Origin of the sequence: Escherichia sp. SCLE84 (genome assembly GCF_012584495.1) — a bacterium.
Taxonomy (GTDB): domain Bacteria; phylum Pseudomonadota; class Gammaproteobacteria; order Enterobacterales; family Enterobacteriaceae; genus ECMA0423.
In genome coordinates this window covers 859811-1090496 of sequence record NZ_CP051430.1, presented here as the reverse complement: position 1 = coordinate 1090496, position 230686 = coordinate 859811, and the positions used below count along the sequence as shown (strand labels likewise).

The 230686-nt window shown below is 49.9% G+C and carries 227 protein-coding genes, 2 tRNA genes, 2 other RNA genes, 5 pseudogenes and 1 other annotated feature (2 of these 237 cut by a window edge); of the genes and pseudogenes, 114 read left to right on the top strand and 122 right to left on the bottom strand.

The genetic code is table 11. The features are described from left to right. Positions 1-596 carry the 5' portion of a TetR family copper-responsive transcriptional repressor ComR gene (gene comR / locus HGD79_RS05540; protein ID WP_000179805.1) on the bottom strand. The gene continues 37 nt to the left of window position 1, outside the view, so 596 of the gene's 633 nt are visible here — the first part of the coding sequence; the start codon lies at positions 594-596; its stop codon lies off the left edge, out of view. Between the two features lie 240 nt (positions 597-836). Between comR and bhsA the strand changes: the two genes are divergently transcribed. Next, complete coding sequence (gene bhsA, locus HGD79_RS05535) at positions 837-1094, top strand: multiple stress resistance protein BhsA (protein ID WP_000800153.1); 258 nt, start codon at positions 837-839, stop codon at positions 1092-1094. Between the two features lie 82 nt (positions 1095-1176). On the opposite strand, the gene ldtC is transcribed toward bhsA, so the two are convergent. The 3 genes from ldtC to HGD79_RS05520 all read right to left on the bottom strand — a co-directional run bounded on the left by ldtC (position 1177) and on the right by HGD79_RS05520 (position 6930). Further along, on the bottom strand, positions 1177-2139 hold the full coding sequence (ldtC, locus tag HGD79_RS05530) for a L,D-transpeptidase LdtC (protein WP_001300895.1): 963 nt from the start codon (positions 2137-2139) through the stop codon (positions 1177-1179). A 143-nt stretch (positions 2140-2282) separates the two neighbouring features. Further along, positions 2283-5729 (bottom strand): transcription-repair coupling factor, encoded by a 3447-nt coding sequence (gene mfd / locus HGD79_RS05525; RefSeq protein ID WP_168848325.1) that lies wholly within the window; start codon positions 5727-5729, stop codon positions 2283-2285. A gap of 127 nt (positions 5730-5856) precedes the next feature. Then, entirely contained in the window at positions 5857-6930 is a 1074-nt protein-coding gene (locus HGD79_RS05520) for an acyltransferase family protein (RefSeq protein ID WP_000810253.1), read from the bottom strand. A gap of 261 nt (positions 6931-7191) precedes the next feature. Between HGD79_RS05520 and lolC the strand changes: the two genes are divergently transcribed. The 5 genes and pseudogenes from lolC (at position 7192) to cobB (ending at position 12107) form a co-directional block, all read left to right on the top strand. Further along, positions 7192-8391 (top strand): lipoprotein-releasing ABC transporter permease subunit LolC, encoded by a 1200-nt coding sequence (gene lolC / locus HGD79_RS05515; RefSeq protein ID WP_168848324.1) that lies wholly within the window; start codon positions 7192-7194, stop codon positions 8389-8391. Next, complete coding sequence (gene lolD / locus HGD79_RS05510; RefSeq protein ID WP_001033695.1) at positions 8384-9085, top strand: lipoprotein-releasing ABC transporter ATP-binding protein LolD; 702 nt, start codon at positions 8384-8386, stop codon at positions 9083-9085. The genes lolC and lolD overlap by 8 nt, the downstream gene beginning before the upstream one ends. Further along, positions 9085-10329 (top strand): lipoprotein-releasing ABC transporter permease subunit LolE, encoded by a 1245-nt coding sequence (gene lolE, locus HGD79_RS05505; protein ID WP_001251348.1) that lies wholly within the window; start codon positions 9085-9087, stop codon positions 10327-10329. The genes lolD and lolE overlap by 1 nt, the downstream gene beginning before the upstream one ends. 28 nt (positions 10330-10357) lie before the next feature. After that, entirely contained in the window at positions 10358-11269 is a 912-nt protein-coding gene (gene nagK / locus HGD79_RS05500) for an N-acetylglucosamine kinase (RefSeq protein ID WP_123178260.1), read from the top strand. A gap of 15 nt (positions 11270-11284) precedes the next feature. Continuing rightward, positions 11285-12107 (top strand): annotated as a pseudogene (gene cobB / locus HGD79_RS05495) (Sir2 family NAD+-dependent deacetylase). 138 nt (positions 12108-12245) lie between these two features. Here the strand turns inward: cobB and HGD79_RS05490 are convergent. Genes HGD79_RS05490 through potA form a run of 6 tightly spaced genes read right to left on the bottom strand, consistent with a single transcriptional unit; the run spans position 12246 to position 17361 of the window. After that, the gene (locus HGD79_RS05490; protein ID WP_168848323.1) at positions 12246-13034 is read right to left on the bottom strand and encodes a TPM domain-containing protein; all 789 of its coding nucleotides are present in this window, start codon (positions 13032-13034) and stop codon (positions 12246-12248) included. Continuing rightward, complete coding sequence (locus HGD79_RS05485) at positions 13031-13492, bottom strand: DUF3592 domain-containing protein (RefSeq protein WP_000076381.1); 462 nt, start codon at positions 13490-13492, stop codon at positions 13031-13033. The genes HGD79_RS05490 and HGD79_RS05485 overlap by 4 nt, the downstream gene beginning before the upstream one ends. Before the next feature lie 57 nt (positions 13493-13549). Beyond that, positions 13550-14596, bottom strand: a complete 1047-nt coding sequence (gene potD, locus HGD79_RS05480; RefSeq protein ID WP_000759309.1) for a spermidine/putrescine ABC transporter substrate-binding protein PotD — start codon at positions 14594-14596, stop codon at positions 13550-13552. Continuing rightward, the gene (gene potC, locus HGD79_RS05475) at positions 14593-15387 is read right to left on the bottom strand and encodes a spermidine/putrescine ABC transporter permease PotC (RefSeq protein ID WP_000580316.1); all 795 of its coding nucleotides are present in this window, start codon (positions 15385-15387) and stop codon (positions 14593-14595) included. Before potC ends, potD begins: the two co-directional genes overlap by 4 nt. Next, positions 15384-16241: a spermidine/putrescine ABC transporter permease PotB gene (gene potB, locus HGD79_RS05470; RefSeq protein ID WP_000799401.1), complete on the bottom strand. Its 858-nt coding sequence runs from the start codon at positions 16239-16241 to the stop codon at positions 15384-15386. The genes potC and potB overlap by 4 nt, the downstream gene beginning before the upstream one ends. Next, entirely contained in the window at positions 16225-17361 is a 1137-nt protein-coding gene (gene potA / locus HGD79_RS05465) for a spermidine/putrescine ABC transporter ATP-binding protein PotA (RefSeq protein WP_000531594.1), read from the bottom strand. Before potA ends, potB begins: the two co-directional genes overlap by 17 nt. A gap of 249 nt (positions 17362-17610) precedes the next feature. Between potA and pepT the strand changes: the two genes are divergently transcribed. Next, on the top strand, positions 17611-18840 hold the full coding sequence (gene pepT / locus HGD79_RS05460; RefSeq protein WP_000359438.1) for a peptidase T: 1230 nt from the start codon (positions 17611-17613) through the stop codon (positions 18838-18840). 145 nt (positions 18841-18985) lie between these two features. On the opposite strand, the gene roxA is transcribed toward pepT, so the two are convergent. From roxA to rluE, 8 genes are all read right to left on the bottom strand, one after another. Then, positions 18986-20107: a [50S ribosomal protein L16]-arginine 3-hydroxylase gene (roxA, locus tag HGD79_RS05455; RefSeq protein ID WP_139496399.1), complete on the bottom strand. Its 1122-nt coding sequence runs from the start codon at positions 20105-20107 to the stop codon at positions 18986-18988. Positions 20108-20182: 75 nt separating this feature from the next. Beyond that, entirely contained in the window at positions 20183-21643 is a 1461-nt protein-coding gene (gene phoQ / locus HGD79_RS05450; protein WP_168848322.1) for a two-component system sensor histidine kinase PhoQ, read from the bottom strand. Continuing rightward, on the bottom strand, positions 21643-22314 hold the full coding sequence (phoP, locus tag HGD79_RS05445) for a two-component system response regulator PhoP (protein WP_001265481.1): 672 nt from the start codon (positions 22312-22314) through the stop codon (positions 21643-21645). The genes phoQ and phoP overlap by 1 nt, the downstream gene beginning before the upstream one ends. A 167-nt stretch (positions 22315-22481) precedes the next feature. After that, on the bottom strand, positions 22482-23852 hold the full coding sequence (gene purB, locus HGD79_RS05440; RefSeq protein WP_000423729.1) for an adenylosuccinate lyase: 1371 nt from the start codon (positions 23850-23852) through the stop codon (positions 22482-22484). Positions 23853-23855: 3 nt separating this feature from the next. Then, positions 23856-24497, bottom strand: a complete 642-nt coding sequence (gene hflD, locus HGD79_RS05435) for a high frequency lysogenization protein HflD (RefSeq protein ID WP_168848321.1) — start codon at positions 24495-24497, stop codon at positions 23856-23858. 35 nt (positions 24498-24532) lie between these two features. Then, positions 24533-25639 carry a tRNA 2-thiouridine(34) synthase MnmA gene (gene mnmA, locus HGD79_RS05430; protein WP_001297484.1) on the bottom strand — a complete coding sequence of 369 codons (1107 nt, stop codon included), beginning with the start codon at positions 25637-25639 and terminating at the stop codon, positions 24533-24535. A 53-nt stretch (positions 25640-25692) separates the two neighbouring features. Then, entirely contained in the window at positions 25693-26154 is a 462-nt protein-coding gene (nudJ, locus tag HGD79_RS05425; RefSeq protein ID WP_000476089.1) for a phosphatase NudJ, read from the bottom strand. 9 nt (positions 26155-26163) lie between these two features. Further along, positions 26164-26817 carry a 23S rRNA pseudouridine(2457) synthase RluE gene (gene rluE / locus HGD79_RS05420; protein ID WP_001248691.1) on the bottom strand — a complete coding sequence of 218 codons (654 nt, stop codon included), beginning with the start codon at positions 26815-26817 and terminating at the stop codon, positions 26164-26166. Between the two features lie 171 nt (positions 26818-26988). On the opposite strand from rluE, the gene icd reads away from it, so the two are divergent. After that, positions 26989-28239, top strand: a complete 1251-nt coding sequence (gene icd, locus HGD79_RS05415; protein WP_000444487.1) for an NADP-dependent isocitrate dehydrogenase — start codon at positions 26989-26991, stop codon at positions 28237-28239. Between the two features lie 102 nt (positions 28240-28341). Here icd and HGD79_RS05410 read toward each other — a convergent pair whose 3' ends face one another. The 6 genes from HGD79_RS05410 to bluF form a co-directional block, all read right to left on the bottom strand. Then, positions 28342-28665: an anti-adapter protein IraM gene (locus HGD79_RS05410; protein WP_001325741.1), complete on the bottom strand. Its 324-nt coding sequence runs from the start codon at positions 28663-28665 to the stop codon at positions 28342-28344. A gap of 252 nt (positions 28666-28917) precedes the next feature. Continuing rightward, the gene (locus HGD79_RS26350; RefSeq protein ID WP_120795380.1) at positions 28918-28962 is read right to left on the bottom strand and encodes a protein YmgK; all 45 of its coding nucleotides are present in this window, start codon (positions 28960-28962) and stop codon (positions 28918-28920) included. 235 nt (positions 28963-29197) lie between these two features. Further along, positions 29198-29308 carry a hypothetical protein gene (locus HGD79_RS05405; protein ID WP_032141808.1) on the bottom strand — a complete coding sequence of 37 codons (111 nt, stop codon included), beginning with the start codon at positions 29306-29308 and terminating at the stop codon, positions 29198-29200. A gap of 52 nt (positions 29309-29360) precedes the next feature. Continuing rightward, positions 29361-29765 carry a DUF1398 domain-containing protein gene (locus tag HGD79_RS05400; RefSeq protein WP_000373101.1) on the bottom strand — a complete coding sequence of 135 codons (405 nt, stop codon included), beginning with the start codon at positions 29763-29765 and terminating at the stop codon, positions 29361-29363. Between the two features lie 220 nt (positions 29766-29985). Next, positions 29986-30717 carry a DNA-binding transcriptional repressor BluR gene (gene bluR, locus HGD79_RS05395; protein ID WP_000332303.1) on the bottom strand — a complete coding sequence of 244 codons (732 nt, stop codon included), beginning with the start codon at positions 30715-30717 and terminating at the stop codon, positions 29986-29988. Positions 30718-30921: 204 nt separating this feature from the next. Beyond that, positions 30922-32133: a blue light-responsive regulator BluF gene (bluF, locus tag HGD79_RS05390; protein WP_001299269.1), complete on the bottom strand. Its 1212-nt coding sequence runs from the start codon at positions 32131-32133 to the stop codon at positions 30922-30924. 313 nt (positions 32134-32446) lie between these two features. On the opposite strand from bluF, the gene ycgZ reads away from it, so the two are divergent. The 8 genes from ycgZ (at position 32447) to HGD79_RS05350 (ending at position 38906) form a co-directional block, all read left to right on the top strand. Continuing rightward, the gene (gene ycgZ, locus HGD79_RS05385) at positions 32447-32683 is read left to right on the top strand and encodes a regulatory protein YcgZ (protein ID WP_000554144.1); all 237 of its coding nucleotides are present in this window, start codon (positions 32447-32449) and stop codon (positions 32681-32683) included. Between the two features lie 42 nt (positions 32684-32725). Then, positions 32726-32998 (top strand): two-component-system connector protein YmgA, encoded by a 273-nt coding sequence (locus HGD79_RS05380; RefSeq protein ID WP_000857995.1) that lies wholly within the window; start codon positions 32726-32728, stop codon positions 32996-32998. Between the two features lie 28 nt (positions 32999-33026). Then, on the top strand, positions 33027-33293 hold the full coding sequence (gene ariR, locus HGD79_RS05375) for a biofilm/acid-resistance regulator AriR (protein ID WP_000888772.1): 267 nt from the start codon (positions 33027-33029) through the stop codon (positions 33291-33293). Between the two features lie 112 nt (positions 33294-33405). Then, complete coding sequence (gene ymgC, locus HGD79_RS05370) at positions 33406-33654, top strand: protein YmgC (protein ID WP_001065752.1); 249 nt, start codon at positions 33406-33408, stop codon at positions 33652-33654. Between the two features lie 331 nt (positions 33655-33985). Continuing rightward, positions 33986-35509, top strand: a complete 1524-nt coding sequence (locus HGD79_RS05365; protein ID WP_001246498.1) for a cyclic diguanylate phosphodiesterase — start codon at positions 33986-33988, stop codon at positions 35507-35509. Positions 35510-35640: 131 nt separating this feature from the next. After that, positions 35641-35859, top strand: a complete 219-nt coding sequence (ymgF, locus tag HGD79_RS05360) for a cell division-associated protein YmgF (RefSeq protein WP_001065861.1) — start codon at positions 35641-35643, stop codon at positions 35857-35859. Between the two features lie 399 nt (positions 35860-36258). Beyond that, a complete protein-coding gene (locus tag HGD79_RS26950; protein WP_001297677.1) occupies positions 36259-36468 on the top strand; it encodes a hypothetical protein in 210 nt (69 codons plus the stop codon). Positions 36469-36584: 116 nt separating this feature from the next. Then, positions 36585-38906, top strand: coding sequence for an autotransporter outer membrane beta-barrel domain-containing protein (locus HGD79_RS05350; RefSeq protein ID WP_168848320.1), 2322 nt, complete (start codon positions 36585-36587; stop codon positions 38904-38906). A gap of 56 nt (positions 38907-38962) precedes the next feature. Here the strand turns inward: HGD79_RS05350 and HGD79_RS05345 are convergent, their stop codons facing one another. From HGD79_RS05345 to ymgI, 3 genes are read right to left on the bottom strand one after another with little or no spacing between them, the layout of a single operon-like run. Beyond that, positions 38963-39298 carry a YmgD family protein gene (locus tag HGD79_RS05345; protein ID WP_000979977.1) on the bottom strand — a complete coding sequence of 112 codons (336 nt, stop codon included), beginning with the start codon at positions 39296-39298 and terminating at the stop codon, positions 38963-38965. Between the two features lie 3 nt (positions 39299-39301). Next, a complete protein-coding gene (locus HGD79_RS05340; RefSeq protein WP_000726974.1) occupies positions 39302-39646 on the bottom strand; it encodes a YMGG-like glycine zipper-containing protein in 345 nt (114 codons plus the stop codon). Between the two features lies 1 nt (position 39647). Then, positions 39648-39821: a protein YmgI gene (ymgI, locus tag HGD79_RS05335; RefSeq protein WP_000122462.1), complete on the bottom strand. Its 174-nt coding sequence runs from the start codon at positions 39819-39821 to the stop codon at positions 39648-39650. A gap of 100 nt (positions 39822-39921) precedes the next feature. On the opposite strand from ymgI, the gene ymgJ reads away from it, so the two are divergent. From ymgJ to HGD79_RS05320, 3 genes and pseudogenes are all read left to right on the top strand, one after another. After that, complete coding sequence (gene ymgJ, locus HGD79_RS05330) at positions 39922-40107, top strand: protein YmgJ (RefSeq protein ID WP_168848319.1); 186 nt, start codon at positions 39922-39924, stop codon at positions 40105-40107. Further along, entirely contained in the window at positions 40068-40187 is a 120-nt protein-coding gene (locus tag HGD79_RS05325) for an ATPase (RefSeq protein WP_122988163.1), read from the top strand. Before ymgJ ends, HGD79_RS05325 begins: the two co-directional genes overlap by 40 nt. 34 nt (positions 40188-40221) lie before the next feature. Beyond that, a pseudogene (locus HGD79_RS05320) lies at positions 40222-40566 on the top strand (autotransporter outer membrane beta-barrel domain-containing protein); the annotation flags it as partial. 371 nt (positions 40567-40937) lie between these two features. Here HGD79_RS05320 and minE read toward each other — a convergent pair. Genes minE through minC form a run of 3 tightly spaced genes read right to left on the bottom strand, consistent with a single transcriptional unit; the run spans position 40938 to position 42739 of the window. Then, a complete protein-coding gene (gene minE / locus HGD79_RS05315) occupies positions 40938-41204 on the bottom strand; it encodes a cell division topological specificity factor MinE (RefSeq protein WP_001185665.1) in 267 nt (88 codons plus the stop codon). Between the two features lie 3 nt (positions 41205-41207). Then, a complete protein-coding gene (gene minD / locus HGD79_RS05310) occupies positions 41208-42020 on the bottom strand; it encodes a septum site-determining protein MinD (protein ID WP_000101055.1) in 813 nt (270 codons plus the stop codon). Between the two features lie 23 nt (positions 42021-42043). After that, positions 42044-42739 (bottom strand): septum site-determining protein MinC, encoded by a 696-nt coding sequence (gene minC, locus HGD79_RS05305; protein ID WP_000072536.1) that lies wholly within the window; start codon positions 42737-42739, stop codon positions 42044-42046. A gap of 519 nt (positions 42740-43258) precedes the next feature. Between minC and HGD79_RS05300 the strand changes: the two genes are divergently transcribed. Next, positions 43259-43627, top strand: a complete 369-nt coding sequence (locus tag HGD79_RS05300) for a YcgJ family protein (RefSeq protein WP_001056831.1) — start codon at positions 43259-43261, stop codon at positions 43625-43627. 119 nt (positions 43628-43746) lie between these two features. Here HGD79_RS05300 and pliG read toward each other — a convergent pair whose 3' ends face one another. Continuing rightward, on the bottom strand, positions 43747-44148 hold the full coding sequence (gene pliG, locus HGD79_RS05295; RefSeq protein ID WP_000695218.1) for a g-type lysoyme inhibitor PliG: 402 nt from the start codon (positions 44146-44148) through the stop codon (positions 43747-43749). 70 nt (positions 44149-44218) lie between these two features. Between pliG and HGD79_RS05290 the strand changes: the two genes are divergently transcribed. The 4 genes from HGD79_RS05290 (at position 44219) to HGD79_RS05275 (ending at position 45951) form a co-directional block, all read left to right on the top strand. After that, positions 44219-44377: a hypothetical protein gene (locus HGD79_RS05290; RefSeq protein WP_000874954.1), complete on the top strand. Its 159-nt coding sequence runs from the start codon at positions 44219-44221 to the stop codon at positions 44375-44377. An 11-nt stretch (positions 44378-44388) separates the two neighbouring features. Continuing rightward, the gene (locus tag HGD79_RS05285; protein WP_001297679.1) at positions 44389-44682 is read left to right on the top strand and encodes a YcgL domain-containing protein; all 294 of its coding nucleotides are present in this window, start codon (positions 44389-44391) and stop codon (positions 44680-44682) included. A gap of 71 nt (positions 44683-44753) precedes the next feature. Further along, entirely contained in the window at positions 44754-45413 is a 660-nt protein-coding gene (locus HGD79_RS05280; protein ID WP_000284276.1) for a fumarylacetoacetate hydrolase family protein, read from the top strand. 91 nt (positions 45414-45504) lie between these two features. After that, positions 45505-45951: a YcgN family cysteine cluster protein gene (locus HGD79_RS05275; RefSeq protein WP_001306825.1), complete on the top strand. Its 447-nt coding sequence runs from the start codon at positions 45505-45507 to the stop codon at positions 45949-45951. Positions 45952-46157: 206 nt separating this feature from the next. Here HGD79_RS05275 and hlyE read toward each other — a convergent pair. Next, positions 46158-47068 (bottom strand): annotated as a pseudogene (gene hlyE, locus HGD79_RS05270) (hemolysin HlyE). Between the two features lie 372 nt (positions 47069-47440). On the opposite strand from hlyE, the gene HGD79_RS05265 reads away from it, so the two are divergent. After that, positions 47441-47860, top strand: coding sequence for a translesion error-prone DNA polymerase V autoproteolytic subunit (locus tag HGD79_RS05265; protein ID WP_000897378.1), 420 nt, complete (start codon positions 47441-47443; stop codon positions 47858-47860). Further along, positions 47860-49128, top strand: coding sequence for a DNA polymerase V catalytic protein (gene umuC, locus HGD79_RS05260; RefSeq protein WP_096147345.1), 1269 nt, complete (start codon positions 47860-47862; stop codon positions 49126-49128). Before HGD79_RS05265 ends, umuC begins: the two co-directional genes overlap by 1 nt. A gap of 45 nt (positions 49129-49173) precedes the next feature. On the opposite strand, the gene dsbB is transcribed toward umuC, so the two are convergent. Beyond that, positions 49174-49704, bottom strand: a complete 531-nt coding sequence (gene dsbB / locus HGD79_RS05255) for a disulfide bond formation protein DsbB (RefSeq protein ID WP_000943459.1) — start codon at positions 49702-49704, stop codon at positions 49174-49176. A gap of 145 nt (positions 49705-49849) precedes the next feature. After that, a complete protein-coding gene (gene nhaB, locus HGD79_RS05250) occupies positions 49850-51391 on the bottom strand; it encodes a Na(+)/H(+) antiporter NhaB (RefSeq protein ID WP_152028942.1) in 1542 nt (513 codons plus the stop codon). 221 nt (positions 51392-51612) lie between these two features. Between nhaB and fadR the strand changes: the two genes are divergently transcribed. Further along, on the top strand, positions 51613-52332 hold the full coding sequence (gene fadR / locus HGD79_RS05245) for a fatty acid metabolism transcriptional regulator FadR (protein ID WP_074478084.1): 720 nt from the start codon (positions 51613-51615) through the stop codon (positions 52330-52332). A 51-nt stretch (positions 52333-52383) separates the two neighbouring features. Here the strand turns inward: fadR and HGD79_RS05240 are convergent, their stop codons facing one another. After that, on the bottom strand, positions 52384-53916 hold the full coding sequence (locus HGD79_RS05240; protein ID WP_000190855.1) for a SpoVR family protein: 1533 nt from the start codon (positions 53914-53916) through the stop codon (positions 52384-52386). A 329-nt stretch (positions 53917-54245) separates the two neighbouring features. Between HGD79_RS05240 and dadA the strand changes: the two genes are divergently transcribed. Together dadA and dadX are read left to right on the top strand one after the other, a co-directional pair. Then, positions 54246-55544, top strand: coding sequence for a D-amino acid dehydrogenase (gene dadA, locus HGD79_RS05235; RefSeq protein ID WP_097489126.1), 1299 nt, complete (start codon positions 54246-54248; stop codon positions 55542-55544). A 9-nt stretch (positions 55545-55553) separates the two neighbouring features. Beyond that, a complete protein-coding gene (dadX, locus tag HGD79_RS05230; protein WP_000197840.1) occupies positions 55554-56624 on the top strand; it encodes a catabolic alanine racemase DadX in 1071 nt (356 codons plus the stop codon). 385 nt (positions 56625-57009) lie between these two features. Here dadX and HGD79_RS05225 read toward each other — a convergent pair whose 3' ends face one another. Both HGD79_RS05225 and ldcA read right to left on the bottom strand, forming a co-directional pair. After that, entirely contained in the window at positions 57010-58746 is a 1737-nt protein-coding gene (locus tag HGD79_RS05225; RefSeq protein ID WP_000340206.1) for a potassium/proton antiporter, read from the bottom strand. Between the two features lie 94 nt (positions 58747-58840). Continuing rightward, positions 58841-59755: a muramoyltetrapeptide carboxypeptidase gene (ldcA, locus tag HGD79_RS05220; protein ID WP_000051548.1), complete on the bottom strand. Its 915-nt coding sequence runs from the start codon at positions 59753-59755 to the stop codon at positions 58841-58843. A 99-nt stretch (positions 59756-59854) separates the two neighbouring features. On the opposite strand from ldcA, the gene emtA reads away from it, so the two are divergent. Further along, positions 59855-60466 (top strand): membrane-bound lytic murein transglycosylase EmtA, encoded by a 612-nt coding sequence (emtA, locus tag HGD79_RS05215; RefSeq protein ID WP_001295616.1) that lies wholly within the window; start codon positions 59855-59857, stop codon positions 60464-60466. Between the two features lies 1 nt (position 60467). Here emtA and HGD79_RS05210 read toward each other — a convergent pair whose 3' ends face one another. Beyond that, positions 60468-61202, bottom strand: a complete 735-nt coding sequence (locus HGD79_RS05210) for a flagellar brake protein (protein ID WP_000020161.1) — start codon at positions 61200-61202, stop codon at positions 60468-60470. 200 nt (positions 61203-61402) lie between these two features. Here HGD79_RS05210 and HGD79_RS05205 point away from each other — a divergent pair, with 200 nt between their 5' ends. Then, complete coding sequence (locus HGD79_RS05205) at positions 61403-61657, top strand: GlsB/YeaQ/YmgE family stress response membrane protein (RefSeq protein ID WP_001386738.1); 255 nt, start codon at positions 61403-61405, stop codon at positions 61655-61657. A 177-nt stretch (positions 61658-61834) separates the two neighbouring features. Further along, a complete protein-coding gene (gene ycgY, locus HGD79_RS05200; protein WP_000615067.1) occupies positions 61835-62275 on the top strand; it encodes a protein YcgY in 441 nt (146 codons plus the stop codon). Positions 62276-62353: 78 nt separating this feature from the next. Here the strand turns inward: ycgY and treA are convergent, their stop codons facing one another. The 4 genes from treA to dhaK form a co-directional block, all read right to left on the bottom strand. Beyond that, positions 62354-64051: an alpha,alpha-trehalase gene (gene treA / locus HGD79_RS05195; RefSeq protein ID WP_000841714.1), complete on the bottom strand. Its 1698-nt coding sequence runs from the start codon at positions 64049-64051 to the stop codon at positions 62354-62356. A gap of 319 nt (positions 64052-64370) precedes the next feature. Beyond that, on the bottom strand, positions 64371-65789 hold the full coding sequence (gene dhaM, locus HGD79_RS05190) for a dihydroxyacetone kinase phosphoryl donor subunit DhaM (protein ID WP_021534114.1): 1419 nt from the start codon (positions 65787-65789) through the stop codon (positions 64371-64373). Between the two features lie 10 nt (positions 65790-65799). Continuing rightward, positions 65800-66432, bottom strand: a complete 633-nt coding sequence (dhaL, locus tag HGD79_RS05185; protein WP_000059411.1) for a dihydroxyacetone kinase subunit DhaL — start codon at positions 66430-66432, stop codon at positions 65800-65802. A 10-nt stretch (positions 66433-66442) separates the two neighbouring features. Continuing rightward, positions 66443-67513: a dihydroxyacetone kinase subunit DhaK gene (gene dhaK, locus HGD79_RS05180; RefSeq protein ID WP_000733724.1), complete on the bottom strand. Its 1071-nt coding sequence runs from the start codon at positions 67511-67513 to the stop codon at positions 66443-66445. A gap of 227 nt (positions 67514-67740) precedes the next feature. On the opposite strand from dhaK, the gene dhaR reads away from it, so the two are divergent. Beyond that, positions 67741-69660, top strand: coding sequence for a dihydroxyacetone kinase operon transcriptional regulator DhaR (dhaR, locus tag HGD79_RS05175; RefSeq protein ID WP_021534113.1), 1920 nt, complete (start codon positions 67741-67743; stop codon positions 69658-69660). A gap of 99 nt (positions 69661-69759) precedes the next feature. Here the strand turns inward: dhaR and HGD79_RS05170 are convergent, their stop codons facing one another. Next, positions 69760-72627, bottom strand: coding sequence for an autotransporter outer membrane beta-barrel domain-containing protein (locus tag HGD79_RS05170; protein WP_168848318.1), 2868 nt, complete (start codon positions 72625-72627; stop codon positions 69760-69762). A 114-nt stretch (positions 72628-72741) separates the two neighbouring features. On the opposite strand from HGD79_RS05170, the gene HGD79_RS05165 reads away from it, so the two are divergent. After that, a protein-coding gene (locus HGD79_RS05165; protein WP_094096600.1) for an IS1-like element IS1A family transposase occupies positions 72742-73439 on the top strand; the annotation gives its coding sequence in 2 pieces (ribosomal slippage) (positions 72742-72991 and positions 72991-73439; 699 coding nt in all). Positions 73440-74247: 808 nt separating this feature from the next. Here the strand turns inward: HGD79_RS05165 and ychF are convergent. Together ychF and pth are read right to left on the bottom strand one after the other, a co-directional pair. Next, the gene (gene ychF, locus HGD79_RS05160; protein ID WP_000505866.1) at positions 74248-75339 is read right to left on the bottom strand and encodes a redox-regulated ATPase YchF; all 1092 of its coding nucleotides are present in this window, start codon (positions 75337-75339) and stop codon (positions 74248-74250) included. 116 nt (positions 75340-75455) lie between these two features. Next, positions 75456-76040: an aminoacyl-tRNA hydrolase gene (pth, locus tag HGD79_RS05155; RefSeq protein WP_000152933.1), complete on the bottom strand. Its 585-nt coding sequence runs from the start codon at positions 76038-76040 to the stop codon at positions 75456-75458. 277 nt (positions 76041-76317) lie between these two features. On the opposite strand from pth, the gene ychH reads away from it, so the two are divergent. Further along, positions 76318-76596, top strand: a complete 279-nt coding sequence (ychH, locus tag HGD79_RS05150; protein ID WP_000823885.1) for a stress-induced protein YchH — start codon at positions 76318-76320, stop codon at positions 76594-76596. 54 nt (positions 76597-76650) lie between these two features. Here the strand turns inward: ychH and dauA are convergent, their stop codons facing one another. The 4 genes from dauA to lolB all read right to left on the bottom strand — a co-directional run bounded on the left by dauA (position 76651) and on the right by lolB (position 81027). Further along, entirely contained in the window at positions 76651-78330 is a 1680-nt protein-coding gene (gene dauA / locus HGD79_RS05145; protein WP_001033346.1) for a C4-dicarboxylic acid transporter DauA, read from the bottom strand. Between the two features lie 124 nt (positions 78331-78454). Beyond that, positions 78455-79402 carry a ribose-phosphate diphosphokinase gene (gene prs, locus HGD79_RS05140; RefSeq protein WP_001298109.1) on the bottom strand — a complete coding sequence of 316 codons (948 nt, stop codon included), beginning with the start codon at positions 79400-79402 and terminating at the stop codon, positions 78455-78457. A 150-nt stretch (positions 79403-79552) separates the two neighbouring features. Further along, positions 79553-80404, bottom strand: coding sequence for a 4-(cytidine 5'-diphospho)-2-C-methyl-D-erythritol kinase (ispE, locus tag HGD79_RS05135; RefSeq protein ID WP_001260333.1), 852 nt, complete (start codon positions 80402-80404; stop codon positions 79553-79555). Beyond that, a complete protein-coding gene (gene lolB / locus HGD79_RS05130; RefSeq protein WP_001130692.1) occupies positions 80404-81027 on the bottom strand; it encodes a lipoprotein insertase outer membrane protein LolB in 624 nt (207 codons plus the stop codon). The genes ispE and lolB overlap by 1 nt, the downstream gene beginning before the upstream one ends. Before the next feature lie 213 nt (positions 81028-81240). On the opposite strand from lolB, the gene hemA reads away from it, so the two are divergent. The 6 genes from hemA to kdsA are packed head-to-tail and all read left to right on the top strand — an operon-like array spanning position 81241 to position 86546. Further along, on the top strand, positions 81241-82497 hold the full coding sequence (hemA, locus tag HGD79_RS05125) for a glutamyl-tRNA reductase (protein WP_000173200.1): 1257 nt from the start codon (positions 81241-81243) through the stop codon (positions 82495-82497). Positions 82498-82538: 41 nt separating this feature from the next. Beyond that, positions 82539-83621, top strand: coding sequence for a peptide chain release factor 1 (prfA, locus tag HGD79_RS05120; RefSeq protein WP_000804726.1), 1083 nt, complete (start codon positions 82539-82541; stop codon positions 83619-83621). Next, the gene (prmC, locus tag HGD79_RS05115; RefSeq protein ID WP_000456571.1) at positions 83621-84454 is read left to right on the top strand and encodes a peptide chain release factor N(5)-glutamine methyltransferase; all 834 of its coding nucleotides are present in this window, start codon (positions 83621-83623) and stop codon (positions 84452-84454) included. The genes prfA and prmC overlap by 1 nt, the downstream gene beginning before the upstream one ends. Beyond that, complete coding sequence (gene sirB2 / locus HGD79_RS05110; RefSeq protein ID WP_000200378.1) at positions 84451-84843, top strand: invasion regulator SirB2; 393 nt, start codon at positions 84451-84453, stop codon at positions 84841-84843. Before prmC ends, sirB2 begins: the two co-directional genes overlap by 4 nt. Before the next feature lie 3 nt (positions 84844-84846). Then, entirely contained in the window at positions 84847-85656 is an 810-nt protein-coding gene (sirB1, locus tag HGD79_RS05105) for an invasion regulator SirB1 (RefSeq protein ID WP_001257044.1), read from the top strand. Positions 85657-85691: 35 nt separating this feature from the next. Then, a complete protein-coding gene (gene kdsA, locus HGD79_RS05100) occupies positions 85692-86546 on the top strand; it encodes a 3-deoxy-8-phosphooctulonate synthase (RefSeq protein ID WP_032302915.1) in 855 nt (284 codons plus the stop codon). 148 nt (positions 86547-86694) lie between these two features. Here the strand turns inward: kdsA and HGD79_RS05095 are convergent, their stop codons facing one another. The 4 genes from HGD79_RS05095 to chaA all read right to left on the bottom strand — a co-directional run bounded on the left by HGD79_RS05095 (position 86695) and on the right by chaA (position 89378). Then, on the bottom strand, positions 86695-86802 hold the full coding sequence (locus tag HGD79_RS05095) for a type I toxin-antitoxin system toxin Ldr family protein (RefSeq protein ID WP_000170954.1): 108 nt from the start codon (positions 86800-86802) through the stop codon (positions 86695-86697). A gap of 427 nt (positions 86803-87229) precedes the next feature. Further along, positions 87230-87337 (bottom strand): type I toxin-antitoxin system toxin Ldr family protein, encoded by a 108-nt coding sequence (locus HGD79_RS05090; protein ID WP_000170926.1) that lies wholly within the window; start codon positions 87335-87337, stop codon positions 87230-87232. A 428-nt stretch (positions 87338-87765) separates the two neighbouring features. Continuing rightward, positions 87766-87873 (bottom strand): type I toxin-antitoxin system toxin Ldr family protein, encoded by a 108-nt coding sequence (locus HGD79_RS05085; RefSeq protein ID WP_000170965.1) that lies wholly within the window; start codon positions 87871-87873, stop codon positions 87766-87768. Positions 87874-88277: 404 nt separating this feature from the next. Beyond that, the gene (gene chaA, locus HGD79_RS05080; protein ID WP_001295620.1) at positions 88278-89378 is read right to left on the bottom strand and encodes a sodium-potassium/proton antiporter ChaA; all 1101 of its coding nucleotides are present in this window, start codon (positions 89376-89378) and stop codon (positions 88278-88280) included. A gap of 269 nt (positions 89379-89647) precedes the next feature. Between chaA and chaB the strand changes: the two genes are divergently transcribed. Both chaB and chaC read left to right on the top strand, forming a co-directional pair. After that, the gene (gene chaB / locus HGD79_RS05075) at positions 89648-89878 is read left to right on the top strand and encodes a putative cation transport regulator ChaB (RefSeq protein ID WP_001146442.1); all 231 of its coding nucleotides are present in this window, start codon (positions 89648-89650) and stop codon (positions 89876-89878) included. 157 nt (positions 89879-90035) lie between these two features. Continuing rightward, positions 90036-90731, top strand: a complete 696-nt coding sequence (chaC, locus tag HGD79_RS05070; RefSeq protein ID WP_001355927.1) for a glutathione-specific gamma-glutamylcyclotransferase — start codon at positions 90036-90038, stop codon at positions 90729-90731. A gap of 43 nt (positions 90732-90774) precedes the next feature. Here chaC and ychN read toward each other — a convergent pair whose 3' ends face one another. Continuing rightward, positions 90775-91128, bottom strand: a complete 354-nt coding sequence (gene ychN, locus HGD79_RS05065; RefSeq protein WP_001169669.1) for a DsrE/F sulfur relay family protein YchN — start codon at positions 91126-91128, stop codon at positions 90775-90777. A gap of 184 nt (positions 91129-91312) precedes the next feature. On the opposite strand from ychN, the gene ychO reads away from it, so the two are divergent. Continuing rightward, positions 91313-92707, top strand: coding sequence for an inverse autotransporter invasin YchO (gene ychO / locus HGD79_RS05060; RefSeq protein ID WP_139496503.1), 1395 nt, complete (start codon positions 91313-91315; stop codon positions 92705-92707). Here ychO and narL read toward each other — a convergent pair whose 3' ends face one another. Continuing rightward, positions 92708-93358, bottom strand: a complete 651-nt coding sequence (gene narL / locus HGD79_RS05055) for a two-component system response regulator NarL (RefSeq protein ID WP_000070491.1) — start codon at positions 93356-93358, stop codon at positions 92708-92710. Further along, positions 93351-95147, bottom strand: coding sequence for a nitrate/nitrite two-component system sensor histidine kinase NarX (gene narX / locus HGD79_RS05050; RefSeq protein ID WP_000918060.1), 1797 nt, complete (start codon positions 95145-95147; stop codon positions 93351-93353). The genes narL and narX overlap by 8 nt, the downstream gene beginning before the upstream one ends. Positions 95148-95485: 338 nt before the next feature. On the opposite strand from narX, the gene narK reads away from it, so the two are divergent. From narK to narI, 5 genes are all read left to right on the top strand, one after another. Then, positions 95486-96877, top strand: coding sequence for a nitrate transporter NarK (gene narK / locus HGD79_RS05045; RefSeq protein WP_000019827.1), 1392 nt, complete (start codon positions 95486-95488; stop codon positions 96875-96877). Between the two features lie 514 nt (positions 96878-97391). After that, positions 97392-101135: a nitrate reductase subunit alpha gene (locus HGD79_RS05040; protein WP_000032935.1), complete on the top strand. Its 3744-nt coding sequence runs from the start codon at positions 97392-97394 to the stop codon at positions 101133-101135. Next, complete coding sequence (narH, locus tag HGD79_RS05035) at positions 101132-102670, top strand: nitrate reductase subunit beta (RefSeq protein ID WP_168848317.1); 1539 nt, start codon at positions 101132-101134, stop codon at positions 102668-102670. The genes HGD79_RS05040 and narH overlap by 4 nt, the downstream gene beginning before the upstream one ends. Then, positions 102667-103377 carry a nitrate reductase molybdenum cofactor assembly chaperone gene (gene narJ, locus HGD79_RS05030; protein ID WP_000571699.1) on the top strand — a complete coding sequence of 237 codons (711 nt, stop codon included), beginning with the start codon at positions 102667-102669 and terminating at the stop codon, positions 103375-103377. The genes narH and narJ overlap by 4 nt, the downstream gene beginning before the upstream one ends. Continuing rightward, on the top strand, positions 103377-104054 hold the full coding sequence (gene narI / locus HGD79_RS05025) for a respiratory nitrate reductase subunit gamma (protein WP_001160110.1): 678 nt from the start codon (positions 103377-103379) through the stop codon (positions 104052-104054). Before narJ ends, narI begins: the two co-directional genes overlap by 1 nt. A 183-nt stretch (positions 104055-104237) precedes the next feature. On the opposite strand, the gene HGD79_RS05020 is transcribed toward narI, so the two are convergent. From HGD79_RS05020 to HGD79_RS04995, 6 genes are all read right to left on the bottom strand, one after another. Next, positions 104238-104369: non-coding RNA, RtT sRNA (locus HGD79_RS05020), on the bottom strand. A 46-nt stretch (positions 104370-104415) separates the two neighbouring features. After that, positions 104416-104547, bottom strand: a non-coding RNA gene (locus tag HGD79_RS05015) — RtT sRNA. Positions 104548-104594: 47 nt separating this feature from the next. Further along, positions 104595-104679 (bottom strand) — tRNA-Tyr (locus tag HGD79_RS05010). 34 nt (positions 104680-104713) lie between these two features. After that, positions 104714-104798: transfer RNA gene (locus HGD79_RS05005), tRNA-Tyr, on the bottom strand. A 159-nt stretch (positions 104799-104957) separates the two neighbouring features. Further along, complete coding sequence (gene purU, locus HGD79_RS05000) at positions 104958-105800, bottom strand: formyltetrahydrofolate deformylase (RefSeq protein ID WP_000555849.1); 843 nt, start codon at positions 105798-105800, stop codon at positions 104958-104960. Between the two features lie 49 nt (positions 105801-105849). Continuing rightward, positions 105850-106308 (bottom strand): YchJ family protein, encoded by a 459-nt coding sequence (locus HGD79_RS04995; RefSeq protein ID WP_001307143.1) that lies wholly within the window; start codon positions 106306-106308, stop codon positions 105850-105852. A 112-nt stretch (positions 106309-106420) separates the two neighbouring features. On the opposite strand from HGD79_RS04995, the gene rssA reads away from it, so the two are divergent. From rssA to galU, 3 genes are all read left to right on the top strand, one after another. Then, positions 106421-107326 (top strand): patatin-like phospholipase RssA, encoded by a 906-nt coding sequence (rssA, locus tag HGD79_RS04990; protein WP_001295622.1) that lies wholly within the window; start codon positions 106421-106423, stop codon positions 107324-107326. Between the two features lie 91 nt (positions 107327-107417). Next, a complete protein-coding gene (rssB, locus tag HGD79_RS04985) occupies positions 107418-108431 on the top strand; it encodes a two-component system response regulator RssB (protein ID WP_000193447.1) in 1014 nt (337 codons plus the stop codon). A 201-nt stretch (positions 108432-108632) separates the two neighbouring features. Further along, entirely contained in the window at positions 108633-109541 is a 909-nt protein-coding gene (gene galU / locus HGD79_RS04980; RefSeq protein WP_000718995.1) for a UTP--glucose-1-phosphate uridylyltransferase GalU, read from the top strand. A gap of 143 nt (positions 109542-109684) precedes the next feature. Here the strand turns inward: galU and hns are convergent, their stop codons facing one another. Continuing rightward, entirely contained in the window at positions 109685-110098 is a 414-nt protein-coding gene (hns, locus tag HGD79_RS04975; protein ID WP_001287378.1) for a histone-like nucleoid-structuring protein H-NS, read from the bottom strand. A 604-nt stretch (positions 110099-110702) separates the two neighbouring features. On the opposite strand from hns, the gene tdk reads away from it, so the two are divergent. Continuing rightward, on the top strand, positions 110703-111320 hold the full coding sequence (gene tdk / locus HGD79_RS04970; RefSeq protein WP_000068079.1) for a thymidine kinase: 618 nt from the start codon (positions 110703-110705) through the stop codon (positions 111318-111320). A 301-nt stretch (positions 111321-111621) separates the two neighbouring features. Here the strand turns inward: tdk and adhE are convergent, their stop codons facing one another. After that, a complete protein-coding gene (gene adhE / locus HGD79_RS04965; RefSeq protein ID WP_000301651.1) occupies positions 111622-114297 on the bottom strand; it encodes a bifunctional acetaldehyde-CoA/alcohol dehydrogenase in 2676 nt (891 codons plus the stop codon). Between the two features lie 392 nt (positions 114298-114689). Here adhE and ychE (HGD79_RS26540) point away from each other — a divergent pair, with 392 nt between their 5' ends. Together ychE (HGD79_RS26540) and ychE (HGD79_RS04960) are read left to right on the top strand one after the other, a co-directional pair. After that, a complete protein-coding gene (ychE, locus tag HGD79_RS26540; RefSeq protein ID WP_211180492.1) occupies positions 114690-114743 on the top strand; it encodes a protein YchT in 54 nt (17 codons plus the stop codon). A 30-nt stretch (positions 114744-114773) separates the two neighbouring features. Next, positions 114774-115421 (top strand): NAAT family transporter YchE, encoded by a 648-nt coding sequence (gene ychE / locus HGD79_RS04960; protein ID WP_000616554.1) that lies wholly within the window; start codon positions 114774-114776, stop codon positions 115419-115421. A gap of 157 nt (positions 115422-115578) precedes the next feature. Here ychE (HGD79_RS04960) and HGD79_RS04955 read toward each other — a convergent pair whose 3' ends face one another. Further along, complete coding sequence (locus HGD79_RS04955; protein WP_001211521.1) at positions 115579-115875, bottom strand: hypothetical protein; 297 nt, start codon at positions 115873-115875, stop codon at positions 115579-115581. Between the two features lie 283 nt (positions 115876-116158). On the opposite strand from HGD79_RS04955, the gene oppA reads away from it, so the two are divergent. The 5 genes from oppA to oppF all read left to right on the top strand — a co-directional run bounded on the left by oppA (position 116159) and on the right by oppF (position 121745). Continuing rightward, positions 116159-117790, top strand: a complete 1632-nt coding sequence (gene oppA, locus HGD79_RS04950) for an oligopeptide ABC transporter substrate-binding protein OppA (RefSeq protein WP_000182041.1) — start codon at positions 116159-116161, stop codon at positions 117788-117790. Between the two features lie 85 nt (positions 117791-117875). Beyond that, positions 117876-118796, top strand: coding sequence for an oligopeptide ABC transporter permease OppB (gene oppB, locus HGD79_RS04945; protein ID WP_000911112.1), 921 nt, complete (start codon positions 117876-117878; stop codon positions 118794-118796). A gap of 14 nt (positions 118797-118810) precedes the next feature. Continuing rightward, positions 118811-119719, top strand: coding sequence for an oligopeptide ABC transporter permease OppC (gene oppC, locus HGD79_RS04940; RefSeq protein WP_000979661.1), 909 nt, complete (start codon positions 118811-118813; stop codon positions 119717-119719). 11 nt (positions 119720-119730) lie between these two features. Further along, on the top strand, positions 119731-120744 hold the full coding sequence (gene oppD, locus HGD79_RS04935; RefSeq protein ID WP_000110945.1) for a murein tripeptide/oligopeptide ABC transporter ATP-binding protein OppD: 1014 nt from the start codon (positions 119731-119733) through the stop codon (positions 120742-120744). After that, entirely contained in the window at positions 120741-121745 is a 1005-nt protein-coding gene (oppF, locus tag HGD79_RS04930) for a murein tripeptide/oligopeptide ABC transporter ATP-binding protein OppF (protein WP_000994905.1), read from the top strand. Before oppD ends, oppF begins: the two co-directional genes overlap by 4 nt. A gap of 52 nt (positions 121746-121797) precedes the next feature. Here oppF and HGD79_RS04925 read toward each other — a convergent pair whose 3' ends face one another. Beyond that, on the bottom strand, positions 121798-122127 hold the full coding sequence (locus HGD79_RS04925; RefSeq protein ID WP_000366959.1) for an HI1450 family dsDNA-mimic protein: 330 nt from the start codon (positions 122125-122127) through the stop codon (positions 121798-121800). Between the two features lie 34 nt (positions 122128-122161). Next, positions 122162-123622 carry a cardiolipin synthase gene (gene cls, locus HGD79_RS04920; RefSeq protein WP_000214516.1) on the bottom strand — a complete coding sequence of 487 codons (1461 nt, stop codon included), beginning with the start codon at positions 123620-123622 and terminating at the stop codon, positions 122162-122164. Between the two features lie 142 nt (positions 123623-123764). Here cls and HGD79_RS04915 point away from each other — a divergent pair, with 142 nt between their 5' ends. Next, positions 123765-123938, top strand: a complete 174-nt coding sequence (locus HGD79_RS04915) for a YciY family protein (RefSeq protein ID WP_001309467.1) — start codon at positions 123765-123767, stop codon at positions 123936-123938. Positions 123939-123992: 54 nt separating this feature from the next. Here the strand turns inward: HGD79_RS04915 and kch are convergent, their stop codons facing one another. Both kch and HGD79_RS04905 read right to left on the bottom strand, forming a co-directional pair. Beyond that, entirely contained in the window at positions 123993-125246 is a 1254-nt protein-coding gene (gene kch, locus HGD79_RS04910; RefSeq protein ID WP_001299682.1) for a voltage-gated potassium channel protein, read from the bottom strand. Between the two features lie 299 nt (positions 125247-125545). Next, the gene (locus HGD79_RS04905; RefSeq protein WP_000967595.1) at positions 125546-125842 is read right to left on the bottom strand and encodes a YciI family protein; all 297 of its coding nucleotides are present in this window, start codon (positions 125840-125842) and stop codon (positions 125546-125548) included. Positions 125843-126065: 223 nt separating this feature from the next. On the opposite strand from HGD79_RS04905, the gene tonB reads away from it, so the two are divergent. Then, on the top strand, positions 126066-126785 hold the full coding sequence (tonB, locus tag HGD79_RS04900) for a TonB system transport protein TonB (RefSeq protein ID WP_168848531.1): 720 nt from the start codon (positions 126066-126068) through the stop codon (positions 126783-126785). 39 nt (positions 126786-126824) lie between these two features. Here tonB and yciA read toward each other — a convergent pair whose 3' ends face one another. The 4 genes and pseudogenes from yciA to HGD79_RS04880 all read right to left on the bottom strand — a co-directional run. Then, positions 126825-127223 (bottom strand): acyl-CoA thioester hydrolase YciA, encoded by a 399-nt coding sequence (gene yciA / locus HGD79_RS04895; protein WP_000108160.1) that lies wholly within the window; start codon positions 127221-127223, stop codon positions 126825-126827. 104 nt (positions 127224-127327) lie between these two features. Continuing rightward, the gene (locus HGD79_RS04890; protein ID WP_000808667.1) at positions 127328-127867 is read right to left on the bottom strand and encodes a septation protein A; all 540 of its coding nucleotides are present in this window, start codon (positions 127865-127867) and stop codon (positions 127328-127330) included. A 29-nt stretch (positions 127868-127896) separates the two neighbouring features. Beyond that, positions 127897-128640, bottom strand: coding sequence for a YciC family protein (locus HGD79_RS04885; RefSeq protein WP_000028540.1), 744 nt, complete (start codon positions 128638-128640; stop codon positions 127897-127899). 27 nt (positions 128641-128667) lie between these two features. Continuing rightward, positions 128668-128757 (bottom strand): annotated as a pseudogene (locus tag HGD79_RS04880) (YkgJ family cysteine cluster protein); the annotation flags it as partial. Positions 128758-128996: 239 nt separating this feature from the next. Between HGD79_RS04880 and ompW the strand changes: the two are divergent. Beyond that, the gene (gene ompW, locus HGD79_RS04875; protein WP_000737226.1) at positions 128997-129635 is read left to right on the top strand and encodes an outer membrane protein OmpW; all 639 of its coding nucleotides are present in this window, start codon (positions 128997-128999) and stop codon (positions 129633-129635) included. Positions 129636-129694: 59 nt separating this feature from the next. Here ompW and HGD79_RS04870 read toward each other — a convergent pair whose 3' ends face one another. The 9 genes from HGD79_RS04870 to trpL all read right to left on the bottom strand — a co-directional run bounded on the left by HGD79_RS04870 (position 129695) and on the right by trpL (position 138059). Beyond that, the gene (locus HGD79_RS04870) at positions 129695-130201 is read right to left on the bottom strand and encodes a ferritin-like domain-containing protein (protein ID WP_001079504.1); all 507 of its coding nucleotides are present in this window, start codon (positions 130199-130201) and stop codon (positions 129695-129697) included. A gap of 45 nt (positions 130202-130246) precedes the next feature. Beyond that, complete coding sequence (locus tag HGD79_RS04865) at positions 130247-130747, bottom strand: ferritin-like domain-containing protein (protein ID WP_001056491.1); 501 nt, start codon at positions 130745-130747, stop codon at positions 130247-130249. Positions 130748-130832: 85 nt separating this feature from the next. Next, positions 130833-131012 (bottom strand): general stress protein, encoded by a 180-nt coding sequence (locus tag HGD79_RS04860; RefSeq protein ID WP_000807651.1) that lies wholly within the window; start codon positions 131010-131012, stop codon positions 130833-130835. A gap of 380 nt (positions 131013-131392) precedes the next feature. Continuing rightward, positions 131393-132199, bottom strand: coding sequence for a tryptophan synthase subunit alpha (gene trpA / locus HGD79_RS04855; RefSeq protein WP_000443056.1), 807 nt, complete (start codon positions 132197-132199; stop codon positions 131393-131395). Next, complete coding sequence (gene trpB / locus HGD79_RS04850) at positions 132199-133392, bottom strand: tryptophan synthase subunit beta (RefSeq protein WP_000209520.1); 1194 nt, start codon at positions 133390-133392, stop codon at positions 132199-132201. Before trpB ends, trpA begins: the two co-directional genes overlap by 1 nt. 11 nt (positions 133393-133403) lie before the next feature. Further along, on the bottom strand, positions 133404-134765 hold the full coding sequence (gene trpCF / locus HGD79_RS04845; RefSeq protein WP_000983912.1) for a bifunctional indole-3-glycerol-phosphate synthase TrpC/phosphoribosylanthranilate isomerase TrpF: 1362 nt from the start codon (positions 134763-134765) through the stop codon (positions 133404-133406). Then, positions 134766-136361 (bottom strand): bifunctional anthranilate synthase glutamate amidotransferase component TrpG/anthranilate phosphoribosyltransferase TrpD, encoded by a 1596-nt coding sequence (gene trpD, locus HGD79_RS04840; RefSeq protein ID WP_168848316.1) that lies wholly within the window; start codon positions 136359-136361, stop codon positions 134766-134768. It abuts the gene before it with no gap. Next, entirely contained in the window at positions 136361-137923 is a 1563-nt protein-coding gene (gene trpE / locus HGD79_RS04835; RefSeq protein ID WP_001194590.1) for an anthranilate synthase component I, read from the bottom strand. The genes trpD and trpE overlap by 1 nt, the downstream gene beginning before the upstream one ends. A 21-nt stretch (positions 137924-137944) precedes the next feature. Next, positions 137945-138038, bottom strand: a sequence feature (Trp leader region). Then, on the bottom strand, positions 138015-138059 hold the full coding sequence (gene trpL / locus HGD79_RS04830) for a trp operon leader peptide (RefSeq protein WP_001700591.1): 45 nt from the start codon (positions 138057-138059) through the stop codon (positions 138015-138017). Its footprint overlaps the feature before it by 24 nt. 137 nt (positions 138060-138196) lie before the next feature. On the opposite strand from trpL, the gene rnm reads away from it, so the two are divergent. From rnm to rluB, 3 genes are all read left to right on the top strand, one after another. Next, positions 138197-139078: an RNase AM gene (gene rnm, locus HGD79_RS04825; RefSeq protein ID WP_168848315.1), complete on the top strand. Its 882-nt coding sequence runs from the start codon at positions 138197-138199 to the stop codon at positions 139076-139078. Further along, the gene (locus tag HGD79_RS04820; protein ID WP_001295575.1) at positions 139075-139695 is read left to right on the top strand and encodes an L-threonylcarbamoyladenylate synthase; all 621 of its coding nucleotides are present in this window, start codon (positions 139075-139077) and stop codon (positions 139693-139695) included. Before rnm ends, HGD79_RS04820 begins: the two co-directional genes overlap by 4 nt. Positions 139696-139795: 100 nt before the next feature. Next, entirely contained in the window at positions 139796-140668 is an 873-nt protein-coding gene (rluB, locus tag HGD79_RS04815) for a 23S rRNA pseudouridine(2605) synthase RluB (protein WP_001291216.1), read from the top strand. Between the two features lie 39 nt (positions 140669-140707). Here the strand turns inward: rluB and cobO are convergent, their stop codons facing one another. Beyond that, positions 140708-141298 (bottom strand): cob(I)yrinic acid a,c-diamide adenosyltransferase, encoded by a 591-nt coding sequence (gene cobO / locus HGD79_RS04810; RefSeq protein ID WP_001278906.1) that lies wholly within the window; start codon positions 141296-141298, stop codon positions 140708-140710. Then, positions 141295-142053, bottom strand: coding sequence for a YciK family oxidoreductase (locus HGD79_RS04805; RefSeq protein WP_000559289.1), 759 nt, complete (start codon positions 142051-142053; stop codon positions 141295-141297). Before HGD79_RS04805 ends, cobO begins: the two co-directional genes overlap by 4 nt. 219 nt (positions 142054-142272) lie before the next feature. Between HGD79_RS04805 and sohB the strand changes: the two genes are divergently transcribed. After that, positions 142273-143322, top strand: coding sequence for a protease SohB (gene sohB / locus HGD79_RS04800; protein WP_000422045.1), 1050 nt, complete (start codon positions 142273-142275; stop codon positions 143320-143322). A gap of 35 nt (positions 143323-143357) precedes the next feature. Here sohB and HGD79_RS04795 read toward each other — a convergent pair whose 3' ends face one another. Further along, positions 143358-143609 carry a YciN family protein gene (locus HGD79_RS04795; RefSeq protein ID WP_001031530.1) on the bottom strand — a complete coding sequence of 84 codons (252 nt, stop codon included), beginning with the start codon at positions 143607-143609 and terminating at the stop codon, positions 143358-143360. Positions 143610-143988: 379 nt separating this feature from the next. Between HGD79_RS04795 and topA the strand changes: the two genes are divergently transcribed. From topA to acnA, 6 genes are all read left to right on the top strand, one after another. Beyond that, positions 143989-146586 (top strand): type I DNA topoisomerase, encoded by a 2598-nt coding sequence (gene topA / locus HGD79_RS04790; RefSeq protein ID WP_001326307.1) that lies wholly within the window; start codon positions 143989-143991, stop codon positions 146584-146586. Between the two features lie 209 nt (positions 146587-146795). Further along, a complete protein-coding gene (cysB, locus tag HGD79_RS04785; RefSeq protein WP_000776253.1) occupies positions 146796-147770 on the top strand; it encodes an HTH-type transcriptional regulator CysB in 975 nt (324 codons plus the stop codon). Between the two features lie 318 nt (positions 147771-148088). Then, the gene (locus HGD79_RS04780) at positions 148089-148229 is read left to right on the top strand and encodes a YmiA family putative membrane protein (RefSeq protein ID WP_001300896.1); all 141 of its coding nucleotides are present in this window, start codon (positions 148089-148091) and stop codon (positions 148227-148229) included. A 2-nt stretch (positions 148230-148231) separates the two neighbouring features. Then, positions 148232-148399 (top strand): protein YciX, encoded by a 168-nt coding sequence (gene yciX, locus HGD79_RS04775; protein ID WP_001297116.1) that lies wholly within the window; start codon positions 148232-148234, stop codon positions 148397-148399. A gap of 113 nt (positions 148400-148512) precedes the next feature. Continuing rightward, positions 148513-148608, top strand: coding sequence for a small membrane protein YmiC (gene ymiC, locus HGD79_RS04770; protein WP_001310756.1), 96 nt, complete (start codon positions 148513-148515; stop codon positions 148606-148608). A gap of 163 nt (positions 148609-148771) precedes the next feature. Then, complete coding sequence (acnA, locus tag HGD79_RS04765) at positions 148772-151447, top strand: aconitate hydratase AcnA (protein WP_021534107.1); 2676 nt, start codon at positions 148772-148774, stop codon at positions 151445-151447. A 63-nt stretch (positions 151448-151510) separates the two neighbouring features. Here the strand turns inward: acnA and ribA are convergent, their stop codons facing one another. Further along, a complete protein-coding gene (gene ribA / locus HGD79_RS04760; protein ID WP_001176295.1) occupies positions 151511-152101 on the bottom strand; it encodes a GTP cyclohydrolase II in 591 nt (196 codons plus the stop codon). A gap of 169 nt (positions 152102-152270) precedes the next feature. Between ribA and pgpB the strand changes: the two genes are divergently transcribed. From pgpB to yciH, 5 genes are all read left to right on the top strand, one after another. Next, positions 152271-153035 (top strand): phosphatidylglycerophosphatase B, encoded by a 765-nt coding sequence (gene pgpB, locus HGD79_RS04755; RefSeq protein WP_001256538.1) that lies wholly within the window; start codon positions 152271-152273, stop codon positions 153033-153035. Positions 153036-153183: 148 nt separating this feature from the next. Beyond that, a complete protein-coding gene (gene lapA, locus HGD79_RS04750; RefSeq protein WP_000876286.1) occupies positions 153184-153492 on the top strand; it encodes a lipopolysaccharide assembly protein LapA in 309 nt (102 codons plus the stop codon). A 6-nt stretch (positions 153493-153498) separates the two neighbouring features. Then, entirely contained in the window at positions 153499-154668 is a 1170-nt protein-coding gene (gene lapB / locus HGD79_RS04745) for a lipopolysaccharide assembly protein LapB (RefSeq protein WP_000891350.1), read from the top strand. A gap of 192 nt (positions 154669-154860) precedes the next feature. Continuing rightward, positions 154861-155598, top strand: a complete 738-nt coding sequence (gene pyrF / locus HGD79_RS04740) for an orotidine-5'-phosphate decarboxylase (RefSeq protein WP_000176278.1) — start codon at positions 154861-154863, stop codon at positions 155596-155598. Then, the gene (gene yciH / locus HGD79_RS04735) at positions 155598-155924 is read left to right on the top strand and encodes a stress response translation initiation inhibitor YciH (protein WP_001295580.1); all 327 of its coding nucleotides are present in this window, start codon (positions 155598-155600) and stop codon (positions 155922-155924) included. Before pyrF ends, yciH begins: the two co-directional genes overlap by 1 nt. A 125-nt stretch (positions 155925-156049) precedes the next feature. Here the strand turns inward: yciH and osmB are convergent, their stop codons facing one another. The 3 genes from osmB to yciZ all read right to left on the bottom strand — a co-directional run bounded on the left by osmB (position 156050) and on the right by yciZ (position 157549). Next, positions 156050-156268, bottom strand: coding sequence for an osmotically-inducible lipoprotein OsmB (gene osmB, locus HGD79_RS04730; protein ID WP_000498253.1), 219 nt, complete (start codon positions 156266-156268; stop codon positions 156050-156052). Positions 156269-156536: 268 nt separating this feature from the next. Continuing rightward, complete coding sequence (locus HGD79_RS04725) at positions 156537-157286, bottom strand: DNA-binding transcriptional regulator YciT (protein ID WP_001088621.1); 750 nt, start codon at positions 157284-157286, stop codon at positions 156537-156539. A gap of 89 nt (positions 157287-157375) precedes the next feature. Then, on the bottom strand, positions 157376-157549 hold the full coding sequence (yciZ, locus tag HGD79_RS04720) for a protein YciZ (protein ID WP_001288368.1): 174 nt from the start codon (positions 157547-157549) through the stop codon (positions 157376-157378). 36 nt (positions 157550-157585) lie between these two features. Between yciZ and ymiD the strand changes: the two genes are divergently transcribed. Next, complete coding sequence (gene ymiD, locus HGD79_RS26535) at positions 157586-157714, top strand: protein YmiD (RefSeq protein ID WP_211180493.1); 129 nt, start codon at positions 157586-157588, stop codon at positions 157712-157714. Here ymiD and pdeR read toward each other — a convergent pair. Beyond that, positions 157696-159681: a cyclic di-GMP phosphodiesterase gene (pdeR, locus tag HGD79_RS04715; RefSeq protein WP_000859945.1), complete on the bottom strand. Its 1986-nt coding sequence runs from the start codon at positions 159679-159681 to the stop codon at positions 157696-157698. The genes ymiD and pdeR overlap by 19 nt on opposite strands. A 53-nt stretch (positions 159682-159734) precedes the next feature. On the opposite strand from pdeR, the gene HGD79_RS04710 reads away from it, so the two are divergent. Next, a complete protein-coding gene (locus HGD79_RS04710; RefSeq protein ID WP_000221855.1) occupies positions 159735-159839 on the top strand; it encodes a hypothetical protein in 105 nt (34 codons plus the stop codon). 77 nt (positions 159840-159916) lie between these two features. On the opposite strand, the gene rnb is transcribed toward HGD79_RS04710, so the two are convergent. The 13 genes from rnb to puuA form a co-directional block, all read right to left on the bottom strand. Further along, positions 159917-161851, bottom strand: coding sequence for an exoribonuclease II (rnb, locus tag HGD79_RS04705; protein ID WP_000484984.1), 1935 nt, complete (start codon positions 161849-161851; stop codon positions 159917-159919). A 67-nt stretch (positions 161852-161918) separates the two neighbouring features. Further along, positions 161919-163046 carry a CMD domain-containing protein gene (locus tag HGD79_RS04700; protein WP_000437858.1) on the bottom strand — a complete coding sequence of 376 codons (1128 nt, stop codon included), beginning with the start codon at positions 163044-163046 and terminating at the stop codon, positions 161919-161921. Between the two features lie 144 nt (positions 163047-163190). Continuing rightward, positions 163191-163979: an enoyl-ACP reductase FabI gene (gene fabI, locus HGD79_RS04695; protein ID WP_000506490.1), complete on the bottom strand. Its 789-nt coding sequence runs from the start codon at positions 163977-163979 to the stop codon at positions 163191-163193. Positions 163980-164346: 367 nt separating this feature from the next. After that, positions 164347-164700, bottom strand: coding sequence for a DUF559 domain-containing protein (locus HGD79_RS04690; RefSeq protein ID WP_000968850.1), 354 nt, complete (start codon positions 164698-164700; stop codon positions 164347-164349). A 67-nt stretch (positions 164701-164767) separates the two neighbouring features. Further along, positions 164768-165574 carry a peptide ABC transporter ATP-binding protein SapF gene (gene sapF, locus HGD79_RS04685; RefSeq protein WP_000573407.1) on the bottom strand — a complete coding sequence of 269 codons (807 nt, stop codon included), beginning with the start codon at positions 165572-165574 and terminating at the stop codon, positions 164768-164770. Between the two features lies 1 nt (position 165575). Then, positions 165576-166568: a peptide ABC transporter ATP-binding protein SapD gene (sapD, locus tag HGD79_RS04680; RefSeq protein WP_001128858.1), complete on the bottom strand. Its 993-nt coding sequence runs from the start codon at positions 166566-166568 to the stop codon at positions 165576-165578. Next, positions 166568-167458, bottom strand: coding sequence for a peptide ABC transporter permease SapC (sapC, locus tag HGD79_RS04675; protein ID WP_001146163.1), 891 nt, complete (start codon positions 167456-167458; stop codon positions 166568-166570). Before sapC ends, sapD begins: the two co-directional genes overlap by 1 nt. Next, the gene (gene sapB, locus HGD79_RS04670; protein ID WP_000583277.1) at positions 167445-168410 is read right to left on the bottom strand and encodes a putrescine export ABC transporter permease SapB; all 966 of its coding nucleotides are present in this window, start codon (positions 168408-168410) and stop codon (positions 167445-167447) included. The genes sapC and sapB overlap by 14 nt, the downstream gene beginning before the upstream one ends. Then, entirely contained in the window at positions 168407-170050 is a 1644-nt protein-coding gene (gene sapA, locus HGD79_RS04665; protein WP_001250213.1) for an ABC transporter substrate-binding protein SapA, read from the bottom strand. The genes sapB and sapA overlap by 4 nt, the downstream gene beginning before the upstream one ends. Positions 170051-170362: 312 nt before the next feature. Continuing rightward, positions 170363-170608, bottom strand: coding sequence for a YmjA family protein (locus HGD79_RS04660; protein ID WP_001015110.1), 246 nt, complete (start codon positions 170606-170608; stop codon positions 170363-170365). Positions 170609-170741: 133 nt separating this feature from the next. Beyond that, positions 170742-172127: a putrescine/proton symporter PuuP gene (gene puuP, locus HGD79_RS04655; protein WP_000996858.1), complete on the bottom strand. Its 1386-nt coding sequence runs from the start codon at positions 172125-172127 to the stop codon at positions 170742-170744. Continuing rightward, entirely contained in the window at positions 172117-172281 is a 165-nt protein-coding gene (locus tag HGD79_RS04650; RefSeq protein ID WP_120795382.1) for a protein YmjE, read from the bottom strand. Before HGD79_RS04650 ends, puuP begins: the two co-directional genes overlap by 11 nt. Positions 172282-172429: 148 nt before the next feature. Next, entirely contained in the window at positions 172430-173848 is a 1419-nt protein-coding gene (gene puuA / locus HGD79_RS04645) for a glutamate-putrescine ligase (protein WP_001298814.1), read from the bottom strand. 211 nt (positions 173849-174059) lie between these two features. Between puuA and puuD the strand changes: the two genes are divergently transcribed. The 5 genes from puuD (at position 174060) to puuE (ending at position 179755) form a co-directional block, all read left to right on the top strand. Continuing rightward, the gene (gene puuD, locus HGD79_RS04640; RefSeq protein ID WP_001307158.1) at positions 174060-174824 is read left to right on the top strand and encodes a gamma-glutamyl-gamma-aminobutyrate hydrolase; all 765 of its coding nucleotides are present in this window, start codon (positions 174060-174062) and stop codon (positions 174822-174824) included. Positions 174825-174850: 26 nt separating this feature from the next. Continuing rightward, on the top strand, positions 174851-175408 hold the full coding sequence (gene puuR / locus HGD79_RS04635; RefSeq protein WP_001278727.1) for an HTH-type transcriptional regulator PuuR: 558 nt from the start codon (positions 174851-174853) through the stop codon (positions 175406-175408). Positions 175409-175682: 274 nt separating this feature from the next. After that, positions 175683-177170, top strand: coding sequence for an aldehyde dehydrogenase PuuC (puuC, locus tag HGD79_RS04630; protein WP_001695949.1), 1488 nt, complete (start codon positions 175683-175685; stop codon positions 177168-177170). Between the two features lies 1 nt (position 177171). After that, on the top strand, positions 177172-178452 hold the full coding sequence (gene puuB, locus HGD79_RS04625) for a gamma-glutamylputrescine oxidase (RefSeq protein WP_139496361.1): 1281 nt from the start codon (positions 177172-177174) through the stop codon (positions 178450-178452). A 37-nt stretch (positions 178453-178489) separates the two neighbouring features. Continuing rightward, positions 178490-179755 carry a 4-aminobutyrate transaminase gene (gene puuE, locus HGD79_RS04620; protein ID WP_000069228.1) on the top strand — a complete coding sequence of 422 codons (1266 nt, stop codon included), beginning with the start codon at positions 178490-178492 and terminating at the stop codon, positions 179753-179755. 119 nt (positions 179756-179874) lie between these two features. Here puuE and pspF read toward each other — a convergent pair whose 3' ends face one another. Continuing rightward, a complete protein-coding gene (gene pspF / locus HGD79_RS04615; protein WP_000852835.1) occupies positions 179875-180852 on the bottom strand; it encodes a phage shock protein operon transcriptional activator in 978 nt (325 codons plus the stop codon). A 166-nt stretch (positions 180853-181018) separates the two neighbouring features. Here pspF and pspA point away from each other — a divergent pair, with 166 nt between their 5' ends. The 16 genes from pspA (at position 181019) to ompG (ending at position 195790) form a co-directional block, all read left to right on the top strand. Then, positions 181019-181687, top strand: coding sequence for a phage shock protein PspA (pspA, locus tag HGD79_RS04610; protein WP_000511025.1), 669 nt, complete (start codon positions 181019-181021; stop codon positions 181685-181687). Between the two features lie 53 nt (positions 181688-181740). Next, on the top strand, positions 181741-181965 hold the full coding sequence (gene pspB / locus HGD79_RS04605) for an envelope stress response membrane protein PspB (protein WP_001274963.1): 225 nt from the start codon (positions 181741-181743) through the stop codon (positions 181963-181965). Next, positions 181965-182324, top strand: coding sequence for an envelope stress response membrane protein PspC (gene pspC / locus HGD79_RS04600; RefSeq protein ID WP_000907387.1), 360 nt, complete (start codon positions 181965-181967; stop codon positions 182322-182324). Before pspB ends, pspC begins: the two co-directional genes overlap by 1 nt. 8 nt (positions 182325-182332) lie before the next feature. Then, positions 182333-182554 carry a phage shock protein PspD gene (pspD, locus tag HGD79_RS04595; RefSeq protein WP_001295585.1) on the top strand — a complete coding sequence of 74 codons (222 nt, stop codon included), beginning with the start codon at positions 182333-182335 and terminating at the stop codon, positions 182552-182554. Between the two features lie 74 nt (positions 182555-182628). Further along, positions 182629-182943, top strand: a complete 315-nt coding sequence (gene pspE / locus HGD79_RS04590) for a thiosulfate sulfurtransferase PspE (protein ID WP_000473109.1) — start codon at positions 182629-182631, stop codon at positions 182941-182943. A 210-nt stretch (positions 182944-183153) separates the two neighbouring features. Next, positions 183154-184833, top strand: coding sequence for a glucosylglycerate phosphorylase (gene ycjM, locus HGD79_RS04585; protein WP_000810500.1), 1680 nt, complete (start codon positions 183154-183156; stop codon positions 184831-184833). Positions 184834-184846: 13 nt separating this feature from the next. Continuing rightward, a complete protein-coding gene (locus tag HGD79_RS04580; RefSeq protein ID WP_000597458.1) occupies positions 184847-186139 on the top strand; it encodes an ABC transporter substrate-binding protein in 1293 nt (430 codons plus the stop codon). Positions 186140-186159: 20 nt separating this feature from the next. After that, positions 186160-187041, top strand: a complete 882-nt coding sequence (locus HGD79_RS04575; RefSeq protein ID WP_001080781.1) for a sugar ABC transporter permease — start codon at positions 186160-186162, stop codon at positions 187039-187041. Next, on the top strand, positions 187028-187870 hold the full coding sequence (locus HGD79_RS04570; RefSeq protein WP_000224659.1) for a carbohydrate ABC transporter permease: 843 nt from the start codon (positions 187028-187030) through the stop codon (positions 187868-187870). The genes HGD79_RS04575 and HGD79_RS04570 overlap by 14 nt, the downstream gene beginning before the upstream one ends. A gap of 30 nt (positions 187871-187900) precedes the next feature. Further along, the gene (locus HGD79_RS04565; RefSeq protein ID WP_000737339.1) at positions 187901-188953 is read left to right on the top strand and encodes a zinc-binding alcohol dehydrogenase; all 1053 of its coding nucleotides are present in this window, start codon (positions 187901-187903) and stop codon (positions 188951-188953) included. 17 nt (positions 188954-188970) lie between these two features. After that, a complete protein-coding gene (locus HGD79_RS04560) occupies positions 188971-189759 on the top strand; it encodes a sugar phosphate isomerase/epimerase (protein WP_000690238.1) in 789 nt (262 codons plus the stop codon). A 9-nt stretch (positions 189760-189768) separates the two neighbouring features. Beyond that, on the top strand, positions 189769-190824 hold the full coding sequence (locus HGD79_RS04555) for a Gfo/Idh/MocA family oxidoreductase (protein ID WP_001299974.1): 1056 nt from the start codon (positions 189769-189771) through the stop codon (positions 190822-190824). Then, entirely contained in the window at positions 190821-193088 is a 2268-nt protein-coding gene (gene ycjT, locus HGD79_RS04550) for a kojibiose phosphorylase (RefSeq protein ID WP_000198012.1), read from the top strand. Before HGD79_RS04555 ends, ycjT begins: the two co-directional genes overlap by 4 nt. Continuing rightward, a complete protein-coding gene (pgmB, locus tag HGD79_RS04545; protein WP_000775799.1) occupies positions 193085-193744 on the top strand; it encodes a beta-phosphoglucomutase in 660 nt (219 codons plus the stop codon). The genes ycjT and pgmB overlap by 4 nt, the downstream gene beginning before the upstream one ends. A 13-nt stretch (positions 193745-193757) precedes the next feature. Continuing rightward, the gene (locus HGD79_RS04540; protein ID WP_000057977.1) at positions 193758-194840 is read left to right on the top strand and encodes an ABC transporter ATP-binding protein; all 1083 of its coding nucleotides are present in this window, start codon (positions 193758-193760) and stop codon (positions 194838-194840) included. A 44-nt stretch (positions 194841-194884) separates the two neighbouring features. After that, positions 194885-195790: a monomeric porin OmpG gene (ompG, locus tag HGD79_RS04535; RefSeq protein ID WP_000735257.1), complete on the top strand. Its 906-nt coding sequence runs from the start codon at positions 194885-194887 to the stop codon at positions 195788-195790. Between the two features lie 110 nt (positions 195791-195900). Here the strand turns inward: ompG and HGD79_RS04530 are convergent, their stop codons facing one another. After that, a complete protein-coding gene (locus HGD79_RS04530) occupies positions 195901-196899 on the bottom strand; it encodes a LacI family DNA-binding transcriptional regulator (RefSeq protein ID WP_000075377.1) in 999 nt (332 codons plus the stop codon). A gap of 154 nt (positions 196900-197053) precedes the next feature. Here HGD79_RS04530 and HGD79_RS04525 point away from each other — a divergent pair, with 154 nt between their 5' ends. The 3 genes from HGD79_RS04525 (at position 197054) to tyrR (ending at position 201198) form a co-directional block, all read left to right on the top strand. Then, on the top strand, positions 197054-198451 hold the full coding sequence (locus HGD79_RS04525) for a YcjX family protein (RefSeq protein ID WP_168848314.1): 1398 nt from the start codon (positions 197054-197056) through the stop codon (positions 198449-198451). Then, positions 198448-199509, top strand: a complete 1062-nt coding sequence (locus HGD79_RS04520) for a YcjF family protein (RefSeq protein ID WP_000138717.1) — start codon at positions 198448-198450, stop codon at positions 199507-199509. Before HGD79_RS04525 ends, HGD79_RS04520 begins: the two co-directional genes overlap by 4 nt. Positions 199510-199656: 147 nt before the next feature. Further along, entirely contained in the window at positions 199657-201198 is a 1542-nt protein-coding gene (tyrR, locus tag HGD79_RS04515) for a transcriptional regulator TyrR (protein ID WP_001296763.1), read from the top strand. Positions 201199-201241: 43 nt separating this feature from the next. On the opposite strand, the gene tpx is transcribed toward tyrR, so the two are convergent. Next, entirely contained in the window at positions 201242-201748 is a 507-nt protein-coding gene (gene tpx, locus HGD79_RS04510; RefSeq protein ID WP_000084387.1) for a thiol peroxidase, read from the bottom strand. Positions 201749-201866: 118 nt separating this feature from the next. Between tpx and ycjG the strand changes: the two genes are divergently transcribed. Beyond that, positions 201867-202832, top strand: a complete 966-nt coding sequence (ycjG, locus tag HGD79_RS04505; RefSeq protein ID WP_001295588.1) for an L-Ala-D/L-Glu epimerase — start codon at positions 201867-201869, stop codon at positions 202830-202832. Here ycjG and mpaA read toward each other — a convergent pair. From mpaA to HGD79_RS04485, 4 genes are all read right to left on the bottom strand, one after another. Continuing rightward, positions 202807-203535 carry a murein tripeptide amidase MpaA gene (gene mpaA / locus HGD79_RS04500; RefSeq protein ID WP_001298805.1) on the bottom strand — a complete coding sequence of 243 codons (729 nt, stop codon included), beginning with the start codon at positions 203533-203535 and terminating at the stop codon, positions 202807-202809. The genes ycjG and mpaA overlap by 26 nt on opposite strands. Positions 203536-203843: 308 nt before the next feature. Then, positions 203844-204482, bottom strand: a complete 639-nt coding sequence (locus HGD79_RS04495) for an SDR family oxidoreductase (protein ID WP_000800176.1) — start codon at positions 204480-204482, stop codon at positions 203844-203846. 17 nt (positions 204483-204499) lie between these two features. Continuing rightward, the gene (locus HGD79_RS04490) at positions 204500-205432 is read right to left on the bottom strand and encodes an alpha/beta hydrolase (protein ID WP_000680602.1); all 933 of its coding nucleotides are present in this window, start codon (positions 205430-205432) and stop codon (positions 204500-204502) included. Then, positions 205432-206352 carry an alpha/beta hydrolase gene (locus HGD79_RS04485; RefSeq protein WP_001298817.1) on the bottom strand — a complete coding sequence of 307 codons (921 nt, stop codon included), beginning with the start codon at positions 206350-206352 and terminating at the stop codon, positions 205432-205434. The genes HGD79_RS04490 and HGD79_RS04485 overlap by 1 nt, the downstream gene beginning before the upstream one ends. Positions 206353-206489: 137 nt before the next feature. Here HGD79_RS04485 and pgrR point away from each other — a divergent pair, with 137 nt between their 5' ends. Continuing rightward, positions 206490-207389 (top strand): DNA-binding transcriptional regulator PgrR, encoded by a 900-nt coding sequence (pgrR, locus tag HGD79_RS04480; protein ID WP_000817708.1) that lies wholly within the window; start codon positions 206490-206492, stop codon positions 207387-207389. 336 nt (positions 207390-207725) lie between these two features. Further along, positions 207726-209339, top strand: coding sequence for a murein tripeptide ABC transporter substrate-binding protein MppA (mppA, locus tag HGD79_RS04475; protein ID WP_000683020.1), 1614 nt, complete (start codon positions 207726-207728; stop codon positions 209337-209339). Between the two features lie 50 nt (positions 209340-209389). Here mppA and ynaI read toward each other — a convergent pair whose 3' ends face one another. After that, a complete protein-coding gene (gene ynaI / locus HGD79_RS04470) occupies positions 209390-210421 on the bottom strand; it encodes a low conductance mechanosensitive channel YnaI (RefSeq protein ID WP_000559901.1) in 1032 nt (343 codons plus the stop codon). Positions 210422-210664: 243 nt separating this feature from the next. Between ynaI and HGD79_RS04465 the strand changes: the two genes are divergently transcribed. After that, on the top strand, positions 210665-210922 hold the full coding sequence (locus HGD79_RS04465) for a DUF2534 family protein (RefSeq protein WP_000605090.1): 258 nt from the start codon (positions 210665-210667) through the stop codon (positions 210920-210922). Between the two features lie 49 nt (positions 210923-210971). Here HGD79_RS04465 and uspE read toward each other — a convergent pair whose 3' ends face one another. The 6 genes and pseudogenes from uspE to abgA all read right to left on the bottom strand — a co-directional run bounded on the left by uspE (position 210972) and on the right by abgA (position 217862). Continuing rightward, entirely contained in the window at positions 210972-211922 is a 951-nt protein-coding gene (uspE, locus tag HGD79_RS04460) for a universal stress protein UspE (protein ID WP_001262123.1), read from the bottom strand. A 151-nt stretch (positions 211923-212073) separates the two neighbouring features. Continuing rightward, a complete protein-coding gene (fnr, locus tag HGD79_RS04455) occupies positions 212074-212826 on the bottom strand; it encodes a fumarate/nitrate reduction transcriptional regulator Fnr (RefSeq protein ID WP_000611911.1) in 753 nt (250 codons plus the stop codon). Positions 212827-213020: 194 nt separating this feature from the next. Further along, positions 213021-213536 (bottom strand): methylated-DNA--[protein]-cysteine S-methyltransferase, encoded by a 516-nt coding sequence (gene ogt / locus HGD79_RS04450; protein ID WP_000945005.1) that lies wholly within the window; start codon positions 213534-213536, stop codon positions 213021-213023. A gap of 10 nt (positions 213537-213546) precedes the next feature. Further along, positions 213547-215073, bottom strand: a pseudogene (abgT, locus tag HGD79_RS04445) (p-aminobenzoyl-glutamate transporter). A gap of 33 nt (positions 215074-215106) precedes the next feature. After that, on the bottom strand, positions 215107-216552 hold the full coding sequence (gene abgB / locus HGD79_RS04440; RefSeq protein WP_001156475.1) for a p-aminobenzoyl-glutamate hydrolase subunit AbgB: 1446 nt from the start codon (positions 216550-216552) through the stop codon (positions 215107-215109). After that, a complete protein-coding gene (gene abgA / locus HGD79_RS04435; protein ID WP_000444949.1) occupies positions 216552-217862 on the bottom strand; it encodes a p-aminobenzoyl-glutamate hydrolase subunit AbgA in 1311 nt (436 codons plus the stop codon). Before abgA ends, abgB begins: the two co-directional genes overlap by 1 nt. Before the next feature lie 175 nt (positions 217863-218037). Here abgA and HGD79_RS04430 point away from each other — a divergent pair, with 175 nt between their 5' ends. Both HGD79_RS04430 and smrA read left to right on the top strand, forming a co-directional pair. After that, positions 218038-218946, top strand: a complete 909-nt coding sequence (locus HGD79_RS04430; RefSeq protein WP_000885467.1) for a LysR family transcriptional regulator — start codon at positions 218038-218040, stop codon at positions 218944-218946. 329 nt (positions 218947-219275) lie between these two features. After that, positions 219276-219839, top strand: a complete 564-nt coding sequence (gene smrA / locus HGD79_RS04425) for a DNA endonuclease SmrA (protein WP_001046821.1) — start codon at positions 219276-219278, stop codon at positions 219837-219839. A 20-nt stretch (positions 219840-219859) separates the two neighbouring features. On the opposite strand, the gene dgcM is transcribed toward smrA, so the two are convergent. Next, a complete protein-coding gene (gene dgcM, locus HGD79_RS04420) occupies positions 219860-221092 on the bottom strand; it encodes a diguanylate cyclase DgcM (protein WP_168848313.1) in 1233 nt (410 codons plus the stop codon). Positions 221093-221285: 193 nt separating this feature from the next. Here dgcM and ydaN point away from each other — a divergent pair, with 193 nt between their 5' ends. The 4 genes from ydaN to dbpA all read left to right on the top strand — a co-directional run bounded on the left by ydaN (position 221286) and on the right by dbpA (position 224181). Beyond that, complete coding sequence (ydaN, locus tag HGD79_RS26530; protein WP_211180494.1) at positions 221286-221333, top strand: protein YnaN; 48 nt, start codon at positions 221286-221288, stop codon at positions 221331-221333. A gap of 13 nt (positions 221334-221346) precedes the next feature. Further along, complete coding sequence (zntB, locus tag HGD79_RS04415) at positions 221347-222330, top strand: zinc transporter ZntB (RefSeq protein WP_000387388.1); 984 nt, start codon at positions 221347-221349, stop codon at positions 222328-222330. 274 nt (positions 222331-222604) lie between these two features. Further along, positions 222605-222778 carry a protein YnaL gene (gene ynaL / locus HGD79_RS26835; RefSeq protein WP_001296046.1) on the top strand — a complete coding sequence of 58 codons (174 nt, stop codon included), beginning with the start codon at positions 222605-222607 and terminating at the stop codon, positions 222776-222778. Between the two features lie 29 nt (positions 222779-222807). After that, positions 222808-224181, top strand: a complete 1374-nt coding sequence (dbpA, locus tag HGD79_RS04410) for an ATP-dependent RNA helicase DbpA (protein WP_021534102.1) — start codon at positions 222808-222810, stop codon at positions 224179-224181. Positions 224182-224309: 128 nt separating this feature from the next. Here dbpA and ttcA read toward each other — a convergent pair whose 3' ends face one another. The 4 genes from ttcA to nifJ form a co-directional block, all read right to left on the bottom strand. After that, on the bottom strand, positions 224310-225245 hold the full coding sequence (gene ttcA, locus HGD79_RS04405) for a tRNA 2-thiocytidine(32) synthetase TtcA (protein WP_021534101.1): 936 nt from the start codon (positions 225243-225245) through the stop codon (positions 224310-224312). Between the two features lie 175 nt (positions 225246-225420). Next, positions 225421-225855 (bottom strand): universal stress protein UspF, encoded by a 435-nt coding sequence (gene uspF, locus HGD79_RS04400; protein WP_001082294.1) that lies wholly within the window; start codon positions 225853-225855, stop codon positions 225421-225423. A gap of 140 nt (positions 225856-225995) precedes the next feature. Next, positions 225996-227129: a porin OmpN gene (gene ompN, locus HGD79_RS04395; protein WP_168848312.1), complete on the bottom strand. Its 1134-nt coding sequence runs from the start codon at positions 227127-227129 to the stop codon at positions 225996-225998. 366 nt (positions 227130-227495) lie between these two features. Further along, positions 227496-230686: the 3' portion of a pyruvate:ferredoxin (flavodoxin) oxidoreductase gene (nifJ, locus tag HGD79_RS04390; RefSeq protein ID WP_000628159.1), read on the bottom strand. It continues 334 nt past the right edge of the window; only the last 3191 of its 3525 coding nucleotides appear in the window; its start codon lies off the right edge, out of view; its stop codon occupies positions 227496-227498.

Below are 230686 nucleotides of genomic sequence, written 5' to 3'. Positions count from 1 at the left end.
CCGGCAATCTGCATTAGTTTTTCCAGCGATGCACCTTCGCGTGCGCTGATCGACATCCCCTGAATAATACAATTAAGGAATTCTGCCAGATGTGTCACGTCACAGTGGGTCGGGATTTCCCCGCGCGCTTGTCGTTGACATAAAAACTGCTGCAAAGTGCGCTCTTGCATCGCATGGCGTGATTTCAACGTATTGGCGATATCTCCTGAATCTGGGGAGAGGGTGGTGCAGTTGTTGATCATGAAGCAGCCTGCCGGGGTGTCTTTGCTGGTAAAGCAGTTGGCGATGGCAGCAAAATAGTCAGCCAGCGCAGACTCCACGCTTTTCTCTTCACAAAACAGCTGTGCTTCATGCTTAGCGGCAAAACGATCGATATAGCGGTCGAGAACGGCACGAAATAACCCCTCTTTGTTGGTAAATTCCGCGTATAGCGTGGGCGCTTTGGCTCCGGTCGCTTCGACGAGGTCCGCAAGAGAAGTCGCTTCATAACCGTGTTGCCAGAACAATTTCATGGCCTTATCAAGCGCGGCATCCCTGTCGAACACTTTTGGGCGGCCACGGCTTTTTTTTACACATTGTGTTGAGTCAGTTGCCATGATGCCGTTGTACCTGGTGACTGTGAATGAAAGGTTATTATAAAAATAATCACCTCCGTTCACCAGTCCAGATCCCATAAAAATAATTGCTTTCTATTTAACTGAAATTTAAAGATTTTTAAATTAATTAATGATTGTTATAAAAAATATCTTGTATGTGATCCAGATCACATCTATCATTTAGTTATCGATCGTTAAGTAATTGCTTGCGACGTCATTCATCTGCATAAGGCCACTATTATTAAAAACGTAAAAACCCTCATCGCTGCGGCGATTTTAAGCTCCATGTCATTTGCCAGCTTTGCGGCTGTCGAAGTTCAGTCAACGCCAGAAGGCCAACAAAAAGTCGGTACAATCAGTGCTAACGCGGGGACAAATCTGGGATCGCTGGAAGAGCAGCTGGCGCAAAAAGCGGATGAGATGGGCGCAAAATCTTTCCGTATTACTTCTGTAACCGGTCCGAATACCCTCCATGGAACAGCAGTAATTTATAAATAAGCATTAACCCTCATTAATGCCTGCTACTGCTGATTTTTTCCCCGCGACATGCCGTGTCGCGGGGATTTTTTTTATCCAGGATTTACAGAGTTTGTGGGCTCACTTGATGACGGCGGACATCCACCGGCATCCCGGAACGGACATCCATCACATGTTGCATCACTTCAGCGTCAGTTTGTGCTGCATCTTTAAATGATTGCATTGCGCTATTCAGCGTAATTGGCAGCAGCTGCGGATCGTCATCAATCTTCTCTGACAGCGGCTGATGTACTTCAACCAGACGCGCACCGTTTGGTTCGGCAGAGACTTTTATCGGAGTGTTGATGATATTCACTTTGGTGCCTGGGGTGACCTGGCTAAAGAGTGTTTTGATATCGTCATCCCGCAGACGAATACAGCCAGAACTTACCCGCATGCCAATGCCGAAATCGGCGTTCGTACCGTGAAGCAAATAAACGCCGCCATAGGCCGCCAGACGAATCGCATGATGGCCCATTGGGTTATCCGGTCCAGCCGGCACTACCGCAGGCAACTCAATTCCCTGTGCTTTATAACGGGCGCGGATGTTTGCCGTTGGCGTCCAGGTTGGGTTTGCACGTTTGTCTGAAACGGTGGTCACCATTGTCGGTGTCAGCGTGTCACCACCTAACTGACCAATACCTATTGGATACACGGTTACCGAATTTTTACCCGGCGGGTAGTAATAGAGACGCAGCTCCGCAATGTTGATCACAATGCCTTCGCGCGGCGCGTCTGGAAGTAGGGTTTGCAACGGGATCGTTAACACGCTGCCCGCGCGCGGTACGTAAGGATCAACGCCGGGGTTAGCCTGTAACAGAGCGAGAAAGCCGACGTTATATTTTTTGGCGATGGCTTCCAGAGAACCACCGTCATTTTCCACCACATGAAATTTGTTTTCGCCAACCAGACGACTGCCCGCTGGCGGCAGCGGCCAGGTGTTGGCTTTTGCCGGTAGCGCCAGCGCCACGGCAGCGGCGAACGTAAAAAACGTTAGCCAGCGAGAAAAACGCGTTTTGATCATCACCAAAAATCCATAATAAATATAAGGTTATTGTAATAAACAGATAAGCCTGAATTATGGATGGTGACAGTGTCGGATAGTGCAGGGAAGTGCAAAGAATTTGTAAATGTTGCAGATGGGGGCGCAGAAACGCCCCCGATTTACCATTAAGCGATCGCGTTCTCTTCCAGTTCACGCATAAACTGGCGTACCCATTCGATACGCGTTTTCCGCTCACTCAAATCCTGAATAAATTTCAGGCGCGTCGGACCATCAAGGCGGTAATGCTGCGGCTGTTTTTGCAGCAAACCAATCAACCAGGCCGGATTAACGTGATTCTTCTCGGCAAATTCGATCACCCCGCCTTTCTCATTACCTTCCAGCTTCCTGATCCCCAGTTTCTGCGCTTGCTGGCGCAGACGGGCAACATCCAGCAGGGTACGCGCCGGATCCGGCAGCAGGCCGAAGCGATCGATAAGCTCGACTTTGATCTCTTCCAGTTCGTTTTCCGTTTTGGCGCTGGCAATACGTTTGTAGAACGACAGACGCGTGTTCACGTCAGGGATGAAATCATCTGGCAATAGCGACGGCATCCGCAGCTCGACTTCTGTTTGCTGGCTGGTGAGATCTTCCAGCGACGGCTCGCGTCCGGCTTTCAGTGCATCGACGGCGTTTTCCAGCAACTCCATATACAGCGAGAAACCGATGGTTTCCATTGAGCCGCTTTGTTCTTCGCCAAGCAGTTCACCCGCGCCGCGAATCTCCAGATCGTGCGTTGCCAGCGCAAAACCTGCCCCGAGATCTTCCAGCGAGGCAATCGCTTCAAGACGTTTTTGTGCATCGGTAGTCATCGCTTTTGGATGCGGTGTCAGCAACCATGCATATGCCTGATGATGCGAACGTCCGACGCGACCGCGTAACTGGTGCAGCTGCGCCAGACCGAAGTGATCCGCACGTTCAATGATAATGGTGTTGGCTGTCGGGATGTCGATCCCGGTTTCGATAATGGTGGTACAAACCAGCACGTTGAAACGTTGATGATGGAAATCATTCATCACCCGTTCCAGTTCGCGCTCGCGCATCTGCCCGTGACCGATGGCAATCCGTGCTTCAGGCACCAGTTCTGCCAGCCGTTCGGCAGCTTTCTGGATGTTTTCCACATCATTGTAGAGATAATAAACCTGCCCCCCGCGCAAAATTTCACGCAGGATCGCCTCCCGGACCACCAGGCTGTCATACTCACGGACAAAGGTTTTAACTGCCAGACGACGGGCGGGCGGCGTGGCGATAATCGACAGGTCACGCATTCCGCTCATTGCCATATTCAGCGTGCGTGGGATCGGCGTTGCAGTAAGCGTCAGAATATCCACGTTCGCGCGCATCGCTTTAATGCGCTCTTTATGACGCACCCCGAAGCGGTGTTCTTCATCGACAATCAGCAGGCCTAAATCTTTAAACTTGACGTCACTTTGCAGCAGTTTGTGCGTACCGATCAGAATATCGATTTTCCCTTCCGCCACTTCCGCAAGGATTTGCGTCTGCTCTTTGGCGCTGCGGAAACGGGAGATCATTTCGATACGTACCGGCCAGTTGGCGAAACGGTCGCGGAAGTTGTCGTAATGCTGCTGCGCGAGAAGGGTGGTAGGCACCAACACCGCCACCTGCTTGTGGTTATCTACTGCCAGGAAAGCGGCGCGCATCGCCACTTCTGTTTTACCAAAGCCAACATCGCCGCACACCAGACGATCCATTGCCAGCGGCTGACACATGTCGCTAAGTACCGCATTAATGGCCTGCGCCTGATCCGGCGTGGTTTCAAACGGGAAGCTGTCGCAGAACAACTGATACTGCTCACGATCGTGTTTAAACGCGAAGCCCTCTTTGGCGGCGCGTTGCGCGTAGATATCCAGCAATTCCGCCGCCACATCACGCACTTTTTCCGCCGCTTTCTGCCGCGCGCGTGACCACGCATCGCCGCCAAGTTTATGCAGCGGGGCGTTTTCTTCCGCGCCACCTGCGTAACGGCTAATCAGATGCAGTGACGACACCGGAACATACAGTTTGGCGTCGTTGGCATAGGTGAGCATCAAATACTCGCCAGTAATGCCGCCCGCTTCGAGCGTGGTCATTCCGGCATAGCGCCCGACACCGTGCTCCAGATGGACCACCGGCTGACCAATATGCAGCTCCGCAAGGTTACGGATCAGTGTATCGGGGTTGATGGTGCGGCGAGAATCCTGACGACGGCGGGCAACACGTTCACCGAGCAGATCGCTTTCGCAGATCAGCGCCAGATTACGCACCTTATCGACAAAACCATGTTCGGCAGCGCCAATCATCAGATAACGCCCACGGTCGCTGGCTTCATCAAGACGCATAATGCGTTGCGGAGCAATTTTAATTCGTGCGAGCAGTTCACCCAGCGCTTCACGGCGACCTTCACTTTCTACCGAGAACACCACCGGACCGTCGAAAGGCTCGAGGAACTTACGCAGCGCATCCAGCGGCGCTTTTTGTTGTGCCTGAACGGCCAGGTCTGGCAGTTTCTGGAAACCTAAATTGGCATTCGCGGCTTTTGTCGGTAAATGTTCAGTTTTTAGCTGCACCCGGGGCCAGTTTTTCAGCTCTGAGAAGAGCTCGTCCACCCGCAGCCAGAGCGATTGTGGTGGCAACAGCGGGCGCATCGGATCGACGCCGCGATTCTCAAAACGCGCCAGCGTGTCAGCCTGGAAACGTTCGGCACTGGTTTCCAGATCGCCAGTATTCACGAGCAAGGTATTGGCAGGGAAATAACTGAACAGCGGCGGCAGTGGTTCGCTGAAGAACAATGGCTGCCAGTACTCGATCCCGGCAGGTAATGTGCCTTTACTCACTTGCTGGTAAATATGTTCCGGATCGCGCTTCACTTCGAAGGTATCGCGCCACTGGCTGCGGAACAGTTCAATTGCCGCTTTATCGGTCGGAAATTCGTGCGCGGGCAGCAGATTGGTCGCTTCTACTTCCTCCAGCGTGCGCTGGCTGTCGACGTCAAACACCCGCAGGCTGTCGATTTCATCATCAAAGAAATCAAGACGATAAGGCAGCTCACTCCCCATCGGGAAGAGATCCAGCAACGCGCCGCGCGTGGCGTATTCGCCGTGCTCCATCACCTGGTCAACATGGCGATAACCGGCGCTGTCCAGTTGGGTTCGTAATGCATCTCGTGACAGGCGCTGACCTTTTTTCATCACCAGCGCATGACCGTGGAGAAAACTGTGTGGGCAAACGCGCTGCATAAGCGTATTCACCGGAACAATCAGTACGCCACGCTGCATCGTCGGTAGCTGGTAAAGGGTGGAAAGGCGCGAGGAGATAATGTCCTGATGAGGCGAAAAACTGTCGTAGGGAAGAGTTTCCCAGTCCGCCAGATTCATCACCATCTGATCGGTGAACTGACTGATTTCATCATGCAAACGCAGAGCATTTTGCATATCTGGTGCAATGAGTACCACCGGACCGGCGTGACGTTCGGCAATTTCCGCTACCAGCGTTGCACAGGCTGCGCCGGTTAACTCGCCCAGCAGACGCTGCTCACCCGCTTTGACGGGCAGCGTATAACGATATTGTTCAGGCATAACGGTTGTCAGATTCTCGTTAGGATATGCCTCAACATATGGGGGCATATCTCTGATAAGCAATGCTGTTCATTATCCGTAATCGACATGGTTTAGCAAATTGAATCGCCCCGGCTGGGGCGATGGCTTAGCGGGAGTAACTGACGGCAGCGGGCAGTGAAGGCGGGGAGAACAACAGATCGCTGAATGCACGCTGTGAAAGTTTTCTTACCAGCAAGCCCGCAACAGTACAGATGAACAAACTGACAAAGGGATAAACCAGCAGGAGTGTCAGTTCGACTTGCGGCGACCAGCGTGCTGCGTTCATTTGCGCAAGCAGAGTTAAGCTGAATATTTCAACCAGAATGCGATGGGTGGTGTAGATAGCAATGGTGTTGGAGCCAATCACATTCAGCAGGCTGGTGGAGCGCATACCGAATCGTTGCTCGTATTGATAAAACAGCTTCATGATCACCACAATCGATACCAGCGACAACAGCAGCGAGATAGTAAACAACCAGGCACCGACCGCCAGAACGGTAAGCAAAGAAGCCATCAGCAGATGGCGGCGCAACGGCACCTCTTTAACACAGGTCATTATTGTTGCGCCAAACCATGCGCCAAGGCTGTAATAAGGCAAATTGCGGATCACACTGTTCATTCCCCACCACGGCGTGGGAACGAAATTAACCGCCACACTCAACAGTACAAACAAGGCGAATAGTGGCAGCGCCAGACGGCTAAAAATTTTACATACCACGAAATAGACAATTAACGCATACAGATACCACAAGCTGGTGCTGGCGGTGATCATCCCGTGCAGGAACTCACCGGTGGAATCGGCATAAGCGGCATTGGAGGCATTGCTTAAATCGCGCTCAGGTGCCAGCCACTGGTTCAGCGCACTTAACGCCAGCCACTGCACCACGCCCCAAAGCGCCAGCACCCAGAAGATGTTCCAGATCCGTTTATCGAGACAATTTCCCCACGGTACGCTGTCGATATAGCGGCGAATCAAATAGCCGGAAATAAAGAAAAAAACCGGCATACGAAAGGGGGCAAGGTAAAGATTGAAATAGATCCAGCATTTGCTCAGGACTTCCGATAACGGATGCTGAAAAGTGGTCAGATGCGGATAAAAGGTAATGACCGAGTGATAAATCACCACCAGACAAATACATAACCCTTTGATCTGGTTAATCCATAGCTCTTTTTGTTTCATCAGGACAACACGCTCTTTTTTAATTTACATGCGGTTGATCCTGCGGGTTATGACCCGAGGTGTAATGGGTATCTGTCTGTATTGGATGATTTTTCAGATTAAGATCAGGCGGCAAGATTGATGATAAAACATGGCAATTTAGCCGATTGATTTACGGGGGCTTTTCAGATTAGCCCTGACGATCACTTACAGTTCAGACGTTTACCCATCTTGCTTTCGCTTATATACTCGTGTCTTTGCTACAGCAACCAGACGGATTTCATGTACCAACCTGTCGCTCTATTTATTGGCCTGCGTTACATGCGTGGGCGTGCAGCGGATCGCTTCGGTCGTTTCGTCTCCTGGCTTTCTACCATCGGCATTACCCTCGGGGTGATGGCGCTGGTCACAGTATTGTCAGTGATGAACGGCTTTGAGCGCGAGCTGCAAAACAACATCCTTGGCCTGATGCCACAGGCAATTCTCTCTTCTGAGCATGGCTCTCTTAACCCGCAGCAACTCCCGGAAACGGCAGTCAAACTGGACGGCGTTAATCGCGTCGCACCTATTACTACCGGTGATGTGGTACTGCAAAGCGCGCGCAGCGTGGCGGTCGGGGTGATGCTCGGTATCGACCCGGCGCAAAAAGATCCACTAACGCCGTATCTGGTCAATGTGAAACAAACTGACCTCGAGCCGGGGAAATATAATGTCATCCTCGGCGAACAACTTGCCTCACAGCTAGGCGTTAATCGCGGTGATCAAATCCGCATGATGGTACCATCTGCCAGCCAGTTCACGCCGATGGGGCGTATTCCAAGTCAGCGCCTGTTCAATGTGATTGGCACTTTCGCCGCCAACAGTGAAGTCGATGGCAATGAAATGCTGGTGAATATTGAGGATGCCTCGCGTCTGATGCGTTATCCGGTAGGCAATATTACCGGCTGGCGTTTGTGGCTGGATGAGCCGCTGAAAGTCGACTCATTAAGTCAGCAAAAACTGCCTGAAGGCAGCAAATGGCAGGACTGGCGTGATCGTAAAGGCGAGTTGTTCCAGGCCGTACGCATGGAAAAAAATATGATGGGTTTACTGCTGAGCCTGATTGTCGCCGTTGCGGCGTTTAACATTATTACCTCACTAGGGCTGATGGTAATGGAGAAGCAGGGCGAAGTAGCGATCCTGCAAACGCAAGGCTTAACTCCGCGACAAATCATGATGGTCTTTATGGTGCAAGGGGCCAGCGCCGGGATTATCGGTGCGATCCTCGGAGCGGCGCTTGGCGCCCTGCTTGCCAGCCAGTTAAATAATCTGATGCCGATAATCGGCGTCCTGCTTGATGGCGCGGCGCTGCCGGTCGCTATCGAACCTTTACAGGTCATTGTTATTGCGCTGGTGGCGATGGCTATCGCGCTGCTGTCTACGCTTTACCCTTCATGGCGCGCTGCCGCCACTCAACCCGCTGAGGCTTTACGTTATGAATAAGATCCTGTTGCAATGCGACAACCTGTGCAAACGCTATCAGGAAGGCAGTGTGCAAACCGATGTGCTGCACAATGTCAGTTTCAGCGTCGGCGAAGGTGAAATGATGGCGATCGTCGGTAGCTCTGGTTCCGGTAAAAGCACCTTGCTGCACTTGTTGGGCGGGCTGGATACGCCAACCTCCGGCGATGTGATCTTTAACGGTCAACCGATGAGCAAACTGTCTTCGGCGGCGAAAGCAGAGCTGCGCAACCAGAAGCTGGGCTTTATTTATCAGTTTCACCACCTGCTGCCGGATTTTACCGCCCTGGAAAACGTGGCTATGCCGCTGCTTATTGGCAAGAAAAAGCCCGCTGAAATCAACAGCCGTGCACTTGAGATGTTAAAAGCGGTGGGGCTGGAGCATCGTGCGAATCACCGCCCATCTGAACTTTCTGGCGGCGAACGCCAGCGTGTGGCGATTGCCCGTGCGCTGGTGAATAACCCGCGCCTGGTACTGGCGGATGAACCTACCGGTAACCTCGATGCGCGTAACGCCGACAGCATCTTCCAGTTGCTTGGGGAATTGAATCGCTTGCAGGGCACCGCCTTCCTGGTGGTTACTCACGACCTGCAACTGGCGAAACGTATGAGCCGCCAGTTAGAAATGCGTGATGGTCGTCTGACGGCGGAACTGAGCCTGATGGGGGCGGAGTAATGGCGATGCCTTTATCGTTATTAATTGGCCTGCGTTTTAGTCGCGGACGGCGACGCGGCGGCATGGTGTCGCTAATCTCTGTCATTTCTACCATTGGCATTGCCCTCGGCGTGGCGGTATTGATCGTCGGCTTAAGCGCGATGAACGGCTTTGAACGCGAACTGAACAACCGTATTCTGGCGGTGGTGCCGCATGGTGAAATCGAGGCGGTGGATCAGCCGTGGACTAACTGGCAGGAAGCACTGGATCACGTGCAAAAAGTGCCGGGTATTGCCGCCGCTGCGCCGTATATCAATTTCACCGGGCTGGTGGAAAGTGGCGCGAATCTTCGCGCAATCCAGGTGAAGGGCGTTAACCCGCAACAGGAACAGCGTCTGAGCGCATTACCCTCGTTTGTCCAGGGCGATGCGTGGCGCAATTTTAAAGCGGGCGAACAGCAAATTATCATCGGCAAAGGCGTGGCGGATGCGCTGAAAGTGAAGCAGGGGGATTGGGTGTCGATTATGATCCCCAACTCGAATCCCGAGCATAAACTGATGCAGCCAAAACGTGTGCGTTTGCACGTTGCCGGTATTTTGCAGTTGAGTGGTCAACTCGATCACAGTTTTGCCATGATCCCGCTGGCGGATGCCCAACAATATCTTGATATGGGTTCCAGCGTGTCAGGTATTGCCCTTAAAATGACGGATGTTTTCAACGCCAATAAGCTGGTACGCGATGCGGGTGAAGTGACCAACAGCTATGTTTATATTAAAAGTTGGATTGGTACTTACGGCTATATGTATCGCGATATCCAGATGATCCGCGCCATTATGTATCTGGCGATGGTACTGGTGATTGGCGTGGCCTGTTTCAACATCGTCTCCACCTTAGTGATGGCGGTGAAAGACAAGAGTGGCGATATCGCAGTATTAAGAACGCTGGGGGCGAAAGATGGTTTAATTCGCGCCATCTTTGTCTGGTATGGATTGCTGGCAGGGCTGTTCGGCAGCCTGTGTGGGGTGATTATCGGTGTGGTGGTTTCACTGCAACTTACCCCGATTATTGAGTGGATTGAAAAGTTGATCGGTCATCAGTTCCTCTCCAGCGATATCTATTTTATTGATTTCCTGCCATCGGAATTGCACTGGCTGGACGTCTTCTACGTACTGGTCACAGCATTGTTGCTGAGTCTTTTGGCAAGTTGGTATCCGGCGCGGCGCGCCAGTAATATTGACCCTGCGCGAGTCCTTAGCGGCCAGTAAAGGCAGTACATTAAAACAAGGAGCGGCAATGTATTACGGGTTTGATATTGGTGGAACAAAAATTGCGCTTGGCGTGTTTGATAGCGGTCGGCAGTTGCAGTGGGAAAAGCGGGTGCCGACACCGCGTGACAGCTATGACGCATTTTTAGATGCAGTGTGTGAGCTGGTAGCTGAAGCTGACCAACGTTTTGGCTGTAAAGGTTCTGTCGGCATCGGTATTCCGGGAATGCCGGAAACAGAAGATGGTACGCTGTATGCCGCCAATGTCCCCGCTGCCAGCGGTAAACCGCTGCGTGCCGACCTGAGCGCACGTCTTGATCGCGATGTACGCCTTGATAACGATGCCAACTGTTTTGCCCTTTCAGAAGCCTGGGATGATGAATTTACTCAATATCCACTGGTGATGGGGTTGATTCTCGGCACCGGCGTTGGCGGCGGGCTGATTTTCAACGGCAAACCGATTACCGGTAAAAGCTACATTACCGGCGAGTTTGGCCATATGCGTCTGCCGGTTGATGCGTTAACCATGATAGGGTTGGATTTCCCGTTACGCCGCTGCGGCTGTGGTCAGCATGGCTGCATTGAAAATTATCTGTCTGGTCGCGGTTTTGCGTGGCTGTATCAACACTATTATCATCAACCGTTGCAGGCTCCCGAAATTATTGCGCTTTATGATCAAGGCGATGAGCAGGCAAGGGCGCACGTTGAGCGTTATCTGGATTTATTAGCGGTTTGTCTGGGAAATATCCTGACCATTGTTGACCCTGACCTGGTCGTCATTGGTGGTGGCTTATCGAATTTCCCGGCAATCACAACGCAACTGGCGGACAGGCTGCCTCGTCATCTCTTACCTGTAGCTCGTGTTCCGCGCATTGAACGCGCGCGCCACGGTGATGCGGGAGGAATGCGTGGTGCGGCCTTCCTACATCTAACCGATTAAACAACAGAGGTTGCTATGCTGTCGCGTCGGGGTCATCGGTTAAGTCGTTTTCGTAAAAATAAACGCCGCCTGCGCGAGCGTTTGCGTCAGCGTATTTTTTTTCAGAGATAAAGTGGTGCCGGAAGCAATGGAAAAACCAAGAGTACTCGTACTGACAGGGGCAGGGATTTCTGCGGAATCAGGTATTCGTACCTTTCGCGCCGCAGATGGCCTGTGGGAAGAACATCGGGTTGAAGATGTGGCAACGCCGGAAGGTTTCGATCGCGATCCTGAACTGGTGCAAGCGTTTTATAACGCCCGTCGTCGACAGCTGCAGCAGCCAGAAATTCAGCCTAACGCCGCGCATCTTGCGCTGGCTAAACTGCAAGACGCCCTCGGCGATCGCTTTTTGCTGGTAACGCAGAATATAGACAACCTGCATGAACGCGCAGGTAATACCAATGTCATTCATATGCATGGGGAATTGCTGAAAGTTCGTTGTTCGCAAAGTGGTCAGGTTCTCGACTGGACCGGAGACGTTACGCCAGAAGATAAATGCCATTGTTGCCAGTTCCCGGCACCCTTGCGCCCGCACGTCGTTTGGTTTGGCGAAATGCCACTCGGCATGGATGAAATTTATATGGCGTTGTCGATGGCTGATATTTTCATTGCCATTGGTACTTCCGGGCATGTTTATCCGGCGGCTGGGTTTGTTCACGAAGCGAAACTGCATGGCGCGCACACCGTGGAACTGAATCTCGAACCAAGTCAGGTCGGTAATGAATTTGCCGAGAAATATTACGGCCCGGCAAGCCAGGTGGTGCCTGAGTTTGTTGAAAAGTTGCTGAAGGGATTATAAAGCAGGAAGCATTGCCTGATGCGCTACGCTTATCAGGCCTACAAGGGGACGCAATTAATTGAATTTGCGGGTTTTGTGGGCCGGATAAGGCGTTCGCGCCCCATCCGGCATAATACACGCGCACTTTTCCGGCCTCTTTTATCGTTTACTCGTCAATAACAATGCGGCAATAAACGTACAGACACCAATTAGCCCTGCCCAGAGTGGCGATATTATGGTAATCGCAAAGCTATTATCGATATACAAACATAAAGCCTGATAACCCATATTGGCAATAGTCATCGCCACTGCAAATTTTAACGCATAAATAAAACGAGTCGTGTAGCAAAAGATCCAGGAAAATAAGATAAACGTCGCAGCCCAGGCGATAAAACCTAATGTGTTGGTGCTGCCGGGGGGAGCATTTTCATGCTGTTGTCCTGGATGCGGATAATACGTCAGTGGCGGCGTCGGTTGTTTTAATATCTGTGCTTGTAGAACAGCCAATGCATTATTGATTCCCTGATACCAGAGATCTGCATTTAAATAAGCCAGCGTGTGATTTTCTATCAGAAGGCCGAGATGTTTATCGTCCAGACCACTTTCAACCTGGCCGTTGGTGATCATAATTAACCGTGGTTCGCGGGTAGTAAATAGTAACAGAACACTTCCTTTTACATTACTCAATGAAGATGACGCATGCGCCAGCATCGCTTTACCATTTTGTCTGAGACTGGCTTCATTATTAATGTCGGGTAAAATCACAATAAACGGTGCAATTCCCGTTTGTTGGCGAAAAAGCTCGGCTTTACGTGCGATCTCTTCAGCATCCGGTACAGTACCGGTAACATCCGTAAAAAGTGTCTTCATTATTGGAATCAATGGTTTACTGGTTGCTACCAGAGGCAGGAGTATCAGTAAACTGAGCAGTATAATGAATTTTTTCATGGGCGGGACTTCCGTTTCCTGCGAGATTTTTTGGTGGAGGGGAGCGTGATTATCAGACCGACACTACCGAAAATAATGCCTGCTATGCCAACAAAGCCCCATTTAAAAAAATTAACCCAGGGATTGTTTATTTCGGCTTGTTCTGGATGCCCTGGCGGATAATAGACATTGACTCTGTCACCTTCGCTATCTTCATAAAAATCACTACCGATATTCGAATTGAAAATTAGCGTGTAATCTGGCGTAGGGCGAAAGGCAACCACTGGATACCAGGAACCATTATCATCGACGTCGTTTGAGTGATTGTTGTACCAAACGGCATCAACAATGATTCCTTCTGTATGAACCGCGCTTTTGGTAAAAGTAAAATGGTAATAAAAGATGATTGCAGAAATAACGAGCAATATCAGACCGATACCGAGAAAAGCGCGGGATAAAACTTTACTGTCCTGACTCATTAGCCACATCCTTGCTAACTAAAAAACGGGCGGTAATACCACCGCCCGTTTGCTGAATTAACGTCCTGCTTTCAGCTTCTGATAATACTCTTCATAAATGCTGCTGGCTGCGCCAACGTCATTCTGCCATTCACCATTTTTAATGGTTTCAGCATCCGGGTAGAGCGTTTTATCGTTCGCCACTTCCGGGCTTAACAGCTTACGCGCCGCAAGGTTTGGCGTTGGATAACCGATAGTTTCGGCAACCTGTTTTGCCACATCCGGGCGCAGCAGGAAGTTGATCAATTTCAGCGCGCCTTCTTTGTTTTTGGCATTTGCCGGGATCGCCAGGCTGTCCATCCAGAAAATGCCGCCTTCTTTCGGCCACACCACGTCAATTGGCGTACCCGCCTGGCGTGCAACGAAAGCAGAGCCGTTCCAGATCATGCCGAGGTTAACTTCGCCTTCCATGTACGGGTTAGCCGGGTTATCGGAGTTAAACGCTGCGACGTTTGGCATCAGTTTTTTCAGCTCGTTATATGCAGCTTCAATCTCTTTCGGATCGGTAGTGTTACCGGAGTAGCCCAGTTTGCGCAGCGCCATCTGGAACACTTCACGGGCATCGTCGGTCAGCAGCAGGCTACCTTTGTACTCAGGCTTCCACAGATCGGCCCAGCTGGTAACGGATTTCGGATCTACCGCATCACCGTTAACGCCAATCGCCGTCGCCCCCCAGATATACGGAATGGAGTAGTCGTTATTCGGGTCAAACGGCTTGTTGAGCATGTCTGGATCGAGGTTGCTGAAATTGCTTAACTTCGACTTGTCGATCTTCTGGATCATCCCTTCTTTACGCATTTTATCGACGTAATAGGTTGAAGGAACCACCAGGTCGTAGGCACCGTCTTTGTACGTTTTCAACTTGGCGTACATGGTTTCGTTCGACTCGTAAGTCGAATAGATAACCTTAATACCGGTTTCTTTGGTGAACTGTTCAAGCAGTCCTGGCGGCACGTACTCGGTCCAGTTGTAGAAATACAGCGTATTGTTGTCATCGGCGTGAGCGGCGCTCATGCCCAGTGCCAGAGCACCCGCCGCGAGCAGGTGGCGTGACCATTTTTTCATTTAACGTCCCCTGTGTTACCTTTCGTTTTATCACGAGCAATAAGCTGGCTGGCAATTACCATCACCAGCGACAGCACCAGTAATATGGTTGCCAGCGCGTTAACTTCCGGCGATACGCCGACTTTGACCATCGAATAAATTTTTAACGGCAGAATTTCATAGCTTGGTCCGGTGACGAACGAAGAAACTACTACATCGTCCATCGACAGGGTAAAGCTTAACACCCAGCCCGCCGCCACCGCAGGCATTGCCAGTGGCAGAATGATTTTTCGCAGAATGGTAAATTCACTGGCACCGAGATCTTTCGCCGCTTCCAGCATCCGCACGTCAAAACCTTTCAGGCGCGAATACACCGTCACCACCACAAACGGCAGGCAGAAGGTGATATGCGAGAACAGCAGCGACCAGAAGCCAAGCTGAATACCCAGCAGCATAAACAGCACCAGCAGAGAAATCGCCATCACAATATCTGGCGACATCATCACCACAAACAGCATTCCGCTAACGAACGGCTTACCGCGAAAGCGATAACGGTACAGCGCAACTGCCGTCAGTGAACCGATAAGCGTAGCAAACGTCGCCGAAAACACCGCCATTGTTAGTGAATGCTGCGCTGCCTGTAACAGGCTGTCGTTGTTCATCAGCAGGCTATACCATTTGGTGGTAAAACCCTGCCAGTTGATGCCAAAGCGCGAGCTGTTAAAGGAGTTCACAATCAAAATAATGATTGGGATATACAGGTACGCGTAGATAGCGGTCATAAAACCGCCGCGAAGCAGTCGACCGATCATTCGAGTTCCACCTTTTTATTCAGCAGACGAGAAGCGCGCCAGTAAACCAGCAACATCAGGCCCATTACGATAGTCAGCGTAATGCTGGTGGCTGCACCAAATGGCCAGTCACGAATATTGAGGAACTGTACCTTGATGACGTTACCGATCAGCAGGTTTTTCGCACCGCCCATCAGGTCGGACACATAGAACAGGCCCATCGCTGGCAGCATCACCAGCAGACATCCGGCAATAATCCCCGGCATCGTCAGTGGGATAATGATGCGGATAAAGGTCTGCAACTTGCTGGCACCGAGATCGCGCGCCGCCTCAAGCAAAGGCTTATCCAGTTTTTCGATACTGGAGTACAGCGGCATCACCATAAACGGCAGCAGAATGTAAACCAGACCGATAATCACCGCACTGGGCGTGAACATGATACGGATTGGTGTGTCGATAACGCCCAGCCAGAGCAAAAACTCGTTGAGATAGCCTTTGGTGCTGAGGAAAATTTTCAGCCCGTAGATACGAATCAATGAGTTGGTCCAGAAGGGAACAATCAGCAGAAACAGCAGCAGCGGACGCACCTTGTGTGGCAGCTTCGCCAGAAACCAGGCAAACGGGTAGCCCAGCACCAGGCAGGCGAGGGTGGCGATCAGCGCCATATTCAGCGAGTGCAATAGCACTTCAAAATAGAGCGGATCGAGCAGACGCGTGTAGTTATCCAGCGTAAAGACCATTTTGACGAAACTGGCGTCGTCGCGGGTCAAAAAGCTGGTGCCAATGATCATCAGGTTGGGCAGAAAGACAAACAACACAAGCCAACCGACAATAGTGACAATCACTACATTCTGGAACTTACTTGTGTTCTTCATCAGCCAGTACGACCTCCCAGCTTTCTACCCAATTAATGGCCATTTTTTGGTCGAGAGAGTGGTCAAAGTCAGGGTCGTCTTCATTGAAGAATTCGCTGACCATCACCATCTTGCCATTTTCCAGTTCAACAACCGACTCCAGCGTCATGCCTTTGTAGTTACGCTCACGAACGTAACCAATCAGCCCTTCAGCGTGGTTGTCGTCGTTAATCTCTTCAACACGTAAGTCTTCCGGGCGCAGCAGAACATGCAGTTTTTGCCCCGGTTCAACGGCGAAGTTAACGTAGATATTACATTCGCGGCCTTCAACGTTGGCGCGTACGCGCTGCTCGTCGAGTCGCTCGATCACCGTGGCGTTAAACATATTAATTTCGCCAATGAACCCGGCAACAAACAGGTTTTTCGGCTCTTCGTAGATTTCACGCGGCGTGCCGTCTTGCTCAATGCGACCATCGCGCATCACCACAATCCTGTCTGACATGGTGAGTGCTTCTTCCTGGTCGTGAGTCACGAAGACGAATGTAATGCCAAGCTTACGCTGTAACGCTTTCAGCTCGTTCTGCATTTGCTTGCGCAGTTTGTAATCCAGCGCTGAGAGCGACTCATCCAGCAACAACAGACGAGGCTTGTTAACCACCGCGCGGGCAATGGCGACGCGTTGCTGTTGACCACCAGAGAGCTGATGCGGTTTACGTTGAGCGAAGGTTTCCAGTTGCACCATCCGCAGGGCTTCCATCACGCGGGGCGTAATTTCAGCAGCGGGGGTTTTTTGCATGCGCAACCCAAAGGCCACATTTTCGAACACGGTCATGTGGGGGAAAAGTGCGTAGCTTTGGAAAACAGTGTTCACATAGCGGTTTTCCGCCGGAACGTGGGTGATGTCCTCGTTATCCAGCATGATGCGTCCGGAATCAACAGTTTCCAGACCTGCAATCAGGCGAAGAACGGTTGTTTTACCGCAGCCAGAAGGGCCAAGCAGCGTGAGGAACTCGCCATTGTTGATAGTCAGATCCAGCTGGGGAATGACCTCTTTACCATCAAAGCATTTGCGAATTCCCGCCAATTGCACCAGCGGTGAAAGCGAACTCGGTTGTTTATTCAATTTTTTACTCTGTCCCATGTAAACGCAACGGATGGCTTACCGATGCGGGGTTTGTGGTTAACCACCTTGGTGACTCTTAATGAGGGCGGTAATTCTACGGCAAACCGCTTGAATCGCCAATCTTTGTTGTGAATTACTGGCTTAGCTTTATATTCATTAAGGTAATGCTGATAAATATTCCCGCTTGCAGGGGTAAAAGTGACCTGACGCAATATTTGTCTTTTCTTGCTTCTTAATAATGTTGTCACAAAAAGTGAGGGTGACTACATGGATAAACTACTTGAGCGATTTTTGAACTACGTGTCTCTGGATACCCAATCAAAAGCAGGGGTGAGACAGGTTCCCAGCACGGAAGGCCAATGGAAGTTATTGCATCTGCTGAAAGAGCAGCTCGAAGAGATGGGGCTTATCAATGTGACCTTAAGTGAGAAGGGCACTTTGATGGCGACGTTACCGGCTAACGTCCCTGGCGATATCCCGGCGATTGGCTTTATTTCTCATGTGGATACCTCACCGGATTGCAGCGGCAAAAATGTGAATCCGCAAATTGTTGAAAACTATCGCGGTGGCGATATTGCGCTGGGTATCGGCGATGAAGTTTTATCACCGGTTATGTTCCCGGTGCTGCATCAGCTACTGGGTCAGACGCTGATTACTACCGATGGTAAAACCTTGTTAGGTGCCGATGACAAAGCCGGTATTGCAGAAATCATGACCGCGCTGGCGGTATTGCAACAGAAAAACATTCCGCATGGTGATATTCGCGTCGCCTTTACCCCGGATGAAGAAGTGGGCAAAGGGGCGAAACATTTTGATGTTGATGCCTTCGATGCCCGCTGGGCTTACACTGTTGACGGTGGTGGCGTAGGTGAACTGGAGTTTGAAAACTTCAACGCCGCATCGGTCAATATCAAAATTGTCGGTAACAATGTTCATCCGGGCACGGCGAAAGGAGTGATGGTAAATGCGCTGTCGCTGGCGGCACGTATTCATGCGGAAGTTCCGGCGGATGAAAGCCCGGAAATGACAGAAGGCTATGAAGGTTTCTATCACCTGGCGAGCATGAAAGGCACCGTTGACCGAGCCGATATGCACTACATCATCCGTGATTTCGACCGTAAACAGTTTGAAGCGCGTAAACGTAAAATGATGGAGATCGCCAAAAAAGTGGGCAAAGGGTTACATCCTGATTGCTACATTGAACTGGTGATTGAAGACAGTTACTACAATATGCGCGAGAAAGTGGTTGAGCATCCGCATATTATCGATATCGCCCAGCAGGCGATGCGTGACTGCGATATTGAACCGGAACTGAAACCGATCCGCGGCGGTACCGACGGCGCGCAGTTGTCGTTTATGGGATTACCGTGCCCGAACCTGTTCACTGGCGGTTACAACTATCATGGTAAGCATGAGTTTGTGACTCTGGAAGGTATGGAAAAAGCGGTGCAGGTGATTGTCCGTATTGCCGAGTTAACGGCGCAACGGAAGTCGTGATTGCCCGATGCGTATGTGGACTGCCAATTACCGGGATGAAACCGTTATATTGATACTGGTCAACATACTTATCGTGCCTACAGGCGTTCAGTGCATGTAGGCACGATAAGGCGCAATCAGCGCCGCATCCGGCTTAAATCCAAACTTACCCTTCGAAGAACCAATACCCGCTATTGACCAGCGCCGCGAGCATCGCGAGGAATGACGGATCTTCCAGCGCATCGCCAAAATTCTCCGCAGTCAGCGCAATGTTGCTGGCGAGTGCATCCAGTGCCGGACGGTGCGGGGAATCGATCTTCTCACCATTGGCATACACGTCGTCGCCAATGCGCAATACGCGCAGACCACCCAGGCGCACCAGCACTTCACCTTGTTTCAGCGCATCGTAGATTTCATCTGGCTGATAAGGCGGTTCCGGCGGCGCGATATCCAGTTCATGACGTGACTGGGATATAAACTCGCCAAACCATTGCTTAAAGTGTTCCGGCTGGTTGATCAATTCGAGCATCATCTCACGCAGTTTATCCATCTCTTGCGGCAGAACGTCCGCAGGATGAGCGCGAGGTGGAACATCCGGATCGCTGTAGTAGTTGCCGCCCAGTTCACGTTGCAGCACATAATCGGCAAATCCGCTAATTAATTCCCGCGTATTTGGCGCGCGAAAACCCACGGAATAGTTCATCGCATTTTCCAGCGCGTAGCCTTCATGCGGGAATCCTGGCGGAATATAAAGAATATCGCCAGGCTCCAGCTCTTCATCGATGATGGCTTCGAACGGATCGACCTGTAACAGATCCGGGTGCGGACAGTGCTGTTTCATTTGCAGCTTTTCGCCCACTCGCCAGCGACGACGACCGGTACCCTGAATGATAAACACGTCGTACTGATCGAGATGCGGGCCGACGCCGCCGCCCGGTACAGAAAAAGAGATCATCAGATCATCAATACGCCAGTCCGGTAGTTCACGGAACGGTCGCATCAGCGCGGCGGTCGGCTCATGCCAGTGGTTCACTGCCTGTACCAGTAATGACCAGTTGGTTTCACCGAGATGATCGTAGCTTTCGAACGGGCCGTGGCTGACCTGCCATTTGCCATCCTGGTGACTGACCAGTCGACTGTCAACTTCGCTTTCCATCGCCAGACCCGCCAACTCGTCTGGAGAGATCGGGTCAATAAAATTAGTAAAGCCGCGTTTTAACACCACCGGGCGTTTCTGCCAGTGACGTTCAAGAAAATCGGGCCAGTTAAGAGTGAGTTGGTATTCCATGTTAAGCATCCACAGGCTGGTATCTGCAACCGATTATAACGGATGCTTAACGTAATGCGTGAAGTATGGACATATTTATTCATCTTTCGGCGCAGAATGCTGGCGACCAAAAATCACCTCCATCCGCGCACCGCCCAGCATGCTCTCTCCGGCGACGATTTTACCCTCATATTGCTCGGTGATTTCGCGGGCTACCGCCAGCCCTACACCTTGCCCAGGGCGTAAAGTATCAACCCGTTGACCACGGTCGAAAATGACCTCTCGCTTGCTTAATGGAATACCGGGGCCATCATCCTCGACCACAATATAGAGATGCTCGTCGGTTTGCCTTGCAGAAATTTCGACAAACTCGAGGCAATATTTACAGGCATTATCCAGCACGTTGCCCATCACCTCGACAAAATCGTTCTGCTCACCGACAAAGCTGATCTCTGGCGAAATATCGAGAGAGATATTGACCCCTTTGCGTTGATACACTTTGTTCAGCGCTGAGGTGAGATTGTCCAGCAGTGGGGCGACCGGATGCAGCTCGCGGCTGAGCAATGTCCCGCCGCGCATACTGGCACGATGCAGGTAGTAGCCAATTTGCTGTGAAATGCGGCTGATTTGCTCCAGCATTACCGGCTCAGCATCACTGACGCTCATCTTTTCACTACGCAGAGAACGCAGCGTACTTTGCAGCACCGCCAGTGGCGTTTTCAGACTATGGGTCAGGTCGGTGAGCGTCGTACGGTATTTGTCGTAACGTTCGCGTTCACTTTTTAACAATCGGTTCAGGTTTCGTACCAGACTGGTCAGTTCTCGCGTTGTGGCTGGATTGAGCAATTCGCGGTTATATTCTTCCAGTTCGCGGACTTCTTTTGCCAGGGCTTCGATGGGGCGTAAACTCCACCAGGCGGCGACCCACAGCAGCGGGATCACTAACAGCAGATTGGCTGAGAGCACATAGATAAACCAGCTCCAGACCATATAGGAACTTTTTAGCTCCACCGGAATGGTATCCACCACCACAAAGGTTAATTTTGGCATCCGCGATGTTGCCGGGTAGACGTTTACTGCCACCGAGTGGGTCATCTCCGCGTCGTCATCATCTTCCCGCACTTCCTGCAACTGTTGCTGTATCGAATGATCTCCACTCAGCAAGAGGCTGGTATCGTTAACATCCGCTTCAATTTCATGAAAACCATTCGATTTCAGCCAGTCAGGCTGGATCATCTTCATCAGCCAGGGCACGTCACGTTGCGCCCATAAAAGCTGCCCGTTCTCATCATAAATTAGCGTCATGGTGGGGCTTTGCTTGTCGATATTTTCGGGTAACTCGACATGCAACTTATTGTTTTCCCACTTCGCAAGGGTATAGAACAGATTGCTCTCGCCACGTAACAGCCGAAACGTAGTTTTATCGAAACTGACGCTATAACCGATCAGCGCGACCATTCCGTAGGCAAGCGAAAGCACCAGTACTACCGCAGCCGTTGCCAACAGAAAACGTACCCGCAGTGAGAGCGGGAAAAAAAGACGCAGTAATTTTTTCATCAGCGCAATTCGAACAAATAGCCCTGGCCGCGAACGGTAGTAATCACTTCTTGCGGATATTGTGCCTGAATTTTTTTGCGCAGACGTCCCATCAGTACATCAATGGTATGGCTTTCCCGCAGCTCCGCATCCGGATAGAGTTGGAGCATTAACGAATCTTTGCTCACCACTTTGCCATTATTGCGTATCAACGTTTCCATAATGGTGTATTCGAACGCGGTCAGTTTGATCACTTCGTCATTAATAGATAATTCACGGCGAGAGAGATCAACCTGAAACGGGGGTAGCGAAATGACCTGTGAAGCCAGGCCGCTATTACGCCGCATTAATGCCTGCATTCGCGCCATCACCTCTTCAATATGAAACGGTTTAGTCACGTAATCATCAGCACCGGCACTTAATACTTCGACTTTGTCCTGCCAGCTTTCACGGGCGGTTAATACCAGAATCGGCAGTGAAACATCATTGCTACGCCAGCGGCGAATCAGTGACAGACCGTCCTCGTCAGGCAATCCGAGATCGACAATCGCAATATCCGGTAAATGTTCATTGAGATAATAATCGGCTTCTTTGGCATCTTCTGCGTCATCGACCTGATGACCAGCATCCTGAATCTGAACTTTAAGGTGGTGACGTAACAACGCATTGTCTTCAACAACCAGTACGCGCATTTTTATTTCTCCCTGTCTTAATTATTAAAATAGTGTAACGCGATTATGTGTTTATGGGGGTAAACATTAAATAAACCAGCGGGGAGGGGAGGTAAAGTGAAAAAAGAAAAAGTGGATAATTTTAATAAACAGGCCGGACAGCATCGCCATCCGGCACTGATACGAGTTTATTTCAGCTCATCAACCATGGTGATAGCTCGACCAATATAGTTAGCCGGCGTCATCGCTTTCAGGCGGGCTTTCTCTTCTTCTGGCAACGCCAGACCATCGATAAACTGCTTCATGCCTTCGGCGTCAACGCGCTTACCGCGAGTCAGCTCTTTCAGCTTCTCGTACGGTTTTTCGATGCCATAGCGACGCATAACTGTCTGGATTGGCTCAGCCAGCACTTCCCAGTTGTGATCCAGCTCATCCAGCAGATGGTCACGGTTTACTTCCAGTTTGCTCACGCCTTTCAGGGTGGATTGATACGCAATCAGCGCATAACCGATACCCACGCCGAGGTTACGCAGCACGGTGGAGTCGGTCAGGTCACGCTGCCAGCGGGAAACCGGCAGTTTGCTTGCCAGATGCTGCAATACCGCGTTGGAAAGGCCCAGATTCCCTTCGGAGTTTTCGAAGTCAATCGGGTTAACTTTATGCGGCATGGTGGAAGAACCAATCTCACCAGCAATGGTTTTCTGTTTGAAGTGGTTAAGGGCGATATAACCCCAGACGTCACGGTCAAAGTCGATCAGAATGGTGTTGAAGCGCGCAACGCAATCAAACAATTCGGCAATGTAGTCGTGCGGTTCGATCTGGGTGGTGTACGGGTTCCACTGAATACCCAGCGAGGTGACGAACTCTTCGCTGAACTGATGCCAGTCAACTTCCGGGTAAGCGGCGATATGGGCGTTATAGTTACCGACCGCGCCGTTGATTTTGCCGAGGATCTCCACCTGATTAAGCTGGCGGTACTGGCGCTCCATACGGTAGGCGACGTTTGCCATCTCTTTACCGATGGTTGACGGCGTGGCTGGCTGACCGTGGGTACGAGACAGCAGCGGGATATCGCGGTACTGAACGGCGAGATCTTTAATGCCATCAATCAGTTGACGCCAGTACGGCAGGATCACTTCATCACGCGCGGTTTTCAGCATTAATGCGTGGGAGAGGTTATTGATATCTTCCGAAGTACAGGCAAAGTGGATGAATTCAGAAACCGCGTGCAGTTCCGGGATCTCCGCCACTTTTTCTTTCAGGAAATACTCAACCGCTTTAACGTCGTGGTTAGTGGTACGCTCGATGGTTTTGATGCGTGCGGCATCTTCTTCGCTGAAATTGGCGACAATTGCATCAAGGTAACCGATTGCGTCGGCAGCAAAAGCAGGAACTTCCTTGATCGCTGCGTGCGCGGCCAGTTTTTGCAGCCAACGTACTTCAACTTGTACACGGAATTTCAGCAAACCATATTCGCTGAAAATCCCGCGCAGCGCGCTGACTTTATCGCCGTAGCGTCCATCGACAGGGGAAACGGCGGTCAGTGAGGATAATTCCATAGATCACAACTCCGGGGTTAAATGAGCAAGAATTTGTTTTGCCTGAGTGGTCAGGCGATTACGAGAAAACATCAGTTGCAGACGTCCGCCGCCGACCTGGTGCCAGAGCACGGCGGCGCGAATGCCTGCCAGCAGGGTTGCGCGAACTTTCGCCTGCACTTGTGGGCTTTGCAGTACAGCAGGGGAACCGGTGACCTGAATGCGCGGGCCAAGCGGGCTGATCACATCAACATAGATAGCAGCCATCGCGCTCATCAGCGTTTCGGACTGTAAATCGAAGTGTTCGAGCTGGCGTTGCAGGCCGTTGATCCGGTTGCCCAGAGTGTCGAGCGCGCCTTTCGCTGAGGAGAGTTTGCGCTCAAGCACCATCAAGCTGAGTGTGTAGCGGGTTAATTCGGCGTTTAAGCCCTGGCGACTGCTGGGATTGAGCACGCCGAGCAGGGTTTCCAGCCCGACGCGCAGGTTGGCTTCGCTACCGCCAAAAACCGCCAGCGTCGAGCTGGGGTTCATATCAATAATACTGTTGAGTGAGACGTGTAGCGCATCGGCATCACAATGCCCCTGGTGAGCGAGTTGTTGCACCAGGCGTGCCGACTGACAAATACCGGCCAGGGCGAGGGTGATGTCATAGTAATTCTTTGCCACGTTCACTGCTTCCTTGTTTTAAGTAAAGATAATAATCAGACCGGCAGCGGCAGACGCTGCTCAATAATACCGCCACCGAGGCACACTTCACCGTTATAGAAGACGGCAGACTGGCCCGGCGTCACGGCGGCAACCGGTTCATCGAAAATCACTTCAATGCGATCATCGTCCAGCGCCTTGACGGTGCAAGGGATATCGGTCTGGCGATAGCGGGTTTTTACCGTGCAACGCATAGTGCCGGTGAATGGTTCGCGATCGACCCAGTGCAACTGCTGGGCAATCAACCCGACAGACATCAGCCGCGGGTGTTCATGGCCCTGAGCGACAACCAGAATGTTGTTTTCGACGTCTTTGTCCACCACATACCACGGTTCTTCGGTACCTTCTTTGGTGCCACCGATACCCAGACCTTTACGCTGACCGAGAGTGTGATACATCAGCCCCTGGTGCTCACCAATTTCATCGCCATCGACGGTAATGATTTTGCCCGGTTGCGCCGGGAGATAACGGCCCAGGAACTCGCGGAATTTACGTTCGCCAATGAAGCAAATGCCGGTAGAGTCTTTTTTCTTCGCGGTGACCAGACCAAGATCTTCAGCAATCTTACGCACCTGCGGTTTTTCCAGTTCGCCGACCGGGAACAGGCTTTGCGCAATCTGCTCATGGCTGAGCGTATAAAGGAAGTAGCTCTGGTCTTTATTGCTGTCCAGACCACGCAGCAGGCGGCTCTTGCCATCGACATCGGCCCGACGTACGTAATGACCGGTAGCGATATAATCGGCACCTAAATCTTCGGCGGCAAATTCGAGGAAGGCTTTAAATTTGATCTCTTTGTTGCACAGAATATCCGGATTCGGCGTGCGACCGGCTTTATATTCGGCAAGGAACAGTTCGAAGACGTTGTCCCAGTACTCGGCAGCAAAGTTAACAGTGTGCAGTTCAATGCCGAGCTTGTCGCAGACAGCCTGGGCATCAGCCAGATCCGCTGCCGCTGTGCAATATTCCTCACCGTCGTCTTCTTCCCAGTTCTTCATAAACAGGCCTTCAACCTGATATCCCTGTTGTTGCAACAGCCAGGCAGAAACGGAGGAATCGACACCGCCGGACATGCCGACGATTACTTTTTTTGCGGTTTCAGACATTGGATCACTCACGACATTGAACTTCAAGGCGGCGTATTCTATCACGCAGCCTTTTAGATGACACCCTTTGTAAAAGGCCAGTTAAAATCGCCAATCATCTCCAGCGGATAGCGTTGCCCGCTTTGATAACAACGGATACTTTCCGCCACCAGCGGCGAACGAAGATTTGACGCCTTTAAAATCTCTTCGGCGCTGACCCAACGACAGCAGTCGATATCGCTGTCATGAGGCTGGGTCGGGCATATTTGCTCAAGCTCAATGGCAAAGAGGAAACGCAAAAACGGCGTTTTATCTGGCGCAATCCACTGATGCATACGAATAAAGTGTTGCGGCTGCGCGCTGATGCCGGTTTCTTCCCACAGTTCACGGGCGGCGGCTTCCACTAAGGTTTCATCGGCTTCCAGATGCCCGGCAGGTTGGTTCCATAACGCTTTACCATTAATCGTCTCTTCAACGACTAAAAATTTGCCTTCTGCGTGCACCACGCAAGCAACGGTAACGTGCGGTTTAAACATTTTGCATCCTTAATCTGTCACTTCTCGCCATTCGCCATTGGCAAGATTATCCAAAGAGTAATCTCCCATCGCATAGCGAATCAGTCGCAGCGTGGGGAAACCAACATGGGCGGTCATGCGGCGCACCTGGCGATTACGTCCTTCATATAAGGTGATCTTCAGCCAGCTGGTGGGAATACTTTTGCGTTCACGAATTGGTGGATTCCGCGGCCATAACCACGCTGGTTCGTCAACCAGCTCCGCGCCGGCGGGCAGGGTAGGGCCATCATTTAAGGTTACGCCATTGCGCAAGGCTTCAAGTGCGTCTTGTGTGGGAATACCTTCCACCTGCACATAATAGATTTTCCCGGTGCGTTTACCCGGCTGGGTTAAACGCGCCTGCAACGCGCCGTTATTGGTCAGCACCAGTAACCCTTCGCTATCGCGGTCAAGACGACCTGCTGCATAAACGCCCTGAACCGGGATGAATTCTTTTAATGTTTTGCGTCCGGCTTCATCGGTGAACTGCGGAAGAACATCGTAGGGTTTATTGAACAGGATCACACGCGTGGGCTGGTTTTCAGGTTTACGCCTGGTAGAACGTTGCGAGCTGAATCGCTTAACCTGGTGATTTCTAAAAGAAGTTTTTTGCATGGTATTTTCAGAGATTATGAATTGCCGCATTATAGCCTAATAACGCGCATCTTTCATGACGGCAAACAATAGGGTAGTATTGACAAGCCAATTACAAATCATTAACAAAAAATTGCTCTAAAGCATCCGTATCGCAGGACGCAAACGCATATGCAACGTGGTGGCAGACGAGCAAACCAGTAGCGCTCGAAGGAGAGGTGAATGGAAAGTAAAGTAGTTGTTCCGGCACAAGGCAAGAAGATCACCCTGCAAAACGGCAAACTCAACGTTCCTGAAAATCCGATTATCCCTTACATTGAAGGTGATGGAATCGGTGTAGATGTAACCCCAGCCATGCTGAAAGTGGTCGACGCTGCAGTCGAGAAAGCCTATAAAGGCGAGCGTAAAATCTCCTGGATGGAAATTTACACCGGTGAAAAATCCACACAGGTTTATGGTCAGGATGTCTGGCTGCCTGCTGAAACCCTTGATCTGATTCGTGAATATCGCGTTGCCATTAAAGGTCCGCTGACCACTCCTGTTGGTGGCGGTATTCGCTCTCTGAACGTTGCCCTGCGCCAGGAACTGGATCTCTACATCTGCCTGCGTCCGGTACGTTACTATCAAGGCACTCCAAGCCCGGTTAAACACCCTGAACTGACCGATATGGTTATCTTCCGTGAAAACTCGGAAGACATTTATGCGGGTATCGAATGGAAAGCAGACTCTGCCGACGCCGAGAAAGTGATTAAATTCCTGCGTGAAGAGATGGGCGTGAAGAAAATTCGCTTCCCGGAACATTGCGGTATCGGTATCAAGCCGTGTTCTGAAGAAGGCACCAAACGTCTGGTCCGTGCCGCGATTGAATACGCAATTGCCAACGACCGTGACTCTGTGACCCTGGTGCACAAAGGCAACATCATGAAGTTCACCGAAGGCGCGTTTAAAGACTGGGGCTACCAGCTGGCGCGTGAAGAGTTTGGCGGTGAACTGATCGACGGCGGCCCGTGGCTGAAAGTTAAAAACCCGAACACCGGCAAAGAGATCGTCATTAAAGACGTGATTGCTGATGCATTCCTGCAACAGATCCTGCTGCGTCCGGCTGAATATGATGTTATCGCCTGTATGAACCTGAACGGTGACTACATTTCTGACGCCCTGGCAGCGCAGGTTGGCGGTATCGGTATCGCCCCTGGTGCAAACATCGGTGACGAATGCGCCCTGTTTGAAGCCACCCACGGTACTGCGCCGAAATACGCCGGTCAGGACAAAGTAAACCCTGGCTCTATTATTCTCTCCGCTGAGATGATGTTACGCCATATGGGCTGGACTGAAGCCGCAGACCTGATTGTTAAAGGTATGGAAGGCGCAATCAATGCGAAGACCGTAACCTATGACTTCGAGCGTCTGATGGAAGGCGCTAAACTGCTGAAATGTTCAGAATTTGGTGATGCGATCATCAAGAACATGTAATCACTACATGTGTTTAATATTGCAACGGGCGTATAACACGCCCGTTGTTTTATTTATGTAGGTATTATTAATAGCATATCGAGCATATTTATATAAAACCCTTTACTTGAGCCCATATGGGCATATTTTTATAATGCAACTATTATGCAAACATTTATTTGTTATTTTTCTTTCTCCTGGAGGACACTCTTGACTGCTTTTGAGTAGACTCCATAAATCCTTGTTGAATGGTGCGATGTTATAAATAGTAATAGGATATTCTTTATCTTTAAGGATAATTCCAGATTTAACCGGTGTAAATATACTGCCAGGAGGGAGAAATATAGTAGATTGATACCAGATGATCATTTTCATATTACCCCATATGGCTGAAAAAGATATGCCGCATGAAGGTTGAATTATCGTGTCAATTACTATCCACTTCATTTGTTATGTCTTATCCCACGGTATTTAATATAGTTCATTTGGATGTTCATTTCTTTATTTTGCATATGAGTATATTACCCCTTCAAAAAATAAATTAATTAAAACGATTGCTTATATAAAACAAAATTTAAAGCAAGGAATCTCAATGGATGTTAAACAAAATGAGATTTAGTGAAAACAATAAATTATTCACTTCGTTTTAGATTTGTTTAGCTATAATGTTATACATTCAAATGACTGAACATCCTGTAATTAAAACATAGCCTTTATGCTACTTTGTGCCAATTTGCTAAACATTATGGTTGCCTTTTTATATAACGATAATAATGAATATAAGCATGACATGAGAATAAGGTTTCAATTTTTGAGTTATATAGGAAAGGTTTAACCTGTTCCTGGCTAAAATACATATAACTGGATGATGACTAAACCAAAACACATGTGCGTTAAGTATTGAAACGGGCGTATGGCACACCCGTTGTTTTTATAAATATATTAACCGTTATAAAATAACGTATAGAAAGTCAAGTGATCACATTTCAAATATCAATTTGATAGTATTGGCATGGTGATTATTTATGGGTAGCAATAAAAGGACAGTATTTATCATCCATAGGGATAGTCTCTGTACTTTTATTCCCATTATGCTAATGCCTTACTGAATTATGAAGCATTTCTTAAGCATCCAACTTTAGCTAGATTAATGGTTTATTATTTTCTACATCTTCAATATATAAAAGCGTATTATCAATGGCGTAGTAACTGCGTTTGTTATGATTAACATCAGTAACCCACCGGAAAACGCCCGCGCCTGCTAGTGTTGAACAGTATTCCCGAAATGTAGATTTTCCGCAAATATGAAGCAATGCGGCCTCTTTTATTTTAGCAGGGTTCTTGGTCGTACTAACTTTTAACAGGTTCCTGGTTCCTCTTAATAACAAAACCGTGTCATCGTGAGTAATAATTCTGATGTTATCCGTAGCCAGATAATAAATGTAATGTGCAATACGGTGATGTTTTAATTCTGAATAAAACCAGGAGAAGTTTTGCTCTTTTCTCACTTGCTCAAACATCTTTTGAAAAACAACGACCTGATCCATCAGGATAATAACCTCTTGTTAGTTGTGAGACTGCGTAGTGTGCACGATCGGTTTTACCACTTCAATCTGGTCTGTCCTTTGGCTGTGATATGTACAGAGTGTGATAGAGGGAATATCTGAATTCTCCCGGTGAGCATTTTGCAACGGACCAGCTCCGGTACAAACGCTGTTGTGGGTTCAGATTATAACATTCTGTCTAAGGGGCGGGATAAAGGTGAAATTAGGGGGCATGAAAGATGACTTTATAACCTTGCTCACCCCAGTGTTGTAAAAGTTCGTTTTGCCTTCTCGTTGGTGCCATGCCTGTCCAGACAATCAATGTTTGCGTCGGGAACAGTTCCGGGCGCGGCGATTCAATGGGATCAGCAAGAACAGAAATGTGCCATCCTGACAATGATAAACGCCATGCTTCCAGCCACAATCGTGCTCTCTCTTCAACATTCCACGCCATCAGAATGGCTTCTTTACCGGGCTTACGGCGCATTTCGAAAAGCGAGGTTGCTGCGTATTCAATTAATGCGCCGTCAAACATACTGCTCATAATGCGGGAGGTGTTGTGATCAAGCACGAGACGCTGGCGAACAGGAAGGTAAACATGATTAATCAATTGATCTACTGGGTACTCTCGACCCAGTGAAATAATTCTCGCGCGTAGTTTGGCAGGATTAGCCATGCGAAGAATTGACATCATCTCTTCTTGCAGGCGGCTCCAGTCATCTTCCGTATCCTGGCTGGTGGTTTCCAGTAATGCTTTAACTTTGCCTACAGGGACGCCATTACTTATCCAACGCTTGATCTCTTCGATGCGTTGTATGTCTTCTTCATCAAAGAGTCGGTGTCCGCCTTCACTGCGCTGTGGTTTTAACAAACCGTAGCGGCGTTGCCAGGCCCGGAGAGTGACAGGATTAATCCCGCAACGTTCAGCAACATCACCAATGCTGTAATAAGCCACAATTCCTCCTTGCGGTCACAAATCTCCGTCGCCTGTACACGACCCAATAATACTTTGTACAATATACGCTAAAATTGTACAAAGTATAAATAAGATTTCAGCTAAATTGGATGAAACATTATTTTTAATGTGGATTAAATTTAAACGTAACGTATTCATTTTCACGATGATTTACTGAAATCATGTGAAAGAATGTGCTGAAAATTATTTTTTCTCTGGCCACGCTATGGAAGGGATACCATTCAATTTAGCTTTAGCAAACAGATCTCCCTGAAACATCTCAATTCCTGCGGATTCAAGCCACATCCACTCTTCTGGTGTTGCCACGCCCATAGCACTGACTTGAATTTCAAGTGATGTACAGCATTTTATGATCGCCTGAATAATTGCCTGCCGTGGCCCACTTTTATGAACATTGGTAATCAATTCCTGACTGATTTTAATTCTGTCAGGCTGGAAGCGTGACAGGAGTAACAAACCAGCAAAACCTGCGCCAAAATGATCAATTGCTACACTGATACCAGCAGCCTTTAGCGATTTAATCGCTTCGGCAAACTCATCAAACCGAGATATGACTTCACTTTCAGTAAATTCAACGATGATTTGTTCAGGCACCAGAGCATTGGCCTTTATTTCATTAAGTAAAAAAGAGACTGCGTCAGGTTCGTTAACCAGGGTCATAGGTAATAGATTGATTGAAATCATTTTATCACCGAGCTCAAGTGCGTGTGCCATCGTGAATGCAAGCGCCTTACTTTTGAGATCCGCTGTGTAGATTTCCCCGTCTTTACGCTGCCCAACCGCTATGGCTGATGGGCTATCTTCATTTTTTTGCACAATGGCTTCAAAAGCGATTATCCGCCGCGATAAGGGATCGACAATAGGATGAAAGGCAAAGTGGTCGTTTATAGTTGGTGAAAGGGCACAGGAATCAAGTTCTTTATCAGATCCGTCAGCGATAAAAAGCCAGGAGTCTTCGGCAGGGATCTCGAAATAGGTTGATTGTTCGGTTGCAAGGACAAAAGTACGAAAAAATTGTAGCGCTCTGTCATCATAAGTTAGCTGAAATTTTGATGTGCCTTTGTCGAATACGGCCTGTAAAACGTCATCTCGCTCGTGCAGGCGCAAATCAAATAATTCCATTCCCGCTTTGCCAAAACGGCGAGCAGGCGCGTAATCGCACAGCAGCTCAACAATATTATAGTGCCGTGGATCCTGGCATATAGCCCGATATATCATTTTAACCTGTTCTTCCGGACCTTCCAGAAGCTGGAAAAAATGAGAACCATTAAACAGTAAGATCCCTGTTACGTCAGACTGCATGTTCCTGCGATTTGCTATCGAAACCATTTCTTCGATTTTTTTGACAGGTTCGTCGTCACGTATATGGCTACGATAAATAAGGGTGGTAAGCATTAACAATCCAGGGTAATGGGTGAGGCGAGAGTAAGACGGTAACAGACATATCTTCTTGTGTCTTTCTTTTAATACCAAAACATAACCGTTTCTTTACATTGATAAAAAATGGAAAAAGTTGAACACTAGTTGGCGAAAAATCTTGTATAGATTGTCAGTTAAATGATGCAATATGTTTTATCATAACACATTGTTTTATATGCATTAGCACTAATTTCAAAAAATTAATTTATCATTCTGTACACATATTTCGTACAAGTTTGCTATTGTTACCTCACTTAACATTGATTAACATTTTTAACAGAGGCGTAGCATGCATCAAAATTCAGTGACTTTAGATTCTGCGGGAGCAATCACTCGTTACTTTGCAAAAGCTAACTTGCCTACTCAGCAGGAAACTCTCGGGGAAATTGTGACTGAGATTTTGAAAGATGGACGTAATCTGAGTCGAAAGTCGCTTTGTGCCAAACTTCTTTGCCGACTGGAACACGCGACTGGGGAAGAGGAACAGAAACATTATAATGCACTAATTGGGTTGCTTTTTGAATAATGCAACAGCCTGATTATTTAACAGGTTAGCTATGAAGTCGTTATGAAGACATCTGATAATGAACGTATAAAATATGAAATTACTGGCCAGGCGGTGATCCAGATACTGCGCATGAAGATAAATTTTTCATTGCAGACTCTTATTAAGCAATTACTCGTAATGAAATCGGCTGAGGAAGATGCTTTCCGACGCGATTTAATTGACAGCATAATTCGTGATTTTAGCAATAGTGATTCAGGAGGGCCAAACCGAAGAACAGCGACAGCTGACAATAAAAGTATGTTCAATGGTAAGAAAATAAACAGAATACATTAAAATTTCATAAGTAAGATGAGAGGTTACCATGCTTGAAGATACTACAATTCATAATGCAATAACTGATAAAGCGTTAGCAAGTTACTTTCGCAGTTCGGGTAATTTGTTAGAAGAAGAGTCAGCAGTGTTAGGGCAGGCTGTCACCAATTTAATGCTTTCAGGCGATAATGTTAATAATAAAAATATTATCTTAAGTCTGATACACTCCCTGGAAACAACAAGTGATATTCTCAAAGCTGATGTGATTAGAAAAACACTGGAAATCGTGTTGCGATACACAGCTGATGATATGTAACTTCTAATTATTAAGTATAAGTTTATAGAAAACTCATTCATCTTATTTTTGTCTGTCGCTTTAGACTATACACAGCATAATTTTATTGGGTTAATATTTCTACGAGGCTGACATGAATAATTCAATCCCAGAGAGATTTATTTTTCAATGTGCTTTGTTTAAAAATCTCGAGAGGGAGGTGTTCATGACGCATGGGTATGTTGATAGTCATATTATTGATCAGGCTTTACGCTTGCGTTTAAAAGATGAAACCAGTGTGATTCTTTCTGATCTCTATCTGCAAATATTGCAGTACATTGAAATGCATAAGACTACACTAACGGATATCATTATTAATGACAGGGAATCCGTGCTCTCTTAGAACTTGAGTAAGGTTTTAGAATAAACATCAGCTGTATCACCATGCTGATGCAAAGTGAGCATTTCAGGCGTTATGCTTTCTTATTATGTCCGCAATATCAGGTGTCAAGAATGGAGAGTTCTCGCTCTCCATTCTTGACGCCTGATATCCCGCCTAACTTATTTTGTACTGCCTACATTATGCTCAATAATTAATGGGTTAGATCAAGATGGAGAAAATTTTATCTTCGGCGTGGATATTTCTTATGCTCTCTACCATGCTCTCTGTAGATGCCAGCGCGAGCGAATGAATGGCATTTTCATGTATTAAACCCTTTGGCCGGGACAAGCAAATGCGCAATACACTCATACCCATCCTCGTTGCGATATGCTTGTTTATTACCGGTGTCGCTATTTTGAACATCCAGCTCTGGTATTCCGCAAAAGCAGAGTACCTGGCGGGAGCGAGATATGCCGCCAACAATATCAATCATATACTTGAAGAAGCGTCACAAGCGACTCAAACAGCGGTTAACATTGCCGGGAAGGAATGCAACCTCGAGGAGCAATATCAGCTTGGCACTGAAGCAGCTCTGAAACCTCACCTGCGCACAATCATCATTCTCAAACAGGGAATAGTCTGGTGTACATCCCTGCCTGGGAATCGGGTCCTGTTGTCTCGTATTCCTGTTTTCCCGGACAGTAATTTACTGTTGGCTCCAGCAATCGACACCGTTAATAGATTACCTATCCTGCTCTATCAGAACCAATTTGCAGATACGCGCATTTTGGTTACGATAAGCGATCAGCATATTCGTGGGGCACTTAATGTACCCTTGAAAGGGGTAAGGTATGTATTACGCGTGGCGGATGACATTATTGGACCAACGGGTGATGTGATGACGCTTAATGGACATTATCCCTATACCGAGAAGGTTCACTCCACAAAATATCATTTCACTATTATCTTTAACCCGCCGCCACTCTTTAGCTTCTACAGACTTATCGATAAAGGCTTTGGGATTTTAATATTTATTCTGTTAATCGCCTGCGCCGCTGCCTTCCTGCTTGATAGATATTTCAATAAAAGCGCAACGCCTGAAGAGATCCTGCGACGGGCAATAAATAATGGGGAGATCGTCCCTTTTTACCAACCTGTGGTAAATGGTCGGGAAGGGACATTGCGGGGAGTTGAGGTGTTAGCCCGCTGGAAACAACCTCACGGTGGATATATATCACCCGCGGCATTTATTCCACTTGCTGAAAAATCCGGATTAATCGTTCCGCTTACGCAAAGCCTGATGAATCAGGTTGCCAGACAGATGAACGCTATCGCGAGTAAATTGCCGGAAGGTTTTCATATTGGAATTAATTTTAGCGCTTCGCATATTATTTCGCCGACGTTTGTCGACGAGTGTTTAAATTTCCGTGACAGTTTTACCCGCCGCGATTTAAACCTTGTTCTGGAAGTCACCGAGCGTGAGCCATTGAATGTTGATGAAAGTCTGGTTCAGCGGTTGAACATTCTGCATGAAAATGGTTTTGTCATCGCGCTGGATGATTTCGGTACTGGCTACTCAGGGCTTTCTTATCTTCATGACCTGCATATTGATTATATCAAAATTGATCACAGTTTCGTTGGCCGCGTAAACGCAGACCCAGAATCAACCCGAATTCTGGATTGTGTATTGGATCTGGCGCGTAAACTTTCGATCAGTATCGTCGCTGAAGGTGTCGAAACGAAAGAACAACTTGACTATCTGAACCAAAATAATATCACATTTCAGCAGGGTTATTATTTCTATAAACCTGTTACATACATCGACCTGGTCAAAATTATCCTTTCTAAACCGAAGGTGAAGGTTGTGGTTGAGTGAAAATTGATCAGTAAGGCCATAGTGCGGTGTAATTATAGACAGCTAATTAGCTCGTTGCCTCTTGTTACTATTGTTCATTATTTTGTTTGCTATAATTGTTTGAAAGTTTTGACAGGATTGCCATTAGTAGCATGAACAATAGTAATAATCTGGATTATTTCACTCTCTATATCATCTTTTCCATTGCATTTATGCTGATCACCCTCCTGGTCATCCTTATTGCAAAACCCAGTACCGGGCTTGGAGAAGTGCTTGTGACGATAAATTTGCTTAATGCCCTTGTTTGGCTGGCGATCAATCTGGTTAATCGATTAAGAGAAAGACTCGTCAACCACAGGGATCAGCAATAATCTTTCAGTTTCTCACTGTCAGTATGCGGCTGAATGGGTTGCTGGCAGTGAACGCCTGGATCATTGAAGGAAAGGCATTATTGCGCAAATAGTTGTCAACCCTGGTGTTATCACGGTTGTTTTTATATATCACCGAAATAATCCTCATCGCAACTATTAACAATTTTGATGTCGAAGAGTTATTTGTTAAACAAAATCGTCACCCTAAAGTGATCAATGTCATGAAAATAAGGTGAAAAATGATAATGCCGACTTATTTATCATTTATATATTGTCGCTGTTTATCTATTTAAATTTTTTGTGCTTTTGTTTTTGTCTTTACCCTCCGTTTTGGTAATCTGAACGCATAGGTTATTTGACCAGGAATGTTTATTAATCCAATGAATGGATGGTTAATCTATGAAACTGAAAAAACTCTCCGGGTTTAGTTTGGGACTTATTGCTCTGGCGGTGGGTAATGCATATGCTGAACAGTTTATTCAGCACGATGAATATAAACATGCTGTGGCAATAAAAGATGGAAAAGTAAAAGATATTGATAATGCGCTAGTTATAACAACGGGTAATGGAAGTTACGGGTATCCGTTGCAGGAGAGGGTAGCAAGTTAACCATTAACAATGGCGTCATTGTAACAACGGGCGGTTTATATCCTTCTGACAATAGTCCTCTAAGCACAGCATTAACAGCTAGCGCAATCGTAAGTGAATTTGGCGGTGCTGTTATTTTGCAGGGTAAAAACACGATTGTCATAACGGGGGATTACTCAATTGGTTTGCTAAGTCAAACGAGTGGAAACCTGAATACTGACACCATAATAAGAGTCAACTCTGACGGTTCGGTTACCCCCTCTTTTTCTGACGGAGATGATACATTTATTGTTACTGCGGGTAATCACGCAGTCGGCGTTCTTGCGTGTGCATCTCCCGGAAGCGCGCGTGCGTGTGTATCTTCTCTTGATGAAGAAAGTACTACCGATACAGGAAGTAATGAAAATAATGCCATAGCAAAACTGGATATGGCAAAAGGGGAGATCACAACCCACGGAACAGAAAGTTATGCCGCGTACGCTAATGGCACTGTCGTCAAGGCTGGTGACACGCTTGATTATACCAATGCCAACGTTACATTAACCGATGTTGATATCACCACGCATGGGGACAATGCTCATGCCATCGCTGCCCGCCAGGGGACAGTTTCATTTAACCAGGGAGAAATTTATACAACGGGTCCTGACGCCGCGATTGCTAAAATTTATAATGGCGGCACGGTGACGCTGAAAAATACATCTGCAGTCGCGCATCAGGGGTCTGGAATTGTGCTGGAGTCTTCCATAAATGGTCAGGAAGCAACGGTAGATATTTTATCTGGTAGCTCACTACGGTCAGCAAATGAAATCCTCTACCATAAAAATGAGACGAGTAACGTGACCATTACGGATAGTGAGGTATCATCGGCTGCAGATGTTTTTATCAATAATATTAAAGGTCATTTGACCGTCGATGCAACTAATTCAAAAATAACGGGTTCAGCTAATATTTCAACAGATGATAACACTCATACCTATCTGTCGCTTTCAGATAATAGTACCTGGGATATTAAAGCTGACTCAACGGTGAGCAACCTCACGGTTGATAATAGTACGGTCTATATTTCCCGGGCAGATGGACGGGATGTCGAACCAACAAGATTAACAATAACTGAAAATTACGTTGGTAATAATGGCGTATTGCATCTCAGAACTGAATTGGGTGATGATAATTCAGCTACGGATAAAGTCGTTATTAATGGAAATACCTCTGGAACAACCCGAGTTAAAGTTACCAATGCAGGAGGCAGCGGAGCTTACACGTTAAATGGGATAGAGATTATCAGCGTTGAGGGGGAATCAAATGGGGAATTTATTAAGGATTCGAGGATTTTCGCCGGTGCCTACGAATATTCATTAACACGAGGTAATACCGAAGCGACCAATAAAAACTGGTATCTGACTAACTTCCAGGCAACGAGCGGCGGTGAAACAAACTCCGGAGGAAGTTCAGCACCTACTGTTGCGCCTACCCCCGTCCTGCGCCTCGAAGCTGGAAGTTACGTCGCCAACCTGGCAGCCGCTAACACTCTTTTTGTTATGCGTCTGAACGACCGTGCGGGTGAAATGCGCTACATCGATCCTGTAACTGAACAGGAGCGTTCAAGCCGACTTTGGCTACGTCAAATTGGCGGGCATAATGCCTGGCGTGACAGCAACGGACAGTTGAGAACGACCTCGCATCGCTACGTCTCGCAGTTAGGGGCCGATCTGTTAACCGGTGGTTTTACCGACAGTGACAGTTGGCGTTTGGGAGTGATGGCTGGTTATGCCCGCGACTACAACTCAACTCATTCCAGCGTGTCGGATTATCGTTCGAAAGGGAGTGTCAGAGGCTATTGCGCAGGGCTGTATGCCACCTGGTTTGCCGATGACATCAGTAAAAAAGGCGCATACATTGACGCCTGGGCGCAATATAGCTGGTTTAAAAACTCGGTGAAAGGGGATGAATTAGCCTATGAATCCTATAGTGCGAAAGGCGCAACCGTCTCGCTGGAAGCGGGTTACGGCTTTGCCCTGAATAAATCCTTTGGTCTGGAAGCGGCGAAATACACGTGGATATTCCAGCCACAGGCACAGGCTATCTGGATGGGCGTCGATCATAATGCGCACACCGAAGCCAATGGCTCACGTATTGAGAATGACGCAAATAACAACATCCAGACCCGACTTGGTTTCCGCACCTTTATTCGTACTCAGGAGAAAAACAGCGGTCCGCACGGTGACGACTTTGAACCTTTTGTTGAAATGAACTGGATCCATAACAGTAAAGATTTTGCTGTCTCAATGAACGGTGTGAAAGTCGAACAAGATGGGGCGAGTAATTTGGGGGAAATTAAACTTGGCGTAAATGGCAACCTGAATCCAGCGGCCAGCGTCTGGGGGAGTGTGGGCGTGCAGCTGGGTGATAATGGCTACAATGACACCGCAGTGATGGTGGGCCTGAAATATAAGTTCTGATCCCGCCGTTAGCTAAAAAACCGCGTCGTATTCATCGACGCGGTACATATGAAATATTATTTTTTGCCGATAGCACGCATGGTGTCATCAATTGCCGTGATCAACAGCATTTGCGGGTCTTTAGCGCAAACCTGATTCAGTTTTTCTACCACTTTGGCGCTCAGTTCCGGAGATTGCTCAATTTTTAAATCACGGCTGGCAACGCTGGCATTACCCATTACCGCAACAATTTCTGCAACCTGTGCGCTGTCAGTTTTTGCCATTTCGTTGGCTTCTGCGCAAGTAATATAGGTTTCTGACGGCAAACCGTTTTTAATATTGTAGTCCTGCGCCCAGGTCATTGGTGCGAAAACAAACAGGCCCGCCAGTAAAGCAAATTTTTTCATCATCATTCCTTATTTCATTTTACCCAGAATTGCACCACCCGTACCGCCAATCACGGCACCTTTAATCGCCCCTTCGAGGCCATTGCCGGTCAGAACGCCAGTGACAGCACCAACGGCGGCACCCACTTTTGCACCTTTACGCGCATTTTTACCGTCGCGGCCTTTTTCTGTTACTGCACCAACACCAGCGCCAACAGCTGCACCTTTCAGTACGCCATTAACACCATTGCCAGTAAGTAAACCAACGCCTGCGCCTAGCAATGCACCTTTCGTGGTGCGGTTCATATCCGCCATCGCTGGCGTGGAGCAGAACAATGCTGAGATAAGCCCGAAGGCAAGTATTTTTTTTTTCAACTTAGATGTCCGGTATTAAGTAAGTTGCACACACAATAATTTCGTCTTCAATTAAGATCTGCTTAACTAAAGAACGCTCGCTATTATTCAGATAATTCAAAATGAGCGTGGCTGTGATGATAGGAATTATGTTTTTTACGTGAATGAGAATAATCTTAAATGAGGAATAACTCATTGATTGACAATATTTTTATTCAAGAAGTGTCATTGACTGTTAACGCAATGTTGTAAAGGTAAGATAATCTGATTTATCAATATTATTGTGTGATTTTTATGTGAGCAGAAGATATTCATCAGCAACGATTACATTAGTCATTTTATTTTGCCGACGGCCTCATTGTCGAAAGATAAGCGTACGACAGTATTATCTGAAAAGAGTGATTTTTTATCCAACTACACTTCAGCGCACTGCGTGTAAAAAATGCCTCTTTCTTATACGGGATATCATCATTTCATCATGATGTCTTTGGTGAGCGGTGAACACAATACACCTGCGCTGTCTCTTCAGGATGAATCCCCTGGTCTGGTGCCTGCGGGCTGATGTTGCAGCAGAGCTTAGGTCACTTAGACGCTACTATCATTTATCCAATGGCATGGAATCGAAATCAGTCGATACCCGCAGTATATATCGTGAACTGGGTGCAACGCTGAGTTACAACATGCGTCTGGGGAACGGTATGGAAATTGAACCCTGCCTGAAGGCGGCTGTGCGCAAAGAATTTGTCGATGATAATCGGGTGAAAGTGAATAGTGACGGTAATTTTGTCAATGATTTGTCGGGCAGACGTGGAATATACCAGGCAGGTATTAAAGCCTCATTCAGCAGTACGTTAAGCGGGCATTTCGGGGTGGGGTATAGCCATGGTGCCGGTGTGGAGTCCCCGTGGAACGCGGTGGCTGGTGTGAACTGGTCGTTCTGACCATCAACGATTAAACTGCGCTTCGGCGCAGTTTTCGTTTACAGGGGGCTAAAAGGGAAAATTCTGGGGCAAAAAAAGCCCGCCAGTTACGGCGGGAAACCTCATCCTATGGGAGAACAATGAATAATGAAATTGCGGGGTTATCATCCCCCAGTGTATCCACACTAACAATGAGGTTATTTACTCAACCAGGCATAAACATTTTGTTCTGTGCGTGGGAACAGCCTTAAGGTGTAAAGGGGGAGGTGGAAATAGCAATGAGGAGTATCAGCAAGAATACTCGCCGCTTTACCACAACGTGGATGAGAGGGATGAAAAACTCAAGGCAGAAATGACTCTGCCTTGAAGATAAATGCGTTTTTACAGCGGGCTTATTTCAGCTCTTCTGCTTCCGGTAAGGTCACGTTCAGCTCAAGAATAGAAATATCGCCATCTTTTTGCTCAAGCTGTACGGTTACCATCTCAGGATCAATTTGTACGTATTTACAAATGACCTCAAGAATATCTTTACGCAACTGCGGCAGATAATGCGGTTCTGCATCGCTGCGACGGCGTTCAGCAACAATAATCTGCAGCCGTTCTTTTGCAATGTTGGCTGTGTTTTTCTTCCGCGAGAGAAAGAAATCGAGTAATGCCATAACTTATCCTCCGAACAAGCGTTTGAGGAAGCCTTTCTTCTCTTCTTCAATGAAGCGGAAAGGACGTTCTTCTCCCAACAGACGTTCTACGGTATCTGCGTAGGCTTTACCCGCATCGGCGTTAATGTCGAGAATGACCGGTTCACCCTGGTTAGAGGCGCGCAATACTGATTGATCCTCTGGGATCACGCCGACGAGTTTGATGCGCAGGATCTCCAGCACATCTTCCATGCTCAGCATGTCACCTCTGCTTACGCGGCCTGGGTTATAGCGCGTTAACAGCAGGTGCTCTTTAATAGGCTCTTCGCCATTTTCTGCGCGGCGTGATTTCGACGCCAGAATGCCTAAAATACGGTCAGAGTCGCGTACTGAGGAGACTTCCGGGTTGGTGGTAATAATGGCTTCGTCTGCAAAATAGAGTGCCATTAACGCACCGGTTTCAATCCCTGCCGGGGAGTCACAAACGATAAATTCAAAATCCATCGCTTTCAGATCATCAAGAACTTTGGCGACCCCTTCACGGGTGAGGGCATCTTTATCGCGTGTTTGCGATGCCGGAAGAATATAGAGATTTTCAGTACGCTTATCTTTAATTAACGCCTGATTTAGCGTTGCATCGCCCTGAATGACGTTGACGAAATCGTAAACGACCCGGCGTTCGCAACCCATAATCAGGTCGAGATTACGCAGGCCGATATCAAAATCTATCACGACAGTTTTCTTTCCCTTCTGGGCCAAACCAGTGGCGATGGCCGCGCTGGAGGTTGTCTTACCAACACCCCCTTTGCCCGAAGTAACAACAATAATGCGTGCCATAGAAATTCCTTGTTAAAAAGGGATCAATTTAACGGTTGAACGGTCAAAGCGTTTTCGACTAACTGCAGTCGCGCCGCTTTGCCATAAAATTCTGCTGGGATTTGATCACTCAGCCAGTATTCACCTGCGATGGACACCAGTTCCGCCATCAGGTTCGTACAAAATATTTGCGTTTCCCGGTCACCACTTGCCCCTGCAAGCGCACGACCGCGCATCATGCCATAGACATGAATGTTCCCATCGGCAATCAATTCGGCCCCAGCGCTAACGTGGCTTGTAACAATCAGATCACATTGTGGAGCATAAATACGCTGACCGGAACGCACCGGGGTATCTATTAAACGCGTTTTTGTGACCGGCGTTGTATTTTGCGCTGGAGCCTGTGGTGCGGGAGCTGGACGCGGCGCTTTTTCCTTTCCTTCCGTCAGGATAGGCAGCCCCATCTTTTCAATTTCGGCTTTAAGTTGCGCATCTTTGCAGCCACTTACGCCAATAACCCGCAAACCGGTTGCCGAAACCGCCTTATGCATCGCTGACCAGTTTACCGGGTCTTCCAGTGCACTGACGTTGAGTACAACGGGGGCATGTTTTAAAAATGCGGGGGCCTGAGCGATTTTGTCTTCCAGCGCCTGATGGATAACCTTAGGTTCTGCCTCATGCAGATGAACCACAGATAAAGTGAAGCTACTGCCTTTAAGCTCGATTGGCGTGTTTGACATCCTGGCCTTACTCAATTAGCTATTAATCATCGCCAGCGCGCGATGATGTTCCGAAGACTATAAGGCATGTTATAGTCTGGATTATATTGAGGCAAGTCACCCTCCCATTTATTCAGAGTAAAAGTCTATTCTGTGATAAATGGCGCTGATTCATAGCTTAAAAAATACCCTTGTCAATCAACCCATTGCCGTCGTACTTTTGATTCTTCTTATTTACGCTTCCTTTTTCCGCACCCTAATCGTGACAGCATCTCCAGACCTGTTTAAATATCCAGTATTGAGGCAAGTGTATTTTTTCACCACGCCAGGCTTTCTTAACTTTCCATTTTTTGCGGCATCATTAAAGAACAGATACCCGTTATCTTAATATCCGCCACAGAATTGCTCTATCATAGAAACCGCAGAAGACGTCTGATACTTCTGTCAGGTCATCGTAACTCGTCCAGGTCAGCGGTTTTGATTACGGATTGATGATGAAATGAGCATAAGTGTTGTACGGTTGGATTATCAGGATGTGCTATGAATATGATGCGTATTTTTTATATCGGATTGTCAGGTGTGGGGATGATGTTCTCATCAATGGCGTCTGGACATGACGCTGGCGGACTTCAATCTCCGGCGTGCGGCGTTGTTTGCGACCCGTATATTTGTGTGAACTCAGATGGCATTTCCCCAGAGTTAACAAGGAAATATCTCGGCGAAAAAGCCGCTGAAAACTTACAATCATTACAAGGCTACGATCCCAGCGAATTTACATTCGCTAACGGTGTATTTTGCGATGTTAAAGAAAAATTATGTCGTGATGATCGTTATTTTGGTGTGGATGGTAAGCGGAGTGGAAAAATCAATCAAATCACCACAAAGATGTTATTTATGTGTCGTGAGTGATGCCTTGTTTACATTATGTTCTATTCGGCATTGTCTGCTATTCGTCATTAACCTCTTGAGCGACAGAGAGGAGTGGGGCGTTAACGTTTATGACGGGGAGAGTCCCCGTCGGTTGACATTTACTTAATTTGAATATCGACGTTATATTTTTTAGTTTTGTTTTTACGGGCGTCGTTTCGGGTTTGCAGCACTCGCAGCTCATATTTGCCAGAAGCAGGGAGTGAGTATTGTCCGTGACTATCGAGTTCTGGGGAATATCTGGATAAATCAACAGAATCATCGATTCCTGGCCCGAAGAGGTAAGTATCAGCGCCTTCATTAGAGATACTCACATGTACTTTCTGACCTTTTTTGGCATAGAAGGTATATGTATCGTAATCGTATCCCTTTATTTCGCCGGAGTACTGAGCGCTGCTATGGCCTTTTCTGAACTCAACATTGACATTCTTACCCGCAGCAAAGCTCGTGGAGGTTAGCAGTGCAAACAGCAATACAGCCTTACTGATGCTCTTGATTTTCATTGGTAGTCTCCTGTTCAGAATGAGTACGATGAACTGTTATAATATAACAATCCCTAACGGGAGAATTCCAGTGGCTTTCCTGCGTTCGGTAAAATCCCGGCGCGGCATTTTTGCCGGGGGGATTACTTATAAAGGGGCATGGACTCAACAAACCGTAGAAATCTACAGCTGGCTGGCTTGTGGCGCGGGTTTCATTGATGTTAGCTTATGCCAAAACCTGGCATCTTAAAGAGTAAAAGTATGTTTTGTGTGATTTATCGAAGCAGCAAGCGTGACCAGACCTATTTATATGTCGAAAAAAAAGACGATTTTTCGCGTGTTCCTGAGGAACTGATGAAAGGTTTTGGTCAGCCTCAGTTAGCGATGATTCTGCCGTTGGATGGGCGGAAGAAACTGGTCAATGCTGATATTGAAAAGGTTAAACTGGCATTAACCGAGCAAGGTTACTATTTGCAGTTACCGCCACCACCCGAAGATTTGCTGAAGCAACATCTTTCCGTCATGGGGCAGAAAACAGACGACACTAACAAATAACCGATATCCGGCGGTGGCATTATCTTTGTCGGCGCGGGTTTTCATATCCACGATAAGGTGAGGGGAACGTTATGTATCAACATCACAACTGGCAAGGTGCGCTGCTGGATTATCCGGTGAGTAAAGTAGTCTGTGTTGGCAGTAACTATGCCAAACATATTAAAGAGATGGGCAGCGCAGTGCCCGAAGAGCCAGTGCTGTTTATTAAACCAGAAACGGCACTGTGCGATCTGCGGCAGCCATTGGCGATCCCATCCGATTTCGGTTCAGTTCATCATGAAGTCGAACTGGCGGTGTTGATTGGCGCGACGCTGCGTCAGGCTACGGAAGAGCATGTCCGCAAAGCCATTGCCGGTTATGGCGTGGCGCTCGATCTGACATTGCGTGATGTTCAGGGAAAAATGAAGAAAGCCGGGCAGCCGTGGGAAAAGGCTAAAGCGTTTGATAACTCTTGTCCGCTTTCCGGGTTTATTCCCGCGGCGGAATTTACCGGCGACCCGCAAAATACAACGCTGGGCCTGAGCGTAAACGGCGAGCAACGTCAGCAAGGTACGACTGCGGACATGATCCATAAAATTGTTCCGCTGATCGCTTATATGAGCAAGTTTTTTACCCTCAAGGCCGGTGACGTTGTGCTGACAGGCACGCCTGATGGCGTCGGCCCGTTGCAAAGCGGTGATGAGCTGACAGTCACTTTCGATGGGCATTCTTTGGCAACTCGCGTTTTGTAATACTTTTTGCCGCCTGAAAGCGGCGGCAAAACTTGCATCGCTGTGCCAGACTGGTTATAAGGTGCGTTTTAACGTAATGGCGGAACACCTGATGAGCGATGTACCTTTCTGGCAAAGTAAAACCCTGGACGAAATGAGCGATGCGGAATGGGAGTCGTTGTGTGATGGTTGCGGTCAGTGTTGCCTGCATAAACTGATGGATGAAGACACCGACGAAATCTACTTCACTAACGTCGCCTGTCGCCAGCTCAATATTAAAACCTGTCAATGTCGGAACTACGAACGTCGTTTCGAGTTTGAACCCGACTGCATTAAATTAACCCGTGAAAATCTGCCAACATTCGAATGGCTGCCAATGACCTGCGCTTATCGGTTGCTGGCGGAAGGTAAAGATTTACCTGCGTGGCATCCGCTACTTACGGGTTCGAAAGCGGCAATGCATGGTGAACGTATCTCTGTGCGTCATATCGCAGTGAAAGAATCAGAAGTGATTGACTGGCAGGATCATATCTTAAATAAACCTGACTGGGCGCAGTGATAAATTTAATAGATGTTGATGGGGGCTTTCTTAATATACGTCTGGATGCTCGCCATTTCGTAGCCCTGTTTTTGAAAGCGCTCTGTCATAATGAGAGTTACCCGATACCTTATTATCAACAGGTAACTCTCAATCTTTAAAAAACGTCTGTGTTTTTAAATGTGATAAACCTTATACCTTGAGTACATGGAGAGAATAATCGCTTATCAGACTTCAGGTACCTCAAAGAGTGTCTTTTTACCGTGTCTTTTCTGATACTCATTACAGGTGTTAATCATTTTTTTTGCCGCTTCTTTTAGCAAAGAAAGCATTAAATCATCATAATCAACATAGAATCTGGTTGTTTCAGTTTCCGTTTTTATCTCCCCGATGGCGGCTATTTCGGTGGTTAATTTCAATTTGGCGGCATCGATATCTTTATTCGCTTGTTTAACCGTGTTAGACAGGGTGGTAAAGAAATTCTGCACAGATTTTAACTTGTTCTTCAATTCTGGAATCAGTTTCCCTTCAACTACGCCCGCAGCAATAGAATAGGAAATGATTAATCCAAATGGACCGGCGACGACACCGGCTGCGGCACCGGCATACGCTTCCTTCCTGATTTTATCTACCTGTGACTGGAAAAGCTGCTTTTTTCTGAAAAATCATTGGTTAACTGGCTATCTAACGCCAGCAGTTTCCCGGAAGCGTTGTTGAAACTTTGTGAGCTTACCAGCAGGGATTTTTGCGCTTCATTCAGCTTCGTGATGCCGTCATCCAGTACCTTAATGAGAATGTCTTTCTGGGCGGATGCTTTCTTCTCATTGTACTCATCAAATAGAAAAATATACGCTGCGAGCAATTGCGTCGCAACACCACACCATTCATACACTGTTTGGGTTGCTTCAAAATACTTATCCTGGCTATCCATAAGTAAGGTTTTAATATCGCCGACTAAAACGGAGGCTGCCTGTGAATACTCCTGTTTAAAGCGACTTAACTCTTTTATGGTTTCATCAAAGGTCTGCCAGGGGATGACCTGATCGAGATATTTATTATAAAGATCTAATGCTCCATCTGCAGTTTCGATTGCGTTTTTAACTACTTCTACCGTTTTATCTGCAACGATTTCAGTCATAATCATTCGCCTCTTTAAATATATAAATTGTAATGAAACTCCTGTTTTACAACTATTAATAAATTTTACTTCATCTAATTCATAGTTAGCCGGGCGGGATGCGTCAATGTCTTTATTTCTATTAATATGATAAATATCAAACAATGTTTAATGTCATTATGGCGAATGCTTCTATTCTATTTTTTTGCCGGGTGATATTTTTCATTTCTGCTGGATGAGCGTCGTCGCCAGAAGGCCACGTGAGCACAGGATAAGAGAACGAAAAATCAGCAGTCTATGCAGCGACAAATATTGATAGCCTGAATCAGTATTGATCTGCTGGCAAGAACAGACTACTGTATATAAAAACAGTATAACTTCAGGCAGATTATTATGTTGTTTATCAAGCCTGCGGATCTCCGCGAAATTGTGACTTTTCCGCTATTTAGCGATCTTGTTCAGTGTGGCTTTCCTTCACCGGCAGCAGATTACGTTGAACAGCGCATCGATCTGAATCAACTGTTGATCCAGCATCCCAGCGCGACTTACTTCGTCAAAGCAAGTGGTGATTCTATGATTGATGGTGGAATTAGTGACGGTGATTTACTGATTGTCGATAGCGCTATTACCGCCAGCCATGGTGATATTGTCATCGCTGCTGTTGACGGCGAGTTTACGGTGAAAAAATTGCAACTACGCCCGACGGTACAGCTTATTCCCATGAACAGTGCGTACTCGCCCATTACCATCAGTAGCGAAGATACGCTGGATGTCTTTGGTGTGGTGATCCACGTCGTTAAGGCGATGCGCTGATGTTTGCTCTCTGTGATGTAAACGCGTTTTATGCCAGCTGTGAGACGGTGTTTCGCCCTGATTTATGGGGTAAACCGGTGGTTGTGCTATCGAATAATGACGGTTGCGTTATCGCCCGAAACGCTGAGGCAAAGGCGCTGGGTGTTAAAATGGGCGATCCCTGGTTCAAACAAAAAGATCTGTTTCGTCGCTGTGGCGTGGTTTGCTTTAGCAGCAATTATGAGCTTTACGCAGACATGAGCAATCGGGTGATGTCGACGCTGGAAGAACTATCGCCCCGCGTCGAGATTTACAGTATTGATGAGGCATTCTGCGATCTGACAGGTGTGCGTAATTGTCTCGATCTGACTGATTTTGGCAGAGAAATTCGCGCAACGGTGCTACAACGTACCCATCTTACTGTTGGTGTGGGGATCGCCCAGACCAAAACGTTGGCTAAGCTTGCCAATCATGCGGCAAAAAAATGGCAGCGGCAGACGGGTGGGGTGGTGGATTTATCAAATCTGGAACGCCAGCGTAAATTAATGTCTGCTCTCCCCGTGGATGACGTCTGGGGGATTGGACGGCGGATCAGCAAAAAACTGGACGCGATGGGGATCAAAACCGTTCTCGATTTGGCGGATACAGATATCCGGTTTATCCGTAAACATTTTAATGTCGTGCTCGAAAGAACGGTGCGTGAACTGCGCGGCGAACCCTGTTTGCAACTGGAAGAGTTTGCACCGACGAAGCAGGAAATTATCTGTTCCCGCTCGTTTGGTGAACGCATCACGGATTATCCATCGATGCGGCAGGCCATTTGTAGTTACGCTGCCCGGGCGGCGGAAAAACTTCGCAGCGAGCATCAATATTGTCGGTTTATCTCCACATTTATTAAGACGTCACCATTTGCGCTCAATGAACCTTATTACGGCAATAGCGCGTCGGTAAAACTGCTGACGCCCACTCAGGACAGCAGGGATATCATTAACGCTGCTACGCGATCTCTGGATGCCATCTGGCAAGCGGGCCATCGCTACCAAAAAGCGGGCGTGATGCTGGGGGATTTCTTCAGTCAGGGAGTCGCGCAGCTCAATTTATTCGATGACAACGCACCGCGCCCCGGGAGTGAGCAATTGATGACGGTAATGGATACACTGAATGCTAAAGAGGGCAGAGGAACACTCTATTTTGCCGGGCAGGGGATCCAGCAACAATGGCAGATGAAGCGTGCCATGCTTTCACCACGTTATACAACGCGAAGTTCTGATTTACTGCGGGTCAAATAAATATAGCGGCAGGAAAAAAGCGCTCCCGCAGGAGCGCTGAAGGGATTAGCGACCGAACAGGTCACGTTTTTTCGCTTTAAACGGCTGGGAAATCACCACCAGCACCGCGACAATCAGGTAAGCGATAAAAATACCGAGCAGCCACTGCGGCATTTCCAGACCTAAAAAATCCCACTGACGCTCGGCACAATCGCCAGAGGCGACAAACACTTGCGGCACCCATTTATCCAGCGGCAGCCATTCCGGGAAACGAACCATAAAATCACAGGTGGCAAACGGCGAAGGATAGAGCTGAAGCATGGTGTGCTCGTAAGTTAACTGCACACCGCGGAACGCACTATACAACCAGATAACCATCGCTACATAACGCAGCGGAGTTTTCGGGGCGATCGCGCCAATCAGCGCAGCACCCAGAACGCCGAATAACGCACAACGTTCATAAATACAGAGCACGCAAGGTTTCAGTAACATCACATGCTGGAACCACAGCGCCGTCAGTTCCAGTGCCAGAGCAGTAAACGCCATCAACAGCCACGCGCCCCGGCCTTGTGAACATTGGTTCAAAAATCGCAACATAATCATTTCCCTGCAATATGCATAGAGTGCGCAGTTTAAACCAATTCATTCGCTGCGCCACCAGGAGGCAGCAAAAATAGGAAGCAATTGGACAATTATCGGGCGAAAAGGCAAACCGGGCATTTATATGCCCGGTAAGTTGTTATCAAAGCGTTGCTATCCAGCCCATTTGCATAAACCATTCGGTTACAGGGGCAAGCGTAAACTCGACGCAGAGCAAGCCGACGAGTGTCAGTACGAGGGTGTAAGGCAGGGCCATCCACACCATGCGGCCATAAGAGAGGCGAATCAATGGCGCGAGTGCAGAGGTCAGCAGGAACAGGAACGCAGCCTGACCGTTCGGCGTAGCGACGGAGGGCAGATTGGTACCGGTATTAATGGCGACCGCCAGCAGCTCGTATTGCTTCAACGTGATAGCGCCACTTTCCATTGCCGCTTTCGCTTCGTTGATATAAATCGTCCCCACGAAGACGTTATCCGAAATGGATGACAGCAGACCGTTGAAAATATAGAACAGCGACAGCTGAGCATGTTCCGATGCCTGCAACACAAACTGAATAATTGGCGAAAACAGTTGTTGGTCGATAATCACCGCGACTACCGAGAAAAACACCGTCAACAGTGCGGTGAATGGCAGAGATTCGGTGAAGGCTTTACCGATAGCATGTTCATCGGTGACACCGGTCAATGATGTCGCCAGAATAATGACTGACAAACCAATCAAGCCAACTTCCGCCAGATGCAACGCCAGCGCAGTCACCAGCCAGACGCCAATAATCGCCTGGACAATCAGACGGATTTTATCCTGACGGGTACGCTGGTGGCGGCTTTGATCGTCAAACTGTTGCAACACTTTGCGGACTTTCTCCGGCAGCGTTTCACCGTAGCCAAACCAACGCAGCTTCTCTACCAGCAGGCAGGTTAACAGGCCACAAATCAGAACCGGAACGGTCACCGGCGACATGCGCAGGAAGAAATCGCCAAAATGCCAGCCAGCCGCTTTAGCGATGATCAGGTTCTGTGGTTCGCCCACCATGGTCATCACGCCGCCTAATGCAGTGCCGACACCGGCATGCATCATCAGGCTACGCAGAAAGCCACGGAACTGTTCCAGAACCACTTTGTAATGCTTGTCGATATGACTATCGTCTTGCAGGTCGGTATCTTCGGTACGGGAAGAGGCTACGCGGTGATAAATACCATAAAAACCGACAGCAACGCTGATCACCACCGCCACGACGGTTAAGGCATCGAGGAACGCGGAGAGGAACGCTGCCGCCACGCAAAAAGAGAGCGACAGCAGCATTTTGGAGCGAATGCTTAACAGCAAACGGGTAAATATGAACAGCAACAGCTGTTTCATAAAATAGATACCCGCCACCATAAACATCAATAACAGCAAGACTTCAAGATTTGCCGCCACCTCTTCACGGACGTGTTCCGCGCTGGTCATGCCGATGAATACCGCTTCGATAGCCAACAGACCACCGGGGAGCAGCGGGTAGCATTTCAGGGCCATCGCCAGAGTGAAAATAAATTCCGCTACCAGCAACCAGCCCGCGACGAAAGGGCTGATGAGGAAAATTAACGGGTTTACGATTAAGAAAATGATGAGGGCGAGTTTGTACCAGTCGGGGGACTGGCCCAAAAAATTGCGCCATAGCGCGCGGCCCCAGGAGATCTCCATGATGGTTTCCCTTACCTTACAAATAATCAATGATGTTTTTATGTTTAAACGCAAAGCTTAACGGTCAGGCAGGAGTGAGGCAAGTCTTGATAGTCAAGGGGAAAGAGATGCGGAAAATGAAGCCTTGATCCCTTTTTTCTTCTTTTTGTCTGCTATCAGCGTAGTTAGCCCTCTGGTATGATGAGTCCAACTTTGTTTTGCTGTGTTATGGAAATCTCACTATGGTCATTAAGGCGCAAAGCCCGGCGGGTTTCGCGGAAGAGTACATTATTGAAAGTATCTGGAATAACCGCTTCCCTCCCGGGACTATTTTGCCCGCAGAACGTGAACTTTCAGAATTAATTGGCGTAACGCGTACTACGTTACGTGAAGTGTTACAGCGTCTGGCACGAGATGGCTGGTTGACCATTCAACATGGCAAGCCGACGAAGGTGAATAATTTCTGGGAAACCTCTGGTTTAAATATCCTTGAAACACTGGCGCGACTGGATCACGAAAGTGTGCCGCAGCTTATTGATAATTTGCTGTCGGTGCGTACCAATATTTCCACTATTTTTATTCGCACCGCGTTTCGTCAGCATCCCGATAAAGCGCAGGAAGTGCTGGCTACCGCTAATGAAGTGGCCGATCACGCCGATGCCTTTGCCGAGCTGGATTACAACATATTCCGCGGCCTGGCGTTTGCTTCCGGCAACCCGATTTACGGTCTGATTCTTAACGGGATGAAAGGGCTGTATACGCGTATTGGTCGTCACTATTTCGCCAATCCGGAAGCGCGCAGTCTGGCGCTGGGCTTCTACCACAAACTGTCGGCGTTGTGCAGTGAAGGCGCGCACGATCAGGTGTACGAAACAGTGCGTTGCTATGGGCATGAGAGTGGCGAGATTTGGCACCGGATGCAGAAAAATCTGCCGGGTGATTTAGCCATTCAGGGGCGATAATCTCTTCCGTTTAAAGAGCAAACCCCTCAAACGAGGGGTTTTTTGTTGTTTTTACAGATTTCCCATTCTTGGCGGGCAACGTTCCAGCAACTCGACGCTGCCATCTTCGTTTTGCTGTTCGAGCATCACATCAAATCCCCACAGGCGATGCACATGCTTCAGCACTTCTTTGCGCCCCCGATCCAGCGGTGCGCGATTATGTGGAATGTAACGCAGCGTCAGCGAACGGTCGCCGCGCAAATCCACGTTCCAGATCTGAATATTCGGCTCCAGATTACTTAAGTTATATTGCGACGATAACCGGTTACGGATCTCCCGATAACCTTCTTCATTATGAATAGCGGAAATCTCCAGATAATTATGCCGATCATCATCCAGCACGGTGAAGAAGCGGAAATCACGCATCACTTTCGGTGACAGAAACTGGCTGATAAAACTCTCATCTTTGAAATCACGCATCGCGAAATGCAGCGTTTCCAGCCAGTCGGAACCGGCGATATCCGGGAACCAGTATTTGTCTTCTTCCGTTGGCGACTGACAAATCCGTTTAATATCCTGGAACATGGCGAACCCGAGGGCATACGGGTTGATGCCGCTGTACCACGGGCTGTTATAGGGGGGCTGGAAGACCACATTGGTGTGGCTGTGCAAAAACTCCAGCATAAAACGTTCCGTTACTTTCCCTTCATCATACAGATGGTTAAGGATGGTATAGTGCCAGAAGGTCGCCCAGCCTTCGTTCATCACCTGAGTCTGTTTTTGCGGATAAAAATACTGGCTCACCTTACGCACAATACGCAGGATTTCACGCTGCCATGATTCCAGCAGTGGCGCATTTTTCTCCATAAAATAGAGCAGGTTTTCTTGTGGTTCGGACGGATAGCGGCGCGCTTCAGCAACCGTTTTCTCTTCCTCGCGCTTCGGCAGGGTACGCCAGAGCATATTGACCTGACTTTGTAGATACTCTTCGCGACTTTTCTGCCGGGCTTTCTCTTCTTGCAGCGAGATTTTTTGCGGGCGTTTGTACCGGTCCACGCCGTAGTTCATCAGCGCGTGGCACGAGTCCAGAAGCCGTTCTACTTCATCAACGCCATAACGTTCTTCGCACTCGGTAATATATTTACGGGCAAAAATCAGATAATCGACAATCGAACTGGCGTCGGTCCAACTGCGGAATAAGTAATTGTTTTTAAAGAAAGAGTTATGCCCATAGCAGGCGTGTGCCATCACCAGCGCCTGCATGGTAATGGTGTTCTCTTCCATCAGGTAAGCGATACACGGGTTAGAGTTAATGACGATTTCATAGGCCAGTCCTTGCTGACCGTGCTTATACAGCCGTTCAGTCTCGATAAACTTTTTACCGAATGACCAGTGCGGATAGTTAATTGGCATGCCGACGCTGGAGTAGGCATCCATCATCTGTTCTGAGGTTATCACTTCAATCTGGTGCGGGTAGGTATCCAGCCGGTAGAGTTTCGCCACCCGGTCTATCTCTGCCAGATAAACATCCAGCAGGTCGAACGTCCAGTCGGGTCCATCGCTCAAACGTGTGGTGTCCTTATTCATAGAATCGATCGTCGCCATACGCGCACCTCATTGTTGTCGGCGCTCTCTGTGTGGAGCACCTCATTTCAAGCATAGAACACCTGTTAAAAACCGCGTCGCCGGAGAATTTTTTTCTTTGCGATTTCTTATTATCAGAGTGCCACTAATCCGCTTCTGAACGGAATTTTATGCTGGATAAAAATGGCGTTCAGCAGGAGATACTAAAGACGCCATATTGCCGCAGAGTCAGGGAGATGTGAGCCAGCTCACCATAAAAAAGCCGTATGTTGAATAATATTTTCAACTGAGTTATCAAGATGTAATTAGATTATTATTCTTTTACTGTATCTACCGTTATCGGAGTGGCTATGCGAGTTGTCATACTGGGAAGTGGTGTGGTAGGCGTTGCCAGCGCCTGGTACTTAAATCAGGCAGGACATGAGGTCACCGTCATTGATCGGGAGCCGGGGGCCGCCCTGGAAACCAGCGCCGCGAATGCCGGGCAAATCTCCCCCGGATATGCTGCACCGTGGGCGGCACCAGGTGTGCCTTTAAAAGCGATCAAATGGATGTTCCAGCGCCATGCGCCGCTGGCGGTCCGTCTCGACGGTACGCAGTTTCAGTTGAAATGGATGTGGCAAATGTTACGTAACTGCGACACCAGCCACTACATGGAAAACAAAGGGCGGATGGTGCGTCTGGCGGAATACAGCCGTGATTGCCTGAAAGCATTGCGCGCCGAAACCAATATTCAGTATGAAGGGCGTCAGGGTGGGACGCTGCAACTGTTCCGTACCGAACAACAGTATGAAAATGCGACCCGCGATATCGCCGTGCTGGAAGATGCCGGCGTACCGTATCAGCTGCTGGAATCCAGCCGCCTGGCGGAAGTGGAGCCCGCGCTGGCAGAAGTAGCGCACAAACTGACGGGTGGTCTGCAACTGCCCAATGATGAAACCGGAGACTGCCAGCTGTTTACCCAGAATCTGGCGCGGATGGCAGAGCAGGCGGGGGTTAAATTCCGCTTTAATACGCCCGTTGACCAACTGCTTTGCGACGGCGAGCAAATCTACGGCGTGAAGTGTGGCGATGAAGTGATTAAGGCCGATGCGTATGTGATGGCGTTTGGTTCTTACTCGACGGCGATGCTCAAAGGCATTGTTGATATTCCGGTGTATCCGCTGAAAGGCTACTCGCTGACTATTCCAATTGCGCAGGAAGATGGTGTGCCGGTATCCACCATTCTTGATGAAACCTACAAAATCGCCATTACCCGTTTCGATAACCGCATTCGTGTTGGCGGAATGGCGGAAATTGTTGGTTTTAACACCGAGCTGTTGCAACCGCGTCGTGAAACGCTGGAAATGGTGGTTCGCGATCTCTATCCACGCGGCGGTCATGTCGAGCAGGCGACTTTCTGGACGGGTTTGCGCCCGATGACGCCAGACGGTACGCCGGTTGTCGGGCGTACACGCTTTAAAAATCTGTGGCTGAATACCGGTCACGGCACGCTCGGCTGGACGATGGCTTGCGGTTCCGGTCAGTTGTTAAGCGATCTGCTCTCTGGTCGCACGCCAGCGATCCCATATGAGGATCTAAGCGTAGCGCGCTACAGCCGTGGATTTACGCCATCACGTCCGGGCCATTTACATGGCGCACACAGCTAAGGAAACGAGATGACCCGTCCGATACAGGCCAGCCTCGATCTGCAGGCATTAAAACAGAATCTGTCCATTGTCCGCCAGGCCGCGCCGCACGCGCGCGTCTGGTCGGTGGTAAAAGCGAACGCTTACGGGCATGGTATTGAGCGTATCTGGAGCGCGCTCGGGGCCACCGATGGCTTTGCATTACTTAACCTGGAAGAGGCAATAACGTTACGTGAGCGCGGCTGGAAGGGGCCGATCCTTATGCTGGAAGGATTTTTCCATGCTCAGGATCTGGAGATTTATGACCAGCACCGCCTGACCACCTGCGTACACAGCAACTGGCAGCTCAAAGCACTGCAAAATGCGCGGCTAAAAGCACCGTTGGATATTTATCTTAAAGTGAACAGTGGGATGAATCGGTTGGGCTTCCAGCCCGATCGCGTGCTTACCGTCTGGCAGCAGTTGCGGGCAATGGCGAATGTTGGCGAGATGACCCTGATGTCGCATTTTGCCGAAGCGGAACATCCTGATGGAATTTCCAGCGCGATGGCGCGTATTGAGCAGGCGGCGGAAGGGCTGGAGTGTCGGCGTTCGTTGTCCAATTCGGCGGCGACTCTGTGGCACCCGGAAGCGCATTTTGACTGGGTTCGGCCTGGCATTATTTTGTATGGCGCTTCGCCGTCCGGTCAGTGGCGTGATATCGCCAATACCGGATTACGTCCGGTGATGACGCTAAGCAGTGAGATTATTGGTGTCCAGACGCTAAAAGCGGGTGAGCGTGTGGGCTACGGCGGTCGCTATACTGCGCGCGATGAACAGCGAATCGGCATTGTCGCCGCAGGGTACGCCGACGGTTATCCGCGCCACGCGCCTACCGGTACCCCTGTTTTAGTGGACGGCGTGCGCACCATGACGGTGGGGACCGTCTCGATGGATATGCTGGCGGTCGATTTAACGCCTTGCCCGCAGGCGGGGATTGGTACGCCGGTTGAGCTGTGGGGCAAGGAGATCAAAATTGATGATGTCGCCGCCGCTGCCGGAACGGTGGGCTATGAGTTGATGTGCGCGCTGGCGTTACGCGTCCCGGTTGTGACAGTGTAACTTGTTGTAAGCCGGATCGGAGACAGCGTCTTCTGGTTGCGAAAAAATCATCCATCCGGCTGGTCAGCAACTGTAGTTGTTAATGTGACAGAGCCATTGCCCATGATAGTGTCCATTAAAAGAATGGACACTATTTCCCCGGAACCTGAACTCACCGCACAGGCGTTCTACATAAAACGCTTACGCTTCATTGTTGACTCGAACTCGACTTCAGATAAATCACGCTTTACCCTTGATGGAGCCTGTACATAGATTTGTGTAATTGCCTGATTTTGATATGTTCAATTCAACATCAAATGAAGGTTAAATTATGGACGACAAACAATTGCAGGCTCAGGCTGCGTTTAGCAAAGCATCGCAACCGGCGATAGATGCTTCATTAAATTTAAGATTCAGCTTCCTCTTCAGCCACCCGTACGCCAATCTTCAACACTTCATTATCTTCTTTCTCGGCCACCGTCCAGATCATCCCGGCAAACTCTACCTGGTCACCGACAACCGGTGCCGCGCCTAACAACTGCTGGACAATTTCACCCAGCGTTTGCTGCTTATCACGATATTCTCGCCCGTCTTCCAGGCCATATATCAGCGCAACATCAGCATATTTGGCGCTGGCTTCGAGAATGAAGTCACCAAAGAAGCGTTGATCCAGCGCGACCGGCGGCGACTGGCTGAACAGTTTACCGAGCGCCGGAAGATCGCGTTCCCGACCAATTACACACAACACATCGCCTTCGCGCAGTCGGGTGCTGCCGGTAGGATGAAGCAACTGGTTATCACGAAACAGTGCCGCAATACGCGTCTCTTTTGGCATATGCAAATCGCGCAGTGCCGCGCCCACGCACCATTTATCGGCACTCAATTGATAAACAAACTGCTCCCACGGATTTTCCGGATGAATATCCAGGCCAACGCGTGACACCGGACGTCCCACTGGCGGAACCACCACTTTGGCTTTTTTAGCCGCCCACGAGAGTGATGTTCCCTGCAAGAGCAGTGAAACCAGAACCACAAAGAAGGCGACATTAAAGAACAGACGTGCATTCTCCAGCCCCGCCATCATCGGGAACACGGCCAGGATGATTGGCACCGCGCCGCGTAATCCTACCCAGCTGATAAACACGCGCTCACGCAGATTGAAACCGCGGAAGGGGAGCAATCCAGCAAATACCGAAAGGGGACGGGCGAAGAATATCATCCATGCCGACAAAATGAGCGCCGGAATGGCAATAGGCAGCAGATCGCTTGGGTTAACCAATAGCCCCAGCACCAGGAACATGGCGATTTGCGCCAGCCAGGCGAGGCCGTCGAAATTTTGCAGGATGCCGTAGCGGTTGCGAATCGGCCGATTACCCAGCAGAAAACCGCACAGATAAACAGCCAGAATACCGCTGCCTTCCAGCGCCGTGGTTAAAGCAAAAATTAAAATACCGCCGCTTAATGCCAGCAATGGATATAATCCGGCAGGCAGGGCGATGCGATTAATCATTTGCAGCAGTAAATAACCACCGCCAAGTCCGATGACAATCCCGAGGCCAAATTGCTGCAGAATATCGACCACGAACATCCAACTGACACTGCTTTCATGTTGCTGGATCATCGCAATCAGGGTAATCGTCAGAAAGACCGCCATTGGATCATTACTGCCGGATTCAATTTCCAGCGTCGAGCCAACACGTTCGTTAAGCCCCTTACCACCCAGCAGAGAAAAGACCGCTGCAGCATCGGTAGAGCCGACGATAGCGCCGATTAATAAGCCTTCAATCAAATCAAGATTAAACAGCCACGCCGCCATCATGCCGGTTAAACCAGAGGTGATAAGCACGCCCAGCGTCGCCAGCGACAGTGCCGGTCCTAACGCCACACGAAAGGAACTGGCCTGAGTGCGCATCCCGCCGTCGAGCAAAATAATCGCCAGTGCCAGGTTACTTACCATGTAGGCGAAGGGGTAATTATCAAACGGGATACCGCCGACGCCATCGACTCCTGCCAGCATGCCGATCGCCAGAAAAATAACCAGAATAGGAATGCCAAGACGGGAAGAAAATGAACTAAGTAATATACTGCTGGTGACAAGGATGGATCCTAAGATGAAAAGGCTAATTATTGTTGTGGCATCCAACGGTCGGTTACTCCTGATTACGCTGTCTCTTATATAAACCCTACCATATTAGCGGCAGAGACAGCGTTTTACTTAGCCCTGAAGCGTGATTTTTTTACATTTTAAGAACAGGATGACCGCTAATCGTCAACTGAGTGCCTTCCCGGGTGTTATTCAGAATGGCATGTGCGCCCAACGGCAGCGTAACCGTGCGTTGTTCATGACCAAAATCGAGGCCGGTAATGAGTGGAATCGACAGGCGGGAACGCAAAAACGCGTACACTGACTCCAGGTTGTAACCTGCGTCATAATCATTGGGCGTGCTGCCGCTAAAGCTACCGAGAATAATCGCCTTCTGACGTGGCAAAATTCCCGCATGATAGAGCTGCAACAGCATACGTTCGACGCGGAAAGGGTGCTCGTTAATATCTTCCAGTACCAGGATACCGTTCTCAATTTTTGGCATCCACGGTGTACCAATCAGTGAAATCAGCATCGCAAGATTGCCTCCCCACAACGTGCCTTCGGTCTGACATGTCGGGCCTTCCCCTTGCCATTCAATGGTGAAGGTTTTATTGCGTAACGCCAGCCAGAAATGGTGCTCGGTAAAGGCGTTCAGTTCATCCGCACCAAAGTTTGCTACCAGCATGGGGCCGCTAAAGGTGATGACATTGCCTTGCGCCAGAAGACCGCACTGAATGGCGGTAAAATCGCTATGTCCGCAAATGAGTAACGGGTCATGTTGTTGGCGAGCCACCAGTGCCTGCCAGTCAATATCTGCCAGTAAACGACTGGCACCGTAACCGCCGCGTACAGCCAGCACGATGGTGTTGGGGGTAGTCAGTCTGGCAAGGGAATTGAGATCTTCCAGGCGCTCCGTTTCCGTACCCGCAAAACGCTCACAACGACGGGCAATAACCTCGACGTTATTGACCTGATGCCCCTCGTCGGTAAGGCGATGGATACCACGCAGCGCGGCGTGCTGTTTAATGCAGTAACCCGATGGGGCAATTAAGTGAAACAGAGACATGGCAATTCCTTGCTGACAACAGAAACGAAATGTATATCATGCCGCTTAGGTGTGCCGTTGTCACCTCAACGGCGATTCCAGGCTATAAGGATAGAAGAAGTGAAATTGAGATGGTTTGCCTTTTTGATTGTGTTATTAGCGGGTTGTTCATCAAAGCATGACTATACGAACCCGCCGTGGAACGCGAAAGTTCCGGTGCAACGTGCGATGCAGTGGATGCCAATAAGCCAGAAAGCCGGTGCAGCCTGGGGCGTCGATCCACAATTGATCACGGCGATTATCGCTATCGAATCGGGTGGTAATCCGAACGCGGTGAGTAAATCGAATGCCATTGGTTTGATGCAGTTAAAAGCTTCAACCTCCGGACGTGATGTTTATCGCCGTATGGGCTGGAGTGGTGAGCCGACGACCAGCGAGCTGAAAAATCCAGAGCGTAATATTTCAATGGGGGCGGCTTACCTGAATATTCTGGAAACCGGCCCGCTGGCAGGCATTGAAGATCCGAAGGTACTGCAATATGCGCTGGTGGTGTCATACGCTAACGGGGCAGGTGCGCTGCTACGGACTTTCTCGTCAGATCGGAAAAAGGCGATCAGCAAAATCAACGATTTGGATGCTGACGAGTTCCTCGATCACGTAGCGCGAAATCATCCTGCGCCGCAGGCTCCGCGCTATATCTACAAACTTGAGCAGGCACTGGACGCGATGTAAATCAGTCGCGCACTTTGTCCGCTTTTTCCCGGGCTTCTCGCTCGAGAGAGAAAATAATCCGCTGTAATTGCCGCTCCACCGTCGGGCTGACGTTAAGAAAACGGAAGCTCAGACGGGGAGTGGTGATGGTTTCATTCTTGCCATCAATCACTTTGCGCTCGCTGATGGAGATTAACTGGGCGTCAAAGTGAAAAACACCCCATTGCCCCATGTTGACTTCAATCTGAGCGAAGCGCATGCCTTCTTGTAATTCGGCAGGCTTTGCTGTTTCCAGTAATGCGCCCATGCCGCCTAACGACAAATCATACAGGCGGAAACGTAACGTACTGTTATCCGCCAGTTTGGTCTGGCAAAAATAAGGCGGATGGAGTGGGGCGGAGATGCGGAAATATCGGCGTCGTTGTACAAACCATAAGGTGGGAGGCGGTACGGTGATAAATGCCGGAAGCTGCAAGTATTCACTCTGCTGTAGTTGTTCAACAGTAAACTCGACTTTCGCACCCTGAGTTTCGGCGGTAATGGTAATGTGCTGTGCCTTTAGCACGGCGATGTTGTCTTCGGCTTGACTGCCGAAATCCAGCACCAGTTTATCCGGGGTTATTGCCAGTATTTTGCTGATCAGCTGCCCGCCATTCCAACTGAGACGCAAAGGAATTGCGGCTTTGTGCAAATCGCGTAACACGCCCAGGACGGCTAACGGATTTTGTTTCAGGAACTGCTCATGGTAATGACTCACGCGGAAAAACTCCTGACTGACAAACTGTCTTTGGTTTATCGGTCACAGTTAACAAAACTTAATACAAATGCGTGAATATTTTTTACATGTTGTTCTTAAATCAGCCGACATACGCCCAGCATCGATCCCGCCCTTGCCTATACTTAGAGCGTTGATGTAAGCATTTCTTGCGTCCGATTCATCGAAACGAGGGCCTGAACATGGGAATTATTGCCTGGATTATTTTTGGCCTGATAGCCGGCATTATCGCCAAGCTAATCATGCCGAGGCGTGATGGTGGTGGATTTTTCCTGACCTGTATTCTCGGGATAGTCGGTGCGGTGGTCGGCGGCTGGCTGGCGACCATGTTTGGCATTGGCGGCTCCATCAGTGGTTTTAATCTGCACAGCTTCCTGGTGGCGGTGGTGGGAGCTATTCTCGTTCTGGGCATATTCCGCCTCCTGCGAAGAGAATAAGATTTTCATAAGGCGGATAGCGATACAGATGCCGCTATCCGCTTTCACATCAGAACGTATACTCGACACCTGCTTTACGGGTGAAAAAAATCAATATAGCACTTCGATATCCGATAAAGTCGGTTCCCGGTAACAACAACAGAATCCTTTTTTAATTATTGTTTCGTTGTTTTTGGTGTGATTCAGAAAATAAATATTTTAGACAGTAGCCAGTCAGGCGTTAAAAATGGGGCGGATAGTGAGGCGGTTTTGGCTGCGCTTATTGAACATTTAGAATTGATCAATCCTTCTGGCAGATTAAGCCAAAATACCCGTTCGGCAATGCTTCAGTTACGCGAAGAGGAATGGTCTGAATTCTTTTTTTGGTTGCTAAATTCTCTGGAGTGTCTGGATTATGTGATTATTAATTTAACTCCAGAAAGCAAAAAAACGTTGATGAGTGAACACCGTAACAATATTCAGGTAGCAATTGATGCTTTATATAGCCAACGTCGGCGTAAATCGCCGGGTGATGAAAGTGAAACACTTACCCGTAGAAATGACGCTATCTTCGGCAACCACGTATGGCAAACATTTGCGCAATACTTCCCGCCAGGACTTGAAAAACCGTCTGTGTAGAAAAAACCATAGCTATGGTGTTATCTGCCGACAACGCCATCCGGAGAAGCCGAATGACGTTGTCGGAGTAAGCGCTGGTTAAGGTGTGGGTTGTGCCTCTTTGGTTGAGGGTTGCGTCGTTGCTGACTTAACGGTCGGACGCGTCGCCGGAACATTGTCACACGGTTGCTCTTTCGGGCAGATCAAATCCAGCATTTTCAGCGTCACGCCATTGGTCCAGCCAAAGCCATCCTGTAATGGATATTCGCCACCGCCGCCCCCCGTTCCGGTGGTGCTGACATCATATTTTTCCACCAGCTTTTTCTCCCGGTCATAGGTGTGCTGAACATTGGTCAGGAAGTGCCAGCTAATGTCCATCGCCACCTCTTTTTGCCCGTAGTTTTGTAATCCTTCTGTCGCGACCCACTGTAACGGTGCCCAGCCATTTGGCGCATCCCATTGTTGCCCACTTTTCACCGACGTGGTGTTCAGGCCGCCGGGTTGCAGCAGATGTGTTTTCGTCGCCGTCGCCATTTTGTTGGCGCGATCTTTCGCTGCCGCATTGACGTACAGCGGGAACAGGGCGGCCGCGGTTAACTGATTGCGCACTTTATGACTTTTCAGGTCGTAATCGGCATACCAGCCTTGTTGATCGTTCCACAGGTATTTTTCGATCCCTTTTTGACGGGCATTTGCCAGCGTTTCGTACTGGTTTGCCATCGCGTTATCTCCGGCAGCTTTGCTGGCGCGGGCGAGGATTTTTTCCATTTTAAACATCAGGCTGTTCAGATCGACCGGTACGATGCTGGTGGTGCGTAAGGTATTTAACTGCTGCGGGTTGTCCATCCAGCGCGAGCTGAAATCCCAGCCAGACGCAGCGGCAGAGCGCAGGTCGCGGTAAATTTCAGTGGCAGGTCGATTCGGATTGCTTTTGGCGGTGGCAATATCTTCCACCCATGACTCTGGTCGTGGCGTATCGCGATCGTCCCAGTAGCGGTTGAGAAGGGTACCATCCTGAAGTTTGACAACGCGTTTTTCCTGTTGTCCGGCTTGCAGGTTTTCAACACCGTCCATCCAGTAAGCATATTCTTTTTGCATTTGCGGCAGGTATTGCTTCAACGCGGCATCGCCTTCATGCTGCGCCAGTAACTCTACCATCAGGGCAAAGAAGGGCGGTTGCGAGCGGCTTAAATAGTAACTGCGGTTGCCGTTGGGAATATGACCGTAAGTGTCTATTTCATGAGCAAAATTGGCCACCATATCCGCGACTTTATCCCAGTGACCGCTTTCGGCAAGTCCTAACATGGTGAAGTAACTGTCCCAGTAATATACCTCGCGAAAACGTCCGCCCGGCACGACATAAGGTTCCGGCAGCGGTAACAGAGAATCCCATTTTTCGGTGTTTTCGGTAGAACGCGTTAATACCGGCCAAAGTCCGTCAATATGTTCGCGCAGTGACTGCCCCTCTGGCGGAACATATTTCTCGCCTTCTTTCGGCAGGGTGAAATTGACGTTAACGAAATGGCGCAGATCAAATCCGCTCTGGTTTTGCTGCATCCGATAATCAGCAAGGATCATCAGCGGATCGCTGTTCGGCACGGCATCGGCAAAGGTTTTTTGGTCCGGAAAAAGTTTGGCGTTTTGCACATCATTAAACAGCGGCCCTAATAAAATATCAGGCGGCTGTGGTGTTACCGGTGTTTCTTCTGCCTGCACCGATAGCGCAGCGAAACACAAAAAGATACAGGCTGGAATTAACGCCATTTTTTGCGGGCGAGAAGGTGCGGGGGATTTCATCAATCATTCTCCTTTGGCGAAACCGAATAAAACGGTATTCAAGTATCAGAAAACCTTAGTTCAGGATCGCACTAGCTGCATGATCGAAATCTCATTCTGCGAACTGTCAGGCATTTTAGAAAAGGGAATTAAAGGGATAAATAACGGCGAAATAGAGTGATCAAATAACGTCTGTTTATTAGCCAGCCAGCGACATTTGGTTCGCGATTAGCGAAGAAAAATCATCATAAATTGGTAAAAAATATAACAGGTAGTTAAAAAACATCAGTGCTGGGTAAATTGCCGGATGACATCAGAACGATGCCATCCGAACGGTGGCTTAACCCTGACGGTTGAAACGTTGCGTTTTAACGTCCAGCGTTAGCGTTTCTTCTGGTTGTATCGCATACAGTTTCTCACCCTGCTGGCAAATCCAGCCAATCCCCAGTTCACGGGCGATTAGGGCGCTGTGGGATACCGGACTTCCGGCGCTAAGGCAGATACCTTTTACAACCGCCGGATCCAGTTGCAGTACTGTGGAAGGATAAATGTTCTCCGCCAGTAGAATAGTTGGCGAGTTAAACTGCGGGAGTTCTTCTTTCGTTTGGGTCAGGTGGACCAGGGTGCGATGCAGAAGATCGTCCACATCAATATAGCGAGCTTGTAGATATTCATCATCCAGTTGCTGGTATTGCTGGCTAAGTTCTTTAAGAACTTGCTGCCAGGCATATTCTGCCGTGCAATGTTCATGCTGAAGGAGTTCGCTTGCCGCCGCCAGCAGTTCCGGATCATCTAACAGTGTATGGTGACCAGAAAAGATTGCGGCAATATCGTCAAGCCCGCTGGCTTCTGCTTTCGCTGTTAACGTCATCAGATCTAATAACGTGAAGTCAATAGCCTGGCGTAATCGATCTTGTTCTTCTTCCACGGTCAGGGTTGATTTTGCCTGTACCGTACATAAAACTGGTTGATAATAAAAGGCTTTACCCGAAACAGGCGGAACGGGACGCAGAGTAGGTGGAGCGACTTCCTCCGTTTCACCAAAGTTATCTTCAGCCAGCTGACGGAAAGCGATCAGTGCCTCTTCAGCTTCTGGCCCTTTCGCAATCAGGCGCAGCGTATCGTTATAGCGAACTTGTAGTAACGCAATCTGGTTAATACTCTCTGGTGTGACGCATTTGCCGTTTTTTTCCAGCAACATATCGGCATTAAATGTCGATAAGGTATAAACCAGCCGGGAGGCCGGACGTACATGCAGGCCGTTACGGTTTTTTATGACCACCGCCAGAGAACGGGCTTCTTCATCGTACGGAGGACATGTGTCAGAGATTTCAGTGTCGGAGGACGGTAAACCCAGTTGTTCACTTTTGGCTTCCAGCGCATGCATGGCGTCAAAGATAACTTTGTCGATATCCGCCCCCGAGGCCGCGCTGACCGTTGCTGCCAGTGTACCTTCGACCAACGGCGCAGCACACAAACGTACTTTTGCGGCGATCTCGGGAGCCAGCAATTCCAGCGCAGTTTCAGCACTCAATAATGCGCTACCCATATCCATCATGACCAGCACATGGTCGGCATCAGCAACAGATTCGATGGCCTCCATCACTTTGACGGCATCGGTACCAATGGGATTTTGTGGATCGTCAATTCCCGCGGCAATGGCGATTTTACAACTATCACTCATTAACATCTGACGGGCTAATTCACCGACACCTTCTCCCAGTCGGCTGCTATGTGAAACTATGACCAGGTTTACCATCACCAATTCCTTACTCTTTTGCGGCTAACGCCAACATTTGCATCATAAACATCACCGAGGTCGCGCCGGGATCCTGGTGACCAATACTGCGTTCACCGAGATAACTGGCGCGGCCTTTGCGGGCTTGCATCGTAATCGTACTTTGTGCAGCGGATTCGGCGATACTACTGGCAGCTTCGAGCGCCACCGGAACAGAGAGATTTTGCTCGCTGGACTGACGTAACGATTCCACCACCGGCACCCACACATCACACATGGTTTTATCGCCAGGTTCGGCTTTCCCGCGACTGATTACGCCGTCCGCGCCATCGCGGAACATCTGATAAAGCTCTTCCAGTGTCAGGCTTTGCCGTGCCTGGGTCGCCTGTGCGGCGCGGATAAAGAAGGTACCGAACAGCGGACCACTGGCACCACCGACGCTGGAAAGCAGCGTCATACCGGTATTCTTGAGAATGAAACCGATATCTTTATCTGCGATAGCAGGGAGTTTTTCCACCACTTTGCTAAAGCCTCGGTTCATATTTAGCCCGTGGTCAGCGTCGCCAATTTCGCGATCCAGTCCGGTAAGATACTCGCTCTCGGTGCTGAAAATATCGCCACAACGAGTGAGCCAGTTAACAATTTGAGTTCTGCTCAGTGACATTGCTTTCTCCTTATTTACCCCAGTTAAGGGCCGGGGTGTGGACCGGGGCGTCCCAGAGTGCCAGCGTTTCGTCATCAACTTTCAGTAAGGTGATTGAGAAACCGGTCATATCCAGTGAGGTGCAGTACGCGCCAATTAAATTACGTTCGATAGTCAATCCCGCTTGCTGGCAACGTGTGGTCAGGCGGTTATAGACGCCGTACAGCTCAGAAAGCGGAGTTGCGCCAAGATTGTTAACCAGCGCAATCACCCGATCGCCAGACTGGAGCGGTTGTTTGGTTTGTTGTTCTTCCTGCCAACTGCCTTGTTGATAATCCCAGAAACGCAAAGTGCGATGGTATGAGCCATTTACCAGCAGGGTGTCGAACATTTCATCGACGGTTTGATCAAGGGAAGAGAAGGGGCGGCGGTCAATACCCGGCTCACCATGAATGCCGACGCCAAACTCCATCTCATTATCCGCCAGGGTAAAAGAAGGTTTGCCCGCGGCAGGAACGGTACAGGCACCGAGAGCGATACCTATTGAGTGGCCTTGATTATTCAACTTACGCCCCAGTTCCGCACAGGCGTCCAGTGAGTCGCCACGCTCCGCCGCTGCGCCTACGAGTTTTTCAATTAATACGGTGTTGGCAACGCCGCGTCGCCCGGCGGTATAAAGACTGTCTTTTACCGCAACGTCGTCATCAATGACCACAGTGGTCACTTTTACGCCGCTATCGTGCAGTAACTCGGTCGCTGTTTCAAAGTTAAGAATATCGCCGGTGTAATTTTTGATAATCAACAGTACACCTTCGCCGCCATCAATTTGCATGGAGCATTCAAAGATTTTATCGGGCGTCGGTGAGGTGAAAATTTCGCCCGGACAGGCCCCCGAAAGCATCCCCTGACCGATATAACCACAGTGCATCGGCTCGTGTCCGCTGCCGCCACCCGACAGCAGGGCGACTTTTCCTGCAACAGGGGCATCAGCTCGGGTGACATACACCGGATCCTGATGCAGTGTCAGCGATGGATGCGCTTTCGCCAGTCCTGCCAGTTGTTCGTCCAGTACGTCTTGCACATCATTGATCAATTTTTTCATTATTTTGCTCCAGCAATTACGGTAGGGCATGGATGATGTTCAACGACACGGCGACCACTGACTGCCGATGAATCCATTGTGCATCAGGCAAGGGAAAAGAAAATTAGCCCAAATTATGTTTCATAGTGAAACATATGCTTTAATGAATGTTCCATATTGAAACTTTTACGTGTATTAATACTTAAAATTGCGAGCCGGAACACCTTTTGTCATAAGGGATGCGGGATATGAGTGGCGCTTTTAACAACGATGGTCGGGGCATATCTCCCTTAATTGCAACCTCCTGGGAGCGATGCAATAAGCTGATGAAACGGGAGACATGGAACGTACCACATCAGGCCCAGGGCGTGACATTTGCTTCTATTTATCGGCGTAAGAAAGCGATGCTGACGCTCGGGCAGGCAGCGCTGGAAGATGCCTGGGAATATATGGCACCGCGAGAGTGTGCGCTGTTTATCCTCGATGAAACCGCCTGCATTCTCAGCCGTAATGGCGATCCGCAAACCTTGCAGCAGCTAAGTGCACAGGGATTCAATGACGGCACGTATTGCGCCGAGGGAATTATTGGTACTTGTGCGCTATCGTTAGCGGCTATCTCTGGTCAGGCCGTGAAAACGATGGCCGATCAACATTTCAAACAGGCACTCTGGAACTGGGCCTTTTGTGCAACGCCGTTGTTTGACAGCAAGGGCCGATTGACGGGAACAATAGCGCTGGCGTGTCCGGTTGAGCAAACTACCGCAGCTGATTTGCCGTTGACGTTGGCAATCGCCCGCGAGGTCGGTAATTTACTGCTGACGGACAGTTTGCTCGCTGAAACTAACCGTCATTTAAATCAACTTAATGCCCTGTTAGAAAGTATGGATGATGGCGTGATTAGCTGGGACGAGCAGGGTAATTTGCAATTTATTAATGCCCAGGCGGCGCGGGTCTTGCGCCTTGACGCGACGGCAAGTCAGGGACGGGCAATCACTGAACTCTTAACGTTACCCGCCGTATTGCAACAAGCAATAAAACAGGCACATCCGCTCAAACACGTAGAAGCAACCTTTGAAAGTCAGCACCAGTTTATTGATGCGGTGATAACCCTTAAACCGATAATAGAAACGCAGGGAACCAGCTTTATTTTGTTGCTCCATCCTGTGGAACAGATGCGGCAGTTAATGACCAGTCAATTAGGAAAAGTCAGCCATACCTTCGCTCATATGCCACAGGACGATCCGCAAACCCGCCGCTTGATTCATTTTGGTCGCCAGGCGGCGCGCAGTAGCTTTCCTGTCCTGCTTTGTGGAGAAGAGGGCGTGGGCAAGGCACTGCTAAGTCAGGCAATTCATAATGAAAGCGAGCGTGCTGCAGGTCCTTATATCGCCGTCAATTGTGAGTTATATGGTGATGCGGCGCTGGCGGAAGAATTTATTGGCGGCGATCGCACGGACAATGAAAATGGCCGTCTGAGTCGGCTGGAACTGGCGCACGGTGGCACGCTGTTTCTTGAAAAGATTGAATATCTGGCGGTGGAGTTACAGTCTGCTTTGCTTCAGGTTATCAAGCAGGGTGTTATCACGCGACTGGATGCGCGGCGTTTAATACCAATTGATGTCAAAGTGATTGCTACAACCACCGCGGACCTCGCAATGCTGGTGGAACAAAATCGTTTTAGTCGCCAGCTGTATTACGCGCTGCATGCATTTGAAATTACCATCCCGCCTCTGCGTATGCGGCGTGGCAGCATTCCGGCGTTGGTGAATAACAAATTACGCAGTCTTGAAAAACGCTTCTCTACGCGGCTGAAAATTGATGACGATGCCCTCGCTCGCCTGGTTTCTTGTGCATGGCCTGGCAACGATTTTGAACTTTACAGCGTCATCGAGAATCTTGCTCTGAGTAGTGATAATGGGCGCATTCGCGTCAGTGATTTGCCGGAACATCTGTTTACCGAGCAGGCGACAGATGATGTCAGCGCCACACGCCTTTCCACCAGCCTGTCATTTGCGGAAGTTGAAAAAGAGGCAATTATTAACGCAGCCCAGGTCACAGGCGGTCGCATTCAGGAAATGTCGGCTTTACTTGGGATCGGCCGCACTACGCTGTGGCGGAAAATGAAGCAACATGGCATTGATGCAGGGCAGTTTAAGCGCCGGGTATGAAAGACAGAGACGATTTCTGATACATCAGAGTGATCTATATTTCATTCCGGCGCACGCTAACATTTTTCAGCATCGTTTAAGGGCTTGTCTACCCCGTACTTAAAAGCTGAAGTGATATCCTCCGTTGACTTGCTTCTGATCAAAGAGGTTACCCTGCGTGTAATCCGCTTCGAGGTAGAATGTGTGCTGTTTGTTATACTGTGCACTGACTCCCACGCCGTTATTCCAGCCATTACCTTTGAAACTGTACTTCTCCCGGGAGTTATTCAACTGATATTCTGTATCCCCTGAAAACTCGCGGATAGCGCCAGTCTTCACATACATATTCAGCTGGCTGTTGCCTGCGGTGATGTCATATCCCAGTATCATACTGGCACGCCCCAGCAGCGATTCGTAGTGATTCAGATGTATATTGAGGCCATTACTCGCCTTCATAGCCATCTCATTCTGGTGGCTGTATGTGAGCTGGGTTTGCGGCTCTATATAGAACCCATAACCAGTAGGGGTCAGGTTGAACCTCTGCCCGGCTTCCAGGGAGATGCTCAATCCATTCGCAGTGCCGTTGGCGTTAACGCCGTTGTTCTGACTGTCCAGTACGTGGAAACTATTTTTCTGGCGCGATGCTTTTACAACGAGATCGCTGTAAAAACCGTTGTGTGCCATGTAACTGGCGTACATTCCCATGTAGTCTGAACGTGCGGTACCGTCGCCTCCGCTATAGTCCGGCGATGCATGTGTTGAGCCAATATACAGACCGACATACAACGGCATTACATCAGAGAGACGTTTATCCCCACCAAACTGGATACCGCTGTAACCCATGTCAAAGCCGCTCAGTTTGCCACTGGCAAAGGAGTCCAGGCTTCCCCCATGACTGCGCAACCAGATATTACCGTCTTTACTCTGATTTCGCAGGTCACCCATCCGTTGCATCAGCGTACGGTTTTCAACATAGTTCAATAAGTAACCGACATTGAGATAATTGCCGCCAGCATCTGCGGTCGTGGTGGGTTTAGGCGTGGGAGCGGGTTCAGGCGTAGGATCGGGGTTGACTATGGGAGGCTGAGCGGGAGCTGGTGTGGGTTCAGGATTAGGAGTCGGTTCCGGAACTGTCCCGGAAGCGTAAAGCTCCCAGTTAGTGCCATTTTTACGCACATCGTACAGATATCCCCCCAACTCAACCTGAGAAGACGCGCTGAACGAGGCCGCGCCGTCAGTGGTTTTTACCACTGTCAGAACTTCATTTCCCGTTGTGGCCTCGCTGCCCTGGTTGCGGATAGCCAATACGTGATTACCAGCACTACTCCCGCTGATATTCAATAAATCCCCTTTATTATTAACGCCATTACCCTCGCCAACAACATCAGCACGCATAATAAAGGTACTGTTACCGCTCAGGTTCTCTACGTTTAATGTGGCAAATGTGCCGGCAGTTGACCCGTGGCTGGCAAAATCGACAGTTGAATGGCTCAGCGCCAGCGTGTCGAGATTAGAATTACTTGTTACGTTCCAGACGCTGTTATTCATTGCAACGTCCAGTTTTCCGCCATTGACATTATCGCTGAGGGAGGAACCTGTCCAAACCGACCCAGGGTGCATATCCAGATTGATTAGCCCACCTTTGGAAAGAACGCTACCGTTGATAAGCATACGACCCGAGGCGTTGATGCGGCTGGCGGCATAACCATCGTCATGTTGCGTTGCGATGGCCATCTGGTCGGGTGTACTCATATCAATGACCAGATCGCTCGTGAGGTCGATCTGGCTGTTGGTCATGGCATAAATCCCTCTGGCTCCTGCCGCGCCGGTGATAGCCAAACTGTCTCCGGTTATTCTACCGCCGCTGAGCGCCCACAAACCCAGCGCCAGACTGCCATTACGATCAACTGTAATATCGGTATTTTGCATGTTGACAACAGCCGTTGCCGTCTGGGCCGAGGCACCATAAGAACCGCCGGAAAAGATGCTGTTTCGTTGCGCTGCCGTGCCAGTAAAATTGATTATCGCGTCTGAACCACTGGTGACGAGGCCACCGCCCTGCGCGGAAGAAATATGGCTATCTGCACCGATAGTGGTTGTACCACCACGAACTTCGACGCCATTGGCCGCGGCTCCAGTTACATCAACAGTGAGTGCATTCGCGCTAACCTGGCCAAAGCTCCAGAGGCCGTGAGCATTATCGCCATTGGTTTTAATGGTACTGTTTGTTCCGAGATCGACAACAGAGTTTTTCTGTACGTTTATCCCCATGGCGCTGTAGCCCTGAACATCGATTGTCAGGTCTGTAGCCGTAAAACGCGCAGCACCATTGGCGTTATTGCCGTTGAGACCACCGATATAAACACCTGTACTTCCATCGGTCGTGATTTTACTTCCGCTTCCAAGATCGACACTGGTGCCATAGTCATTGATGGTTAGGCCTATACCGTTCGAGTTTTCAATGGTGAATTGAGTGGCTGTTAGTGTTGAGCTATGCCCAATAATGATGCCGTCATCGTTACTCTTAATGGTGCTGCCTGTGCCTAAGTCAGCATGGGTATAGTCACCAATTAAATTAATGCCGATGGCAGAGGTTTGACCAACAACACCTACTGTGAGTCGGTTAGCTGTCAGGGAGCTGTTTTTGCCCTGAATAATGATTCCTTTTGCATATCCAGAGGCGTCGTTGACATTGACGGTGACATCATTACCCAGGTTGATATTGCCAGGCGTGTTTCCTGCTGGGGTCATTACACCATAGAGGTTTCCTGATGGATCGGCGGTATCTCCTGTAATTCTGTCACCATCATTAATAGTAATATTGGTGCCATATTGACTTCCTGTATCAGCAGCTATCAGCAGGGGGGAAAAGATAATTGCATTCAAACCAATAGCGCCAAATTTTATCAGTTGAATTGAGGGCGAACGGATGTTTAATTCAGCGAGACGATCGGCTTTGGTATTCCCATTGTGTTGTTTGATGCCCATACCACTCCTATATAGTACCCAGGCTATGGGTCTATGGATTTTGTCATTTTGTTTAAGTCGGTGATGCTGCCAACTTACTGATTTAGTGTATGATGGTGTTTTTGAGGTGCTCCAGTGGCTTCTGTTTCTATCAGCTGTCCCTCCTGTTCAGCTACTGACGGGGTGGTGCGTAACGGCAAAAGCACCGCCGGACATCAGCGCTATCTCTGCTCTCACTGCCGTAAAACATGGCAACTGCAGTTCACTTACACCGCTTCTCAACCCGGTACGCACCAGAAAATCATTGATATGGCCATGAATGGCGTTGGATGCCGGGCAACTGCCCGCATTATGGGCGTTGGCCTCAACACGATTTTACGTCACTTAAAAAACTCAGGCCGCAGTCGGTAACCTCGCGCATACAGCCGGGCAGTGACGTCATCGTCTGCGCGGAAATGGACGAACAGTGGGGCTATGTCGGGGCTAAATCGCGCCAGCGCTGGCTGTTTTACGCGTATGACAGTCTCCGGAAGACGGTTGTTGCGCACGTATTCGGTGAACGCACTATGGCGACGCTGGGGCGTCTTATGAGCCTGCTGTCACCCTTTGACGTGGTGATATGGATGACGGATGGCTGGCCGCTGTATGAATCCCGCCTGAAGGGAAAGCTGCACGTAATCAGCAAGCGATATACGCAGCGAATTGAGCGGCATAACCTGAATCTGAGGCAGCACCTGGCACGGCTGGGACGGAAGTCGCTGTCGTTCTCAAAATCGGTGGAGCTGCATGACAAAGTCATCGGGCATTATCTGAACATAAAACACTATCAATAAGTTGGAGTCATTACCGTTTAAGTCAATGAATAATATCCTCTTATCATCATGATATTTGTATGGTGCAATCATGATGAGCTTCTCTGAGAATAATTCTCTATTACCGGGCAAAATCAGGAACACAGGAATTAATATATATTTAACATCCCCCTTACAAAGGTGAGTTTATATCGAGTTATTCCCTAAGTTGTCGTTACTTATTCCAATTCGTTACTATGAATATGGCAAAAATATTACAACAAACAGCGGTTAAAAAATTTGGTGAAGATTTTTTGTAATAATCCTAATTAGTTATGGGATTTTCGCTTGATGTATCTGCATAACAAAAACAATATGCGCCATTTTTGCATTACTAATAAGAAAAAGCAAAAAACATCGATATTCATTTTTGAACAATGGATTTTCTGGCATATCGTTATTATCGTGCTATTGGTTATCATTTTCATCTTGCCAGGATCGCACGTAATCACGTTATTCGGGGACTTTATCTGCGGGATATTACCCTTCAGGTAAGTCCTTTTCTTGCCAGCATATTGGAGCGTGATCAATATTGAACAGCTGTGAAGGGGGCTGATGTGTAGTGGAACAAAAACTTACGTTATATCACTGCTAATGAGATATCCGTCATCTGAACACTTATATCTTTAATTATTCTCGTGGTTCACTGTAGGCAATAAGCACAAAAGTGTAGGATGTTACAAGAATGATTAGGACTCGGTGAAATGAAAAATCCACGCAATTGCGTGGATTTTATATACTTTTGCGCTCTTCATGAGATTTAGCGAAACCTCATGAGACAATAAATTAATTAGACGTTGAAAAGGAAGTTCATCACATCGCCATCTTTCACGATGTAATCTTTACCTTCTGCACGCATTTTGCCTGCTTCTTTCGCGCCTTGTTCACCTTTGTAAGTGATGAAATCTTCAAACGAGATGGTTTGTGCACGGATAAAGCCTTTTTCAAAATCAGTATGGATTTTGCCCGCTGCCTGCGGCGCGGTTGCTCCAACCGGAATGGTCCATGCACGCACTTCTTTCACCCCAGCGGTGAAGTAAGTTTGCAGGTTCAGCAGCTTATAACCGGCACGGATCACACGGTTCAGGCCCGGCTCTTCCAGCCCAAGCTCCTGCATAAACTCGTCACGTTCTTCGTCGTCCAGTTCGGCAATGTCTGCTTCAACAGCAGCACAAACCGGAACCACAACAGAACCTTCTTTCGCCGCGATTTCACGCACCTGGTCAAGATATGGGTTGTTTTCAAAACCGTCTTCGTTGACGTTGGCGATGTACATTGTTGGTTTCAGCGTCAGGAAGCTCAGGTAACGAATAGCCGCTTTCTCTTCAGCGCTTAAATCCAGCGCGCGCAGCATACCTGCGTTTTCCAACTGGGGCAGGCATTTTTCCAGGACCGCCAGCTCAGCTTTCGCGTCTTTATCGCCACCTTTGGCTTTCTTCTGTACGCGATGAATCGCACGTTCGCAGGTGTCGAGGTCTGCCAGCGCCAGTTCGGTGTTGATAACTTCAATATCGTCAGCCGGGTTAACTTTGCCGGAAACGTGAATGATGTTGTCATTTTCAAAGCAGCGAACAACGTGACCGATCGCTTCGGTTTCACGGATGTTGGTCAGGAACTGGTTACCCAGACCTTCGCCTTTCGATGCGCCTTTTACCAGACCGGCGATATCGACAAATTCCATGGTCGTGGGAAGCGTACGCTGCGGTTTTACAATTTCAGCCAGTTGATCCAGGCGAGGGTCAGGCATTGGTACGACGCCTGTGTTCGGCTCAATGGTGCAGAATGGAAAGTTGGCCGCTTCAATACCGGCTTTGGTCAGCGCGTTGAACAGGGTAGATTTCCCGACGTTGGGCAAACCGACGATACCGCATTTGAATCCCATGATTTAAATCACCTTAATATCTTAATAATCAACCTGTTATTGCTAACAGATTGCAGAAATGGAAATAACTTTGCCTATTATACACGGCACTCGGCAAAAATGCCGCAGACAACGACTTATTGCGCTTTAAAGGCGTGCAATCGGTTCGTTGCTTTGGTCAAGCCATCTGTAAACCACATTTCAGTACAACGCGCCGCTTCGTCGATGGCTTCATCAATTAACTTCTGTTCACTAACAGGCGGTTTGCCTAACACAAAACCGACAACTTTATTTTTATCGCCCGGATGACCGATTCCGATGCGTAAACGGTGAAAGTTAGGGTTATTACCCAATTTACTGATGATGTCTTTCAGTCCATTGTGACCACCATGGCCACCGCCCAACTTAAATTTGGCGACGCCAGGAGGCAGATCCAGTTCGTCGTGGGCCACCAGAATTTCGTCCGGATTAATGCGGAAAAAACTGGCCATCGCCGCAACGGCTTTGCCGCTGAGATTCATAAATGTAGTCGGGACTAACAGGCGGACATCTTCGCCTCCAAGGGTGACCCGCGAAGTATAACCAAAGAATTTAGCCTCTTCGCGCAGCGGAGCGCGCAAGCGCTCTGCCAGTAAGTCAACGAACCAGGCACCAGCATTATGTCGCGTTGCGGCGTATTCAGCACCGGGGTTCGCCAGGCCGACAATCAATTTAATCGTCACGTTTTTTTGTCCTGAGTGTGTACATAACTGGCGCGTAGTTTACTGGTTGCGGCCCCGCTTGACAAAAAACTGCATATCAAATGCAGATAACGTAATAATTGCCTGAGTGGACTATTAGAAAGTCAAGGTGTTCAGGCGTTTATTTGTAAAGTTTTGTTGAAATAAGGGTTGTAATTGTGATCACGCCCGCACATAACCCACAGGGTGTTGTCTATACTTTACACATAAGGAAGAGGGGTATTCCCTGTTACAACCCAGAAAGTTCCGGAGGTGACATATGAAACGCAAAAACGCTTCGTTACTCGGTAACGTGCTCATGGGGTTGGGTCTGGTGGTAATGGTGGTCGGCGTGGGGTATTCAATCCTCAACCAGTTACCACAGTTTAATATGCCCCAGTATTTCGCACATGGTGCAGTGCTAAGTATTTTCGTCGGTGCCATTCTCTGGCTGGCGGGTGCCCGTGTTGGCGGGCATGAACAGGTGTGCGACCGTTACTGGTGGGTTCGCCACTATGACAAACGTTGCCGCCGTAGCGATAATCGCCGTCATAGCTAACAAATAATGCAGTTTGCTGACCAGTCAGTTTGCGCTGACTGGTCAATCTCGTACTTATAAATCCGCCATCGCCGCGCGACGATTCGGGAAGAACGCGAGGCGTCCCGGGATCGGTTGAATGCCTGCGCGAGCCATAGTGCGCAGTGGCTGGAATTCCACGTTGCACACGCGCAGTTCACATCCTTCGGGCAGACGCTTCACAAAACGCTGGAACGCATCAAGACCACCAGCATCAAGCACCGGAACGGCATCCCACTTCAGAATAACAATCCGTTTTCCTTCCAGACGTGATTCCAGGTCGGTGAACAGACCTTCAGCCGCCGCGAAAAACAGCGGGCCAATAACACGCAAGACCAGCACATCATCAGGAACGTCTACTGCTACCGGCGCCAGACGAGTCATACGGGCGATACGGCGCATAAACAGCAACGATGCCAGAACAATCCCCACGCTGATGGCAATAACCATATCAAACAGCACGGTCAGCGACATGCACAGCAGCATGACAATGATGTCATCTTTCGGTGCATGACGCAGCAAGTCGACCACTTTATGCGCTTCACTCATGTTCCACGCCACCATCAACAGCAGGGCTGCCATAGCGGAAAGCGGCAGCCAGGAGAGCAGCGGTGCCAGTACCAGCAGGGCAAGAATAACCAGAATAGAGTGGATCACCGCTGAGATAGGGGAAGTTGCCCCGGCACGGACGTTAGCGGCAGAACGCGCGATGGCAGCTGTAGCGGTAATACCACCAAAGAACGGAGCGATAATATTCCCCAGTCCCTGTCCAACCAGTTCGCTGTTCGCCTTGTGTTTCGTCCCGGTCATACCATCCAGTACCACGGCGCAGAGCAGAGATTCGATTGCGCCGAGCATTGCCATTGAGAATGCCGCAGGCAGCAGTGTGCGAATAGAATCCCAGGTTAGCGTGAATTCTGAATTAGGCAGATCCCACGGCAGCACCAGTTGCGGCAGCAGTTGCGGAATACCGTTACCCTGAGAACCATCGGCCAGGACGTAGTGGAATTGCGAACCGATGGTAGCAACATGTCCGCCGAGCAGGTTAACAATCCCCATCACCGCGCAACCAGCCAGCAAGGCCGGAAGGTGACCGGGTAAACGAATGCCCAGACGCGGCCAAAAAACAAGAATACCTAGCGTCACAATGCCAATGGCAGCATCACCCACATTAATGGTCGGCAGCGCCATAAATAATGCGCCGACTTTTTGTAGATAATGTTCCGGGACATGGGCCATTTGCAGACCGAGAAAATCTTTAATCTGCATGGTACCGATGGTGATCCCGATACCCGAGGTGAAACCTAAGGTGACGGAAACCGGAATATACTCAATCAGGCGACCAAAGCGTGCCAGACCCATCAGAATCAAAAAGATCCCCGACAGCAAGGTCGCAACCAGCAGTCCTGCCAGTCCAAACTGTTGCGACACGGGATAGAGAATTACCACAAATGCCGCAGTCGGACCGGAAACGCTAAAGCGTGACCCACCCGTCAGAGCAATGACAATCCCCGCAACAGCTGCGGTATATAAACCGTACTGGGGTGCCACACCACTACCAATAGCCAACGCCATCGCCAGCGGGATAGCAATAATCCCGACGGTTATCCCGGCAATCAGGTCACGGGTAAACCGTGCGGCAGTATATTTTTCTTTCCAGCAAGCGTCGATCAGAGCGCGGAAAGGCATCACATGTGAGGAAAATATTTTGTTCACAATAATGTTTCATCCGTGAGCGCATCATCTGTCAACTAAATGGCAGGTGAAGGAGGCATAGGTCATACAAATGGATATTACAGACAAAAAAACCCGCCGCAGCGGGTCTTTGAGCCGGGTTCGATTAGTGTTCGAACATGGCAGAGATCGATTCTTCGTTGCTGATACGACGAATCGCTTCGGCCAGCATACCTGACAGGGTCAGAGTACGCACGTTCGGCAGTGATTTGATTTCATCGCTCAGCGGAATGGTATCGCAGACAACGACTTCATCAATTACAGAGTTACGCAGGTTGTTCGCTGCGTTGCCAGAGAAGATCGGGTGAGTCGCGTACGCAAATACACGTTTAGCACCACGTTCTTTCAGAGCTTCAGCAGCTTTACACAGCGTACCGCCAGTGTCGATCATATCATCGACCAGTACGCAGTCACGACCTGCAACGTCACCGATGATATGCATCACCTGGGAAACGTTCGCACGCGGACGACGTTTGTCAATGATTGCCATATCGGTATCGTTCAGCAGCTTAGCGATAGCGCGGGCACGCACAACGCCGCCGATGTCCGGAGAAACCACAATTGGGTTATCCAGATTCAGCTGCAGCATGTCTTCCAGCAGGATCGGGCTACCAAATACGTTATCAACCGGAACGTCGAAGAAACCCTGAATCTGTTCAGCGTGCAGATCCACTGTCAGCACACGGTCAACACCGACGCTGGAGAGGAAGTCTGCAACCACTTTCGCAGTGATTGGTACACGAGCGGAACGGACGCGACGGTCCTGGCGCGCATAGCCAAAGTAGGGGATAACAGCGGTGATACGACCTGCGGAAGCACGACGCAGGGCATCAACCATAACGACTAATTCCATCAGGTTGTCGTTAGTAGGGGCACAAGTGGACTGGATGATGAAAATATCACCACCGCGTACATTTTCATTAATTTGTACGCTGACTTCGCCATCGCTAAAGCGACCTACAGCGGCGTCGCCGAGTGAAGTGTACAGGCGGTTGGCAATACGTTGTGCTAGTTCCGGGGTGGCGTTACCAGCAAAAAGCTTCATATCAGGCACGAGAAGAACCTCAGGCATGCGTCCATTGGTGGAAAGAATCTGCCGAAAACTGTGCGGGCCAGGCATGATCCTTTCCAGGCGGTGTATTAAAGAGCGCGATGCAACGTCTGGAACAAGGTGACGTTGTCACCGAAACTCAGCTTGCCCGGCTTAAAGCATGGCTCTGTGCAATGGGGAAAGATTAACGCCTTTCGCCACAAAGCCATTGAGCCATTCCGGGGCTTGCTCTAGCACCTGGCGGGCTTCAGACTCTGTATCAAATTCAGCAAAGACACAGGCCCCTGTCCCAGTCAGGCGCGACGGGGCGTATTCTAACAGCCAGGAAAGCACCGCATCAACCTCGCGAAAACGTTTTCTTGCGATAACCTCGCAATCATTGCTGAATTCACATTTTAGCAACGTTTCTATTGACCTTTTTGGCGTATTGCGCGGGAGTTCAGGATCTTTAAAAATCACCGGAGTCGGAATACTTACACCAGGGTGCGCCACCAGATACCACTTCTCTGGCGGATCCACCGGCGTTAGTATTTCACCAACGCCTTCGGCAAACGCGGCATGCCCCCGAACAAAGACAGGAACATCTGCGCCCAGCGTCAGCCCCATTTCCGCCAGCTCATCCATGCTTAGCCCGCATTGCCAGAGATGATTTAATGCCACCAGGACCGTCGCGGCATTGGATGAACCACCGCCGAGACCGCCGCCCATCGGCAAACGCTTGTCAATGCTGATATTCGCACCGCTTCCCGTCGGAAGACGCCCGCTGTCTGCCGCAGTTTTCATCAACAACCGCGCTGCGCGAACGATCAGGTTATCTTCATGTTCCACGCCTTCAACGGGCGTTAACAGACGAATATCCCCATCGTCACGAAGCTCAATGCTGATGGTGTCGCCGTAATCAAGAAACTGAAACAGCGTTTGCAGCGTGTGGTAACCATCCGCACGCTGACCGGTAATGTATAAAAACAGATTAAGTTTTGCCGGAGAGGGCCACTGTGTCCGCATTATTTCACTATCCAGTTATCCATTTTTAACTTGATGCGTTGACCACCGTCGGTGAGTTCCATATTGGCTGGCATCGCAGGTTGCGTTTTGGTGTCATAACCACCATAAACAACCTTCCAGTTTTTGCCATTCTGGCTGTAGGTAATTTCGCTCAGGCGGTACTGGTCGTCCAGTTTGTAGTCGGTTGCATCACCCGGTAAACCTAAAATCCACTGGCGCAAGCTGTTGAGCGGAATTGGCATTCCGGTCAATTTGCCAATCATCTCTTCGGCGTCATCGGCGGTATAACGCTGACCTTTATTGTCGACTAACTGCACGTTACCCGGTTGAGCATTCAGCTCCAGTTCCGTGCTGCCCAATGGGTTAGTGAGCAGCAGACGGTAGCGATCCTGGCCGGTTTGCTGCCAGAAAAAGCGGGCGTACACTTTTTGTTGGTCAGAAATATAAGCGAACGCGCCGCGAGTCTGATACTGATTAAGATTGCGCACGTCTTGCTGATGCTGACGCCATTGTGGCGAATCCGGGCTTTTGCCAGGACCTTTGGGCGTGGTAACGGAACAGGCAGTAAGCACAAGAGCAGCCAGCGGTAGCAGGCGGATAAGACGAAAATCGGGCAGGGGCATAGTGATGACAAGTCCTTGAGATACGTTGCAGTTATAACCCTTAATGCTAGCGTTACCGTCCGCTATCGTCTATGTTCAAGTTGTCTTAATTGCCAGAATCTAACGGCTTTCGGCAATTACTCCAAAAGGGGGCGCTCTCTTTTATTGATCTTACGCATCCTGTATGATGCAAGCAGACTAACCCTATCAACGTTGGTATTATTTCCCGCAGACATGACCCTTTTAGCACTCGGTATCAACCATAAAACGGCACCTGTATCGCTGCGAGAACGTGTATCGTTTTCGCCGGATAAGCTCGATCAGGCGCTTGACAGCCTGCTTGCGCAGCCGATGGTGCAGGGCGGCGTGGTGCTGTCGACGTGCAACCGCACGGAACTTTATCTTAGCGTTGAAGAGCAGGATAACCTGCAAGAGGCGTTAATCCGCTGGCTTTGCGATTATCACAATCTTAATGAAGAAGATCTGCGTAAAAGCCTCTACTGGCATCAGGATAACGACGCGGTTAGCCATTTAATGCGTGTTGCCAGCGGCCTGGATTCACTGGTTCTTGGGGAGCCGCAGATCCTCGGTCAGGTTAAAAAAGCGTTTGCCGATTCGCAAAAAGGTCATATGAAGGCCAGCGAACTGGAACGCATGTTCCAGAAATCTTTCTCTGTCGCGAAACGCGTTCGCACTGAAACAGATATCGGTGCCAGTGCTGTGTCTGTCGCTTTTGCGGCTTGTACGCTGGCGCGGCAGATCTTTGAATCGCTCTCTACGGTCACAGTGTTGCTGGTAGGCGCGGGCGAAACCATCGAGCTGGTAGCGCGTCATCTGCGCGAACATAAAGTACAGAAGATGATTATCGCCAACCGCACTCGCGAACGTGCCCAAATTCTGGCAGATGAAGTTGGCGCGGAAGTGATTGCCCTGAGTGAGATCGACGAACGTCTGCGCGAAGCCGATATCATCATCAGTTCCACCGCCAGCCCGTTACCGATTATCGGGAAAGGCATGGTGGAGCGCGCATTAAAAAGCCGTCGCAACCAACCAATGCTGTTGGTGGATATTGCCGTTCCGCGCGATGTTGAGCCGGAAGTTGGCAAACTGGCGAATGCTTATCTTTATAGTGTGGACGATCTGCAAAGCATCATTTCGCACAACCTGGCGCAGCGTAAAGCCGCAGCGGTTGAGGCGGAAACTATTGTCGCTCAGGAAACCAGCGAATTTATGGCGTGGCTGCGAGCACAAAGCGCCAGCGAAACCATTCGCGAGTATCGCAGCCAGGCAGAGCACGTTCGCGATGAGTTAACCGCCAAAGCGTTAGCGGCCCTTGAGCAGGGCGGCGACGCGCAAGCCATTATGCAGGATCTGGCATGGAAACTGACTAACCGCTTGATCCATGCGCCAACGAAATCACTTCAACAGGCCGCCCGTGACGGGGATAACGAACGCCTGAATATTCTGCGCGACAGCCTCGGGCTGGAGTAGCAGTACATCATTTTCTTTTTTTACAGGGTGCATTTACGCCTATGAAGCCTTCTATCGTTGCCAAACTGGAAGCCCTGCATGAACGCCATGAAGAAGTTCAGGCGTTGCTGGGTGACGCGCAAACTATCGCCGACCAGGAACGTTTTCGCGCATTATCACGCGAATATGCGCAGTTAAGTGATGTTTCGCGCTGTTTTACCGACTGGCAACAGGTTCAGGAAGATATCGAAACCGCACAGATGATGCTCGATGATCCTGAAATGCGTGAGATGGCGCAGGATGAACTGCGCGAAGCTAAAGAAAAAAGCGAGCAACTGGAACAGCAATTACAGGTTCTGTTACTGCCAAAAGATCCTGATGACGAACGTAACGCCTTCCTCGAAGTCCGAGCCGGAACCGGCGGCGACGAAGCGGCGCTGTTCGCAGGCGATCTGTTCCGTATGTACAGCCGTTACGCCGAAGCCCGCCGCTGGCGGGTAGAAATCATGAGCGCCAGCGAGGGTGAACATGGTGGTTATAAAGAGATCATCGCCAAAATTAGCGGTGATGGTGTGTATGGTCGTCTGAAATTTGAATCTGGCGGTCATCGCGTGCAGCGTGTTCCTGCTACGGAATCGCAGGGTCGTATTCATACTTCTGCTTGTACCGTTGCGGTAATGCCAGAACTGCCTGACGCAGAACTGCCGGACATCAACCCAGCAGATTTACGCATTGATACTTTCCGCTCGTCAGGGGCGGGTGGTCAGCACGTTAACACCACCGATTCGGCAATTCGTATTACTCACTTGCCGACCGGGATTGTTGTTGAATGTCAGGATGAACGTTCACAACATAAAAACAAAGCGAAGGCACTTTCTGTACTTGGTGCTCGTATCCACGCTGCAGAAATGGCAAAACGGCAACAGGCCGAAGCGTCTACCCGTCGTAACCTGCTGGGGAGTGGCGATCGCAGCGACCGTAACCGTACTTACAACTTCCCGCAGGGGCGCGTTACCGATCACCGCATCAACCTGACACTCTACCGTCTGGATGAAGTGATGGAAGGTAAGCTGGATATGCTGATTGAACCGATTATCCAGGAACATCAGGCCGACCAACTGGCGGCGTTGTCCGAGCAGGAATAATGGAATATCAATACTGGTTACGTGAAGCAATAAGCCAACTTCAGGCGAGCGAAAGCCCACGCCGTGACGCTGAAATCTTATTGGAGTATGTCACTGGCAGGGGGCGGACTTTTATTCTGGCCTTTGGTGAAACGCAGCTGACTGACGAACAATGTCAGCAACTTGATGCGCTACTGACACGTCGTCGCGATGGTGAACCCATTGCTCATTTAACCGGGGTGCGAGAATTCTGGTCGTTGCCGTTATTTGTTTCGCCAGCGACCTTAATTCCGCGCCCGGATACGGAGTGTCTGGTGGAGCAGGCACTGGCGCGGTTGCCTGAACAACCTTGCCGTATTCTCGATCTCGGGACGGGTACCGGGGCGATTGCGCTTGCGCTGGCTAGCGAGCGCCCGGACTGCGAAATTATCGCTGTAGATCGTATGCCTGATGCTGTCTCCCTGGCACAACGTAATGCCCAGCATCTGGCGATCAAAAATATCCACATTCTGCAAAGCGACTGGTTTAGCGCGCTAGCCGGGCAGCAGTTTGCGATGATTGTCAGCAATCCGCCGTATATTGACGAGCAGGACCCACATCTTCAACAAGGCGATGTCCGCTTTGAGCCGCTCACTGCGCTGGTTGCGGCAGACAGTGGAATGGCAGACATCGTGCATATCATCGAACAGTCGCGTAACGCGCTGGTATCCGGCGGCTTTCTGCTTCTGGAACATGGCTGGCAGCAGGGCGAAGCGGTGCGACAAGCATTTATCCTCGCGGGGTATCATGACGTCGAAACCTGCCGTGACTATGGTGATAACGAGCGCGTAACGCTCGGCCGCTATTATCAATGACAAGTTTTTCTACACTGCTTAGTGTTCATCTTATTAGTATCGCGCTTTCTGTTGGGCTATTAACCTTACGTTTCTGGCTACGTTATCAGAAGCATCCACAGGCATTTGCTCGCTGGACGCGCATTGTGCCGCCGGTTGTCGATACGGTGTTATTGTTAAGCGGCATTGCGTTGATGGCTAAAGCGCACATCCTGCCATTTTCCGGGCAGGCACAGTGGCTGACTGAAAAGCTGTTTGGAGTTATCATTTATATCGTTTTGGGTTTTATTGCACTCGATTATCGTCGTATGCACAGTCAGCAGGCGCGCATTATTGCCTTCCCGCTGGCGTTGGTGGTGCTGTACATCATCATTAAACTCGCCACCACAAAAGTACCGTTACTGGGGTAAGTCATGAGATCGTTAGCTGATTTCGAATTTAATAAAGCGCCATTGTGCGAAGGCATGATCCTGGCTTGCGAAGCAATCCGCCGCGATTTTCCCTCGCAAGATGTCTACGACGAACTGGAGCGTCTCGTTAGTCTGGCGAAGGAAGAAATCAGCCAGCTTCTGCCTTTAGAAGAGCAGCTGGAAAAACTGATCGCGCTGTTTTACGGCGACTGGGGATTTAAAGCCTCACGCGGCGTTTATCGTCTTTCCGATGCATTATGGCTGGACCAGGTGTTAAAGAATCGACAGGGCAGTGCGGTATCATTAGGTGCGGTTTTATTATGGGTCGCGAATCGTCTCGATTTGCCGCTGCTGCCGGTGATTTTCCCTACGCAGCTGATATTGCGCATTGAATGTCCGGATGGCGAAATTTGGCTGATTAATCCTTTTAACGGTGAATCGTTAAGCGAACATATGCTGGACGTATGGTTAAAGGGAAATATCAGCCCGTCAGCGGAACTGTTTTATGAAGACCTTGATGAAGCTGATAACATTGAGGTAATCCGCAAATTGCTGGATACACTCAAAGCCTCGTTGATGGAAGAAAATCAGATGGAGCTGGCGTTACGCACCAGCGAAGCTTTATTACAATTCAACCCTGAAGATCCCTATGAAATTCGCGATCGCGGGTTGATTTATGCGCAACTGGATTGCGAACACGTTGCGTTGAACGATTTAAGTTATTTCGTTGAACAGTGTCCGGAAGACCCGATCAGCGAAATGATCCGTGCGCAAATAAATAACATCGCGCATAAACATATTGTGCTGCATTAATTAATCGACATTTTACTCAAGATTAAGGCGATCCTATGAAACAAAAAGTGGTTAGCATTGGCGACATCAACGTAGCAAATGACCTGCCGTTCGTACTGTTTGGCGGTATGAACGTGCTGGAATCTCGCGATCTGGCGATGCGCATTTGCGAGCACTACGTAACTGTGACCCAGAAACTGGGTATCCCTTACGTGTTCAAAGCCTCTTTTGACAAAGCCAACCGCTCCTCCATCCACTCTTATCGTGGACCGGGCATGGAAGAAGGGATGAAAATCTTCCAGGAGTTGAAGCAGACTTTTGGCGTGAAAATTATCACCGACGTTCACGAACCAAGTCAGGCACAGCCCGTTGCTGATGTCGTGGATGTGATTCAGTTGCCGGCGTTTCTTGCTCGCCAGACTGACCTGGTTGAAGCCATGGCGAAAACCGGTGCGGTAATTAACGTCAAGAAACCACAGTTTGTCAGCCCGGGACAGATGGGTAATATCGTTGATAAATTCAAAGAAGGTGGCAACGAAAAAGTGATTCTTTGCGATCGTGGTGCTAACTTCGGCTATGACAACCTGGTTGTCGATATGCTGGGCTTCAGCATTATGAAGAAAGTGTCTGGTAACTCGCCGGTGATTTTCGACGTGACCCACGCACTGCAATGCCGCGATCCGTTTGGCGCAGCTTCCGGTGGTCGTCGTGCTCAGGTGGCTGAGCTGGCACGAGCCGGTATGGCGGTAGGTCTGGCGGGGCTGTTTATTGAAGCGCATCCGGATCCGGAACATGCGAAATGTGATGGTCCATCCGCGCTGCCGCTGGCTAAACTGGAACCGTTCCTCAAGCAGATGAAAGCGATTGATGATCTGGTGAAAGGTTTCGAAGAACTGGATACCAGCAAGTAATCTTTTTTGCTTGAAAAATAAAGTCTTAGCGTTCTGCGTTAAGACTTTTTTCATGGGTGCCAAATACAAAAAAGGCCGCAGGCTGTTACCCCTGCGGCCGGTTTCGGGCGCATATTGCCATCACGGCAGCCTGACGCCCGTTTTCACCTTACTTCCGGTTACGCCACCAGCCGACAATCGCTGCGGTAATAATTCCCGCCAGGATCGGTGCTGCCAGGTCGTGCCAGAAAATCATGGCAAACTGCGCGAGCGTCATATAGCCGCCTTGTTGTAATGACAACATTTTGCGGCTATTCTTGAATTGTTCTGGTTCAAGATTAGCCCCCGTTCTGTTGTCAGGTTAAACCTCTCAACGTGCGGGGGTTTTCTCTTTCCAGCAACCAATGCCACCAGGGATAAAGCCCCCGCAACATTGCGCCTCACCGGATAACGCCGGCTTGATGTGGATACTACGTCTCAATTCATCTTCACTTCATCCCTGAAATGTTTGCAATGAAGAGTGCATTCCGGTTTTTCAACAGCTGTTACAGTCGTTTCATGAGGGCTCTGGATGATGCTTCCAGCTCGGGTTGCCAATATTTACTTGTGGAAGAGATAAAGACAAAAATGGCCGCAGGCTGTTACCCCTGCGGCCGGTTTCGGGCGCATATTGCCATCACGGCAGCCTGACGCCCGTTTTCACCTTACTTCCGGTTACGCCACCAGCCGACAATCGCTGCGGTAATAATCCCCGCCAGGATCGGTGCTGCCAGGTCGTGCCAGAAAATCATGGCAAACTTCGCGAGCGTCATATAGCCGCCTTGTTGTAATGACAACATTTTGCGGCTATTCTTGAATTGTTGATGGTTCAAGATTAGCCCCCGTTCTGTTGTCAGGTTTTACCTCTCAACGTGCGGGGGTTTTCTCTTTCCAGCAACCAATGCCACCAGGGATAAAGCCCCCGCAACATTGCGCCTCACCGGATAATTCCGGCTTGGTGTGGATACTACGACTCAATTCATCTTCACTTCATCCCTGAAATGTTTGCAATGAAGAGTGCATTCCGGTTTTTCAACAGCTGTTACAGTCGTTTCATGAGTACTCTGGATGATGCTTCCAGCTCGGGTTGCCAATATTTACTTGTGGAAGAGATAAAGACAAAAATGGCCGCAGGCTGTTACCCCTGCGGCCGGTTTCGGGCGCATATTGCCATCACGGCAGCCTGACGCCCGTTTTCACCTTACTTCCGGTTACGCCACCAGCTGACAATCGCTGCGGTAATAATCCCCGCCAGGATCGGTGCTGCCAGGTCGTGCCAGAAAGTCATGGCAAACTGCGCGAGCGTCATATAGCCGCCTTGTTGTAATGACAACATTTTGCGGCTATTCTTGAAGTGTCTGGTTTCAAGATTAGCCCCCGTTTTGTTGTCAGGTTTTACCTCTCAACGTGCGGGGGTTTTCTCTTTCCAGCAACCAATGCCACCAGGGATAAAGCCCCCGCAACATTGCGCCTCACCGGATAATTCCGGCTTGGTGTGGATACTACGACTCAATTCATCTTCACTTCATCCCTGAAATGTTTGCAATAAAGAGTACATTCCGGCTTTTCAACAGCTGTTGCAGTGGTTTCGTGCAGGTTGTGGTACAGGCTCGCAATTCTGATTAACGAGCTGTCCAGGTAGTATGAAGAAATACAATAAGCAGGAATTTATCTTATCTCCCCCGATTTCCGTCATCGGAGGAGATATAACTGTCAGGCAAATATCGTCATCAAATAGGCGGCAAACAGTGCCAGATGCGCTGCGCCATTGAGCACGTTAGTACGTCCGGTGGAGAAGGAGATATGGCACAGCACTAAAGAGGCCACCATCACCACCATTTCTGGCGCACCAAGTGCAAACTGTAATTCGTTACCCGTCATAAAGGCAATTAGCGTGACGACAGGTACGGTAAGCGAAATGGTTGCTAACACTGAACCAAAGAACAGATTCATCGCGCGCTGGACCTGGTTGTTCAACACTGCTTTTAACGCACCTAAACCTTCCGGCGACAGAATCAACAGAGCCACCAGGAAGCCAGTAAAGGCGACAGGGGCATTCATGCTGTCGAGCAATGTCTCCAGCGGGCTGGCATTCATTTTGGTGACTGCAATAACGGCAATCAGATGGATAATCAACCAGATAGCATGCCACACGCTGCTATGGGCAGACGGTTTACCGTGATGCGGGTCATCGTCATCACTGTCATCTTCGTGCTCGTAGACAAACAAACTTTGATGCGTTTTGGTCTGGATCAGCAAAAATACGCCATACATTGCCGCAGAAATTAATGCTACCAGTAACGCCTGACCGGTTGAAAAATTCGCCGCAGGCAGAGCCATTGGAAATACCAGTACGATTATCGCCAGGGGGAACAGCGCAATTAAATACTGCTTGATACCAAACAGATTCATATATTGGGTGGCAAACTTACGACCGCCCAACAATAATGAAAAGCCAACCAGCCCACCGGTAACAATCATAATGATTGAATAGAGCGTATCACGCATTAGCGTTGGCGCGGCGTCGCCGGTTGCCATTAAAGCTGAAATCAAACTGACTTCAAGAATAACCACTGAAAGGCTAAGAATAAGCGAACCGTAAGGTTCTCCCAGGCGATGGGCTAATACGTCCGCATGACGGACAACACTAAAGGCGCTACTTAAAATACCAATAAGCGCAAGAAGATTGATGGCAATGACCACTGGTAGTGTCTGGCTACTTCCCCACAGGAACAGCACTACCAGCGCCAGAACCGGGAAAATAAGCGAAGTCTCCTTGTGGCGGGTTTTTACCGCCTCTTGAGCATTTGACATTATGGTTATCCCTTTGCAGATGAATTTATCGAAAATGTAAAAAATAGGTAGGGAAAATAACAGAAAGTGTCTGGATATCGGTAACATTTTACGAATTTTTACCCCGCTGTCGATTTTTTACTCATTGGGGCATAAAAATAAGTATTACGTTTAGACAATGTTTGTTTTAGCGTTTCTTAAGAAGAGTCTGACATGAAACTTCTTATGTTTTGGCAAGAGTAGATATTGTTGACCACACTTAATGTTCAACTTTGTAAAAGGAGTCAACGATGCCGTATAAAACGAAAAGCGATCTGCCGGAAAGCGTAAAGCACGTTCTACCGTCTCATGCCCAGGATATCTATAAAGAAGCGTTCAACAGCGCATGGGATCAATATAAAGATAAAGACGATCGGCGTGATGACGCCAGTCGCGAAGAAACCGCGCATAAAGTGGCCTGGGCTGCTGTGAAGCATGAATATGCCAAAGGGGATGATGATAAATGGCATAAAAAATCGTAAAACCGGTAGCTTAGTTAAAGCTATTCGTGCGGTGTTGCCTTGCAAGTGGTCCGTGGATTGCATATTGTCCCGTTAGTGGTTTCAAAATGAGCAGTAAAAATGTCCGGAAGACACCAAAAAGTTGTCGCAGGGAAGTATGCAGTGGCGGAGGTGTAAGGTGATAACGCGTGATTTCTTGATGAATGCCGATTGTAAAACGGCATTTGGTGCCATTGAAGAATCACTCTTATGGTCAGCAGAACAACGGGCGGCTTCGCTGGCGGCGACGCTGGCTTGTCGACCTGATGAGGAACCGGTGTGGATCTTCGGCTATGGATCGTTGATGTGGAATCCGGCACTGGAGTTTACCGAATCGTGCACCGGTACACTGGTTGGATGGCATCGCGCATTTTGCCTGCGCCTGACCGCCGGGCGCGGGACTGCGCACCAGCCGGGACGGATGCTTGCACTGAAAGAGGGCGGACGCACCACAGGCGTCGCCTATCGACTGCCAGAAGAGACGCTGGAGCAGGAACTAACCTTGTTGTGGAAGCGAGAGATGATTACCGGCTGTTATCTGCCAACCTGGTGTCAGCTTGATCTTGATGATGGACGCACAGTAAACGCCATTGTGTTTATTATGGATCCGCGACATCCAGAATATGAATCTGATACTCGCGCTCAGGTCATCGCGCCGTTGATTGCGGCGGCGAGCGGTCCGCTGGGAACCAACGCACAATACCTGTTTTCACTGGAACAGGAGCTTATCAAACTGGGAATGCAGGACGATGGGCTGAATGATTTGCTGGTATCGGTAAAAAAACTGCTGGCGGAGAATTTTCCGGATGGTGTGTTACGTCCGGGATTCGCCTGAGTAAACTTCCCGCATAGTGGGGCGTCAGACGCCCCCTCAAACATTAAAATGTGAGCACTTTATCGGCTGACAGCGTCCATTGCGCCAGTTCCACAAGAGTACCGATTTCCACCCCATCAATCAGAGGAAGTGTACTAATCCCGCGCCCGTCGGTACAGGTTTTGCACAATTTCACCGGTACATTCTGAGCGGTAAGGATCTCCAGCATTTGCTGAATGTTGTAGCCTTCCCCTGGTTTTTGCCCGCGCAACCCGGCTGTGACCGCATCAGACATGAGGAACAGACGCAGATCCAGATTGCTCTCCTGCTCTCGTAACGCAATGGCCAGCCGCAAGCTGTTAAACAAGGATTCGCTCCCGTAAGGTGCGCCATTGGCAACGATCACGATTTTTTGCATTATTTACTCCTGTATTCAGGGAATTAGACACTCATCTTCTATCTTACTGCTTCTGCAGCGTCTGACCAATCGGTCACATTTTTAAGGATTTTCCTGAAAGCGCGAGAAAATACGACAAAAGTTGCCAGTAATCGTTATTCTTTAAGGCTATGGTTTTTCATTATTACCGGAAGTTACCGACGTTTTGAGCCGTTTCGTTCCTCGCATTATCCCGTTTTATTTACTCTTGCTTGTAGCAGGCGGTACAGCTAACGCACAATCTACCTTCGAGCAAAAAGCGGCAAATCCCTTTGATAATAACAATGATGGTCTGCCGGATTTAGGCATGGCTCCCGAAAATCATGATGGGGAAAAACACTTTGCTGAAATTGTGAAAGATTTCGGCGAAACCAGTATGAATGATAACGGGCTGGATACTGGCGAGCAGGCAAAAGCTTTCGCATTGGGAAAAGTCCGCGACGCGCTTAGTCAACAGGTTAATCAGCACGTAGAGTCCTGGCTATCACCGTGGGGAAATGCCAGTGTTGACGTCAAAGTGGATAACGAAGGACATTTCACCGGCAGTCGTGGAAGCTGGTTTGTGCCGTTACAAGATAATGATCGTTATCTCACCTGGAGCCAGCTTGGTCTTACTCAGCAGGATGATGGGTTGGTGAGCAATGTGGGCGTTGGGCAACGCTGGGCGCGCGGCAACTGGCTGGTGGGTTATAACACTTTTTATGACAACTTGCTGGACGAAAATCTTCAGCGAGCGGGCTTTGGTGCCGAAGCGTGGGGCGAATATTTTCGACTATCGGCAAACTTTTATCAACCGTTTGCTGCATGGCATGAACAGACAGCCACGCAGGAACAACGGATGGCGCGCGGGTATGACCTGACAGCCCGGATGCGCATGCCGTTCTATCAACACCTCAATACCAGTGTCAGCGTAGAACAGTATTTTGGTGATCGTGTTGATTTGTTTAACTCTGGTACGGGTTATCACAATCCCGTCGCGTTGAGTCTGGGATTAAATTACACCCCTGTGCCATTAGTCACTGTGACGGCCCAGCATAAACAGGGTGAAAGTGGCGAGAATCAAAATAACCTCGGGCTGAATCTTAATTACCGCTTTGGTGTACCGCTCAAAAAACAACTTTCTGCGGGTGAGGTTGCCGAAAGTCAGTCGTTACGTGGTAGTCGCTATGACAATCCGCAGCGAAATAATCTACCGACTCTTGAGTACCGACAGCGAAAAACGTTAACGGTGTTTCTGGCGACACCGCCGTGGGATCTAAAACCTGGCGAAACAGTGCCGCTGAAATTACAAATCCGCAGTCGTTACGGTATTCGGCAACTGATTTGGCAGGGCGATACGCAGATATTAAGTTTGACGCCGGGCGCACAAGCCAACAGCGCGGAGGGCTGGACGCTGATCATGCCTGACTGGCAGAACGGGGAAGGGGCAAGCAATCACTGGCGATTGTCGGTGGTGGTGGAAGATAACCAGGGGCAGCGTGTCTCCTCCAATGAGATCACGCTAACGCTTGTCGAACCGTTCGATGCATTGTCAAACGACGAACTGCGCTGGGAACCGTAATCAGAAAATGCGCTCCTGATGCACCCATACCGCTGCTTCCACGCGAGACTTGAGCTTCATTTTCTTCAGCATGTGCTTGACGTGCACTTTTACTGTGCTTTCGGTGATATCCAGGCGGCGGGCAATCATCTTGTTCGGCAAACCCTGGGCAATCAGCTTGAGAATATCGCGCTCGCGTGGGGTTAACTGGTTAACATCGCGCTCAGTAGTGGCACGGTTAGCGCGCAAGCTGGCGGCCAGAACAGGCGTTAATGCTTCGCTTAATACCATTTCGCCAGCAGCTGCCTGATGCAATGCTTTCAGCAGATCTTCCGGTTCCATATCTTTTAACAGATAACCATCCGCGCCGCGTTTCAGTGCGGTGACCACATCTTCTTCATGGTTAGAGACGCTGAATACCACAATGCGCCCTGAGAGGGACTTTTCGCGCAGTTTATCCAGCGTTTCCAGACCGTTCATGCCGGGCATATTGAGATCTAACAGGATCAGATCGGGATCAAGAGACTCCGCCAGTTCAATACCCTGTTCGCCATTACTCGCTTCGCCAACCACGGTGATATCTGGTGCCATACTGATAAGCTGTTTTACGCCAGTTCGCAGCATCGGGTGATCGTCAATCAGCAGGATAGTAGCCGGTTCCTGATTACTCATGGGTATCTCCTTGGACGTCTGTGAAAGTTTTTTCGGGAATAAAGGTGACCACCACTTCGGTGCCACCTGATTCACGACGGCGGACGCGGCAATCGCCTCGTAAACTTTGCGCACGGTCGCGCATTATTATCATGCCGTAGTGATTGCTGCGGATGGCATTTTCAGGCACGCCGCAGCCGTTATCCTGGACGGTCAGTTTGACCTGATTATCGTTTTGCGCCACCGTCACCACGACTTCACTCGCTTGCGAGTGTTTGAGGGCGTTACTTAATGCCTCACGGGCAATTTGCAACAAGTGGATTGCCTGATGCGAAGGCACCAGGCGAGGCGGCAATTGATAATCCAGCTTCACCGGGAAGCCAAATTTGGCGCTGTACTCTTCGCAACTCGCCTCCAGCGCCGGACGTAATCCAGGCTCGGTGAGCTGCAAGCGGAATGTGGTGAGCAATTCACGCAACTGCGCCCAGGATGCATTCAGTTCGTTACGGATCTGACTTAACAGTTCGCGGCTGCTTTCTGGCAGCGCATCGCCCTGCATCTGTAAACAACTCACCTGCATCTTCATGCAAGAGAGAGATTGGGCAATAGAATCATGCAGTTCGCGCGCAATGGTGGCACGCTCTTCCATCACGATCAACTGTTGCTGACGTTCCTGATGGCGATCCAGCGCCAGCGTGGCGGTGAGTTGTTCAACCAGGGTATCCACCAGTTGTTGTTGATCATGGCTAAGATGACGCCCCTGCGGCAGGGTCGCCAGCAAAATACCGTACTGCGTATGAGAGTCAGCCAGCCGCCACTTCAGGGTTGTGCCGCGATCACCAACAGGTAATACGCCGCGCGGGCAGAGCTGGCAGCCTTTATCATCACAAGTCATATCTGGTTGGCAGGTAAACTCCTGATGATTCTCTTCATCATCAGTATCATAAACCCGCAGTTCGATATCACGTAGCAGGGTTAAATTCTGTAAGCCGTTGAGTACAGGTGACAGGCGTTCACACAGCGGGGCTTGGGAATGCAAACGGCGGTTAGCCTGCCATAAAAAAGAGAGGATCTGATTTTTATGCTCCAGCCCGGCGGTTTTCTCCTGAACCCGCTGCTCAAGTACGGCATAACTTTCGGCCAGTTCTGCAGACATATTGTTCAACGCAGTTCCAAGCATCGCCATTTCGTTGCGCCCGCTGATGTTTGCGCGTTGGGTAAAATCGCGATGACTGACGGCACTCGCCATTGCCAGCAGTTGCCGCCACGGTTGTAGCAGTCGCGCCCGCAACCAGATAATAGTGAACACCAGTAAAAGTGCCATAAATACCGCCATTACCCGATGGACCAGTACCACTGTCTCGATGCGCATTTCCGTGGTGCGGTCAAAACCAGATACCAGTTGATCAAGCCCGGCAACAAACTGGCTGACATCCGCTGACACCGTTTCTCGGTTTTGTGCACGCATCAACGCAGGGATCAGTTCATTACGCCAGTAATCTTGTAAACCCTGTAATTGCGCCAGTTGTCCGTCTCGTTCTGCTGCTCGAGTCAACTCGGCGCTAAATGCCGTTTGTTCCATCTCTTTAATTAAGGGCTTGTCTTTCTCGCTTAATGGCACTGCTGCCAACAGACGGTAACTTTGCATGCGCAGCGATCCCGCTTTGTTGATCGCATGGGCGCTGCCCTGAACGCCTTGCACCAGCCAGCCAGAAACCGCCATCCCTGCCAGTCCAATAGCAGTAGAAAGCAACACAATAAGCGCAACCTGATTAACCAGGGTGAGCGGAGAGAGACAACGTTTAAGCATGTAAACCTCTTCCTTCAGGCTTTAAATGAGCAATAACCTTAATGAATGTGACGATACATTCTGGAATGGCAGTATTCTCGGCTATTGGCTGAAGTATACCCATACCTGGAAAGAGTTACTCCTTATTTGCCGTGTGGTTAGTCGCTTTACATCGGTAAGGGTAGGGATTCTACAGCACCGTGAAAAATCTCATAATTTTTATGAAATCACTGTACTCACTATGGGTAATGATAAATATCAATGATAGATAAAGTTATCTTATCGTTTGATTTACATCAAATTGCCTTTAGCTACAGACACTAAGGTGGCAGACATCGAAACGAGTATCAGAGGTGTCTATGAGTCACTCATCCGCCCCCGAAAGGGCTACTGGAGCTGTCATTACAGATTGGCGACCGGAAGATCCTGCGTTCTGGCAACAACGCGGTCAACGTATTGCCAGCCGCAACCTGTGGATTTCCGTTCCCTGTCTGCTGCTGGCGTTTTGCGTATGGATGTTGTTCAGCGCTGTTGCGGTGAACCTACCGAAAGTCGGCTTTAATTTTACGACCGATCAGCTATTTATGTTGACTGCGCTGCCTTCGGTTTCTGGCGCGTTATTACGTGTTCCATACTCCTTTATGGTTCCTATCTTCGGTGGTCGTCGCTGGACGGCGTTCAGCACCGGTATTCTGATTATTCCTTGCGTCTGGCTGGGTTTTGCCGTGCAGGATACCTCCACGCCTTATAGCGTCTTCATCATCATCTCTCTGCTATGCGGCTTTGCTGGCGCGAACTTCGCCTCCAGTATGGCAAACATCAGCTTCTTCTTTCCGAAACAGAAGCAGGGTGGCGCGCTGGGTCTGAATGGTGGTCTGGGCAACATGGGCGTCAGCGTCATGCAGTTGGTTGCTCCGCTGGTGGTATCACTGTCGATTTTCGCAGTATTTGGTAGCCAGGGCGTCAAACAGCCGGATGGGACTGAGCTGTATCTGGCGAATGCGTCCTGGATATGGGTGCCGTTCCTTGCCATCTTCACTATTGCGGCGTGGTTTGGCATGAACGATCTTGCTACCTCGAAAGCCTCCATCAAGGAGCAGTTGCCGGTACTCAAACGGGGTCATCTGTGGATTATGAGCCTGCTGTATCTGGCAACCTTCGGCTCCTTCATCGGCTTCTCCGCGGGCTTTGCAATGCTGTCAAAAACGCAGTTCCCGGATGTTCAGATTCTGCAATACGCTTTCTTCGGGCCGTTTATTGGTGCGCTGGCGCGTTCTGCAGGTGGTGCATTATCTGACCGTCTGGGCGGAACTCGTGTCACGCTGGTGAACTTTATTCTGATGGCGATTTTCAGCGGCCTGCTGTTCCTGACCTTACCGACTGACGGGCAGGGCGGAAGCTTCATGGCGTTCTTCGCGGTCTTCCTGGCGCTGTTCCTGACAGCTGGGCTGGGTAGTGGTTCCACTTTCCAGATGATTTCAGTGATCTTCCGTAAACTGACAATGGATCGCGTGAAAGCAGAAGGGGGTTCTGACGAACGTGCGATGCGTGAAGCGGCAACCGACACGGCAGCGGCGCTGGGTTTCATCTCTGCGATTGGCGCTATTGGTGGCTTCTTTATCCCGAAAGCGTTTGGTAGCTCGCTGGCATTAACGGGTTCGCCAGTCGGCGCAATGAAGGTATTTTTGATTTTCTATATCGCCTGCGTAGTGATTACCTGGGCGGTATATGGTCGGCATTCTAAAAAATAAACCGTTACTCGTCATACTTCGGGTTACATGTGCTGCGGCTGCGTTCATTCACCCCAGTCACTTACTTTAGTAAGCTCCTGGGATTCATTCACTTGCCGCCTTCCTGTAAACCGAATTATATAGAGTAAAATATTTGATTATCCTTTGCGCGGCATGATGTCGCGCTTTTTTTATGCGTTATTTAGTTACAACATACTAATGTTATATGGCTTATTCGCCGGATTTCATTAAGAGCCATTAATATGTTACCCATGGGGAATACTCCTTAATACCCATCTGCATAAAAATCTTCATGCTTTAAATAACTACAGGTATAAAACGTCTTAATTTACAGCATGTTATGCTTTAACTGTTAATTATCCTAAAGGGGTATCTTAGGAATTTACTTTATTTTTCATCCCCATCACACTTGATCGTTATCAATTCCCACGCTGTTTCAGAGCGTTACCTTGCCCTTAAACATTAGCAATGTCGATTTATCAGAGGGCCGACAGGCTCCCACAGGAGAAAACCGATGAGTAAATTCCTGGACCGGTTTCGCTACTTCAAACAGAAGGGTGAAACCTTTGCCGATGGGCATGGCCAGCTTCTCAATACCAACCGTGACTGGGAGGATGGATATCGCCAGCGTTGGCAGCATGACAAAATCGTCCGCTCTACCCACGGGGTAAACTGCACCGGCTCCTGCAGCTGGAAAATCTACGTCAAAAACGGTCTGGTCACCTGGGAAACCCAGCAGACTGACTATCCGCGTACCCGTCCGGATCTGCCAAACCATGAACCTCGCGGCTGCCCGCGCGGTGCCAGCTACTCCTGGTATCTTTACAGTGCCAACCGCCTGAAATACCCGATGATGCGCAAACGCCTGATGAAAATGTGGCGTGAAGCGAAGGCGCTGCATAGCGATCCGGTTGAGGCATGGGCTTCTATCATTGAAGACGCCGATAAAGCGAAAAGCTTTAAGCAGGCGCGTGGACGCGGTGGATTTGTTCGTTCTTCCTGGCAGGAGGTGAACGAACTGATCGCCGCATCTAACGTTTACACCATCAAAAACTACGGCCCGGACCGTGTTGCTGGTTTCTCGCCAATTCCGGCAATGTCGATGGTTTCTTACGCATCGGGTGCACGCTATCTCTCGCTGATTGGCGGTACTTGCTTAAGCTTCTACGACTGGTACTGCGACTTGCCTCCTGCGTCTCCGCAAACCTGGGGCGAGCAAACTGACGTACCGGAATCTGCTGACTGGTACAACTCCAGCTACATCATCGCCTGGGGGTCAAACGTACCGCAGACGCGTACCCCGGATGCTCACTTCTTTACTGAAGTGCGTTACAAAGGGACCAAAACTGTTGCCGTCACACCAGACTACGCTGAAATCGCCAAACTGTGCGATCTGTGGCTGGCACCGAAACAGGGCACCGATGCGGCAATGGCGCTGGCGATGGGCCACGTAATGCTGCGTGAATTCCACCTCGACAACCCAAGCCAGTATTTCACCGACTATGTGCGTCGCTACACCGACATGCCGATGCTGGTGATGCTGGAAGAACGCGACGGTTACTACGCTGCAGGTCGTATGCTGCGCGCTGCTGATCTGGTTGATGCGCTGGGCCAGGAAAACAATCCGGAATGGAAAACTGTCGCCTTTAATACCAATGGCGAAATGGTTGCGCCGAACGGTTCTATTGGCTTCCGCTGGGGCGAGAAGGGCAAATGGAATCTTGAGCAGCGCGACGGCAAAACTGGCGAAGAAACCGAGCTGCAACTGAGCCTGCTGGGTAGCCAGGATGAGATCGCTGAGGTAGGCTTCCCGTACTTTGGTGGCGACGGCACGGAACACTTCAACAAAGTGGAACTGGAAAACGTGCTGCTGCACAAACTGCCGGTGAAACGCCTGCAACTGGCTGATGGCAGCACCGCCCTGGTGACCACCGTTTATGATCTGACGCTGGCAAACTACGGTCTGGAACGTGGCCTGAACGACGTTAACTGTGCAACCAGCTATGACGATGTGAAAGCTTACACCCCGGCCTGGGCTGAGCAGATCACCGGCGTTTCTCGCAGCCAGATTATTCGCATCGCCCGTGAATTTGCCGATAACGCTGATAAAACGCACGGTCGTTCGATGATTATCGTCGGTGCGGGGCTGAACCACTGGTATCACCTCGATATGAACTATCGCGGTCTGATCAACATGCTGATTTTCTGCGGCTGTGTCGGTCAGAGCGGGGGCGGCTGGGCGCACTATGTAGGTCAGGAAAAACTGCGTCCGCAAACCGGCTGGCAGCCGCTGGCGTTTGCCCTTGACTGGCAGCGTCCGGCGCGTCATATGAACAGCACTTCTTATTTCTATAATCACTCCAGCCAGTGGCGTTATGAAACCGTGACTGCGGAAGAACTGCTGTCGCCGATGGCGGATAAATCCCGTTATACCGGACACCTGATCGACTTTAACGTCCGTGCAGAACGCATGGGCTGGCTGCCGTCTGCGCCGCAGTTAGGCACTAACCCGCTGACTATCGCTGGCGAAGCAGAAAAAGCCGGGATGAATCCGGTAGATTACACCGTGAAATCCCTTAAAGAGGGTTCCATCCGTTTTGCGGCAGAACAACCAGAAAACGGTAAAAACCACCCGCGCAACCTGTTCATCTGGCGTTCTAACCTGCTCGGTTCTTCCGGTAAAGGCCATGAGTTTATGCTCAAGTACCTGCTGGGGACGGAGCACGGTATCCAGGGTAAAGATCTGGGGCAGCAGGGCGGCGTGAAGCCGGAAGAAGTGGACTGGCAGGACAATGGTCTGGAAGGCAAGCTGGATCTGGTGGTTACGCTGGACTTCCGTCTGTCGAGCACCTGTCTCTATTCCGACATCATTTTGCCGACGGCGACCTGGTACGAAAAAGACGACATGAATACTTCGGATATGCATCCGTTTATTCACCCGCTGTCTGCGGCGGTCGATCCGGCCTGGGAAGCGAAAAGCGACTGGGAAATCTACAAAGCCATCGCGAAGAAATTCTCCGAAGTGTGCGTCGGCCATCTGGGTAAAGAAACCGACATCGTCACGCTGCCTATCCAGCATGACTCTGCCGCTGAACTGGCGCAGCCGCTGGATGTGAAAGACTGGAAAAAAGGCGAGTGCGACCTGATCCCAGGTAAAACCGCGCCACACATTATGGTCGTAGAGCGCGATTATCCGGCGACTTACGAACGCTTTACCTCTATCGGCCCGCTGATGGAGAAAATCGGTAATGGCGGTAAAGGGATTGCCTGGAACACCCAGAGCGAGATGGATCTGCTGCGTAAGCTCAACTACACCAAAGCGGAAGGTCCGGCGAAAGGCCAGCCGATGCTGAACACCGCAATTGATGCGGCAGAGATGATCCTGACACTGGCACCGGAAACCAACGGTCAGGTAGCCGTGAAAGCCTGGGCTGCCCTGAGCGAATTTACCGGTCGTGACCATACGCATCTGGCGCTGAATAAAGAAGACGAGAAGATCCGCTTCCGCGATATTCAGGCACAGCCGCGCAAAATTATCTCCAGCCCGACCTGGTCTGGTCTGGAAGATGAACACGTTTCTTACAACGCCGGTTACACCAACGTTCACGAGCTGATCCCATGGCGTACGCTCTCTGGTCGTCAGCAACTGTATCAGGATCACCAGTGGATGCGTGATTTCGGTGAAAGCCTGCTGGTTTATCGTCCGCCGATCGACACCCGTTCGGTGAAAGAAGTGATAGGCCAGAAATCCAACGGCAACCCGGAAAAAGCGCTCAACTTCCTGACGCCGCACCAGAAGTGGGGTATCCACTCCACCTACAGCGACAACCTGCTGATGCTGACTTTAGGTCGCGGTGGTCCGGTGGTCTGGTTGAGTGAAGCCGATGCCAAAGATCTGGGTATCGCCGATAACGACTGGATTGAAGTATTCAACAGCAACGGTGCTCTGACTGCCCGTGCTGTTGTCAGCCAGCGTGTTCCGGCAGGGATGACCATGATGTACCACGCGCAGGAACGTATCGTTAACCTGCCTGGTTCGGAAATTACCCAACAGCGTGGTGGTATCCATAACTCGGTCACCCGTATCACGCCGAAACCGACGCATATGATCGGCGGCTATGCCCATCTGGCATACGGCTTTAACTACTACGGCACCGTAGGTTCTAACCGCGATGAGTTTGTTGTAGTGCGTAAGATGAAGAACATTGACTGGTTAGATGGCGAAGGCAATGACCAGGTACAGGAGAGCGTAAAATGAAAATTCGTTCACAAGTCGGCATGGTGCTGAATCTCGATAAGTGCATCGGCTGCCACACCTGTTCAGTTACCTGTAAAAACGTCTGGACCAGCCGTGAAGGCGTGGAATACGCGTGGTTCAACAACGTGGAAACCAAGCCGGGTCAGGGATTCCCGACTGACTGGGAAAACCAGGAAAAATACAAAGGCGGCTGGATCCGTAAAATCAACGGCAAACTGCAGCCGCGCATGGGTAACCGTGCCATGTTGCTGGGTAAAATCTTCGCTAACCCGCATCTGCCGGGGATCGACGATTATTACGAGCCGTTCGATTTTGACTATCAGAACCTGCATACCGCGCCGGAAGGCAGCAAATCGCAGCCGATTGCCCGTCCGCGTTCGCTGATTACCGGGGAACGGATGGCGAAAATCGAAAAAGGGCCGAACTGGGAAGATGACCTGGGCGGTGAGTTTGACAAACTGGCGAAAGACAAGAACTTCGACAACATCCAGAAGGCGATGTATAGCCAGTTCGAAAACACCTTTATGATGTATTTGCCGCGCCTGTGCGAACACTGCCTGAACCCGGCATGTGTGGCGACCTGCCCGAGCGGTGCGATTTACAAGCGTGAAGAAGATGGCATCGTCCTGATCGACCAGGATAAATGCCGTGGCTGGCGTATGTGCATCACCGGATGCCCGTACAAAAAAATCTACTTCAACTGGAAGAGCGGTAAGTCTGAGAAGTGCATCTTCTGCTATCCGCGTATTGAAGCGGGTCAACCGACCGTGTGCTCAGAAACCTGTGTCGGTCGTATCCGTTATCTTGGCGTGCTGCTGTACGATGCCGACGCGATTGAACGTGCAGCCAGCACCGAGAACGAGAAAGATCTTTACCAGCGTCAGCTGGACGTGTTCCTCGATCCGAACGATCCGCAAGTCATCGAGCAGGCGATTAAAGACGGTATTCCGCTGAGCGTTATTGAAGCCGCACAGCAGTCGCCGGTTTATAAAATGGCGATGGAATGGAAACTGGCGCTGCCGCTGCATCCGGAATATCGCACACTGCCGATGGTCTGGTACGTGCCGCCTCTGTCTCCGATTCAGTCTGCGGCAGACGCGGGCGAGCTGGGCCGCAACGGCATTCTGCCGGACGTCGAAAGCCTGCGTATTCCGGTACAGTATCTGGCGAATCTGCTGACCGCCGGTGATACCAAACCGGTACTGCGCGCGCTGAAACGTATGCTGGCGATGCGTCATTACAAACGTGCTGAAACCGTTGACGGTAAAGTGGATACCCGTGCGCTGGAAAAGGTCGGCCTGACCGAAGCGCAGGCGCAGGAGATGTACCGTTATCTGGCGATTGCCAACTACGAAGATCGCTTTGTGGTGCCGAGTAGCCATCGCGAACTGGCGCGGGAAGCCTTCCCGGAGAAAAATGGCTGCGGCTTTACCTTTGGTGACGGCTGCCACGGTTCAGATACCAAATTCAATCTGTTCAACAGCCGCCGTATCGATGCCATCGATGTGACCAGCAAAACGGAGCCGCATCCATGATCGAACTCGTGATTGTATCGCGTCTCCTTGAATATCCGGATGCTGCCTTATGGCAGCATCAACAAGAGATGTTTGAGGCGATTGCTGCGTCGAAAAATCTGTCGAAAGAAGATGCCCATGCGCTGGGCATTTTCCTGCGCGATTTAACGGCGATGGATCCGCTCGATGCCCAGGCCCAGTACAGCGAACTGTTCGACCGTGGCCGCGCCACGTCACTGTTGCTATTTGAACATGTTCACGGTGAATCCCGTGACCGCGGCCAGGCGATGGTGGACCTGCTGGCGCAGTACGAGCAGCACGGCTTGCAGTTAAACAGCCGCGAATTACCGGACCATCTGCCGCTGTATCTGGAGTACCTGTCGCAGCTGCCGCAAAGCGAAGCCGTGGAAGGTTTGAAAGATATCGCGCCGATTCTGGCATTGCTGAGCGCGCGTCTGCAACAGCGTGAAAGCCGTTATGCCGTGATGTTTGATCTGCTGCTGAAATTGGCCAATACCGCTATCGACAGCGACAAAGTGGCGGAAAAAATTGCCGACGAAGCGCGCGATGATACGCCGCAGGCGCTGGATGCTGTCTGGGAAGAAGAGCAGGTTAAATTCTTTGCTGACAAAGGCTGCGGTGATTCAGCAATCACTGCTCATCAGCGTCGCTTTGCCGGTGCCGTCGCGCCGCAATATCTGAATATCACCACCGGAGGACAGCACTAATGCAATTCCTGAATATGTTCTTCTTTGATATCTACCCGTACATAGCCGGGGCGGTCTTCCTGATTGGTAGCTGGCTGCGTTATGACTACGGGCAGTACACCTGGCGCGCGGCGTCCAGCCAGATGCTGGATCGCAAAGGGATGAACCTGGCGTCGAACCTGTTCCATATCGGTATTCTGGGGATTTTTGTTGGTCACTTCTTCGGTATGCTGACGCCGCACTGGATGTATGAAGCCTGGCTGCCGATTGAAGTGAAACAGAAAATGGCGATGTTTGCTGGTGGTGCCAGCGGCGTGCTGTGTCTGATTGGCGGCGTGCTGTTGCTGAAGCGTCGTCTGTTCAGCCCACGCGTGCGTGCAACCACTACCGGAGCGGATATCCTGATCCTGTCGCTGCTCGTTATCCAGTGCGCGCTGGGCCTGTTGACCATTCCGTTCTCCGCTCAGCATATGGACGGTAGCGAGATGATGAAACTGGTTGGCTGGGCGCAGTCGGTGGTGACCTTCCACGGTGGCGCTTCTCAACACCTCGATGGTGTGGCGTTTATCTTCCGTCTGCACCTGGTGCTGGGGATGACGTTATTCCTGCTGTTCCCGTTCTCGCGTCTGGTACACATCTGGAGCGTACCGGTGGAGTATCTGACACGTAAGTACCAGCTGGTGCGCGCTCGTCACTAAGCGAATTTTAGTTCACATAGACCCTGCTTCGGCGGGGTTTTTTTATGGGCACGGTGCGGGGTGAGTTGTCGGATGCGCTTCGCTTATCCGACCTACAGGGGAGGATATTGTAGGCCCGGTAAACGTGGTGCCATCGGGCAAAATTAGCTCGGAGTAACAGGTTTTGATTATTTAAGGAAGCGATGGTGGTGGGGGAAGGATTACTCAGCGCTGCGCGCTTCGCCCTTCGGGTCGTTGCCTGCGGCAACGCTCTCTCGCTGGTGCTCAAGTCGAACCTTGGTCGAAGCTTCTCATCCTTCCCCGCTTGGGCAGAATATTTAATTGCGGATTCGTTTGAGAGTTCACGGACTTTTGAAAGTGATGGTGGTGGGGGAAGGATTACTCAGCGCTGCGCGCTTCGCCCTTCGGGTCGTTGCCTGCGGCAACGCTCTCTCGCTGGCGCTCAAGTCGAACCTTGGTCGAAGCTTCTCATCCTTCCCCGCTTGGGCAGAATATTTAATTGCGGATTCGTTTGAGAGTTTACGGACTTTTGAAAAGTGATGGTGGTGGGGGAAGGATTCGAACCTTCGAAGTCGATGACGGCAGATTTACAGTCTGCTCCCTTTGGCCGCTCGGGAACCCCACCAGGGGTAATTCAAATTTTGAGGTAATACTTGAGATGGTGGTGGGGGAAGGATTCGAACCTTCGAAGTCGATGACGGCAGATTTACAGTCTGCTCCCTTTGGCCGCTCGGGAACCCCACCACGGGGTAATGCTTTTTACTGGCCTGCTCCCTTATCGGGAAGCGGGGCGCATCATATCAAATGACGCGCCGCTGTAAAGTGTTACGTTGAGAAAAATGAACTGGTTGCGTAATTTTCATCCGTAACGGATTAAAGGTAACCAGTTATTTTTGCTGGCGATTAAAGAATAATCGTCCGATTACCGTAAACAAAGACGCGCTGTGCCAGTACTTTGTATAGCGCACGACTTAAGACGTTTTTCTCGACGTCACGACCTGCGCGCATCATATCTTCAGCTGTGTAGGTATGATCGACATGAATAACGTCCTGCATGATGATTGGGCCTTCGTCCAGATTGTCATTCACATAGTGAGCGGTTGCGCCAATAATCTTCACACCACGTTCATAGGCCTGGTGATAAGGACGTGCGCCGATAAACGCAGGCAGGAATGAATGGTGAATATTGATGATTTTATTCGGGAAGCGTGCCACAAATTCCGGCGTTAATACCCGCATATACTTCGCCAGCACCACATAGTCAGGTTGATAAGCATCAATGGCGTCCGCCATCTTTTGATCGTGCTCGTTGCGGCTTAACCCTTCATGGCTTACCAGCTCAAACGGAATATCAAAACGCTCAACCAGAGAACGTAAAGTATCGTGGTTACCAATAACTGCCGCGATTTCGACATCCAGGCCGCCGTAATTGGCTTTCATCAACAAATCGCCAAGGCAATGCGCTTCTTTAGTGACCAGAATCACTATCCGGCGACGACCGGCAGGATTCAGCTCACGCACGGAGCCTTCTGGCAATGCGCTATCGAGATCCGCCAGCAGGGTGGAATCATTAAAAATCCCTTCCAGTTCCGTGCGCATAAAAAAGCGCCCGGTACGGTGATCAACAAATTCATTGTTCTGTACGATATTTAACTCGTGCTTGTAGCAAATATTGGTAATACGTGCGATCAGACCTTTTTGGTCCGGACAAATAGTACGCAGAACTTTACGTTGGAGTGAATGCATTGCTGGAAAAACCTTGTTGAGAGTGTTTGCTAAACCGTACCGTCAACCATTATTGGCCGCAGCACTTTTTAAATTTTTTACCTGAACCACAAGGGCAGGGATCGTTGCGACCAAACTGCGGACGTGTACCGTCAATATAGTACCATTGACCGTTTTCTTTCAAAAATCGCGAACGTTCAATTATTGCACCTGTTTTACCACCTTCGGTAAATCGAGCAACAAAACTGACAAATCCGATATTGTCGGCGTCCTGCCAACAATGTTCAAATACGGTCAATCCCAACCATTCAGTATGCGCAAATCCGGCCATCAATTCGGCACGTAACGCCGCTGCTCCACAAGAGGGATGCCAGGTCTTTATTAAATAATCTGCGTCTTGCATCACAAAAGCGCAGTAACGCGAACGCATGAGATGTTCTGGATCAGGTGCAACCTTTTCACCAGACACATAAGGGTGGCAACATAGGCTATACTCGACAGCACTACCACAGGGACAAAGCTGAGACACAAATAATCTCCCTGGAAACAATAACGGCGTATTAACCGCCTGAGTAGCACTATGTTAACCGAGCAGTAGCGATGTGGCTACGATTGCATTCCAGGGGAATCTTGCGGGAATAATGAGAAAGATAAAAATAGGGCTGGCGCTGGGATCTGGCGCGGCGAGAGGTTGGTCGCATATTGGCGTTATTAATGCGCTAAAAAAAGTGGGTATTGAAATTGATATCGTTGCAGGATGTTCAATTGGTTCGCTGGTGGGCGCTGCCTATGCATGCGATCGATTATCTGCGCTGGAAGATTGGGTGACCTCTTTCAGTTATTGGGATGTTTTACGCCTGATGGATCTCTCCTGGCAGCGCGGTGGGTTACTGCGCGGCGAGCGTGTCTTCAATCAATACCGCGAAATAATGCCGGAAACAGAGATCGAAAATTGTTCCCGTCGCTTTGCGGCTGTTGCCACCAATTTAAGTACGGGACGTGAATTATGGTTTACTGAAGGCGATCTCCATCTTGCTATTCGCGCATCATGCAGTATTCCAGGACTCATGGCACCTGTTGCACATAACGGCTACTGGCTGGTTGATGGAGCAGTCGTTAACCCAATTCCTATTTCCCTCACGCGTGCATTGGGGGCTGATATTGTGATAGCGGTTGACCTGCAGCACGATGCTCATTTGATGCAACAAGATTTGCTCTCCTTTAATGTCAGTGAAGAAAATAGCGAGAATGGTGATTCTCTGCCGTGGCATGCGCGTCTGAAAGAAAGGTTAGGCAGCATAACGACACGTCGGGCGGTGACAGCGCCAACGGCAACAGAGATTATGACCACTTCTATCCAGGTGCTGGAGAACCGCCTTAAAAGGAACCGCATGGCAGGTGATCCGCCCGATATTCTGATTCAACCTGTTTGCCCGCAAATATCTACGCTTGATTTCCATCGCGCGCACGCTGCCATTGCGGCCGGACAGCTGGCAGTGGAAAGGAAAATGGACGAACTTTTGCCGTTGGTACGCACCAACATTTGACCAGAATTTTTATCTACACTTAAGTTAATTCTGACAGGCGCAGGTGGCAATAGCATGCCACTATTGAGTAAAGCCAGTCAGGGGAGAGAACATGACGCAGCCATTGGTCGGAAAACAGATTCTCATTGTTGAAGATGAGCAGGTATTTCGCTCGCTTCTGGATTCATGGTTTTCCTCATTGGGAGCGACAACGGTACTGGCGGCTGATGGGGTGGATGCCCTTGAGTTGCTGGGAGGTTTCACTCCAGACCTGATGATATGTGATATCGCGATGCCACGAATGAACGGGCTTAAACTGCTGGAGCATATACGTAACAGAGGCGACCAGACCCCAGTTCTGGTGATATCTGCCACTGAAAATATGGCAGATATTGCCAAAGCGTTACGTCTGGGCGTTGAAGATGTTTTGCTGAAACCAGTTAAAGATCTGAATCGCTTGCGCGAGATGGTTTTTGCCTGTCTCTATCCCAGCATGTTTAATTCGCGCGTTGAGGAAGAGGAAAGGCTTTTTCGCGACTGGGATGCAATGGTTGATAACCCTGCCGCAGCGGCGAAATTATTACAGGAACTACAACCGCCGGTTCAGCAGGTGATTTCCCATTGCCGGGTTAATTATCGTCAATTGGTTGCCGCGGACAAACCCGGCCTGGTGCTTGATATTGCCGCACTTTCGGAAAACGATCTGGCATTTTATTGCCTTGATGTCACTCGAGCTGGACATAATGGCGTACTTGCTGCCTTGTTATTACGCGCATTGTTTAACGGATTATTACAGGAACAGCTTGCACACCAAAATCAACGGTTGCCAGAGTTGGGCGCGTTATTGAAGCAGGTAAACCATTTACTCCGTCAGGCCAATCTGCCGGGGCAGTTTCCGCTATTAGTTGGCTATTATCATCGCGAACTGAAAAATCTCATTCTGGTTTCTGCGGGTCTGAATGCGACGTTAAATACCGGCGAACACCAGGTGCAAATCAGTAATGGTGTTCCGTTAGGCACTTTAGGTAACGCTTATTTGAATCAATTGAGCCAGCGATGCGATGCCTGGCAATGCCAAATATGGGGAACCGGTGGTCGACTGCGCTTGATGTTGTCTGCAGAATGAGCAAACGATAACGCGGGCTAAATTTGCATTACCTGCTAATGTCGGCTGGTGGTACTATCGTCGCCATTCGTATAAGTAATTGTCTTAATTATGCTAACTCGCCTCCTTTTCAGAACTTAGCCCCTTCGGGGTGCTGATATACTGGGATGCGATACAGAAATATGAACACGTTCAAAACACGAACAGTCCAGGAGAATTTAAATGGCTGCCATTAATACGAAAGTCAAAAAAGCCGTTATCCCCGTTGCGGGATTAGGAACCAGGATGTTGCCGGCGACGAAAGCCATCCCGAAAGAGATGCTGCCACTTGTCGATAAGCCATTAATTCAATACGTCGTGAATGAATGTATTGCGGCTGGCATTACTGAAATTGTGCTGGTTACTCACTCATCTAAAAACTCTATTGAAAACCACTTTGATACCAGTTTTGAACTGGAAGCAATGCTGGAAAAACGTGTAAAACGTCAACTGCTTGATGAAGTGCAGTCTATTTGTCCGCCGCACGTAACTATTATGCAAGTTCGTCAGGGGCTGGCGAAAGGCCTGGGACACGCGGTATTGTGTGCTCACCCGGTAGTGGGTGATGAACCGGTAGCTGTTATTTTGCCTGATGTTATTCTGGATGAATATGAATCCGATTTGTCACAGGATAACCTGGCAGAGATGATCCGCCGCTTTGATGAAACGGGTCATAGCCAGATCATGGTTGAACCGGTTGCTGATGTGACCGCATATGGCGTTGTGGATTGCAAAGGCGTTGAATTAGCGCCGGGTGAAAGCGTACCGATGGTTGGTGTGGTAGAAAAACCGAAAGCGGATGTTGCGCCGTCTAATCTCGCTATTGTGGGTCGTTACGTACTTAGCGCGGATATTTGGCCGTTGCTGGCAAAAACCCCTCCGGGAGCTGGTGATGAAATTCAGCTCACCGACGCAATTGATATGCTGATCGAAAAAGAAACGGTGGAAGCCTATCATATGAAAGGGAAGAGCCATGACTGCGGTAATAAATTAGGTTACATGCAGGCCTTCGTTGAATACGGTATTCGTCATAACACCCTTGGCACGGAATTTAAAGCCTGGCTTGAAGAAGAGATGGGCATTAAGAAGTAACATCCGTATCGGTGTTATCCACGAAACGGCGTTGAGCAATCGACGCCGTTTTTTTATAGCTTATTCTTATTAAATTGTCTTAAACCGGACAATAAAAAATCCCGCCGCTGGCGGGATTTTAAGCAAGTGCAATCTACAAAAGATTATTGCTTGATCAGGAAATCGTCGAGGGATTTACCTTGCTCATCCATTGCTTTTTTGATTACAGCTGGAGTACGGCCTTGGCCAGTCCAGGTTTTAGTTTCGCCGTTTTCGTCAACGTAGCTATATTTTGCCGGACGCTGAGCACGTTTAGCTTTGGTGCCAGATTTAACGGCAGCAAGGCTATTCAGCAGTTCGTTCGGGTCAATACCGTCAGCGATCAGCATTTCGCGATATTGCTGCAGTTTACGAGTGCGCTCTTCAACTTCAGCAGCAGCCGCGCTTTCTTCTTCGCGACGTTCGTTAACAACAACTTCTAATTTTTCCAGCATTTCTTCCAGCGTTTCAAGTGTACATTCTCTTGCCTGCGCACGAAGAGTACGGATGTTGTTCAGAATTTTAAGTGCTTCGCTCATTGTAGTAATCTCAAACTTATATTGGGGTGGTTTGTTGAGGTAATAATAGAGCCTTAAATTCAGTTGTGCAATAGCCAGGAATGTAAGGAATTCAAAATTGTTCTTTATTTTGTGCCGCCAATAAATATCTTTTCATAAAATTAGCCAGAAAAGACGCGGCATATAGCCCTATTTACACCGATGATTTCGCAGCACGTGAGGTTAAAACTTCCTGATTCATGTCACATTTTATGGGGAGATTATCGTAGGCTGACGACCTTTCAGTCTTCTGTATTAGTTGTGTTTACGAGAATTCCCTATTAAGCGAATGATGAAAAGTAGAACAGTCGCAATAAGAGCATGGACTTAGTATTGCACTATCTCCTGGAGGTCAACAGAGGGCTATTACTTGCGCAACAGGTTAAAGATTGTGAATAGTTACCAGCAGTCATTTACCCGCTTATAACAAGCGAGGCAGTTGTAATGATAGCTCAGAAGGATTATGCAAGGCTTCGTAAGGGAGAACGCATATACCCACTTCTGTGCATACTGTTGAGCTGAAAAACTGACGAATTATGATAAACTCCAGCCAACTTTATTTCATATCATTGAGGGCCTGTGGCTGATGGCACAGCTATATTTCTACTATTCCGCAATGAATGCGGGTAAGTCTACAGCATTGTTGCAATCTTCATACAATTACCAGGAACGCGGCATGCGCACTGTCGTATATACGGCAGAAATTGATGATCGCTTTGGTGCCGGGAAAGTCAGTTCGCGTATAGGTTTGTCATCGCCTGCAAAATTATTTAACCAAAATTCATCATTATTTGATGAGATTCGTGCGGAACATGAACAGCAGGCAATTCATTGCGTACTGGTTGATGAATGCCAGTTTTTAACCAGACAACAAGTATATGAATTATCGGAGGTTGTCGATCAACTCGATATACCCGTACTTTGTTATGGTTTACGTACCGATTTTCGAGGTGAATTATTTATTGGCAGCCAATACTTACTGGCATGGTCCGACAAACTGGTTGAATTAAAAACCATCTGTTTTTGTGGCCGTAAAGCAAGCATGGTGCTGCGTCTTGATCAAGCAGGCAGACCTTATAACGAAGGTGAGCAGGTGGTAATTGGTGGTAATGAACGATACGTTTCTGTATGCCGTAAACACTATAAAGAGGCGTTACAAGTCGGCTCATTAACGGCTATTCAGGAAAGGCATCGCCACGATTAATAAGAATTTCTTTACTGACAGGGTGAGCAGGGCACTTTTATCCTGTCAGTTCGTTTTACGCACTTCTTCCGGGCTATATACCCTTCTCGGCAGTTTTTTAACGCCGCTATACGCCTCACAGGGCTCTTAAGCACCGACGTTGACTTGTGACCTGTAAAGTACAATATCCCTGTGTTTAGGCGTTATACATCGTCGCAAATATGATGAAGGCTAATGCTGTCGGTTTATGGAAAAGTTGCTTTGGGTAAACAAAAAAACGGCCCCAGAAGGGGCCGTTTATATTGCCAGACAGCGCTACTGATTAAGCGGATTTTTTCGCTTTTTTCTCAGCTTTAGCCGGAGCGGCTTCTTTTTTCGCTGCAGTTTCACCTTCTACATAATCACGACCGTAGTAGGTATCCAGCAGGATCTGTTTCAGCTCGGAGATCAGCGGGTAACGCGGGTTAGCGCCGGTGCACTGGTCATCGAACGCATCTTCAGACAGTTTATCCACGTTCGCCAGGAAGTCTGCTTCCTGAACGCCAGCTTCACGGATAGATTTCGGAATACCCAGTTCAGCTTTCAGCGTTTCCAGCCATGCCAGCAGTTTCTCGATCTTAGCAGCAGTACGGTCGCCCGGTGCGCTCAGACCCAAGTGGTCGGCAATTTCAGCATAACGACGGCGAGCCTGCGGACGGTCATACTGGCTGAATGCAGTCTGCTTGGTCGGGTTGTCGTTCGCATTGTAGCGAATAACGTTACAAATCAGCAGGGCGTTTGCCAGACCGTGCGGAATATGGAACTGGGAACCCAGTTTGTGCGCCATTGAGTGACATACACCCAGGAAGGCGTTCGCAAACGCGATACCCGCGATAGTCGCTGCACTGTGAACACGTTCACGCGCTACCGGATTTTTAGACCCTTCGTGGTAGGACGCTGGCAGATATTCTTTCAGCAGTTTCAGTGCCTGCAGAGCCTGACCATCAGAGAACTCAGATGCCAGTACAGAAACATAAGCTTCCATGGCGTGAGTTACTGCGTCCAGACCACCGAAAGCACACAGGGACTTCGGCATGTCCATAACCAGGTTGGCGTCGACAATCGCCATATCCGGAGTCAGCGCATAGTCTGCCAGCGGATATTTCTGACCAGTAGCGTCGTCAGTTACAACCGCAAACGGAGTGACTTCAGAACCTGTACCAGAAGTGGTGGTGACAGCGATCATTTTCGCTTTCACGCCCATTTTCGGGAACTTGTAGATACGTTTACGGATATCCATAAAGCGCAGCGCCAGCTCTTCGAAGTGAGTTTCCGGATGTTCGTACATAACCCACATGATCTTCGCGGCGTCCATCGGGGAACCACCACCCAGCGCGATAATCACGTCTGGTTTGAAGGAGTTTGCCAGTTCTGCACCTTTACGAACGATGCTCAGGGTCGGGTCCGCTTCTACTTCGAAGAAGACTTCAGTTTCAACGCCTGCTGCTTTCAGTACGGAAGTGATCTGATCAGCATAACCATTGTTGAACAGGAAGCGGTCAGTCACGATGAGCGCACGTTTGTGGCCATCAGTAATCACTTCATCCAGCGCGATTGGCAGGGAGCCACGGCGGAAGTAGATAGATTTCGGAAGTTTGTGCCACAACATGTTTTCAGCTCGCTTAGCAACGGTTTTCTTGTTGATCAGGTGTTTCGGACCAACGTTTTCAGAGATGGAGTTACCACCCCAAGAACCACAACCCAGAGTCAGGGAAGGTGCGAGTTTGAAGTTATACAGGTCACCGATACCACCCTGAGACGCTGGGGTGTTAATCAGGATACGAGCCGTTTTCATTTTTTGACCGAAGTAAGAAACGCGAGCCGGTTGGTTATCCTGGTCAGTGTACAGGCAAGAGGTATGACCGATACCGCCCATAGCAACCAGTTTCTCTGCTTTTTCTACCGCGTCTTCGAAATCTTTAGCGCGGTACATTGCCAGAGTCGGGGACAGTTTTTCATGTGCGAACGGTTCGCTTTCATCAACAACGGTCACTTCACCGATCAGAATCTTGGTGTTTTCTGGTACAGAGAAGCCTGCCAGTTCAGCAATTTTATAGGCTGGCTGACCAACGATAGCCGCGTTCAGCGCACCGTTTTTCAGGATAACATCCTGAACAGCTTTCAGCTCTTTACCCTGCAACAGATAGCCGCCGTGGGTTGCAAAACGTTCACGCACAGCGTCATAAACAGAGTCAACAACAACAACAGACTGTTCAGAAGCACAGATTACGCCGTTGTCGAAGGTTTTGGACATCAGTACAGATGCAACTGCACGTTTGATATCAGCAGTTTCATCGATAACAACTGGAGTGTTGCCCGCGCCTACACCGATAGCTGGTTTACCGGAGCTGTATGCGGCTTTAACCATGCCCGGACCACCAGTCGCGAGGATCAGGTTGATGTCTGGGTGGTGCATCAGTGCGTTAGACAGTTCAACAGAAGGTTGATCGATCCAGCCGATCAGATCTTTCGGAGCACCGGCAGCGATAGCAGCCTGCAGAACGATATCAGCCGCTTTGTTGGTGGCATCTTTTGCACGCGGGTGCGGGGAGAAGATAATGGCGTTACGGGTCTTCAGACTGATCAGCGATTTGAAGATAGCAGTTGAAGTCGGGTTAGTGGTCGGAACGATACCGCAAATAATACCGATTGGTTCAGCGATAGTGATGGTACCAAAAGTGTCGTCTTCAGACAGAACACCACAGGTTTTTTCATCTTTATAGGCGTTGTAGATATATTCAGAAGCAAAGTGGTTTTTGATCACTTTATCTTCGACGATACCCATGCCGGATTCGGCAACGGCCATTTTCGCGAGTGGGATTCGAGCATCTGCAGCAGCCAGAGCGGCGGCGCGGAAGATTTTGTCTACTTGCTCTTGAGTGAAACTGGCATATTCACGCTGGGCTTTTTTTACACGCTCTACGAGTGCGTTAAGTTCAGCGACATTAGTAACAGCCATAATGCTCTCCTGATAATGTTAAACTTTTTTAGTAAATCATCTGCTCGAATACGAGAGTATAGTCAGTGCGGTGATGATTTGCTTAACCTATGAAAATCAAAAGCTTACTCGCGCTCACACTCACTGTGATTTACTAAAAGAGTTTAAACATTAGAGTTATTATCTCTAATGCGTCACTTCCAGGTGGCGTAAGCAAGATTACTCACTTCTGGGTACTGATTACGTGATCCAAATCAAATTTTTGCAAAGCTGACACCTTTCAGCATCGCTTTTCGCCATTATAGCTAACAGTTAATAAATTGTAGTATGATTTGGTGGCTACATTAGCATGTTTTGCACAACTAGATAACAATAACGAATGATAGCAATTTTAAGTAGTTAGGAGGTGAAAAATGCTGTCAAAAGGCGTATTGTCAGCGCGTCTTTTCAACCTTATTTATGGCTAACATTATCCGGCTTTTGCTTCGGAGCTAACCGTGATTCAGACCTTTTTTGATTTTCCCGTTTACTTCAAATTTTTCATCGGGTTATTTGCGCTGGTCAACCCGGTAGGGATTATTCCCGTCTTTATCAGCATGACCAGTTATCAGACAGCGGCAGCGCGAAACAAAACTAACCTTACAGCCAACCTGTCTGTGGCCATTATCTTGTGGATCTCGCTTTTTCTCGGCGACACGATTCTGCAACTTTTTGGTATATCAATTGATTCGTTCCGTATCGCCGGGGGCATCCTGGTGGTGACGATAGCGATGTCGATGATCAGCGGCAAGCTTGGCGAGGATAAACAGAACAAGCAAGAAAAATCAGAAACCGCGGTACGTGAAAGCATTGGTGTGGTGCCATTGGCGTTGCCGTTGATGGCGGGGCCAGGGGCGATCAGTTCTACCATCGTCTGGGGTACGCGTTATCACAGCATTAGCTATCTGTTTGGTTTCTTTGTGGCTATTGCATTGTTCGCTTTATGTTGCTGGGGATTGTTCCGCATGGCACCGTGGCTGGTACGGGTTTTACGCCAGACCGGCATCAACGTGATTACGCGTATTATGGGGCTATTGCTGATGGCATTGGGGATTGAATTTATCGTTACTGGTATTAAGGGGATTTTCCCCGGCCTGCTTAATTAATTCCTTTCAAATGAAACGGAGCTGCCATGCTCCGTTTACTTCGTCATTATTTTTACTTTGTTCCCGCGCAGTTATCAAAAGCAAAAGGAATAGGTAAAAATATTCTTCTCAAATTACAGTTAGTTATAAGGATTTCCTTAACTGCTTCTCCTCACCATCATGTTATTTTCGCCACATCATAATCCTGGGCTTGCTGAAGAATAATTGAAATGATATTAGTAATTCCACTGCCTTTGGTAGAGGAAAGTGCTAAATAATAATCAATTGTTAAATTATTGTGCATTTCACTACTGGAACTGTAATCAGAAAAGATAGACATGCTTAGCCAATCTCTATTTGATTGAATTGAAAGATGTTTGTTAAGGCATGGATGCAAGCTATAGATTCTGATACGGTCAATAAAAGAGAATTGCTTAACAATTTTGCAAAATGTATTGGCGAGTAAGAACCGCATTTGGTACTTTCCGGGCAACCGCCAGACGATTCTTTATTGGTAATGAGAATAATTAACAATTAAAGAGCGTCGCGAAAGAATAATGTGTCTCGACAGGGGAGACACAGTACGAATCGACATAAGGTGATCGTCTGAATCACCAGAATAAATAAAGTCGGTGATAGTAATACGTAACGATAAAGTAACCTGACAGCAGAAAGTCTCCGAGCCTGTGCAGGGTCCCAATCCGGGATTACACATGCTGGTTAATACCAGTAATTATAATGAGGGAGTCCAAAAAACAATGACCAACATCACCAAGAGAAGTTTAGTAGCAGCTGGCGTTCTGGCTGCGCTAATGGCAGGGAATGTCGCGCTGGCAGCTGATGTACCCGCAGGCGTCACACTGGCGGAAAAACAAACACTGGTACGTAACAATGGTTCAGAAGTTCAGTCATTAGATCCGCACAAAATTGAAGGTGTTCCGGAGTCTAATATCAGCCGAGACCTGTTTGAAGGCTTACTGGTCAGCGATCTTGACGGTCATCCAGCACCTGGCGTCGCTGAATCCTGGGATAATAAAGACGCGAAAGTCTGGACCTTCCATTTGCGTAAAGATGCGAAATGGTCTGATGGCACGCCAGTCACAGCACAAGACTTTGTGTATAGCTGGCAACGTTCTGTTGATCCGAACACTGCTTCTCCGTATGCCAGTTATCTGCAATATGGGCATATCGCCGGTATTGATGAAATTCTTGAAGGGAAAAAACCGATTACCGATCTCGGCGTGAAAGCTATTGATGATCACACATTAGAAGTCACCTTAAGTGAACCCGTTCCGTACTTCTATAAATTACTTGTTCACCCATCAACTTCACCGGTGCCAAAAGCCGCTATCGAGAAATTCGGCGAAAAATGGACCCAGCCTGGTAATATCGTCACCAACGGTGCCTATACCTTAAAAGATTGGGTCGTAAACGAACGAATCGTTCTTGAACGCAGCCCGACCTACTGGAACAACGCGAAAACCGTTATTAACCAGGTAACCTATTTGCCTATTGCTTCTGAAGTTACCGATGTCAACCGCTACCGTAGTGGTGAAATCGACATGACTTATAACAACATGCCGATCGAATTGTTCCAGAAGCTGAAAAAAGAGATCCCGGACGAAGTTCACGTTGATCCATACCTGTGCACTTACTATTACGAAATTAACAACCAGAAACCGCCATTCAACGATGTGCGTGTGCGTACCGCACTGAAACTAGGTATGGACCGCGATATCATTGTTAATAAAGTGAAAGCGCAGGGCGACATGCCCGCCTATGGTTACACTCCACCGTATACTGATGGCGCAAAATTGACTCAGCCGGAATGGTTTGGCTGGAGCCAGGAAAAACGTAACGAAGAAGCGAAAAAACTGCTGGCTGAAGCGGGTTATACCGCAGACAAACCGTTGACCATCAACCTGTTGTATAACACCTCCGATCTGCATAAAAAGCTGGCGATTGCTGCCTCTTCATTGTGGAAGAAAAACATTGGTGTAAACGTCAAACTGGTTAACCAGGAGTGGAAAACGTTCCTCGACACCCGTCACCAGGGTACTTTTGATGTGGCCCGTGCAGGCTGGTGTGCTGACTACAACGAACCAACTTCCTTCCTGAACACCATGCTTTCGAACAGCTCGATGAATACCGCGCATTATAAGAGCCCGGCCTTTGACAGCATTATGGCGGAAACGCTGAAAGTGACTGACGAGGCGCGGCGCACAGCTCTGTACACTAAAGCAGAACAACAGCTGGATAAGGATTCGGCCATTGTTCCTGTTTATTACTACGTGAATGCGCGTCTGGTGAAACCGTGGGTTGGTGGCTATACCGGCAAAGATCCGCTGGATAATACCTATACCCGGAATATGTACATTGTGAAGCACTAATGGCAATACGTGGGGCAGGAGTGTCCTGCTCCACGGTGTCTGATTTTTATCGCATTACAGAAGGCACAGGCCAGAAGGTAGGGCAATGTTAAAATTTATTCTACGTCGCTGTCTGGAAGCGATTCCGACGCTATTTATTCTTATAACTATTTCGTTCTTTATGATGCGCCTCGCGCCGGGAAGCCCTTTTACCGGCGAACGTACTTTACCGCCAGAAGTGATGGCCAATATCGAAGCGAAATATCATCTTAATGATCCGATCATGACACAGTATTTCAGCTACCTGAAACAACTGGCGCACGGTGATTTCGGTCCATCGTTTAAATATAAAGATTATTCGGTCAATGACTTGGTTGCATCCAGTTTTCCCGTTTCTGCCAAACTGGGAGCCGCAGCATTTTTCCTTGCGGTAATACTGGGTGTTAGTGCTGGCGTTATTGCCGCATTAAAACAAAACACCAAATGGGACTATACCGTGATGGGGCTGGCAATGACCGGGGTTGTTATCCCCAGTTTTGTGGTTGCACCATTATTAGTCATGATATTTGCGATCATTTTGCATTGGCTGCCGGGCGGTGGCTGGAATGGTGGGGCGCTTAAATTCATGATATTGCCGATGGTGGCGTTGTCACTCGCTTATATCGCCAGTATTGCGCGTATTACCCGTGGCTCTATGATTGAAGTATTACACTCCAATTTTATTCGTACTGCCCGGGCGAAAGGGTTACCTATGCGGCGGATCATTTTACGTCACGCATTAAAACCTGCTCTGTTACCCGTGCTCTCTTATATGGGCCCCGCATTTGTCGGCATTATTACCGGTTCTATGGTTATCGAAACCATTTATGGTTTGCCGGGGATTGGACAACTGTTCGTTAATGGCGCATTGAACCGTGACTATTCCTTAGTGTTAAGCCTGACCATCCTGGTTGGTGCTTTAACCATTTTGTTTAATGCCATTGTCGATGTGCTATATGCGGTTATCGACCCGAAAATTCGTTACTGATACTGGAGCTCGCGATGATGTTAAGTAAGAAAAACAGCGAGACGCTGGAAAATTTCAGTGAAAAGCTGGAGGTCGAAGGGCGCAGCTTGTGGCAGGACGCACGTCGACGTTTTATGCATAACCGTGCGGCGGTTGCCAGTCTGATAGTGCTGGTGCTGATCGCGTTATTTGTAATCCTGGCACCGATGCTTTCCCAGTTTGCCTATGACGATACTGACTGGGCGATGATGTCCAGCGCCCCGGATATGGAGTCCGGTCACTACTTTGGTACTGACTCATCCGGTCGCGACCTGCTTGTGCGCGTTGCGATTGGCGGGCGTATCTCACTCATGGTCGGTGTTGCTGCGGCACTGGTGGCTGTGGTCGTCGGGACACTTTATGGTTCGCTTTCCGGTTATCTGGGCGGTAAAGTGGATTCGGTAATGATGCGTCTGCTGGAAATCCTCAACTCCTTCCCATTCATGTTCTTCGTCATTTTGCTTGTGACCTTTTTCGGTCAAAACATCCTGCTGATTTTCGTGGCGATTGGCATGGTTTCCTGGCTGGATATGGCTCGTATTGTGCGTGGGCAAACCCTGAGTCTGAAGCGCAAAGAGTTTATTGAGGCGGCACAAGTTGGCGGTGTATCGACATCGGGCATTGTTATTCGCCACATTGTGCCGAATGTACTCGGTGTGGTGGTGGTCTACGCATCACTTCTGGTGCCCAGCATGATCCTCTTTGAATCTTTCCTTAGCTTCCTGGGGTTGGGTACGCAAGAGCCGTTAAGCAGCTGGGGTGCATTGCTGAGTGATGGCGCGAACTCGATGGAAGTCTCTCCATGGTTATTGTTGTTCCCAGCGGGATTCCTCGTGGTGACGCTGTTTTGTTTCAACTTTATCGGCGATGGCTTGCGTGATGCCCTCGACCCGAAAGATCGTTAAGGAGTGCAGCCATGAGCGTAATTGAAACTGCAACTGTGCCGCTCGCACAACAACAGGCTGACGCACTGCTGAACGTGAAAGATTTGCGTGTCACCTTTAGTACCCCGGACGGCGACGTCACGGCGGTCAATGATTTGAATTTTTCCCTACGTGCCGGAGAAACGCTGGGTATTGTAGGTGAGTCTGGTTCGGGTAAATCGCAAACTGCATTTGCGTTGATGGGCCTGTTGGCTGCCAACGGACGTATTGGCGGATCGGCAACCTTCAATGGGCGTGAAATCCTCAATTTGCCAGAGCATGAACTCAATAAACTGCGCGCTGAACAAATCTCAATGATTTTTCAGGACCCAATGACTTCGTTGAATCCCTATATGCGCGTCGGTGAGCAGTTAATGGAAGTGCTGATGCTGCATAAGAACATGAGCAAAGCTGAGGCGTTTGAAGAGTCGGTGCGGATGCTCGATGCGGTAAAAATGCCGGAAGCGCGTAAACGCATGAAAATGTACCCGCACGAATTTTCTGGCGGCATGCGTCAGCGAGTCATGATTGCGATGGCATTGCTATGTCGACCTAAGCTACTGATTGCGGATGAACCCACTACTGCGCTGGACGTCACCGTACAGGCGCAGATCATGACGCTATTAAATGAACTGAAGCGGGAATTTAATACCGCCATCATTATGATCACCCACGATCTTGGCGTGGTGGCGGGGATCTGCGACAAAGTGCTGGTAATGTACGCCGGGCGCACGATGGAATATGGCAATGCGCGCGATGTCTTTTATCAACCCGTTCATCCTTATTCTATCGGTTTGCTCAACGCGGTGCCGCGTCTTGATGCGGAAGGTGAAACAATGTTGACCATCCCGGGTAATCCGCCAAACTTGCTGCGATTACCGAAAGGTTGCCCGTTCCAGCCACGTTGTCCACATGCGATGGAAATTTGTAGTAGCGCACCGCCGCTGGAAGAGTTTACGCCTGGCCGTCTGCGTGCTTGCTTTAAACCGGTGGAGGAACTGTTATGAATGCTGTAACTGAAGGAAGAAAAGTCCTCCTTGAAATCGCCGATCTTAAAGTGCACTTTGAAATCAAAGATGGCAAACAGTGGTTCTGGCAACCGCCGAAAACGCTCAAAGCCGTCGATGGTGTCACTCTTCGCCTGTATGAAGGGGAAACATTAGGTGTGGTAGGGGAATCGGGATGCGGTAAGTCCACCTTTGCTCGCGCCATCATTGGCCTGGTTAAAGCGACCGACGGTCATGTTGCCTGGTTAGGTAAAGAGTTGCTGGGCATGAAGCCCGATGAATGGCGTGCCGTTCGCAGTGATATTCAGATGATTTTCCAGGATCCGTTGGCATCGCTAAACCCGCGTATGACCATCGGCGAGATCATCGCTGAACCACTGCGTACTTATCATCCGAAAATGTCACGCCAGGAAGTTCGCGAGCGCGTGAAGGCGATGATGCTGAAAGTCGGGTTATTGCCTAACCTGATTAACCGCTATCCGCATGAGTTCTCCGGTGGGCAGTGCCAGCGTATCGGGATTGCTCGTGCTCTTATTCTTGAACCGAAGCTGATTATCTGTGATGAGCCGGTGTCGGCGCTGGACGTGTCAATTCAGGCGCAGGTGGTCAACCTGCTCCAGCAATTGCAACGGGAGATGGGATTGTCATTAATTTTTATCGCTCACGACTTGGCCGTGGTAAAACACATTTCCGATCGTGTGTTGGTTATGTATCTCGGCCATGCGGTAGAACTGGGGACCTATGATGAGGTCTACCACAATCCACTACATCCTTACACCAGGGCATTGATGTCGGCAGTCCCCATACCTGATCCGGATCTGGAGAAGAACAAAACCATCCAGTTACTGGAAGGGGAATTACCGTCGCCGATCAACCCGCCTTCCGGTTGTGTTTTCCGTACCCGTTGCCCGATTGCCGGTCCGGAGTGCGCCAAAACACGTCCTGTGCTGGAAGGGAGTTTCAGACACGCCGTTTCTTGCCTGAAAGTCGATCCGCTTTAAACACAATAAGGGCTGACAGTTGTCAGCCCTTTTTCACGCCAAAAGCGATTATTTATTCCCGCCAGATGATATGGCAAAGTTTGTGATCTTTTTCGCGGCATAACAGAATGCGGGCGAAAACATCGTTGATTTCACCATCCTCACTGTCCGCCAGACCAATCACCACTTCGGCAAAAAAGTCTGGGTTCAAATCGAAATCAACATGTTCCTGCCAGTCTTCCGCCGGATCGAATAACTCCGCGCCGCCGCGCTCTTCAAACTGAAGATTGAACAGCAGAACATCAGCTGGATCGAGATTGTCGGCAGCCAGTTCGAGAAAAATATCGTAGGCCTGCTCAAGCGTTTCATCTTCAGTCAGGCGATTGTTTAGATCCATATCCATAGTCACTACCTGTTTAACCTCTGTTGGCGACGTTTTACAGCAACGGACTGAAGAAGTAAAACAGTCGCTCGGCGACACGTTGCCATAATGGACGTTTTAGCCATAAACGGGCATCGAGCAGACGTGAACGCGAAATATAATCGTCCTGAACGGCGGCAAGGTCTGCACCAAAACCTTTATCGTCGATTGCCAGGGTAATCTCGAAATTTAGCCACAGACTCCGCATATCAAGGTTAACGGTACCAACCAGACTTAGTTCGCCATCGACCAGCACGCTCTTGGTATGCAGTAACCCGCCTTCAAACTGATAAATTTTAACCCCAGCAGCAAGAAGTTCCGTAAAGAATGCGCGACTGGCCCAGCCGACCAGCATCGAGTCATTTTTTCGCGGAAGGATAATACTGACATCCACCCCGCGCTGCGCCGCTGTGCAAATCGCATGAAGTAAATCATCGCTTGGCACAAAGTAGGGCGTGGTCATGATCAAATATTCACGCGCCGAATAAGCCGCAGTCAATAATGCCTGGTGAATGAGATCTTCCGGAAAGCCGGGGCCAGAAGCAATTGTGTGAATGGTATGACCGCTGGCCTGCTCAAACGGCATAATATTGACATCAGGTGGTGGCGGTAGAATACGTTTTCCGGTTTCAATCTCCCAGTCGCAGGAATAAATAATCCCCATCGCGGTGGCGATGGGGCCTTCCATACGCGCCATCAGATCAATCCATTGCCCTACGCCCGCATCTTGTTTGAAGTAGCGAGGATCGACCATATTCATGCTGCCGGTGTACGCGATGTAATTATCGATCATGATCATCTTGCGATGTTGGCGCAGGTCCATACGGCGTAAAAACACACGCATCAGATTGACCTTTAAGGCTTCGACCACTTCAATACCGGCATTACGCATTAGCTCGGGCCACGGGCTGCGGAAAAAAGCCACACTCCCGGCGGAGTCGAGCATCAATCGGCAATGAATGCCGCGTCGCGCAGCCGCCATTAATGATTCAGCCACCTGGTCCGCCATGCCGCCGGGCTGCCAGATATAAAACACCATTTCAATATTATGGCGCGCGAGCTGGATGTCGCGGATTAACGCCTGCATCACATCATCTGACTCGGTCATCAGTTGTAGCTGATTCCCTTTGACCCCAGCGATCCCCTGACGACGCTCGCAAAGCTTGAATAATGGCGCAGCGACACTGCTATTTTCTTCGGCGAAGATATGCTTACAGGCTTTAAGGTCGTTAAGCCATTTTGCGGTGGAAGGCCACATCGCTCTGGCGCGCTCAGCGCGGCGTTTGCCTAAATGGAGCTCGCCAACGGCAAGATAGGCAATAATTCCGACTAACGGCAGAATGTAAATAATCAACAGCCAGGCCATCGCGGAGGGAACTGCGCGTCGTTTCATTAGAATGCGTAAAGTTACGCCTGCAATGAGCAACCAGTATCCCAGAATGGCCAACCAACTCACCAACGTATAAACGGTTGTCATAGATTAGAAATCCTTTTGAAAGCGCATTGTTATGAGTTTACGCATATGGATTCATCTGGCAAATAAAAACGCGGGAAAAGCACTGGTCAGCGTCGGGGGCGGGGGTATAATGACCATTCTGTTATTGCATAGAGTAGTTAACATGAAGCGGAGTAGAACGGAAGTGGGGCGCTGGCGCATGCAGCGTCAGGCTAGCCGACGTAAATCGCGTTGGCTTGAGGGGCAATCGCGCCGAAATATGCGTATCCACAGCATCAGGAAGTGCATTCTAAACAAACAGCGTAACTCGTTATTGTTTGCGATCTACAATATCTAAATGTACTGGGCACCATTGCGGTGCCCAATAAGTTTACTCTTTCGTCTTTAAACTCTATTTTTGCACCGATTCTTTACTGTCAGCTTTCGTTTCTTGTTCATCGTTATCGCTGAAAATACCATGACCTGAGTTCAACAACATTGAAACGAGCATATCATTATTAATCTCTTCACCGTTTAAAACTCGCGCCAGAATTTCGCTGCCAAACAGTTGCGGTGAGAGAATGATATCCGGATGTACCATCTTAATCTTATTCAGGTTTTTGCTATCACTGACGGCGAGAACTGTTTTGACATCACTGCTCATATCTTTTGCCGAGAGTACAACAAACGCGTTATCTGCATCGTTATCACTCAGCGCCAGAATGGCCCGGCATCGATCGATTCCCGCTTTCTTTAATACTGAACTGTCATTACTGTCACCGGGGATAACATCAGCGTTATCGCCTAAGCGTTGCTCAAGTTGCTTGATATCATCTTCAGGCAAGTTGCTGATAACCGTTACGTTTTGTCCGCGTTGATTCAGTTGCAGGATCGTATTGATGGCGAGAATCGAATGTCCGCAAACAATAAAATGATCTTTACGATGCATTGTATGATTGTTTCCTTTTACAAGTTTGTTGAATCCCCCGCGGATAAGCGGACCAAAAATTGAGGTCATAGATGTGGCAAAAACGGTAATGCCGGAAATAATGACCGAAATAGTGAACAATCGTGCTGATTCAGAAACAGGGACAATATCTCCATAGCCGACGGTTGACATGGTTTCTATCGAAAAATAGAACGCGGTCATCAAACTTTCTATTCGCGGATTAAAACCTTCGCTTAAATAAAGCGCACCGTAGGTTGAGTAAAACAGTAATGTCGTGAAACTAATAAATGCAAAAATTGTCCCGGCTGCGGCGCTACTGTGGGAGAAGTCTTTGCGCAGTATCAGCAAAAACACCAGCGTAAAAATGCAAAATCCAATACTAAATTTCAGCCAGGGATAAAAATGCAGGGTGTAAATTAGCGCTATCAACAACAAAATGATACTGATTGCCCATGCGAGCTTTGCCCGGAACAGTAAGCCAATGGAGTTCAGGACAAGAAAGACGCCGAGCATAAATAGTGGGGCGTTTGCCAGCAAGGAGAGATCCAACTCTGAAAATGCTTTGATATGGAAAATATCAAGCAAATTGACCGACATACCATAGATTGTTTTAAAAATAAGCAATCCATTTAAAAAGACGGCCAGCGCGAGAATGTCGTGCCGTAGGGTCACCCATAAATTTGTTGCTGTTTGTTTGAATGTAGCCCAGTGACTCACTGATACCTCTGTAACCACAATTTTGTTTAATTATCTTGGCGTGCACATTTTCTGAACATACATGCAGCGCGTGAATGTGTTAAACAATAGTAGATGACTTTATCCGCAGTAATCAAAGGTTTTGAGCGAGCAACTGTACCTCAGGAAAGGTCATTTTTCCTGAATATGCTCACATCATATAAAGAAATACAGATAAAGTTATTATCTGCTTGTGGTGGTGAATGCACTGACCGGCTATAAGGAAAGGCCAAACAAGAACACGGTTGCAAAAACCGTGCCCTTAAATATTGAATCTCTATTCAGAACACTTTCTTAAATGGTTTCACTGAAACGTGTTCATAGACACCTGCCGCTACGTACGGGTCAGCATCGGCCCAGGCCTGAGCTGCTTCCAGCGATTCAAATTCAGCAATAACGGTTGAGCCAGTAAATCCCGCAGCCCCTGGATCGTTACTGTCTACCGCTGGCATTGGACCAGCTGTCAACAAACGACCTTCATCATGCAGTAACTGTAAACGTGCTAAATGTGCCGGACGAACGGAAAGGCGTTTTTCGAGGCTATCAGCTTTGTCTTGAGCGTAAATAACATACAACACGGGCACAACTCCTTGTTCGGGAAAGTTGTAAAGTACGTTATTTGAAAGGGCGAAGATCTGCAACGGAAAGATGATGTCTTTGTTAAGACCATGCATAAAGTAAGGTCAATTACGCCAAAAATGACATTTTCACTGATCCTGATCGCCTTGCCTTATTGAATATGATTGCTATTTGCATTTAAAATCGAGGCCTGGTTTTTCTACTGAAATGATTATGACTTCAATGACCCTTGATTTACCTCGCCGCTTCCCCTGGCCGACGTTACTTTCGGTCTGCATTCATGGTGCTGTTGTGGCGGGTCTGCTCTATACCTCGGTACATCAGGTTATTGAACTACCTGCGCCTGCGCAGCCGATTTCTGTCACGATGTTTGCGCCTGCTGATCTCGAACCGCCACAAGCCGTTCAGCCGCCACCGGAGCCAGTGGTAGAGCCAGAACCGGAACCTGAGCCGATCCCCGAACCGCCAAAAGAAGCACCGGTGGTCATTGAAAAGCCGAAGCCGAAACCTAAGCCAAAACCGAAGCCGGTGAAAAAGGTACAGGAGCAGCCAAAACGCGATGTCAAACCCGTAGAGTCGCGTCCGGCATCACCGTTTGAAAATACTGCACCCGCGCGCCCGACATCAAGTACGGCAACGGCTGCAACCAGCAAGCCGGTTACCAGTGTGGCTTCAGGACCACGCGCATTAAGCCGTAATCAGCCGCAGTATCCGGCACGAGCACAGGCATTGCGCATTGAAGGGCAGGTTAAAGTTAAATTTGATGTCACGCCGGATGGTCGCGTGGATAACGTGCAAATCCTCTCAGCCAAGCCTGCGAACATGTTTGAGCGTGAGGTGAAAAATGCGATGCGCAGATGGCGTTATGAGCCGGGTAAGCCAGGCAGTGGGATTGTGGTGAATATCCTGTTTAAAATTAACGGCACCACCGAAATTCAGTAAGCAGAAAGTCAAAAGCCTCCGACCGGAGGCTTTTGACTATTACTCAACAGGTAAGGCGCGAGGTTTTCCTTCAGGATCAACCGCGACATACTTAAATAATGCTTCTGTCGCTTTATAGCGTTGCCCGATTGGTTCAGACGCTACTTTTTTCACCCACACTTCAATATTAATGCTGACCGATGTCGTCCCTTTCTGGACACAGCGTGCATAGCAGCACACCACATCGCCGACCGCAACCGGCCGTAAGAAAGTCATTCCTTCAACCCGCACGGTCACTACGCGACCGTGGGCAATTTCTTTCGCCAGAATAGCGCCGCCAATATCCATTTGTGACATTAACCAACCACCAAAGATGTCACCGTTGGCATTGGTATCGGCGGGCATGGCTAAAGTACGTAAAACAAGATCGCCCTGAGGGACGTTATGTGTTGTAGACATGGTAAAACCGACTTAAAAGGAAAATCACAGGCGCGATGCTACTATGATTTTCCTGAGGAGAACAGAGGAGATACAGCGCCAGCCCCGAAGGACTGGCAGTCTGGTTAGGATTTATCTTCCTGCGGCATGTGGCGGTAGATATAGATACCGCTTAACAATGTGAAGATTAAGGTAAGGGCGGTCAGTCCAAAGACTTTAAAGTTGACCCAAATATTTTGCGGCAGCCAGAATGCGATGTAGATGTTTGCCAGACCGCAAAGGATAAAGAAAACAGCCCAGGCCAGATTCAGCTTCGACCATACCGGTTGCGGCAGCGTGAGTTCTTTACCCAGCATCCGCTGAATTAGCGGCTTTTTCATCACCCATTGGCTGACTAACAGGGCTCCCGCAAACAGAGCATAAATGACTGTAACCTTCCATTTAATAAACTCATCATTGTGGAAGAACAGCGTCAAGCCACCGAAGACGACCACCAGAACAAAAGTGATCAGGGCCATCTTCTCAACCTTACGAAAGCGAACCCAGCTATAGATAAGCACAATCGCCGTGGCGACGATCAGCGCCGCAGTAGCCGCATAGATGTCATAAATCTTGTAAAACGCGAAAAAGACAACCAGCGGTAAAAAATCAAGAAACTGCTTCATTTTACGATTCCGTAATCAAATGCTTAAGGTTATTGGCGAATCAACATATACAGGCGGAACAGATAGATGAGCAATATGGCAGAAATCAGGTTGCTCAAGGTGTTCGCCAGTACGGCACCAATTTCCGGGGTTAATGCGGCAAAAGAAGAGGCAAAAAGCAGCAACAGTGTTTTTGCCAGCAACCAGCTCAGTACTGCGGGTGCCACCAGACGCATATTCGCCCAAGTCAGCCGCATACTGCTACGCATCGAGGCAAAAATGCCCATTTTGTCCTGTACCAGCATCACCGGTGCCAGGGCCAGTAAAATGGCCATGATAATTCCCGGAACGACCACCAGCATGATGCCAATCTGTACTAAAAGGGTAGTCAGAAAAATCAGAATAAATAACTTGGGCAATATCGGCGCACTGGCACCAATAGCTCGCAGCGCACTGACTCTCTGACCCGCAGACACCAGCTGGATAATTAATATTACGCCTCCGGCGAGAATGGCGTTACCGATTAATCCTGAAAAAGTGGACGCCGCTGAAGCCTGCAGCAAAATTTGTTGCTGTTCCGGTGACATATTCTGAACCAGGTCGAACAACCCACTACTGCCGCTAACGGGCACGCCGTCATTGAGCTGCGCAAGCTGTGCATCACTGGGTGAGAAAACATGCCCTAACACCACTGTGATAAACGCACATAGCAACGATACCAACAGAATGGTCATAAATTGATTACGGAAGAAATTTCCGGTGTCACGGTATACGGACTGCGCCGTGATAGACATGCACTCTCCTTGAGTTTTATGCAGGTGTTAATTAGCGGGCAATTGTACCCTGGTTAAGCCTCGGGTGGCAGCATCAGGTCTTGTATGGAAAAGCATATCTTTGTAAAGCGGAGGTAATTGCTGGCCTTCAGGCGTGGGCAAACCGCGGCAAGTGGCGAACGAGTTAATATTTGCGTAGCGAAAATATTTAAAAATTGATTTAAATCACGTTAACCAGGATTCTCAATGCAACTTCTAAATTAATCCAGATCAATAAATGGTGAATTATCATATGTAATGTGATCTATGTAGGATCATTTGTTACTCCAATGTAGGTATATTCGTCACGTTTTTATAACCATAACGACGGAGCGGATATGAAAAAGTTAACAGTGGCGGCTTTGGCAGTAACAACTCTTCTCTCTGGCAGTGCCTTTGCGCATGAAGCAGGCGAATTTTTTATGCGTGCAGGTTCTGCAACCGTACGTCCAACAGAAGGTGCTGGTGGTACGTTAGGAAGTCTGGGTGGATTCAGCGTGACCAATAACACTCAACTGGGCCTGACGTTTACTTATATGGCGACCGACAACATTGGTGTGGAATTACTGGCAGCGACGCCGTTCCGCCATAAAATCGGCACCCGGGCGACCGGCGATATTGCAACCGTTCATCATCTGCCGCCAACACTGATGGCGCAGTGGTATTTTGGTGATGCCAGCAGCAAATTCCGTCCTTACGTTGGGGCCGGTATTAACTACACCACCTTCTTTGATAATGGATTTAACGATCATGGCAAAGAGGCAGGGCTTTCCGATCTCAGTCTGAAAGATTCCTGGGGAGCTGCCGGGCAGGTGGGGGTTGATTATCTGATTAACCGTGACTGGTTGGTTAACATGTCAGTCTGGTACATGGATATCGATACCACCGCCAATTATAAGCTAGGCGGTGCACAGCAACACGATAGCGTACGCCTCGATCCGTGGGTGTTTATGTTCTCAGCAGGATATCGTTTTTAATTCCACAAAAAAACGACCCCGTAATATACGGGGTCAATAAGGACATGGCATAAAGTGTATTATTTCTTCGCTTCTACGCCGTCAGTTTCAGAGCGAATTAAAAATTTCTCAGTTGTTTGCGGAATATGCTGAATCAGCCAGTCGGCCATTTGCTTTTCCTCATTTAAAATCGCTTCGATGGTTGGAATTGAAGCTGTATCACCGGCATTTTTTGCTGCTGCTAATAGTGAGGTGTAACAGGCGATTTCAAATTGCTCGAAGACATATCCGCTAATAGAGCCTTTGACTATTTCATCAGAAGGGAATATACCACCGATTGACTGCCCAAGCGCAGCCATTTTACTCATGGAATCTTTAATGACTGAACGTGAAATGTCATTACGATCAAGAATAGTTTCCAATTGAACAATCTGGTTTTTGGTTTCACTAAGATGTTGTTCAATACGAGCGCGTAGTTCAGGATAATTATCTATACGGCTGGCCATGGATTCAAGCATAGATTCGGCTTGCTTTTCCATTGCGTGGGCGTCACGTAACCAGTCATGATAATGTTCAATACGATTCATGAAAATGTCCTCTTTATAAAATGACTAAAAGTTAAAGTTCATATTTCAGGCTTTATTTTCGGCTTTCTTATTTACGTTATTAAGGGCCAGATCAGTCAGTTTGATGTCGGTGGCCTTTTCTTCTTCCAGGGTCTCTTTCAGAAGCTTCGCTGCTTTACGATAACCTAATTGTTCAGCCAGCGTCGCTAATGTCCCGTAACTGGCAATCTCATAATGCTCGACTTTCTGTGCTGCGGCAATCAGTGCGGCATCACGCACTTCGTTTTTCTCGGTACTTTCGATGACCTCATTAGCTTCTTCAATAAGACCTTCCATTGCCACACATTTCATGCGCTTAATTTTCAGATTCGATTCTGATTCCACAACTTGATCAATACGTTCAATCTGTCCATGTGTTTCCTCGAGGTGCGCATGAAAAGCCTGACTTAATTTTTCGTTTGATGTTGCTCTTGCGAGTTTTGCCAGTGCCCGGGTTAATTGTTTTTCTGCGCTGTAGGTATCTGAAAGCAGGTGAATAAATACATCTTCAATGGTCTTCATATTCATATTTTTCTCCAGTGAAATCACTGCGAGCCATACGGCCCGCAGATGCAATTATCTTTATCAGCTGATATTAATAATTAACGGTGAATCAGGATTTGCCTGATTTATTACCACCGCTTTGTTGACCGCCTTTTTTACCCGCTTCAGATGCGCGTTGCGGATCATTTTTAAAATTACCGCCGCTATGCTGACCGCCTTTACGGCCTGCGTCGGATGCCTTCTCACGGTCTTCGGCGAAATTTCCTGAACCACCACGATGTTCGGCCATGTTATTTCTCCCGTTGCGTTGCATTGTTTCATTAATATGAGTGTTGTGTGTCGACACTCATTAAAATTAGTCGCTAATGAGAATTAGTCAAATTAAGCGCAACGAGAAGATAGAGGGAAAATATATTTTGAGGAACATTCTGGATATATTAACAATTACCTGAGGAATAAGTGACTTAGAGAAAATTATTGATTTTACTGGTGTTATGTTGCGGGATTAATTTGTTTGATTATATTACTGTTGGGCGGAAAAATGACGTAAGTTGAAGTTCGACCGGGGTAAGCGAAACGGTAAAAAGATAAATATTAAATGAATTTAGGATTTTTCCGGCTTCATTAAAGAAAGTTAAAATGCCGCCAGCGGAACTGGCGGCTGTGGGATTAACTGCGCGTCGCCGCTTTCATCGGTTGTACAAAAACTTTCAGTGCCGCCAGCATTTTCTCTGGCTCATTAATATGTTGCTCGATGATTTTAACAATGGCCGAACCAGAAATCGCGCCCGCAGCTCCTGCATCAATCGCTGCTTTTACCTGATCCGGGGCGGAAATACCAAACCCCTGCAATGGAGGTGCAGCGTTGTACTCTTTCAGCTTCGCAACCAGATGATTGAGGGGTAACGCGGCGCGGTTTTCTGCGCCGGTCACGCCCGCTCGTGACAGCAAATAGGTGTAACCACGACCGTAAGAGGCTATCTGGCGCAGCAGGTCGTCATCGGCATTTGGCGGGCAGATGAAGATAGGTGCGACATTATGGCGCAACGCGGCCTGGCGGAAGGGCGCGGACTCTTCAATTGGCACATCGGCAACCAGCACCGAATCGACGCCGACTTTCTCGCACTGGGCATAAAACTCATCAATGCCTTTGTTAAACACCAGATTGGCATACATCAACAGGCCAATGGGAATGGTCGGGTGTTTCTGGCGAATCAGTGCCAGCATTTCAAAACATTGTGCCGGAGTCACACCTGCCGCAAAGGCGCGCAGAGTGGCGTTTTGAATGGTCGGGCCATCCGCCAGTGGGTCGGAGAAGGGGATACCTAACTCCAGCGCGTCAGCACCGGCTTCAATTAGCGTATCGATAATTTTCAATGACTGCTCAATGCCCGGATCACCGAGCGTGACGAAAGGAACGAATGCGCCTTCTTTGCGCTCCTTCAACTGGGCAAACAGAGATTCGTAGCGTTCCATCAGATTTCCCCTCGTGCTTTCAAAATATCGTGAACGGTGAAGATGTCTTTATCGCCGCGACCGGAAAGGTTAACCACCAGTAGCTGCTCTTTATCCGGGTTTTCGCGCATCATTTTCAACGCATGGGCCAGGGCGTGGGAGGATTCCAGCGCCGGGATGATCCCTTCGTGCAGGCACAGCGTTTTGAAGGCTTCAAGGGCTTCATCATCGGTAATAGACACGTAATCAGCGCGTCCAGTGCTGTTAAGATACGCGTGTTGTGGGCCGACAGACGGGAAATCCAGTCCGGCGGAGATGGAGTAAGATTCTTCAATCTGCCCGTCTTCGGTTTGCATCATCGGCGCTTTCATACCGAAATAGATACCCACGCGACCATGTTTTAGCGGTGCGCCGTGCTCGCCAGTTTCGATACCGTGACCACCTGGCTCCACACCAATCAGGCCGACGTTGGTTTCATTGATGAAATCAGCAAACATGCCGATGGCATTCGAACCGCCGCCAACACAGGCGATAACGGCATCCGGCAGGCGACCTTCTCTTTCCAGAATCTGCGCTTTGGTTTCTTCGCCAATCATCCGCTGAAACTCACGCACAATGGTCGGATAAGGATGCGGGCCAGCTGCGGTGCCCAGCATATAGTGCGCGGTTTCGTAACTACCGGACCAGTCGCGCAGCGCCTCGTTACAGGCATCTTTCAGCGTCGCGGAACCGCTATGCACCGGGATCACTTCCGCACCCATTAAGCGCATACGAAAAACGTTAGGCGACTGGCGTTCAACGTCTTTGGCACCCATATAAATACGGCATTTCAGGCCGAGCAGGGCGCTGGCAAGGGCCGACGCCACGCCATGCTGACCGGCACCGGTTTCGGCGATGATTTCGGTTTTACCCATCCGCTTCGCCAGCAACGCCTGCCCCAGCACCTGGTTAGTTTTATGCGCGCCGCCGTGCAGCAAATCTTCACGCTTGAGATACAGCGTGGTGTTCGTCCCGGCTGTAATGTTCTGGCATTTGGTCAGCGCGGTTGGACGCCCGGCATAGTTTTTCAGCAGGTCGTTGAACTGAGCCTGAAATTCAGGATCTTTTTGCGCACTGACAAAAGCTTCTTCCAGCTGGCGCAGAGCAGGCATCAGGATTTGTGGCACGTACATGCCGCCAAACTCACCAAAATAGGGGTTAAGTAATGTTGTCATTGTTCCTTTCCTTAATATGCGCGCAGCGTCTGGAAAACCGAGGCCAAAAGACGTGCGTCTTTGATGCCCGGTTGCGACTCTACAGCAGAATTAAAATCAAGTCCGGCGCAGCCGGTTTGTGCCGCTTCCACGCAGTTATCTGCGCCTAAGCCCCCCGCCAGCAGAACGTTGCCAAGCGATTGACCATTTAATAGTGACCAGTCAAAACGTTGCCCGCTTCCACCCTGGCCGTTGTCTAAAACATATTTATCAACGTGCTGAAACTCGCGGGCGGGCAGGGTTTCACCGACGCTTAATGCTTTCCAGATGGCAACATGTGCTGGCAGAGCTTCACGCAGCGTATCGATATACAGCTGTTCTTCATTACCATGCAGTTGCACTGCCGCCAGCGATAACACCTTAGCTTTGTCCACCACATCGGCAATATCGTGATTGCGGAACACGCCAACATACTGCAACGGTGCCGCAGCCATCACTTCCTGCGCCTGTTCAACGTTGACGCAACGCGGTGATGTCGCAACAAAAATCAACCCACCGTAAATCGCGCCCGCGTCATAAGCTGCTTTAGCATCTTGCCCACGCGTCAGGCCACATACTTTATTCTCACCCAGCAACACCCGGCGCACGGCGGCGTGCAAATCGTCATGGGCCATCAACGCCGAACCAATCAGAAAACCGTTAGCGAAGTGGCTTAACTCGCGCACCTGAGCGTAAGTATTGATGCCGGATTCGCTGATTACCGTCACGTTGTGCCCCAGTTTCGGCGCAAGCTCGCGGGTACGGTTGAGATCAATCGACAAATCACGCAGATCGCGGTTGTTGATGCCAACGACCTTTGCCCCCAATGCAATGGCACGCTCCAGTTCCTCTTCATTACTGACTTCGGTCAGCACACCCATCTCCAGACTGTGGGCGACGGCGGCAAGCTGGCGATATTGTTCGTCATCCAGTACTGAAAGCATTAATAAGCAGGCATCAGCCTGGTAATAGCGCGCCAGATAGATCTGGTAAGGATCGATAATGAAGTCTTTACATAAAATCGGCTGCGGGGCGATTTGGCTGACGATGGGGAGGAAATCAAAGCTCCCCTGAAAATATTTCTCATCAGTCAGCACCGAAATTGCCGAAGCGTAATGTTTATAAATGGCGGCAATGCGTGCTGGATCGAAATCATCACGGATCACGCCTTTTGACGGCGACGCTTTCTTGCACTCCAGAATAAACGCCGTGCGCGCACCCTGTAGCGCATCATAAAAATGTCGCGTGCTCGGCTGAACCTCATTCTGAAAACTGGCCAGCGGTTGCTGCTGTTTGCGGGTTTCTACCCAAATCGCCTTGTCTGCGACGATTTTCGCTAAAACGGTTTGCATCATTTACCCTCGTGCCGCCAGTGCGGTAACTCTGTCGTAAGCGGAACCACTGCGCAGTACCTCAAGAACGGTTTGCGCATTGGCTTGCAGATCTTCATGGCCATGCAGGCGCATTAACATGGCGACGTTCGCAGCGACGGCTGCTTCATGGGCGGCGTCGCCTTTACCTTGTAACAAGCGTGTTAAAATGTCACGGTTTTCTTCCGGTGTTCCGCCTGCCAGTTGCTCCTGGTGGTAGGGAGTCAGGCCAAAATCTTCAGCGGTCAATTGATAGCTCTTAATTTCGCCGTCATGCAGCTCGGCAACGATTGTCGGCGCGTGTAATGAAACTTCATCCATCCCGCCGCTGTGCACCACCGCCGCGCGTTGATACCCCAGCACGCGCAAGGTTTCGGCAATCGGCAGCACCAGTTCCGGACTATAAACACCAATTAACGCCAGCGGCGGATGCGCCGGGTTAATCAATGGCCCCAGCACATTGAACAGGGTGCGGGTTTTCAGTTGCTGGCGAACCGGCATCGCGTGGCGGAATCCGGTGTGATACTTCGGCGCAAAGAGGAAACATACACCTAACTCATCCAGCGCCTGGCGCGATTTATCGGCGTTCATATCAAGATTAATACCGAACGCCGCCAGCAGATCGGACGAACCAGATTTACTGGAGACGCTACGGTTGCCGTGTTTCGCCACTTTCAGCCTACAGGCCGCGGCGACAAACGCACTGGCGGTAGAAATATTGATACTGTTGCTGCCGTCACCGCCAGTACCGACGATATCAGCAAACAGATAATCCGGGCGCGGGAACGGCGCGGCGTTTTCCAGTAGCGCGGTTGCTGCTCCGGCGATCTCGTTCGGGTGCTCACCGCGAATTTTCATGCTCACCAGCGCCGCCGCCAGTTGTTCCGGCTTCAGCTCGCCACGCACCACCGCTGAAAACAGCTGGTGGCTTTCTTGTTGGCTAAGCGTCTGCGCCTGATACAGTTTTTCCAGAATCGGTTGCAGCGTGTTGGCTGGCTCTAGTTTCTGCTGCGCCCAGGCCAGCGTTTGTTCCAGCAGGCGAGCGCCCTGGGTGGTGAGAATGGATTCCGGATGGAACTGGAATCCACAAACGCGATCCGCATCGTGACGTACTGCCATCACCATGCCATTAAAATGGGCGTTGATGGTTAAACCGGCCGGAATGTTACTGCCAACCAGCGAGTGATAACGCGCCACCGGCAGCGGGTTTGTTAATCCGGCAAACATCGCCTGACCGTCATGTTCAATGCTCGACGCTTTACCGTGAAGAATTTCGCCCGCCTGACCGACATAGCCCCCGTAAGCTTCGACAATTGCCTGATGTCCGAGGCAAATGCCAATAATGGGCAGCTTGCCACGCAAGCGGGTGAGGAGTTCCGGCATACAACCGGCTTCGCTCGGCACACCGGGGCCAGGAGAAAGCATCAGTACCGGATTGCTCATGGTCGCCAGGCGTTCAATTAAGGTCTGCGCCGGAATATGGTTGCGGTAAATCACCACGTTATGCCCATTGCTGCGCAACTGATCTGCCAGGTTGTACGTAAAAGAGTCGATATTATCGAGCAGCAGTATGTCAGCCATCAGAAAGTCTCCTGTGCATGATGCGCGGTGGCAATAGCGCGCAGTACAGCGCGGGCTTTATTACGGGTTTCGTCGGCTTCCGACTGCGGAATAGAATCAAGGACTACGCCAGCACCGGCTTGCACGGTGGCGATACCGTTTTCCACCAGCGCCGAGCGGATCACAATGCAGGTGTCGAGATCGCCGTGCGCGGTGAAATAACCTACCGCGCCGCCGTAGCTGCCGCGGCGACGACCTTCCGCCTCGGCAATTAACTGCATGGCGCGCACTTTCGGCGCACCGCTTAACGTCCCCATATTCATACAGGCGCGGTAAGCGTGTAGGGCGTCGAGATCGTGGCGCAGTTCACCGACCACGCGGGAGACCAGGTGCATCACGTAAGAGTAACGGTCAACTTTGGTGAGGTCGGCGACGTAGCGGCTGCCGGGGGTGCAAATGCGTGCCAGATCATTACGGGCAAGATCCACCAGCATCAGATGTTCAGAAAGCTCTTTATGATCGGTACGCATTTCCAGTTCGATGCGGCTGTCGAGGTCTCTGTCCAGCGAGCCATCGGCACGACGACCGCGTGGACGTGTTCCGGCAATCGGGTAGATCTCAATCTGGCGGCTGGTGGCGTCATACTTGAGCGAACTTTCCGGCGACGCGCCAAACAGGGTGAAATCATTATCCTGCATAAAAAACATGTACGGGCTGGGATTACTCTTTTTCAGCACGTAATAGGCCGCCAGCGGTGACGGGCAGGGCAGAGAGAAACGGCGAGATGGCACCACCTGGAAAATTTCTCCAGCGCGAATCGCTTTTTGCAACAAACGCACTACGCCACCGAACTCTTCATCGCTCTGATTACATTCACAACGCATATGCGGCACGGAAACCACCGGCAGCGGCGGCGCGGCTTCGGTCAGTTGCTGACGTAGTTCGTTCAGGCGAGCAGTGAGACGTTGTTTTTCTTCTTCATTCGGAGCAAACAGGCTGGCCTGAATACGGGTGCTTTTTTTCTGATGGTCAATCACCATCAGCGTTTCAGCGAGATAAAAACAGAAATCAGGGCAGTTATTTTCCGCTGACAGTTGCGGTAAATCTTCAAATCCCGCCACAAGGTCATAAGAGAACAGGCCGCCGAAGAACATTGCTTCTCGTTCTTCCTTCGGTACATTCAACAGATTCTGCAATAAACGGAAAGCGTCAAAAACCGAAAGGGAGCATAAGCGAGCGTCTTCATCCAGCAGTGGACTGACAGGGGGGAAGCGCAGCACACGGCAGTTTGGTAATTGTTCATTTTCCACACCCGCAGGCAGGGCGTTATCCAGTAGTGTCAGCAGGGCTTCGCCGTTGCCGGAAAGTGCCTGGATTGTGACAGTGTCACCTAAAGCTGTAATGCGCAGCGCACTGTCTACCAGCAGCAGGCTTTTTAAATCATCTTTGCTGTCGATATCTGCGGATTCCAGCAGCAGCGTTGCCGGACGATCCCCACACAACTGGTGAAAAAGCGCGGTGGGATTGTCGCGATAAGCGCCTTCGCAGGTTAGCAGTTCGAGAGTCGGTTTTTGTGTTTGCATTGTTATTCTCTAATTTTGTTCAAAAAAAAGCCCGCTCATTAGGCGGGCTGGGTATCTGATTGCTTTACGCATGGTGAATACACTGCCCGTTTCAGGAAGTGCGCCACCAACCTTTCAGTACGAAAATTGCTTTCATTGTCGATACCCTTTTTACGTGAACTTGCGTACTAGTTAACTAGTTCGATGATTAATTGTCAACAGCTCATTTCAGAATATTTGCCAGAACCGTTATGATGTCGGCGCAAAAAACATTATCCAGAACGGGAGTGCGCCTTGAGCGACACGAATTATGCAGTGATTTACGACCTGCACAGCCATACCACAGCTTCCGATGGCTGCCTGACGCCAGAAGCATTGGTGCACCGTGCAGTCGAGATGCGCGTCGGCACCCTGGCGATCACCGACCATGACACCACAGCTGCAATCGCGCCAGCAAGAGAGGAAATTTCACGTTCGGGACTGGCGTTGAATCTTATTCCCGGCGTGGAAATTTCCACGGTCTGGGAAAATCATGAAATTCATATTGTCGGGCTGAATATTGATATTACTCATCCGCTAATGTGTGAGTTCCTCGCGCAGCAGACAGAACGGCGCAATCAGCGGGCGCAGCTGATTGCCGAAAGACTTGAAAAAGCGCAAATACCTGGGGCGCTGGAAGGCGCACAACGACTGGCGCAGGGCGGCGCAGTGACGCGCGGTCATTTTGCGCGTTTCCTTGTTGAGTGCGGCAAAGCCAGTTCAATGGCGGATGTCTTTAAAAAGTATCTGGCGCGCGGGAAAACCGGATACGTTCCGCCACAGTGGTGTACAATAGAACAAGCTATTGATGTCATTCATCATTCTGGCGGTAAGGCGGTGCTAGCTCATCCTGGGCGGTACAATCTTAGTGCTAAATGGCTGAAAAGATTGGTTGCGCATTTTGCCGAACACCACGGTGACGCGATGGAAGTCGCGCAGTGCCAGCAATCGCCCAATGAACGTACCCAGCTGGCGGCCCTTGCGCGTCAGCATCATTTATGGGCATCACAAGGATCTGATTTTCATCAGCCATGCCCGTGGATCGAACTGGGTCGTAAACTCTGGCTGCCCGCAGGCGTTGAAGGCGTCTGGCAGATATGGGAACAGCCGCAGAACACCACAGAGAGGGAATTATGAGCCAGTTTTTTTATATTCATCCTGATAACCCACAGCAACGTCTGATCAACCAGGCGGTGGAGATCGTGCGTAAAGGCGGGGTGATTGTTTATCCAACTGATTCCGGCTATGCGCTCGGCTGTAAAATTGAAGATAAAAACGCGATGGAGCGTATTTGTCGTATTCGCCAGCTGCCGGACGGTCACAACTTTACCCTGATGTGTCGCGATCTTTCTGAACTCTCGACCTATTCATTTGTTGATAACGTTGCGTTTCGTTTAATGAAAAACAACACGCCGGGCAACTATACCTTCATCTTGAAGGGGACGAAGGAAGTGCCACGCCGTCTGTTGCAGGAAAAACGCAAAACCATCGGTATGCGTGTGCCTTCTAACCCGATTGCGCAGGCGTTGCTTGAAGCACTGGGCGAACCGATGCTTTCCACTTCGCTAATGCTGCCAGGCAGCGAATTTACCGAATCCGATCCCGAAGAAATTAAAGACCGTCTGGAAAAACAGGTGGATTTGATTATCCACGGCGGCTATCTCGGACAGAAACCGACAACGGTTATTGATCTTACCGATGATACGCCGGTCGTGGTGCGTGAAGGCGTAGGTGATGTGAAGCCTTTCTTATAAGTGCGTAACTCTGTATACTACGCGGCCTTAAAATGGCGCTATACGGCGCCATTGATTCTCCTGTTCGACGCCTGTGAAGGCGACACCAAAAGGAAGCTCTATGAGCGAAAAATTACAGAAAGTGCTGGCCCGCGCTGGCCACGGCTCCCGCCGTGAAATCGAATCTATTATTGAAGCCGGTCGTGTGAGTGTTGATGGCAAAATTGCTAAACTCGGCGATCGCGTTGAAGTTACCCCTGGGCTGAAAATTCGTATCGATGGTCATCTGATTTCGGTACGTGAGTCCGCTGAACAAATTTGTCGCGTTCTGGCCTATTACAAACCGGAAGGTGAGTTGTGTACCCGTAACGATCCGGAAGGGCGTCCGACGGTGTTTGACCGTCTGCCAAAGCTGCGTGGCGCACGCTGGATTGCCGTAGGTCGTCTGGACGTTAACACCTGTGGTCTGCTGCTGTTCACCACCGATGGTGAACTGGCAAACCGTTTAATGCATCCAAGCCGTGAAGTTGAACGTGAATACGCCGTGCGTGTATTTGGTCAGGTTGACGACGCGAAACTGCGTGATTTGAGTCGTGGCGTGCAACTGGAAGATGGTCCGGCAGCTTTTAAAACCATCAAGTTCAGCGGCGGCGAAGGGATCAACCAGTGGTACAACGTGACTCTGACCGAAGGCCGTAACCGTGAAGTTCGTCGTCTGTGGGAAGCGGTTGGTGTGCAGGTGAGCCGCCTGATCCGTGTTCGTTACGGTGATATCCCACTGCCAAAAGGTCTGCCACGCGGTGGCTGGACGGAGCTGGACCTCGCCCAGACTAACTATCTGCGCGAACTGGTGGAGCTTCCGCCAGAAACCAGCTCTAAAGTCGCTGTAGAAAAAGACCGTCGTCGCATGAAGGCTAATCAGATTCGTCGTGCGGTGAAACGTCACAGTCAGGTGAGCGGCGGTCGTCGTTCTGGCGGGCGTAATAACGGTTAATCAAAGTATGCCGGACGTCATATCCGGCATTTTTACAGATTAATAATCAATCCCTATCTGCGCTTTTACACCGGCATCAAACGCATGTTTGACGGGGCGTAATTCACTTACCGTATCTGCCAGTTCAAGAATATCCCGATGACAACCACGACCCGTGATAATCACCGTCTGTTGATGTGGACGTTCATTTAACGCCTGCACCACTTCTTCCAGTGGCAAATAGTCATACGCCACCATATACGTCAGTTCATCAAGCAAAACCATATCCAGTGAGGAATCAGCAAGCATCCGCTTTGCATGTTGCCAGACTTCGCGGCAGGCGGCGGTATCAGACTCGCGGTTTTGTGTATCCCAGGTAAAGCCCGTTGCCATCACCTGAAACTCAACGCCATGTGGCTCCAGCAGATTGCGTTCGCCATTAGGCCAGGTGCCTTTAATAAACTGCACGACGCCTACTTTTTTTCCGTGACCAACTGCGCGTGTTGCCGTACCAAATGCCGCGGTGGTTTTGCCTTTTCCATTGCCGGTAAAGACGATGATAATACCGCGTTCATCCTGGGCCTGGGCCACACGAGCATCTACTTTTTCTTTCACTCGCTGCTGACGCTGTTGGTAGCGTTCATCACTCATTGGGAAATTCCTGGTTTACGGCCCGGTTGGGCGTCAAAGGTCATGCCGGTTTTACGGCGGCTGTCATCGCCCATCAGCCAGAGGTAGAGCGGCATGATATCAGCGGGTGTTTTAAGTTTCTGTGGATCTTCGGTCGGGAAGGCGCTTGCGCGCATTGCGGTGCGCGTACCGCCTGGGTTAATGCAGTTGACGCGCAGGCGCTGCTGATATTCATCGGCCAGTACCTGCATCATCCCTTCGGTGGCAAATTTCGACGCTGCATATGCACCCCAGTTAGCTCGTCCCTGACGTCCAACGCTTGATGAAGTAAAGACCAGTGAACCGGCGTCCGATTTGAGTAATAAAGGAAGCAGTGCCTGGGTGAGCATAAAGGTGGCATTAACGTTGACCTGCATGACGTCCTGCCAGACCTGCGGATTTTGTTCGCTCATTGGGCAAATATCGCCGAGCAATCCGGCATTATGCAAAACACCATCCAGACGCGGATAATTAACGACAATGCGCTGTGCCAGTTGTTGGCAATTTTCGGACGTGCAGGTCAGCAAATCGAGAATAAACCACTGTGGCTGACGCCCAGTTTCTTCGTTTATGTGGCTGGCTACCTGACGTAATTTTTCTTCATTACGGCCCAACAGAATCACTGTCGCACCATAGCGTGCATACGTCATCGCGGCTTCACGACCAATCCCATCGCTGGCTCCCGTCACCAGGATAATGCGATCATTGAGTAAATCTTGTTTTGGCTGGTAATGCATGGCTACTCCTCAACGACGTTGTCTGTCGCGCTGCCAGTGTACTTTATGACTTTGGGGCTTTATGCCTGAAACAGAAGGGCATTTCAATCAGCCTGGGGCGATAACACCGCAAAATGGATACTTTGTCATACTTTCGCTGCAATAACATCTCTGCGAGACGGCTTAACATGCCTGTTGTAAACTGTGAGCCAAAGCGTTGTTTAACCAAGGTGGGGACTCGTGGAATTGTTGTCTGAATATGGTTTGTTTTTGGCGAAAATCGTTACCGTTGTGCTAGCGATTGCGGCGATTGCCGCCATTATTGTCAATGTTGCTCAACGTAATAAACGCCAGCGTGGCGAGTTACGGGTCAACAATCTCAGCGAACAGTATAAGGAGATGAAAGAAGAACTGGCCGCGGCGCTGATGGACTCACATCAGCAAAAACAGTGGCACAAAGCGCAGAAGAAAAAGCACAAGCAAGAAGCGAAAGCAGCAAAAGCGAAAGCCAAACTGGGCGAGGTGGCAACTGACAGTAAACCTCGCGTCTGGGTGCTGGATTTTAAAGGCAGCATGGACGCCCATGAAGTGAACTCGCTACGTGAAGAGATAACGGCTGTACTCGCAGCATTCAAACCGCAGGATCAGGTTGTGCTACGTCTGGAAAGCCCTGGTGGCATGGTGCATGGTTACGGGTTGGCGGCTTCGCAGCTGCAGCGTCTGCGTGATAAAAACATTCCTTTAACTGTTACGGTAGACAAAGTCGCTGCCAGCGGCGGTTACATGATGGCCTGTGTGGCGGACAAAATTGTTTCCGCACCGTTTGCTATTGTGGGTTCCATTGGCGTGGTGGCGCAAATGCCCAACTTTAACCGCTTCCTGAAAAGCAAAGATATTGATATCGAACTGCACACTGCCGGGCAGTATAAGCGTACTCTGACCTTGCTGGGTGAAAATACCGAAGAAGGGCGGGAGAAATTCCGCGAAGAGTTGAACGAAACGCATCAGTTGTTTAAAGATTTTGTGAAGCGTATGCGTCCGTCTCTGGATATTGAACAGGTGGCAACGGGTGAACACTGGTACGGACAACAGGCGGTAGAGAAAGGCCTGGTTGATGAAATCAACACCAGTGATGAAGTTATTCTTAGCCTGATGGAAGGCCGTGAAGTGGTTAATGTACGCTATATGCAGCGTAAACGACTCATTGACCGATTCACCGGCAGCGCGGCAGAGAGCGCCGATCGATTGTTGCTACGCTGGTGGCAGCGGGGTCAAAAGCCATTGATGTAAAAGACAAACGCGAGGCTAAGACCTCGCGTTTTGCTTTAATCAACCAGATGATATTTTTCTGAAAGCACATGGGCCAGGTGTTTGAACATATTAAACACCGCGGTGCTTTTGGCTGTTGGCAATCCTTGTTCATCTAAAAAGTAGTCGCCGGTAAATACCAGCACGCCATTACGCTGCGTGACGCCGGTGGCTTCAATCCCTGCGAGCGTATCCTCATGCTCACGAATGATTTTGTTGGCCTCTTTCAACAGCGTTTCGCGGTCGATGGGTTGTGTCTCTTTGTTCATTATTTACTCCTTAAACAAGGACATTAGTCTACGCCAGGCATGGCTTGCAGACAAATATACCACGCTGGTGGCAAGAGCGCCTTACTGGTAACTTTGGATTTTGCATGCTAATAAAGTTGCGTATCGGATTTTATCAGGTACAGTGTGACGCTTTCGTCAATCTGGCAATAGATTTGCTTGACATTCGACCAAAATTCCGTCGTGCTATAGCGCCTGTAGGCCAAGACCTGTTAACTCAGTCACCTGAATTTTCGTGAACAGAGTCACGACAAGGGGTTGATATCCGCAGAGAACGAGTCCATATCGGTAACTCGTTGCCAGTGGAAGGTTTATCAACGTGCGACGCATTCCTGGAAGAATCAAATTAGGTAAGGTGAATATGGGTAAAGCTCTTGTCATCGTTGAGTCCCCGGCAAAAGCCAAAACGATCAACAAGTATCTGGGTAGTGACTACGTGGTGAAATCCAGCGTCGGTCACATCCGCGATTTGCCGACCAGTGGCTCAGCTGCCAAAAAGAGTGCCGACTCTACCTCCACCAAGACGGCTAAAAAGCCTAAAAAGGATGAACGTGGCGCTCTCGTCAACCGTATGGGGGTTGACCCGTGGCACAATTGGGAGGCGCACTATGAAGTGTTGCCTGGTAAAGAGAAGGTCGTCTCTGAACTGAAACAACTGGCTGAAAAAGCCGACCACATCTATCTCGCAACCGACCTTGACCGCGAAGGGGAAGCCATTGCATGGCACCTGCGGGAAGTGATTGGGGGTGATGATGCGCGCTATAGCCGAGTGGTGTTTAACGAAATTACTAAAAACGCGATCCGCCAGGCATTTAACAAACCGGGTGAGCTGAATATTGATCGTGTTAATGCCCAGCAGGCGCGTCGCTTTATGGACCGCGTGGTTGGGTATATGGTTTCGCCGCTGCTATGGAAAAAGATCGCTCGTGGTCTGTCTGCCGGTCGTGTGCAGTCGGTGGCGGTTCGCCTGGTGGTCGAGCGTGAGCGTGAAATTAAAGCGTTCGTGCCGGAAGAGTTCTGGGAAGTCGATGCCAGCACGACCACGCCATCTGGTGAAGCGTTGGCGTTACAGGTGACTCATCAGAACGACAAACCGTTCCGTCCGGTCAACAAAGAACAAACTCAGGCTGCGGTAAGTCTGCTGGAAAAAGTGCGCTACAGCGTGCTGGAACGTGAAGACAAACCGACAACCAGTAAACCTGGCGCTCCTTTTATTACCTCTACGCTGCAACAAGCTGCCAGCACCCGTCTTGGATTTGGCGTGAAAAAAACCATGATGATGGCGCAGCGTTTGTATGAAGCAGGCTATATCACTTACATGCGTACCGACTCCACTAACCTGAGTCAGGACGCGGTAAATATGGTTCGCGGTTATATCAGCGATAATTTTGGTAAGAAATATCTGCCGGAAAGTCCGAATCAGTACGCCAGCAAAGAAAACTCACAGGAAGCGCACGAAGCGATTCGTCCTTCTGACGTCAATGTGATGGCGGAATCGCTGAAGGATATGGAAGCAGATGCGCAGAAACTGTACCAGTTAATCTGGCGTCAGTTCGTAGCCTGCCAGATGACCCCAGCGAAATATGACTCCACGACGCTGACCGTTGGTGCGGGCGATTTCCGCCTGAAAGCACGCGGTCGTATTTTGCGTTTTGATGGCTGGACAAAAGTGATGCCTGCGTTGCGTAAAGGCGATGAAGATCGCATCTTACCAGCAGTTAATAAAGGCGATGCTCTGACGCTCGTTGAACTTACACCAGCCCAGCACTTTACCAAGCCGCCAGCCCGTTTCAGTGAAGCATCGCTGGTTAAAGAGCTGGAAAAACGTGGTATCGGTCGTCCGTCTACCTATGCGTCGATCATTTCGACCATTCAGGATCGTGGCTACGTGCGAGTAGAAAATCGTCGTTTCTATGCGGAAAAAATGGGCGAAATCGTCACCGATCGCCTTGAAGAAAATTTCCGCGAGTTAATGAACTACGACTTTACCGCGCAGATGGAAAACAGCCTCGACCAGGTGGCAAATCACGAAGCAGAGTGGAAAGCTGTACTGGATCACTTCTTCTCGGATTTCACCCAGCAGTTAGATAAAGCTGAAAAAGATCCGGAAGAGGGTGGTATGCGCCCGAACCAGATGGTTCTGACCAGCATTGACTGCCCGACTTGTGGTCGCAAAATGGGGATTCGCACAGCGAGCACCGGGGTATTCCTTGGCTGTTCTGGCTATGCGCTGCCGCCGAAAGAGCGTTGCAAAACCACCATTAACCTGGTGCCGGAAAACGAAGTGCTGAACGTGCTGGAAGGCGAAGATGCTGAAACCAACGCGCTGCGCGCAAAACGTCGTTGCCCGAAATGCGGCACGGCGATGGACAGCTATCTCATCGATCCGAAACGTAAGTTGCATGTCTGTGGTAATAACCCAACCTGCGACGGTTACGAGATCGAAGAGGGCGAATTCCGCATTAAAGGTTATGACGGCCCGATCGTTGAGTGTGAAAAATGTGGCTCTGAAATGCACCTGAAAATGGGGCGTTTCGGTAAATACATGGCCTGCACCAACGAAGAGTGTAAAAACACACGTAAGATTTTACGTAACGGCGAAGTGGCACCACCGAAAGAAGATCCGGTGCCATTACCTGAGCTGCCGTGCGAAAAATCAGATGCTTATTTCGTGCTGCGTGACGGTGCTGCCGGTGTGTTCCTGGCTGCCAACACTTTCCCGAAATCGCGTGAAACGCGTGCGCCACTGGTGGAAGAGCTTTATCGCTTTCGCGACCGTCTGCCGGAAAAACTGCGTTATCTGGCCGATGCGCCACAGCAGGATCCGGAAGGTAATAAGACCATGGTTCGCTTTAGCCGTAAAACCAAACAGCAATATGTCTCTTCGGAAAAAGACGGAAAGGCGACTGGCTGGTCAGCATTTTATGTTGATGGCAAATGGGTTGAAGGAAAAAAATAACCTTTAATTCTGTCAGGTTTTTATAAACAAAGGGTCGCGAAAGCGGCCCTTTTTTATTGCATATTATTTTTTCTTCAAACCTATACACTAAGGCTATAAATGATATAGTGGTTATAGTTAGCACCTTTTTTATTATTAAATCGTATTAGTCACCCGCCAGGTGTGACGAAAAAACGATGTTCTGATGGCGTCTAAGTGGATGGTTTAACATGAAATTACAACAACTTCGCTATATTGTTGAGGTGGTCAATCATAACCTGAATGTCTCATCAACAGCGGAAGGACTTTACACATCACAACCCGGGATCAGTAAACAAGTCAGAATGCTGGAAGACGAGCTAGGCATTCAAATTTTTTCCCGAAGCGGCAAGCACCTGACGCAGGTAACGCCAGCAGGACAAGAAATAATTCGTATCGCTCGCGAAGTCCTGTCGAAAGTCGATGCCATAAAATCGGTTGCCGGTGAGCACACCTGGCCGGATAAAGGCTCGCTGTATATCGCCACCACGCATACCCAGGCACGCTACGCGTTACCAAACGTTATCAAAGGCTTTATTGAGCGTTATCCCCGCGTTTCTTTGCATATGCACCAGGGCTCGCCGACACAAATTGCTGATGCCGTCTCTAAAGGCAATGCTGATTTCGCTATCGCCACAGAAGCGCTGCATCTGTATGAAGATTTAGTGATGTTACCGTGCTACCACTGGAATCGGGCTATTGTAGTCACTCCGGATCACCCGCTGGCAGGCAAAAAAGCCATTACCATTGAAGAACTGGCGCAATATCCGTTGGTGACATATACCTTCGGCTTTACCGGACGTTCAGAACTGGATACTGCCTTTAACCGCGCAGGGTTAACGCCGCGTATCGTCTTCACGGCAACGGATGCTGACGTCATTAAAACTTACGTCCGGTTAGGGCTGGGGGTAGGGGTCATTGCCAGCATGGCGGTGGATCCGGTCGCCGATCCCGACCTTGTGCGTGTTGATGCTCACGATATCTTCAGCCACAGTACAACCAAAATTGGTTTTCGCCGTAGTACTTTCTTGCGCAGTTATATGTATGATTTCATTCAGCGTTTTGCACCGCATTTAACGCGTGATGTCGTTGATGCGGCTGTCGCATTGCGCTCTAATGAAGAAATTGAGGTCATGTTTAAAGATATAAAACTGCCGGAAAAATAATTTCTTGCGTTATTTTCGGCACCTTTTATGTAGCGAAGGTGCCGGAATATATTCTCTTTTGTTACTTATTTCTATACCGTGCACAATATTTTTATCCCTCATATTTATAGGGTAAATTACCTGTAAAGTACTGTCTAATTACCCGCCTCGCAAACTCCAGTTTTCAAATATCTATTTCAGGTCAAAAGATTGAATTATTCACTGGAGACGATTCGTAAATTCGCTGGATTTTTGACTAAAGTTTCTTTAGGATTTGTCTCATCGTATGATTAATTACACCAATCGTTCAACGTCTTGCTGATAAGTGATGGCGATTATATGAGGTTAGCAATGCCTTCTGGAAATCAGGAACCCCGCCGCGATCCTGAATTAAAACGTAAAGCCTGGCTGGCGGTTTTTCTTGGTTCTGCACTTTTCTGGGTGGTTGTCGCACTGCTGATTTGGAAAGTGTGGGGATAACTATGGTCGGTCAGGAGCAACTGGAGTCGTCACCATTATGCCAGCATAGTGACAATGAAACAGAAACGAAACGGGAATGTTCCGTCGTTATTCCAGACGACTGGCAACTAACATCGCAGCAGCAAGCCTTTATAGAACTGTTTGCTGAAGATGATCAGCCGAAACAATAATTATCATCATTCTTATTACCCATTTTTAATGAATTAAAGGGCTTTTAATACACCGCAGCAATAACAGCTTGAGTTATCTCAACACAAAATAATAACCGTTAAGGGTGTAGCCTATGATCAACACAAATATGAAATATTGGTCCTGGATGGGCGCGTTTTCTCTGTCGATGCTCTTCTGGGCCGAACTCCTCTGGATCATTACTCACTGATCCTTGACCCCGCTGCGGCGGGGTTGTCATTTGCTTTGCCACAAGGTTTCTCCTCTTTTATCAATTTGGGTTGTTATCAAATCGTTACGCGATGTTTGTGTTATCTTTAATATTCACCCTGAAGAGAATCAGGGCTTCGCAACCCTGTCATTAAGGAGGAGCTATGTCGTCAACCCTACGAGAAGCCAGTAAGGACACGTTGCAGGCCAAAGATAAAACTTACCACTACTACAGCCTGCCGCTTGCTGCTAAATCACTGGGCGATATCACCCGTCTACCCAAGTCACTCAAAGTTTTGCTCGAAAACCTGCTGCGCTGGCAGGATGGTAACTCGGTTACCGAAGAGGATATCCACGCGCTGGCAGGATGGCTGAAAAATGCCCATGCTGACCGTGAAATTGCCTACCGCCCGGCAAGGGTGCTGATGCAGGACTTTACCGGCGTACCTGCCGTTGTTGATCTGGCGGCAATGCGCGAAGCGGTTAAACGCCTCGGCGGCGATACTGCAAAGGTTAACCCGCTCTCACCGGTCGACCTGGTCATTGACCACTCGGTGACCGTCGATCGTTTTGGTGATGATGAGGCATTTGAAGAAAACGTACGCCTGGAAATGGAGCGCAACCACGAACGTTATGTGTTCCTGAAATGGGGAAAGCAAGCGTTCAGTCGGTTTAGCGTCGTGCCGCCAGGCACAGGCATTTGCCATCAGGTTAACCTCGAATATCTCGGCAAAGCAGTGTGGAGTGAATTGCAGGACGGTGAATGGATTGCTTATCCGGATACACTCGTTGGTACTGACTCGCACACCACTATGATCAACGGCCTTGGCGTGCTGGGGTGGGGCGTGGGTGGGATCGAAGCAGAAGCCGCAATGTTAGGCCAGCCGGTTTCCATGCTTATCCCGGACGTAGTGGGCTTTAAACTTACCGGTAAATTACGTGAAGGTATTACCGCCACAGACCTGGTTCTCACTGTTACCCAAATGCTGCGCAAACATGGCGTGGTGGGGAAATTCGTCGAATTTTATGGTGATGGTCTGGATTCACTACCGCTGGCGGATCGCGCCACCATTGCCAATATGTCGCCAGAATATGGTGCCACCTGTGGCTTCTTCCCAATCGATGCTGTAACCCTCGATTACATGCGTTTAAGCGGGCGCAGCGAAGATCAGGTTGAGTTGGTCGAAAAATATGCCAAAGCGCAGGGCATGTGGCGTAACCCGGGCGATGAACCGATTTTTACCAGTACGTTAGAACTGGATATGAATGACGTTGAAGCGAGCCTGGCAGGGCCAAAACGCCCACAGGATCGCGTTGCACTGCCCGATGTACCAAAAGCATTTGCCGCCAGTAACGAACTGGAAGTGAATGCCACGCATAAAGATCGCCAGCCGGTCGATTATGTTATGAACGGACATCAGTATCAGTTACCTGATGGCGCTGTGGTCATTGCTGCGATAACCTCGTGCACCAACACCTCTAACCCAAGTGTGCTGATGGCTGCAGGCTTGCTGGCGAAAAAAGCCGTAATTCTTGGCCTCAAGCGGCAACCGTGGGTCAAAGCGTCGCTGGCACCAGGCTCGAAAGTTGTTTCTGATTATCTGGCAAAAGCGAAATTGACACCGTATCTCGACGAACTGGGGTTTAACCTTGTGGGATACGGTTGTACCACCTGTATTGGTAACTCTGGGCCGCTGCCCGATCCTATCGAAACGGCAATCAAAAAAGGCGATTTAACCGTCGGTGCAGTGCTGTCCGGCAACCGTAACTTTGAAGGCCGTATCCATCCGCTGGTTAAAACCAACTGGCTGGCCTCGCCGCCGCTGGTGGTTGCCTATGCGCTGGCGGGAAATATGAATATCAACCTGGCTTCTGAGCCTATCGGCCATGATCGTAAAGGCGATCCGGTATATCTGAAAGATATCTGGCCATCGGCACAAGAAATTGCCCGTGCGGTAGAACAAGTCTCCACAGAAATGTTCCGCAAAGAGTACGCAGAAGTTTTTGAAGGCACAGCAGAGTGGAAGGAAATTAACGTCACACGATCCGATACCTACGGTTGGCAGGAGGACTCAACCTATATTCGCTTATCGCCTTTCTTTGATGAAATGCAGGCAACACCAGCACCAGTGGAAGATATTCACGGTGCGCGGATCCTCGCAATGCTGGGGGATTCAGTCACCACTGACCATATCTCTCCGGCGGGCAGTATTAAGCCCGACAGCCCAGCGGGTCGATATCTACAAGGTCGGGGTGTTGAGCGAAAAGACTTTAACTCCTACGGTTCGCGGCGTGGTAACCATGAAGTGATGATGCGCGGCACCTTCGCCAATATTCGCATCCGTAATGAAATGGTGCCTGGCGTTGAAGGGGGGATGACGCGGCATTTACCTGACAGCGACGTAGTCTCTATTTATGATGCTGCGATGCGCTATAAGCAGGAACAAACGCCGCTGGCGGTGATTGCCGGGAAAGAGTATGGATCAGGCTCAAGCCGTGACTGGGCGGCAAAAGGTCCTCGTCTGCTTGGAATTCGTGTGGTGATTGCCGAATCGTTTGAACGAATTCACCGTTCGAATTTAATTGGCATGGGCATCCTGCCGCTGGAATTTCCGCAAGGCGTAACGCGTAAAACGTTAGGACTAACCGGGGAAGAGAAGATTGATATTGGCGATCTGCAAAATCTACAACCCGGTGCGACGGTTCCGGTGACGCTTACGCGCGCGGATGGTAGCCAGGAGGTCGTACCCTGCCGTTGTCGTATCGACACCGCGACGGAGTTGACCTACTACCAGAACGACGGCATTTTGCATTATGTCATTCGTAATATGTTGAAGTAACAAGTATTTGCTTGCCGGTTATTTTGCTTCCGGCAAGCAAACTAATTACACAATGCAAGAGGGTTATTTGTTCAGCAAATGGCCCATTTTCTCGGCTTTGGTATCGAGATAATGTTCGTTATTGGGGTTACGACCTACAATCAATGGTACGCGTTCAACAATATTAATCCCTGCTTCGGTCAGAATTTCGACTTTTTTCGGGTTATTGGTTAACAAGCGGACTTCATTGACGCCAAGGAGTTTGAACATATCAGCGCAAAGAGTGAAGTCGCGCTCATCAGCGGCGAAGCCTAACTGGTGGTTAGCCTCTACGGTATCGTAACCTTGATCCTGCAGTGCGTAAGCGCGGATTTTATTCAGCAGACCAATGTTACGACCTTCCTGACGGTGATACAGCAAAATACCACGGCCTTCCTCGGCAATTTGCGTCAATGCCGCTTCGAGCTGGAAGCCACAATCGCAGCGCAAGCTGAACAGGGCGTCACCGGTCAGACATTCGGAATGGACGCGCGCAAGTACCGGGGTATGCCCGGAAATATCGCCATAGACTAGCGCGACATGATCGTGTCCGGTTGCCAGTTCTTCAAATCCCACCATCAGGAAATCGCCCCATGGGGTTGGCAGTTTGGCTTCTGCCACACGTTTAAGCTGCATGAAATTCTCCAGATAATGCTGGTTCTGTATTGGCTTATTTTGCCATAACGAGAAGGGGTTCACCTAATCACGACGCGTCGATCGTTCACGGAATGGCACAAATCTGTCAATTTTTCCTGGAACTGGCGTTTTCAGTTATGATTGTGGGACTTATCAAAAAGGAGAGGCCATGCGTTCGATTGCCAGACGTACCGCAGTGGGAGCTGCACTATTGCTTGTCATGCCAGTAGCCGTATGGATTTCTGGCTGGCGTTGGCAACCTGGAGAACAAAGTTGGCTACTAAAAGCGGCTTTTTGGGTTACTGAAACTGTCACCCAGCCCTGGGGCGTCATTACACATTTGATTTTATTCGGCTGGTTTCTCTGGTGTCTGCGTTTTCGCATTAAGGCTGCCTTTGTATTATTTGCCATTCTGGCGGCCGCAATCCTTGTGGGACAAGGCGTTAAATCCTGGATCAAAGACAAAGTCCAGGAACCACGACCTTTTGTTATCTGGCTGGAAAAAACACATCATATTCCGGTTGATGAGTTCTACACTTTAAAGCGAGCAGAACGCGGAAATTTAGTGAAAGAACAGTTGGCTGAAGAGAAAAATATCCCACAATATTTGCGTTCACACTGGCAGAAAGAGACGGGGTTTGCCTTTCCTTCCGGTCACACGATGTTTGCTGCCAGTTGGGCACTGCTGGCCGTTGGTTTGCTGTGGCCGCGTCGGCGAACGTTAACCATTGCTATCTTGCTGGTCTGGGCAACGGGAGTCATGGGAAGCCGCCTGCTGCTCGGGATGCATTGGCCACGCGATCTGGTAGTAGCTACGTTGATTTCGTGGGCGCTGGTGGCGGTGGCAACGTGGCTTGCGCAACGAATTTGTGGGCCATTAACACCACCTGCGGAAGAAAATCGCGAAATAGCGCAACGAGAACAAGAAAGTTAACGCTGGTTGATTTTCCGAATTTAGCCCTTAAATCATCAACAATGCGCGTGGATGCCATTTCGCAGACGGCGCGAAAATGGTACTTTAAAGGGCTATTGCGGTAAGTTGACCATAATTTATTCGCTCTAACCACATAACGGGAAGTAATGTGAAATATTTACTCATTTTCTTACTGGTGTTAGCGATCTTCGTGATTTCGGTCACGTTGGGTGCGCAGAACGATCAACAGGTGACGTTTAATTATCTGTTAGCGCAAGGGGAGTACCGTATTTCCACATTGCTGGCGGTATTGTTTGCTGCGGGGTTTGCTATCGGTTGGTTGATTTGTGGCCTGTTCTGGCTGCGAGTTCGTGTTTCCCTGGCGCGCGCTGAACGTAAAATAAAGCGACTGGAAAACCAGCTTTCACCCGCGACTGACGTGGCTGTAGTGCCGCACTCGTCAGCGGCGAAGGAATAACTTTCTATGCTGGAGTTGTTGTTTCTGCTTTTGCCTGTAGCCGCTGCCTATGGCTGGTATATGGGCCGCAGAAGTGCGCAACAAAATAAGCAAGATGAAGCCAACCGCTTGTCGCGTGATTACGTAGCGGGGGTTAACTTCCTGCTTAGTAATCAACAGGATAAAGCGGTAGACCTGTTTCTCGATATGCTTAAAGAGGATACAGGCACCGTTGAAGCCCACCTTACGCTCGGAAACCTGTTCCGTTCGCGTGGCGAAGTTGATCGCGCTATTCGCATCCATCAGACCCTAATGGAAAGCGCCTCGCTGACCTATGAACAGCGTCTGTTGGCGATTCAACAACTAGGGCGTGATTACATGGCCGCCGGGTTATACGACCGCGCGGAAGACATGTTCAATCAGCTGACCGATGAAACTGACTTCCGCATTGGCGCTCTGCAACAGTTGCTACAAATCTACCAGGCTACCAGTGAGTGGCAGAAAGCAATTGATGTTGCCGAACGCCTGGTGAAGCTGGGTAAAGATAAACAGCGCGTCGAAATTGCCCATTTCTACTGTGAGTTAGCCCTGCAGCATATGGCCAGCGACGATCTCGATCGTGCCATGACCTTGCTAAAAAAAGGGGCGGCGGCAGATAAAAACAGCGCCCGCGTATCCATCATGATGGGACGCGTGTTTATGGCGAAAGGAGAATACGCCAAAGCCGTCGAAAGTTTGCAACGCGTGATATCCCAGGACAGAGAACTGGTCAGCGAAACGCTGGAAATGTTGCAAACCTGCTATCAGCAGTTGGGTAAAACTGCCGAATGGGCAGAATTCCTGCAACGCGCGGTGGAAGAGAACACCGGTGCCGATGCTGAATTGATGCTTGCGGATATCATCGAAGCGCGCGACGGTAGTGAGGCTGCACAGATCTATATTACGCGCCAGCTTCAGCGTCATCCGACCATGCGTGTGTTCCATAAGTTAATGGATTACCACTTAAATGAAGCGGAAGAAGGGCGTGCCAAAGAGAGCCTGATGGTGCTGCGTGACATGGTTGGCGAAAAGGTACGTAGTAAGCCTCGTTATCGCTGCCAGAAATGTGGTTTTACCGCATACACCCTCTACTGGCATTGTCCGTCTTGTCGGGCCTGGTCAACCATTAAACCGATTCGCGGTCTTGATGGCCTGTAATTTTTAAAAAAATCCGACTTTAGTTACAACATACTAGTTATTGATGTTCCATTGTGCTCCGGCAACGACGGAGCAGAAAAAGCCTGCCAGGGGAAAAATCGCAACTGTTAATTTTTTATTTCCACGGGTAGAATGCTCGCCGTTTACCTGTTTCGCGCCACTTCCGGTGCCCATCATCAAGAAGGTCTGGTCATGACGTTAACTGCTTCATCTTCTTCCCGCGCTGTTACGAATTCTCCTGTGGTTGTTGCCCTTGATTATCATAATCGTGATGACGCGCTGTCCTTTGTCGACAAGATCGACCCACGCGATTGTCGTCTGAAGGTCGGCAAAGAGATGTTTACATTGTTTGGGCCACAGTTTGTGCGCGAACTTCAACAGCGTGGTTTTGATATCTTTCTTGACCTGAAATTCCACGATATTCCTAACACTGCAGCGCACGCTGTCGCTGCTGCAGCTGACTTAGGCGTGTGGATGGTGAATGTTCATGCCTCTGGTGGGGCGCGTATGATGACCGCAGCGCGTGAGGCACTGGTTCCGTTTGGCAAAGATGCACCGCTTTTGATTGCTGTGACAGTGTTGACCAGCATGGAAGCCAGCGACCTGGTCGATCTTGGCATGACACTGTCACCTGCAGATTATGCAGAACGTCTGGCGGCACTGACGCAAAAATGTGGCCTTGATGGTGTGGTGTGTTCTGCTCAGGAAGCTGTGCGCTTTAAACAGGTATTCGGTCAGGAGTTCAAACTGGTTACGCCGGGCATTCGTCCGCAGGGGAGTGAAGCTGGTGACCAGCGCCGCATTATGACGCCAGAACAGGCGTTGTCGGCTGGTGTTGATTATATGGTGATTGGTCGCCCGGTAACGCAATCGGTAGATCCAGCGCAGACGCTGAAAGCGATCAACGCCTCTTTACAGCGGAGTGCATGATGAGTGATTCCAACAGCCGTCTGGTCTACTCAACGGAAACCGGACGTATTGATGAGCCCAAAGCGGCCCCTGTACGCCCTAAAGGCGACGGTGTGGTGCGTATTCAGCGTCAGACCAGTGGACGTAAAGGTAAGGGCGTTTGCCTGATTACCGGTGTCGATCTCGATGATGCCGAACTGACAAAACTTGCAGCGGAACTGAAGAAAAAATGCGGCTGCGGCGGAGCAGTTAAAGATGGAGTTATTGAAATCCAGGGCGATAAGCGTGATTTATTAAAATCACTACTTGAAGCGAAAGGGATGAAGGTAAAACTCGCAGGCGGTTAACATAAAAAGCCACGGATATATCCGTGGCTTTCGAATATTTTACTGTGCGTATTATTCAGTTATTTCGTACTGAACAGAATCAAGCGTATTATAATTGCGAGTCGATAATCGACATTTATTTACGATTATTTACCGACCTGGTGACCAATAACACCACCGACAGCTGCACCACCTAATGTACCCAACGTACTGCCATCGGTCAGTACTGCACCGCCTAATGCCCCTGCACCCGCGCCGATTGCGGTGTTGCGGTCCCGTTTAGACCAGTTAGAACAGGCACTCAGAGACATTGCCAAAGTAATTGCCAGAACAGCCGCGGTCATTTTTTTGCTCGTTACAAACATAATACTCTCTCCTGAATTTATGATTCACGGAAGTAAGCTCTCTATAACTATAATAGCTAAGAATAAGCCTGGTGAAATTATTCCGTGAAATCTGCTCGCGCGCAGGGTTATATCACGCAGGTGATAATGACTTCCTGTTATATCGCTGATAATAATTTTATATCTTGAGAGTGTTAATAACAGGTAAATAGTCTTAATTATCAACCAGGAATCATCTTAGAGCGGATGATTTGCCAAACTGCAAATCATCCGTAGAGAAGGGAAATGGTTAAATGTCAACGACGTGAACGGTGAGTTTACTGTGCTCAAGATGCATCAGATCGCTGGCGCGTATTTTCGAATCGGTAATCACGCGATTGAATCGCTCAACGGGACCGATGGAGTATGAATGTACAGCACCAAATTTCGAGCTGTCAGTCAGGACTATCGCTTCGCACTCTTTTTCCAGCACGGCATTGACCACATCGGTACGCATCATATCGCGACCGGTGAATCCAGTTTCAGGTTGCCAGCCATCAATACCAATAAATGCTTTGCTGAAATGTACCTGCTGGATGCACTGGCGTGTCAAAGGGCCAACCATACTTTCGCTTTTTTTCTGGTACACGCCACCGAGCAAAATGACTTCACAAGGCGCGTCTTTCAGCAAATGCGCAATGTAGCTGCTGACTGTGATGATAGTGACATTTTTCTTCTGTTCGCCCAGAGTCCGGGCGAGCAGGGCATTGCTGCTACCATTTTCGATAAAGATGGTTTCGCCCGGTTGAACCAGTGACGCGGCAAACTCGGCGAGTTCACGCTTCAGCGTATAGTTGCTCATCATACGGGTTTCGACGTCATCACTATCAAGCGAAACTGCAAAGCCATGTGCACGGCGGAGGTAACTCAGTTTTTCGAGGGTGTTGAGATCCTGGCGAATGGTAACTTCAGAAACTCCAGTGGCTTTTGCCAGATCGGTTACGCTAACCTGACCCTGGTCAATGACCATCTGTAGAATAGTTTGTTGTCGGGAATTCATCGCTGTAATTCTTATAACGTTATAATACTAAATAAAAAAATACTGACGCGCCGGGCATCCTCAAATAGGAAAACCTGAAGGCACGATTGTTAAATCTCCCACGGTGCCTTCGGGATGTCTGGCGTAGATTCAGCAACCTGGCGCAAGAGTTCTGCTTTAAGTATCTCGAGATTATGGATCGCAGAGTGGTAATCGCCTGCCACAAGGATATCTAACACAATATCAATACGTTCGGCAACGCGCTGGGCATCAAATTCAGACATCAAGGACATCCTTATAGCAAAAGTGGAAAATGAATAATGCAAAAATTGCCGCTAAAAGAGAAGTGTTTAACAGCAACGGCTAATTATCATCCAGGAATACGATATATAATGACGGGATATAGCGCTAAGTATATATATTCATCTACTTATGCGCGCTTCAGATAGCGTTTATACCAGCGTTCGAAGGCGACGGCGGGCATCGGTTTGGCAAACAAAAATCCTTGCCGCTCATTGATCCCGTTCTTGGTTAAAAAAGCATCTTCCTTTGCACTCTCTACACCTTCGGCGATCACCTGAAGATTCAATGCCTGGGCCACAGCGACGATCGCCCGGACCAGTGACTGCGAGACAGGTTGTTTGTGAATATCTCGAACAAAAACCTGGTCAAGTTTGATGGCATCGATCGGAAAGCGCGCCAGTTGCGAAAGTGAAGAGTAGCCGGTACCAAAATCATCCAGATGCACTTGCGCACCTAGTTGGCTAAATTGTTGAATAACAGACAGTGCCAGTTCATCATTCTCAATCAGACAACTCTCTGTCAGTTCAACATCTATAGGGCAGTATTCAAAATTGAGTTCCTGGAGAACCTGTTTCAGGGCGGTGAAAATGGTTTGATCGGCGAGCTGACGTGCAGAAATATTTACCGCCACTCGCAGGTTTATGCCTTTATCCCGCCACTTTGCCACCTGGCGTACGACATCGAGAATCACCCAACGGCCTAAAGGCACAATTAGCCCTGACTCTTCGGCGTAGGAAATGAAGTCCAACGGTGGAATCAACCCACGTTCAGGTGACTGCCAACGTACTAGTGCTTCCAGACTGCGCACTTCGCCACGCCAGGTGATTTTCGGTTGATAGTGAATAACCAACTGATCGTTTTCCAGTGCTTTACGCAAGTTGGTATCCAGCCAGAGATATTCAAATACCCGCTGATTCATTTCTGGAGTAAAAACGCAAAATTGTCCTCGTCCGCCTTCCTTCGCTGTGTACATTGCTGTGTCGGCGTGACGAATAATAGCCGTGCTGTCTGAACCATGTTCGGGAGAGAGTGCAATACCTACTGAACAGCTGGTATAAACTTCAATTAAACCAATGCGAAAGGGGAGCCGTAAGCGGGTCAAAATTCGTGATGCCATTGCTTCCAGCGCGCTTTGTGAGGTGTTGGATGCCAGTACCAGAAACTCATCCCCACCTGGACGCGCCAACACCTGGTCATGTTCGAGACAGCTTAAAATAGCCAATGACACGTCGCGTAATAACTGGTCACCAAACAAATGCCCATAGGCGTCGTTGACCTTTTTGAAATTATCCAAATCAAGATACACAACCCCAACTTTATTGTTATCTGCATGATTAATAGCGTGATCGATTAAATCCTGCATTGCGTTACGATTCGGCAGTCCGGTGATACTGTCGGTATTTGCCAGAATACGCAGTCGCTCCTGAGCGCGGCGCTCTTCGGTAATGTCGGTGCCGGAACAGATTAAAAAAATCTCGTTTTTGCCACTGCCGCTGTGGACAAATTTATTGCGAAACAGAAACAGCCGCTGGCCTTTACATGTTGGTATCCACAGTTCGACTTCATATGCATTGCCGCTTCGAAAAAATACACGGTTATTGCGCCTGGATGCCGCAGCTTCACGACGGCTCATAAACAGTTTAAACACGCTTTGCCCAATGACGTCGTGTTCTTTCAACCCTGTGTAATCTTCACATAACCGATTGAAGCGTTGAATATTCCCCCGGCTGTCGAGAATGACTATTGCGGAATGTGCTTCAGAAACTACCTGCTCAGCAAAGGAAAGCCCGTGTGATAAATCACGAGCAACCGCCGGTGTGTCATGCCATGCAGACGCGTTGCCAGCCCATTCCCGTTTATTGATTTTTCGTCCTACCAGATGCACAGAAAGATCGCTCTCATCGACGGTCAGACTCATCATCAGGCTGGAGGTGATGACCGTCATTTCCCTGATGCGAGCAGCCTGTTCGGCAGATAACTGCAAAGTACGATCAGGTTCTGTGGTTTCGGTGGTAGAAAAGCGCAAAACATCGCTGCTTTCCGTCAACCGCCAGTATGGATTGTGCGATCCGAGAAAGTTGTACAACGTTGTGGACTCCCTAACGGTTTTCATGATGCATATCCTCCGGTTAACTGCGGAGTCCGCGGTTAAATAAAAGGAACAACATGACTTACATGAAATTAACGGCGGCTAAACGCATTGTTTTTTTTATATATTTATTTGTAATCCAGTTTTGGAAAAACGCCAGTTTTCAAACGAAAGTCAGTTAAAAAATCTGCCTGGATATAACGAAGGTAGAGCGGGGAAATAAACGGCCCATCCATGAGGAATGGGCCGTGAAAGGAGATTACGCGACCGGGCGCGCAATAATGCTGCGGGTTTCCATGCGGACTTCGGCAATAGTGACGTCAATAACGTCAGTCACTTTGTAAACCGTTTCACCTTTAATTTGTACAGTGCCGTTTTCCTGGCTGCAAACCAGTTCATCGCGCACAGCGTGTAAGAAAGGTGCCGGAATAAAGGCGATAGCGCCGTTATCAACCAAACGAACACGCATGCCGCCACGGCTGATATCGACAATTTCCGCTGCGAAACGGGTGTCGGTCCCGGCTTTGTCTTTCAGGAAGCGTGCGTATAACCAGTCACCAACATCACGTTCTGCCATCCGGTTGAGACGGCGACGCTCGGCCATTTGGACAGTGATTTCATCCTGTGGGCGCGTCGCAGTTTCGCCTTTGATAACCGCTTTCAGCAGACGGTGGTTGATCATGTCGCCATATTTACGGATCGGCGAAGTCCAGGTGGCGTATGCTTCCAGACCGAGGCCAAAGTGAGGACCGGGTTCAGTGCTAATTTCAGCAAATGACTGGAAGCGACGAATGCGGCTGTCGAGGAAACCAGTTGGTTGCGCGTCCAGTTCACGACGCAGTTTGCAGAAACCGTCCAGCGTGAGCACTTCTTCGGCATCGACATGCAGACCGTGCGTTTTCAGCAACGCTGCCAGCGCGTCGGCATTCGCCGGATCAAAGCCCATATGCACGTTATAGATGCCAAAACCGAGCTTATCGCGCAGTACGCGGGCCGCACAAATGTTAGCGGCAATCATCGCTTCTTCGACGATACGGTTGGCAATGCGACGAGGCTCGGCGACGATATCCAGCACTTCACCTTTTTCACCGAGAATAAAGCGGTAATCCGGGCGATCTTTAAACACCAGTGCGTGGTTATGACGCCACTCGCCGCGGCGTTGGCAAATTTGCGCTAGCAAACGGACTTGTTCGGCAATTGCTTCACTTTCAGGCTGCCAGTCACCGGTATTTTCCAGCCAGTCAGAAACCTGGTCATACACCAGCTTTGCTTTGGATTCGATGGTGGCGGCAAAGAATTCGATATTATCTTCAATGGTGCCATCAGCGGAGAGCGTCATGCGGCATGCCAGTACCGGGCGGACTTCATTGGCGCGCAGTGAGCAGAGATCGTCAGAAAGCTCGCGAGGCAGCATAGGGATGTTGAAGCCAGGCAGATAGTTGGTGAATGCGCGAATTTTCGCGGCTTTGTCCAGCTTGCTGCCTTCAGCAATCCACGCGGTTGGATCGGCAATCGCCACAATCAGCTGAAGTTTGTCATCCGGCAACGCCTTAGCGAAAAGGGCGTCATCCATATCTTCTGTGCTGGCACTGTCGATGGTGACAAAATCCAGCGCGGTCAGATCTTCACGAACCAGACCTTCATCGAGCATTTCGGTAGCGACGCCGTCTGGTGCTTCTTTTTCCAGATTATGGCGCGCAAGGGTAACCCACCACGGTACAAAGTGGTCGTCACCAAAAGTGATGTATTGTGTCAGTTCAGCATAGAAAGAACGATCGCCTTTCAGCGGATGACGGCGCATTTCGGCAACCGCCCAGTCGCCTTCTTTAAACTCGTGGTTCAGGCCACGGGCTGCGCGGCAAGGAATGGCGTCTTTTAAGAGTGGATGATCAGGAACGATGGCCAGACGGTCATTTTTGCCCTGAACTTTACCCACGAAACGAGTCAGGAACGGTTCAACCAGTTCTTCTGGCTCTGCGGATTCACGTTCTTTTTCACTGTGGATCACCGCGATAATTCGGTCGCCATGCATGACTTTTTTCATCTGCGGCGGCGGAATGAAATAACTTTTTTGCGCGTCGACTTCCAGGAAGCCAAAGCCTTTTTCTGTGGCTTTTACCACCCCTTCAGCGCGTGGCGTCTGGGAATGCAGTTGCTGTTTAAGCTGCGCTAGCAGCGGGTTGTCCTGAAACATAATTGTCTATTTTGGTGGCCATTAGAGCGGCTGACAGTTTTACGCGAATCTGTCTGACGCGGCAAGGTTAATATGTCTCACCCAACGCGATTTTTAAGCGATTTATCCAGCCACACAGCCCGCTCCATACCAGCAGATTAATAATCTGCGTTGATGATTTTTCGTGTTCGAGTAAAGGGCTGAACTGGGCGGCGCTAAAGCGATCGGGTGCTCGGGTCAGCCATTGTATCGCCTGAACGGTAGCGTGCTCAACAGAATGACGGTCAGCCCATTGGTTAATTTCATTTTCGCCCTTGCGCAGAAGGGGGCTGATTTTTTTATATTCATTTGATGAATCCATACAGGCGGCAAAACAAGCAGGACTGCCATTTATCCGCGCGCATAACAACGCCGCAAGCTTATTATCCGGCTGTGTATTAACCCGTGTACTGTTTAACAACCTTTCGAGAAGGGAAAGTGAAATAGGGTGGAGAGAGAGTGTTTCGGCCAGTTGGCAAAGTTCTGCTGTTGAACTTTTTGTGTACTCTTCAGGTAGTTTTTCCACCTCATAGCTGCTTCGCCAGCGTATTGATTCATCAGCAAACAGTGACGCGTCGGCGTAGTTTTGTATTTCCAGACCGGGTAACCAGCGTACCGGGTGCCCGAGATAAGCCTGAAATGTCGCAATGGTCCGCGCCTGAAAGCCAATAAAACCAATGATTTGGTTAATGATCACACAGTCCCCGGCAGTAAGACCGACGTCATTCAGATGCTGGCGCGATCGGTTGTCGATAATAGAAGGCGAGCTAGCCAGTTGGCGGGCATATTGCGTGATTTGTGCCAACCTATGATTGCTTTCCCTGGAGGAATCAGGCCCGGGGAGCGGCGTAAGTCGCGCCGAATAGTAGTTACATAACCGCTGGACGCCGCAAACCTGAGCAACCGTCAGGGCCGTAGACAAGCGTTCATAAGCGGTGAAGGTCTGTGAACGGGTCACGGTAAGCTGGTCAGGGAACAATTCCACTGCAAGAACGCGCGCAGGGACCAGCCATGAAAGGAAGGGAGCCAGCGTTTCTTCATCAAGGATCACGTCGAGCAGAAAGGGATCGCTGACCTTTGCGGCTTCCGGGACCAGAGGCAGAACGTCATACTCCGCAGTACTGGATTGCGTTTCATGATACCAGTGGCTTTTGCCGGTGATGTGGCGTTGTTCCATGGGCGCTCCTTGGTCGTAAAGGAAATCGTTATCCTGACGCAAGGCGGGAAGGGGAGAAAGACGGATCGGCGATAACAAATATCAGAAAGGTATAACAGAGATAACGGGCGGCAGAACGCCGCCCAATATTTACCAACAGAATGATTATTTCAATTCGAGTTCGTTCATTGCAGCGATGCTGAAACCGCCGTCAACGTGGACCACTTCACCGGAGATACCGGCAGAGAGATCGGAGCACAGGAATGCCGCGGAGTTACCCACATCTTCAATAGTAACGGTACGGCGAATCGGGGTAACGGCTTCGCAATGAGCCAGCATTTTGCGGAAGTCTTTGATACCGGAGGCCGCCAGAGTACGGATCGGACCAGCAGAGATGGCGTTAACACGCACACCTTCCGGACCCATCGCGTTCGCCATATAGCGCACGTTCGCTTCCAGAGACGCTTTTGCCAGACCCATAACGTTGTAGTTCGGGATAGCGCGCTCAGCGCCAAGGTAGGAAAGGGTCAGCAGGGCAGAACCCGGATTCAGCATGGAGCGGCAAGCTTTTGCCATTGCAACGAAGCTGTAGGAGCTGATGTCGTGGGCAATTTTGAAGCCTTCACGGGTAACGGCGTTAACATAGTCACCATCCAGCTGATCGCCAGGTGCAAAACCAATAGAGTGTACGAAACCGTCAAATTTCGGCCAAACTTTCCCCAGTTCAGCGAACATGGTGTCGATGCTGGCATCTTCTGCAACATCGCACTGCAGAACGATGTCAGAACCCAATTGAGCGGCAAATTCTTCTACGCGGCCTTTCAGTTTGTCGTTCTGGTAGGTGAATGCCAGTTCAGCTCCTTCGCGGTGCATCGCCTGAGCGATACCGTAGGCGATGGATAGTTTGCTGGCAACACCGGTTACCAGAATGCGCTTACCGGAAAGAAAACCCATAGCTTTAATCCTTATTGTTGATGCTTGTTGTGCCTGAAAATCAGGCGATTCGTCGTTTTAGTAAACAGTACGAACAGATAAACGGTTATTATAATCAACCTGGCTGTGAGTAGCTATAGTTGCCAGGTCCGACCGGAGCAGGCTGCGGCAGGGTGGGCGCTTTTCCCCTTACCCTAACCCTCTCCCCAGAGGGGCGAGGGGACCATATTGTGCAAATATTGTTACCCCAGCAACAAACAGGCTCATACAGCCCCTAACCCTTTTATGGCGATGGCTGGGATGGTTCAGACCTTGCCGAATATTCTCCAGCACTGTCTCCATGTTTTCACCACAACAGCTATTCGGCTCGGTCGGCCCCCTCGCCCTTTCAGGGTGAGGGTGACCGGCGGTTCAGTTCCTGCAGAATAATCTCCAGCACCGCCTCCTCATTACAATCAATCTCGTTATGCCAGAAACGCAGCACGGTCCAGCTCTGCGACTCAAGCCAGCTAGTGCGCCTGGTATCATAGGCAACTGCCAAATCATGCTGCCCACCATCCAGCTCAACGACTACGCGCGCCGAGCAGCAAGCAAAATCGAGAATGTAGCTCCCCACCGGATGTTGACGGCGAAATTTGAAATCACCAAAACGTCGGCTGCGAAGATATCGCCAGAGCTTTCGTTCCTGCAAAGTGAGATTGCGTCTTAAATCACGCGCATTTGATTTTATTTTATCCATCACCTCATTCTGACAAGATTTAATCTCTTGTCAGAATGAGGTGGATAATCTGGAAGGAGGATTCAGAAAATTAGCGATCTTTACGCCACGCATCCGCTGTCAATGCTTCGCCAAAGTGCCCGGCAATCAGCCGTTTGGTGAGTTCATGCAGCGGCGATGCCAGCACATCCGCGGTGCTGCCTCGCTCGACAACCTCGCCCTGATGCATCACCAGCACCTGGTCGCTAATGTGCTTCATCATTCCGATATGCTGGGTAACATAAATATACGAAATGCCCTGTTTTTCCTGTAATTCCAGCATCAGATTAATCAACTGCGAACGCATCGACATATCCAGTGAAGCGAGGGCTTCATCGGCAATAATGACTTTTGGGCGCAATATCAGCGCGCGCGCCAGACCCAGACGCTGTTTTTGTCCGGGTGCCAACATATGCGGATAGTAACTGACGTGATCCGGTAGCAGTCCAACCATACGCATCGTTTCAATAATCTGTTTGCGACGCTGTTCCGGTTCCAGGTCGGTGTTCAGGCGCAGTGGAAAATCCAGAATTTGCGAGATACGTTGACGGGGATTCAACGAGGTCGAAGGATCCTGAAAAATCATGCGAATACGCTGACTGCGGAAGGAATAATCGCCAAAATGCAGTGGATGATCGTCAATCAATAACTCGCCGCTGGTAGGCTCTATCATTCCCGCCAGCATTTTTGCCAGCGTGGATTTACCCGAACCATTCTCGCCAATAATCGCCAGTGTCTGGCCTTCACGTAGCGTAAAGCTCAAGGGTTTTACCGCTTCTACGGTCTGACGACGAAACCAGCCGGTCCGGTAGCGGAACGTTTTACTTAAATTACGCACTTCAAGCAGCGTTTCGATCATCTCACTCTTTCTCCATGTTCAGCGGGAAATGACAGGCATAGAGATGATTTTTCGCCCCCGTCAAACGTGGCGTCACAATGCATTCTCGTTGTGCATACGGGCAACGTGGCCCCAGACGACAACCAATCGGTAACTGTTCCAGCAGTGGGATAGCGCCGGGCAGCGTATTGAGGCGACTTTTATGCGGCATCGCGCTGCCGAAGTCTGGTATCGCGCGGATCAGCGCCTGGGTATAAGGATGATGTGGCATCGTCACCAACTCCTTACTCGGCGCGGTTTCCACTGTTTGACCGCAGTAAAGCACGTTAATTTTATCCGCCCATTGGCTAAGCATTTGTAAGTCATGGCTGATAAGCAAAATAGTGGTATTGCTGTTTTGGTTGAGACGCGTCAGCAGGCGAAAGATTTGCGCCTGGGTTGTTGGCTCCATTGAGTTGGTCGGTTCGTCAGCAATCAGCAGACGCGGTTGATTCGCCAGTGCAATGGCTATCATCACTTTCTGACATTCACCTTCGGTCAACTCATAGGGAAAACTGCGCATCGCATCTTTGTGATCTTTAATCCCCACGCGGTGCAGCAGTTCAATGGCACGGCGTTTGCGCCAGCCAAAACGCTGCCACCAACGGCCTTTATAGGTCCAGGCTGGGATGTTTTGCATCAACTGGCGACCCACACGTTCTGAAGGGTCAAGACACGACTGCGGTTCCTGGAAAATCATCGACACGTTATGGCCAACCAGTTTGCGCCGTTCGCGTGCGGAGAGACGCAGCAAATCGATATCATCAAAACGCATACGGTCAGCAGTAACACGCCAGTTATCTTTATTCACCCCACAAATCGCTTTCGCAATCAAACTCTTGCCGGAACCGGATTCACCAACAAGACCGCGGATTTCACCTTCGGTTAAGGTCATACTTACCCGGTCGACGGCTTTAACCCACTCATCACCGGTTTTAAATTCAATGGTCAGGTTACGAATATCGAGTAATGGCATTATTCCACCCCCGCAATAATCGCACGACGAACGCCATCGCCAAGGAGGTTAACCAACAACACGCTAATCATAATTGCCGCACCTGGCAGCATGACAGTCCACGGGGCGACATAAATCAGTTCCAGCGCATCACCGAGCATCGCTCCCCATTCAGGCGAGGGGAGTTGTGCGCCGAGATCGAGAAAGCCCAGCGCGGCGATATCGAGAATTGCCATCGACAGTGCGCGGGTGATCTCGGTGACCAGCCCGGCGGTGATGTTTGGCATCACAGCAAACCAGAGAATATTCAGCGTTGATGCGCCATCCAGACGGGCGGCGATAACGTACTCTTTTTCCAGTTCGTCATGCACCATGCTGTAAATCGAACGTACCATACGCGGCAGCAATGCCAGCCAGACAGCAAACATAGCGTGGGACAAACTCGGTCCGGCAAACGCTACAACGATAATGGCCAACAGCAGCGAAGGGATCGCCAGTAAGGTATCCAGAATATGGTTAAGCACCGCTGAGCGGAGGCCGTGTGTCGCCCCGGCGAAGGTGCCCAGTACCAGGCCACAGATCGTCGCGGCAAGCGTCACCACAAATGCGCCACCCACGGTTGGCGCAGCTCCGCTCAGTAAACGGCTTAAAACATCGCGTCCGAGGTCGTCAGTCCCCAGGAAGAAAGAAACTTCGCCATAGCGCGACCATGACGGCGGCAATAATTGATAACCGAGAAATTGCTGGTCGATGCCGTAAGGCGCAAACCAGCCGCCAAAAATACACAGTACAGCCAGCCCCGCGCAGCCGTACAGGCCGACCATCGCAGAGGCGTCACTATAAAATTTGCGCCAGGCGGTACGCAGCGTGCCCGGCGGGCGCTTTTCGCTGTATACGCTATCGTAAGGCATACCATTCCTTATGTTTCAGAGGGTTAGCCATGGCACCCAAAATATCAGAAATCACGTTAACAATAATGACCAGTGAGCCACACACCATCACTCCGGCGGAAATGGCTGCGTAATCCTGCTGGCGGATGGCGTTAATTAACCAGCGCCCTAAACCCGGCCAGCTAAAAACCATTTCGGTGATCATCGCCAGCGTCAGCATGGTGGAAAACTGTAAGCCCAGGCGAGGAATAACCGGCGGTAACGCGTTATGCAGAACGTGGCGACGCAAAATAGTAAAGCGCGACAAACCGCGGGTCGCCGCCGCTTTTACATAGTTCTGGTCATACACTTCGATAGTGCTGATACGCATCAGGCGGATCACTTCAGTTGTTGGCGCAACCGACAGGGTGATCACGGGCAATATCATATGGCGGATTGCGCTCATGATCATTTCATCCCGCCATGGTGAGTCCGAAAGCCAGGCATCAATCAACGCAAAACCGGTAATCGGTTTCACTTCGTAGAGCAGATCGAAACGCCCTGAAACGGGCAACCAACCTAGCGTGAGTGAACAAAACAGCGTCAACAGAAGCGCCAGCCAGAACACCGGGATTGAAAAGCCCAGTAAGGCGATGGCGTTGATCAAGTTATCCTGCCACTTATGGCGCGTAATCCCGGCAATCATCCCCACGGGGATGCCAACAATCAGCGCAAAACCGAAGGCGAGGATGCACAGTTCCATCGTCGCCGGGAAGACCTCTTTTAACTGTTCGGCAATCGGTTGACCGTTAATGCTGGAAACACCAAAATCCCAGTGGATCAGGCCGTTAAACCAGAACACCCAGGCATTCCACAGTGACGCGCCTTGTAACGGCGCATGAGGGGTGAAATAGCTCAAGCTGAAGCCAACGAAGGTCAGCAGGAACAAGGTGACAATCAATAACAAAATGCGGCGTAAGGTGAAGATAATCATGGTTTTTTCACCTCATCCTGTTTCTCGCGATACACCCCAGCAAAGGAGGCGTTACCAAACGGGCTAAGTACCAGACCTTTGATATCGTACCGATAGGCCTGCAAACGCAATGACGACGCCAGCGGCAAAATGGGCAATTCCTGCGCCAGAATACTCTGCGCTTCGTCATAGGCTTCAATACGCGCCGCCAGCTGCTGCGAGGAGAGCGCCTTACGCAACACGCTGTCGAATTTCGGATCGCACCAGTGGGCGAGGTTGGTCTGTGAATGAATTGCCGCGCAGCTCAGTAAAGGACGGAAGAAACTGTCCGGGTCGTTACTGTCCGTCGCCCAACCGGATAACGTCAGATCATGGCTCATATCCATCAACCGCGCCTCCTGAAAGCGACCTTCTACCGGCACAATCACCACTTTTACGCCAACCTGCGCCATATCCGCCTGAATCAGTTCGGCAGTTTTCAGTGGACTGGGGTTCCACGCCTGCGAACGTGTGGGCACCCACAGTTTCAGCGTTAAGTTTTCCAGCCCCAACGCCTTCAACTGTTCGCGCGATTTCGCCGGATTGTATTCAGTAATTTTAGCCTCGTTGTCATAGGCCCACGAGGCGCGCGGTAAAATAGAGGCCGCCGTTTCAGCCGTACCATAATAGATGGATTGCATCAGGCGCTGGTTATTAATCGCCAGTGCCAGTGCATGGCGGACAGCGGGATTATTTAGCGGCGGTTTGGCGGTGTTAAATGCCAGATAGGCGACGTTCATCCCAGGACGCAGCGTTAAACGCAAGCGCGGGTCGTCACGCAAAATGGATAGCTGGCTGGCAGCAGGCCAGGCCAGAACGTCGCATTCCCCGGTCAGGAGTTTCGACAGACGTCCGGTGCCGCCGGAGCCTAAATCCACCACTACCTGCGGCATTAACGGTTTACCGCGCCAGAAGTCATCATGACGTTGTAGGCGAATAAATTGCCCGGCGCGGTATTCCGACAACTGATACGGACCGGTGCCGACCGGTTGACGGTCGAGTTGCTCCTGGCGATCTTCTTTCTCTAACTTCCGGGCATATTCTGCCGACATGACCGAAGCATAATGGGTTGCGAGGTGCCACAAAAAAGAAGCATCCGGCTGGGCGAGTCGGAACTCAACGGTATGATTATCCAGTTTGCGGACGCTTTTCACGTTATCGGCAAATTGCAGGCTGTCGAAGTAGGGGAAGTTGCTGCCGTTGACGTTATGCCACGGGTTGTTGCGGTCAAAAATTCGCTGGAAGGTAAACACCACATCGTCGGCATTCATTTTACGAGTGGGAGTAAACCAGTCGGTTTTTTGAAACGGAACATCGCGACGCAGGTGGAAGCGATAGGTCGCGCCGTTGTCGAGTACTTCCCAGCTTTCGGCAAGTTCCGGCATCAGGCGATAGGTATAGGGATCGACATCCAGCAGTCGATCATAAAACTGGGCGGCAAGGGTATCGACAATTAACCCACTGCTCGCTTTGGATGGGTTAAAGGTGTTGACTTGCCCGCTGACGCAATAGACAAAACCGCTGTCGCGGATATCAGCATGCGGGGGGGATTCAGGCGCGGCGATTGCCTGACCACTCACAAGTCCAGCAATCACCAAAAGAGACGATAATACCTGGCGCATAATATTAAGGGATTTTATGTAAAGAGGCTATCTTACTAATATTTAATGACATTTGCCATTACCGTTTGTGTTCAGGGGTCGTAATGAGGGCCGTGTGGTTGGTCGTTGAACAGGTGGCGTCGCCATCTGTTCAACATTCGTACCCGTGATTTCTCTATAACTATAACTCACAGAACAACTTAGCGAGGAGCAGAGCGGTACGATCGTGAGAAACCCATTAAAGCACGCTGCAGTGCGTGTCATTGTTAGCCGGATGCGGCGTGAACGCTTTATCCGAACAACGATACTGACCGATCGTCTGCAATTAAATAATTACTCATTACCCCATTGATTCAAAAACTCTGCGATCTCATCAATGCGTACGGGATTAATCCCCGCTTCAGCAGCCATTTCATGTTGGGCTTCTTCGCTGATCTCTTCATTGTTCATCAAACGGGTGAGCAGTAACTGGAAGTAGTGGGCCAGCGGTGTGCGTTCAGCCTCTGCGACAGGCTCTGCGCATTCGGTCGCGTACTCATCGGCAATATCAAAATATTTTAGCGGGATATCGTGGTTCATTATTTGCCCCTGGGGTTAATGCGCTAAGCATAAGGGCGGATGATAGCACTCGTGATCCGGGTCATACATCTTTTTATAGTTAATGGCGCGGCGCGTTACCCTCAGGCAGGATAATGCGCCGCGCATCCGGCTATTACGTTTCGCTCACCGGCGTTCTGTCACCTTCGTACAGCGGCACTTTGCGATAGCGGCGGATCAGATACCACAAATATGCGCCGCCTAACGAAGCCCATACCAGACCGAGTGTCAGTGACGTTGACTCTAGGTTAACCCACAGCACACCCACCGTCAGCGCGCCAACCAGCGGCATCAGCAAATAGTGGAAGTGATCCTTCCAGCTTTTATTCATTCCTTTACGCCGCCAGAAATGATTAAACACCGACAGATTCACGAAGGTAAACGCCACCAGAGCACCGAAGTTAATCAGTGCTGTCGCGGTGACTAAATCAAAGAACAGCGCCGACAGCGCGACAATCCCGACCATAATGACGTTGAGTGCCGGAGTCCGCCATTTTGGGTGCACATAGCCAAACACGCGCTCCGGAAACACATTGTCACGCCCCATCACATACAGCAGACGCGACACGCTGGCATGTGAAGCCAGGCCAGACGCTAATGTGTTCACAAACGTGGTGCAGAGGAAAATCGACTGAAAGAGCTTGCCGCCGACGTACAGCGCAATTTCAGGCAGTGCGGCGTCCGGGTCTTTAAAGCGGCTGATATCGGGAAAGAACAGCTGCATAAAGAACGACGCCGCGATAAAGATAACGCCGCCGTATACCGCCGTCAGGAAGATGGCTTTCGGGATCACGCGTGCGGCGTCCGGCGTCTCTTCCGAAAGCGTGGTCACCGCATCGAAACCGAGGAACGAGAAACAGACAATCGTCGCACCGGTAATAATCGGGATCAGGTGCGCGTTCTCGCTGATAAACGGCTGAAGTGACCAGACGGTGCCAACGCCTTCTCCTTTATGCAGTCCCTGAACCACCAGGAAGATAAACACCACCATGATGGAGATTTGCACCAGTACAAACAGGGTATTGAAGTTAGCGACCAGGTTGACGCTCTTCAGATTCGCGGCGGTTAAAATGGCGACGAAGGTTACCACCCACACCCACGGCGGCACTTCCGGGAAGAGGGCGGAGAGATAGATTTTCGCCAACAAAACGTTGATCATTGGCAAAAAGAGATAATCCAGCAGTGATGACCAGCCGACCATAAATCCGACGTGCGGATTAATCGACTTTTGCGCGTAGGTATAGGCCGAACCGGCCTCCGGAAACTGGCGAACCAGTTTGCCGTAGCTGATAGCGGTAAACAGCACGCCCGCCAGCGCCAGCAAATAGGACGCCGGAACGTGACCGTCGCTAATGCCGGAGACAATACCAAAAGTATCAAATACGGTCATCGGCGTGAGATAGGCCAGACCCATCATTACCACCTGCCACAATTTCAGTGATTTTCGCAGACGGGTTTTGCCGGGTTGCGCAGCAATATTCAGTGGTGAATTAATAGCCATAATTGCTGCCTCCCCTGCGTAATAAGGTTTGCGGTCGTGTCGACCTGAAATCAAACCTGTTTAGCAAGGGAAGCAAAGGGGGCGGAGTCCAGTCAGTAGCAGGAGGGGCGCATACGCAGCCTCCCTCGCCATGCGGGGATTTAATCATCGGCATCATCTCATTTCCTCGTCACAGTCTTAATCGTTAACGGAAGCCCGTTGCCGCCTGCGCTCCATAACGCGACATCCGGGAAATGTCTGGATTACCAGCAAATGTCAGGCCTGGCTCCGCTCAGGCCGATGAAACAACCCCGCATGGGGAATTACGCGTTTTTCAACATCCACTCAATTTCTGTTTCTGTGATGAGGCGCTCAAACTGCAACAGCTCATCATTTTTACAGGCGTGATACACATGGCAAAACCGTTCGCCTAAATAGCGGCGCAGGTGATCATTCTCGATAAACTCACCTAGGGCATCGCTCTGGCGAATCGGGAAGGGTAAGCCTTCCTGTTCCAGCCCGTTGCCTTCGACTTCTTCCTGCAACGGCAGCTCGTTATCAAGGCCATGCAAAATACCGGCAAAAATCGCTGCCATCACCAGATATGGGTTGGCATCGGCACCCGCCACGCGATATTCCACGCGGTGATTATGACGGTCGCCGCACGGAATACGCAGGGCGACGGTGCGGTTGTTATGGCCCCACGACGCCTGCGTCGGCACATACATTCCCGGCTGGAAGCGGCGATACGAGTTCACGTTTGGTGCCAGCAACGCCATCGACGACGGCATCAGGTCAATCATCCCGGCGAGCATCTTTTTCAGCAGCGGCGAATCTTCGCCTTCTGTGTCAGAAAGCACATTCTCGCCACGATTATTTTGCATACTGATATGGATATGCATCCCGCTGCCCGCGTGCTCTTCATACGGCTTCGCCATAAAAGTGGCGTGCATCTTATGCTTTTCTGCCATCAGACGCACCAGGCGTTTTAGCGCCAGCGCATCATCGCAGGCTTCCAGCACGTTATCGGTATGGTAAAGGTTGATTTCAAACTGACCCGGCGAGGCTTCGGCGACCGCACCGTCGGCGGGAATTAACTGTAACTGCGCCAGTTCATCAATATCATTGAGCACGTCGGCGAAGTGGTTGAGGTTATCAACGGAGTAAACCTGGCTTTGTGTATTGCGGTCATCGGTGCCGGGCGCGCAGGGCGGTTGCAGATACCCTTCAGCGTCGCGCTGACGATCCAGTAAATAGAACTCCAGCTCTACCGCTACAACCGGGAACAATCCGCGCTGGCGTAGCTGCTGCCACAGGCGGTTAAGAACGTTCCGCGGCTCAACGTCAAAGGGAGCGCCATCTTCATCGACCATGGTCAGGAGCATCTGACCGATAAACTCTGGATCGGCGGCAGAAGGGGTTAAGGAACCGAGAACAGGAACACAAGTACGATCCGGCTCGCCCATTTCCTGACCCAGACCCGCTTCTTCTACTACGTTGCCCAGAATATCCATTGCAAACACCGAGGCCGGGAAATAACACCCTTTCTCCAACTTCTTCAGGCTTGAAACAGGGATACGTTTTCCACGGAAGCAACCATTCAAATCAGTAAGTAAAACATCAACATATTGCGTATTCGGGTAGCGCTCCAGGTAGCGTTTCACTTCCTGCGTAAAGGCGCTACCCCGCCTCTCTTCTGACTGCTGAACAAAGTTCTCTACTTCAACGATATTGGTTTCCATGATTCTTCGCCTTTGGTTTGTTTTCCGCTCGTTATCAAAGCGTAAAATATAATGACCACCATTCGAATCTGTATGCAAACTAAATGTTTGTCAAATGTTAAATTGAGTTTGCAAAAATGAAAACCCACTGCTAGATTGAAAAAATATTGAACATAAAGGTCATTTAAACCGCAGTAATGGCGATAATTTAGTCCACTTTGTGAGATTGAGCATGGAAAATATAATGAACAATCCGGTTATCGGTGTCGTAATGTGCAGGAACAGGCTTAAGGGTCATGCGACCCAGACTCTGCAAGAAAAGTACCTGAATGCCATCATCCACGCAGGCGGCTTGCCAATTGCGCTACCACATGCGCTGGCGGAACCGTCATTACTTGAACAACTTTTGCCGAAACTCGATGGCATTTATCTTCCTGGTAGTCCCAGCAATGTGCAGCCGCACCTATATGGTGAAAACGGCGATGAGCCTGACGCCGATCCCGGGCGTGATCTTCTGAGCATGGCGTTAATTAATGCCGCACTCGAAAGGCGCATCCCCATTTTCGCCATCTGCCGGGGTTTACAGGAACTGGTGGTGGCAACCGGTGGTTCGTTGCATCGCAAGCTGTGCGAACAGCCTGAATTGCTGGAACATCGGGAAGATCCCGAACTGCCGGTGGAACAGCAATATGCACCGTCGCATGAAGTTCAGGTTGAAGAGGGGGGATTACTGTCTGCGTTGTTACCTGAATGTAGCAACTTTTGGGTAAACTCTCTGCATGGGCAAGGGGCGAAGGTCGTTAGCCCACGGTTGCGTGTTGAAGCTCGCTCGCCGGATGGCTTAGTTGAGGCGGTTAGCGTCATCAATCATCCTTTTGCGCTGGGCGTACAGTGGCACCCGGAATGGAACAGTAGCGAGTACGCGCTTTCGCGTATATTGTTCGAGGGCTTTATCACCGCTTGTCAGCACCATATCGCTGAAAAACAGCGACTCTGACCACTACAGTTTAAGGAAATGCAAATATGAGTGATGAGGGACTGGCGCCAGGAAAACGCTTGTCGGAAATCCGCCAGCAGCAGGGGCTTTCACAACGTCGTGCCGCCGAACTCTCCGGGCTGACTCACAGTGCTATCAGTACGATAGAACAAGATAAAGTCAGCCCTGCCATCAGTACGCTGCAAAAGCTGCTGAAGGTGTATGGTCTGTCACTCTCGGAATTCTTTTCCGAGCCGGAAAAACCTGATGAGCCGCAGGTCGTCATTAATCAGGACGACTTAATTGAGATGGGCAGTCAGGGTGTGTCAATGAAGCTGGTTCATAATGGTAACCCGAATCGCACGCTGGCGATGATCTTTGAAACGTACCAGCCGGGCACAACCACTGGGGAAAGAATTAAGCATCAGGGTGAGGAAATAGGCACAGTACTGGAAGGTGAAATTGTTCTGACGATTAATGGTCAGGATTACCACCTCGTCGCGGGGCAAAGTTATGCCATTAATACCGGCATCCCGCACAGTTTCAGTAATACGTCGGCAGGTATTTGCCGAATTATCAGCGCCCATACGCCCACCACGTTTTAATCTTTTTGTTCTGTAAGCCGGGTAAGCGCAATGCGCCCGGCAATCTATACACAAAATCATTCAAGTTGCATCAAGGCGGCAAGTGAGCGAATCCCGATGAGTTTACTCAGGTAAGTGATTCGGGGGAGCGAACGCAGCCAAGGCAGAGGCGGCTTGAAGGATGAAGTGTATATAAAGAATGTCGCCAGAAATAAACGGGCATACGGCCCGGGGATCTCTGCGCCCTGACGTTCACAAACTGCATATATCTGATAGACGTGAAACAGGAGTCATAATGAATTTTCATCATCTGGCTTACTGGCAGGATAAAGCGTTAAGTCTCGCCATTGAAACCCGCTTATTTATTAACGGTGAATATACTGCTGCGGCGGAAAATGAAACCTTTGAAACCGTTGATCCGGTCACCCAGGCACCGCTGGCGAAAATTGCCCGCGGCAAGAGCGTCGATATCGACCGTGCGGTGAGCGCAGCACGCGGCGTATTTGAACGCGGCGACTGGTCACTCTCTTCTCCGGCTAAACGTAAAGCGGTACTGAATAAACTCGCCGATTTAATGGAAGCCCACGCCGAAGAGCTGGCACTGCTGGAAACTCTCGACACCGGCAAACCGATTCGTCACAGTCTGCGTGATGATATTCCCGGCGCGGCGCGCGCCATTCGCTGGTACGCCGAAGCGATCGACAAAGTGTATGGCGAAGTGGCGACCACCAGTAGCCATGAGCTGGCGATGATCGTGCGTGAACCGGTCGGTGTGATTGCCGCCATCGTACCGTGGAACTTTCCGCTGCTGCTGACCTGCTGGAAGCTTGGCCCGGCGCTGGCAGCAGGGAACAGCGTTGTCCTGAAACCGTCTGAAAAATCACCGCTCAGTGCGATTCGTCTCGCGGGGCTGGCGAAAGAAGCAGGCTTGCCGGATGGTGTTTTGAACGTGGTGACAGGTTTTGGTCATGAAGCGGGGCAGGCGCTGTCGCGTCATAACGATATCGACGCCATTGCCTTTACCGGTTCGACCCGTACCGGGAAACAGCTGCTGAAAGATGCGGGCGAGAGCAACATGAAACGCGTCTGGCTGGAAGCGGGCGGCAAAAGCGCCAACATCGTTTTCGCCGATTGTCCGGATCTGCAAAAAGCGGCAAGCGCCACCGCCGCAGGCATCTTCTACAACCAGGGCCAGGTGTGCATCGCCGGAACGCGTTTGTTACTGGAAGAGAGCATCGCCGATGAATTCTTAGCCCTGTTAAAACAGCAGGCGCAAAACTGGCAGCCGGGCCATCCACTTGATCCCGCAACCACCATGGGCACCTTAATCGACAGCGCTCACGCTGACTCGGTCCATAGCTTTATTCGGGAAGGCGAAAGCAAAGGGCAACTGCTGCTGGATGGTCGTAACGCTGAGCTGGCTGCCGCCATCGGCCCGACCATCTTTGTGGATGTAGACCCGAATGCGTCCTTAAGCCGCGAAGAGATTTTCGGTCCGGTGCTGGTGGTCACGCGTTTCACATCAGAAGACCAGGCGCTACAGCTTGCCAACGACAGCCAGTACGGCCTTGGCGCGGCGGTATGGACGCGCGACCTCTCCCGCGCGCACCGCATGAGCCGCCGCCTGAAGGCTGGTTCCGTCTTCGTCAATAACTACAACGACGGCGATATGACCGTGCCGTTTGGCGGCTATAAGCAGAGCGGCAACGGTCGCGACAAATCCCTGCATGCCCTTGAAAAATTCACCGAACTGAAAACCATCTGGATAAGCCTGGAGGCCTGAAATGACCGAACATGCCAGCAGTTACTACGCCGCCAGTGCGAATAAATACGCGCCATTCGACACGCTGAATGAGTCGATTTCCTGCGACGTTTGCGTGGTCGGCGGCGGCTATACCGGGCTCTCTTCCGCGCTGCATCTGGCGGAAGCGGGCTTTGACGTAGTGGTTCTCGAAGCCTCACGCATCGGCTTTGGCGCAAGCGGGCGCAATGGCGGGCAGCTTGTGAACTCCTACAGCCGCGACATCGACGTGATCGAAAAAAGCTACGGCATGGACACCGCCCGTATGCTCGGCAGCATGATGTTCGAAGGTGGTGAGATCATCCGCGAACGTATCAAACGTTATCAGATTGACTGCGACTACCGCCCCGGCGGCCTGTTTGTGGCGATGAATGATAAACAGCTCGCCACACTTGAAGAGCAGAAAGAGAACTGGGAACGCTACGGCAATAAACAGCTGGAATTGCTGGACGCCAACGCCATTCGCCGTGAAGTAGCCAGCGATCGCTATACCGGTGCGCTGCTGGATCACAGCGGTGGGCATATTCATCCGCTAAACCTCGCCATTGGCGAAGCGGACGCCATCCGCCTCAACGGCGGGCGCGTGTATGAACTTTCTGCCGTGACGCAGATCCAGCACACCACGCCAGCCGTTGTGCGAACTGCCAAAGGTCAGGTGACGGCGAAGTATGTGATTGTCGCCGGGAATGCGTATCTGGGCGATAAAGTAGAGCCGGAACTGGCGAAACGCAGCATGCCGTGCGGCACGCAGGTGATCACCACCGAACGGCTGTCGGAAGATTTAGCCCGTTCGCTGATCCCGAAAAACTACTGTGTGGAAGACTGTAACTATCTGCTTGATTACTACCGTCTTACCGCCGACAACCGCCTGCTGTACGGCGGCGGCGTGGTCTACGGCGCGCGCGACCCGGATGACGTTGAGCGCCTTGTGGTGCCGAAACTGCTGAAAACCTTCCCGCAGCTGAAGGGCGTGAAAATTGATTACCGCTGGACGGGCAACTTCCTGCTGACCTTGTCGCGCATGCCGCAGTTCGGTCGCCTTGATACCAACATCTATTACATGCAGGGCTACAGCGGCCACGGCGTCACCTGTACCCATCTTGCCGGGCGTCTGATTGCCGAACTGCTGCGCGGCGACGCCGAACGTTTCGATGCCTTCGCCAATCTGCCGCATTACCCGTTCCCCGGCGGGCGCACGCTGCGCGTGCCATTTACCGCGATGGGCGCGGCTTATTACAGCCTGCGCGATCGTCTGGGCGTTTAATTTCCGATTAACAGTGAAGAGTCAAAAGGTGTGAAACATGAGCAACAATGAATTCCATCAGCGTCGTCTTTCTGCTACCCCACGCGGGGTTGGCGTGATGTGTAACTTCTTCGCCCAGTCGGCAGAAAACGCTACGCTGAAGGACGTAGAGGGCAACGAATACATCGATTTCGCCGCAGGCATTGCGGTGCTGAATACCGGGCATCGCCACCCTGATCTGGTCGCGGCGGTGGAGCAGCAATTGCAACAGTTTACCCACACGGCGTATCAGATTGTGCCGTACGAAAGCTACGTCACGCTGGCGGAGAAAATTAACGCCCTTGCCCCAGTGAGCGGGCAGGCTAAAACCGCATTCTTCACTACCGGTGCGGAAGCGGTGGAAAACGCGGTGAAAATTGCTCGCGCCCATACCGGACGACCTGGCGTGATTGCGTTTAGCGGTGGCTTCCACGGTCGTACATATATGACCATGGCGCTGACCGGAAAAGTTGCGCCGTACAAAATCGGCTTCGGCCCGTTCCCTGGTTCGGTGTATCACGTACCTTATCCGTCAGATTTACACGGCATTTCAACACAGGACTCCCTCGACGCCATCGAACGCTTGTTTAAATCAGACATCGAAGCGAAGCAGGTCGCGGCCATTATTTTCGAACCGGTGCAGGGCGAGGGCGGTTTCAACGTTGCGCCAAAAGAGCTGGTTGCCGCCATTCGCCGCCTGTGCGACGAGCACGGTATTGTGATGATTGCCGATGAAGTGCAAAGCGGCTTTGCGCGTACCGGTAAACTGTTTGCCATGGATCATTACGCCGATAAGCCGGACTTAATGACGATGGCGAAAAGCCTCGCGGGCGGGATGCCGCTTTCGGGCGTGGTCGGTAACGCGAATATTATGGACGCGCCCGCGCCGGGCGGGTTGGGTGGCACCTACGCCGGGAACCCGCTGGCGGTGGCTGCCGCGCACGCGGTGCTCAATATTATCGACAAAGAATCACTCTGCGAACGCGCGAATCAACTGGGCCAGCGTCTCAAAAACACGTTGATTGATGCCAAAGAAAGCGTTCCGGCCATTGCTGCGGTACGCGGCCTGGGGTCGATGATTGCGGCAGAGTTTAACGATCCGCAAACGGGCAAGCCGTCAGCGGCGATTGCACAGAAAATCCAGCAACGCGCGCTGGCGCAGGGGCTGCTCCTGCTGACCTGTGGCGCATACGGCAACGTGATTCGCTTCCTGTATCCGCTGACCATCCCGGATGTGCAATTCGATGCGGCAATGAAAATTTTGCAGGATGCGCTGAGCGATTAATAGCCCAACGCAATAATGTCTGATGCGCTGCGCTTATCAGGCCTGCAAACGACGTATTGATTATGTATGCCGAATAAAGCATTCACGCCGCATCCGGCAAGTTGTATTGCTCAACTTCGCTAAATCTGGTGCTTTTTCAACAACGCGCGGAACTGATGATAAGTTAACCCCAGTAATTCAGCCGCGCGCTTCTGGTTATATTTCCCTTGTTGCAAACTGAGTTGCAGCAACTCTTTTTCCTGCTGCATCTGAAACTCACGTAAATCCAGCGGCAGTGTTGGAAGCGAGGTGGTTTCTGAAACGGCGATAGCGTCTTCAGGCGGACGCCGTTTAAAGGGATCAATAATGATGTCATCAAGCGGATAATCGCTGGTGCCGTGGCGATACACTGAACGTTCCACCACGTTTTTCAATTCACGAATATTTCCCGGCCAACGATAATTCAGCAATGTTTCTCTGGCGCGCTCCGTAAACCCCGGGAACAGAGGCAGCTTGATTTCCCGACACATCTGGATGGCAAAGTGTTCTGCCATCAACATTATGTCGCTTTCGCGCTCGCGCAGTGGTGGCAGTTGTACAACATCAAAAGCCAGTCGGTCGAGCAGGTCAGCGCGAAAAGTGCCTTCATTGACCATCGCCGGGAGATCGGCATTCGTCGCGCATACCAACCGCACATTCACCTGCAATGGCTGGCTGCCGCCAACGCGCTCCAGTTCACCGTACTCAATCACGCGCAATAATTTCTCCTGCACCATCATCGGTGCCGTAGCGAGTTCATCAAGAAATAGCGTACCGCCGTCGGCACGTTCAAATCTCCCAGGATGACGTTTTTGCGCACCGGTAAACGCCCCCGCTTCGTGACCAAACAGTTCGGAATCCAGCAGATTTTCATTTAACGCCGCGCAGTTAAGGGAAATAAACGGCCCTTGCCAACGGGAGGAGAGATAATGCAGGCGGCTGGCAATCAGCTCTTTACCGGTGCCGCGTTCGCCGATGATGAGCACCGGTTTGTCCAGCGGTGCGAGATGCGAAACCTGTTCCAGCACTTCGAGAAAGCTGTTCGCCTCACCAAGTAAATTATCTTTGTATTCTGCCATGATGAAATTCGCCACTTGTTAGTGTAATTCGCTAACTCATCCTGGCATGTTGCTGTTGATTCTTCAATCAGATCTTTATAAATCAAAAAGATAAAAAATTGGCACGCAAATTGTATTAACAGTTCAGCAGGACAATCCTGAACGCAGAAATCAAGAGGACAACATTATGGGTATTTTTTCTCGCTTTGCCGACATCGTGAATGCCAACATCAACGCTCTGTTAGAGAAAGCGGAAGATCCACAGAAACTGGTTCGTCTGATGATCCAGGAGATGGAAGATACACTGGTTGAAGTACGTTCTACTTCGGCGCGCGCGTTGGCAGAAAAGAAACAGCTGACTCGCCGTATTGAACAAGCGTCGGCGCGTGAAGTTGAATGGCAGGAAAAAGCCGAACTGGCGCTGCTGAAAGAGAGAGAGGATCTGGCACGTGCAGCGTTAATTGAAAAACAGAAACTGACCGATCTGATTAAGAGCCTGGAACATGAAGTGACGCTGGTGGACGACACGCTGGCACGCATGAAGAAAGAGATCGGTGAGCTGGAAAACAAATTGAGCGAAACACGCGCTCGCCAGCAGGCATTGATGTTACGTCATCAGGCGGCAAACTCGTCGCGCGATGTGCGTCGTCAGCTGGACAGTGGCAAACTGGATGAAGCAATGGCTCGTTTCGAATCTTTCGAACGTCGTATTGACCAGATGGAAGCGGAAGCAGAAAGCCACAGCTTCGGTAAACAAAAATCGCTGGACGATCAGTTTGCCGAACTGAAAGCCGATGATGCAATCAGCGAACAACTGGCACAATTAAAAGCCAAAATGAAGCAAGACAATCAATAATAACATCCAGGCGGCGTCCGAACGCGCCGCCGCTCATCGTCTAAGGAGTACTTATGAGCGCGCTATTTCTGGCTATTCCGTTAACCATTTTTGTGCTGTTTGTTTTACCGATCTGGTTATGGCTGCATTACAGCAATCGTTCTGGTCGCAGTGAATTGTCGCAAAGTGAGCAGCAGCGATTAGCGCAACTGGCTGATGAAGCAAAACGGATGCGCGAACGTATTCAGGCGCTGGAATCTATTCTTGATGCAGAACATCCGAACTGGAGGGATCGCTAATGGCGGGCATTAATCTCAATAAAAAATTATGGCGTATTCCACAGCAGGGCATGGTCCGCGGCGTCTGCGCCGGGATTGCCAACTATTTTGATGTACCGGTAAAACTGGTGCGTATCCTGGTGGTGCTGTCGATTTTCTTCGGTCTGGCGCTGTTTACCCTGGTTGCTTACATCATTTTGTCATTTGCGCTTGATCCAATGCCGGACAACATGGCCTTTGGTGAGCAGCTACCTTCCAGCAGCGAATTGCTGGATGAAGTCGACCGTGAACTGGCGGCAAGTGAAACGCGTTTACGCGAGATGGAACGTTATGTCACTTCCGATACTTTCACGTTACGTAGCCGTTTCCGTCAACTGTGAGGAAAGTTATGAATACTCGCTGGCAACAGGCCGGGCAAAAGGTAAAGCCTGGTTTCAAATTAGCAGGCAAGCTGGTACTTCTTACCGCACTGCGCTATGGCCCGGCGGGTGTAGCGGGCTGGGCGATAAAATCAGTTGCTCGCCGACCGCTGAAAATGTTGCTGGCTGTGGCGCTGGAACCGCTGTTAAGTCGGGCTGCTAATAAACTGGCACAGCGTTATAAAAGGTGAGGGGAGTTTCGCAAAAATTGTTAAATCTCAGGCGTATAATGGATGGCAATTTTCATCCATAGAAGGACGCTTACATGTTTAAAAAAGGCTTACTTGCTCTGGCACTGGTGTTTTCACTGCCCGTTTTCGCCGCTGAACACTGGATCGATGTTCGTGTTCCAGAGCAGTATCAGCAAGAGCACGTTCAGGGGGCCATCAATATTCCCCTGAAGGAAGTGAAAGAGCGCATTGCCACCGCCGTTCCGGATAAAAACGACACCGTGAAAGTGTATTGCAATGCCGGACGCCAGTCAGGGCAAGCAAAAGAGATCCTTAGCGAGATGGGATATACCCACGTTGAGAACGCCGGTGGCCTGAAAGACATCGCAATGCCGAAGGTCAAAGGTTAAAAGAATTCACCATGAGCGGCGCTTATGCGCCGTTTTTTTCTGTCACACCTTATTTACATCCCCATAGATTATTTGCGTCAGCTCACAAATACGCTTTTTCCCTGGTAAAAAATGATTTCCTGCGTGACTAAAACCCTTGTGCTCAATTGACAGTTTATTTTCTGCGGAGTAGTCTCTCGTTTCATGGGACCGCTACCACGGAAAGGCAACATGAAACAGAAAATTACGGATTACCTGGACGAAATCTACGGTGGAACATTTACCGCAACTCATTTACAGAAACTTGTAACGCGTCTTGAGAGTGCGAAACGATTAATTACACAGCGACGTAAAAAACACTGGGATGAAAGTGATGTCGTGTTAATTACCTATGCCGATCAATTTCACAGCAATGATTTAAAACCATTACCCACATTTAATCAGTTTTACCATCAATGGCTGCAAAGCATTTTTTCACATGTTCATTTGTTGCCGTTTTATCCATGGTCATCTGATGATGGCTTTTCGGTAATTGATTATCATCAGGTCGCCAGTGAAGCGGGGGAGTGGCAGGATATTCAGCAACTCGGTGAATGCAGTCATTTAATGTTTGATTTTGTCTGCAACCATATGTCGGCAAAAAGTGAATGGTTTAAAAACTATTTACAACAGCATCCAGGTTTTGAAGATTTTTTTATTGCCGTTGACCCGCAAACCGATCTCAGCGCCGTCACTCGCCCGCGTGCGTTACCGTTATTAACGCCATTCCAGATGCGCGATCATTCAACGCGCCATTTATGGACCACCTTTAGTGACGATCAAATTGACCTGAATTACCGTAGCCCTGAAGTGTTGCTGGCGATGGTGGATGTTTTACTCTGTTACCTTGCGAAAGGTGCTGAGTATGTCCGCCTGGATGCCGTTGGCTTTATGTGGAAAGAGCCGGGAACAAGCTGCATCCATCTGGAAAAAACACATCTGATTATCAAACTGTTACGGTCGATTATTGATAACGTTGCGCCAGGTACAGTGATCATTACCGAGACCAATGTTCCGCATAAAGACAACATTGCTTACTTTGGCGCAGGCGATGACGAAGCACATATGGTGTACCAGTTCTCGCTGCCGCCACTGGTGCTGCATGCGGTGCAAAAACAGAACGTTGAGGCGCTTTGTGCGTGGGCGCAAAACCTGACACTACCTTCCAGCAACACCACCTGGTTTAACTTCCTCGCCTCTCACGATGGCATCGGGCTAAACCCGCTACGGGGCTTGTTGCCTGAAAGCGAAATATTAGAGCTGGTCGAGGCGTTACAGCAGGAAGGTGCATTAGTAAACTGGAAAAATAATCCCGACGGTACACGCAGTCCGTATGAAATAAATGTGACCTATATGGATGCGTTAAGCCGCCGTGAGAGTAGCGATGAAGAACGTTGCGCCAGGTTTATTCTCGCCCATGCGATTTTGTTAAGTTTCCCCGGTGTGCCAGCGATATATATTCAAAGTATTCTTGGCTCGCGTAATGATTACGCAGGTGTCGAAAAACTCGGATATAACCGTGCGATTAACCGTAAAAAATATCACAGTAAAGAGATAACCCGAGAACTGAACGATGAAGCTACATTAAGGCATGCGGTATATCATGAGTTGTCGCGTTTAATTACACTTCGTCGCAGCCATAACGAGTTTCATCCGGATAATAATTTTACCATTGATACGATTAATTCATCCGTAATGCGTATTCAAAGAAGTAACGCTGATGGTAATTGTCTGACTGGATTGTTTAATGTCAGTAAAAATATTCAGCATGTAAATATTACTAATCTGCATGGTCGGGATCTGATTAGTGAAGTTGATATATTGGGTAATGAAATAACGCTGCGCCCCTGGCAGGTTATGTGGATTAAATAAAAAGGAACATCTCATGATTAAATCAAAAATCGTGCTGTTATCAGCACTGGTTTCCTGCGCCCTGATTTCAGGCTGTAAAGAAGAAAATAAAACGAATGTATCCATCGAATTTATGCATTCTTCGGTGGAGCAGGAGCGCCAGGCCGTTATCAGTAAATTGATTGCCCGTTTTGAAAAAGAAAACCCTGGCATCACCGTTAAGCAAGTGCCCGTGGAAGAAGATGCCTATAACACTAAAGTCATTACTCTTTCACGTAGCGGTTCGCTGCCGGAAGTGATCGAAACCAGCCATGACTACGCCAAAGTGATGGACAAAGAGCAGCTTATCGATCGCAAAGCGGTTGCCACAGTCATCAGTAACGTTGGTGAAGGCGCGTTTTACGATGGCGTACTGCGTATTGTGCGTACCGAAGATGGTAGCGCATGGACCGGTGTTCCTGTCAGCGCCTGGATTGGCGGTATCTGGTATCGCAAAGATGTGCTGGCAAAAGCGGGGCTTGAGGAGCCGAAAAACTGGCAACAGCTGCTGGACGTTGCACAGAAACTGAATGACCCGGCGAATAAAAAATACGGCATTGCGCTGCCTACAGCAGAAAGCGTGTTGACGGAACAATCCTTCTCCCAGTTTGCGTTATCCAACCAGGCTAACGTCTTTAACGCCGAAGGCAAAATCACCCTTGATACACCAGAGATGATGCAGGCACTGACCTATTACCGCGACCTTGCTGCCAACACTATGCCGGGTTCTAACGACATCATGGAAGTGAAAGACGCCTTTATGAACGGCACCGCGCCGATGGCGATTTACTCCACCTATATCCTTCCGGCTGTGATTAAAGAAGGCGACCCGAAAAACGTCGGTTTCGTGGTGCCAACCGAGAAAAACTCTGCGGTCTACGGCATGTTGACCTCGCTGACCATTACCGCCGGGCAAAAGACCGAAGAGACGGAAGCAGCAGAAAAATTTGTCACCTTTATGGAGCAGGCAGACAACATTGCCGACTGGGTGATGATGTCGCCAGGTGCTGCGCTGCCGGTGAATAAAGCGGTTGTCACTACCGCCACCTGGAAAGACAACGACGTTATTAAGGCGCTGGGTGAACTACCGAATCAGCTAATCGGTGAACTGCCAAATATTCAGGTCTTTGGTGCAGTAGGGGATAAAAACTTTACCCGCATGGGTGATGTGACGGGGTCTGGAGTGGTGAGCTCCATGGTGCATAACGTCACCGTGGGTAAAGCCGATCTCCCTGGCACGCTGCAAGCGAGCCAGAAAAAGCTGGATGAACTGATCGAACAGCACTAAACCCAGGACAGGAATCCGCAATGAACAGGCTTTTTTCAGGTCGTTCCGATATGCCCTTTGCGCTGCTGCTTCTCGCGCCCAGCTTATTACTGCTGGGTGGTCTGGTGGCCTGGCCAATGGTGTCGAATATCGAAATCAGTTTTTTACGTCTGCCGCTCAATCCCAACATCGAGTCAACCTTTGTTGGGGTGAGTAACTATGTGCGTATCCTCTCCGATCCCGGCTTCTGGCACTCGCTGTGGATGACGGTCTGGTATACCGCGCTGGTGGTGGCGGGCAGCACCGTGCTCGGGCTGGCAGTGGCGATGTTTTTCAACCGCGAGTTCCATCTGCGCAAAACCGCGCGTTCGCTGGTGATCCTCTCCTACGTAACGCCGTCCATTTCGCTGGTGTTTGCCTGGAAATACATGTTCAACAACGGCTACGGCATTGTGAACTACCTCGGCGTCGATCTTCTGCATCTCTATGAGCAGGCACCGCTGTGGTTCGATAATCCGGGCAGTAGCTTTGTGCTGGTGGTGCTGTTCGCCATCTGGCGCTACTTCCCGTATGCCTTTATCTCGTTTCTGGCGATTTTGCAGACCATCGACAAATCGCTGTACGAAGCTGCAGAGATGGATGGCGCTAATGCCTGGCAACGGTTTCGTATCGTCACGCTGCCCGCGATTATGCCGGTCCTGGCGACGGTGGTGACCCTGCGCACCATCTGGATGTTCTACATGTTCGCGGATGTTTATTTGCTGACGACCAAGGTCGATATTCTCGGTGTATATCTCTACAAAACCGCCTTTGCCTTTAATGACTTAGGGAAAGCGGCGGCGATCTCGGTGGTGCTCTTCATCATTATTTTCGCTGTCATTCTGCTGACCAGGAAACGGGTGAACCTCAATGGCAACAAATAAACGCACACTCAGTCGCATCGGTTTTTACTGCGGGCTGGCGCTGTTTCTCATCATCACGCTGTTTCCATTTTTTGTGATGCTGATGACCTCGTTCAAGGGCGCGAAAGAGGCGATCTCACTGCATCCTACGCTGCTGCCGCAGCAGTGGACGCTGGAGCATTACGTCGACATTTTTAACCCGATGATTTTCCCGTTTGTCGACTACTTCCGTAACAGTCTGGTGGTGTCGGTGGTTTCATCCGTGGTGGCGGTATTCCTCGGCATTCTTGGGGCTTACGCGCTTTCCCGCCTGCGCTTTAAAGGTCGGATGACCATCAATGCCAGCTTTTACACGGTGTATATGTTCTCTGGCATTTTGCTGGTGGTGCCGCTGTTCAAAATCATCACCGCGCTGGGCATTTACGACACCGAGATGGCGCTGATCATCACCATGGTGACGCAAACTCTGCCCACCGCCGTGTTTATGCTGAAAAGCTACTTCGACACCATCCCCGATGAGATCGAAGAAGCGGCGATGATGGATGGCCTCAACCGTCTGCAAATTATCTTCCGCATCACCGTGCCGTTGGCGATGTCCGGGCTGATATCCGTGTTCGTCTACTGCTTTATGGTGGCGTGGAACGACTATCTGTTTGCGTCGATTTTCCTCTCCAGCGCCAGCAATTTCACCTTACCGGTGGGCCTGAACGCGCTGTTCAGTACGCCAGATTACATCTGGGGACGGATGATGGCGGCCTCACTGGTGACCGCATTGCCGGTGGTGATTATGTATGCGCTTTCGGAACGTTTTATTAAGAGTGGTTTGACCGCCGGTGGCGTGAAGGGCTAAAGCGGCCAGTTTCTTTACAAGGAGTTTTAAATGAAAAAGTTAGTAGCCACAGCACCGCGTGTTGCTGCGCTGGTTGAGTATGAAGATCGGGCGATTTTAGCCAATGAAGTGAAAATCCGCGTGCGTTTCGGCGCACCGAAACACGGAACGGAAGTGGTCGACTTCCGCGCCGCCAGCCCGTTTATCGATGAAGACTTTAACGGCGAATGGCAGATGTTCACTCCGCGTCCGGCAGATGCGCCGCGCGGCATTGAGTTTGGCAAATTCCAGCTTGGCAACATGGTGGTTGGCGACATTATCGAGTGCGGCAGCGACGTTACCGACTACGCGGTGGGCGACAGCGTATGCGGCTACGGCCCGCTCTCCGAGACGGTCATCATTAACGCGGTGAATAACTACAAGCTGCGCAAAATGCCGGAAGGCAGCTCGTGGAAAAACGCCGTTTGTTACGACCCGGCGCAGTTTGCCATGAGCGGCGTGCGCGATGCCAACGTGCGCGTGGGTGATTTTGTGGTGGTGGTAGGGCTTGGCGCGATTGGTCAAATAGCCATCCAACTGGCGAAACGCGCTGGCGCGTCGGTGGTGATTGGCGTCGATCCTATCGCCTATCGCTGTGATATTGCCCGTCGCCACGGTGCTGATTTCTGCCTTAACCCCATTGGCACTGACGTAGGAAAAGAGATCAAAACGCTGACCGGCAAGCAGGGTGCCGATGTGATTATCGAAACCAGCGGTTACGCCGACGCGCTGCAATCGGCGCTGCGTGGCCTTGCTTATGGCGGCACCATCTCTTATGTCGCGTTTGCCAAACCATTTGCTGAAGGTTTTAACCTCGGACGCGAAGCGCATTTCAATAACGCCAAAATTGTTTTCTCCCGTGCGTGCAGCGAACCGAACCCGGATTATCCGCGCTGGAGCCGTAAGCGTATTGAAGAAACCTGCTGGGAACTGCTGATGAACGGTTATCTCAATTGCGAAGATTTAATCGACCCGGTAGTGACCTTTGCCAAGAGCCCGGAAAGCTACATGCAGTATGTCGATCAGCATCCGGAACAGAGCATCAAAATGGGCGTTACGTTTTAATTCAAAGGAATGAAAAAATGAAAATAGGCACACAGAATCAGGCATTCTTTCCGGAAAACATTCTGGAGAAATTTCGTTATATCAAAGAGATGGGCTTCGATGGTTTTGAGATTGACGGCAAACTGCTGGTCAACAATCTCGAAGAAGTCAAAGCAGCAATCAAAGAAACCGGTTTACCGGTGACCACCGCCTGCGGTGGCTATGACGGTTGGATTGGCGACTTTATCGAAGAGCGTCGTCTTAATGGCTTAAAGCAGATCGAACGCATTCTCGAAGCGCTGGCAGAAGTGGGGGGTAAAGGTATCGTCGTTCCGGCAGCGTGGGGCATGTTTACCTTCCGCTTACCGCCGATGACCTCGCCGCGTAGCCTGGACGGCGACCGCAAAATGGTGAGTGATTCCCTGCACGTACTGGAACAGGTCGCCGCGCGTACCGGAACCGTGGTGTATCTCGAACCGTTAAACCGCTATCAGGATCATATGATCAACACCCTCGCCGATGCCCGCCGTTACATCGTCGAAAACGATCTTAAACATGTACAGATTATCGGCGATTTCTATCACATGAATATCGAAGAAGATAACCTGGCGCAGGCGCTGCATGACAACCGCGACCTGCTCGGTCATGTGCATATTGCGGATAACCATCGCTACCAGCCGGGCAGCGGCACCCTGGATTTCCACGCGCTGTTTGAACAGCTGCGCGCGGATAACTATCAGGGCTATGTAGTGTACGAAGGGCGTATCCGGGCGGAAGATCCTGCCCAGGCGTACCGTGATTCGTTGGCCTGGTTGCGTACCTGCTAAGAGGTCTTTGTGAAAAGTGCAATGACAAGCTCTCCGCTGCGGGTCGCGATAATAGGCGCAGGCCAGGTGGCGGATAAGGTTCATGCTTCGTACTACTGCACCCGCAACGATCTGGAACTGGTGGCTGTCTGTGACAGCCGCCTTTCCCAGGCGCAGGCGCTGGCAGATAAATACGGTAATGCATCCGTGTGGGACGATCCGCAGGCCATGCTGCTGGCGGTGAAACCTGATGTGGTTAGCGTCTGCTCACCTAACCGTTTTCATTACGAACATACCCTGATGGCACTGGAAGCGGGCTGCCATGTGATGTGCGAAAAACCGCCCGCCATGACGCCAGAACAGGCGCGGGAAATGTGCGATACCGCGCGCAAACTGGGCAAGGTGCTGGCCTACGACTTTCACCACCGTTTTGCGCTCGATACGCAACAGCTGCGTGAACAGGTGACCAACGGCGTTTTGGGAGAGATTTACGTTACCACCGCCCGCGCCCTGCGTCGCTGCGGCGTTCCCGGCTGGGGTGTCTTTACCAATAAAGAACTGCAGGGTGGTGGCCCGCTTATCGACATCGGCATTCATATGCTGGATGCGGCGATGTATGTGCTGGGCTTTCCGGCGGTGAAAAGCGTGAATGCGCATAGCTTTCAAAAGATCGGCACGCAAAAGAGCTGCGGTCAATTTGGCGAGTGGGATCCGGCAACTTACAGCGTCGAAGATTCGTTATTTGGCACCATTGAATTTCATAACGGCGGCATTCTGTGGCTGGAAACGTCATTTGCACTCAACATCCGCGAACAGTCGATTATGAACGTCAGCTTTTGTGGTGATAAAGCCGGTGCGACGCTGTTTCCAGCACATATCTACACCGATAACAACGGTGAATTAATGACGCTGATGCAACGGGAACTGGCAGACGACAACCGCCATTTGCGCAGCATGGAAGCCTTTATCAATCACGTACAGGGCAAGCCCGTGATGATAGCCGACGCCGAGCAGGGGTACATCATCCAGCAACTGGTGGCGGCGTTGTATCAATCCGCAGAAACAGGGACGCGTGTGGAATTATGACCAGGCCAGTAACGTTATCAGAACCCCATTTCAGCCAGCATACCCTGAACAAGTATGCATCGCTGATGGCGCAGGGGAACGGCTATCTTGGGCTTCGCGCCAGCCATGAAGAAGATTACACGCGCCAGACGCGAGGGATGTATCTGGCGGGGCTGTATCATCGGGCGGGAAAAGGTGAAATCAACGAACTGGTGAACCTGCCTGATATCTTGGGGATGGAGATTGCCATAAATGGTGAGGTTTTCTCGTTATCCCGCGAAGCCTGGCAGCGTGAACTTGACTTTGCCAGTGGAGAATTACGCCGTAGCGTTGTCTGGCGTACCAGCAACGGCACAGGTTACACCATCGCCAGCCGTCGCTTTGTTTCGGCAGACCAACTGCCGCTCATTGTGCTGGAAATCACTATTACGCCACTGGACGCCGACGCGTCAGTGCTGATTTCAACAGGTATCGACGCCACGCAAACCAACCACGGTCGCCAACATCTCGACGAAACCCAGGTGCGGGTGTTTGGTCAGCATCTGATGCAGGGGATCTACACCACCCAGGATGGACGCAGTGATGTGGCCATCAGCTGTTGCTGTATGGTGAGCGGTGATGTGCAGCAATGCTATACCGCCAAAGAGCGCCGTTTGCAGCAACATACCAGTGCGCAGCTTCATGCAGGCGAGACAGTGACGTTGCAAAAACTGGTGTGGATCGACTGGCGGGATGACAGGCAAGCCGTTTTAGACGAGTGGGGCAGCGCGTCGCTTCGCCAGCTTGAAATGTGCGCGCAGCAGAGTTACGACCAACTTCTTGCAGTATCAACAGAAAACTGGCGTCAATGGTGGCAGAAACGTCGTATCACGGTAAATGGCGGCGAAGCGCACGATCAGCAAGCGTTAGATTATGCGCTTTATCATCTGCGCATCATGACGCCTGCCCACGACGAGCGCAGCAGCATTGCGGCAAAAGGCTTAACCGGCGAAGGCTACAAAGGCCACGTTTTCTGGGATACAGAAGTATTTTTGTTACCGTTTCATCTGTTTAGCGATCCGACGGTTGCCCGAAGTTTACTGCGTTATCGCTGGCACAACTTGCCAGGCGCGCAGGAGAAAGCGCGACGCAACGGCTGGCAGGGCGCGCTATTTCCGTGGGAAAGCGCGCGCAGCGGCGAAGAAGAGACGCCGGAATTTGCCGCCATTAACATTCGCACCGGGCTGCGGCAAAAAGTGGCCTCGGCGCAGGCGGAACATCATCTGGTGGCCGATATCGCCTGGGCGGTTATTCAATACTGGCAGACCACGGGGGATGAAAGTTTCATTGCGCATGAAGGCATGGCGCTACTTCTGGAAACTGCAAAGTTCTGGATTAGCCGCGCGGTGAGGGTTAACGACCGTCTGGAAATTCATGATGTTATTGGGCCTGACGAATATACCGAACATGTCAATAATAACGCCTTCACCAGCTATATGGCGTATTACAACGTCCAGCAGGCGCTGAGTATTGCCCGCCAGTTTGGCTGTAGCGACGATGCGTTTATCCATCGCGCCGAAATGTTCCTTAAAGAACTGCGGCTGCCAGAAATTCAGCCCGACGGCGTTTTGCCGCAGGATGATTCGTTTATGGCTAAGCCGGCGATTAATCTGGCGAAATACAAAGCGGCGGCGGGGAAGCAAACCATTCTGCTGGATTATTCACGCGCAGAAGTGAACGAGATGCAAATCCTCAAACAAGCTGATGTGGTGATGCTCAATTACATGCTGCCGGAGCAGTTCTCAGCGGCATCGTGTCTTGCCAATCTGCAATTTTATGAACCGCGCACTATTCACGACTCGTCATTAAGTAAAGCAATCCACGGCATTGTTGCCGCACGCTGTGGCCTGCTGACCCAAAGTTATCAGTTCTGGCGCGAGGGGACTGAAATCGATCTTGGTGCTGATCCGCATAGTTGTGATGATGGTATCCATGCTGCCGCAACTGGCGCTATCTGGCTGGGGGCGATTCAGGGTTTTGCCGGGGTGAGCGTGCGTGACGGTGAATTGCATCTCAATCCGGCGTTACCTGAGCAGTGGCAACAGTTGTCTTTCCCTCTGTTCTGGCAGGGCTGCGAATTACAGGTCACTCTTGACGCGCAGCGTATTGCGATTCGAACTTCTGCGCCCGTTTCACTGCGTTTGAACGGTCAGCTTATATCCGTGGCTGAAGAATCTGTTTTCTGTTTGGGTGATTTTATTTTGCCCTTCAATGGGACCGCTACCACACATCAGGAGGATGAATGAAACTGCAAGGGGTAATTTTCGATCTGGATGGTGTAATCACCGATACCGCGCATCTGCATTTCCAGGCGTGGCAGCAGATTGCCGCTGAAATTGGCATCAGCATTGATGCGCAGTTTAACGAATCCCTAAAAGGGATCAGCCGCGATGAGTCTCTGCGGCGCATTCTGCAACACGGGGGCAAAGAGGGCGACTTTAACTCGCAGGAGAGGGCGCAACTGGCGTATCGCAAAAATCTGCTCTATGTCCACTCACTGCGCGAGTTGACGGTCAGCGCTGTTCTACCCGGCATTCGCTCTTTGCTGGCAGATCTCCGTGCACAGCAGATCCCGGTTGGGCTGGCTTCTGTCTCCCTGAATGCGCCGACGATTTTAGCGGCGCTGGAGCTGCGCGAGTTTTTCACCTTCTGCGCGGATGCTTCCCAACTTAAAAACTCGAAACCGGACCCGGAAATCTTTCTCGCCGCCTGTGCCGGGCTGGGCGTGCCGCCGCAGGCATGTATCGGCATTGAAGATGCGCAGGCGGGCATTGACGCCATTAACGCCAGCGGTATGCGCTCGGTGGGGATCGGCGCGGGCTTAACCGGGGCGCAATTACTGTTGCCTTCAACGGACTCTCTGACCTGGTCGCGGTTATCGGCCTTCTGGCAAAACGTATAGCAAAGGAATCAACATGGCTCAGCTTTCGTTACAACATATTCAAAAAATCTACGATAACCAGGTGCATGTGGTGAAGGACTTCAACCTGGAAATTGCCGATAAAGAGTTCATCGTGTTTGTCGGCCCGTCGGGCTGCGGTAAGTCGACCACCCTGCGCATGATTGCCGGGCTTGAGGAGATCAGCGGCGGCGATCTGTTGATCGACGGCAAACGAATGAATGACGTTCCAGCCAAAGCACGCAATATAGCGATGGTGTTCCAGAACTACGCGTTGTATCCGCATATGACGGTTTACGACAACATGGCGTTTGGCCTGAAGATGCAAAAAATCGCCAAAGAGGTGATTGATGAGCGGGTGAACTGGGCGGCGCAAATTCTCGGCCTGCGTGAGTACCTGAAACGCAAGCCGGGCGCGCTTTCCGGCGGGCAACGCCAGCGTGTGGCGCTCGGGCGGGCGATTGTGCGCGAAGCGGGCGTGTTTTTAATGGATGAACCGCTCTCTAACCTTGATGCCAAGCTGCGCGTGCAAATGCGCGCAGAGATCAGCAAGCTACACCAGAAGCTGAATACCACCATGATCTACGTGACCCACGATCAGACCGAAGCGATGACCATGGCGACGCGGATTGTGATTATGAAGGATGGGATTGTTCAGCAAGTTGGTGCGCCGAAAACGGTTTATAACCAACCAGCGAATATGTTTGTTGCCGGATTTATTGGATCACCGGCGATGAATTTTATTCGTGGCACGATCGATGGCGATAAATTCGTTACGGAAACGCTTAAATTAACCATTCCCGAAGAGAAATTAGCGGTTCTGAAAACACAGGGAAGTTTACATAAGCCCATCGTGATGGGAATACGTCCGGAAGATATTCATCCGGACGCGCAAGAGGAAAATAACATTTCCGCCAAAATTAGCGTGGCAGAATTAACCGGTGCGGAATTTATGCTCTACACCACGGTTGGGGGGCACGAGTTAGTGGTCCGTGCTGGTGCGTTAAATGATTATCATGCAGGAGAAAATATCACTATTCATTTTGATATGACGAAATGTCATTTCTTTGATGCAGAAACGGAAATAGCAATTCGCTAAATACAGGGGGAAGGCATTCCCCCAGAATAATACAAGGAACAATAATGAAAAAGTTATTACCCTGTACCGCACTGGTGATGTGTGCGGGAATGGCCTGCGCACAGGCCGAGGAAAGGAACGACTGGCACTTTAATATCGGCGCGATGTACGAAATAGAAAACGTCGAGGGTTATGGCGAAGATATGGATGGGCTGGCGGAGCCTTCAGTCTATTTTAATGCCGCCAACGGGCCGTGGAGAATTGCTCTGGCCTATTATCAGGAAGGGCCGGTAGATTATAGCGCGGGTAAACGTGGAACGTGGTTTGATCGCCCGGAGCTGGAGGTGCATTATCAGTTCCTCGAAAACGATGATTTCAGTTTCGGCCTGACCGGCGGTTTCCGTAATTATGGTTATCACTACGTTGATGAACCGGGTAAAGACACGGCGAATATGCAGCGCTGGAAAATCGCGCCAGACTGGGATGTGAAACTGACTGACGATTTACGTTTCAACGGTTGGTTGTCGATGTATAAATTTGCCAACGATCTGAACACGACCGGTTACGCTGATACCCGAGTCGAAACGGAAACAGGCCTGCAATATACCTTCAACGAAACGGTTGCCTTGCGAGTGAACTATTATCTCGAGCGCGGCTTTAATATGGACGACAGCCGCAATAACGGTGAGTTTTCTACGCAAGAAATTCGCGCCTATTTGCCGCTGACGCTCGGCAACCACTCGGTGACGCCGTATACGCGCATTGGGCTGGATCGCTGGAGTAACTGGGACTGGCAGGATGATATTGAACGTGAAGGCCATGATTTTAACCGTGTAGGTTTATTTTACGGTTATGATTTCCAGAACGGGCTTTCCGTTTCGCTGGAATACGCGTTTGAGTGGCAGGATCACGACGAAGGCGACAGCGATAAATTCCATTATGCAGGTGTCGGCGTAAATTACTCGTTCTGATAATGGGCTAAATTGCCGGATGCGGCACGAGTACTTTATCCGAACTATAAATGTAGGCCGGATAAGATGCGCTAGCATCGCATCCGGCATTCAGGCAAGGTAGCTGGTATTTATTTCAGCGTCATATGCGTGGCAACGGTAATATTCTGTGGTGACGGTTTTCCAGAAATTAAGCGGAATAATAACTCACAGCTTTGTTGACCTAACTCCTGTGTTGGGATATCAATACCGCCTGGCGCAGGCGTTAAAATAAACGACAGCGTTTCATTACTATAACCCACCACCGCTAACTGCTGCGGAATAGCAATATTTTTCTCTGCTGCCGCACGATAAATACTCATTAATTTCAGGCTGTCAGTAGCAAACACTGCCTCAGGCAACGGTGACTGGCTTAATAATTCCCGCGCGGCTTGCAGTGCTGTTTCATGGGTATAACCGCCGTCAACAATCCATTCATCACGCACTGCAATATTATGCGCAGCCAGGCTCTGCTTATAACCATTTACCCGATCCACTGAAACATGGACATCAAGCGGAGCATGCAGGCAGGCAATATTTTGATGCCCACTTTCAATTAATGCATCGGTCAACGCAATGCTGTCGCCAAAATTATCGGTATCGACAGAATAAACATGGGCATATTGACCTTCAACTTTGCCAATCACCACGACAGGAATATCGTATTTATCAAGTTGGGCAAAAAATGACTCATCCGCTGGCGAACTTAGCATAATAATGCCTTTAATCATTTTCTGCTTAATTTTGCTTTCACATTTTTGTAAGTCTTCTGCCGGATTGTGCGACGTCTGCAATATCACGTCGAAACCTTCCTCTTCAGCTTTGGCGGTGATGGCATGCAAAACTTCAGAGAAAAACGGATTACCCGCCGTAGTTTTGGTCGAACGGGTAGAAATCACCATAATGGCATCAAAACCCGAAGAGGTCAGCGCGCGGGCCAGCTTGTTTGGCTGATACTGTAATTCTTCAATGGCCCGTAACACTTTTTCGCGCGCTTCCGGGGAGATATTAGTTTGCTTATTCAGCACGCGTGATACGGTGGATTTTGATACGCCTGCAACCCTGGCAATATCATAAATAGTAGGGGACATAGGTCAGGAACTCCGTCCGAACGTGAATGCTGCACATCTTATGGAGTTCGCCCGTCGATGACAACACGGGCAGTTGATAATCAATGGCCTGGCCCCCACATTCATATCCTTACGAATGATTTTTTTCTGGTCTTCAGAGCAGCACAGGACAGCAATGAAGCGACTTAAAAATGAACTTAATGCGCTGGTGAATCGGGGTGTCGACAGACATCTGCGCCTCGCCGTAACCGGACTAAGCCGCAGCGGCAAAACAGCGTTTATCACTGCGATGGTCAATCAGTTGCTCAATATTCACGCCGGAGCACGCTTGCCGCTGTTAAGCGCGGTGCGTGAAGAGCGCCTGCTGGGCGTAAAACGCATTCCTCAGCGTGACTTTGGCATTCCGCGCTTCACATATGATGAAGGACTGGCGCAGTTATATGGCGATCCTCCCGCCTGGCCGACGCCAACGCGCGGCGTCAGTGAAATCCGCCTGGCGCTACGTTTTAAATCGAACGATCCGCTGCTACGCCACTTCAAGGACACCTCCACGCTGTATCTGGAGATTGTGGATTATCCCGGCGAATGGTTGCTCGACCTGCCGATGCTGGCGCAGGACTATTTAAGCTGGTCACGCCAGATGACGGGCTTACTCAATGGTCAGCGCGGCGAATGGTCGGTCAAATGGCGAATGATGTGCGAAGGGCTGGACCCGCTAGCGCCTGCCGACGAAAACCGGCTGGCAGACATTGCCGCCGCGTGGACCGATTATCTCCACCACTGTAAACAGCAGGGGCTGCACTTTATTCAGCCTGGGCGCTTTGTCTTGCCGGGAGATATGGCAGGTGCGCCCGCGCTGCAATTCTTCCCGTGGCCGGATGTCGATGCCTGGGGCGAGTCCAAACTGGCGCAGGCCGATAAGCACACCAATGCCGGAATGCTGCGCGAGCGGTTTAATTATTACTGCGAGAAGGTGGTGAAGGGGTTCTATAAGAATCATTTTCTGCGCTTTGACCGCCAGATTGTGCTGGTTGATTGCCTGCAACCTCTCAACAGTGGGCCACAGGCATTTAATGATATGCGTCTGGCACTGACGCAGCTGATGCAAAGTTTCCACTACGGGCAGCGTACCTTGTTCCGGCGTTTGTTTTCGCCGGTTATCGATAAGCTATTGTTTGCTGCCACTAAAGCGGACCATGTGACCATCGATCAGCACGCCAATATGGTTTCATTACTGCAACAACTGATTCAGGATGCCTGGCAAAATGCGGCGTTTGAAGGGATTAGTATGGATTGCCTGGGGCTGGCCTCGGTGCAGGCGACCACCAGCGGCATTATTGACGTCAACGGCGAGAAAATTCCGGCATTGCGCGGTAACCGGCTCAGCGATGGTGCGCCACTCACCGTTTATCCCGGTGAAGTTCCTGCGCGTTTGCCCGGTCAGGCGTTCTGGGACAAGCAAGGGTTCCAGTTTGAAGCGTTTCGCCCGCAGGTGATGGATGTCGACAAACCGCTGCCGCATATTCGTCTTGATGCCGCGCTTGAATTTTTAATAGGAGATAAATTGCGATGACCGAACCGTTAAAACCACGTATTGATTTCGACGGTCCGCTGGAGGTCGATCAGAATCCAAAATTCAGGGCGCAGCAGACCTTTGACGAAAATCAGGCGCAAAATTTTGCCCCGGCCACGCTCGATGAAGCGCCTGAAGAAGAGGGGCAAGTTGAAGCGGTAATGGATGCAGCGTTACGTCCGAAACGCAGCCTGTGGCGCAAAATGGTGATGGGCGGGCTGGCTCTGTTTGGCGCAAGCGTTGTCGGGCAGGGTGTACAGTGGACAATGAATGCCTGGCAAACTCAGGACTGGGTGGCGCTGGGTGGATGTGCCGCTGGGGCATTGATTATCGGCGCTGGCGTAGGTTCTGTGGTAACAGAGTGGCGGCGCTTATGGCGCTTGCGACAGCGCGCCCATGAACGCGACGAAGCGCGCGATTTGTTGCACAGCCACGGCACGGGCAAAGGCCGCGCATTTTGCGAAAAACTGGCGCAGCAGGCGGGTATTGATCAGTCTCATCCAGCGCTGCAACGCTGGTATGCCTCAATCCATGAAACGCAAAACGACCGTGAAGTGGTCAGTTTGTATGCGCATTTGGTCCAGCCAGTTTTAGATGCCCAGGCGCGGCGCGAAATCAGCCGTTCGGCGGCGGAATCAACGTTGATGATTGCGGTCAGCCCGCTGGCGTTGGTCGATATGGCGTTTATCGCCTGGCGCAATCTGCGTTTAATTAATCGCATCGCCACGCTGTATGGCATTGAACTGGGGTATTACAGCCGTTTGCGTCTGTTTAAGCTGGTATTGCTGAATATCGCTTTTGCCGGAGCCAGCGAACTGGTGCGCGAAGTGGGGATGGACTGGATGTCGCAAGATCTCGCTGCTCGTTTGTCTACCCGCGCAGCTCAGGGAATTGGTGCTGGACTTCTGACGGCACGACTCGGGATTAAAGCTATGGAGCTTTGCCGCCCGCTGCCGTGGATTGACGATGACAAACCTCGCCTCGGGGATTTCCGTCGTCAGCTTATCGGTCAGGTGAAAGAAACGCTGCAAAAAGGCAAAACGCCCAGCGAAAAATAATGCAATATCGGGTGCTGACCGGATATCTTTACGCCGAAGTGCCCGTTTTTCCGTCTTTGTGTCAATGATTGTTGACAGAAACCTTCCTGCTATCCAAATAGTGTCATATCATCATATTAATTGTTCTTTTTTCAGGTGAAGGTTCCCATGCGTCTGGAAGTCTTTTGTGAAGACCGACTCGGTCTGACCCGCGAATTACTCGATCTACTCGTGCTAAGAGGCATTGATTTACGCGGTATTGAGATTGATCCCATTGGGCGAATCTACCTCAATTTTGCTGAACTGGAGTTTGAGAGTTTCAGCAGTCTGATGGCCGAAATACGCCGTATTGCAGGTGTTACCGATGTGCGTACTGTCCCGTGGATGCCTTCCGAACGTGAGCATCTGGCGTTGAGCGCGTTACTGGAGGCGTTGCCCGAACCTGTGCTCTCTGTCGATATGAAAAGCAAAGTGGATATGGCGAACCCGGCGAGCTGTCAGCTTTTTGCGCAAAAATTGGATCGCCTGCGCAACCATACCGCCGCACAATTGATTAACGGCTTTAATTTTTTACGTTGGCTGGAAAGCGAACCGCAAGATTCCCATAACGAGCATGTCGTTATTAATGGGCAGAATTTCCTGATGGAGATTACGCCTGTTTATCTTCAGGATGAAAATGATCAACACGTCCTGACCGGTGCGGTGGTGATGTTGCGATCAACGATTCGTATGGGCCGCCAGTTGCAAAATGTCGCCGCCCAGGACGTCAGCGCCTTCAGTCAAATTGTCGCCGTCAGCCCGAAAATGAAGCATGTTGTCGAACAGGCGCAGAAACTGGCGATGCTAAGCGCGCCGCTGCTGATTACGGGTGACACAGGTACAGGTAAAGATCTCTTTGCCTACGCCTGCCATCAGGCAAGCCCCAGAGCGGGCAAACCTTACCTGGCGCTGAACTGTGCGTCTATACCGGAAGATGCGGTCGAGAGTGAACTGTTTGGTCATGCTCCGGAAGGGAAGAAAGGATTCTTTGAGCAGGCGAACGGTGGTTCGGTGCTGTTGGATGAAATAGGGGAAATGTCACCACGGATGCAGGCGAAATTACTGCGTTTCCTTAATGATGGCACTTTCCGTCGGGTTGGCGAAGACCATGAGGTGCATGTCGATGTGCGGGTGATTTGCGCTACGCAGAAGAATCTGGTCGAACTGGTGCAAAAAGGCATGTTCCGTGAAGATCTCTATTATCGTCTGAACGTGTTGACGCTCAATCTGCCGCCGCTACGTGACTGTCCGCAGGACATCATGCCGTTAACTGAGCTGTTCGTCGCCCGCTTTGCCGACGAGCAGGGCGTGCCGCGTCCGAAACTGGCCGCTGACCTGAATACTGTACTTACGCGTTATGCGTGGCCGGGAAATGTGCGGCAGTTAAAGAACGCTATCTATCGCGCACTGACACAACTGGACGGTTATGAGCTGCGTCCACAGGATATTTTGTTGCCGGATTATGACGCCGCAACGGTAGCCGTGGGCGAAGATGCGATGGAAGGTTCGCTGGACGAAATCACCAGCCGTTTTGAACGCTCGGTATTAACCCAGCTTTATCGCAATTATCCCAGCACGCGCAAACTGGCAAAACGTCTCGGCGTTTCACATACCGCGATTGCCAATAAGTTGCGGGAATATGGTCTGAGTCAGAAGAAGAACGAAGAGTAAGCGCGAATATGCCTGATGGTGCAACACCATCAGGCATATTAAATTATGCTTTCAGTACAGCCAGAGCTGCTTCGTAATCCGGCTCGGTGGTGATTTCATCCACCAGCTGGCTGAAAATCACATTGTCATTTTCGTCAATAACCACAACGGCACGCGCTGCCAGACCTTTCAGTGGGCCATCAGCAATTGCCACACCGTAGGCTTGCAGGAATTCAGCGTTACGGAAAGTGGAGAGGGTGATAACGTTGTTCAGACCTTCTGCGCCGCAGAAACGAGACTGGGCGAACGGCAGATCGGCAGAAATACACAGCACAACGGTGTTGTCGATCTCGGTTGCCAGTTGGTTAAACTTACGTACTGATGCGGCGCAAACTCCGGTATCAATACTCGGGAAAATGTTCAGCACTTTGCGTTTACCCGCAAACTGACCGAGGGTGACGTCAGACAGATCTTTTGCTACGAGAGTAAAAGTCTGCGCTTTGCTACCCGCCTGCGGGATGGAATTGGCGACTGTAACCGGGTTGCCCTGGAAATGAACGGTTTGTGACATGATTATCTTTCCTGTTTACATATAGTTAACGTCACACCTAGTTTATGCTAACTGTCAATAACACAGCAAACGCTATTTGCGCTTAATCCGCAGACCACCGCGACAACAAGGAGTAAAGATGAGAACCGTTAAGGTATTTGAGGAAGCCTGGCCCTTACATACCCCGTTTGTGATTGCCCGGGGAAGTCGCAGTGAAGCGCGCGTGGTGGTGGTTGAACTGGAAGAAGAGGGTATTAAAGGCACCGGCGAATGCACGCCGTATCCGCGTTATGGAGAAAGTGATGCCTCGGTAATGGCGCAAATTATGAGCGTCGTGTCGCAATTAGAGAAAGGGCTGACACGGGAGGAGTTGCAAAAAATTCTCCCTGCCGGCGCAGCACGTAATGCGCTGGATTGTGCATTGTGGGATCTGGCCGCGCGAAAACAGCAGCAATCGCTGGCTGATTTGATCGGCATAACGCTTCCCGAGACAGTTATCACTGCACAGACGGTAGTCATCGGTACGCCTGATCAGATGGCCAATAGTGCATCAACACTCTGGCAGGCAGGCGCGAAATTACTGAAAGTGAAGCTGGATAACCATCTTATTAGTGAGCGGATGGTGGCAATTCGCACAGCTGTGCCCGATGCGACGCTGATCGTTGATGCAAATGAATCCTGGCGTGCAGAAGGGTTGGCGGCGCGTTGCCAGCTATTGGCGGATTTAGGCGTTGCGATGCTTGAACAACCCCTTCCTGCGCAGGACGATGCGGCGCTGGAGAATTTTATTCATCCGTTGCCGATTTGTGCTGATGAGAGTTGTCATACACGTAGCAATCTGAAGGCGCTGAAAGGGCGCTATGAGATGGTTAACATTAAGCTCGATAAAACCGGTGGTCTGACGGAAGCGCTGGCGCTGGCGACTGAAGCGCGTGCACAAGGTTTCAGTCTGATGCTGGGCTGCATGTTGTGTACCTCTCGTGCCATTAGCGCCGCTTTACCGCTGGTGCCGCAGGTCAGTTTCGCCGATCTTGACGGACCGACCTGGCTGGCGGTAGATGTGGAACCGGCGCTTCAGTTCACGACGGGCGAATTGCATCTTTAGGATGCCAGCGCAGCAAGTTTGCCATCGCAAAGAGATATTTTTCGCTGGCTTCGTCGGAGGAGATGGGCGGAAACTCTGCGGTGATGCAATGCAAGTTGAGATCTGCACACCAACTGCCGAAAGAGCCAGGCGTTTCATAACCGACGCTGGTTACCAGAGGCAATTCAAACGCCTGGGCCAGCCATTCGCCTAATTCGCTGTGTCTGGGATCTTCAATACAGGCCAGTGGATCGTGGAATGAGACCACCCAGGCAGGTTGAATGCGGTGTATAAGCTGGCACAGCGCCTGGGTTTCAGGTTCTGAGCCAGGTTTGTCACCTGTCAGTAATACGACATCACGTTCTTCAGCGGCGCTGTTCCAGCGATAAACCGTTTCACCTTCCTTCCAGTTCGCCGCCGGAAAGTTTCTGTTTAAATCCACACCATTAGCATTGGCCCGTAACCCCAGCTGGCAGCCGTCAGGATTCACACACAGCACCACATGATGGCGGCGCAAAGAAGGTGTCAAAGTCCGCAGAGCACAGGAGAGCGTGACGACCGAAGAGTTTTCATCACCGTGAGTGCCAGCCAGAATCAAACCACTTTCGCGACTGGCTGCAGGGGCAGGAAACCAGATTAACGGCGCGCCCAATAATGAACGTCCGTAATGTTCTGTTCCGGGCGGAAATGCGCCGCGTTCGGCGCGTGGGCGGTTTACGGTCATGATCGTCTCTGGTTCAGGAAGTATTACAGGCAGTGTTGTGCAAATTTTGCGGATTATCAAATCCTTTTCTTCAACGCTATGTCATCGATCTTGTATCACTTTTTTGCCGGAAGTTGTTTGCATTTTTATTGATGTGCAGATATTAGAATTATGCTGACTTAGATGTAAGTCGTAATGTTATATACATGGCGTATTTTATTCTTACTGGTTCTACACATGTTAATCGCATCGGATTGATCAGTTCACCTTAATAAGTTTAATAAATCGTACTGCACATAGTACATTACGATGGTAACTATGTAATTGATTTACATGAATAATGGCTTGTCACCATCAGTCACGGGTTGATTGATACCTATATTATCACCAATGTGTTTCTCAGGTTTATCGATGATATCTGTGATTAATGCTGCGACACTCTTACGTGATACGATCGTACCTTTGAATGGTTCATTGCGTGAGGTAAGCTCATAATCAATAATATCTTCATCAGTCAGCCAGGCAGGGCGAAGAATTGTATATTCCAGTCCAGAAGCCTCAATTGCATCCGCAGCCCTGCGGAATGGTTTTAGGGGCTCACCAATAACTGCATTATTCCATTCGCCAAATTTTCCTGGAACTTCATCATAAATACCGAGGGAAAGAACAAAGATCAGACGTTTAACATCACAGGCTTTCATCGCAGCGATCACTGAATTTGCCTGAATATCTAAATCTTCCCCCGTAAGGTTGGCATACACAACGTCCTGTCCCTGCATGGCCTGCTTCAGTGCTGCATGATTCAGTACATCTCCCATAATAATCTTGCTATTAGTTGGATAGGGTTTGTGGATTTTTGCTGGCTGACGGGCAAATAAAGTTTGTTTAATGGTTTGTTTATCTGCCAGTTGATTAATCACATGGCGGGCTATCTGACCGCCAGCACCAAGAATCAGTACATTTTTCATAATATTTCTCATGAAACTTATCCCAGATGGGTGTTGAAAAAAGGAATAACTTTTTCCAGCGCCTCCTGAACTGCTTCCGGTTTGTCATACAGTTCATAATGTGAGAAATCGGGTAATGAAACTAACTGACGATCCTGCGAAACCATCGCCCGGCCATAGACTTCCAGTCCATCACGATAAGCACCGAAGGCACCGACTTTTTCACCAACTACTACCATCACCGGCTGAGTCAGTAACACTTCAGTAAATGCGAAGGCATCCCAGGCCAGCGTTTTCTGTGCATGTGAGAACAACATTTTTGTCGCACCTCCCGGTTGTTGCCCGCGTGGTGTTTTATAGTAGTCAGTTGCTTCATAAACATCGCGTTCGGTCAGTCCATGGGCTTTTGCTGCATCCAGGCTGGCGGGAAGTAATTCGTTGATCTGTAATTCTCCACCACGAGCCTCTTTGGTTCGTTGCGACGCCATTGCATTCAATGCGCCAATCGGATCGTAATTGCTGAAACCTTCCCGAAAAAGACGCCCGATATTAACACCCGTAATACTCACTACTGCTTTAATTCGTTTTTCTGTCAGCGCGGCATTAATGGCATAGCCACCACCCCCACACACTCCCAGCACGCCAATACGTTCAGCATTAACATATGGCAGAGTTACTGCATAATCGATAACACGGCTAATATCCTCTACGCGCTGTGTCGGATCTTCTATCCAGCGAGGCTCCCCACCAGATTCTCCCTGGAAACTGGCGTCATAAGCGAGAACGAGATAGCCTTTTTCAGCCAATGCTTTGCCATAGATATTGCCAGACGTCTGCTCCTTACAACTGCCAAAAGGATGGACGCTGATAATCGCCGGATACTGTTTTGACTCATCAAAATTTGGTGGAAACTGAATATTGGCAGCAATATGCCAGGCCATATCACTATTGCGGATTTGAATATGTTTCATTACAGAGTTTCCTCAAAGAACGGAGCTAATACTGAAATTGCTTCAGCCACATAGGCTTTGCCGTCATAAAGATCCATATGGTTTGCGCCTTCAACAATGTGATAGCGTTTATCCTGGCTTGATGCCCGATCGTACAGGTCGTCACTCATCCATTTGCTCCCTGCCTGGCTGCCCGCCACAATCTGCATCGGCTGAGTCAGGTACACTTCCGCCATATGGTAAGCATCATAGGTAATAATCTGGTTAAGGCTGCGCAAAGTAGCGTAACCCGGTGCTGTTGGATACTGCGCGCGAGGGGTGTGGTAATACTCCCAGGCCTGACGCAGTTCTTCGTTCGGCGCATCGGACTCCTTCATTGGTGCCAGTGGCATAACGGCATATTCTCCGCTGCTAATATCGCTGGTTCGGGCGTTTGAACCCGCTTCAACGTATGGCAGGGCATCAATAGATTTCACATTGTTTTCCCAACCATTACGGAACATCGAACCAATATTGACCGCACTAACGGTACCGATGGCCTTGATGCGGCGATCCTGAATTGCAGCATTGGCTGTATATCCTGCACCGGCACAAATTCCCATCGCACCAATTCGGGTATTGTCGACATAAGAAAGCGTTGTCAGGTAATCAATCACGGCACTGATGTCTTCAGTACGAATGTATGGGTTTTCTAACTGACGCGGCTCGCCGCCACTTTCACCTTGATAAGATGCGTCATAAGCAATAGTGACAAATCCCTTTTCCGCCAGTTTTTTGGCATAGGTTCCGGCCGTTTGTTCTTTAACGCCCCCACCTGGGTGAGATAACACAATTGCCTGATACTGACGGGTTTCATCAAATTTTGGAGGGAAATAGATCACTGCAGACAAAGAGATGGTTGGATTATTGCTGTTAGTGAAGCTGACTTTATTATTCATCATTCCGTTCCTCATGGAGTTGTCGGTTCGTTTTAACGGTTGGTGATATCACTATAGATATTGATCATTAAGTTGATTAGACCCAAAATCATGATTAGACCTATCATTTAAATGATTAATAGATTGCATGGAGATACTGAATGAAGCGTGAAGAAATCGCTGATCTGATGGCGTTTGTCGTCGTTGCAGAGGAGCGTAGCTTCACTCGTGCAGCAGCCCGCCTGAGCATGGCGCAGTCAGCTTTAAGCCAGATAGTGCGTCGTATAGAAGAACGATTGGGATTGCGGCTTCTGACGCGAACCACGCGCAGCGTTGTTCCAACTGAAGCGGGCGAGCATCTTTTGTCTGTTCTTGGCCCTATGTTGCATGACATAGATTCAGCCATGGCATCCCTGAGCGATCTGCAGAACCGCCCATCCGGGACAATACGTATTACTACTGTAGAACATGCAGCAAAAACGATATTGTTACCAGCAATGCGCACATTCCTGAAATCGCATCCTGAAATTGATATTCAGCTCACCATTGATTATGGTTTGACCGATGTCGTTTCTGAACGTTTTGATGCAGGCGTCCGTCTGGGTGGGGAGATGGATAAAGATATGATCGCCATTCGAATCGGGCCAGATATACCAATGGCTATTGTTGGCTCACCGGATTATTTTTCTCGCCGAAGTGTTCCAACGTCAGTGTCACAATTAATAGATCATCAGGCAATTAATTTGTATCTTCCCACATCGGGTACAGCAAATCGCTGGAGATTAATACGCGGTGGACGTGAAGTTCGTGTTCGCATGGAAGGTCAGCTTTTACTGAATACGATAGACCTGATCATTGATGCTGCAATTGATGGGCATGGATTGGCGTATCTACCTTATGATCAGGTTGAGCGGGCTATTAAAGAAAAAAAACTGATACGTGTTTTGGATAAATTCACACCAGATTTACCCGGTTATCACCTGTACTATCCACACCGTCGACATGCTGGCTCGGCATTCTCATTATTTATAGATAGGCTGAAGTATAAAGGTGCTGTTTAGCACTACTTGCTGATACATTAATTTAATTTCTCTCTTAACGTATTCTCAGTTCCTTTCAACGTTTTGGTTATTTTTTATTCTTCGTACAATGGCGACAGATGCTGATTTTGATACCGAAAACTGGTTTGAACGTGCGAAGCCTGAACGTAGTGTTCGGTGTTCTATGTGCTTTGCCGCATTTTGGCGTCGATTATTTACACTAAATCTGATTTAATATATTGATACATAAAACATTTTATGCTTCCTGTGTCACTTTTTTGATGGAAGTTGTTTGCATTTCTTTAAGGCGAAACAAATAATTACGCATCAATTTTAATGTCGGTTAGAGGGAAACTTATGAAGCACTCTGTTTCAGTCACGTGTTGTGCGCTGTTGGTCAGCAGCATTTCTCTTTCGTATGCTGCAGAAGTTCCGAGCGGCACAGTACTGGCAGAGAAGCAGGAGCTGGTGCGCCACATTAAAGATGAGCCTGCGTCGCTGGATCCCGCTAAAGCCGTGGGCCTGCCAGAGATTCAGGTCATTCGCGATCTGTTTGAAGGACTGGTGAATCAGAACGAGAAAGGGGAGATTGTCCCCGGCGTTGCGACTCAGTGGAAAAGTAATGACAACCGTATCTGGACTTTTACCCTGCGCGATAACGCAAAATGGGCGGATGGCACACCGGTAACGGCGCAAGATTTTGTCTACAGCTGGCAACGTCTGGTGGACCCGAAAACGCTATCGCCATTTGCATGGTTTGCCGCGCTGGCGGGAATCAACAACGCACAGGCGATTATTGATGGTAAAGCTACGCCTGACCAGCTTGGCGTCACCGCAGTTGATGCCCATACCTTGAAAATTCAGCTTGATAAACCGTTGCCGTGGTTTGTGAATTTAACCGCTAACTTTGCCTTCTTCCCGGTGCAAAAAGCCAACGTAGAAAGCGGTAAAGAGTGGACGAAACCCGGAAATCTGATCGGCAATGGCGCTTATGTTCTTAAAGAACGCGTAGTCAATGAAAAACTGGTCGTGGTACCGAATACCCATTATTGGGATAACGCCAAAACGGTACTGCAAAAAGTGACCTTCCTGCCAATTAATCAGGAATCCGCAGCCACTAAGCGTTACCTCGCGGGGGATATTGATATCACCGAATCCTTCCCGAAAAATATGTATCAGAAGCTGTTGAAGGATATTCCGGGGCAGGTTTATACGCCGCCGCAGCTCGGGACCTATTATTATGCGTTTAACACGCAAAAAGGGCCGACGGCAGATCAGCGCGTTCGTCTGGCATTAAGTATGACGATAGATCGCCGCCTGATGACCGAAAAAGTATTAGGGACGGGCGAAAAGCCAGCGTGGCATTTTACACCAGATGTTACCGCCGGATTTACGCCGGAACCTTCGCCGTTTGAACAAATGAGTCAGGAAGAACTGAATGCGCAGGCAAAAACTTTGTTGAGCGCAGCTGGTTATGGTCCGCAAAAACCGCTGAAGCTGACGCTTTTGTATAACACTTCAGAAAACCATCAAAAAATTGCGATTGCTGTAGCATCGATGTGGAAAAAGAACCTTGGCGTAGATGTTAAATTGCAAAATCAGGAATGGAAAACCTATATCGATAGCCGTAACACCGGCAATTTTGATGTTATCCGCGCCTCATGGGTGGGGGATTATAATGAACCCTCCACTTTCCTGACATTATTAACGTCAACGCATTCAGGAAATATTTCACGCTTTAACAATCCGGCATACGACAAAGTTCTGGCCCAGGCATCGACGGAAAATACCGTTAAAGCGCGTAATGCCGATTACAACGCGGCAGAAAAAATCCTCATGGAGCAAGCACCGATTGCACCAATTTATCAATATACCAATGGACGATTAATCAAGCCGTGGCTGAAAGGTTATCCCATTAATAACCCGGAAGATGTGGCGTACAGCCGGACTATGTATATTGTGAAGCATTGATGTGATGGGAACTGGCGTTACCCTTGTGGATAACGCCAGTGATGTCTGATTTAGCGCCCCTGTTCCTGCGGTGTAATGTTATCCATATACAGCGTCTGGCTGGGGAAGGCAAAGTCCGCGCCGTGTGACTGCACAATATCGATAATCTTCAAATAAACGTCTTGCTGTGCAGCAAGCCATTCAGCCCATACCGTGGTTTTGGTAAAGCAATAAACCATAATATTCAATGACGAGTCGGCAAACTGGTTGAAATAAACCAGTAAGGTTTGTCGCTGGTCGATGGCCGGGTGATTTTTCAGCATCTCACGTACGGCTTCGACAATAACGCCCACTTTTGCCGCATCCTCATAACGTAAACCAATGGTCGTGGTAATGCGGCGGTTGGTCATTCGTCCTGGGTTTTCTACGCTGATCGACGAAAACAGCGAGTTCGGTACGTACAATGGACGATTATCAAAGGTCGTAATTTTGGTAATTCGCCAGCCAATTTCCGCTACTGTACCTTCGATATTTCTGTCCGGTGAACGGATCCAGTCGCCAATACTGAAAGGACGGTCGAAATAGAGCATGATCCCGGAAAAGAAATTACTCAGAATATCTTTACCGGCCATACCGACAGCCAGACCACCAATACCACCAAAGGTCAGCAAGCCAGAAAGGCTCATGCCGAAATGTTCGCCATAAAGCAGAACAAGCACCACAATAATGGTGATTTTGATAATGCGCGACATAATCCGCGCACTGGTGATATCGCGACCTTTTTTAATCTGCTGTTTTTCAAACTGATTAATCAGCAAAAATAGCTTAATCGTCAGAATAACCGCAATCAGGGACGTACAGATAAAATCGATAACGCCTGGGGTGATAAATTTGAGTTTATAGTTTTCTATAACATAATTAATAATGCTACCAACAGCACTGATAATTATGGTGTAGATTAAAAATTGCACCGCATGGAATAAAAAACCTTTTCTTTTACGATTTCCGCGGCGAAACCAAAAGCTCATCAGAATCAATGCTGCGCAGCTACCGAAAATAATGACCAGATTAAGCGCATTATTTGTAAACAGTTCAGCGATCATTGTTTTATCAGGCTCCTCCAGATAATTGTCGTCATGCCGGAAACCCCTGGCGGGGCTATTTTACCGCGACAATTCATTCAGATCATCAATAGTCAGGGAAGGAAGTAGCAACATTAGCTAACTAATCAATGCGTTGATTGTAAATCCAGCTAAGAGGTGAGGTTTTCAGAGCAGACAACGGTGAAATGTCATGGTATTGTTACGTTTAGGTAACAAGAAATTTGTCTGCACAAGGATTACATCATGATTATGGCGAAACTGAAGTCAGCGAAAGGGAAGAAATTTCTCTTTGGTTTGTTGGCGGTTTTCATTATTGCGGCGTCGGTTGTGACTCGCGCGACTATCGGCGGCGTTATAGAACAGTACAATATTCCGCTGTCTGAGTGGACGACATCAATGTATGTGATTCAGTCATCGATGATTTTTGTTTATAGCCTGGTCTTTACTGTGTTGCTGGCAATCCCGTTGGGAATTTATTTCCTTGGCGGCGAAGAGCAGTAAGTAAAAAATAGGCCCGATAACTCGGGCCTTGTCAGTTATTGAAGAGTCGTTAATCGTCTTCTTCGTCATCCAGTTCAACGGGTGTCTGATACTGGTCAGGTTTAATGACCAACAGATCGCAGCGAAGATGATCAATCACCTGTTCCGCCGTGTTGCCGAGGAATGCTGCTGAAATACCGGTGCGTCCTACCGTGCCCAGAACCACAATCCCCGCCTGTAAGTGCTCCGCCAAATCAGGAATCACCTCTTCTGGCAGACCTTTTTCTACGTGCGTCATGTTTTCATTAATGCCGAATTTCTGCCGCAGAGCTTTCATTGCCAGCAAATGTTGCCCACGAATGGCATCGTTATAAACGCTCGGATCAAATTCCGGCAGTTCAATCGCGATATTAATTGGCGTTACCGGATAAGCGCCAACCAGATGAACTTCGGTATGGTTGACTTGTTCTGCCAGTTCGATCGTCTCTTTGACCAGTTTTTCATTGAGCGCATTATGATACGGCTCTTCACTGGCGAGATTCACCGCCACCAGCGCCTTGCCTCCTTCCGGCCACGGCTGGTCTTTCACCATCCACACCGGGCTTGGGCATTTGCGTAACAGATGCCAGTCCGTTGGCGTAAAAATCACCGCTTCCAGACGGTCATGTTGGTGCGCCATTTTTAGCACCAAATCGTGCCCGCCGCTGATCACTTCCTGAATGATGGCTTCGAAGGGACGGTTATGCCAGACCACTTTAATTTCAATGGGAACGCCAGCATTGAGATAATATTTTGCCTGCTCGTGGATCCAGGCTGTACGCTGGCTGATGACGCCCTGACGCATAGCGGTACGTTCGTCCGGGGAGAGCAGGGTGGTCATTTCGTATGAGAAGTCATAGATCGGCAAAAAGGCTTTAATTTTGCCACCAATCCGTTGATGTAAATAAACAGCTCGCCGCAATGCTGGTTGGTCGTCCTGGTTAGGATCGATAACAACGAGCATGTTCTGATACATAGCCATACAGGGTCTCCTTACAACAACTGTCAACGCAGTTTGTAATTAAAAGATTAACCCATATCTGGTGAATGAAACAGTGATGAACCTTCTGCCAGATCAATAAATCAGAAAAATTTAATGATATGACAGAAGGATAGTGAGTTATGCGGAAAAATCAGGCAACGTTACGCGTATGACCAGCAAGCTGGGCCAGCGCATCGTTATTTTCGATGGTGATGTATTTACCTTTGACTGCCAGCATACCGCTTTTCTGGAAGCGACCCAGCAGACGGCTGATGGTTTCTACCGTCAGGCCCAGATAGTTACCGATATCGCCACGAGTCATCGTCAGGCGGAATTCACGAGGGGAGAAGCCGCGTTGGGCAAAACGACGGGACAGGTTGTAGATGAATGCAGCCAGACGTTCCTCGGCATTTTTCTTCGACAACAGCAGGATCATGTCCTGATCGCCTTTGATTTCACCGCTCATCAGACGCATCATCTGCTGACGCAGATTCGGCATTTTACCAGACAAATCGTCCAGCGTTTCGAACGGGATTTCACATACCATCGAGGTTTCCAGCGCCTGCGCGAAGCTCGGGTGATGGCCGCTGCCGATGGCGTCAAATCCCACCAGGTCGCCTGCTAAATGGAAACCAGTGATTTGCTCGTCGCCTTGCTCAGTGATGGTATAACTTTTAATCGTACCGGAGCGGATGGCATAAAGCGATTTAAGTTCATCACCAGCCTTAAACAGCGTCTGGCCTTTCTGAATAGGCTTCTTCCGCTCAATGATATTATCAAGCTGATCAAGCTCATGTTCGTTGAGTGTGAACGGGATGCAAAGCTGGCTGATGCTGCAATCCTGGCAATGGATAGCACAACCGCCAGACTGAATGCGCCGTATAATTCGCTTTTCCGGGATCATAGGTCTGCTCAAGCCGTAATTGATATTTGTCAATTTTAACATCTTTTTAGGGAGCAAGTAAGTCTAAGCAAACCTTAACAGCAGAGAATTCCGATATTAGATGTAAATATATGTCTATCTATTTGAAAACCCTTAAGTTGTTAAGGGTAACTTTACATAAAAGTGTGAACAAGCTGGCACAAATTGTTTAATGTTTACAGCAAAAGATAACCTTCGTGGCGCAATAACCACTCTTTTCGCTGAACTCCGCCTGCATATCCGGTCATGGTGCCGTTTCGGCCAATAACCCGATGGCAAGGTACGACGATGCTGATGGGATTCGATCCGTTTGCCGCACCAACGGCACGCGCCGCGCCAGGGCGGCCCAATTGTTCAGCCAGTTGGCCGTAATGCATTACCTGCCCGCAGGGGATAGTGCGTAGAGTTTTCCAGACTTCGCGCTGAAATGGCGTCCCCCCTGTGGCAGTGGGAAGCGTATCAATAATGCTAAGATTACCGGCAAAATAATCACGAAGCTTGTCGCTTAAACCGCCTGGGTTGGTGGCAGAAATGCGCTCATAGCCTTCTTTGCGATAATGGATGTCCAGCAGCTGCACCATGCGTTCGCTGTACTCTTCCCATTCAACCGCCCGCAGGCGAAATTGCTCATCGCAAATCACCCACAGTGGACCCAGTGGCGTGGCAATTTTTTCTTCAAGTAATCTCAGCATCCGTTCTCTCTTAAGACAAACGTGGGTAAATCCCCGGACCTATCGGCAGACCAACAAGATACCACGCCAGCAACATCAGCAGCCATACCACCAAAAAGATAAGCGGATAGGGCAAGACTAACGAATAGTAAGTACCCAGTTTCGCGTCTGGTTTGTAGCGTTGCAGGAATCCAAGAAACAGTGGAACAAAAGGAGATACCGGCGCTAAAGGCAATACGGATGAGTCGGCAATACGAAAGAGGATTTGCGCAAATGCCGGGTGAAAGCCAAGTAGCATAAACATTGGTACGAAAATGGGGGCCAGAATCGACCAGATTGCGGAACCGCTGGCAATAAACATGCATAAGAAAGAGGAAAGCAACGCCAGACCGACAAACGCCGGGATGCCGCTAAGCCCTGAACTTTCAAGTACATCGGTCAGCCCCACGGCGATGAATTTCCCCATGTTGCTCTAGTTAAACATGGCGACAAACTGGGCGAGGGGAAAAACCATCACGATAAATCCCGCCATCTCTTTCATCGGTTCAATCATTAAATGCGGTAAATCCGCCTGACGTCGAATTGTGCGGGTAGCGATGCCATAAGCCAGCGAAACCACAAAGAAAAAAAGAATGATTAGTGGCACGATACCTTTAATAAAGGGTGATGGCATCACGGTGTGATTAATCGGATCGCGCAATATCCCGTTTTCCGGGATCACCATCAGCGCGATCGCAGCAATAAAAAGTAGCGATACGACACCTGCTATGCGTAAACCAAAACGCTGACTTTCGGTCAATGTCTGCAGTTTCTCATCGCTGTTTCCCTGCCATTGACCTAACCGTGGCTCGATGATTTTGTCGGTTATCAAGCCGCCAACAATCGTCAGTACGACTACGGAGCTGGCCATAAAATACCAGTTATCAATTACACTGACGTGCATTTGCGGATTGAACGCAGCCGCCGCTTCCGTGCTGATCCCCGACAGCAACACGTCGGTTGTGACAATCAGTAAATTAGCCGTAAAGCCGCAACCTACGCCTGCAATGGCAGCCAGTAAACCTGCAACTGGATGCCTGCCCACCGCCAGAAAAATCAGCGCACCCATCGGTGGCATGATCACTAACGCCGCATCGGAAGAAATGTGGCTGAAAAAAGCAATAAACAGCACCATATAACTGGCGTAGCGGGCATTAACATGCGATGCCATTTTAACCATTAGCGCTGGCAGTAAGCCGACGCGCTCCGCTAGGCCGGCACCTAAAACCAGCGCCAGGATCGCTCCAAGTGGAGCAAAACCGCTAAAGTTTTTAATCACATTGGGTAAAAACCAGTGTAATCCTTCCACACTGAGCAGGTTTTTCACCACCACCGGCGTACCATCGGTCGGGTTTTTCGCACTGACGCCAAAGGCTGACAAAATTGCCGTCGTCACCATGAGTACGATTATCAAATAGATAAAGAGCAAAAAAGGATGGGGAACCTTGTTACCAATTCTTTCGACCCAGCCATAGAGCTTCCCGGATTGGGAGGACGACGGTATGGATGACATACTCATGGGCATTCCTCGGTTGTTGTGTTTGCGTTGTTGTTATTTTAAAGGTGACGGTGTCACGTTTTTCGGGATAGGGCAGTGATACGGTTGCGTGTCCGTAACTTGCTGATGCTCTTGTTGGCATTCTTGCAATAGCCCTGAATCAATGAAGAGATTGACTGTGGTTGCTGCCATAGTTTTCGCCGCCAGCAGCATTCCTTTATGAGCAATAGATGTTCGCCCCTGGCTAACCAGTTGCCACGTATGTAGCGGTGTACCGACGGCAAAACAGGGGCTGAAACACTGGGCAACAGGCAGTTTCCAACTGACGTCGCCGACATCAGTCGATGCCGCAAGCACGTTATCGGTGGCGGCATATGGAGCGACCTCATTCGCCAGTACCGTTTCACGATGACGTAGTGCAAAAACCTTGCCGTTTTCGCCACCGGTTGCGGCGATATTATTCAGACTGTTTTGCCGATCGTTGGGGGTGAGCGTAGCCTGAATTTGTTTCGCAAAAGCCAGTTCTTCGGAGTTCCATTCCGGGGTACCAAAATGGGATAGGGCATGGTACATGGCATTTTCTAAGGTGCGATTCGGGAGATAACTGGAACAGGCTTTGTCGAAGCGGCATTCAACCGTGGTTTCGGTCATCAATGCCGCACCTTCGGCGATTTTGGCGACCCGATCATAAATATGCTGCACGTCGGTCATTTCGGGGGCACGGATAAGATAAAGCACTTCTGCCTGCGCCTGGACCACGTTGGGCGAGATCCCGCCGCTATTTGTGATGGCATAGTGTACGCGCGCTTTTTCAATAATATGTTCGTTGAGGAAGTTGGTGCCAGTGGTCATCAACGTTACGGCATCAAGGGCGCTGCGTCCCAAATGAGGGGAATTCGCGGCATGTGCTGCGATCCCTTTAAAGCACCATGATGCCTGAATGTTTGCCAGCGTGCGGGTATTGAACATGCCGGCAAAGGCTTCCGGGTGCCAGGTGAGTGCCGCATCCACATCATCAAATACCCCCTCGCGGACCATGAACGTTTTACCCGAGCCGCCTTCTTCGCCAGGACAACCATAAAAGCGCACTGTGCCGCCTTGCCCATATTGTTCCAGCCATTTCTTGACGGCTATTGCAGCGGCAAAGGCGGCGGTTCCCAGCAAATTGTGTCCGCAACCGTGACCATTTTCACCGGGCGTCGCGGATGTAGGTTGCGCGCAACCAGCTTGCTGACTTAAACCTGCTAGGGCGTCATATTCTCCCAGCAGGGCGATAACCGGTTTGCCTTGACCAAACGAAGCAATAAATGCATTTGGGATATTGCCTACGTTGCGGGTAACGGTGAAGCTTGCAGATTCCAGCGCCGAAGCCAGATGCTCCGCTGACCAGAACTCTTCAAAACGTGTTTCTGGATGATCCCAGATTTGATCGGCAATATCGGTATAACGTTGGCGATCGGCTTCAATCGCATCGTCGATAAAACGATAGATTTCCTGCATCAGATACCTCGCGTCCAGGGAAAATTGAGCGCGGTGCGCGCCAGCGTTTCGACGGCAATAGCGAGAACCTGCTCGTCAAAATCGAATTTTTCGTTGTGATGACCTGCCGCCAGCTGTGTGCCAAACACCACGTAGGAGGCTTGCCCTTGATGTTGCTGCACGCGGGCCATCATTAATGTGGCATCTTCGGAACCCGCAGGCGCTTCAACACGTTCAATGGCCTGATTGACCCCCGCGACCTGAGCCGCCTGACTTTGCAACCATGCGACCCATTGCGGCGAAGGAGAACTGGCGGTAGCTGCACCCATCAGACGAGTTTCAACGCCGACACCATACATGGTTGCTGCGCCCTGAATCGCTTGTTGTGCACGGTCAAAAACATATTGATTAATGACGTCGCTGGCCCCGCGTGTTTCCACTTTCAGCAACGCCGAGGCAGGAACAACGTTACGGCCGCTTCCTGCCTGCATAACGCCCACGTTTACTCTGGAAGCTCCTTCGCTGTGCGGGGCGATTGCATGCAGTGCAAGAGTTGCTTGTGCTGCCGCCAACAAGGCATTGTGACCGTCTTCTGGTTTTGCGCCTGCGTGAGCGGCGGTCCCGGTGAAGTGCGCGTCAAATTTGGTGGTTGCCATAAAATTATCACTGCCGCACACCACGGTGCCCGCAGGTACGCCAGTGCCAATGTGCACGGCAGTAAAATAATCAACATCATCTACGACACCTGCATCGACCATCGCCCGCGCGCCACGCGTACCTTCCTCTGCAGGCTGAAAAATCAGTTTGATGACGCCATGTAGTCCGGACTCGAATTGTTTAAGGGTATGCGCCAGCCCAAGCCCAATGGCGGTATGTCCATCATGACCACAGGCATGCATCATTCCGGCGTTACATGACGCAAAACCGTCGCGGTAGGGGCGATGGCTGACATCCTGCTCTTCACTGAGATCCAGCGCGTCCATATCGACACGGAAAGCCATCACCGGACCGGGGCGACCGGTATCCAGGGTGGCGACGATACCAGTGAAACCACCTTCAAAAACCGCAATCCATTGTGCTAGCGCACCCTGTTGACGAGCGCGCTCGAATTCGCGTTGTAGAGTGAGTTCATCAGGTAGTCCCATCCGGCTACTTTCATTAACTACTTCGCGGCCCAGCGCCAGTGAATAGCCGAGCTGCTGCAATTCTTCCGCAACAAGGGTGGCAGTGCGGAATTCCACCCAGCCAGACTCTGCATAGTGATGAAAATCACGTCGCCAGTGCGATAATTTTGGGGCAAGCGAATTAACAAATTGATTCAAAGACTCCATAACCTTTCCCGTCATCAGTAAAAAGTGTGACCCGGTTCACGTAGCGATAGTTTTTACTTATCACTAACTGATTTTTCACAGTTTTAACCGTTCATAAATTACCCTGACACAATCATCTGCATTAAAGTAGATGCCAGTTTCTTTGGTCTGATAAATAACGGTTATCGGTGGCGTCATGGCTTTTCAGGTAAAAATTCATCAAATTCGTGCTTTTGTTGAAGTGGCTCGTCAGGGCAGCATTCGCGGAGCGAGCCGAATGTTGAATATGTCGCAACCGGCACTGAGTAAATCTATTCAGGAGCTGGAAGAAGGATTAGCGGCGCAACTCTTTTTTCGCCGTAGTAAAGGCGTGACGTTAACTGATGCCGGTGAAAGTTTTTATCAGCACGCCAGTCTTATTCTTGAAGAGCTGCGCGCAGCGCAAGAGGAAATTCGCCAACGACAAGGGCAACTGGCAGGGCAGATTAATATCGGCATGGGGGCCAGTATTTCCCGCAGTCTGATGCCAGCTGTCATATCTCGTTTTCATCAGCAGCATCCGCAGGTAAAAGTACGCATTATGGAAGGGCAACTGGTGTCGATGATTAATGAATTGCGTCAGGGAGAATTGGATTTCACCATCAATACCTATTATCAGGGACCGTACGACCACGAATTTACTTTTGAGAAATTACTGGAAAAGCAATTCGCGATCTTTTGCCGCCCGGGACACCCCGCCATTGGTGCCCGTTCGATCAAACAGTTACTGGATTACAGCTGGACAATGCCGACGCCACACGGCAGTTACTACAAACAGTTGAGTGAATTGCTTGACGATCAGGCGCAAACGCCACAGGTCGGTGTAGTCTGCGAGACGTTCTCAGCCTGTATCAGTCTGGTGGCAAAAAGCGATTTTCTCAGCATACTGCCTGAAGAAATGGGCTGCGATCCCTTGCACGGACAGGGGCTGGTGATGTTGCCGGTTAGCGAAATTTTACCGAAAGCGGCCTATTATTTGATTCAGCGGCGTGATAGTCGCCAGACACCACTGACCGCGTCATTAATCACGCAATTCCGGCGAGAATGCGGCTATCTGCAAAGTTAAAACTGCATAAAAAAATAGAGTCTGTCGACATCCGCCAGACTCTACAGTACACACAGCAGTGCATCCGCGTCTTAAGTCCGGCATTGTCTCCTCTGCGCCGGTGACTGTGTTATAACGGTTTTAACCTTTAGTTGCCAATTTTCTTCAGTGACAGATTTCACGAAAATATAAGTTACATTATTAATATCGTGAATGAATAATCATGCATAAGCATTTTGCTTAAAATATCGGCAATATTTGGAACTTATTACTGGAATTTTGGGTAATACGTTGTTGGACCGACCCGGTCTGGTTATCATATCGCGCTCTTAATTGCGGGAGGATGTAACATGAACCTTGACGACAAATCGCTGTTTCTTGACGCCATGGAAGATGTCCAGCCGCTGAAACGTGCTACCGATGTCCACTGGCATCCAACGCGTAACCAACGTGCGCCGCAGCGTATCGACACGCTGCAGCTTGATAATTTCCTCACCACCGGATTTCTCGACATCATCCCACTAAGTCAGCCGCTGGAGTTTCGGCGGGAAGGGTTGCAACATGGGGTGCTGGATAAGCTGCGCAGTGGTAAATATCCGCAACAGGCGAGCCTGAATCTTTTGCGCCAGCCGGTGGAAGAGTGCCGCAAAATGATGTTCAGTTTCATTCAACAAGCCATGGCTGATGGTTTGCGTAACGTGCTGATTATTCATGGCAAAGGACGGGATGATAAATCGCATGCCAATATTGTCCGCAGCTATGTGGCGCGCTGGCTGACCGAATTTGATGATGTTCAGGCATATTGCACTGCGCTACCGCATCATGGCGGCAGCGGGGCGTGTTACGTCGCACTACGTAAAACGGCGCAGGCGAAGCAAGAAAACTGGGAGCGCCACGCTAAGCGCAGTCGTTGATCTCGAGACGCATCCGCGGCTTATGCCGCCAGCACGCGGTTGCGTCCATCATTTTTCGCCCGATACAAAGCATCATCAACGCGTTTAAACAGTTCATCGATGCTTTCATTTCCTTCGTGATGCGCCACACCAATGCTGACGGTAAAGCGTGGTAAGCCCGAAATACTCACTTTTGCCACGCTTACACGGATAGTTTCAGCCAGCGAAAGCGCGGTATCCAGTGGGGTTCTTGGTAGCAATAAGACAAACTCTTCGCCTCCCCAACGAAACACCAAATCGCCTTTGCGAGCGCAACTTTCAAGGGTGCGGGCGAGGGCGCATAACACCTCATCACCTTTAGAATGCCCATAGAGATCGTTAATGTGTTTAAAACGATCGGTGTCGATGAGCAATAAGCTGTAATCCTGAGTGATGGCGAGATGCTGCATTTGGCCTGGCTCGGTAATGTGATAAAACTGTCGCCGATTCAGTAATCCGGTCATCGCGTCATGGTGAGCAGCATGTTCCAGCTGCTCCTCCAGCCGTTTTTGCTCAGTAATATCATGCACAATACATAACATGAGCTTGTCGCCATAAATTTCAATCGGCCCGGCATAGGTCTGCACATGACGAGTAGATCCATCCGCCAGTTTATGAACAAAATTCAAAGGTTTATGACCGCCGGGTAAATGCGAAATTTCATGCATGATAGGCATGACGCGACGCCCGAGCATATTAATTTCCCAGGTATGTTTCTGGCACATCGTTTCATGGTTATAACCATAGAAATTGAGCGCGGCGAGGTTAGCATCGACGATTTGGCCATCTCGTGAGGGGTCAATCAACAACATTGGTGCAGAGTTAGTCAGAAAAAAGCGCGCATAAAAACCTTGTTTTTTGCGCTGATAATTTGCCGAGCGACTGGCTTTTAAACCCAGCGTTGCCGGCGCTTCGATACCTTCGAAAATAATCACCGGTTCTGTTTCTGTCAGCTCTCGCAAAACAAGCCGACAGCTTAATGCTGTTTCCTCTTCTTTACGCTGAACAGTGAGGATTTCGATAATATCGTGTTGGTTTTGCAGATCGGAGAGGTATTTCGGCAGTTCTTTTTGTGAGGAGACGGAATAGGGTCCGGTTCGTAGCTGACTAAACGTGAGGTCTTGCATCAACAGTCGCGCCGCGCTATTGGCATAAATTAACTGTTCCTCAAAGGGCGAAACAATCCAGACAGGACTGGTGAGTAAGTCCAGGGTATTGAAGTTGTGCGTAATCATTGAGATCCCGTTATTTTTATCAATTTTTGTTGCTATCCGATCGCAAAAAAGCCACGTCATATGATCAGATAATTCTGATAATGATAGACGCTATTTAACACTTCACACGGTTTGTATACGGAAAAGCATTTTGCTTTTTGTATTCAATTTAGACAGAATTTTATTAATCATTTCAGGGTAATGGGGTGATGAGATGTTGCGTAACAGGGCCAGAAGGCTAGACTACAAAATAATGCGTTGATGATGGAGGCACTGTGGAAGCGATTAAGGGATCGGACGTTAATGTCCCGGATGCAGTATTTGCCTGGATGCTGGATGGTAGAGGCGGCGTTAAACCGCTGGAAAATACAGATGTGATTGATGAAGCGCATCCCTGCTGGCTCCACCTTAATTATGTACACCATGATAGCGCCCAATGGCTGGCGACAACACCGCTGCTTCCCAATAACGTACGTGATGCGCTGGCGGGCGAGAGCACACGGCCCCGAGTCAGCCGTCTCGGTGAAGGCACGCTGATTACATTGCGCTGTATAAACGGCAGCACCGATGAACGCCCCGATCAACTGGTCGCCATGCGTGTATATATGGACGGGCGGTTAATTGTTTCGACCCGACAACGCAAAGTGCTGGCGCTGGACGATGTGGTGAGCGATCTGGAAGAGGGCACGGGTCCGACCGATTGCGGGGGATGGCTGGTGGATGTGTGCGATGCGTTGACCGATCATTCCAGCGAATTTATCGAGCAGCTGCACGATAAAATTATCGACCTTGAAGATAATCTCCTTGATCAGCAAATTCCACCGCGTGGATTCCTGGCTCTGCTGCGCAAACAATTAATTGTGATGCGTCGCTATATGGCACCGCAACGTGATGTTTATGCTCGTCTTGCCAGTGAACGTTTGCCGTGGATGAGCGATGACCAACGCCGTCGGATGCAGGATATTGCCGATCGCCTTGGGCGCGGCCTTGACGAAATCGACGCCTGTATAGCACGGACTGGCGTGATGGCGGATGAAATCGCTCAGGTGATGCAGGAAAATTTAGCTCGTCGTACCTATACAATGTCGTTGATGGCAATGGTCTTTTTACCCAGTACCTTTCTGACCGGGTTATTTGGCGTCAACCTTGGTGGGATCCCTGGCGGCGGGTGGCAATTCGGATTTTCAATTTTTTGTATTCTGTTAGTTGTTCTTATTGGTGGTGTTGCTTTATGGTTGCACCGTAGTAAATGGTTGTAACAAAAGCAATTTTTCCGGCTGTCTGTATACAAAAACGCCGCAAAGTTTGAGCGAAGTCAATAAACTCTCTACCCATTCAGGGCAATATCTCCCTTGCAGGTGAATGCAACGTCAAGCGATGGGCGTTGCGCTCCATATTGTCTTACTTCCTTTTTTGAATTACTGCATAGCACAATTGATTCGTACGACGCCGACTTTGATGAGTCGGCTTTTTTTTGCCTGTTATTTATCAGCGTCTACCCTTTAAGAGTCCACCCAATGACCGGAGGGAAATATGACGACACTTATTTATTTGCAAATTCCTGTCCCTGAACCGATTCCTGGCGATCCTGTTCCAGTGCCCGATCCGATCCCTCGCCCGCAACCCATGCCTGACCCACCACCTGATGAAGAACCGATTAAATTGTCGCATCGTGAGCGTAGATCTGCGAGGATACGCGCCTGCTAACTTTGCGTCGATGACCACGAGAATAGATTGTGACCGCTTTTTCTACCCTGAATGTTTTGCCTCCCGCCCAACTCACGAACCTTAATGAGTTGGGTTATTTAACCATGACGCCGGTGCAGGCCGCCGCGCTTCCGGCGATCCTTGCCGGAAAAGATGTTCGCGTGCAGGCGAAAACCGGCAGCGGCAAAACGGCGGCTTTTGGCCTCGGCTTGTTACAGCAAATTGATGCGTCGCTATTTCAAACCCAGGCTTTAGTGCTGTGTCCTACGCGTGAACTGGCGGATCAGGTGGCAGGTGAATTGCGTCGGCTGGCGCGTTTTCTCCCAAATACCAAAATTTTGACGTTGTGCGGTGGTCAACCGTTCGGTATGCAGCGTGATTCGTTGCAACATGCGCCGCATATTATCGTGGCAACGCCGGGTCGTTTGCTGGCTCACTTGCAAAAAGGCACGGTATCACTGGATGCGCTGAATACTTTGGTGATGGATGAGGCCGACCGCATGCTGGATATGGGATTTAGCGATGCCATTGATGATGTCATCCGTTTTGCGCCAGCATCTCGACAGACGCTTCTGTTTTCTGCAACCTGGCCGGAAGCCATCGCCGCAATCAGCGGACGAGTGCAACGCGATCCTTTGGCGATTGAAATTGACTCAACAGATGCTTTGCCACCCATTGAACAACAATTTTATGAGACATCCAGTAAAGGCAAAATTCCTCTGTTGCAACGGTTATTAAGCTTGCATCAGCCATCCTCTTGTGTGGTGTTTTGCAATACCAAAAAAGATTGCCAGGCTGTCTGCGACGCGCTGAATGAAGTAGGGCAAAGTGCATTGTCGTTACACGGCGATCTGGAACAACGCGATCGCGATCAGACCCTGGTACGTTTTGCTAACGGTAGCGCCCGTGTACTGGTTGCGACTGATGTTGCTGCGCGTGGTCTGGATATTAAATCGCTTGAGCTGGTGGTGAACTTTGAGCTGGCGTGGGACCCTGAAGTTCATGTACATCGCATCGGCCGTACAGCTCGTGCAGGAAATAGCGGTCTGGCGATCAGTTTCTGTGCTCCGGAAGAAGCACAGCGGGCCAATATCATTTCTGACATGTTGCAGATAAAACTTAACTGGCAAACGCCGCCAGCTAATAGTTCCATTTTGCCGCTGGAAGCAGAAATGGCAACGTTGTGTATCGATGGCGGGAAAAAAGCCAAAATGCGCCCGGGTGATGTATTAGGTGCGCTGACAGGAGACATCGGGCTTGATGGCGTAGATATTGGCAAAATCGCCGTGCATCCGGCGCATGTCTATGTCGCGGTCCGTCAGGCTGTTGCTCATAAAGCATGGAAACAGTTACAGGGCGGGAAGATTAAAGGAAAAACGTGCCGGGTGCGGTTATTAAAATAATGAAATGTTGAATTGCCGGGTGCAAGAGTAAACATCTTATGCGGGATTGCCGGATGCGACGCTGGCCGCGTCTTATCCGGCCTCCATAAGAGTAGCCCGATACGCTTGCGCATCGGGCGCTATCCTGGTTATTTCACTTCAACCACATTCAGCCGTAACTCATCCAACTGATTTTCATCTTCTTCTGGCTGCCAGCCCGCCGGTTGTAGTGGGATCTCTTCGCGATCAAACGCCAGATCACCCCCGTTAACCACTTCAGAACCGTGGGTAATGCCTTTGAAATCGAACAGGTTGGTATCGCACAGATGCGACGGCACCACATTCTGCATCGCGCTGAACATCGTCTCGATACGCCCTGGATAACGTTTATCCCAGTCACGCAACATGTCAGCAATCACCTGACGTTGCAGGTTAGGCTGTGAACCGCACAGGTTGCACGGAATAATCGGGAACGCTTTTGCATCGGCAAATCGCTGAATATCTTTCTCGCGGCAGTAGGCCAGCGGACGAATAACGATATGTTTGCCATCATCGCTCATCAGTTTCGGAGGCATACCTTTCATCTTGCCGCCGTAGAACATATTTAAGAACAACGTTTGCAGGATATCGTCACGATGGTGACCCAACGCGATCTTCGTCGCCCCCAGTTCCGTTGCGGTACGATAAAGGATACCGCGACGAAGGCGAGAACACAGTGAGCAAGTGGTTTTGCCCTCTGGAATCTTCTCTTTCACGATACCGTAAGTATTCTCTTCAACAATCTTGTACTCAACGCCCAGCTTTTCAAGATACTCGGGCAGAACGTGTTCCGGGAAGCCCGGTTGCTTTTGATCGAGGTTAACAGCCACCAGCGAAAAATTGATTGGCGCGCTTTGCTGCAAATTGCGCAGAATCTCCAGCATGGTATAGCTGTCTTTACCCCCGGAGAGGCAAACCATGATGCGATCGCCTTCTTCAATCATATTGAAGTCAGCAATGGCTTCGCCCACGTTACGACGCAGACGTTTTTGTAATTTGTTCAGGTCGTATTGTTCTTTCTTACTAATTTCTTGATTTTGCGACATTTAAAAGCGACTCAATTCGTTATATGGCATCAGAAGAGTATGCGTCATGCCGGAATGCCCAGCATAAGAAATCTGATATAAAAACAGTGGCGTGTATGGTACGGATTAGAGGGGAAAATGTCAGCACATTTGCGAAATGAATCAAAAAGCCCGCAGCAATGTGCGGGCGTTAGTGTCAGCGCACAACCAGCACGGAGCACTCTGCGTGACGCACTACAGCTGCGGCGTTGGAACCGAGCAGATAAGTGGTGATATCCGGTCGATGGGAAGCAATGATGATCATATGAGCGGGGATCTTCTTCGCCATTTCCAGAATGCGGTCTTTGGGCGAGCCTTCCTCAACATGGACATGCACTCTGTCGGTTGGCAGTTTAAATTTTTTAATGATCTCTTCCAGTTGCGATTTGGCTTCCGCTTTCAGGTCATCCATTGCCGGTAATTCTGCGGAATACGCTAAACCCAGAGAGGCATAGTAGGGCAGTGAAGGTATTACCGTCAGGAAATGAACCTCTGCATCATCAATCTTTGCCTCTGCCTCAACGTGGCTAATCACGCGTTGAGTTAATTCTGAATCGGAAATATCGATAGGGACAAGAATCGTTCTGTTCATAAAACCTCCTGTTTTAGTATCCGCATAAAGTGTAACGCCAGATGACACTTTTTGTGTAATGACGGAGTTCACATTTTTAATTTAGATCAAAGGAGGAAGAATAAGCAGAAAAAGCCCGCCATAACAGCGGGCAGGAGGATTTAGAACTGATAAACCAGACCTAAAGCGACAATATCATCGGTAGAGATGCCATTGGCAGCGTAGAAACTGTCATCTTCATCCAACAGGTTGATTTTATAGTCAACATAAGTGGACATGTTTTTATTGAAATAGTAAGTCGCGCCAACATCGGCGTATTTAACCAGATCTTTATCATCAACACCTGCCGGGTTGTCTGCACCACCGGCAGCGTGCAGGTCACGGCCTTTAGACATCAGGAAAGAGACTGCCGGACGCAGACCAAAATCAAACTGGTACTGTGCAGTGACTTCAAAGTTCTGGGTTTTGTTTGCAACAGCATAATCGCTGTCGCCAAACGGGGTCATATTACGCGTTTCTGAATACATGGTTGCCAGGTAAATATTGTTAGCATCGTATTTTAGCCCAGCAGTCCACGCGTCTGCTTTATCACCACCCGCCGCAGTATGGTTAACCTGATCATTGGTGCGGTCAGAAGAGGTGTATGCCGCACCAGCGCTAAAGCCCATGCCTAAATCATATGTTGTGGAAAGACCCCAGCCGTCACCGTTTTCATGGCGAACATCACGTCCGTTGTTGGTGCCTTCCTGACCATTACTGGCACCTTCGTTGTTACCTTGATACTGCACCGCGAAGTTCAGACCATTTACCAGACCGAAGAAATCAGTATTACGATAAGTCGCGACGCCATTGGCTCGACCAGTCATAAAGTTGTCTGCATTGGTATAAGAGTCACCGCCAAATTCAGGCAGCATATCGGTCCAGCCTTCGATGTCGTACATTACGCCATAATTACGTCCGTAATCGAAAGAACCGTAATCTGCAAATTTCAGCCCGGCAAATGCCAGACGGGTCCATGACTGGTTTTTTGAAGATTCAGTGTTGTTTGCCTGAATATTGTATTCCCATTGACCGTAGCCAGTGAGTTGATCGTTAATTTGGGTTTCGCCTTTAAAACCCAGACGCGCATAGCTCTGGTCGCCATCTTTCGCCGAATTATCAGAAAAATAATGCAGGCCATCAACTTTGCCATACAGATCTAATTTGTTGCCGTCTTTATTATAAACTTCGGCTGCATGTGCAGCACCTGCGGCGAGCAGGGCAGGAGTTAAAAGTGCCAGTACTTTGCTTTTCATTGAATAAATCCTTTAGTTATTTTATTTGCCTTTTATCCCCATTTCGGGGAGTGAAAACATCCTAAAGGAGAAGTTCAGTTAGCCGATAAATATCATTTGTTACGCCTTAAGTAAAACCTTAATCAAATAATTCCTCTGAAATGATAATAAGTCTGGTGAATGTATCGAAGATAATACATACAAAATAAAAATTATACTTTTAATTTTCTATACGTTATTCTGCGCGGGTTATATTCCTTTATTGTCACAGATTTTATTTTCTGTTGGGCCATTGCATTGCCACTGATTTTCCAACATATAAAAAGACAAGCCCGAACAGTCGTCCGGGCTTTTTTTTTAGAATTGGATAATCCTTATCCAGAGCATTTAATCGGTGTTGCTTTTTTCCGCTTTTCCGGCCATTTGTGCCAGGAAGTCATAGCGTTTTTGCAAATCAGCTGCAGCATCTTTCCATAACTGTTCTGCCACTTCTGGCTGCTGCGAATTCAGCCGACGGAAACGTTGCTCGTGAAGTAACGTTTCTTCCAGTGCTACTGACGGCGGGCGTGAATCCAGCGCCAGCGGCAGTTTGCCTTCATCGGCACGACGCGGATCGAAGCGATATAGCGGCCAGAAGCCGGTAGCTGTGAGTTGGCGCATCTGGTCGTGGCTGAGTGCCAGATCGTAACCATGCTCTTCACATGGGCTATAAGCGATGATCAGCGATGGCCCCGGATACGCTTCCGCTTCCTGAATCGCTTTCACCGTCTGGTTGAGCTGCGCGCCGAGAGAAATCTGCGCCACATAAACATGACCGTACATCATCATACTGACGCCAAGATCTTTACGCGCTTTACGTTTGCCGTGCTCGCCAAATTTAGTTACTGCACCCAGCGGTGTCGCTTTCGACGCCTGACCACCGGTGTTGGAATAGCATTGCGTATCCAGCACCAGAATGTTGACGTTTTCCGTCAAACTCAATACATGATCCAGACCGCCAAAGCCGATATCGTAAGCCCAGCCGTCGCCACCAATCAGCCAGATTGATTTTTCCACCAGTGCATCTGCGTCACGCAGCAGTTCATGTGCTTCGGCAACATCGTTGAGTTGCTGGCGTAAAGCTGCGACCTGTTCTCGACGAACCTCTGGCGTAGCGTCTGATTTCAACGCTGTCAGTAATTCCGCCGGGATTTTATCGGCAAATTGATCCAGCAGACGCAGCACGCGGACACGGTGTTGATCGACCGTCAGGCGGAAACCAAGGCCAAATTCGGCATTATCTTCAAACAGAGAGTTCGCCCATGCCGGCCCACGACCGTTGGCATCGGTGGTATACGGTGTAGAGGGCAGGTTACCGCCATAAATTGAAGAACAGCCGGTGGCGTTAGCGATCAACATCCGGTCGCCATAGAGCTGAGTCAGCAATTTAATATACGGCGTCTCGCCACAACCGGAGCAAGCACCTGAATATTCAAACAGCGGTGTAATCAGCTGCGATGTACGAATATCAATACGTTCCAGTTTGCTACGGTCGATTTCTGGCAGGTTGAGGAAGAAATCGTAATTGATTTTCTCTTCTTCGACATGTTCCAGGCGAGACATCATATTGATGGCTTTAATCTCTGGATTCTGACGGTCTTTCGCCGGGCAAACTTCGACGCACAGGTTACAACCGGTGCAATCTTCCGGTGCCACCTGCAAGACATATTTCTGCCCGCGCATATCACGCGATTTCACATCCAGCGAATGCAGGCTGGCAGGGGCGTTTTCCATCGCTTCAGGCGGCACCACTTTTGCGCGAATAGCTGAGTGTGGGCAAGCGGCAACGCAGTGGTTACATTGGGTACAGAGTTCCTCTTTCCAGATGGGGATCTCTTCGGCGATATTGCGTTTTTCCCAGCGAGTGGTGCCCATCGGCCAGGTGCCGTCTGGCGGCAGCGCCGAAACGGGGAGGGCATCACCAAGCCCTGCGAGCATCGCTGCGGTTACGGTTTTCACGAAATCAGGGGCGGCATCGGAAACCACTGGCGGTCGATTGGCGCTGTGCGGATTTACCGGTTGCAACGGAACTTCTTCTACGGATTCACGCGCCAGCGCCAGAGCCTGCCAGTTGCGTTCCACCAGATCCTGGCCTTTGCTACTGTAACTTTTGGCAATCGCACCCTGCAATTCTGCGAGGGCGCTATCGCCAGGCAGAATTTGCGTCAGATGGAAAAAAGCCATCTGCATGACGGTATTAATACGGGCCGCCAGGCCACATTCGCGGGCGATTTTCGCCGCGTTAATCACATAGAAGCGCGCTTTTTTCTGATTTAGCACGGCCTGAACTTCCTGCGGCAAGCGCGACCACACTTCATCTGCGCTGTACGGCGTGTTGAGCAGGAAAATGCCGCCAGGTTTTAAACGCTCAGCCATCTGATATTTATCGATAAACTGCAACTGGTGGCAGCCAACAAAATCAGCCTGGGAAATGAGATAAGCGGAACGAATCGGCTGTTCGCTCACGCGAAGGTGAGAAACCGTCAGGCCGCCCGCCTTTTTGGAGTCGTAAACAAAATAGCCCTGTGCGTACCACGGCGTGGAATTACCGATAATCTTGATATTGTTTTTGGTCGCGGAAACGCTGCCATCACTACCAAGGCCATAAAACAAGGCTTCCAGTTTCGCCGAGTTTGGCAGGGTGTTTTCCGGCAACGGCAGTGACAGATTGGTCACATCATCGTAAATACCAACCGTAAAGCGCGCTTTCGGTTTAGCCGCGTTGAGCTCGGCAAATACCGCCAGTACACAGTCCGGGCCAAATTCTTTGGATGAAAGACCATAGCGCCCACCAATGACACGGGGCAGAGTTTCGCGCTCGCCATTATTAAAGGCTTCTGCCAGTGCGGTCATTACATCCAGATAGAGCGGTTCTGCCTGGGCACCGGGTTCTTTGGTTCTGTCCAGTACCGCCACGCTGCGTACGGATCCCGGCAGAGCTTGCAGCAAGTGTTTGGCGGAGAAGGGACGGTACAGGCGAACTTTCAGCACGCCAACTTTTTCGCCACGGGTTAGCAATTCATCAACCACTTCTTCACAGGTGCCAATGGCAGAGCCCATCAGGATAATCACCCGTTCCGCTTGCGGATGCCCGTAATATTCAAACGGCTGATACTGACGACCTGTCGCGGCAGAGAAATCATTCATCGCCTGTTCAACATGGTCATAGACCGCGTCGTACCATGGGTTGGTGGCTTCGCGAGACTGGAAATAAGTGTCAGGATTGGCGGACGTACCGCGGATCACCGGATGTTCCGGGTTGAGCGCCCGGGCGCGATGAGCATCAATTTCGGCCTGCGGCATGAGATCAAGAATAGTGTCATCGGCCAGCGGGACAATTTTATTGATTTCGTGGGACGTGCGGAAACCATCAAAGAAATGAATAAATGGCACGCGGCTCTTCAGCGTTGCGATGTGCGAAATGAGAGCAAAATCTTGCGCTTCCTGGACGTTAGCCGCACACAACATCGCGCAACCCGTCTGGCGCACCGCCATAACGTCGGAATGATCGCCAAAAATAGAAAGTGCATGTGTGGCAA

Bases quoted from the DNA above. Each gene is read 5' to 3' on its own strand.
- mfd (WP_168848325.1), bottom strand. From the start codon at position 5,729: ATGCCTGAACAATATCGTTATACGCTGCCCGTCAAAGCGGGTGAGCAG.
- HGD79_RS05520 (WP_000810253.1), bottom strand. From the start codon at position 6,930: ATGAAACAAAAAGAGCTATGGATTAACCAGATCAAAGGGTTATGTATT.
- lolC (WP_168848324.1), top strand. From the start codon at position 7,192: ATGTACCAACCTGTCGCTCTATTTATTGGCCTGCGTTACATGCGTGGG.
- lolD (WP_001033695.1), top strand. From the start codon at position 8,384: ATGAATAAGATCCTGTTGCAATGCGACAACCTGTGCAAACGCTATCAG.
- lolE (WP_001251348.1), top strand. From the start codon at position 9,085: ATGGCGATGCCTTTATCGTTATTAATTGGCCTGCGTTTTAGTCGCGGA.
- nagK (WP_123178260.1), top strand. From the start codon at position 10,358: ATGTATTACGGGTTTGATATTGGTGGAACAAAAATTGCGCTTGGCGTG.
- HGD79_RS05490 (WP_168848323.1), bottom strand. From the start codon at position 13,034: ATGAAAAAATTCATTATACTGCTCAGTTTACTGATACTCCTGCCTCTG.
- HGD79_RS05485 (WP_000076381.1), bottom strand. From the start codon at position 13,492: ATGAGTCAGGACAGTAAAGTTTTATCCCGCGCTTTTCTCGGTATCGGT.
- potD (WP_000759309.1), bottom strand. From the start codon at position 14,596: ATGAAAAAATGGTCACGCCACCTGCTCGCGGCGGGTGCTCTGGCACTG.
- potC (WP_000580316.1), bottom strand. From the start codon at position 15,387: ATGATCGGTCGACTGCTTCGCGGCGGTTTTATGACCGCTATCTACGCG.
- potB (WP_000799401.1), bottom strand. From the start codon at position 16,241: ATGAAGAACACAAGTAAGTTCCAGAATGTAGTGATTGTCACTATTGTC.
- potA (WP_000531594.1), bottom strand. From the start codon at position 17,361: ATGGGACAGAGTAAAAAATTGAATAAACAACCGAGTTCGCTTTCACCG.
- pepT (WP_000359438.1), top strand. From the start codon at position 17,611: ATGGATAAACTACTTGAGCGATTTTTGAACTACGTGTCTCTGGATACC.
- roxA (WP_139496399.1), bottom strand. From the start codon at position 20,107: ATGGAATACCAACTCACTCTTAACTGGCCCGATTTTCTTGAACGTCAC.
- phoQ (WP_168848322.1), bottom strand. From the start codon at position 21,643: ATGAAAAAATTACTGCGTCTTTTTTTCCCGCTCTCACTGCGGGTACGT.
- phoP (WP_001265481.1), bottom strand. From the start codon at position 22,314: ATGCGCGTACTGGTTGTTGAAGACAATGCGTTGTTACGTCACCACCTT.
- purB (WP_000423729.1), bottom strand. From the start codon at position 23,852: ATGGAATTATCCTCACTGACCGCCGTTTCCCCTGTCGATGGACGCTAC.
- mnmA (WP_001297484.1), bottom strand. From the start codon at position 25,639: ATGTCTGAAACCGCAAAAAAAGTAATCGTCGGCATGTCCGGCGGTGTC.
- nudJ (WP_000476089.1), bottom strand. From the start codon at position 26,154: ATGTTTAAACCGCACGTTACCGTTGCTTGCGTGGTGCACGCAGAAGGC.
- rluE (WP_001248691.1), bottom strand. From the start codon at position 26,817: ATGCGGCAATTCATAATCTCTGAAAATACCATGCAAAAAACTTCTTTT.
- icd (WP_000444487.1), top strand. From the start codon at position 26,989: ATGGAAAGTAAAGTAGTTGTTCCGGCACAAGGCAAGAAGATCACCCTG.
- HGD79_RS05410 (WP_001325741.1), bottom strand. From the start codon at position 28,665: ATGAAGTGGATAGTAATTGACACGATAATTCAACCTTCATGCGGCATA.
- HGD79_RS05405 (WP_032141808.1), bottom strand. From the start codon at position 29,308: ATGGGAATAAAAGTACAGAGACTATCCCTATGGATGATAAATACTGTC.
- HGD79_RS05400 (WP_000373101.1), bottom strand. From the start codon at position 29,765: ATGGATCAGGTCGTTGTTTTTCAAAAGATGTTTGAGCAAGTGAGAAAA.
- bluF (WP_001299269.1), bottom strand. From the start codon at position 32,133: ATGCTTACCACCCTTATTTATCGTAGCCATATACGTGACGACGAACCT.
- ycgZ (WP_000554144.1), top strand. From the start codon at position 32,447: ATGCATCAAAATTCAGTGACTTTAGATTCTGCGGGAGCAATCACTCGT.
- HGD79_RS05380 (WP_000857995.1), top strand. From the start codon at position 32,726: ATGAAGACATCTGATAATGAACGTATAAAATATGAAATTACTGGCCAG.
- ariR (WP_000888772.1), top strand. From the start codon at position 33,027: ATGCTTGAAGATACTACAATTCATAATGCAATAACTGATAAAGCGTTA.
- ymgC (WP_001065752.1), top strand. From the start codon at position 33,406: ATGAATAATTCAATCCCAGAGAGATTTATTTTTCAATGTGCTTTGTTT.
- HGD79_RS05365 (WP_001246498.1), top strand. From the start codon at position 33,986: ATGCGCAATACACTCATACCCATCCTCGTTGCGATATGCTTGTTTATT.
- ymgF (WP_001065861.1), top strand. From the start codon at position 35,641: ATGAACAATAGTAATAATCTGGATTATTTCACTCTCTATATCATCTTT.
- HGD79_RS26950 (WP_001297677.1), top strand. From the start codon at position 36,259: ATGAAACTGAAAAAACTCTCCGGGTTTAGTTTGGGACTTATTGCTCTG.
- HGD79_RS05345 (WP_000979977.1), bottom strand. From the start codon at position 39,298: ATGATGATGAAAAAATTTGCTTTACTGGCGGGCCTGTTTGTTTTCGCA.
- ymgI (WP_000122462.1), bottom strand. From the start codon at position 39,821: ATGAGTTATTCCTCATTTAAGATTATTCTCATTCACGTAAAAAACATA.
- HGD79_RS05325 (WP_122988163.1), top strand. From the start codon at position 40,068: ATGCCTCTTTCTTATACGGGATATCATCATTTCATCATGATGTCTTTG.
- minE (WP_001185665.1), bottom strand. From the start codon at position 41,204: ATGGCATTACTCGATTTCTTTCTCTCGCGGAAGAAAAACACAGCCAAC.
- minD (WP_000101055.1), bottom strand. From the start codon at position 42,020: ATGGCACGCATTATTGTTGTTACTTCGGGCAAAGGGGGTGTTGGTAAG.
- minC (WP_000072536.1), bottom strand. From the start codon at position 42,739: ATGTCAAACACGCCAATCGAGCTTAAAGGCAGTAGCTTCACTTTATCT.
- HGD79_RS05300 (WP_001056831.1), top strand. From the start codon at position 43,259: ATGAATATGATGCGTATTTTTTATATCGGATTGTCAGGTGTGGGGATG.
- pliG (WP_000695218.1), bottom strand. From the start codon at position 44,148: ATGAAAATCAAGAGCATCAGTAAGGCTGTATTGCTGTTTGCACTGCTA.
- HGD79_RS05285 (WP_001297679.1), top strand. From the start codon at position 44,389: ATGTTTTGTGTGATTTATCGAAGCAGCAAGCGTGACCAGACCTATTTA.
- HGD79_RS05280 (WP_000284276.1), top strand. From the start codon at position 44,754: ATGTATCAACATCACAACTGGCAAGGTGCGCTGCTGGATTATCCGGTG.
- HGD79_RS05275 (WP_001306825.1), top strand. From the start codon at position 45,505: ATGAGCGATGTACCTTTCTGGCAAAGTAAAACCCTGGACGAAATGAGC.
- HGD79_RS05265 (WP_000897378.1), top strand. From the start codon at position 47,441: ATGTTGTTTATCAAGCCTGCGGATCTCCGCGAAATTGTGACTTTTCCG.
- umuC (WP_096147345.1), top strand. From the start codon at position 47,860: ATGTTTGCTCTCTGTGATGTAAACGCGTTTTATGCCAGCTGTGAGACG.
- dsbB (WP_000943459.1), bottom strand. From the start codon at position 49,704: ATGTTGCGATTTTTGAACCAATGTTCACAAGGCCGGGGCGCGTGGCTG.
- nhaB (WP_152028942.1), bottom strand. From the start codon at position 51,391: ATGGAGATCTCCTGGGGCCGCGCGCTATGGCGCAATTTTTTGGGCCAG.
- fadR (WP_074478084.1), top strand. From the start codon at position 51,613: ATGGTCATTAAGGCGCAAAGCCCGGCGGGTTTCGCGGAAGAGTACATT.
- HGD79_RS05240 (WP_000190855.1), bottom strand. From the start codon at position 53,916: ATGGCGACGATCGATTCTATGAATAAGGACACCACACGTTTGAGCGAT.
- dadA (WP_097489126.1), top strand. From the start codon at position 54,246: ATGCGAGTTGTCATACTGGGAAGTGGTGTGGTAGGCGTTGCCAGCGCC.
- dadX (WP_000197840.1), top strand. From the start codon at position 55,554: ATGACCCGTCCGATACAGGCCAGCCTCGATCTGCAGGCATTAAAACAG.
- ldcA (WP_000051548.1), bottom strand. From the start codon at position 59,755: ATGTCTCTGTTTCACTTAATTGCCCCATCGGGTTACTGCATTAAACAG.
- HGD79_RS05205 (WP_001386738.1), top strand. From the start codon at position 61,403: ATGGGAATTATTGCCTGGATTATTTTTGGCCTGATAGCCGGCATTATC.
- treA (WP_000841714.1), bottom strand. From the start codon at position 64,051: ATGAAATCCCCCGCACCTTCTCGCCCGCAAAAAATGGCGTTAATTCCA.
- dhaM (WP_021534114.1), bottom strand. From the start codon at position 65,789: ATGGTAAACCTGGTCATAGTTTCACATAGCAGCCGACTGGGAGAAGGT.
- dhaL (WP_000059411.1), bottom strand. From the start codon at position 66,432: ATGTCACTGAGCAGAACTCAAATTGTTAACTGGCTCACTCGTTGTGGC.
- dhaK (WP_000733724.1), bottom strand. From the start codon at position 67,513: ATGAAAAAATTGATCAATGATGTGCAAGACGTACTGGACGAACAACTG.
- dhaR (WP_021534113.1), top strand. From the start codon at position 67,741: ATGAGTGGCGCTTTTAACAACGATGGTCGGGGCATATCTCCCTTAATT.
- HGD79_RS05170 (WP_168848318.1), bottom strand. From the start codon at position 72,627: ATGGGCATCAAACAACACAATGGGAATACCAAAGCCGATCGTCTCGCT.
- ychF (WP_000505866.1), bottom strand. From the start codon at position 75,339: ATGGGATTCAAATGCGGTATCGTCGGTTTGCCCAACGTCGGGAAATCT.
- ychH (WP_000823885.1), top strand. From the start codon at position 76,318: ATGAAACGCAAAAACGCTTCGTTACTCGGTAACGTGCTCATGGGGTTG.
- ispE (WP_001260333.1), bottom strand. From the start codon at position 80,404: ATGCGGACACAGTGGCCCTCTCCGGCAAAACTTAATCTGTTTTTATAC.
- lolB (WP_001130692.1), bottom strand. From the start codon at position 81,027: ATGCCCCTGCCCGATTTTCGTCTTATCCGCCTGCTACCGCTGGCTGCT.
- hemA (WP_000173200.1), top strand. From the start codon at position 81,241: ATGACCCTTTTAGCACTCGGTATCAACCATAAAACGGCACCTGTATCG.
- prfA (WP_000804726.1), top strand. From the start codon at position 82,539: ATGAAGCCTTCTATCGTTGCCAAACTGGAAGCCCTGCATGAACGCCAT.
- prmC (WP_000456571.1), top strand. From the start codon at position 83,621: ATGGAATATCAATACTGGTTACGTGAAGCAATAAGCCAACTTCAGGCG.
- sirB2 (WP_000200378.1), top strand. From the start codon at position 84,451: ATGACAAGTTTTTCTACACTGCTTAGTGTTCATCTTATTAGTATCGCG.
- sirB1 (WP_001257044.1), top strand. From the start codon at position 84,847: ATGAGATCGTTAGCTGATTTCGAATTTAATAAAGCGCCATTGTGCGAA.
- kdsA (WP_032302915.1), top strand. From the start codon at position 85,692: ATGAAACAAAAAGTGGTTAGCATTGGCGACATCAACGTAGCAAATGAC.
- HGD79_RS05095 (WP_000170954.1), bottom strand. From the start codon at position 86,802: ATGACGCTCGCGCAGTTTGCCATGATTTTCTGGCACGACCTGGCAGCA.
- HGD79_RS05090 (WP_000170926.1), bottom strand. From the start codon at position 87,337: ATGACGCTCGCGAAGTTTGCCATGATTTTCTGGCACGACCTGGCAGCA.
- HGD79_RS05085 (WP_000170965.1), bottom strand. From the start codon at position 87,873: ATGACGCTCGCGCAGTTTGCCATGACTTTCTGGCACGACCTGGCAGCA.
- chaA (WP_001295620.1), bottom strand. From the start codon at position 89,378: ATGTCAAATGCTCAAGAGGCGGTAAAAACCCGCCACAAGGAGACTTCG.
- chaB (WP_001146442.1), top strand. From the start codon at position 89,648: ATGCCGTATAAAACGAAAAGCGATCTGCCGGAAAGCGTAAAGCACGTT.
- ychN (WP_001169669.1), bottom strand. From the start codon at position 91,128: ATGCAAAAAATCGTGATCGTTGCCAATGGCGCACCTTACGGGAGCGAA.
- narL (WP_000070491.1), bottom strand. From the start codon at position 93,358: ATGAGTAATCAGGAACCGGCTACTATCCTGCTGATTGACGATCACCCG.
- narX (WP_000918060.1), bottom strand. From the start codon at position 95,147: ATGCTTAAACGTTGTCTCTCTCCGCTCACCCTGGTTAATCAGGTTGCG.
- narK (WP_000019827.1), top strand. From the start codon at position 95,486: ATGAGTCACTCATCCGCCCCCGAAAGGGCTACTGGAGCTGTCATTACA.
- HGD79_RS05040 (WP_000032935.1), top strand. From the start codon at position 97,392: ATGAGTAAATTCCTGGACCGGTTTCGCTACTTCAAACAGAAGGGTGAA.
- narH (WP_168848317.1), top strand. From the start codon at position 101,132: ATGAAAATTCGTTCACAAGTCGGCATGGTGCTGAATCTCGATAAGTGC.
- narJ (WP_000571699.1), top strand. From the start codon at position 102,667: ATGATCGAACTCGTGATTGTATCGCGTCTCCTTGAATATCCGGATGCT.
- narI (WP_001160110.1), top strand. From the start codon at position 103,377: ATGCAATTCCTGAATATGTTCTTCTTTGATATCTACCCGTACATAGCC.
- purU (WP_000555849.1), bottom strand. From the start codon at position 105,800: ATGCATTCACTCCAACGTAAAGTTCTGCGTACTATTTGTCCGGACCAA.
- rssA (WP_001295622.1), top strand. From the start codon at position 106,421: ATGAGAAAGATAAAAATAGGGCTGGCGCTGGGATCTGGCGCGGCGAGA.
- rssB (WP_000193447.1), top strand. From the start codon at position 107,418: ATGACGCAGCCATTGGTCGGAAAACAGATTCTCATTGTTGAAGATGAG.
- galU (WP_000718995.1), top strand. From the start codon at position 108,633: ATGGCTGCCATTAATACGAAAGTCAAAAAAGCCGTTATCCCCGTTGCG.
- hns (WP_001287378.1), bottom strand. From the start codon at position 110,098: ATGAGCGAAGCACTTAAAATTCTGAACAACATCCGTACTCTTCGTGCG.
- tdk (WP_000068079.1), top strand. From the start codon at position 110,703: ATGGCACAGCTATATTTCTACTATTCCGCAATGAATGCGGGTAAGTCT.
- adhE (WP_000301651.1), bottom strand. From the start codon at position 114,297: ATGGCTGTTACTAATGTCGCTGAACTTAACGCACTCGTAGAGCGTGTA.
- HGD79_RS04955 (WP_001211521.1), bottom strand. From the start codon at position 115,875: ATGCGGTTCTTACTCGCCAATACATTTTGCAAAATTGTTAAGCAATTC.
- oppA (WP_000182041.1), top strand. From the start codon at position 116,159: ATGACCAACATCACCAAGAGAAGTTTAGTAGCAGCTGGCGTTCTGGCT.
- oppB (WP_000911112.1), top strand. From the start codon at position 117,876: ATGTTAAAATTTATTCTACGTCGCTGTCTGGAAGCGATTCCGACGCTA.
- oppC (WP_000979661.1), top strand. From the start codon at position 118,811: ATGATGTTAAGTAAGAAAAACAGCGAGACGCTGGAAAATTTCAGTGAA.
- oppD (WP_000110945.1), top strand. From the start codon at position 119,731: ATGAGCGTAATTGAAACTGCAACTGTGCCGCTCGCACAACAACAGGCT.
- oppF (WP_000994905.1), top strand. From the start codon at position 120,741: ATGAATGCTGTAACTGAAGGAAGAAAAGTCCTCCTTGAAATCGCCGAT.
- HGD79_RS04925 (WP_000366959.1), bottom strand. From the start codon at position 122,127: ATGGATATGGATCTAAACAATCGCCTGACTGAAGATGAAACGCTTGAG.
- cls (WP_000214516.1), bottom strand. From the start codon at position 123,622: ATGACAACCGTTTATACGTTGGTGAGTTGGTTGGCCATTCTGGGATAC.
- HGD79_RS04915 (WP_001309467.1), top strand. From the start codon at position 123,765: ATGAAGCGGAGTAGAACGGAAGTGGGGCGCTGGCGCATGCAGCGTCAG.
- tonB (WP_168848531.1), top strand. From the start codon at position 126,066: ATGACCCTTGATTTACCTCGCCGCTTCCCCTGGCCGACGTTACTTTCG.
- yciA (WP_000108160.1), bottom strand. From the start codon at position 127,223: ATGTCTACAACACATAACGTCCCTCAGGGCGATCTTGTTTTACGTACT.
- HGD79_RS04890 (WP_000808667.1), bottom strand. From the start codon at position 127,867: ATGAAGCAGTTTCTTGATTTTTTACCGCTGGTTGTCTTTTTCGCGTTT.
- HGD79_RS04885 (WP_000028540.1), bottom strand. From the start codon at position 128,640: ATGTCTATCACGGCGCAGTCCGTATACCGTGACACCGGAAATTTCTTC.
- ompW (WP_000737226.1), top strand. From the start codon at position 128,997: ATGAAAAAGTTAACAGTGGCGGCTTTGGCAGTAACAACTCTTCTCTCT.
- HGD79_RS04870 (WP_001079504.1), bottom strand. From the start codon at position 130,201: ATGAATCGTATTGAACATTATCATGACTGGTTACGTGACGCCCACGCA.
- HGD79_RS04865 (WP_001056491.1), bottom strand. From the start codon at position 130,747: ATGAATATGAAGACCATTGAAGATGTATTTATTCACCTGCTTTCAGAT.
- HGD79_RS04860 (WP_000807651.1), bottom strand. From the start codon at position 131,012: ATGGCCGAACATCGTGGTGGTTCAGGAAATTTCGCCGAAGACCGTGAG.
- trpA (WP_000443056.1), bottom strand. From the start codon at position 132,199: ATGGAACGCTACGAATCTCTGTTTGCCCAGTTGAAGGAGCGCAAAGAA.
- trpB (WP_000209520.1), bottom strand. From the start codon at position 133,392: ATGACAACATTACTTAACCCCTATTTTGGTGAGTTTGGCGGCATGTAC.
- trpCF (WP_000983912.1), bottom strand. From the start codon at position 134,765: ATGATGCAAACCGTTTTAGCGAAAATCGTCGCAGACAAGGCGATTTGG.
- trpD (WP_168848316.1), bottom strand. From the start codon at position 136,361: ATGGCTGACATACTGCTGCTCGATAATATCGACTCTTTTACGTACAAC.
- trpE (WP_001194590.1), bottom strand. From the start codon at position 137,923: ATGCAAACACAAAAACCGACTCTCGAACTGCTAACCTGCGAAGGCGCT.
- HGD79_RS04820 (WP_001295575.1), top strand. From the start codon at position 139,075: ATGAGCCAGTTTTTTTATATTCATCCTGATAACCCACAGCAACGTCTG.
- rluB (WP_001291216.1), top strand. From the start codon at position 139,796: ATGAGCGAAAAATTACAGAAAGTGCTGGCCCGCGCTGGCCACGGCTCC.
- cobO (WP_001278906.1), bottom strand. From the start codon at position 141,298: ATGAGTGATGAACGCTACCAACAGCGTCAGCAGCGAGTGAAAGAAAAA.
- HGD79_RS04805 (WP_000559289.1), bottom strand. From the start codon at position 142,053: ATGCATTACCAGCCAAAACAAGATTTACTCAATGATCGCATTATCCTG.
- HGD79_RS04795 (WP_001031530.1), bottom strand. From the start codon at position 143,609: ATGAACAAAGAGACACAACCCATCGACCGCGAAACGCTGTTGAAAGAG.
- topA (WP_001326307.1), top strand. From the start codon at position 143,989: ATGGGTAAAGCTCTTGTCATCGTTGAGTCCCCGGCAAAAGCCAAAACG.
- cysB (WP_000776253.1), top strand. From the start codon at position 146,796: ATGAAATTACAACAACTTCGCTATATTGTTGAGGTGGTCAATCATAAC.
- HGD79_RS04780 (WP_001300896.1), top strand. From the start codon at position 148,089: ATGAGGTTAGCAATGCCTTCTGGAAATCAGGAACCCCGCCGCGATCCT.
- yciX (WP_001297116.1), top strand. From the start codon at position 148,232: ATGGTCGGTCAGGAGCAACTGGAGTCGTCACCATTATGCCAGCATAGT.
- ymiC (WP_001310756.1), top strand. From the start codon at position 148,513: ATGATCAACACAAATATGAAATATTGGTCCTGGATGGGCGCGTTTTCT.
- acnA (WP_021534107.1), top strand. From the start codon at position 148,772: ATGTCGTCAACCCTACGAGAAGCCAGTAAGGACACGTTGCAGGCCAAA.
- ribA (WP_001176295.1), bottom strand. From the start codon at position 152,101: ATGCAGCTTAAACGTGTGGCAGAAGCCAAACTGCCAACCCCATGGGGC.
- pgpB (WP_001256538.1), top strand. From the start codon at position 152,271: ATGCGTTCGATTGCCAGACGTACCGCAGTGGGAGCTGCACTATTGCTT.
- lapB (WP_000891350.1), top strand. From the start codon at position 153,499: ATGCTGGAGTTGTTGTTTCTGCTTTTGCCTGTAGCCGCTGCCTATGGC.
- pyrF (WP_000176278.1), top strand. From the start codon at position 154,861: ATGACGTTAACTGCTTCATCTTCTTCCCGCGCTGTTACGAATTCTCCT.
- yciH (WP_001295580.1), top strand. From the start codon at position 155,598: ATGAGTGATTCCAACAGCCGTCTGGTCTACTCAACGGAAACCGGACGT.
- osmB (WP_000498253.1), bottom strand. From the start codon at position 156,268: ATGTTTGTAACGAGCAAAAAAATGACCGCGGCTGTTCTGGCAATTACT.
- HGD79_RS04725 (WP_001088621.1), bottom strand. From the start codon at position 157,286: ATGAATTCCCGACAACAAACTATTCTACAGATGGTCATTGACCAGGGT.
- yciZ (WP_001288368.1), bottom strand. From the start codon at position 157,549: ATGTCTGAATTTGATGCCCAGCGCGTTGCCGAACGTATTGATATTGTG.
- ymiD (WP_211180493.1), top strand. From the start codon at position 157,586: ATGCAAAAATTGCCGCTAAAAGAGAAGTGTTTAACAGCAACGGCTAAT.
- pdeR (WP_000859945.1), bottom strand. From the start codon at position 159,681: ATGAAAACCGTTAGGGAGTCCACAACGTTGTACAACTTTCTCGGATCG.
- HGD79_RS04710 (WP_000221855.1), top strand. From the start codon at position 159,735: ATGACTTACATGAAATTAACGGCGGCTAAACGCATTGTTTTTTTTATA.
- rnb (WP_000484984.1), bottom strand. From the start codon at position 161,851: ATGTTTCAGGACAACCCGCTGCTAGCGCAGCTTAAACAGCAACTGCAT.
- HGD79_RS04700 (WP_000437858.1), bottom strand. From the start codon at position 163,046: ATGGAACAACGCCACATCACCGGCAAAAGCCACTGGTATCATGAAACG.
- fabI (WP_000506490.1), bottom strand. From the start codon at position 163,979: ATGGGTTTTCTTTCCGGTAAGCGCATTCTGGTAACCGGTGTTGCCAGC.
- sapF (WP_000573407.1), bottom strand. From the start codon at position 165,574: ATGATCGAAACGCTGCTTGAAGTGCGTAATTTAAGTAAAACGTTCCGC.
- sapD (WP_001128858.1), bottom strand. From the start codon at position 166,568: ATGCCATTACTCGATATTCGTAACCTGACCATTGAATTTAAAACCGGT.
- sapC (WP_001146163.1), bottom strand. From the start codon at position 167,458: ATGCCTTACGATAGCGTATACAGCGAAAAGCGCCCGCCGGGCACGCTG.
- sapB (WP_000583277.1), bottom strand. From the start codon at position 168,410: ATGATTATCTTCACCTTACGCCGCATTTTGTTATTGATTGTCACCTTG.
- sapA (WP_001250213.1), bottom strand. From the start codon at position 170,050: ATGCGCCAGGTATTATCGTCTCTTTTGGTGATTGCTGGACTTGTGAGT.
- HGD79_RS04660 (WP_001015110.1), bottom strand. From the start codon at position 170,608: ATGAACCACGATATCCCGCTAAAATATTTTGATATTGCCGATGAGTAC.
- puuP (WP_000996858.1), bottom strand. From the start codon at position 172,127: ATGGCTATTAATTCACCACTGAATATTGCTGCGCAACCCGGCAAAACC.
- HGD79_RS04650 (WP_120795382.1), bottom strand. From the start codon at position 172,281: ATGCCGATGATTAAATCCCCGCATGGCGAGGGAGGCTGCGTATGCGCC.
- puuA (WP_001298814.1), bottom strand. From the start codon at position 173,848: ATGGAAACCAATATCGTTGAAGTAGAGAACTTTGTTCAGCAGTCAGAA.
- puuD (WP_001307158.1), top strand. From the start codon at position 174,060: ATGGAAAATATAATGAACAATCCGGTTATCGGTGTCGTAATGTGCAGG.
- puuR (WP_001278727.1), top strand. From the start codon at position 174,851: ATGAGTGATGAGGGACTGGCGCCAGGAAAACGCTTGTCGGAAATCCGC.
- puuC (WP_001695949.1), top strand. From the start codon at position 175,683: ATGAATTTTCATCATCTGGCTTACTGGCAGGATAAAGCGTTAAGTCTC.
- puuB (WP_139496361.1), top strand. From the start codon at position 177,172: ATGACCGAACATGCCAGCAGTTACTACGCCGCCAGTGCGAATAAATAC.
- puuE (WP_000069228.1), top strand. From the start codon at position 178,490: ATGAGCAACAATGAATTCCATCAGCGTCGTCTTTCTGCTACCCCACGC.
- pspF (WP_000852835.1), bottom strand. From the start codon at position 180,852: ATGGCAGAATACAAAGATAATTTACTTGGTGAGGCGAACAGCTTTCTC.
- pspA (WP_000511025.1), top strand. From the start codon at position 181,019: ATGGGTATTTTTTCTCGCTTTGCCGACATCGTGAATGCCAACATCAAC.
- pspB (WP_001274963.1), top strand. From the start codon at position 181,741: ATGAGCGCGCTATTTCTGGCTATTCCGTTAACCATTTTTGTGCTGTTT.
- pspC (WP_000907387.1), top strand. From the start codon at position 181,965: ATGGCGGGCATTAATCTCAATAAAAAATTATGGCGTATTCCACAGCAG.
- pspD (WP_001295585.1), top strand. From the start codon at position 182,333: ATGAATACTCGCTGGCAACAGGCCGGGCAAAAGGTAAAGCCTGGTTTC.
- pspE (WP_000473109.1), top strand. From the start codon at position 182,629: ATGTTTAAAAAAGGCTTACTTGCTCTGGCACTGGTGTTTTCACTGCCC.
- ycjM (WP_000810500.1), top strand. From the start codon at position 183,154: ATGAAACAGAAAATTACGGATTACCTGGACGAAATCTACGGTGGAACA.
- HGD79_RS04580 (WP_000597458.1), top strand. From the start codon at position 184,847: ATGATTAAATCAAAAATCGTGCTGTTATCAGCACTGGTTTCCTGCGCC.
- HGD79_RS04575 (WP_001080781.1), top strand. From the start codon at position 186,160: ATGAACAGGCTTTTTTCAGGTCGTTCCGATATGCCCTTTGCGCTGCTG.
- HGD79_RS04570 (WP_000224659.1), top strand. From the start codon at position 187,028: ATGGCAACAAATAAACGCACACTCAGTCGCATCGGTTTTTACTGCGGG.
- HGD79_RS04565 (WP_000737339.1), top strand. From the start codon at position 187,901: ATGAAAAAGTTAGTAGCCACAGCACCGCGTGTTGCTGCGCTGGTTGAG.
- HGD79_RS04560 (WP_000690238.1), top strand. From the start codon at position 188,971: ATGAAAATAGGCACACAGAATCAGGCATTCTTTCCGGAAAACATTCTG.
- ycjT (WP_000198012.1), top strand. From the start codon at position 190,821: ATGACCAGGCCAGTAACGTTATCAGAACCCCATTTCAGCCAGCATACC.
- pgmB (WP_000775799.1), top strand. From the start codon at position 193,085: ATGAAACTGCAAGGGGTAATTTTCGATCTGGATGGTGTAATCACCGAT.
- HGD79_RS04540 (WP_000057977.1), top strand. From the start codon at position 193,758: ATGGCTCAGCTTTCGTTACAACATATTCAAAAAATCTACGATAACCAG.
- ompG (WP_000735257.1), top strand. From the start codon at position 194,885: ATGAAAAAGTTATTACCCTGTACCGCACTGGTGATGTGTGCGGGAATG.
- HGD79_RS04530 (WP_000075377.1), bottom strand. From the start codon at position 196,899: ATGTCCCCTACTATTTATGATATTGCCAGGGTTGCAGGCGTATCAAAA.
- HGD79_RS04525 (WP_168848314.1), top strand. From the start codon at position 197,054: ATGAAGCGACTTAAAAATGAACTTAATGCGCTGGTGAATCGGGGTGTC.
- HGD79_RS04520 (WP_000138717.1), top strand. From the start codon at position 198,448: ATGACCGAACCGTTAAAACCACGTATTGATTTCGACGGTCCGCTGGAG.
- tyrR (WP_001296763.1), top strand. From the start codon at position 199,657: ATGCGTCTGGAAGTCTTTTGTGAAGACCGACTCGGTCTGACCCGCGAA.
- tpx (WP_000084387.1), bottom strand. From the start codon at position 201,748: ATGTCACAAACCGTTCATTTCCAGGGCAACCCGGTTACAGTCGCCAAT.
- ycjG (WP_001295588.1), top strand. From the start codon at position 201,867: ATGAGAACCGTTAAGGTATTTGAGGAAGCCTGGCCCTTACATACCCCG.
- mpaA (WP_001298805.1), bottom strand. From the start codon at position 203,535: ATGACCGTAAACCGCCCACGCGCCGAACGCGGCGCATTTCCGCCCGGA.
- HGD79_RS04495 (WP_000800176.1), bottom strand. From the start codon at position 204,482: ATGAAAAATGTACTGATTCTTGGTGCTGGCGGTCAGATAGCCCGCCAT.
- HGD79_RS04490 (WP_000680602.1), bottom strand. From the start codon at position 205,432: ATGAAACATATTCAAATCCGCAATAGTGATATGGCCTGGCATATTGCT.
- HGD79_RS04485 (WP_001298817.1), bottom strand. From the start codon at position 206,352: ATGATGAATAATAAAGTCAGCTTCACTAACAGCAATAATCCAACCATC.
- pgrR (WP_000817708.1), top strand. From the start codon at position 206,490: ATGAAGCGTGAAGAAATCGCTGATCTGATGGCGTTTGTCGTCGTTGCA.
- mppA (WP_000683020.1), top strand. From the start codon at position 207,726: ATGAAGCACTCTGTTTCAGTCACGTGTTGTGCGCTGTTGGTCAGCAGC.
- ynaI (WP_000559901.1), bottom strand. From the start codon at position 210,421: ATGATCGCTGAACTGTTTACAAATAATGCGCTTAATCTGGTCATTATT.
- HGD79_RS04465 (WP_000605090.1), top strand. From the start codon at position 210,665: ATGATTATGGCGAAACTGAAGTCAGCGAAAGGGAAGAAATTTCTCTTT.
- uspE (WP_001262123.1), bottom strand. From the start codon at position 211,922: ATGGCTATGTATCAGAACATGCTCGTTGTTATCGATCCTAACCAGGAC.
- fnr (WP_000611911.1), bottom strand. From the start codon at position 212,826: ATGATCCCGGAAAAGCGAATTATACGGCGCATTCAGTCTGGCGGTTGT.
- ogt (WP_000945005.1), bottom strand. From the start codon at position 213,536: ATGCTGAGATTACTTGAAGAAAAAATTGCCACGCCACTGGGTCCACTG.
- abgB (WP_001156475.1), bottom strand. From the start codon at position 216,552: ATGCAGGAAATCTATCGTTTTATCGACGATGCGATTGAAGCCGATCGC.
- abgA (WP_000444949.1), bottom strand. From the start codon at position 217,862: ATGGAGTCTTTGAATCAATTTGTTAATTCGCTTGCCCCAAAATTATCG.
- HGD79_RS04430 (WP_000885467.1), top strand. From the start codon at position 218,038: ATGGCTTTTCAGGTAAAAATTCATCAAATTCGTGCTTTTGTTGAAGTG.
- smrA (WP_001046821.1), top strand. From the start codon at position 219,276: ATGAACCTTGACGACAAATCGCTGTTTCTTGACGCCATGGAAGATGTC.
- dgcM (WP_168848313.1), bottom strand. From the start codon at position 221,092: ATGATTACGCACAACTTCAATACCCTGGACTTACTCACCAGTCCTGTC.
- ynaL (WP_001296046.1), top strand. From the start codon at position 222,605: ATGACGACACTTATTTATTTGCAAATTCCTGTCCCTGAACCGATTCCT.
- ttcA (WP_021534101.1), bottom strand. From the start codon at position 225,245: ATGTCGCAAAATCAAGAAATTAGTAAGAAAGAACAATACGACCTGAAC.
- uspF (WP_001082294.1), bottom strand. From the start codon at position 225,855: ATGAACAGAACGATTCTTGTCCCTATCGATATTTCCGATTCAGAATTA.
- ompN (WP_168848312.1), bottom strand. From the start codon at position 227,129: ATGAAAAGCAAAGTACTGGCACTTTTAACTCCTGCCCTGCTCGCCGCA.